Annotated in this window: 162 protein-coding genes, 4 tRNA genes and 2 pseudogenes; 56 read left to right on the top strand and 112 right to left on the bottom strand. The window is 72.2% G+C overall.

The features are described 5' to 3' along the window. Nucleotides 1–131: 131 nt before the first annotated feature. The 17 genes from rplL to SM447_RS11495 all read right to left on the bottom strand — a co-directional run bounded on the left by rplL (nt 132) and on the right by SM447_RS11495 (nt 10,974). Entirely contained in the window at nt 132–521 is a 390-nt protein-coding gene (gene rplL, locus SM447_RS11575) for a 50S ribosomal protein L7/L12 (protein WP_210829560.1), read from the bottom strand. 55 nt (nt 522–576) lie between these two features. Further along, on the bottom strand, nt 577–1,122 hold the full coding sequence (rplJ, locus tag SM447_RS11570; RefSeq protein WP_013735964.1) for a 50S ribosomal protein L10: 546 nt from the start codon (nt 1,120–1,122) through the stop codon (nt 577–579). Nucleotides 1,123–1,455: 333 nt separating this feature from the next. Then, nucleotides 1,456–2,145: a hypothetical protein gene (locus SM447_RS11565; RefSeq protein ID WP_474572742.1), complete on the bottom strand. Its 690-nt coding sequence runs from the start codon at nt 2,143–2,145 to the stop codon at nt 1,456–1,458. Beyond that, nucleotides 2,142–2,930 carry an ABC transporter ATP-binding protein gene (locus SM447_RS11560; protein WP_474572741.1) on the bottom strand — a complete coding sequence of 263 codons (789 nt, stop codon included), beginning with the start codon at nt 2,928–2,930 and terminating at the stop codon, nt 2,142–2,144. The genes SM447_RS11565 and SM447_RS11560 overlap by 4 nt, the downstream gene beginning before the upstream one ends. 74 nt (nt 2,931–3,004) lie before the next feature. Continuing rightward, nucleotides 3,005–3,721: a 50S ribosomal protein L1 gene (rplA, locus tag SM447_RS11555; RefSeq protein ID WP_474572740.1), complete on the bottom strand. Its 717-nt coding sequence runs from the start codon at nt 3,719–3,721 to the stop codon at nt 3,005–3,007. A gap of 83 nt (nt 3,722–3,804) precedes the next feature. After that, nucleotides 3,805–4,236 (bottom strand): 50S ribosomal protein L11, encoded by a 432-nt coding sequence (gene rplK / locus SM447_RS11550; protein ID WP_093403591.1) that lies wholly within the window; start codon nt 4,234–4,236, stop codon nt 3,805–3,807. Nucleotides 4,237–4,436: 200 nt separating this feature from the next. Then, entirely contained in the window at nt 4,437–5,159 is a 723-nt protein-coding gene (nusG, locus tag SM447_RS11545; RefSeq protein WP_474572739.1) for a transcription termination/antitermination protein NusG, read from the bottom strand. Nucleotides 5,160–5,198: 39 nt separating this feature from the next. Next, nucleotides 5,199–5,588 (bottom strand): preprotein translocase subunit SecE, encoded by a 390-nt coding sequence (secE, locus tag SM447_RS11540; RefSeq protein WP_474572738.1) that lies wholly within the window; start codon nt 5,586–5,588, stop codon nt 5,199–5,201. A 211-nt stretch (nt 5,589–5,799) separates the two neighbouring features. Beyond that, nucleotides 5,800–5,872: transfer RNA gene (locus tag SM447_RS11535), tRNA-Trp, on the bottom strand. A 126-nt stretch (nt 5,873–5,998) separates the two neighbouring features. Next, nucleotides 5,999–6,391 carry a MaoC family dehydratase gene (locus tag SM447_RS11530; protein WP_474572737.1) on the bottom strand — a complete coding sequence of 131 codons (393 nt, stop codon included), beginning with the start codon at nt 6,389–6,391 and terminating at the stop codon, nt 5,999–6,001. A 1-nt stretch (nt 6,392) separates the two neighbouring features. Further along, on the bottom strand, nt 6,393–6,839 hold the full coding sequence (locus tag SM447_RS11525; RefSeq protein WP_474572736.1) for an FAS1-like dehydratase domain-containing protein: 447 nt from the start codon (nt 6,837–6,839) through the stop codon (nt 6,393–6,395). Nucleotides 6,840–6,963: 124 nt separating this feature from the next. After that, nucleotides 6,964–7,131 (bottom strand): 50S ribosomal protein L33, encoded by a 168-nt coding sequence (gene rpmG / locus SM447_RS11520; protein ID WP_007073056.1) that lies wholly within the window; start codon nt 7,129–7,131, stop codon nt 6,964–6,966. A gap of 133 nt (nt 7,132–7,264) precedes the next feature. Beyond that, nucleotides 7,265–7,337: transfer RNA gene (locus SM447_RS11515), tRNA-Met, on the bottom strand. A gap of 25 nt (nt 7,338–7,362) precedes the next feature. Further along, a tRNA-Thr gene (locus tag SM447_RS11510) sits at nt 7,363–7,435 on the bottom strand. 92 nt (nt 7,436–7,527) lie between these two features. Next, nucleotides 7,528–10,053: a putative bifunctional diguanylate cyclase/phosphodiesterase gene (locus tag SM447_RS11505; protein ID WP_474572735.1), complete on the bottom strand. Its 2,526-nt coding sequence runs from the start codon at nt 10,051–10,053 to the stop codon at nt 7,528–7,530. Nucleotides 10,054–10,099: 46 nt separating this feature from the next. Then, complete coding sequence (locus tag SM447_RS11500) at nt 10,100–10,315, bottom strand: hypothetical protein (protein WP_474572734.1); 216 nt, start codon at nt 10,313–10,315, stop codon at nt 10,100–10,102. 575 nt (nt 10,316–10,890) lie between these two features. Next, nucleotides 10,891–10,974, bottom strand: a tRNA-Tyr gene (locus SM447_RS11495). A 149-nt stretch (nt 10,975–11,123) separates the two neighbouring features. Between SM447_RS11495 and SM447_RS11490 the strand changes: the two genes are divergently transcribed. Then, on the top strand, nt 11,124–11,618 hold the full coding sequence (locus SM447_RS11490; RefSeq protein ID WP_474572733.1) for a YajQ family cyclic di-GMP-binding protein: 495 nt from the start codon (nt 11,124–11,126) through the stop codon (nt 11,616–11,618). A 7-nt stretch (nt 11,619–11,625) separates the two neighbouring features. On the opposite strand, the gene SM447_RS11485 is transcribed toward SM447_RS11490, so the two are convergent. The 9 genes from SM447_RS11485 to SM447_RS11445 form a co-directional block, all read right to left on the bottom strand. Further along, on the bottom strand, nt 11,626–12,096 hold the full coding sequence (locus SM447_RS11485; protein WP_474572732.1) for a GNAT family N-acetyltransferase: 471 nt from the start codon (nt 12,094–12,096) through the stop codon (nt 11,626–11,628). A gap of 174 nt (nt 12,097–12,270) precedes the next feature. After that, on the bottom strand, nt 12,271–13,530 hold the full coding sequence (locus SM447_RS11480; RefSeq protein ID WP_474572731.1) for an MFS transporter: 1,260 nt from the start codon (nt 13,528–13,530) through the stop codon (nt 12,271–12,273). A 410-nt stretch (nt 13,531–13,940) separates the two neighbouring features. Further along, complete coding sequence (htpX, locus tag SM447_RS11475; protein WP_474572730.1) at nt 13,941–14,813, bottom strand: zinc metalloprotease HtpX; 873 nt, start codon at nt 14,811–14,813, stop codon at nt 13,941–13,943. A 125-nt stretch (nt 14,814–14,938) separates the two neighbouring features. Continuing rightward, nucleotides 14,939–16,411, bottom strand: coding sequence for an NADH-quinone oxidoreductase subunit N (locus tag SM447_RS11470; RefSeq protein WP_474572729.1), 1,473 nt, complete (start codon nt 16,409–16,411; stop codon nt 14,939–14,941). After that, nucleotides 16,408–17,943, bottom strand: coding sequence for a complex I subunit 4 family protein (locus SM447_RS11465; protein WP_474572728.1), 1,536 nt, complete (start codon nt 17,941–17,943; stop codon nt 16,408–16,410). The genes SM447_RS11470 and SM447_RS11465 overlap by 4 nt, the downstream gene beginning before the upstream one ends. 112 nt (nt 17,944–18,055) lie before the next feature. After that, on the bottom strand, nt 18,056–19,984 hold the full coding sequence (locus SM447_RS11460; protein ID WP_474572727.1) for an NADH-quinone oxidoreductase subunit 5 family protein: 1,929 nt from the start codon (nt 19,982–19,984) through the stop codon (nt 18,056–18,058). Beyond that, nucleotides 19,981–20,358 carry an NADH-quinone oxidoreductase subunit NuoK gene (gene nuoK / locus SM447_RS11455; protein ID WP_474572726.1) on the bottom strand — a complete coding sequence of 126 codons (378 nt, stop codon included), beginning with the start codon at nt 20,356–20,358 and terminating at the stop codon, nt 19,981–19,983. Before nuoK ends, SM447_RS11460 begins: the two co-directional genes overlap by 4 nt. After that, nucleotides 20,355–20,897, bottom strand: a complete 543-nt coding sequence (locus tag SM447_RS11450) for an NADH-quinone oxidoreductase subunit J family protein (protein ID WP_474572725.1) — start codon at nt 20,895–20,897, stop codon at nt 20,355–20,357. Before SM447_RS11450 ends, nuoK begins: the two co-directional genes overlap by 4 nt. Then, nucleotides 20,894–21,520: a NuoI/complex I 23 kDa subunit family protein gene (locus SM447_RS11445; protein WP_474572724.1), complete on the bottom strand. Its 627-nt coding sequence runs from the start codon at nt 21,518–21,520 to the stop codon at nt 20,894–20,896. The genes SM447_RS11450 and SM447_RS11445 overlap by 4 nt, the downstream gene beginning before the upstream one ends. An 85-nt stretch (nt 21,521–21,605) precedes the next feature. On the opposite strand from SM447_RS11445, the gene SM447_RS11440 reads away from it, so the two are divergent. After that, on the top strand, nt 21,606–21,863 hold the full coding sequence (locus SM447_RS11440) for a hypothetical protein (protein ID WP_474572723.1): 258 nt from the start codon (nt 21,606–21,608) through the stop codon (nt 21,861–21,863). Between the two features lie 121 nt (nt 21,864–21,984). Next, nucleotides 21,985–23,031 carry a glutathione S-transferase family protein gene (locus SM447_RS11435; RefSeq protein WP_474572722.1) on the top strand — a complete coding sequence of 349 codons (1,047 nt, stop codon included), beginning with the start codon at nt 21,985–21,987 and terminating at the stop codon, nt 23,029–23,031. 86 nt (nt 23,032–23,117) lie between these two features. Here the strand turns inward: SM447_RS11435 and SM447_RS11430 are convergent, their stop codons facing one another. Both SM447_RS11430 and SM447_RS11425 read right to left on the bottom strand, forming a co-directional pair. Then, nucleotides 23,118–24,080: a complex I subunit 1/NuoH family protein gene (locus SM447_RS11430; RefSeq protein ID WP_474572721.1), complete on the bottom strand. Its 963-nt coding sequence runs from the start codon at nt 24,078–24,080 to the stop codon at nt 23,118–23,120. Between the two features lie 272 nt (nt 24,081–24,352). Beyond that, nucleotides 24,353–24,949 (bottom strand): annotated as a pseudogene (locus SM447_RS11425) (NADH-quinone oxidoreductase subunit C); the annotation flags it as partial. Nucleotides 24,950–25,096: 147 nt separating this feature from the next. Here SM447_RS11425 and SM447_RS11420 point away from each other — a divergent pair. Beyond that, nucleotides 25,097–26,143 (top strand): glucose 1-dehydrogenase, encoded by a 1,047-nt coding sequence (locus tag SM447_RS11420; RefSeq protein ID WP_474572720.1) that lies wholly within the window; start codon nt 25,097–25,099, stop codon nt 26,141–26,143. 74 nt (nt 26,144–26,217) lie between these two features. Here SM447_RS11420 and SM447_RS11415 read toward each other — a convergent pair whose 3' ends face one another. From SM447_RS11415 to SM447_RS11395, 5 genes are all read right to left on the bottom strand, one after another. Beyond that, a complete protein-coding gene (locus SM447_RS11415; RefSeq protein ID WP_474572719.1) occupies nt 26,218–27,534 on the bottom strand; it encodes a DUF2252 domain-containing protein in 1,317 nt (438 codons plus the stop codon). 56 nt (nt 27,535–27,590) lie between these two features. Continuing rightward, nucleotides 27,591–28,199 (bottom strand): NADH-quinone oxidoreductase subunit B, encoded by a 609-nt coding sequence (locus SM447_RS11410; RefSeq protein ID WP_474572718.1) that lies wholly within the window; start codon nt 28,197–28,199, stop codon nt 27,591–27,593. 128 nt (nt 28,200–28,327) lie between these two features. Then, nucleotides 28,328–29,803, bottom strand: coding sequence for a pyridoxal phosphate-dependent decarboxylase family protein (locus SM447_RS11405; RefSeq protein ID WP_474572717.1), 1,476 nt, complete (start codon nt 29,801–29,803; stop codon nt 28,328–28,330). Beyond that, entirely contained in the window at nt 29,800–31,311 is a 1,512-nt protein-coding gene (locus tag SM447_RS11400; RefSeq protein ID WP_474572716.1) for an MFS transporter, read from the bottom strand. Before SM447_RS11400 ends, SM447_RS11405 begins: the two co-directional genes overlap by 4 nt. A 32-nt stretch (nt 31,312–31,343) precedes the next feature. Continuing rightward, the gene (locus tag SM447_RS11395) at nt 31,344–31,658 is read right to left on the bottom strand and encodes an MGMT family protein (RefSeq protein ID WP_474572715.1); all 315 of its coding nucleotides are present in this window, start codon (nt 31,656–31,658) and stop codon (nt 31,344–31,346) included. A gap of 61 nt (nt 31,659–31,719) precedes the next feature. Between SM447_RS11395 and proB the strand changes: the two genes are divergently transcribed. Both proB and SM447_RS11385 read left to right on the top strand, forming a co-directional pair. Next, nucleotides 31,720–32,829 carry a glutamate 5-kinase gene (proB, locus tag SM447_RS11390; RefSeq protein WP_474572714.1) on the top strand — a complete coding sequence of 370 codons (1,110 nt, stop codon included), beginning with the start codon at nt 31,720–31,722 and terminating at the stop codon, nt 32,827–32,829. Nucleotides 32,830–32,910: 81 nt separating this feature from the next. After that, nucleotides 32,911–34,155, top strand: a complete 1,245-nt coding sequence (locus SM447_RS11385; protein ID WP_474572713.1) for a glutamate-5-semialdehyde dehydrogenase — start codon at nt 32,911–32,913, stop codon at nt 34,153–34,155. A gap of 90 nt (nt 34,156–34,245) precedes the next feature. Here SM447_RS11385 and SM447_RS11380 read toward each other — a convergent pair whose 3' ends face one another. The 6 genes from SM447_RS11380 to SM447_RS11355 form a co-directional block, all read right to left on the bottom strand. After that, nucleotides 34,246–35,118 (bottom strand): prenyltransferase/squalene oxidase repeat-containing protein, encoded by an 873-nt coding sequence (locus SM447_RS11380; protein ID WP_474572822.1) that lies wholly within the window; start codon nt 35,116–35,118, stop codon nt 34,246–34,248. 80 nt (nt 35,119–35,198) lie between these two features. Beyond that, nucleotides 35,199–36,380: an adenylyltransferase/sulfurtransferase MoeZ gene (gene moeZ / locus SM447_RS11375; protein ID WP_474572712.1), complete on the bottom strand. Its 1,182-nt coding sequence runs from the start codon at nt 36,378–36,380 to the stop codon at nt 35,199–35,201. A gap of 125 nt (nt 36,381–36,505) precedes the next feature. Further along, complete coding sequence (locus SM447_RS11370) at nt 36,506–37,240, bottom strand: DUF3152 domain-containing protein (protein ID WP_474572711.1); 735 nt, start codon at nt 37,238–37,240, stop codon at nt 36,506–36,508. A gap of 136 nt (nt 37,241–37,376) precedes the next feature. Continuing rightward, entirely contained in the window at nt 37,377–38,174 is a 798-nt protein-coding gene (locus SM447_RS11365; RefSeq protein ID WP_474572710.1) for a DUF3152 domain-containing protein, read from the bottom strand. A gap of 154 nt (nt 38,175–38,328) precedes the next feature. Continuing rightward, the gene (locus SM447_RS11360) at nt 38,329–39,303 is read right to left on the bottom strand and encodes an alpha/beta fold hydrolase (RefSeq protein WP_474572709.1); all 975 of its coding nucleotides are present in this window, start codon (nt 39,301–39,303) and stop codon (nt 38,329–38,331) included. 23 nt (nt 39,304–39,326) lie between these two features. Continuing rightward, nucleotides 39,327–42,278 carry a hypothetical protein gene (locus SM447_RS11355; protein ID WP_474572708.1) on the bottom strand — a complete coding sequence of 984 codons (2,952 nt, stop codon included), beginning with the start codon at nt 42,276–42,278 and terminating at the stop codon, nt 39,327–39,329. Nucleotides 42,279–42,425: 147 nt separating this feature from the next. Between SM447_RS11355 and SM447_RS11350 the strand changes: the two genes are divergently transcribed. Both SM447_RS11350 and SM447_RS11345 read left to right on the top strand, forming a co-directional pair. Further along, nucleotides 42,426–43,064, top strand: a complete 639-nt coding sequence (locus tag SM447_RS11350; protein ID WP_131302398.1) for a TetR/AcrR family transcriptional regulator — start codon at nt 42,426–42,428, stop codon at nt 43,062–43,064. A 63-nt stretch (nt 43,065–43,127) separates the two neighbouring features. Beyond that, on the top strand, nt 43,128–43,355 hold the full coding sequence (locus tag SM447_RS11345) for a DUF3107 domain-containing protein (protein WP_474572707.1): 228 nt from the start codon (nt 43,128–43,130) through the stop codon (nt 43,353–43,355). Between the two features lie 65 nt (nt 43,356–43,420). On the opposite strand, the gene SM447_RS11340 is transcribed toward SM447_RS11345, so the two are convergent. Continuing rightward, entirely contained in the window at nt 43,421–44,074 is a 654-nt protein-coding gene (locus SM447_RS11340) for a ferritin-like fold-containing protein (RefSeq protein ID WP_474572706.1), read from the bottom strand. Nucleotides 44,075–44,410: 336 nt separating this feature from the next. On the opposite strand from SM447_RS11340, the gene SM447_RS11335 reads away from it, so the two are divergent. The 3 genes from SM447_RS11335 to SM447_RS11325 all read left to right on the top strand — a co-directional run bounded on the left by SM447_RS11335 (nt 44,411) and on the right by SM447_RS11325 (nt 47,999). Further along, the gene (locus tag SM447_RS11335) at nt 44,411–46,135 is read left to right on the top strand and encodes a DEAD/DEAH box helicase (protein WP_474572705.1); all 1,725 of its coding nucleotides are present in this window, start codon (nt 44,411–44,413) and stop codon (nt 46,133–46,135) included. 117 nt (nt 46,136–46,252) lie between these two features. Beyond that, a complete protein-coding gene (locus tag SM447_RS11330; RefSeq protein WP_474572704.1) occupies nt 46,253–47,428 on the top strand; it encodes a class I SAM-dependent methyltransferase in 1,176 nt (391 codons plus the stop codon). A gap of 118 nt (nt 47,429–47,546) precedes the next feature. Beyond that, nucleotides 47,547–47,999 carry a helix-turn-helix domain-containing protein gene (locus SM447_RS11325; protein ID WP_474572703.1) on the top strand — a complete coding sequence of 151 codons (453 nt, stop codon included), beginning with the start codon at nt 47,547–47,549 and terminating at the stop codon, nt 47,997–47,999. Nucleotides 48,000–48,165: 166 nt separating this feature from the next. Here SM447_RS11325 and SM447_RS11320 read toward each other — a convergent pair whose 3' ends face one another. Together SM447_RS11320 and SM447_RS11315 are read right to left on the bottom strand one after the other, a co-directional pair. Then, nucleotides 48,166–49,170, bottom strand: a complete 1,005-nt coding sequence (locus SM447_RS11320) for a hypothetical protein (protein ID WP_474572702.1) — start codon at nt 49,168–49,170, stop codon at nt 48,166–48,168. Between the two features lie 38 nt (nt 49,171–49,208). Next, complete coding sequence (locus tag SM447_RS11315) at nt 49,209–51,392, bottom strand: RecQ family ATP-dependent DNA helicase (protein WP_474572701.1); 2,184 nt, start codon at nt 51,390–51,392, stop codon at nt 49,209–49,211. 92 nt (nt 51,393–51,484) lie between these two features. Between SM447_RS11315 and SM447_RS11310 the strand changes: the two genes are divergently transcribed. Continuing rightward, on the top strand, nt 51,485–52,279 hold the full coding sequence (locus tag SM447_RS11310; protein WP_474572700.1) for a hypothetical protein: 795 nt from the start codon (nt 51,485–51,487) through the stop codon (nt 52,277–52,279). 49 nt (nt 52,280–52,328) lie between these two features. Here the strand turns inward: SM447_RS11310 and SM447_RS11305 are convergent, their stop codons facing one another. The 7 genes from SM447_RS11305 to SM447_RS11275 all read right to left on the bottom strand — a co-directional run bounded on the left by SM447_RS11305 (nt 52,329) and on the right by SM447_RS11275 (nt 59,360). Continuing rightward, complete coding sequence (locus tag SM447_RS11305) at nt 52,329–53,075, bottom strand: SDR family NAD(P)-dependent oxidoreductase (RefSeq protein WP_474572699.1); 747 nt, start codon at nt 53,073–53,075, stop codon at nt 52,329–52,331. Between the two features lie 105 nt (nt 53,076–53,180). Then, nucleotides 53,181–54,308, bottom strand: coding sequence for a branched-chain amino acid ABC transporter permease (locus SM447_RS11300; protein ID WP_474572698.1), 1,128 nt, complete (start codon nt 54,306–54,308; stop codon nt 53,181–53,183). Then, complete coding sequence (locus SM447_RS11295) at nt 54,305–55,195, bottom strand: branched-chain amino acid ABC transporter permease (RefSeq protein WP_474572697.1); 891 nt, start codon at nt 55,193–55,195, stop codon at nt 54,305–54,307. The genes SM447_RS11300 and SM447_RS11295 overlap by 4 nt, the downstream gene beginning before the upstream one ends. Further along, nucleotides 55,195–55,923 (bottom strand): ABC transporter ATP-binding protein, encoded by a 729-nt coding sequence (locus SM447_RS11290; RefSeq protein ID WP_474572696.1) that lies wholly within the window; start codon nt 55,921–55,923, stop codon nt 55,195–55,197. The genes SM447_RS11295 and SM447_RS11290 overlap by 1 nt, the downstream gene beginning before the upstream one ends. Continuing rightward, on the bottom strand, nt 55,920–56,663 hold the full coding sequence (locus tag SM447_RS11285) for an ABC transporter ATP-binding protein (RefSeq protein ID WP_474572695.1): 744 nt from the start codon (nt 56,661–56,663) through the stop codon (nt 55,920–55,922). Before SM447_RS11285 ends, SM447_RS11290 begins: the two co-directional genes overlap by 4 nt. Before the next feature lie 6 nt (nt 56,664–56,669). Further along, entirely contained in the window at nt 56,670–57,875 is a 1,206-nt protein-coding gene (locus SM447_RS11280) for a substrate-binding domain-containing protein (protein WP_474572694.1), read from the bottom strand. Between the two features lie 363 nt (nt 57,876–58,238). Then, nucleotides 58,239–59,360 (bottom strand): glycerophosphodiester phosphodiesterase, encoded by a 1,122-nt coding sequence (locus tag SM447_RS11275; RefSeq protein ID WP_474572693.1) that lies wholly within the window; start codon nt 59,358–59,360, stop codon nt 58,239–58,241. A gap of 195 nt (nt 59,361–59,555) precedes the next feature. On the opposite strand from SM447_RS11275, the gene SM447_RS11270 reads away from it, so the two are divergent. Both SM447_RS11270 and SM447_RS11265 read left to right on the top strand, forming a co-directional pair. Further along, complete coding sequence (locus SM447_RS11270) at nt 59,556–60,890, top strand: TrkH family potassium uptake protein (RefSeq protein WP_474572692.1); 1,335 nt, start codon at nt 59,556–59,558, stop codon at nt 60,888–60,890. Beyond that, nucleotides 60,880–61,551, top strand: coding sequence for a potassium channel family protein (locus SM447_RS11265; protein ID WP_474572691.1), 672 nt, complete (start codon nt 60,880–60,882; stop codon nt 61,549–61,551). The genes SM447_RS11270 and SM447_RS11265 overlap by 11 nt, the downstream gene beginning before the upstream one ends. A 9-nt stretch (nt 61,552–61,560) precedes the next feature. Here the strand turns inward: SM447_RS11265 and SM447_RS11260 are convergent, their stop codons facing one another. From SM447_RS11260 to SM447_RS11230, 7 genes are all read right to left on the bottom strand, one after another. Further along, a complete protein-coding gene (locus SM447_RS11260) occupies nt 61,561–63,213 on the bottom strand; it encodes a serine/threonine-protein kinase (RefSeq protein WP_474572690.1) in 1,653 nt (550 codons plus the stop codon). Between the two features lie 71 nt (nt 63,214–63,284). Beyond that, nucleotides 63,285–64,838: a fused MFS/spermidine synthase gene (locus SM447_RS11255; RefSeq protein WP_474572689.1), complete on the bottom strand. Its 1,554-nt coding sequence runs from the start codon at nt 64,836–64,838 to the stop codon at nt 63,285–63,287. 36 nt (nt 64,839–64,874) lie between these two features. Beyond that, nucleotides 64,875–65,891 carry a coiled-coil domain-containing protein gene (locus tag SM447_RS11250; RefSeq protein ID WP_474572688.1) on the bottom strand — a complete coding sequence of 339 codons (1,017 nt, stop codon included), beginning with the start codon at nt 65,889–65,891 and terminating at the stop codon, nt 64,875–64,877. Between the two features lie 287 nt (nt 65,892–66,178). Next, nucleotides 66,179–66,988, bottom strand: a complete 810-nt coding sequence (locus tag SM447_RS11245) for an inositol monophosphatase family protein (protein ID WP_474572687.1) — start codon at nt 66,986–66,988, stop codon at nt 66,179–66,181. Continuing rightward, entirely contained in the window at nt 66,981–67,433 is a 453-nt protein-coding gene (locus SM447_RS11240; protein WP_474572686.1) for a response regulator, read from the bottom strand. Before SM447_RS11240 ends, SM447_RS11245 begins: the two co-directional genes overlap by 8 nt. Next, nucleotides 67,430–69,229: a sensor histidine kinase gene (locus SM447_RS11235; protein ID WP_474572685.1), complete on the bottom strand. Its 1,800-nt coding sequence runs from the start codon at nt 69,227–69,229 to the stop codon at nt 67,430–67,432. Before SM447_RS11235 ends, SM447_RS11240 begins: the two co-directional genes overlap by 4 nt. Next, nucleotides 69,226–70,476: a PP2C family protein-serine/threonine phosphatase gene (locus SM447_RS11230; RefSeq protein ID WP_474572684.1), complete on the bottom strand. Its 1,251-nt coding sequence runs from the start codon at nt 70,474–70,476 to the stop codon at nt 69,226–69,228. The genes SM447_RS11235 and SM447_RS11230 overlap by 4 nt, the downstream gene beginning before the upstream one ends. 159 nt (nt 70,477–70,635) lie before the next feature. Between SM447_RS11230 and SM447_RS11225 the strand changes: the two genes are divergently transcribed. Then, the gene (locus SM447_RS11225) at nt 70,636–73,014 is read left to right on the top strand and encodes a M28 family peptidase (protein ID WP_474572683.1); all 2,379 of its coding nucleotides are present in this window, start codon (nt 70,636–70,638) and stop codon (nt 73,012–73,014) included. Between the two features lie 4 nt (nt 73,015–73,018). Here SM447_RS11225 and SM447_RS11220 read toward each other — a convergent pair whose 3' ends face one another. The 3 genes from SM447_RS11220 to SM447_RS11210 form a co-directional block, all read right to left on the bottom strand. Beyond that, entirely contained in the window at nt 73,019–73,273 is a 255-nt protein-coding gene (locus SM447_RS11220; RefSeq protein ID WP_013736060.1) for a Smr/MutS family protein, read from the bottom strand. A 115-nt stretch (nt 73,274–73,388) separates the two neighbouring features. Beyond that, nucleotides 73,389–73,757, bottom strand: a complete 369-nt coding sequence (locus tag SM447_RS11215; protein ID WP_474572682.1) for a tetratricopeptide repeat protein — start codon at nt 73,755–73,757, stop codon at nt 73,389–73,391. 135 nt (nt 73,758–73,892) lie between these two features. Further along, the gene (locus tag SM447_RS11210; protein WP_474572681.1) at nt 73,893–74,645 is read right to left on the bottom strand and encodes an ROK family protein; all 753 of its coding nucleotides are present in this window, start codon (nt 74,643–74,645) and stop codon (nt 73,893–73,895) included. Nucleotides 74,646–74,706: 61 nt separating this feature from the next. Here SM447_RS11210 and SM447_RS11205 point away from each other — a divergent pair, with 61 nt between their 5' ends. From SM447_RS11205 to SM447_RS11190, 4 genes are all read left to right on the top strand, one after another. Beyond that, on the top strand, nt 74,707–76,344 hold the full coding sequence (locus tag SM447_RS11205) for an ABC-F family ATP-binding cassette domain-containing protein (RefSeq protein ID WP_474572680.1): 1,638 nt from the start codon (nt 74,707–74,709) through the stop codon (nt 76,342–76,344). 38 nt (nt 76,345–76,382) lie between these two features. After that, complete coding sequence (locus SM447_RS11200) at nt 76,383–76,694, top strand: hypothetical protein (RefSeq protein ID WP_474572679.1); 312 nt, start codon at nt 76,383–76,385, stop codon at nt 76,692–76,694. A gap of 76 nt (nt 76,695–76,770) precedes the next feature. Continuing rightward, nucleotides 76,771–77,496, top strand: a complete 726-nt coding sequence (locus tag SM447_RS11195) for a methyltransferase domain-containing protein (RefSeq protein WP_474572678.1) — start codon at nt 76,771–76,773, stop codon at nt 77,494–77,496. Nucleotides 77,497–77,682: 186 nt separating this feature from the next. After that, nucleotides 77,683–78,219, top strand: coding sequence for a phospholipase (locus SM447_RS11190; RefSeq protein WP_474572677.1), 537 nt, complete (start codon nt 77,683–77,685; stop codon nt 78,217–78,219). Nucleotides 78,220–78,270: 51 nt separating this feature from the next. Here SM447_RS11190 and SM447_RS11185 read toward each other — a convergent pair whose 3' ends face one another. Further along, nucleotides 78,271–81,099, bottom strand: coding sequence for an ATP-binding protein (locus tag SM447_RS11185; protein ID WP_474572676.1), 2,829 nt, complete (start codon nt 81,097–81,099; stop codon nt 78,271–78,273). 163 nt (nt 81,100–81,262) lie between these two features. Next, nucleotides 81,263–81,481, bottom strand: coding sequence for an FmdB family zinc ribbon protein (locus tag SM447_RS11180; RefSeq protein WP_474572675.1), 219 nt, complete (start codon nt 81,479–81,481; stop codon nt 81,263–81,265). Between the two features lie 56 nt (nt 81,482–81,537). On the opposite strand from SM447_RS11180, the gene SM447_RS11175 reads away from it, so the two are divergent. After that, nucleotides 81,538–82,788 carry a lytic transglycosylase domain-containing protein gene (locus SM447_RS11175; protein WP_474572674.1) on the top strand — a complete coding sequence of 417 codons (1,251 nt, stop codon included), beginning with the start codon at nt 81,538–81,540 and terminating at the stop codon, nt 82,786–82,788. Nucleotides 82,789–82,860: 72 nt separating this feature from the next. Continuing rightward, a complete protein-coding gene (locus tag SM447_RS11170; protein WP_474572821.1) occupies nt 82,861–83,877 on the top strand; it encodes a GNAT family N-acetyltransferase in 1,017 nt (338 codons plus the stop codon). An 18-nt stretch (nt 83,878–83,895) separates the two neighbouring features. Here SM447_RS11170 and SM447_RS11165 read toward each other — a convergent pair whose 3' ends face one another. The 9 genes from SM447_RS11165 to SM447_RS11125 form a co-directional block, all read right to left on the bottom strand. Further along, nucleotides 83,896–84,402, bottom strand: a complete 507-nt coding sequence (locus SM447_RS11165) for a helix-turn-helix domain-containing protein (protein ID WP_474572673.1) — start codon at nt 84,400–84,402, stop codon at nt 83,896–83,898. A gap of 387 nt (nt 84,403–84,789) precedes the next feature. After that, the gene (gene hemB, locus SM447_RS11160; RefSeq protein ID WP_474572672.1) at nt 84,790–85,773 is read right to left on the bottom strand and encodes a porphobilinogen synthase; all 984 of its coding nucleotides are present in this window, start codon (nt 85,771–85,773) and stop codon (nt 84,790–84,792) included. A gap of 35 nt (nt 85,774–85,808) precedes the next feature. Beyond that, entirely contained in the window at nt 85,809–87,389 is a 1,581-nt protein-coding gene (locus SM447_RS11155) for a bifunctional uroporphyrinogen-III C-methyltransferase/uroporphyrinogen-III synthase (protein ID WP_474572671.1), read from the bottom strand. Then, nucleotides 87,386–88,381: a hydroxymethylbilane synthase gene (hemC, locus tag SM447_RS11150; protein ID WP_474572670.1), complete on the bottom strand. Its 996-nt coding sequence runs from the start codon at nt 88,379–88,381 to the stop codon at nt 87,386–87,388. Before hemC ends, SM447_RS11155 begins: the two co-directional genes overlap by 4 nt. Further along, nucleotides 88,378–89,706 (bottom strand): glutamyl-tRNA reductase, encoded by a 1,329-nt coding sequence (locus SM447_RS11145; protein WP_474572669.1) that lies wholly within the window; start codon nt 89,704–89,706, stop codon nt 88,378–88,380. Before SM447_RS11145 ends, hemC begins: the two co-directional genes overlap by 4 nt. Further along, nucleotides 89,703–90,473 (bottom strand): redox-sensing transcriptional repressor Rex, encoded by a 771-nt coding sequence (locus SM447_RS11140; RefSeq protein ID WP_474572668.1) that lies wholly within the window; start codon nt 90,471–90,473, stop codon nt 89,703–89,705. Before SM447_RS11140 ends, SM447_RS11145 begins: the two co-directional genes overlap by 4 nt. Before the next feature lie 337 nt (nt 90,474–90,810). After that, on the bottom strand, nt 90,811–91,479 hold the full coding sequence (locus tag SM447_RS11135; protein WP_474572667.1) for an HAD family hydrolase: 669 nt from the start codon (nt 91,477–91,479) through the stop codon (nt 90,811–90,813). Nucleotides 91,480–91,517: 38 nt separating this feature from the next. Then, on the bottom strand, nt 91,518–91,769 hold the full coding sequence (locus SM447_RS11130; RefSeq protein ID WP_474572666.1) for a glutaredoxin family protein: 252 nt from the start codon (nt 91,767–91,769) through the stop codon (nt 91,518–91,520). After that, nucleotides 91,762–93,342 (bottom strand): AMP-binding protein, encoded by a 1,581-nt coding sequence (locus SM447_RS11125; RefSeq protein ID WP_474572820.1) that lies wholly within the window; start codon nt 93,340–93,342, stop codon nt 91,762–91,764. The genes SM447_RS11130 and SM447_RS11125 overlap by 8 nt, the downstream gene beginning before the upstream one ends. Nucleotides 93,343–93,803: 461 nt before the next feature. On the opposite strand from SM447_RS11125, the gene SM447_RS11120 reads away from it, so the two are divergent. The 4 genes from SM447_RS11120 (at nt 93,804) to SM447_RS11105 (ending at nt 97,024) form a co-directional block, all read left to right on the top strand. Further along, the gene (locus tag SM447_RS11120) at nt 93,804–93,950 is read left to right on the top strand and encodes a hypothetical protein (protein WP_474572665.1); all 147 of its coding nucleotides are present in this window, start codon (nt 93,804–93,806) and stop codon (nt 93,948–93,950) included. Further along, entirely contained in the window at nt 93,947–94,894 is a 948-nt protein-coding gene (locus tag SM447_RS11115; protein ID WP_474572664.1) for an ECF subfamily RNA polymerase sigma factor, BldN family, read from the top strand. Before SM447_RS11120 ends, SM447_RS11115 begins: the two co-directional genes overlap by 4 nt. 281 nt (nt 94,895–95,175) lie before the next feature. Then, the gene (locus SM447_RS11110; RefSeq protein ID WP_474572663.1) at nt 95,176–96,036 is read left to right on the top strand and encodes a DUF5667 domain-containing protein; all 861 of its coding nucleotides are present in this window, start codon (nt 95,176–95,178) and stop codon (nt 96,034–96,036) included. Between the two features lie 118 nt (nt 96,037–96,154). Then, complete coding sequence (locus SM447_RS11105) at nt 96,155–97,024, top strand: HAD family hydrolase (RefSeq protein ID WP_474572662.1); 870 nt, start codon at nt 96,155–96,157, stop codon at nt 97,022–97,024. Nucleotides 97,025–97,047: 23 nt separating this feature from the next. Here the strand turns inward: SM447_RS11105 and SM447_RS11100 are convergent, their stop codons facing one another. The 11 genes and pseudogenes from SM447_RS11100 to SM447_RS11050 form a co-directional block, all read right to left on the bottom strand. Next, nucleotides 97,048–97,857, bottom strand: coding sequence for a lysophospholipid acyltransferase family protein (locus SM447_RS11100; protein WP_474572819.1), 810 nt, complete (start codon nt 97,855–97,857; stop codon nt 97,048–97,050). 158 nt (nt 97,858–98,015) lie between these two features. After that, the gene (locus SM447_RS11095; protein ID WP_474572661.1) at nt 98,016–99,089 is read right to left on the bottom strand and encodes an NAD-dependent epimerase/dehydratase family protein; all 1,074 of its coding nucleotides are present in this window, start codon (nt 99,087–99,089) and stop codon (nt 98,016–98,018) included. 117 nt (nt 99,090–99,206) lie between these two features. Beyond that, on the bottom strand, nt 99,207–99,308 hold the full coding sequence (locus SM447_RS11090) for a 30S ribosomal protein bS22 (RefSeq protein ID WP_007465623.1): 102 nt from the start codon (nt 99,306–99,308) through the stop codon (nt 99,207–99,209). Nucleotides 99,309–99,529: 221 nt separating this feature from the next. Then, nucleotides 99,530–99,739 carry a helix-turn-helix domain-containing protein gene (locus SM447_RS11085; RefSeq protein WP_007465625.1) on the bottom strand — a complete coding sequence of 70 codons (210 nt, stop codon included), beginning with the start codon at nt 99,737–99,739 and terminating at the stop codon, nt 99,530–99,532. A 226-nt stretch (nt 99,740–99,965) separates the two neighbouring features. Then, nucleotides 99,966–101,150, bottom strand: coding sequence for an ABC transporter permease (locus SM447_RS11080; RefSeq protein WP_474572660.1), 1,185 nt, complete (start codon nt 101,148–101,150; stop codon nt 99,966–99,968). Continuing rightward, nucleotides 101,104–101,899 (bottom strand): annotated as a pseudogene (locus SM447_RS11075) (ABC transporter ATP-binding protein); the annotation flags it as partial. The pseudogene SM447_RS11075 and the gene SM447_RS11080, both read right to left, overlap by 47 nt. Beyond that, nucleotides 101,896–103,284, bottom strand: coding sequence for an efflux RND transporter periplasmic adaptor subunit (locus SM447_RS11070; protein WP_474572659.1), 1,389 nt, complete (start codon nt 103,282–103,284; stop codon nt 101,896–101,898). The pseudogene SM447_RS11075 and the gene SM447_RS11070, both read right to left, overlap by 4 nt. Nucleotides 103,285–103,328: 44 nt before the next feature. After that, on the bottom strand, nt 103,329–104,810 hold the full coding sequence (locus SM447_RS11065; RefSeq protein ID WP_474572658.1) for a hypothetical protein: 1,482 nt from the start codon (nt 104,808–104,810) through the stop codon (nt 103,329–103,331). Nucleotides 104,811–104,864: 54 nt separating this feature from the next. Continuing rightward, the gene (locus SM447_RS11060; RefSeq protein WP_474572657.1) at nt 104,865–105,452 is read right to left on the bottom strand and encodes a TetR/AcrR family transcriptional regulator; all 588 of its coding nucleotides are present in this window, start codon (nt 105,450–105,452) and stop codon (nt 104,865–104,867) included. Continuing rightward, nucleotides 105,445–106,245: an alpha/beta fold hydrolase gene (locus SM447_RS11055; RefSeq protein ID WP_474572656.1), complete on the bottom strand. Its 801-nt coding sequence runs from the start codon at nt 106,243–106,245 to the stop codon at nt 105,445–105,447. The genes SM447_RS11060 and SM447_RS11055 overlap by 8 nt, the downstream gene beginning before the upstream one ends. Nucleotides 106,246–106,337: 92 nt before the next feature. Beyond that, nucleotides 106,338–107,258, bottom strand: a complete 921-nt coding sequence (locus tag SM447_RS11050) for a proline dehydrogenase family protein (RefSeq protein WP_474572655.1) — start codon at nt 107,256–107,258, stop codon at nt 106,338–106,340. A gap of 68 nt (nt 107,259–107,326) precedes the next feature. Between SM447_RS11050 and SM447_RS11045 the strand changes: the two genes are divergently transcribed. The 3 genes from SM447_RS11045 to SM447_RS11035 are packed head-to-tail and all read left to right on the top strand — an operon-like array spanning nt 107,327 to nt 109,380. Next, the gene (locus SM447_RS11045) at nt 107,327–107,635 is read left to right on the top strand and encodes a hypothetical protein (protein WP_474572654.1); all 309 of its coding nucleotides are present in this window, start codon (nt 107,327–107,329) and stop codon (nt 107,633–107,635) included. Between the two features lie 2 nt (nt 107,636–107,637). Beyond that, complete coding sequence (locus tag SM447_RS11040) at nt 107,638–108,804, top strand: glutathionylspermidine synthase family protein (RefSeq protein WP_474572818.1); 1,167 nt, start codon at nt 107,638–107,640, stop codon at nt 108,802–108,804. Nucleotides 108,805–108,822: 18 nt separating this feature from the next. Beyond that, nucleotides 108,823–109,380 carry a CGNR zinc finger domain-containing protein gene (locus SM447_RS11035; protein ID WP_474572653.1) on the top strand — a complete coding sequence of 186 codons (558 nt, stop codon included), beginning with the start codon at nt 108,823–108,825 and terminating at the stop codon, nt 109,378–109,380. A 31-nt stretch (nt 109,381–109,411) separates the two neighbouring features. On the opposite strand, the gene SM447_RS11030 is transcribed toward SM447_RS11035, so the two are convergent. Both SM447_RS11030 and SM447_RS11025 read right to left on the bottom strand, forming a co-directional pair. Beyond that, nucleotides 109,412–110,218 carry a sugar phosphate isomerase/epimerase family protein gene (locus SM447_RS11030; RefSeq protein WP_474572652.1) on the bottom strand — a complete coding sequence of 269 codons (807 nt, stop codon included), beginning with the start codon at nt 110,216–110,218 and terminating at the stop codon, nt 109,412–109,414. 75 nt (nt 110,219–110,293) lie between these two features. Beyond that, nucleotides 110,294–111,238 carry a Ppx/GppA phosphatase family protein gene (locus SM447_RS11025; RefSeq protein ID WP_474572651.1) on the bottom strand — a complete coding sequence of 315 codons (945 nt, stop codon included), beginning with the start codon at nt 111,236–111,238 and terminating at the stop codon, nt 110,294–110,296. Nucleotides 111,239–111,310: 72 nt separating this feature from the next. On the opposite strand from SM447_RS11025, the gene SM447_RS11020 reads away from it, so the two are divergent. Beyond that, nucleotides 111,311–112,120: a DUF3109 family protein gene (locus tag SM447_RS11020; protein WP_474572650.1), complete on the top strand. Its 810-nt coding sequence runs from the start codon at nt 111,311–111,313 to the stop codon at nt 112,118–112,120. Between the two features lie 338 nt (nt 112,121–112,458). Here SM447_RS11020 and SM447_RS11015 read toward each other — a convergent pair whose 3' ends face one another. Both SM447_RS11015 and SM447_RS11010 read right to left on the bottom strand, forming a co-directional pair. Next, the gene (locus SM447_RS11015) at nt 112,459–113,142 is read right to left on the bottom strand and encodes a response regulator transcription factor (protein WP_221082632.1); all 684 of its coding nucleotides are present in this window, start codon (nt 113,140–113,142) and stop codon (nt 112,459–112,461) included. Nucleotides 113,143–113,165: 23 nt separating this feature from the next. After that, nucleotides 113,166–114,455 carry an ATP-binding protein gene (locus tag SM447_RS11010; protein ID WP_474572649.1) on the bottom strand — a complete coding sequence of 430 codons (1,290 nt, stop codon included), beginning with the start codon at nt 114,453–114,455 and terminating at the stop codon, nt 113,166–113,168. A gap of 200 nt (nt 114,456–114,655) precedes the next feature. Between SM447_RS11010 and phoU the strand changes: the two genes are divergently transcribed. After that, nucleotides 114,656–115,306, top strand: a complete 651-nt coding sequence (gene phoU, locus SM447_RS11005; RefSeq protein ID WP_474572817.1) for a phosphate signaling complex protein PhoU — start codon at nt 114,656–114,658, stop codon at nt 115,304–115,306. Nucleotides 115,307–115,387: 81 nt separating this feature from the next. Here phoU and SM447_RS11000 read toward each other — a convergent pair whose 3' ends face one another. Next, nucleotides 115,388–116,155 carry a phosphoglyceromutase gene (locus SM447_RS11000; protein WP_474572648.1) on the bottom strand — a complete coding sequence of 256 codons (768 nt, stop codon included), beginning with the start codon at nt 116,153–116,155 and terminating at the stop codon, nt 115,388–115,390. 160 nt (nt 116,156–116,315) lie between these two features. Here SM447_RS11000 and SM447_RS10995 point away from each other — a divergent pair, with 160 nt between their 5' ends. Further along, nucleotides 116,316–117,614, top strand: coding sequence for an MDR family MFS transporter (locus SM447_RS10995; protein WP_474572816.1), 1,299 nt, complete (start codon nt 116,316–116,318; stop codon nt 117,612–117,614). 53 nt (nt 117,615–117,667) lie between these two features. Beyond that, the gene (locus tag SM447_RS10990; RefSeq protein WP_474572647.1) at nt 117,668–118,957 is read left to right on the top strand and encodes an MFS transporter; all 1,290 of its coding nucleotides are present in this window, start codon (nt 117,668–117,670) and stop codon (nt 118,955–118,957) included. 399 nt (nt 118,958–119,356) lie between these two features. Here SM447_RS10990 and SM447_RS10985 read toward each other — a convergent pair whose 3' ends face one another. The 3 genes from SM447_RS10985 to mshA form a co-directional block, all read right to left on the bottom strand. After that, on the bottom strand, nt 119,357–120,196 hold the full coding sequence (locus tag SM447_RS10985) for a hypothetical protein (protein WP_474572815.1): 840 nt from the start codon (nt 120,194–120,196) through the stop codon (nt 119,357–119,359). Nucleotides 120,197–120,384: 188 nt separating this feature from the next. Beyond that, nucleotides 120,385–120,918 (bottom strand): type III secretion system chaperone family protein, encoded by a 534-nt coding sequence (locus tag SM447_RS10980; RefSeq protein WP_474572646.1) that lies wholly within the window; start codon nt 120,916–120,918, stop codon nt 120,385–120,387. Nucleotides 120,919–121,006: 88 nt separating this feature from the next. Further along, complete coding sequence (gene mshA, locus SM447_RS10975; RefSeq protein WP_474572645.1) at nt 121,007–122,356, bottom strand: D-inositol-3-phosphate glycosyltransferase; 1,350 nt, start codon at nt 122,354–122,356, stop codon at nt 121,007–121,009. Nucleotides 122,357–122,539: 183 nt separating this feature from the next. Between mshA and SM447_RS10970 the strand changes: the two genes are divergently transcribed. Beyond that, nucleotides 122,540–123,304 (top strand): SDR family oxidoreductase, encoded by a 765-nt coding sequence (locus tag SM447_RS10970; RefSeq protein ID WP_474572644.1) that lies wholly within the window; start codon nt 122,540–122,542, stop codon nt 123,302–123,304. Nucleotides 123,305–123,318: 14 nt separating this feature from the next. After that, the gene (locus tag SM447_RS10965) at nt 123,319–124,122 is read left to right on the top strand and encodes a class I SAM-dependent methyltransferase (RefSeq protein WP_474572643.1); all 804 of its coding nucleotides are present in this window, start codon (nt 123,319–123,321) and stop codon (nt 124,120–124,122) included. A gap of 95 nt (nt 124,123–124,217) precedes the next feature. On the opposite strand, the gene SM447_RS10960 is transcribed toward SM447_RS10965, so the two are convergent. Further along, nucleotides 124,218–125,300, bottom strand: a complete 1,083-nt coding sequence (locus tag SM447_RS10960) for a UDP-N-acetylmuramate dehydrogenase (RefSeq protein ID WP_474572642.1) — start codon at nt 125,298–125,300, stop codon at nt 124,218–124,220. 70 nt (nt 125,301–125,370) lie between these two features. Between SM447_RS10960 and SM447_RS10955 the strand changes: the two genes are divergently transcribed. The 8 genes from SM447_RS10955 (at nt 125,371) to SM447_RS10920 (ending at nt 133,618) form a co-directional block, all read left to right on the top strand. Then, nucleotides 125,371–126,135, top strand: a complete 765-nt coding sequence (locus tag SM447_RS10955) for a maleylpyruvate isomerase family mycothiol-dependent enzyme (RefSeq protein WP_474572641.1) — start codon at nt 125,371–125,373, stop codon at nt 126,133–126,135. Nucleotides 126,136–126,350: 215 nt separating this feature from the next. Then, the gene (locus tag SM447_RS10950; RefSeq protein ID WP_474572640.1) at nt 126,351–127,658 is read left to right on the top strand and encodes an ABC transporter substrate-binding protein; all 1,308 of its coding nucleotides are present in this window, start codon (nt 126,351–126,353) and stop codon (nt 127,656–127,658) included. A 117-nt stretch (nt 127,659–127,775) separates the two neighbouring features. Further along, nucleotides 127,776–128,783: a carbohydrate ABC transporter permease gene (locus SM447_RS10945; RefSeq protein ID WP_474572639.1), complete on the top strand. Its 1,008-nt coding sequence runs from the start codon at nt 127,776–127,778 to the stop codon at nt 128,781–128,783. A gap of 76 nt (nt 128,784–128,859) precedes the next feature. Beyond that, nucleotides 128,860–129,693: a carbohydrate ABC transporter permease gene (locus tag SM447_RS10940; RefSeq protein WP_474572638.1), complete on the top strand. Its 834-nt coding sequence runs from the start codon at nt 128,860–128,862 to the stop codon at nt 129,691–129,693. Further along, the gene (locus SM447_RS10935; protein WP_474572637.1) at nt 129,690–131,063 is read left to right on the top strand and encodes a GH1 family beta-glucosidase; all 1,374 of its coding nucleotides are present in this window, start codon (nt 129,690–129,692) and stop codon (nt 131,061–131,063) included. Before SM447_RS10940 ends, SM447_RS10935 begins: the two co-directional genes overlap by 4 nt. Before the next feature lie 19 nt (nt 131,064–131,082). Next, entirely contained in the window at nt 131,083–132,090 is a 1,008-nt protein-coding gene (locus tag SM447_RS10930; RefSeq protein WP_474572636.1) for a LacI family DNA-binding transcriptional regulator, read from the top strand. Between the two features lie 59 nt (nt 132,091–132,149). Then, on the top strand, nt 132,150–132,560 hold the full coding sequence (locus SM447_RS10925) for a RidA family protein (protein ID WP_474572635.1): 411 nt from the start codon (nt 132,150–132,152) through the stop codon (nt 132,558–132,560). Nucleotides 132,561–132,670: 110 nt separating this feature from the next. After that, the gene (locus SM447_RS10920; protein ID WP_474572814.1) at nt 132,671–133,618 is read left to right on the top strand and encodes an endonuclease domain-containing protein; all 948 of its coding nucleotides are present in this window, start codon (nt 132,671–132,673) and stop codon (nt 133,616–133,618) included. A gap of 88 nt (nt 133,619–133,706) precedes the next feature. Here SM447_RS10920 and SM447_RS10915 read toward each other — a convergent pair whose 3' ends face one another. Further along, complete coding sequence (locus SM447_RS10915) at nt 133,707–134,222, bottom strand: O-acetyl-ADP-ribose deacetylase (protein WP_474572634.1); 516 nt, start codon at nt 134,220–134,222, stop codon at nt 133,707–133,709. A 1-nt stretch (nt 134,223) separates the two neighbouring features. Continuing rightward, nucleotides 134,224–135,015 carry an EI24 domain-containing protein gene (locus SM447_RS10910; protein ID WP_474572633.1) on the bottom strand — a complete coding sequence of 264 codons (792 nt, stop codon included), beginning with the start codon at nt 135,013–135,015 and terminating at the stop codon, nt 134,224–134,226. A gap of 192 nt (nt 135,016–135,207) precedes the next feature. Here SM447_RS10910 and SM447_RS10905 point away from each other — a divergent pair, with 192 nt between their 5' ends. From SM447_RS10905 to SM447_RS10885, 5 genes are read left to right on the top strand one after another with little or no spacing between them, the layout of a single operon-like run. Next, the gene (locus SM447_RS10905) at nt 135,208–136,116 is read left to right on the top strand and encodes an ABC transporter ATP-binding protein (RefSeq protein WP_474572632.1); all 909 of its coding nucleotides are present in this window, start codon (nt 135,208–135,210) and stop codon (nt 136,114–136,116) included. A 10-nt stretch (nt 136,117–136,126) separates the two neighbouring features. Next, complete coding sequence (locus tag SM447_RS10900) at nt 136,127–136,861, top strand: ABC transporter permease (protein ID WP_474572631.1); 735 nt, start codon at nt 136,127–136,129, stop codon at nt 136,859–136,861. A 22-nt stretch (nt 136,862–136,883) separates the two neighbouring features. Further along, the gene (locus SM447_RS10895; RefSeq protein WP_474572630.1) at nt 136,884–138,188 is read left to right on the top strand and encodes a histidine kinase; all 1,305 of its coding nucleotides are present in this window, start codon (nt 136,884–136,886) and stop codon (nt 138,186–138,188) included. Further along, entirely contained in the window at nt 138,185–138,835 is a 651-nt protein-coding gene (locus SM447_RS10890; RefSeq protein ID WP_474572629.1) for a response regulator, read from the top strand. Before SM447_RS10895 ends, SM447_RS10890 begins: the two co-directional genes overlap by 4 nt. Nucleotides 138,836–138,841: 6 nt before the next feature. Next, nucleotides 138,842–139,837 (top strand): helix-turn-helix transcriptional regulator, encoded by a 996-nt coding sequence (locus SM447_RS10885; protein WP_474572628.1) that lies wholly within the window; start codon nt 138,842–138,844, stop codon nt 139,835–139,837. Here the strand turns inward: SM447_RS10885 and SM447_RS10880 are convergent. From SM447_RS10880 to SM447_RS10855, 6 genes are all read right to left on the bottom strand, one after another. Beyond that, complete coding sequence (locus tag SM447_RS10880; protein ID WP_474572627.1) at nt 139,828–140,742, bottom strand: SDR family oxidoreductase; 915 nt, start codon at nt 140,740–140,742, stop codon at nt 139,828–139,830. The genes SM447_RS10885 and SM447_RS10880 overlap by 10 nt on opposite strands. A 71-nt stretch (nt 140,743–140,813) precedes the next feature. Continuing rightward, nucleotides 140,814–141,551, bottom strand: coding sequence for an alanyl-tRNA editing protein (locus SM447_RS10875; protein ID WP_474572626.1), 738 nt, complete (start codon nt 141,549–141,551; stop codon nt 140,814–140,816). An 11-nt stretch (nt 141,552–141,562) separates the two neighbouring features. Beyond that, nucleotides 141,563–142,450 carry an alpha/beta fold hydrolase gene (locus SM447_RS10870; protein WP_474572625.1) on the bottom strand — a complete coding sequence of 296 codons (888 nt, stop codon included), beginning with the start codon at nt 142,448–142,450 and terminating at the stop codon, nt 141,563–141,565. Beyond that, nucleotides 142,447–142,761, bottom strand: a complete 315-nt coding sequence (locus tag SM447_RS10865) for a DUF2516 family protein (RefSeq protein ID WP_474572624.1) — start codon at nt 142,759–142,761, stop codon at nt 142,447–142,449. The genes SM447_RS10870 and SM447_RS10865 overlap by 4 nt, the downstream gene beginning before the upstream one ends. 70 nt (nt 142,762–142,831) lie before the next feature. Further along, nucleotides 142,832–143,659: a hypothetical protein gene (locus SM447_RS10860; protein WP_474572623.1), complete on the bottom strand. Its 828-nt coding sequence runs from the start codon at nt 143,657–143,659 to the stop codon at nt 142,832–142,834. Between the two features lie 2 nt (nt 143,660–143,661). Further along, the gene (locus SM447_RS10855) at nt 143,662–144,267 is read right to left on the bottom strand and encodes a helix-turn-helix domain-containing protein (RefSeq protein WP_474572622.1); all 606 of its coding nucleotides are present in this window, start codon (nt 144,265–144,267) and stop codon (nt 143,662–143,664) included. Nucleotides 144,268–144,378: 111 nt separating this feature from the next. On the opposite strand from SM447_RS10855, the gene SM447_RS10850 reads away from it, so the two are divergent. Further along, nucleotides 144,379–145,179: an alpha/beta fold hydrolase gene (locus SM447_RS10850; protein WP_474572621.1), complete on the top strand. Its 801-nt coding sequence runs from the start codon at nt 144,379–144,381 to the stop codon at nt 145,177–145,179. Between the two features lie 107 nt (nt 145,180–145,286). On the opposite strand, the gene SM447_RS10845 is transcribed toward SM447_RS10850, so the two are convergent. From SM447_RS10845 to SM447_RS10830, 4 genes are all read right to left on the bottom strand, one after another. Further along, complete coding sequence (locus tag SM447_RS10845; RefSeq protein WP_474572620.1) at nt 145,287–146,246, bottom strand: asparaginase; 960 nt, start codon at nt 146,244–146,246, stop codon at nt 145,287–145,289. Nucleotides 146,247–146,339: 93 nt separating this feature from the next. Next, nucleotides 146,340–147,167, bottom strand: coding sequence for a beta-keto acid cleavage family enzyme (locus tag SM447_RS10840; protein WP_474572619.1), 828 nt, complete (start codon nt 147,165–147,167; stop codon nt 146,340–146,342). 86 nt (nt 147,168–147,253) lie between these two features. Beyond that, on the bottom strand, nt 147,254–148,366 hold the full coding sequence (gene ygfZ, locus SM447_RS10835) for a CAF17-like 4Fe-4S cluster assembly/insertion protein YgfZ (protein WP_474572618.1): 1,113 nt from the start codon (nt 148,364–148,366) through the stop codon (nt 147,254–147,256). Continuing rightward, entirely contained in the window at nt 148,363–148,791 is a 429-nt protein-coding gene (locus SM447_RS10830; protein WP_474572617.1) for a Fur family transcriptional regulator, read from the bottom strand. The genes ygfZ and SM447_RS10830 overlap by 4 nt, the downstream gene beginning before the upstream one ends. 68 nt (nt 148,792–148,859) lie before the next feature. On the opposite strand from SM447_RS10830, the gene SM447_RS10825 reads away from it, so the two are divergent. After that, nucleotides 148,860–149,708, top strand: a complete 849-nt coding sequence (locus tag SM447_RS10825; RefSeq protein ID WP_474572616.1) for an aminotransferase class IV — start codon at nt 148,860–148,862, stop codon at nt 149,706–149,708. Between the two features lie 28 nt (nt 149,709–149,736). On the opposite strand, the gene SM447_RS10820 is transcribed toward SM447_RS10825, so the two are convergent. Further along, on the bottom strand, nt 149,737–150,330 hold the full coding sequence (locus SM447_RS10820) for a heme-binding beta-barrel domain-containing protein (RefSeq protein WP_474572615.1): 594 nt from the start codon (nt 150,328–150,330) through the stop codon (nt 149,737–149,739). Between the two features lie 51 nt (nt 150,331–150,381). Then, nucleotides 150,382–150,486 (bottom strand): small membrane protein MtfM, encoded by a 105-nt coding sequence (mtfM, locus tag SM447_RS10815; protein WP_474572614.1) that lies wholly within the window; start codon nt 150,484–150,486, stop codon nt 150,382–150,384. 12 nt (nt 150,487–150,498) lie between these two features. Here mtfM and SM447_RS10810 point away from each other — a divergent pair, with 12 nt between their 5' ends. The 3 genes from SM447_RS10810 to SM447_RS10800 all read left to right on the top strand — a co-directional run bounded on the left by SM447_RS10810 (nt 150,499) and on the right by SM447_RS10800 (nt 153,410). Further along, complete coding sequence (locus SM447_RS10810; RefSeq protein ID WP_474572613.1) at nt 150,499–150,873, top strand: DsrE family protein; 375 nt, start codon at nt 150,499–150,501, stop codon at nt 150,871–150,873. Nucleotides 150,874–150,981: 108 nt separating this feature from the next. Then, complete coding sequence (locus SM447_RS10805; protein ID WP_474572612.1) at nt 150,982–151,362, top strand: SCP2 sterol-binding domain-containing protein; 381 nt, start codon at nt 150,982–150,984, stop codon at nt 151,360–151,362. Further along, nucleotides 151,359–153,410 carry an amylo-alpha-1,6-glucosidase gene (locus SM447_RS10800; RefSeq protein ID WP_474572611.1) on the top strand — a complete coding sequence of 684 codons (2,052 nt, stop codon included), beginning with the start codon at nt 151,359–151,361 and terminating at the stop codon, nt 153,408–153,410. Before SM447_RS10805 ends, SM447_RS10800 begins: the two co-directional genes overlap by 4 nt. A gap of 13 nt (nt 153,411–153,423) precedes the next feature. Here SM447_RS10800 and SM447_RS10795 read toward each other — a convergent pair whose 3' ends face one another. Together SM447_RS10795 and SM447_RS10790 are read right to left on the bottom strand one after the other, a co-directional pair. Beyond that, nucleotides 153,424–154,188, bottom strand: coding sequence for a hypothetical protein (locus SM447_RS10795; protein WP_474572813.1), 765 nt, complete (start codon nt 154,186–154,188; stop codon nt 153,424–153,426). 108 nt (nt 154,189–154,296) lie between these two features. Further along, nucleotides 154,297–154,836: a winged helix-turn-helix domain-containing protein gene (locus tag SM447_RS10790; protein ID WP_474572610.1), complete on the bottom strand. Its 540-nt coding sequence runs from the start codon at nt 154,834–154,836 to the stop codon at nt 154,297–154,299. A 289-nt stretch (nt 154,837–155,125) separates the two neighbouring features. Between SM447_RS10790 and SM447_RS10785 the strand changes: the two genes are divergently transcribed. Further along, complete coding sequence (locus SM447_RS10785; RefSeq protein WP_474572609.1) at nt 155,126–159,496, top strand: S8 family serine peptidase; 4,371 nt, start codon at nt 155,126–155,128, stop codon at nt 159,494–159,496. Nucleotides 159,497–159,752: 256 nt separating this feature from the next. Here SM447_RS10785 and SM447_RS10780 read toward each other — a convergent pair whose 3' ends face one another. From SM447_RS10780 to SM447_RS10760, 5 genes are all read right to left on the bottom strand, one after another. Continuing rightward, nucleotides 159,753–160,085, bottom strand: coding sequence for a DUF1416 domain-containing protein (locus tag SM447_RS10780; protein WP_474572608.1), 333 nt, complete (start codon nt 160,083–160,085; stop codon nt 159,753–159,755). 1 nt (nt 160,086) lies between these two features. Further along, nucleotides 160,087–160,935 (bottom strand): sulfurtransferase, encoded by an 849-nt coding sequence (locus tag SM447_RS10775; RefSeq protein WP_474572607.1) that lies wholly within the window; start codon nt 160,933–160,935, stop codon nt 160,087–160,089. A gap of 213 nt (nt 160,936–161,148) precedes the next feature. Continuing rightward, nucleotides 161,149–161,226 (bottom strand): Ms5788A family Cys-rich leader peptide, encoded by a 78-nt coding sequence (locus tag SM447_RS10770; protein ID WP_311202345.1) that lies wholly within the window; start codon nt 161,224–161,226, stop codon nt 161,149–161,151. Between the two features lie 72 nt (nt 161,227–161,298). Continuing rightward, on the bottom strand, nt 161,299–162,090 hold the full coding sequence (locus SM447_RS10765; RefSeq protein ID WP_474572606.1) for an LmeA family phospholipid-binding protein: 792 nt from the start codon (nt 162,088–162,090) through the stop codon (nt 161,299–161,301). Between the two features lie 107 nt (nt 162,091–162,197). Continuing rightward, the gene (locus SM447_RS10760) at nt 162,198–163,226 is read right to left on the bottom strand and encodes a hypothetical protein (protein ID WP_474572605.1); all 1,029 of its coding nucleotides are present in this window, start codon (nt 163,224–163,226) and stop codon (nt 162,198–162,200) included. 243 nt (nt 163,227–163,469) lie between these two features. On the opposite strand from SM447_RS10760, the gene SM447_RS10755 reads away from it, so the two are divergent. From SM447_RS10755 to mshD, 3 genes are all read left to right on the top strand, one after another. Continuing rightward, the gene (locus tag SM447_RS10755; protein ID WP_474572604.1) at nt 163,470–164,210 is read left to right on the top strand and encodes a winged helix-turn-helix transcriptional regulator; all 741 of its coding nucleotides are present in this window, start codon (nt 163,470–163,472) and stop codon (nt 164,208–164,210) included. Between the two features lie 74 nt (nt 164,211–164,284). Then, complete coding sequence (locus SM447_RS10750) at nt 164,285–165,154, top strand: polysaccharide deacetylase family protein (protein ID WP_474572603.1); 870 nt, start codon at nt 164,285–164,287, stop codon at nt 165,152–165,154. Nucleotides 165,155–165,211: 57 nt separating this feature from the next. Then, nucleotides 165,212–166,138 (top strand): mycothiol synthase, encoded by a 927-nt coding sequence (mshD, locus tag SM447_RS10745; protein WP_474572602.1) that lies wholly within the window; start codon nt 165,212–165,214, stop codon nt 166,136–166,138. Between the two features lie 12 nt (nt 166,139–166,150). On the opposite strand, the gene SM447_RS10740 is transcribed toward mshD, so the two are convergent. Further along, nucleotides 166,151–166,981 (bottom strand): NUDIX hydrolase, encoded by an 831-nt coding sequence (locus tag SM447_RS10740; protein ID WP_474572601.1) that lies wholly within the window; start codon nt 166,979–166,981, stop codon nt 166,151–166,153. Nucleotides 166,982–167,092 lie beyond the last annotated feature (111 nt).

Below are 167,092 nucleotides of genomic sequence, written 5' to 3'. Positions count from 1 at the left end.
CGCCCGGCTCGGGCGGGGGTGGGGGGGCCCCCCACCCCGGGGGGGGGGCGCGGGGGGGTGGCCCCCCCCCCCCCCCGCGACGTGGTGTGCCCCGGCTCACCCGAGCCGGGACGAACCGGGTAGAACTCAGGTCACTTGAGGGTGACCTTGGCGCCCTCGCCCTCGAGCTTGGCCTTGGCCTTGTCGGCGGTCTCCTTGTTGACCTTCTCCAGGACCGGCTTCGGCGCGGCCTCGACCAGGTCCTTGGCCTCCTTCAGGCCCAGGCCGGTCAGCTCACGGACGACCTTGATGACCTGGATCTTCTTGCCACCGTCGGCGTCGAGGATGACGTCGAACTCGTCCTTCTCCGGCTCGGCCTCGGCGGCGGCGCCACCGGTGGCCGGACCCGCCATCATCATCGCGGCCGGGGCGGCGGCGGTGACCTCGAAGGTCTCCTCGAACTGCTTCACGAACTCGGAGAGCTCGATCAGCGTCATCTCCTTGAACGCGTCGAGCAGCTCGTCGGTGCTGAGCTTCGCCATGTCTGGCGTCCTTTCCTAATGGTTCAAACTAAGAACGTGGTGCGCCGGCGCGGTCTCAGGCCGCCTCGGCGCCTTCCTTCTCGCGCTTGTCCTGCAGGGCGGCCGCCAGGCGGGCGGTCTTCGACAGCGGGGCCTGGAACAGGGCCGCGGCCTTGCTCAGGTTGCCCTTCATCGCGCCGGCCAGCTTGGCCAGCAGCACCTCGCGGGACTCCAGGTCGGCGAGCTTCGTGACCTCGGCCGCGGAAATGGCCTTGCCCTCGAAGACGCCGCCCTTGATGACGAGCTTCGGGTTGGCCTTCGCGAAGTCGCGAAGACCCTTCGCCGCCTCGACGACGTCGCCCGAAACGAAAGTCAGCGCGGTAGGACCGGTGAACAGCTCATCGAGGCCGGAGATGCCCGCGTCCGCCGCGGCACGCTTGGCCAGCGTGTTCTTGGCGACCGTGTAGCTGGTCTCCTTGCCGAGCGAGCGCCGCAGCTGGGTGAGCTGGGAAACCGTCAGACCGCGGTACTCGGTCAGCACGGTGGCACCCGCGCTGCGGAAGCTCTCGGTCAGCTCAGCGACGGCCGTGGCCTTGTCGGCCCGGATCGGCTTGTCCGCCATGTCCCTCCTCTCTCGTTGCTCGAGGCTGGCCACCGTCGCAGGCGAGCCTGTGACGGGGCGGAGGTGTCGCGGCAACAGAAAAGCCCCGGCGCAGGGCGCACGGGGCGAGGCGGCGCGGATCAGGTGGTCGGCGGACCACATGACGCAGCCGATGTTCGCTTGCCGCCCTGCGCGGGTCGCCCGTCTTCGCGGAACCTTCGACCGTGCCGGGGCACGGTGACCAGCGGTCTCTGGGTGGTACTTCGCGGACAAGGCTACGCGACACCTGCGGTGACCAGCAAATCGCCCCGGTGCCCCCGCTGACGCCGGGGCAACGGCGACCGACACAGGCGCCTAGGCGCGCCGGACGCGGGCGCGGGCATAGCCGGTCAGCACCACCGCCGCCCAGACCATCGCCCACATGGTGAGCAGCAGCCCGGTCGGCACGGAGAGCGGTCCGGCCAGCGCCCTGGCGGTGGGCAGCAGTGGCGGTGCCAGCCACGGCACCACCGACTTCGAGAAGCCGAACACCATGGCGCCGACCGCGCCGAGGGTGAGCACCGCCACACCGTATCCGGCGCTGCGCGTGATCGCCCGGCTGGCCAGCGCACCCAGCGCCACGGCTGCCGGCAGGACGAGCAGGTGCGCCCAGAGACCGAGCGCCACACCCAGGGGAATCGACCGGTCGCCTGGCACGCGCGGCCCGGTCACCCCACCGAGCAGCCACGGGAGGACCAGGGCGATGGCGACCAGGCCGAGACCGGCCACCGCCGCGGCGAGAAGGCCGGCCGCCTGCTCCCGCGCCCGGCCGACCGCGACCAGGGTCAGCCGCCGCTGCACGTCCGGCTCCACGTCGAGCAGGATCTTGGTCTGCCAGGCCAGCACCGGAAAGAGCACCACGGCTGAGACACCGTAGGCCTCCGCCGGCTGGGCCCGGCCACCGCCGTAGAGGATCCCGAGGGTGAGCAGGCCGGCCAGGACCGGCGCCAACGCCCGTCCGGTACGCAGGAAGCCGGCTAGCCGGAATCGGACCAGGGCGGTCACCGGGCCACCTCGGTGGGCGGGACCGCTCCCGGCCGCGTGGCCTCGGGTGGTGCGTGCTGGCCGCGTACCCGGAGAATGCGATGGCCCTCGGCGCGTAGGTGGGCGACGGTGGCCGGCAGTTCCCCGACCGGGACCTCCAGCTCGACCACGGCCAGCGCCGGCCCGCCCGACGGCGACCGCTCGACCACGGCCCCGTCGGCCACCGTCCACTCCCGCGCGCCCGGCAGCCGGACCGTCTCGCCCCGGTGGTCGCTGACCAGCACCGAACCGCCGTCGGCCAGCACCTCGTCGATCACCTGCGGGACCAGCTCACGCGCTCCGGCGTCCAGGCCCTCCCAGGGTTCGTCGAGGACGAGCAGGCCGGGCGGGCGCAGCAGGGCCTGGGCCAGCCCGACCTTCTGTGCGGTGCCCTTCGACAACTGGGACAGCCGGACCGTGCGGAACGGGCCGAGGCCCAGTCGATCGACCCAGCGTCGTACCGTCCGGTCCGCCCCGGCCGGGGAGAGGCCGGCGACCCGCGCCATCGCGGCTAGGTAGTCGTCGACGGTGAACGGCTGGTCGGCCGGGAAGCGTTCCGGCACCCAGCCCACGACCGCCGGCCGGTCGACCACCCGACCCCGGGTCGGCCGCAGGACTCCGGCGACGAGCTGGAGCAGCGTCGACTTGCCGACGCCGTTGCGACCGAGCACCACCACCGCCTCGCCCCCGGCGACCCGGGCCGTCACCTGCCGCAGCACCCACGGGCCGTGACGGTGGTACCGCAGCCCGACGTCCTCCAGCAGCATGCCGTGAGCCTGCCACAGCGGACAGACGAACGCGGCCCCGCCACGGGTGGCGGGGCCGCGTTCAGCGGTCGTGCTCAGCTGTCGGCCGAGCTCTCCTGCAGGTTCTTCACCGCGTTCGGGTCGACCGGTACACCGGGGCCCATCGTGGTGGTGAGGGTGACCTTCTTGAGGTACTTGCCCTTGGCGGCGGACGGCTTGGCCCGCAGCACCTCGTCCAGGACGGCCGCGTAGTTGTCGACCAGCTGAGCCTCCGAGAACGAGGCCTTACCGATGATCAGGTGCAGGTTCGAGTGCTTGTCCACCCGGAAGGTGATCTTCCCGCCCTTGATGTCGGAGACGGCCTTGGTGACGTCCATGGTCACCGTGCCGGTCTTCGGGTTCGGCATGAGACCGCGCGGGCCCAGGATCCGCGCGATCCGGCCGATCTTGGCCATCTGGTCCGGCGTGGCGATCGCCGCGTCGAACTCCAGCCAGCCACCCTGGATCCGGGCGACCAGCTCGTCGGTACCCACCTCGTCCGCACCGGCGGCGACGGCCTCCTCGGCCTTCGCGCCCGCGGCGAAGACGATCACGCGGGCGGTCTTACCGGTGCCGTGCGGCAGGTTGACCGTGCCGCGGACCATCTGGTCCGCCTTGCGGGGGTCGACGCCGAGGCGCATCGCGACCTCGACCGTGGCGTCGAACTTGACGGCGGTGCTCTCCTTGGCCAGCTTGACGGCCTCGGCGGGGGTGTAGAGCTTGGACCGGTCGATGGCCTCGGCGGCCTTGCGGTAGCTCTTGCTGCGCTGCATGTTCTGTCTACTCCTGTGGTCTCTGGCGGGCCGCGGTGCTCGCGCGCCCTCCCACGATCCGTACGGGTCGGTGCTGGCCGACGTCAGTCGGTGACGTTCAGACCCATCGACCGGGCGGTGCCGGCGATGATCTTCTCAGCCTGGTCGAGGTCGTTGGCGTTGAGGTCGGCCATCTTCTTCTCGGCGATCTCCCGCAGCTGGGCGCGGGTCACCGAGCCGACCTTCTGGGTGTGCGGGACGCCCGAGCCCTTCTGCACACCGGCGGCCTTGATCAGCAGCCGGGCGGCGGGCGGGGTCTTCAGCACGAAGGTGAAGGACCGGTCCTCGTACACGCTGATCTCGGCGGGGACGATGTCGCCCCGCTGCGACTCGGTCTGCGCGTTGTACGACTTGCAGAACTCCATGATGTTCACGCCGTGCTGACCGAGCGCGGGACCGACCGGCGGCGCCGGAGTGGCCTGGCCCGCCGGCAGCTGAAGCGTGAACGTCTTGACGAGCTTCTTCTTCGGAGGCATGTCTCTTCCTGGGGCTTGGAACTGGGAAAGGTTCACACGACACCGCCGTCGAGGCGCGCACGGTCAGCGCGCATGCGACGGCGGCGACGTTCTAGGGTAGCGCAGACCGGGATCCCGGCAGCCACGGAGGTTGCCCGGGCCGATGAACCGGACGTACGGCGACCGGCGGCGGTTTCCCTCCGCCGCCGGTCGCCGACGAATCAGATCTTGGCGACCTGGTTGAAGTTCAACTCCACCGGCGTCTCCCGGCCGAAGATCGACACCAGCACCTTGAGCTTCTGCTGGTCGGCGTTGATCTCGCTGATCGTGGCCGGCAGCGAGGCGAAGGCACCGTCGGTGACCGTCACCGAGTCGCCGACCTCGAAGTCGAGGACCTTGACCTCCGGCTTGGCCTTCTTCTGCTCGGTCTCGACGGCCGGCGCCAGCCACTTGAGCACCTCGTCGAGGCTCAGCGGGGCCGGGCGGTCGGCCCGGTCCGTCGCGCCGACGAAGCCGGTGACGCCGGGGGTGTTCCGCACACAGGAGTAGGACTCCGCGGTCAGTTCCATCCGCACCAGGATGTAGCCGGGGAAGACCTTGGCCTGCACCTGGGAGCGCTTGCCGTTCTTGACCTCGACCTCTTCCCGGGTCGGCACCTCGACCTGGTAGATGTAGTCCTCCATGTCGAGGGACGTAATCCGGGTCTCGAGGTTGGTCTTGACCTTGTTCTCGTAGCCGGCGTACGAGTGCACCACGTACCAGTCGCCCGGTGCGTAACGCAGCTTCTGCCGCAGCTCCGCGACCGGGTCGAAGTCCTCCTCGGGAGCGGGTTCGGTCAGGGCGAACTCCGGCTCGCTGGCGGCCTCGACCGACTCGTCACCAGCCGCCGTCGCCACCGTGGACTGCTCGTCCGGGGTCTCGGCGGTCTCGTCGTACTCAGGCACGCTTGCTCACTTCCGTCACTATCGGCACGTGTCAGCCGGTCAGCTGGGGTTGCCGAAGACCCACAACACACCCTTGGCGAAGGCGAAGTCGAGCAGGGCCACGATCGTCAGCATCACCGCGACGAACGCGATCACCACGCCCGTGTAGGTCAGCAGCTCCTTGCGGGTCGGCCAGATGACCTTACGCAGTTCGGCCACGACCTCGCGGATGAAACGCGCGATGCGACCGAACAGGCCCACCTTGTCGGCGTCGGTACGCGTCTTACGGCCATCCGCGGAATCCGCCCTGGCCCGCGAACGGGTGGCGGTGCCACCCCGCGAAACCGGCTCGTCCGCGTCGGTGGCGTCGTCCTCGGCGCCGTCGTTGACGACGTCGTCGTTCAGGCGGTCGTCGTCGGCGTCCTCGCCGCGCCGCTTGTTGTCGGCCACTTCGCCCTCCGTCGCGGGATGTCGGTGTCGCACGCGGTGCGCGTGCGCGGCGCTTGGTCACGCCGGCCGGACCAACCGTCCCGGGACGGGCCGCGGCCGGCGGATCAACCGGAAGGCCCGATGCCTCGGAACCTCCCCGCCGATGCCACCACCACGGGCCGGACGCCACCAGAAAGGCGGCGCGACCCACGGAACGGTCAGGCCTGAGGCGCAGGGGTGACAGGACTTGAACCTGCAGCCTGCGGTTTTGGAGACCGCTGCTCTGCCAATTGAGCTACACCCCTGTGCGGCAACGCTTGCCCTACCTGGCCACACGACCAGGCAGGGGTCACTTGCCCCACGGCGGACCAGTGTACGGGTACCGACCCGACTTTCCCAACCGGTCTACCCGACGCGCCGCCCGGTGCTGGTCAGCCGGTCGTCCGCACGGTGGCCCGCGCCTGCGACAGCACCTTCTCGCCGTGGCACGTGGCGGTGACGTCCAGCCTGGTCAGGCCGTCCTCGGTCACCTCCCGGACCACCGCTGTCACCACGATCTCGGTGCCCTCGTCGTCGTCGGGGACCACCACCGGGCGGGTGAACCGCACGCCGTAGTCGACCACCGCGTCGGGCGAACCGGCCCAGGCGGTGACCGCCCGGCCGACGAGCGCCATGGTGAACATGCCGTGGGCGATCACACCGGGCAGGCCCACCTTGGTGGCGAACCGGTCGCTCCAGTGGATCGGGTTGAAGTCGCCTGAGGCCCCCGCGTAGCGGATCAGGTCCGCCCGGGTCACCCGGAACGTCTGGGTGGGCAGTTCCACGTCAGGCCTCCCCGCGTACGACGAGCTTCATCCAGGCGGTGACCACCGGTTCGCCGGCGGTCGTGTTGACGTCGGTACGGGTGGTCACGAACTCGTGGCCGCCCCGGCTGGTGATGTCCTCGACAGTGTTGACGCAGACCAGCTCGTCGCCGGCCACGACCGGACGGGTGTACGCGAACCGCTGGTCGCCGTGGACGACCCGGCTGTAGTCGATGCCGAAGGCCGGGTCCTCGATCATCTGGCGGTTGGCGTGCATGGTGAGCACCATCGGGAAGGTCGGCGGCGCGACCACGTCCGGGTAGCCCAGCGCACGGGCCGCCTCCGGATCGTGGTGGGCGGCGTCTTCGGCGCCGATCGCCGTCGCGAACTCGCGGATCTTCTCACGGCCCACCTGATAGGGGGCGGTCGGCGGATAGGTCCGGCCGACGAAGGAGTGGTCCAGGGACATGCCGCGAACCTACACGCAAAGCACGATCGCCGATCCGAGCGGTCGGCGACGGCTCAGGCCGCGCCGTCCGTCCGGACCGGCGATCGTGACACGTGCGAAGCCGGGCCGATCGGCCCGGGCAGGTTCAGCGCGTCTCGCGGTGAACGGTGTGCCGTCCGTCCCGGGGGCAGAACTTCTTCAGCTCGATGCGGTCCGGGTCGTTACGACGGTTCTTGCGCGTGATGTAGTTGCGCTCCTTGCACTCCACACACGCCAAAGTGATCTTCGGCCGGACATCGGTCGCCTTCGCCACGGCGGAGTGCCTTCCTCGATAACGGATACAACTACGGCGCTAAAGCCTACGCGCCACCTGGGCGGACACGCAAAGCGGGCGCCTGTGGCGCCCGTCCCACCGACCACCGGAGATCCTCCGGGGCGGATGAGAGTAGCGGTGGCCGGACTTGAACCGGCGACACAGCGATTATGAGCCGCTTGCTCTGCCATCTGAGCTACACCGCCGCGGTGGGCCCAGCCGGACCCTCTGAGCCCCCTTACGGAATCGAACCGTAGACCTTCTCCTTACCATGGAGACGCTCTGCCGACTGAGCTAAGGGGGCCTGCGCGATCACTCGGTGCCCGCGCAGAGGTAAGAGTACACGGCCCCAACGTGCTGGTGAAATCGGATCCCCGGCAGGGGCGTAGGAGCAGCTCAGGGCACCACACGCAGCCGCGGGAGCTCACTGCTGGAGATCGACTCCGGGTCGATCTGAGCGCCGAACCACGCCTCCAGCCGCTCGAAGGGCAGCGGGCGGCTGAACAGGAACCCCTGCCCGACCTCGCAGCCGATGTCCTGGAGCAGCTCCAGGGTCAGCTCGCTCTCCACGCCCTCGGCCACCACCGTGAGCCCGAACTGTTGGGAGAGGGTGACCACGGCGTTGACGATGGCCAGGTCCCCCGGATCGGTCGCCATGCCCTGTACGAAGGAGTGGTCGACCTTGACCTCGTGCACCGGCAGGCGACGCAGATGGGCCAGCGACGAGCTGCCGGTGCCGAAATCGTCCACCGAAAGCCGTACGCCGAGGTCCCGCAGGCGGCGCAGGCTCGGGATGGGGCGGTCGGTGCCGTCCAACACGCCGGCCTCCGGGATCTCCAGGGTCAGCAGTTGCGCCGGTACGTCGTACTCCTCCAGCAGTTCCCGAACCCGCTCCGGAAAGTGCTGGTCGGTGAGCGTACGCGCGGAGAGATTGACCGCGACGGCGAGCGACTGGCCGCCGTGCGCCCAGTCCCGGCTGTGCCGCAGGCCTTCCCGGAGCACGAACTCGGTGAGCCGCCCCAGTTGGCCCGTGTGCTCGGCGACGGCGACGAAATCCTCCGGGGCGACCGAGCCGTGCATCGGGTGCTCCCAGCGAGCCAGGCACTCGACCCCGATGAGCCGGCGGTCCCGCAGCGTCACCTTGGGTTGGTAGTAGACCTCCAGCTCGCCGTTGTCGAGGGCGCTGCGCAGGTCGCCGGCGAGGCCGAGCCGGTGCAGCGACCGCGACTCCAGCGCCGGCGTGTACAGCTGCACGCTGCCCGGGACCGTCTTGGCCGCCGTCGCGGCCACATCCACCCGTTGCAGCAGGGTGGCCGGGTCGTCGCCATGGTCCGGATGCACGACCACCCCGACCGCCGTGTCCACGTCCAGCGTGAGCGCGTCGAAGACCATCTCGTCGCGGATCTGTTCCCGCAGCTGCCCGGCGAGCTCCACCGCCGCCTCCGCGCTCTCCAGCCGCAGGGTTACCAGGAACTCGTCGCCACCCGCGCGCCCGACCAACGCCGCCGAGGGCACACAGCCGCGCAGCCGGTCGGCGACCTCCACCAGGACCTTGTCTCCCGCCGCGTGGCCGAGGGACTCGTTGACCTGGCGCAGCCGGTCGACGTCGAAGAGCAGCAGCGCGACCACCTCGCCGGGAGCCCGGATCCGAACCGCCTCGGCCAGCGCACCGAGGATGCGGCGGCGGTTGGGTAGTTTCGTGAGCCCGTCGTGGTACGCATCGTGCCGCAGTCGGTTGACCAGCCGGGAATTCTCCAACGCGACCGCGGCATGCGCGGCGACCGTCTCGAAGACGGGAACGTCGGCCGGGGCGAAGTTGCCCACGTCGCTGAGGCGGTTCACCACCTCGAGCGTGCCGATGACCACCTGCCCGGAGCGCAGCGGTACGGCGATGACGTCCTTGACCTGCCGACGGGCCAGTTCCCGTCGCAGTTCCAGGTCACCGCCGAGCAGCCGCCCGGACGCCAGGGTCTGGCCGGACTCCAGCGTGCGCTGACGGACCAGCACGGGGGTCTGGGCCACATCCAGCAGACCCTGGTCATCCAGCCGGGCAGTGAGCAGCACCTCCGGGTGGCGGCCCTGGGCCGGCAGCCACAGGGTGGCGTACTCGGCCTGCATCAGCGCCCGGATCCGGCCCAGCAGGATGTCGGCGAGGCTCCCCTCCGCACCGGCACTGGCCATCGCGCGGGTCAGTTCGTACATGTCGCCGAGCGTGCGGTGCTGCCGAAGGAAGCGCGAGTAGGACCGGTAGAGCAGGGCGCCCGCGACGGTGATCGCCCCCAGCAGCAGGATCGACCACAGGGTGCTGGCCAGGGTGATGAGGATCAGCAGGCCGACCGCGAGATTCAGCGCCGCGGTGAGGAAAACCTGGGCGGCCGTACCGGCCGTTTCCCGGGAGCCCTGCCAGCCCTGCAGCAGGGTGATCACGCCAACCACCGCGGCCAGGCTGATCAGACTGTTCGCTGTGATCGCGCCGAAGAGAACCGCCCAGGTCGCGGGACCGACACCGTCGAGCGGCGCGGCCGCAGCGACGACGAGCCCTGCCACCGACACGGCGGCGGCGTCCCGGGCCACGTTGAACCACAGCTTCGGCGGTGCGTACCGCCGGTAGGCCTGGGTGATGACGGCCGCCACGGTCGCGATCGTCACCACGAGCACCGGGGTGAGACTGAAGAACGCCAGAACCAGGGGTATCTCGGTGAGGGTGACGACGACGGCCTGTCGCCGGACCACGAAGCTCAGGGTGGGGATCCCGGCCACGATCATCACGACGAGCAACAGCGCCGCCAAGAGCAGATCGCGCTCGCCGATCTCCGCCGAGAAACTCAACAGGACGGTGCTCAGCACGGCAAGCACGGCCAGGGGAGCCGTTATCAGCCAGGCACTCGTTATCGGGCGTCGAGGCGCCTCTCTAGCCGGCACGCAAAGTTCCCCTAACCGTTAGGGCCGGCGCGGCGTACGGTACGAGTCAGTCTGCGTTCGGGACGGCAGCCTCGTGAAGCGCAGGTGCCCCCCACTCGATGCCGTTCGCGGCCTCCGGGGCCACACCCCACTCGATGCCGAGCCCCCACTCGATGCCGGACAACCGCATCTCGTCGAGCCCGATCAGGGCGGCGCTCACGGCAGCAAGTACAGCGGTCGCCGCGATCGCGGCGAACAGTCGACCACTCCTTCGACGAGACATCGGGAGGACTCCTGCCTTCGGGGGGTGTAGCGACGGGCACGCCGATCGTGCCACAGCCTGAGCAGCCGGGAAAGCGGACGATCGGGCATGCCCCAACCCCCGTACGTGCGATCTGCCATCGTCGGCTGATCCCAGGGCCACTCACGTCGCGGCCAGGCATCGATGTATGCGCAAAACGACAAGCCTCGCGATCAGGGCTTACCGGTCGGGAAACCGCAAACCGGTAAGCCGCCTGCACGCCGCCCTACCCACTCTTGCCGCTACATGGCCGCTGGTCAACGGTCAAACAGTCACGAAATTGGCGTAGACCCGACACCGACGGCGACAGGGACGGAAGTCGACCAACTGGCACTCCTGGCCAAAGCTTGACGCGAATCGGCGCGACGATGAGTCACCGCAGGGGCGGAACGCAGCCCCGGCTGGTCCCTCGTACGCCGGTATCGACCACACGATTACGAGTCGCTCGAAGGGCTTTCGAGTGTCTGCTCGGCCGGTTGAACCAGCCGGACCGAGCTAGCTCAACGAGAAACGACCCCCGATCAGCATCTCTGCTGGTCAGGGGTCGTTGTCGCACCTGGTGGCGGGTAGAGGATTCGAACCTCTGTAGCTTTCGCGACGGATTTACAGTCCGCTCCCATTGGCCGCTCGGGCAACCCGCCAGGGCGTACCACCGCACCGTGGCGCGGCGGCGGAAGCAAGGATAGCGGCTCCACTCGGCGCTGCCGCAACCGGGTACCGTCAGGGAGTCGCACCCCTGGGCAACCAGGGCCAAAGGATCACAAACCAGCCGGACAGCAGGAGCATGAGTATGGCAGCGAACCCGTCGTTCGACATCGTGAGCAAGGTCGACCGCCAGGAGGTCGACAACGCCCTCCGGCAGGCGGAGAAGGAGCTCGGGACGCGGTTCGATTTTCGGGGCACGGGCGCGGGGATCTCCTGGTCGGGCGAGGAGGTGATCAGCCTCCAGGCGGAGACCGAGGAGCGGGTCCGGGCCGCGTTGGAGGTGTTCAAGGAGAAGCTGATCAAGCGGAACATCTCGCTGAAGTCGTTGGACGCGGGAGATCCGCGTTCGTCGGGCAAGGTGTTCAAGATCGACGCCAAGGTCATCCAGGGGATCGACCAGGACAAGGCGAAGGCGATCAGCAAGAAGATCCGCGACGAGGGCCCCAAGGGCGTCCAGGCCCAGATCCAGGGTGACCAGCTGCGCGTCACCGGCAAGAAGAAGGACGACCTTCAGGCGGTCATCACGCTTCTCAAGGCGGAGGACTTCGGCGTCGCTCTCCAGTTCACCAACTACCGGTGAGTGACGTTCAGGCCGTGGGCTGGTGGCGTAGCCAGACGTAGCGTACGGGCTGGCCCACGTTCCACTCGTCGGCCTGCTGTTGCGGCACGGGCACGAACCCGGCCTCGGCGTAGCAGTGCAGCGCCGGCGCGTTCTCCGGATGCACGCGCATGAAGACGGCAGGGTGTCGGGCGCAGGCCGCCTCGGTGAGCATGGTGACGAATCGGCGGCCGACGCCCCGGCCCCGCCGCGAGGGGGCCACGATCAGGCGGGCCAGTTCGACCTCGGCCTCGTCGTCGTCCGGCCAGAGTTCCCCGTACGCGACCGTCTGGCCGTCCTCGACCGCGACGTAAGCGATCACGTCGGCCGCCGCTGCCCACGCCGCGACGGTCTCCGGCGAAACCGTTTCCCGCGAGCACCAGCGTAGGCACTCCTCGGTCGTGGCGGCCCAACCCGCCACGGCCGACGCCTGTGCTGCCGTGAACGTCCTCAGCTCCATGGTCACCGCCTTCCGCGTGTCCGGCCGGGATGCTACCGGGGACACACCGGTCAGCGGCCGAAGATCAGCAGCAGCAGGACGGTGAGGATCGCGCTGACCAGGAGCGAACCCAGGCAGCCCAGCCGGTTGGAGAAGAAGGCGAACACGGCGGTGACATACCCGGCGACGGGCGGATCAGACCGCCGCCGGGGAGTCGAGGCGTACCGAGGCGGCCTCCGCGCGGGCGATGGGGCCGGCGGGCAGCGCCGCCACCGCCGCCCCGACGGCGACGGCCGCCCCGGCGAACAGGAAGGCCCAGGGCACGCCGCCGGCATGGTCGACGATCAGGCCGGAGACCGCGCCGCCGAGTGCGCTCGCCCCGACCGACATGGTCACCACCCAGGTGTACGCCTCGTTCAGCATGCCGGCCGGCGAGATCCGCCCGACCAGGGTGTTCTCCAGGGTCAGCGCGGGCGCGATGGTGGCCCCGCCGATCAGCAGGGCGACGCCCAGCGCGCCTGGCGTGGGCATGACGGCGAAGACGGCGAAGCTGCCGGCGACCCCGGCGAGCAGCCAGGCGAAGAGGCGGGTCATGTTGCGTGCCGGCCGGCGGACGCCGAACCAGAACCCGCCGATCGCGCTGCCGACCCCCCAGACGGCCAGGAGCACGCCGGCGAGGCTGTCCGGGTCGTCCGGGGTGTAGCGGGTGGCGAACGCCGGGACGGTGACGCCGGCCGCACCGAAGGCGATGCCGAGGCTGGCCACGCAGAGCAGCAGTGCCGGGAAGCCGGCGACGCGCAGCGGGCCGAGGCCGCGGGCGTGGTGCTCCCGGGCGTGCGGACGCCAGCCGCGCATGGCCTGGCCGAGCGCAACCGCCACGGTGCCGACCAGGGTCACCACCGCCGCACCGACCAGCGCCGCCCCGGCGTCGGCGACCAGGATGAAGCCGGCCACCAGGAGCGGGCCGAGCACGAAGACGATCTCGAACAGGGTGGTCTCGGCGGCGAGGGCGGTGTTGCGCAGGTGGTACCGACCCGATTCGACGTTGGTCAGGTCGTTCCAGGCGCCCCGGATCGCGGCGGTCATCGGCGGGTACGTCGCACCGGCCAGCGCCGCGGCGAGCAGGACCAGCGTGAAGGGAGCGGCGTCGGACCGGGCCGCCCAGAGCAGCCCGATCAGGGCCAGCGGGTGGGCGATCGCGGTGCCGAGCAGCACCGGGGTGGGTCCGATCCGGTCGGCGATCCGGCCCGCCACCGGACTCAGGGCGGCACCGGAGAGGGCGTAGCAGCCACCGGCAACGGCCGCCAACGAGTAGCGGCCGGTGACCTGTTCCACGACGAGCAGCAGCGCCAACGGCGTCATGCCGATCCCGAGGCGCCCGATGATGCCGGTGATCAGCAGGGTCGGCGCGCCCGGGATCTGCCAGACGGCCAGATACCGGCGCAGCCCAGCCACAGCGGACCTCCACGAGATGTAATGAGCGAGACTCGGTTAGACCCTAACGCCCGGCACCCGGCCGGCGGCCTGGTCGGGGCCTGTGGCGGCGCTCACCCGCCATCCGGCCCAGGCCGCCGCGTCCGTGGGCCGGCAAGCTGCTCCCCGCTGCGGCACCCCTGCGCCGTCCAGCCGATCCGGACTGCCCAGGACGCGGCAACCCGCGGCCTCCAGCCGATCCGACTGCCCGGGATACCGCATCCTGCGGGGCGGGCCGCCGCCCGGCCGACGTACCGCAGGTCAGGCCGCCCTCCAACCCCGACGAGACGGCGCCGCCCGCGCCGGTCGTACCGGGCGCGGGCGGCGAAGGGGTCAGACCGAACCGACGGGACTGCGGACCGGACGAGGCCGGCCGACGCTGGTCCCAACGGTCAGCGCTGGTAGCGGACCGGACCCATCTGGGCCGCCAGTTGCTCCAACCGGGCAACCCGCTGCTCCATCGGCGGGTGCGTGGCGAAGAGAGCCGCCACGCCGCCACCCCGGAAGGGGTTGGCGATCATCAGGTGTGCGGTGCTGGTGAGCTGCCCCTCGGCCGGCAGTGGCCGCCGCTGGGCACCCATGTGGATCTTCCGCAGGGCGCTGGCCAGCGCCAGCGGGTCCCGGGTGAGCTCGGCACCCGAGGCGTCCGCCTGGAACTCGCGGCTCCGGCTGATCGCCAGTTGGATGACCGTCGCGGCGATCGGCCCAAGGATGATGGTGAGGAGCAGGACCAGCGGGTTCGGACCGTCCTCGTCGCTGTTGCCCAGCGGAATGAACAGGGCGAGGTTCGCCAGCATGGTGATGATGCCGGCCAGGCCGGCGGCCACGCTGGAGATGAGGATGTCCCGGTTGTATACGTGGGACAGCTCGTGGCCGATGACGCCCCGCAGCTCCCGGTAGTCGAGCAGCTCGACGATCCCCTGGGTGACGCAGACCGCCGCGTTCTGCGGGTTGCGTCCGGTGGCGAACGCGTTGGGCTGGGCGGTCGGGCTCACGTAGAGCCGGGGCATAGGCTGCCGGGCCTCGGCGGCCAACTCCCGAACCATGTGGTACAGCTCGGGGAACTGGGCCTCGCTGACCGGTTGCGCCCGCATCGAGCGAAGTGCCAGCTTGTCGGAGTAGAAGTAGGTGACGCCGTTCATCACCAGCGACACGAGTACTGCGATGACCAGGCCGCCACTGCCGCCGAACCAGTAGCCCACCGCCAGGATCAGCGAGGTGAGCAGGCCGAGCAGCGCGGCGGTCTTCAGACGGTTGTGGTGCACGATCACTCCTTCGGTGCACGGACGCGGTGATCCGCTGACCGGTACAACACACCGGTACCCGTCAACCATCCGTCTCATGACTGAGAGTTACCTGAACGACGGTCTCCGACGGGAATGCGCCCGGCTCAGCTCCCGGCGAGGTCGAGCACCACCTGCGGCGCGAAGCCGACCACCAGGGCGACCACGGTCGCCACCGCCAGCGCGGCGGCCACCGCCCGGGCCGGCCGGATCGCGGAACCCGCCACCTCGCCGGCCGGCGCGTACAGCAGCGCGGCGACCCGCAGGTAGTAGGCCAGGCCGATGACCGCGTTCACCGCCACCACCAGGGCGAGCCAGCCCGCGCCGCTACCGAGCAGCGACCGGACCACCGTCACCTTGGCGAACAATCCGGCCAGGCCGGGCGGCAGGCCGGCGAGGCCGATCAGCGCGAAGGCCAGGCCGGCACCGACCCACGGGTGCCGCCGCGCCGCGCCGCGCAGGTCGTCGAGACTGCCGCCGTCGGCACCGGCCGGGCGGAGGGCCACCACGCCGGCGAAGGCCGCCAGTTCCAGCAGCACGAAGAAGACGGCGTACGCCAGGGCGGCGGCGTACGCGCCGGTGCGGGCGGCTGCGTCGGCGGTCAGGGCCAGCGCGCCGAGCGGGGCGAGGATGTAGCCGGCCTGGGCCACCGAGGACCAGGCGAGCAGCCGCACCGTACGCCGCTGGCGCAGCGCCACCAGGTTGCCGACGGTCATGGTCAGCACGGCGACCAGGGCGAGCACCGGCCCGGTCACCTCCGGCGGCAGCGCGTGCCGCACGACCGCCAGCAGGGCGACCACCCCGCCGAGCTTGGACGCGGTCGACAGGTACGCGGCCACCGGTAGCGGCGCACCGTCGTAGGTGGCCGGCGCCCAGGCGTGGAACGGCACCGCCGCCACCTTGAACGCCAGCCCCGCCACCACCAGCGTCACCGCGACCGTGGTCAACGGCAGGTCGGTCAGCGTCTCGTCGGCCAGCAGGCCGCCCAGCCGTTCCAGGTGCAGCCCGCCGGTGACCGCGTACAGCAGCGCGGCACCGAGCAGGGTCAGCGTGGTGGCGACCACGCTGACCACGAAGAACGTCACCGCCGCCTCGGCGCTGGCCAGGCTCCCCCGGCGCAGCCCGACCAGGACGTACAGCGGCAGGGTGAGCACCTCCACCGCGACGATCAACGTGATCAGGTCACCGGCCGCGCCGAGCACCACGCCACCGGTCATCGAACAGGCGAGCAGGAAGCAGAACTCCCCCACCGGGGTCTGCCCGGCCCGCAGCAGTGGCCCGGACAGCGCCAGTACCCCGAGGACCAGCAGCGGCACCAGGGCGGCGACCAGGGCGGCCCGGCCCCCGAAGACGTACGAACAGTCGGTGCCGACGCAGAACGAACGCCGTTCGAGCCCCGAACCGACCGCCGCCGCCCCGACGGCGGTGGCGACCGCCCCGGCGGCCGCCGTGACCACGGTCGCCGACGGTCGGGCCAGCAGCAGGTCCACCAGGAGCACCAGCACCGCCGTCCCGGCGGCCAGGTACGCGGGCAGCAGCGCCACGTGGTCGACGGTCTGCGCCAGACTCGATCCGCTCATCGCGCCACCACCCCCATCAGGGCCTCGACCGGAGCTTCGGCGACGCCCAGCACCAGGGTCGGGGCCAGCCCGACGGCCAGGGCGAGCAGCACCAGCGGCGCCCAGGCGACCAGCTCCGCTCCGGCCAGCCCGGGCCCGAGCGCGGCGACCGCCGGGGTGGGCCGGCCGTGCGTCACCCGCCGCAGCAGCCGCAGCAGGTACGCCGCCGTCAGCGCCCCGCCGATCGCGGCCAGCACCGCCAGCGTGGTCCACAGCGCACCACCGGACTCGACGGCGGCGACCACGGCGAACGCCTCGCCCCAGAAACCGGCGAGCCCGGGCAGCCCCAGCGAGGCGACCGCCGCGAAGGCGAGCAGCCCGGACAGGCGCGGGGCGGTCTCCCGCAGCCCGGACAACTCGCTGAGCGCACCGGTGTGGGTACGGTCCTTGATCGCCCCGGCCAGGAAGAACAGCAGGCCGGTGATGATGCCGTGGGCGACGTTGCCGATCAGCGCCGCCTGGATACCGGTGGCGGTCAGGGTGGCGATCCCCAGCAGGACGAAGCCCATGTGTCCCACGCTGGAGTACGCGATCAGCCGTTTCAGTTCGGTCTGTGCCAGGCAGACCAGCGAACCGACCAGGATGGCGGCGACGGCGAGCACGCCGAGCACCGGTGCCGCCCACCGGGCCCCCTCGGGGGCCACCCCGACGGCGACCCGGATCAGGCCGTACGTGCCCATCTTCAGCAGCACCCCGGCGAGCAGCACGCTGCCGACGGTGGGTGCCTGGGTGTGCGCGTCGGGCAGCCACGAGTGCAGCGGCCACAGTGGGCTCTTCACCGCGAAGGCCAGCGCGAGCAGGGTGAAGGCCGCCAGCTGGGTGGCCCGGGACAGCTCGGTACCGCCGGTCAGCGCCACGATGTCGGCGGTGCCGGCGGCGGCCACCACGACGTACACGCCGACCAGCAGCAGCACCGAACCGAAGAGGGTGTAGAGGGCGAACTTCCGCCCCGCCCGCCGGCGGGCGTCGCGCGACGCCGGGTCGGCGCCGTCACCTCCCCAACCGACGATGATCGCGTACATCGGCAGCAGGACGACCTCGAAGAAGAGGAAGAACAGCACCAGGTCGAGGGCGAGGAAGGTACCGAGGATGCCGACCTCGACGACCAGCAGCAGCGCCACCAGGGCCCGGCCGTCGCCCCCGCCGGGCACGCGCCAGAGGCTGTAGCCGCAGCAGAGCAGGGTGAGCAGGGCGGTGAGCACCACCAGCGGCCAGGAGATGCCGTCCACACCCAGGTGGAAGCGCAGGTCCAGCCCCGGCACCCAGGGCAGGTCGATCGAGTGCCAGGGACGCACCGCCGGGGCGGTGGCGGTGTATGCCGTCCAGCCCTGGTTCCGGCCGGCGACCAACGCCACCGCCGCTACCAGGGTCAGTGCGGCGGCGATCGTGCCCACCAGCCGGGCGGCCCGGTCGCGTGGGGTGGCCGCCACGGCCAGCGCGCCGAGTGCCGGCACCGTGAGCACCGCGAGCAGCAGGAACTCTCCGGACGTCATGCCGTCACCCCGGTGTGCGTGGCCGCTTCCGCACCGTCGGCCGGGCCGGCGCCGCCGGTACGCCCGGTGGGGTCGTGCCACGCCACCGAGCCGGTGCCGACGGTTCGCTCGCTCATGCGGTGACTCCGATCAGGGCGGCGGCCAGGCCGATCAGCAGCGCGCCGGCCAGGACCGCGGCGACGGCCCGGGGCAGCGCCGCCCGGTGCAGGGCACCGAGCCCACCACCGAGGGCGCGGGCGGCGCGCCCGGTGCCGGTGACCGCGCCGTCGACCAGCCGCTCGTCGGCCGAACGGGCCAGCCGACCCAGCGCGGTCGTCGGGCGTACGACCAGGGTGTGCTGCACGTCGTCGAGCCGGAACGCGCGGGCGAGGACCGGCCGCAGCGGACCCAGCGCCGCCGCCGGATCGGCGGTGCGGTCCCGCCGCCACCCGGCCCACGCCAGCCCGACCCCGACGAGCAGCAACGCCAGCGGCAGCAGCATCAGCGGCCCGACGTGCAGCAGAGCCGGTACGCCCAGGTCACCGGGCGTGGCGGTGGACAGCAGCCGGTCGGTGAACCAGGGCGAGAACCCGGCCAGGCCGAGCAGCCCGGCCGGCACGGCGAGCAGCAGCACCGGCCAGCGCAGCGTCGCGGGCGGGTCGTGCGGGCGGGCCAGCGGTAGGCGGGCGGTGCCGAAGAAGGTCCGCAACAGCAGGCGGGTGGCGTACCAGGCGGTGATCGCCACCCCGACCAGCCCGGAGAGGAACACCAGCCAACCCACCCAGGCCGGTGCCGGGCCGTGGCCGAGCAGCGCGTCCTCCGCGGCGGCCAGCACCCCCTCCTTGCTCCAGAAGCCGCTGAGCGGTGGTACGCCGGCCAGCGCGCCTAGGCCGATCACGGTGCACCAGAAGGTCACCGGCATGCTCTGCCGCAGCCCACCCATCCGGGACATCAGCGTGGTGCCGACGGCGTGGATGACCGCACCGGCGGCGAGGAACAGCAGCGCCTTGAACGCCGCGTGCGTGAGCAGGTGGAACAGCGCGGCCGGTGGGGAGCCGACGGCGAGCGCCCCCGTCATGTAGCCGATCTGCGACACCGTCGACCAGGCGAGCACCCGCTTGATGTCGTCCTGCGCGGTGGCGGCCAGCGCGCCGAGCAGCAGGGTCACCGAGGCCATCACGCCGAGCACGGCCAACACGGTCGGGGTGGCCTCGAAGAGCGGCCACAGCCTCGTGACCGCGTACACGCCGGCGGCGACCATGGTCGCGGCGTGGATCAGCGCGGAGATCGGGGTCGGGCCGGCCATCGCGTCGGGCAGCCAGGTGTGCAGCGGGAACTGGGCGCTCTTGCCGGCCACCCCCGCGAGCAGCAGCAGACAGGCGGCGGTGAGCGTGGCGCTGCCGTGGTCGTGGGCGAGCACGTCGGCGATCCGGAAGCTGCCCGCCGAGACGCCGAGCAGGGCGATGCCGAGCAGGAAGCCGACGTCACCGACCCGGGTCACCAGGAACGCCTTCATCGCGGCTGCCGGAGCCTCCGGCAGCCGCCGGTCGTGGGCGATGAGCAGATAGGAGCAGAGTCCCATCACCTCCCAGCCGACCAGCAGCAGGATCAGGTCGCCGGAGACCACCACCAGCAGCATGGCGGCGGTGAAGAGGCTCACCTGCGCCGCGTACGGCGGGTAGCGGTGGTCGACGTCGACGTCGTCGTGCGGACCCCGCTTGAGGTAGCCGGTGGAGTAGACCTGCACGGCCAGGGCGACCGTGGTGACCGCGACGGCGACCAGGGCGGCGGCGCCGTCGAGGCGTACCCCGAGGGTGACGGTGAGCCCGCCCAGCTCGATCCAGGTGGTGGCGGACTCGGCCGGCCCGTCCAGGGTCAGCAGCAGGACCACCGCGATGGCGAGGGCACCGGCCGCGCCGGCCACGCCGAGGGCCACGGCGGCACGGCGGGCGGTCTCCTGGCCGATGGTCGCGCCTCGCGGCGACGGCGGCAGCAGCAGCCCGGTCAGACCGGCCAGCAACGGTACGACCGGCAGCAGCGCACCCAGCGTCGTGGCGGTCACCGCGGTCCCTCCGGTGCGGGTCCGGCCGCGCCGCCGCTCGTGGTGGCGGCGACCGGCTCCTCCGCGGGCCGTTCGGCCAACGGGATCTCGTCGACGACGACGCTGGCCCGCATCCGGTAGAGCTGGAGCACGATTGCCAGGCCAACCCCGATCTCGGCGGCGGCCAGCACGATCACGAAGAGGGCGAAGACCTGCCCACCGTGCGGCAGTACCGCCCGGGCCGTGGTGTCGGCGGTGACCAGGATCAGGTTCACCGCGTTGAGCATCAGCTCGACGGCCATCAGCACCAGCACCGCGTTGCGTCGCCGCAGTACGCCGTACACCCCGAGGCCGAACAGAAGCGCGGCGGTGACGTACGGGATGACCGGTCTCACCGCGACCTCCCCCCGTCGCCGGCACCTGGGCGGTCGGTGCGGGTGGCACCGATGTCGGGACGGGACAGCACGATCGCACCCACCAGCGCGGAGAGCAGCAGCACCGACAGCACCTCGAAGGGCAGCACCCAACTGCTGAAGACCTGCTCACCGATGCGCTCGGCGGTGCCCGCCTCGGGCAGCTCGACCGTCGTCCAGCGGTAGGCGTCGACCAGCAGCGCGGCCAGCCCGAGCCCCACCCCACCGCCGATCAACGCGGCCGGCCAGCCGGGGCGGTCCAGATCGTCCGAGGCGCCGATCGGCGCGCGGGTCAGCATCACGGCGAACAGCAGCAGCACCACCACCGCGCCGACGTAGATCAGCACCTGCACCCAGGCGACCAGCTCGGCGGTGAGCACCAGGTACATGCCGGCCACCGCGCCGAGGCAGACCACCAGGTAGAGCCCGGCACGAACCAGATGTCGGGTCGCCACCACCAGCACCCCGGAGCCGACCGCCACCGCACCGAGGGCGAGCAGCAGCGCGTCCACCCCGGTCACGCGGGCGTACCTTCGCCGTCGCCGTCCGCCGTGGGTCGACGCTCTGGGCGTACCGCCGGGGTGCTCGGTCGGGCGGCGGGCGTGCCGGGGAGGGCGGCCTTGCGCGCGGCGGCGGTCTCCTCCTTGGCCGGCTCGCCGTTCGGGTCGTGGGCCGGCGGCGGCGGCACCGTGGCCATCCACTCGCCCAGATGGTCCTTGTCGTGCAGCAGATCCTTGATGTCGTACTCGGCGTACTCGAACTCCGGCGACCAGTAGAGCGCGTCGAAGGGGCAGACCTCGATGCAGATGCCGCAGTACATGCAGAGGGAGAAGTCGATGTCGAACCGGTCGAGCACGTTGCGCTGCCGGGCCCGGGCGGCGCCCGGCACCGCGACCTCCTCCTTGTGCGAGTCGATGTAGATGCACCAGTCCGGACACTCGCGGGCGCAGAGCATGCAGACCGTGCAGTTCTCCTCCAGCAACGCGATCACCCCACGCGAGCGGGGCGGCAGGTCTGGGGCCACATCCGGGTACTGCTGGGTGGTCGAGCGCTTCGTCATCGTCTTCAGCGTGACGGCCAGTCCCTTGACCAGGCCGCTGCCCGGCACGCCGGACGCCTCGCTCCGCTCGCTCATGCCGAACATCCTGCCCTGTGGCCCCGGCGCGCGCGACCACCACCCGGGGGTAGCCGGCCCTGGGGAGAGACGACGCACCGGAAGGGACCCGTCAATGACCGCCGCGCTGCACGACGGCGGCTTGGCGCCGGGCGAGTGGACGACGGACGACCTGGACCGCCTGCCCGACGACGGCCGCCGCCGTGAACTTCTGGACGGACAACTGCTCGGGTCGCCCTCCCCCGCGCGACTGCACCAGTCCATCGCCGGTCGGCTCATGGCCGCACTGGAAGAGACCTGCCTCGCCGAGACCGAGGCGGGAATCGTGGTGCACGCCCACCGGCTCGACCGGATCACGCCCCGCTCCCGCTGACCCGGGTCGTCGGCGCCCTTTCTCCCCTGCCGCTGGGCGGCCGGCTCGCCCACCGGGCCGGCCGGTCGAAGATCCGCCATGATGGGACCGAGGACGCGTCGGGCACACCCTGGGGGGCGACATGGGCGAGGACGGCAAGAGCGGCGGCGGCAGGTACGTAGAGCCGGGCGAATTCAAGCGGGACCAGAACTACATCACCACCCGGATCACCGCGGACGGCCGCGACGGGTACCCGGTCGAGCCCGGCCGGTACCGGTTGGTGGTCAGCCGGGCCTGCCCCTGGGCCAACCGGCTGATCATCGTACGCCGGCTGCTGGGGCTGGAGGAGGCCATCTCGATGGGCGTCGCCGGACCCACCCACGACGCGCGGAGCTGGACCTTCGACCTCGACCCGGACGGGCGGGACCCGGTGCTCGGCATCGAACGCCTCCAGGAGGCCTTCTTCGCCCGCTACCCGGACTACCCCCGGGGCATCACCGTGCCGGCCATCGTGGACGTGCCGACCGGGCAGGTGGTGACCAACGACTACGCCCGGATGAGTCTGGACCTGTCCACCGAGTGGACCGCGTACCATCGTCCCGGCGCCCCGCAGTTGTATCCGGAGCACCTGCGCGCCGAGATCGACGAGGTCAACGCGCTGGTCTTCACCGACGTCAACAACGGCGTCTACCGGTGCGGTTTCGCCGGCAGCCAGGAGGCGTACGAGCAGGCGTACCGGCGGCTGTTCGACCGGCTCGACTGGCTCAGCGAACGGCTGGCCGGGCAGCGTTACCTGGTCGGCGACACGATCACCGAGGCCGACGTACGGCTGTTCACCACGCTGGTCCGCTTCGACCCCGTCTACCACGGCCACTTCAAGTGCAACCGGCAGAAGTTGAGTGAGATGCCGGTGCTGTGGGCGTACGCCCGGGACCTGTTCACCACCCCCGGCTTCGGCGACACGATCGACTTCGACCACATCAAGCGGCACTACTACGAGGTGCATCGGGACATCAACCCGACCGGTGTGGTGCCGCTCGGTCCCGACCTGTCGAACTGGCTGGAGCCCCACGACCGCGAGGCCCTCGGTGGCCGCCCCTTCGGCGAAGGCACCCCACCCGAACCCCCCACCCCCGCCGAGCGAGTAGACCCCACCCACACCCCGCTCTCCCCGCCCCGCCCGCGTTGATCATGAGGTTAGCGGCAGTTTTGGAGATCAACATCGCCGCCAACCTCATGATCAACCGGGCGAAACAGGGGCGAGGGTAGGGGCTGTCAGAGGGTCAGGCGGACGGCGGCGGTCAGGACCAGCTGGGCCAGGGCGGTGGGGACCAGGACGAGCCAGCAGAGACGCTGGAGCTGATCCTCGCGCAGTCGGGGGTAGGACACCCGGAGCCAGATGATCACGAAGCTGACCGCAGCGACCTTCAGCAGGGTCCAGAGCCAGCCGAGCTGCGCGTCGGCGAACGGCCCCTGCCAACCGCCGAGGAACAGCACGGTGGTGAGCGCGGCGATCACCACGATGCCGACGTACTCGGCCAGCAGCAGGAACGCGAAGCGCAGGCCGGTGTACTCGGTCAGGTAGCCGAAGACCAGCTCCGAGTCGGCGACCGGCATGTCGAACGGTGGCCGGCGGATCTCGGCCAGACCGGCCACGAAGAAGACCACCATCGCCGGTGCCTGCCACAGCAGCCACCACGGCTGCCATGCCTCGACGATGCCGGAGAGGCTGAGCGTGCCGGCGGCCATCGCCACCGACGCGGCGGCCAACACCAGCGGCAGCTCGTAGCCGAGCAACTGCGCCGCCCCGCGCAGGCCGCCGAGCAGGCTGTACTTGTTGGCCGACGCCCAGGCCGACATGAGCACGGCCAGCACGCCCACGCCGACCACCGCCAGTACGAAGAAGAGCCCGATGTCCAGCGGCTGCCCGACCAGGTCGTTCGGACCGAGCGGAATCACCAGCAGGGCCAGCAGGTACGGGACCAGGGCCACCGCCGGAGCCAGCCGGAACACCGGCCGGTCGGCCGCGCGCGGGGTGACGTCCTCCTTCTGGACGAACTTCACCCCGTCGGCGATCAATTGTGCCCAGCCGTGGAATCCGCCCGCGTACATCGGGCCGAGCCGGCCCTGCATGTGCGCCATGACCTTGTGTTCCGCCTGACCCACCAGCAGCGGCAGGACCAGGAAGGCGGCCAGCACCCCACCGATCCGGATGACCAGCTCCAACCAGAGCGGCATCAGGGCCTACCTCCCTCGTCGGGCGCCGGACCGCCGTCAGCCCCGGAAGTCGGGCCACCCCCGCTGGCCGGGCCGTCGGGTGCGGGCCCGGGGACCGCGCCGTCGGGGGCGGGCCCGGTGGCCGGGCGGTCGGGGGCGGGCCGGGTATCCGCTGGTTCGCCCGCAGAGCCGGCGGACCGGGAAGGGCGCGGCGCACGGGCGCCCGGTGCCGGACGGGCCGGCCGCTCCCGAGCGGGCCGGGCCGGGGTGCCACCGCGCGGGCCCTCGCCCACCCCACCGGCACCGGCGGGGGTCGGCACGACTCCCCACTCTCCCGGCGCCGGCACACCCGGCGGCCGGATCGGGCGACGTCCACCGCCGGCCTCGGACTCGCCCGGTTCCTTCGCACCCGGCCAGGGCTTCGCCACCCGCGAGGCGAGGACGAACTCCTTGCGCAACGGATGCCCCTCGAACTCCGGCGGCAGCAGCAGCGGGCGCAGGTCGGCGTGCCCGGCGAAGTCGATGCCGAACATCTCGTGGGTTTCCCGCTCGTGCCAGGCCGCGCCCGGGTAGACCGCCACCACGGAGTCGACCGCCGGCGTCTCCCGGGGCACCCGGGCGCGCAGCAGCACGCCGTGCCGGTGCCGGGTGGACCAGAGGTGCGCCACCACGTCGAAGCCGTCGGCCAACTCGTCGACCGCCGACAGCCAGTCGAAGTAGTCGCAGGCCAGCTCGGCGTCGTCGCGGGCGGCCAGTAGCGCGGCCCGCCAGGCGTGCGGGGGTACGTCGACGGTGGCCCGGGCATGGACCTGACCGCCGGAGACCGTCGCGGTGGCCTCGACGGGCGCGAGCAGCGCGACGAGCCGCTGGCCGACCTCTTCCGGTGTCATGTCGCTGATCCTAGGGCGTGTCTCCTGGGCCTCGCTGAGCCGAGACGAGGCCCGGGCGCGGGCGCCCGCACCGGCCCGGTGCACGCGGCCGGGTGACTCTGCCCGGCTTCGCCGGTGCCGCCCACCGTCGGCCAGCAGGATGAACCCGTGCGCGCTGTGACCGTCATCCCCGGAGTACCCGGCTCGCTGCGGCTGCTCGACGACTACCCGGAACCGGCCCACGAGGAGGGCCCCATCCTGGTGGAGGCCGTCTCGGTGGGGGTCTGCGGGACCGACATCGAGATCATCGAGGGGCAGTACGGCGAGGCGCCGCCCGGCACCGACCACCTGGTGCTCGGTCACGAGTCACTGGGCCGGGTGCTGGAGGACCCGACCGGCACCCGGCAACCCGGCGATCTGGTGGCCGGGATCGTCCGGCACCCGGATCCGCTGCCCTGCCCGAACTGCGCGGTGGGCGAGTGGGACATGTGCCGCAACGGCATGTTCACCGAGCACGGCATCAAGTCGCTGCCGGGCTTCGCCCGGGAGCGGTGGCGGTTGCAGCCCTCCTTCGCCGTGGGGCTCGATCCGTCGCTGGTCCAGGTGGGCATGCTGCTCGAACCGACAAGCGTGATGGTCAAGGCGTGGGACCACATCGACCGGATCGGGAAGCGGGCGGAGTGGCAACCCCGCACCGCGCTGATCACCGGAGCGGGTCCGATCGGTCTGCTCGCCGCGCTGCTGGCCACCCAGCGGGGTCTCTCCGTGCACATGCTGGACCTGGCCACCGAGGGCCCGAAGCCCGCGCTCGCCGGCTCCCTCGGGGCGACGTACCACTCCGGGCCGCTGGACCAGTTGGACCTCGAACCGGACGTCATCGTCGAGTGCACCGGCGCGCCGGTGGTCGTCCTGGAGGCGATGTGCAAGGTCGGTCCCAACGGGATCGTCTGCCTGGCCGGAGTGTCCAGCGGCGGCCGGACCATCGACTTCGACGCGGGTGCCCTGAACCGGACCCTCGTCCTGGAGAACAACGTGGTCTTCGGCTCGGTCAACGCCAATCGGCGGCACTGGGAGGGTGCCGCCGAGGCGCTGTCCAAGGCCGACCCCGCCTGGCTCGGTTCGCTGATCACCCGCCGGGTGCCGCTGGCGGAGTACGCCACCGCCTACTCGCCGGGACCGCAGGACATCAAGGTGGTCCTCGACTTCGCCGCCTGAGCCGGCCGGGCGAGCCGCCGGCCCGGCCGGCCGAGACTACCCGGGCACGCCGGGCACGGCGTGCCGGGCGGCGGTCAGATGCCGGGCAGCCGGCCGTTGCGGAACAGGTCGACGAAGAGCTGGTGATCCTGCCGGGCGCGTACGCCGTAGGTGTGGGCGAAGTCGACCAGGTGCCCGACGAAGCCGGCGGGGTCCGCGTCGACGGCGGCGACGATGGCCTCCTCGGTGGAGTAGTCGACCAGGTCGTGGCTGGACTCGTCGTCGGCCACCGAGTGCATCCGGGCGACCGCCCGGCCCAGGTCGGCCAGCACCCCGGCCAGTTCCTCCGGCTCGTTGACGTCCGCCCAGTCGAGATCGGCCGCGTACGGGGAGACCTCGGCGACGAGCTGGCCGACGCCGTCGAGTTCGGTGAAGCCCACCCAGGGGTCGGCGTGTGCCTGCAGGGCCCGCTGGGACTCGGCGGTGCGGTGCCCCTGGTGCCGGAAGTAGCCGCGGACCCGCTCGTCGTCGATGTACCGCGCCACCGCCGGCGTCTGCGCCTGCTTCATGTAGATGACGACGTCGTTCTCCAACGCCTGGGTGTGCCCCTCCAACAGGAGGTTGTACGACGGCAGCCCGGCCGAGCCGATGCCCACGCCCTTGCGCAGCACCACGTCCTTGATCTGCGCCGCGAGCGGCCGGGCCTGGGCCGTCGTGGCGGGCAACGTCTCCAGGTACGCCTCGAACGCCGCACAGACCCGCGTCCGGACGTCGCCGTCGATTTCGTACACCCCGTCGCCGAGGGAGAAGCGCCGCTCGTAGTTGTCGATGGTGGTCTGTCCGCGCAGCAGGTCGACCCGGGTGTTCAACCGCGCCTGCTGGAGCACCCGGCGCAGCACCCCGTCGGCGTTGTCCAGGGTGATCGACCCGATGGCGTCGTCCCCGCCCGCGGCGATGGCCCTCAGCTCGACCAGGTACGCGTCCGCGAAGCAGGTGACCAGATCGCTGATCACCCGGTCGGAGAGCGCCTTGGTGTACCCGATCAGCGCCACGCTGGCGACGAACCGCCGCAGGTCCCAGGTGAACGGCCCGACGTAGGCCTCGTCGAAGTCGTTGACGTTGAAGACGAGCTGGCCGGAGCCGTTCATGTAGGTGCCGAAGTTCTCCGCGTGCAGGTCGCCGTGGATCCACACCCGGCTGGTCTGCTCGTCCAGGAAGCGGTCGTCGGCGAAGTCGCCGCGCTGGTCGGCGTAGAAGAGGCTGGCACTGCCCCGGTAGAAGGCGAACGGTGAGGCGGCCATCTTGCGGAACTTGCGCCGGAAGGCGGCCGGGTCGAGCGCCATCAGGGTGCCGAACTCCTCGGTCAGCACCTTGACGATGAAGGCGGAACGCTGCTCCGCGACGTCGGTCATGGCCGTACGCTAGCGAAGCTCCACCACTCCGCGGGCCAGCCGAGCGGCGCTCGCGATCAGCGGTTCGGCGGACGTACGGGTGGGGCGGTGAGCGAGGCGGTGGATCGCGGCGCGGCGCCACCACCGGACGCGGCGTCGACCGAGCCGCCGTCGGCGGGCGGGGCGTCGACCGGCGCGGCGAGCGGGTCGGGGCGGGGCACGCCGCCGATGCCGGACTGCTCGGCGGCGATCTTCTCCTGGAGGCGGAGGATGCCGTGCAGCAGCGCCTCCGGCCGGGGCGGGCAGCCGGGCACGTAGACGTCGACCGGGATGAGCTGGTCGACGCCCTTGGTCACCGAGTAGGAGTCCCAGTACGGGCCACCGCAGTTGGAGCAGGCGCCGAACGAGATGACGTACTTCGGCTCGGGCATCTGGTCGTAGAGCCGCTTGATCGCCGGGGCCATCTTGTCGGTGACGGTGCCGGAGACCACCATCAGGTCGGCCTGCCGGGGCCCGTGCGCGAACGGGATCACGCCGAGTCGCATGAAGTCGTGGCGGGACATGCTGGTCGCGATGAACTCGATGGCGCAGCAGGCCAGGCCGAAGTTGAAGACCCAGAGCGAGTAGCGCCGGCCCCAGTTGAGCACGAACCGGATCGGCTCACCGAGCACCGCAGGCAGCTGCACGACCACTCCCCCTCCCGTCCCCGACAGTCAACCACAGCGCCCGCCGAGCCTTGCTGAAAGGAAGGGCCCCCTGTTAACGCCTGGCGTGGTACAGGGGCCCCCTCTTAACATCGCGCGCCGACGGGCCGCTACCAGGCCGGGCGTTGCAGCAGGCTGACGAACTCGACCAGCAGCCGCTCGCGCAACGCCGGGGGCGCGGCGTCGAGCAGCGTGTTGACCATCGCCATCCGCTCCGGCAGCCCGCCGCCGGAGCCCAGCCCGAGCCCGGCGGCGAGGCCGGCGACCAGGTCGCCGGTGAGCGCCGCCGGGGTGAGCGAGCCGGCCAGGGCGCGCAGTTCCGGGGGCAACACGACCGGGCCCGAGGCACGGGCGGCGGCGACCGCGTCGGCCAGGTCGGGGCCGAACTCCGCCGCCCGGGGCGCCACCGCGGCGGTCACCGTCAGGTGCACGCTGCGCGGCAGTCCGGCGTACGACAGCTGGGGCTGGGTGTGCCAGCCGCGCAGGGCCAGCTCGTCGACCAGCACGAACAGGTCCGGCCCGGCGTCGGTGGCGGTGAGGCAGACCACTGTCGACTCGGGCTCGGCGACCAGCCGCAGCCCGTCGGTGCCGCGCACCGCGTCGGCCAGCGTCCGGACGGCCTCCCGCGTCCGGCGGGTCAGCTCCAGGTAGCCGTCGTCACCGAGGTGCCGCAGGGTGGCGTACGCGGCGGCGATCGGACCACCCGACCGGGTCGAGGAGATCACCGGATTGATCATCGTGTACCCGGGCCAGTCGGCGTACGCGAAGTACTGCGGGGCGCGCAGCCGTGAGTCGCGGTGCAGCAGCACCGACACGCCCTTCGGCGCGTACGCGTACTTGTGCAGGTCCACCGAGATCGAGGTGACGCCGGGTACGGCGAGGTCGAAGGGGGGTACCTGCGCGCCGAGGCGGCGCAGGTACGGCAGGGTCCAGCCGCCGAAGCAGGCGTCCACGTGGCAACGGACCCCGGCGGCGGCGGCCACCTCGGCGATCTGCTCGACCGGGTCGACGACGCCGTGCGCGTACGAGGGTGCGGAGCAGGCCACCAGCACCGTCTCCGGCCGGACGGCGGCGGCCACGTCGGCGACCGCCGGCCGCAGCGTCATCGGGTCGACCGGCACGGTGTCGAGTGCCACCCGTAGGTAGTGAGCGGCCTTGGCGAACGCGGCGTGAGCGCTGACCGGTACCACGATCCGGGGCTCCGCGACGTCCGGCCGAGCGTCCCGGGCGGTCTTCACGGCCAGGATGAGCGACTCGGTCCCGCCGCTGGTGACGCTGCCGACGACGTCCGGGGCGCTCGTGCCCGGCCCACCGCCGAGCAGCCGCGCCGCGGCCGCGACCAGCGCGTTCTCCATGGCCAGCAGGGACGGGAAGGCCGTCGGGTCCAGCCCGTTGACGTGGGCGCTCTCGGCGTACGCGGCGGCGGCGAGCGCGTCCAGCCCGGCCACCGCCGGGTCGTAGACGTACGCGAACAGTCGTCCCCCGTGGGTCGGCCGGTCCATCGCCCGCAGCCGCCGAATCTCGGCCAGCACCTGCTCCGCCGGCACTCCCTGGTCCGGCAGCGCCGATCCGCTCTCGTCGATCATGAAGTTGTGCTGCCCTTTCCGTGGTTGCCCGTGGCTGCTGCACCTGCCGCGACCGGTGCCGGCGAGGTGAGGGCGGCAAGCCGCGCGGGGGTGAGGTCGTAGGGGCGGAGCAGGAGGGTGGCCAGGCCGATGAGGAGGGCGGGGAGGACGGTGAAGCCGAGCAGCACGCCGAGGCGGGCCGTGTCGGACTGGGCGGCGGCCGTTCCGGTGCTGGAGGAGACGTAACCGGTGAGGGCGAGCACCAGGCCGTAGATGCCCGGACCGAGGGCGAGGCCGAAGGTCTCCCCGGCCGTCCACACGCCGGTGAAGACGCCGGCCTGCCGCCGTCCGGTGCGCGCGGTGTCGTACGCGATGCAGTCCGGCAGCATGGCCAGCGCGAACACCTGCTGCCCGGCGTAACCCACGCCGAGCACGGCGACCAGCAGGTAGATCGCGGCGGTGGGCAGCACCGGGGCGGCGACCAGGGCCAGCCCACCGGCCGACAGGATCAGTGACGCGGCCACCAGGGCGGCGAGCTTGCCGAGCCGGGCACCCACCCGGGACCAGAGCGGCATCACCACCAGCGCCGGGCCGACGAAGCAGACGAACAGCACGGTCGGGCCGGTCGCCGCGTCGCGCAGCACGTGATCGGCGAAGTACTGCACCCCGGCGAGGATCGTGGCCACCCCGGCGGACTGCACCACGAAGCAGAGCAGCAGCGCCCGGAAGGGCCGGTTGCGGCCGGCGACGGCGAGCTGGGCGCGCAGGCTGGGCTCGCTCTCGCCGACCGTGCCCTGCGGGGCGGACCGGGTGCCGAGGAACGCGCCGACCGCGCCGAGCGCGATCAGGGCGGCCACGAAGACACCCATCCACCGGTGTCCGGGGACACCTCCGCCGGCCGCGTCGCGGACGAGCGGGGCCACCGCGCCGGCGACCAGGATGGCCAGCGCCAGCACCGCGATCCGCCAGGTCATCATCCGGGTACGTTCGGCGTAGTCGCTGGTCAGCTCGGCCGGCATCGCCACGTACGGCACCTGGAAGAAGGCGAACGCGGTCGCCGTGGCCAGGAAGGCGACGGCGACGTACGCCCCGGCGGTGGGACCGGCACCGAACGGCGCGGCGAAGATTGCGCCGAAGAGCACGGCCAGTGCCAGCCCACCGAAGAGCAGGTACGGCCGGCGGGCGCCCCACCGTGACCGGGTGCGGTCGGAGATCCGCCCGGCGACCGGGTTGACCAGCACGTCCCACGCCTTCGGCAACAGCACCAGCAGGGCCGCCACCCCGGCGGCCACGCCGAGCGTGTCGGTCAGGTAGGGCAGCAGCAACAGTCCCGGCACGGTGCCGAAGGCCCCGGTGGCCAGCGAGCCGAGCGCGTACCCGGCGTGCACGCCGCGCGGCAGCGCGCCGGCCGCTGCCGCTGCGGCGTCGGGGCTCGTGCGGGAGGCGGTGGCCGGGGGCGCCGGGTCGGCGGCGGGCGTGGACGGGCCGGGTGCGGACGGTGGGCCGGATCCACCCGGCGGCGCGGTCATGGGGCCGAATATTACTCACGTTATGGCACGGGTCACATCCCCTGCCCGGGCCACCACACCGCCGACCGCATGTCCACTCCGGCCCCGCGCAGCGGCGTCCCCTCGGCCAGCCACCGCGCCCGCGCCTCGCGGGCCAGCCGGGGTGGCATCGCACCGGCCGCGTTCACCACCCGGTGCCATGGCGTCCCGCCGCCGTGACGCGCCATGATCGATCCAACCAGCCGGGCCGACGCCCGCCCGGAGCGCTCGACCAACGCGTCGGCCACCGCCCCGTACGACATCACCCGGCCGGGCGGGATCCGGTCGACCAGTTCCAGCACCGCCTCGACGTACTCGTCAGGTGTCACAAGCGGCCAGAGTATGGGAACGGCGACGGGCCACGCCGCGACGACAGCGCAGAATGGGCGGGTGCGCGACGCAGTAACAAGGGCCCGACGGGTCGTTGTCAAGATCGGATCTTCCTCGTTGACCACCGCCAGCGGCGGGCTGGACGACGGGCAGGTCGACGCGCTGGTCGACGCCCTCGGCCTGCGGGTGGTCGACGGACGCGAGGTGGTGCTGGTCTCCTCCGGCGCGATCGCCGCCGGCCTCGCCCCGCTCGGCCTGCCCCGACGCCCGCGCGACCTGGCCACCCAGCAGGCCGCCGCCAGCGTCGGCCAGGGCCTGCTGATCGGGCGGTACGCGGCCGCCTTCGCCCGGCACGGCCGCACCGTCGGTCAGGTGCTGCTCACCGTCGACGACGTGACCCGCCGGGCCCACTACCGCAACGCGTACCGCACCCTGCGCAAGCTGCTCGATCTGCGGGCGGTGCCGATCGTCAACGAGAACGACACGGTCGCCACCGAGGAGATCCGGTTCGGCGACAACGATCGGTTGGCCGCGCTGGTGGCCGCGCTCGTCGACGCCGACCTGCTGGTGCTGCTCTCCGATGTCGACGCGCTCTGGACCGGCGACCCGGCCCGACCCGGCTCCCGCCGCATCGCCGAGGTACGCGACGAAGCGGACCTCGTCGGCGTCGAGATCGGCGGCACCGGCCGCGCGGGGGTCGGCACCGGCGGCATGGTGACCAAGGTCGAGGCGGCCCGGATCGCCACGGGTTTCGGCATCCCGGTGGTGCTGACCTCCGCCGCGCAGGCCGGCGCCGCCCTGGCCGGTGAGCCGGTCGGCACCTTCTTTCACCCCAGTCTCCGGCGACCCGCCGCCCGACTGTTCTGGCTCGCCCACGCCACCGCGCCGCGCGGCCGGCTGCACCTCGACCCCGGCGCGGTGGCCGCGGTGGTGGGCCGGCGCAAGTCGCTGCTGCCGGCGGGGATCACCGCCGTGGACGGGGCGTTCACCGCCGGCGACCCGGTCGACCTCGTCGACACCTCCGGCGCGCCGGTAGCCCGAGGGCTGGTCAACTACGACGCGATCGAGCTGCCCGGGCTGCTCGGGCGCTCCACCGCCGACCTCGCCGCGGCGCTCGGCCCGGCGTACGAACGGGAGGTCGTCCACCGCGACGACCTGGTGCTGCTGTGAACCGGTTGAAGTGATTGCAGGGGGCCCTTCCTATACACGAGGCGTTAACAGGGGGCCCTTCCTTACACGAAGGAGCATGGGATGAGCGTGAGCGAACAGGGGCGTCGGGCGCGGGTGGCCGCGGAGGCGCTGGCCGTGGCGACGCGTACCGCCAAGGACGCCGCGCTGCACGCGATGGCCGACGCGTTGGTGGCGCGTACGCCGGAGATCCTGGCCGCGAACGCCGCGGACCTGGCGGCCGGACGCGACGCCGGACTGAGCGCGGCGGTGCTGGACCGGCTCGCCCTCGACGAGGGCCGGATGGCCGGAATCGCCGGCGCGCTGCGCCAGATGGCCGCGCTCCCCGACCCGGTGGGCGAGGTGGTCCGCGGCTCGACCCTGCCCAACGGTCTGGAGCTGCGGCAGATCCGGGTGCCGTTCGGCGTGGTCGGCATCATCTACGAGGGTCGGCCCAACGTGACCGTGGACGCCGCCGGGATCTGCCTGAAGGCCGGCAACGCGGCACTGCTGCGCGGTTCCTCCTCGGCCGCGCACTCGAACGCGGCGCTGGTGGCGGTGCTGCGCGACGCGGTCGACGCGGCCGGCCTGCCCGCCGACGCGGTGCAGCTGGTCGACGCCAGCTCCCGCGACTCGGTCAAGGAGCTGATGCGGGCCCGGGGCCTGGTGGACGTGCTGATCCCGCGTGGCGGAGCGTCGCTGATCCGCACCGTGGTCGAGGAGTCGACCGTTCCGGTGATCGAGACCGGGGTGGGCAACTGCCACGTCTACGTGGACGCCGCCGCCGACGTGTCGATGGCGGTGGCGATCACTCTCAACGCGAAGACGCAGCGGCTGTCCACCTGCAACACCGCCGAGTCGCTGCTGGTGCACGCCGACGTCGCCGACGCGTTCCTGCCGGCGGCGCTGGCCGCGTTCGCCGAGGCCGGGGTGACTGTGCACGGCGACGCGCGGGTCGCGGCCTACTCCGACACCGTCGTCCCGGCCACCGAGGAGGACTTCGGCACCGAGTATCTCGCCGCGGACATCTCCGCCGCCGTCGTCGACTCCCTGGACGCGGCGGTGGCCCACATCCGGCGGTACGGCAGCGGCCACACCGAGGCGATCGTCACCGACTCGCAGTCGGCCGCCCGGGAGTTCGTGGCCCGGGTCGACGCGGCAGCCGTGATGGTCAACGCCTCGACCCGCTTCACCGACGGCGGCGAGTTCGGTTTCGGTGCCGAGATCGGCATCTCCACCCAGAAGCTGCACGCTCGGGGCCCCATGGGCCTGCCCGAGCTGACCAGCACCAAGTACGTGGTCACCGGCACCGGCCACCTCCGCCCCTAGCCTCCCCCCTCGCCGTTGATCATGAGGTTGACGGCACGGAGAGCGTTTTCCGGTGCCGCTAACTTCATGATCAACGGCGAGGGGGCGCGGTCAGCGGAGGGCGCGGATGACGGTGAGAGTGGCGTGCACGTCGAACTGGTGGCCGTCGTCGCTGCTCCAGCCGCCATCGCTGCGCTGCGTCTCGGTGAGCCGGCGGCGGGCCGCCACCAGCGTCCACTCCTGATGGTCGACGCCCACCCGGCGCAACGTCGAGGCGAGCCAGGCGGCGTCCGCCGCCGACGCCTGCGGTAGCCGCTCCGCCAGCACCGCCTTGATCTGCGCCGACTCGTAGAACATCTGCTGCCGGTGCAGCACGGCCGCGCTCAGCCATCCGGCGGCCAGAAAGGACGGCCAGGAACCGTCCGGCCGCAGGTGGGCGGCAAGCGCCTGGCTGGCGGCATGCACCACGCCGGCGTACGCTCCGCCGACCCGGTGGTCCAGCGGTCCGGCGGCCCGGGCGTCGAGGCCGGCCACGGTGAGCCAGAACGCCGCGTTGGCGGTCAAATAGAGCCGCGCCTCCGGGTCGCCCGGACGGGCCCACTCGGGGGCGGTCTCCGCGAGGGCCGGGTCCTCCTCCCAGCAGCCGTCGCGCCGCTGCCCGGCGGCCAGCCAGTCCAGCGCCCGGCGAGCGCTCGGACGGCCCAACGCACCGAGGTCGTCCAGTTCGGCGAGGCGGAAGCAGGTCGCGTCGACCGAGGCGACCTCCTCGCCCCAGGACGCCGGCCAGCCACCGCCCAGGGTCTGCCCGACCTCGGCGCTGTCGAGCACCTCGGGCGGCGGCGGCGTGCCGGTACGCAACCAGGACAGGCGGGCACGCTCCACCGCGTCCCCGTGAGCCACCACGAACCCGATCGCGGCGTCGATGTCGACCACGGCGGCCACGCTACCGGCGCAAACGTGATCCCGCCTCAGGAGTACGGGCAGGTGGGATCGACCGACGGCAGGGTGTTAAAAGGGGGCCCCTTCTCTACCGGAGGCGTTAAGAAGGGGCCCTTCCTTACGGGTCAGTACGCGGGCAGCGAGGGATCGATCTGCTTGATCCAGGAGAGCACGCCGCCCTGGACGTGCACCGCGTCGCGGAAACCGGCCGCCTTCAACGCGGCCAACGCCTCGGCGGAGCGGACGCCGGACTTGCAGTGCAGCACGATCTGGCGGTCCTGCGGCAGCTTGGACAGCGCCTCACCGGAGAGGATCTCGCCCTTGGGGATCAGGGTGGCGCCGGGAATGCGGACGATCTCGTACTCGGCCGGCTCCCGGACGTCGACCAGGAAGATGTCCTTGCCGGCGTCCTGCCATTCCTTCAGCTCGGCAGCGGTGATGGTCGCGTCGACCACCGCCTCCTGGGCCTCCACCGACACCGCACCGCAGAAGTCCTCGTAGTCCTCCATCAGGTCGGTGAGGGTCGGGTTCTCGCCACAGAGCACGCAGTTCGGATCCTTGCGGACCTTGATCTTCCGGTAGCTCATCTCCAGGGCGTCGTAGACCATCAGCCGGCCGACCAGCGGCTCACCGATGCCGGCGAGCAACTTGATCGCCTCGTTGACCTGGATCGAGCCGATCGAGGCGCAGAGCACGCCGAGCACACCACCCTCGGCGCAGGAGGGAACCATGCCGGGCGGCGGGGGCTCCGGGTAGAGGCAGCGGTAGCAGGGACCGTGCTCGGCCCAGAACACCGAGGCCTGACCGTCGAACCGGTAGATCGACCCCCAGACGTACGGCTTGCCGAGCAGCACGGCCGCGTCGTTGACCATGTACCGGGTGGCGAAGTTGTCCGTGCCGTCGACGATCAGGTCATACTGGGCGAAGATCTCACGGACGTTGTCCCGGTCCAGCGCGGTGTTGTGGATCTCGACGTTGACCAGCGGGTTGATCTCGCGGATGCTCGCCGCGGCCGACTCGGCCTTGGAGCGGCCGACGTCCGAGACGCCGTGGATGATCTGGCGCTGGAGGTTGGACTCGTCGACGGTGTCGAAGTCGATGATCCCCAGGGTGCCGACCCCGGCGGCGGCCAGGTACATCAGCGCCGGCGAACCGAGACCGCCGGCACCGACGCAGAGCACCCGGGCGTTCTTCAGCCGCTTCTGCCCGGTGACCCCGACGTCGGGGATGATCAGGTGGCGCGAGTAGCGACGGATCTCGTCAACGGTCAGCTCGGCGGCGGGTTCGACGAGCGGGGGCAGCGACACGGTGGACTCCCCGGGATCGATGTGGCGGACAACCGGGCCATTGTCGCTCGCCGACGCGCCCATCGACCATGAGCAGGGACACGTAGCCCGCCATGCGGGAGCGGGAATAGGCGGCGGGACCGCGATCAGTCGATCAGGTCGCCGGCGTGCCGGCGCCCGTCCAGGATCGGCCAGGCGTTCGGCAGGCAGCCGTCCAGGCCGTACGTCTGCTGCTGCATGACCGGCGCCGGGTGCCCGGGGGCCGGACACGCCTCGTGCCCCTCCCCGAATTCGTGCCCGACCTCGTGATTGATCACGTAGGCCCGGTAGACCGCCAGCGGGGCCCCGTAGTCCGGGACCGCCTCCAGCCAGCGTGCCAGATTGATGATGACCTTCCCGGGCAGCCGGCACGAGGTGTAGCCCTCGGTACTCAGTCCGCCCTCGGCGCACATCGCCTCGGAGGTGAGCGGAGTGGCCAGGTAGACGGTGAAGTCGGCGGGGACCTCCCCGGCGACCCGCTGCACCCGCAGCTCGCCCGAGCCGATCCAGCTACGCCGGTCGGCCAGCACCGCGTCGACCTCGGCGGCGAAGGCGGTCGGATCCTGACCGGTGCCCTGTTCGACGGCGACCCGGTAGCGCGCCACCGGCCCGTCCTCGCCCTGCACCGCCGAGCCGTCACCGGCGACCGTGAAGCTGCCGTCGCCCACCCGCGGGTACCGGCTCGGCCCGGTCCGCTCGTCGGCCGCTCCGTACGCCATCCGGCTGCCGGCACCCCGGTCCGGACCGGTCCCCCGCTCCCCGGTCCGGACCAGGAGAACCGCGGCGGTGACGGCCAGCACCAGCACCATCGCCAGGGTCGCGACGGTCCGGTGCCGTGGCAACGGCCCGGGAGGCGGACCGCCGGGTCTTCGGGCATCGCCGGAGCGGCCGCGATCGCGCCAAAGGGGTGAAGACGGCATGAAGCCATCGTCGCACCCTATTCAGGCATATCACCGCATTATTGATCGGTCGCGTCGGTCAGAGCGGTGGACCCGCGTACCGCCGGCCGTCCAGGTACGGCCAGGGATTCGCCACGCAACCCTTGAGGAAGAGCGTCTGCTGCATCATCACCGGAGCCGGCTCGCCACGGCCCGGGCAGCGCTCGTGCCGGTTGCCCAGTTCGTGCCCGACCTCATGATTGACGACGTACGTCCGGTAGAGCGAGAGCGGCACGTCCGCCTCGACGAAGTGCGGCACCGACAGTCGCCACCGGTCCAGGTTGATGATCACTTTGCCCGGTGCCCGGCAGGACGTGTACGGGCGGCCACCGACCCGGATGTCGACGCCCCCGGCGGCGCACATCCGGCCCGCCGTCCCGGCCGTGGCCAGGTAGACGGTGAAGTCGTGCGGTGAGTCGGCGGGCACCTGCCGCAGCCGCAGCCGGCCGCTGTCCACCCAGCTCCCCGGGCCGGCCAGCGCGGTCCGCACCGCCAGGGCGAACTCACCCGCGTCCACACCGGAGCCGGACTCCACCGCCACCCGGTAACGCCGGACACCACCGGCGGTACCCAGCACCGGGCCGACCCGGTCGTCATAGCCGAACCGGCCCGGGCCGGTCGACGGGATCGCACCCGGTTCCTGGAGCAGGGGCGTCTCCGGCGACGGGGACACCTCCACCGGCGACGGCGGCGGCGACTCCGCGGGCTCCAGGGACGGCGGCGCCACGGCCAGCCGCGAGGCCACCGGGGCGACTTCGCCGGCCGAGCCCGAGCCCGCACCGGTGCCGCCGGCCACCACCGCCACCGCGGCACCGACCGCCGTCACCAGCACCGCCACCCGGACCAGCGCGCCCGGCCGCCAGCGCCGCCGCTCGCTCCCGGCAGCCCGGGTCTGATCTACCGCTCGACGGTGCTCGGGGGACCCGCGCCGGAGGGCATGCCGACCAGCGGGACGAGCCGACCGACGACGGCTACCAGGGCTGCGCACCCGGTCATCCTGCCAGGTCGGCCCGGCGGGCGGGTTCCCCCGTCTCGGCGAGCAGCCCGAGCACGGCCCGGGCCACCAGGCGCGGCACCTCCAGTTGAGCCACGTGCCCGACACCGTTGATCATCAGCAGCCGGCTGTCCGGGATCACCCGCGCCGCCTGCGGGGCCACCCGGACGTCGACCAGCCGGTCCTGCCGGCCCCCGATGACGAGCGTCGGGGCGCGCACCGTCCGGGCCATCCGCCACAGGGACCCCGAACCCGGCAGGTACGACCGCAGGAAGCTGGAGACCAGACCACGGAAGGTGCGCACGTACGCCGCCGCGTAGTGCTCCGCCTCGTACCGGACGCGGATCTCCTCCAGCGCCTCCCGCCGACGTTGGTCGCTGATCCGGCTGAGGTCGGCCACGCACGCCTCCATCACCTGCTGGGCCATCACCTCGGGTGCCAACTGGGCCAGCCGCCAGGCGGCCAGTCGTTCGCCCCGGGGGATCGCCAGCAGGGGCAGCATCCGTCCCTGCAACGACCGACGGAAGTCGAGGAACGGCAGGGCCGGCGAGACCAGGGTCAGTGTCCGGACCAGATCCGGCCGCAGCGCGGCCACCCGCACCGAGATCGCCCCGCCCAGCGAATTGCCGAACAGGTGTACCGGCCCACGATCGGAGTGCTCGATCCAACGGATCACCCGCTCCGCGAAGACCGGCACGGTGTACCGCCGGCCCGGCTCGCTGCGACCAAAGCCGGGCAGGTCGATCGCCTGACCGTCCAGCCGCTCGGCGAGCAGGCCCGCCAGGTCGGTCCAGTTCTGCGACGAGCCGCCCAGGCCGTGCACGTACAGGGCCGGCTCGGCATCCGAACCGGTGGCCGGGGTGTCCCGGACGTAGGTGACGGCCCCGTCCAGTCGTACCTCGCGACCTGGCCAGGGTGGCGGAACCGAATGGGTGGGCAGCAGCCGCTCGGGCCAGAGGGTGGCAGGCTTCACCGTTCCAGTCTGCCTGGAACGGCTCACGCCAGCAGCGCCTCCAGTCGGCGGTTGACCGCGGCCAGGGTCGCCCGCACCACCGCCTGCCGGGGGTCGCCGGCCACCAGGGCGGAACCGGCCAACTGCTCGACCCAGCCGTCGCAGACCAGCAGCACCACGACGGTCGCCACCTCGCAGTTGCCGAAGGGCACCACCGCCGCGTGCTCCACGAAGCACCGTCCGCGCTCCGCCGTGGGGCCGGCGGCGTAGAGCAGCTCGTCGACCGCCGCCGCGGCCGCGACACCGCACAGCCGCAGCACGTACCCGTCCACCGCGGGCCCGGTGGCGTACCCCGAGGCGCTCTGGTCGTTGGCGAGGAGCCGGACCTCGACGTTGGCGTCGAGCCCGAACGTGCTCACCTGGACGTGGTCGAGCACCACCCGGGGACCCGGCACCCCGCCGGTGTCCAGCGGACGCGACGGTGCCGACTCGGTGGTGGTGAGTTGTCCACCCGAGTAGGAGGCAGCGAGCGTCGCCGGGCTGCCCGACGCACCCGCCTCGTCCACGACCACCCGGCCCCGGTTCGGGGCCGGCGACTGCCGTCGCCGTCGGGTGGACTCCGGCACGGCCTCCGGCCGGCTCGGCGACGCCTCGGTCCGGCTCTGCGGCGTCTCCGTACGACTCGGCGGCGTTTCCGTCCGGGTACCGGCGGGTCGAACGGCCGGCCGTCGAGGCTCGGCGACCGGGCGCGTCTCCGCGCCCTCGCCCCGGGTCTCCGCGGAGCGCCGGCGGACCGGGACGGCGGGCACTCCGGGCAGGCCGCGCGGCGCGGCGGCCAGCCCCATCCGCTCCTGCAGCAGGCGGGCGACGTGCCGGCTCACCTCGGCCGGGTCGGCACCGTCGGAGAGATCGAGGCGCAGGCTGTGGGCTCCGGCGGGGGTGCGTCGCAGGGCGGCGTCGCGTACGCCGTCGACTCCTCGGACGGCGGTGAGGATCGCGTTGACGTCGAAGCCCTCCGGCCGGTCCCGCAGCGGGGCCGGCTCGTCGTCACGGCGGAGATGGGTGGCGATCCGGGCGAGTTCCGGGGTTTCGGCGGGTGGCTCCACGGCTGGCGGCTCCGGCACGACGGGCACGTCCGGTTCGGCGGGGACGCGCTGCGGCAACACCGCCGTGGTGCTGTCCGGCGACCCGTCGCCGGCCGGCTCGGTCGGCGGGACCGGATCGGGCGCGGACCGGCGTGCCGCATAGGGGGCTGCGCTCGTCGGGACGGGCGCGGACGGGGTGCGCTCGCGTCGGCCGGGCTCACCCGCGACCGGGTCGGTCGCGGGGGTCGGTTCCGGCGAGGCGGGAGCCGCGGCGGGCGCGGGTGTCGGCTCGTTCGGCACCGGCCGTAGCCGGAACGGTCGATACCCGGGAGGATCGGAGGCCGACCGGGCCTCGGTGACCGGTGGCGTCGAGCCGGGCTCGGACGGCGTCTCCCGTCGACTCGGCACGTCGGCCCGCGGTGTGCTGGGGTTATGGGCGGCCGGACGGACGCCGGCCGGCGGGGCGCTGGTCGGTGCGGCGTCGCCGGACGGCACGCCGGCCGGTGGGGAACTGGCCGGCGGCAGCGCCCACGGCAGACGCTCGTCGACCGGCTGACCGCCGGACCGGCTGCCCCACGGCGGGGTCTCCTCGTTCCGCGTACCCCAGGGTCGGCCCTGGTCCGCCGGTGCGCCGCTGACCGGGGGCAACGCCCAGGACGGACGCTCCTCCGCCGCCGGCAGCTCGGCCGCCCGTGCCCACGAGGGACGCTGCGGGGCCGGCGGGGCGCTGGTCGGACTGCTGCTCCAGGACGGACGCTCGTCCGCGGGTGTGCCGCCGACCGGGGGCAACGCCCAGGACGGACGCTCCTCGGCCGGGGGCAGCTCGGCCGCCCGCGCCCAGGAGGGACGCTGGTCGGCCGGCGGGGCGCTGGTCGGGTCGACGGCGTGCGGCCGGTCCGCCGGGTCGTCCGCGGCGGCTGACTGCCCGGCCGAACCGGGCTCGGCCTCCCGGTGGGGCTCGTACGGGCGGGGCCGCTCGACCCGCACCGCCTCGTAGGGGCGGGTCGGCTCGGCGCGTACCGGCTCGTACGGCCGGCTGGGTTCGCTGGTCCAGGGCCGGGCCGACGCATCGCGGGACCGGCGGTCCGCCGGCTCACCCTCGTCGCGCGCCCACGGCGGCGCCCAGTCACTGGCCGGGCCGGGCTGTGCCCAACTCGGCCGGTCCACGTCGCCGGCCGGTTGCTCGGCGGCGGACCAGCCGGCCGACTGGTCGGGGCCGGACGCCGCCGACCACCGGGCGGGCTGGTCGGGGCCGGACGCCGAGGGGCGGTCAGCCTGCCCGGCGGCCTGATCGGTGGTCGGCGGCACCGGCGGGAATCCGTCGTCCCATGCGTGGCCGCTGTGCGACGGGCCTTCCCCGGCCCGCTCAGCCGTGGGCGCGTGCAGGCCGGGTGGCATCTCGAAACCGGAGGCGGCGGTGCCGACGGGCGGCACCTGCACGGCGGGAGGCGACGAGGTCGGCAGGCCGGTGGTGGAGGTCACCGGCTGTTCGCCGGACGGAAGCGGGCGGGGCGCCGGTACGACGAGACGGTCCTGGCCCGGCCCGCGTGGGCCGGGCGGGGCGCTGACCGGGACGTGCCGACCAGCCGGCGACGGGTCCCCGACCGGCGTCCCGTTCGTCTGGTGACCGTTGACGTGGTTGCCGTTGACCCGGACGGGCCGCTCCGGCTCACCCTGCTCACCGACGGGAGCGGGCAGATCGGCGTGGCGTGACGAGGCGATGGCCCACCCGGACGGAGACTCGGACCCGGGCCTGGTCGTGCCGGACCCCGGCGTGCCCGCTGAACCCCACGACCAGTCGGCCGGTGGCGGGGCCCACCCGTTGCCGGAACGGGCCAGGTCATCGCGCTGACCCGTCCCGTCGCCGTGCTCTCCCGGGGTGGCGGCACCGGGTTGCCCTGTTTCACTCACCGCGCGCTCCTTGGTCGCCCCCCGCTGAGGCTACCGTGTGGCGACAGTGGCGATAAGTTACAGCGGCGGGCCAATTCCGCGAGGGGCCGAGGGGCCCCGACCGGTTCGGGTGAAATGCCGGCCCGTACGACAACCTCGGAGGTTCCCATGACCGCTGTGGGGAACGGCGCCCAGACCGCCGGCCGACCCACGCGCCTGCCCCGATCGGCGCGCCGCAAGCAGCTGCTCGCCGCCGCTCAGGAGGTGTTCGTCGCGCAGGGTTACCACGCTGCGGCCATGGACGACATCGCCGAGCGGGCCGGGGTCTCCAAGCCGGTGCTGTACCAGCACTTCCCCGGCAAGATGGAGCTCTATCTCGCGCTGCTCGACACCCACTGTGACGCGATCGTCGCCAAGGTGCACGACGCGATGGCGAGCACCACCGACAACAAGGAGCGGGTCAGCGCTTCGGTGCGGGCGTACTTCGACTTCGTGGACCACGAGAGCGAGGCGTTCCGCCTGGTCTTCGAATCCGACCTGCGCAACGAGCCGGCCGTCCGGCAGCGCGTGGAGCGGGTCGAGCAGGGCTGCATCGCGGCGATCACCGACACGATCATCTCCGACACCGGCGTCAGCCGGGCGCACGCGGAGTTGCTCGCCTCCGGCCTGGTCGGTGCGGCCGAGACCGCCGCACAGTTCTGGCTGGCCGGTGGCCGCCAGGTGCCCAAGGCCGAGGCGGAGGCGCTGGTCGCCGCGCTGTCCTGGCGGGGTATCGCCAGCTTCCCGCTGCAAGGTGAGTCAGCCTGAACTTCGACCTTGTGATCGGATAGCCTTCGCAGGGCGGCCATTTCGCCCGACGGAGGAGGCACAGTGGAGGTCAAGATCGGCGTGCAGTACGCGCCGCGTGAGCTGGTCCTGGAGAGCGCGCAGTCGCCGGCCGAGATCGAGCGGATCGTGACCGACGCCGTCGCCAGGGGCGAGGGCACCCTTTCCCTGACCGACGAGAAGGGCCGGCGGGTCATCGTGCCGGTCGGCAAGGTCGCCTACGTCGAGATCGCCGAGGCGGCCCCACGGGCGGTCGGTTTCACCGTCCGCTGACGTTCCGGCGGACCGGCAGCAGGTGGCGGGGGCCGGCACCCCCACCACCCTGTTGCCGGTCTCGCTCAGTTGTTGAGCCCGGCGGCGGCCATCCGCGCGGTGTGCGCGGCGGTGAGCCGCCGGAACAGTTCCGCCACGTCGGTCCGCCCGCCCGCGACGATCAACGCGGTCAGCGCCCCGTGATCGGCGGCGGCGACCCGCCCCGCCTGGGACAGCGCCTCCCCGACCAGGCGGCGCGCCCACATCGACAGCCGGCCCGCCACCCTCGGATCCGCCTCGACCGCGAGCCGGATCTCGGCCCGGGCGAACTCCGCGTACCGCGACTCGTGCAGGACGTCGAGGACCAGTTGCCGGTCCGGCTCGGCCAGCGCGACGGCGATCTCCCGAAGGAAGTCGTCGGTGATGGCGTCACCGACGTACGCCTTGGTGACCGCCTCGGCCCAGTCGCGGGGCTCGGTCGAGTCGTGGTACGCCTGCAACGGGGTGACGTAGGCGGCCATCGCGTCGTCCGGCAGCACGCCCAGCGCGGTGAGCCGGTCGGCGACCCGTCGGTAGTTGGTGATCTCGGCGGCGGCCATCTCGCTCAGCGCGGCCCGGCGGCGCAGGTCGGGAGCGAGCCGGGCGTCGGCCGCGATCCGGTCGAAGGCGAGCAGTTCACCGAGGGCCACCAGACCGAGCAGGTCGGTGACGGCGTGGCCGGGCGGGGTGGGGGCGGACACGTGCGCAGGTTACCGTCCGGCGGCACCACCCGGGGCACCGCGTGAGAGCCCGGCTCGCGCCCCTTGCGAGTGATACAGGTCACATGGAAACCTTTGCAGCGACGCTCGCAGCCTCGGAATCGGGACGCTGTTTGGCCCGTTCAGGTAGCATGGAGGAGTTGCCGTAGGTGCCGATCCCGGCCGGAGTCAACTCCGATCCGGTCGAAGTGCGACCCACGGCGCGCGTGCGGCCCGGTCCGCTCGGCTTTCTGCCGCCGACCGTGTGGCCCGCGCCATACCGAACGCGCCCTGAGGACATGACGGGGCGCACCCACGAGAGGGCACCCCCAAATCCACATGAGTGAGCCGATTCAAGACCTCATCGAGGGCCAGGAACTGGCCCCAACCGCCCCGGTGCGACCGGAGGCACCGACCTTCGCCGAGCTCGGCGCGCGCGCCGAGACGGTCGACGCGCTGGCCGCGGCCGGCATCACCCGCGCCTTCGCCATCCAGGAGTACGCGCTGCCGATCGCGCTGCGCGGGGCCGACCTGATCGGGCAGGCCCCGACCGGCACCGGCAAGACCCTGGGCTTCGGTGTACCGCTGCTGGAGCGGGTCTTCGCACCCGACGAGGGCGGCGACGGGCTGCCCCAGGCCCTGGTCGTCGTACCGACCCGGGAGCTGGGCATCCAGGTCGCCAAGGACATCGCGGCCGCCGGCCGCACCCGTGGCGTCCGGGTACTGCCGATCTACGGTGGCGTCGCGTACGAGCCGCAGATCGAGGCGTTGCGCAAGGGCGTCGAGATCCTCGTCGGCACCCCGGGTCGCCTGCTGGATCTCGCCAAGCAGAAGCACCTGCGCCTGCACGGGGTGCGCGCGCTGGTGCTGGACGAGGCCGACCGCATGCTCGACCTGGGGTTCCTCGACGACGTCGAGCGGATCCTGGCGATGCTGCCGGAGGACCGGCAGACCATGCTCTTCAGCGCGACCATGCCGGACCCGATCGTGACGCTGTCCCGGCGTTTCCTGCGCCACCCGATCACGATCCACGCCGGCCACACCGCCGAGACCGGCCCCTCGCCGCAGACCGAGCAACTGGTCTACCGCACCCACTCGATGAACAAGATCGAGATTGTGGCGCGGATCCTGCAGGCCGAGAACCGCGGCCTGACCATGATCTTCACGCGGACCAAGCGGGCCGCCGACCGGGTCGCCGAGGACCTGGACTTCCGTGGCTTCGCGGTCGCGGCGGTGCACGGTGACCTTGGTCAGGGCGCCCGCGAGCGGGCACTGCGGGCATTCCGGGCCGGGAAGATCGACACCCTGGTCGCCACCGACGTGGCCGCTCGGGGCATCGACGTCAGTGGCGTCACCCACGTGATCAACTACGACTGTCCGGAAGACCAGGACACCTACACCCACCGGATCGGCCGTACCGGTCGGGCCGGCGCGAGCGGCGTCGCGGTGACCTTCGTCGACTGGGACGACATGCCCCGCTGGCGGATCATCGACAAGACTCTCGGGCTGGACATGCCCGAGCCGCCGGAGACGTACCACACCTCCCCGCACCTCTACACCGACCTGCACATCTCCACCGAGATGACCGGCACCCTGCCGACCGCCGAGCGCACCCGCGCCGGGTTGGCCGCCGAGGTCGAGGAGGACCTGGGCGGTGGTCGCCCCCGCCGGGGTGAGCCGCGCGGCACCCGTCGTCGCGGCCGTGGCGAGGGTGGCCGTGGCGAGGGTGGCCGTGGCGAGGGTGGCCGTGGTGAGGGCGGCCGTGGTGACGGCGGCCGTGGCCGTGGTCGCGGCCAGGGCAGTGACGACACCGCCCCGGACGCCACCGGGACCGCCGCCGAGGAGGGCACCCGCACTCCCCGACGTCGCCGTCGTCGGCGGGCCGGCGAGACGGTGTCGGGCACCGAGAGCACGGCGCCGGCCGCCGACGGCGCTCCCACCGAGGCAACCGCCGGCAGCACCGAGACCGGTGCCGGTGAGGCCGCTACGCGCCCGCGTCGCCGCCGGCGCCGCCGCAGTGCCGCTTCCGGCGGCGGTGCGGCCACCGAAGCGACCACCGACTGACGTCCGACCGCCCGGACCGGCGGCGAACGACCGGTACTCCCGGACGACTCGCCGCCACCCGGGCGGTACGTCGTGCCCGGCTCGGCCGCCACCCGGCCGTCCCTGGAAGATGGAGCGATGCCCCAACCGTTGGACTCCGCCCTGGCCGAGGTCCGCTCGCTGCTGCTCGGACCCACGCTGACCCGGGCCGTGGCGGCCGGACGGCGGCGCGGCCAGCGTCCCTCGGTGGTCCGGGCCGAACTGCGCCCCGTCGCCCTCAAGGCCGGCCAGCGGCTGCAGATCTCCACCTCCGACGGAGCCCGGCCGCACACCCGCAACGTGAGTCCCGGACCGGAGGCGGACGCGGCGGTGGCGGCGCTGCTGGCCGAACCGTTCGGCAACTGGCACGTGGAGACCGCCGACACCACCCTGCAACTGCGGGTCACCAAGTCGGGCGAGGCCCAGGTGCACCGTACGGGTGCGAAGCGTGCGGTCGCCCCCGTGGCGGCCACCGGACACGACCGGGCCAAGGCGTACCTGCTCGATCCGGGTGACCCCCTGTTCGCCGAGATCGGCGGATCGGCGGCGAAACGACGGCAGGTGGACGCGTTCCTGCGAGCGCTCGCCGCCACCCTTCCCGACGGGCTGGCCGAGCAGCTGGGCCGCCCGCTACGGGTGGTGGATCTCGGCTGCGGCAACGCGTACCTGACCTTCGCCGCCTACCGCTATCTGTCCCGGTCCGGCCTCGACGTCGAGCTGGTGGGGGTGGACGTCCGCGACGATCAGCGCCGCCGCAACACCGAGCTGGCCGAGCGGCTGGGCTGGGCGGATCAGGTGCGCTTCGTCGCCGGCACGATCGCCGACGCGACCGTCGAACCGCCGCCCGACCTGGTGCTCGCGCTGCACGCCTGCGACACCGCCACCGACGAGGCGCTGGCCCGCGCGGTGCGCTGGCACGCCCGATGGGTGCTCGCCGCACCGTGCTGCCACCACGACGTGGCGGCGCAGTTGCGGCAACGGCCGGCGCCCGCACCGTACGACCTGCTCACCCGGCAGGGCATCCTGCGGGAGCGTTTCGCGGACGTGCTCACCGACGCGCTGCGCGCCGCGCTGCTGCGTCTACACGGCTACCGGGCCGAGGTGGTCGAGTTCGTCGATTCCGCGCACACCCCGCGCAACCTGCTCATCCGAGCCCGGCGTACGGGTGCCGACCCGACCGTCGACCAGCGCGCGGAGTACCGGGAACTGGTCACGCAGTGGCAGCTGACACCCAGACTGGAGACCCTGCTGACGCAGCTCCCGCCGGCTGGGTGACGGACTCGGGTCCCGCCACCGGGATCGTCTGGTCGGTCAGTCAATTGTCCGGTGCCGTTCCCGTACTACTCTCGAAGAGCGCACCGTCGGGTGCCGGTCGGGAGGGAAGACCCACCGGATGGGTTCGGCAGAGGTTTCGCCGCAGATGGCGTTCGCTCGTTTCGTGCGCCGTGCCATCGACGACGCCCGGGACGAGCGCGGCTGGACCGTCACCGACCTGGCCTCCCACACCGGTGTCGGTCGCTCGACGGTCTTCCGTTGGCTCGCCGGCGACTGGCAGGACTACCCCGAACTGGCCAAGGTCCGGGGTTTCTGCACCGCGCTCGATCTTCCGGTCGCCGCGGCCTTCCGCGCGCTCGGTCTGCCCGACGCGGGCGCCGGGTCGTGGCGACGGGGGGACGAGGGCCCGGTCGAGGCCGACGTGCGGGTGATCCTGCAACGGCTGGCGGATCCGGCCGTGCCGGCGGAGGAGAAGCACCACATCCGCGACCTGCTGCGCTACCTCGCCCGGCGGCCGATCCGCCGGCCCGCGGAACCCACCACCGCACCGATCCGCCGGACGGCGGGCTGACCCTAGGGCACGTGTCGAAGTCTCGGTCGCGCCGAGGCGGAGTCCAGGCGGCGGCCGGCAAGGCGGAGATTGGTCCGGATACCGGTGTCGTATCCGGACCAATCTCCAACGCCGCCGGTCGTTGTCTGGGCCCGCCGCAGGCCGGCCAGGGACTTCGACACATGCCCTACGGCACGGACACCGTGAACTCCGCCGTACGGACCTCTCCCCCGGTGGCGAAGTCCAGGTAGAGGCGGTACCGCCCCGCGCCCGGAGTGGTCAGCCAGAAGCGGATCGCGCCGTCGACCAGTTCCGCCTCAGGGTGCACGTGCAGGTAGCCGAGGTCGCCCTCGCGCAGCGCGACGAGGTGCCCGTACGCGCCGAGGTAGCGCTCCAGCGTCGGACTCCCGCCATCCGCCCCGGTGACCCGGAAGCTGACCGGCACGGTGAGGCCGGGCTGGGGAGCCCCCCGGTACTCGACGGTGAGCCCGTCGACCTGGGCCGTGGTGGTCGGGGCGGGCAGAGCGCGGGGCGCGTAGCCGCCGGGAGCGACCAGGTCCACGCCGAGCGTCGTCGCCGTCTGCCGGCCGTCGTCGGCGAGGGCCGTGAAATCGGCGTACGCCCGCCAGACGCCGGGCCACGGCAGCGTCAACGGCACCGACCAGGTGCCGTCCGCCGCCATTGTGGGGTGCAGGTGCTGGTAACCGGTCAGGTCCCGACGCACCACGATCACGTGCATCGGCTTGTCGTGCACGACCGCGAACCGGGTGACCGTCCGACGCTGTTCGTCGCGGATCTGGAACCGCAGTTCACCGGTCTGCCCGGCGGTGAACTCGACGGCCAGCGGGGTCAGGGTGTAACCGTCGCGGCTGACCGCCAGACCGCCGGCCTCGGCCGCCGCGTCCTGATCGGCGCCGTGCGAGTGGGCCCCCGCCCCCGGGGCGTGGCTGTGGTCGGCCAGCGCGCTGTCCGTCCCGCCCGTCGCCGGCGACCTGCCGCCACCGTTGATCCGCCCGAGACCGAACCCGAGCAGCACGGCCAGCACGAGTCCCCCGACCACCAGAGCCAGTCGCAGCGTGGCCCGGTCCGGTACGGCCGGGACCATGCCGGGGTCCTCACCCGACCGCCTCGACGGCCGCTCGGCGAGCCGCACCGACCCGAGCGCGGGGGCGTCGAGATCCTGGTCAGCCATGCGACCACCGTACCGTCGTGACCGCCACCACCCCCCGGCTAGGCGGCGAGGGCGAGGGCCAGGGGGAGAACGGCTGAGGCGCCTGCTCGGCGGAGTTCGCGGGCGGCCATCGTCATCGTCCAGCCGGAATCGACCAGGTCGTCCACCAGCAGCACCGGGCCGTCGAGACCGGCCAGGGCGTCGGCGAGGTCGGCGGGGACGGTGAGGGTGCCGTGCAGGGCACGTACCCGCTGGGCGCTGTTGCCGCGTGGGCCGTCGCTGGCCGCCGAACGGGCCGAGGTCACCCGGCCCAGCAGTGGCAGCCGCCCGACGGCGGCGATCCGGTCGACCAGCGAGCCGACCAGTGCCGGACGGGTCCGCGAGTCGACCGCGACCACGCCGGCCGGGCGGCTCGGCCAGGGATCGTCCCCGTGTGCCCACGCCTTGAGCACCTCGATGACGGCGGCGGCCACGTCATCGGGGACGGGACCGTCCGGCGCGGCCGGCCCGACCAGCCCGCGCAGTCGACCGCCCCAGCCGAGGTCCGACAGTCGCCCGACGGCGCGGCCCGGTAGCGCCTGCTCCGCCGGGGCGATACGCCCCTTCAGGGGTACGCCGACCGCCTCCAACCCGGTCGGCCAGAGCTTCTTGGGCGCGATCTGCACGCCGGGACGACCGAGGAAGATCTGTGCGGCGCTCAACGCGGCCGGTGACACCTCGGCCGGGAACAGCGCCTCGGCGCAGCGGTCGCACCGGCCGCAGTCGGTCGCCTCCGCATCGTCCAGGCACTCGCGCAGGTAGCGCATCCGGCAGCCGGTCGTCGCCGCGTACTCGACCATGGCCTGCTGCTCGGCGGTGCGGGCGGCGGCGACGCGGCGCAACCGGGCCTCGTCGTAGACCCACGGCTCGCCGGTGGCGAGCCAGCCACCGCGTACCCGGCGGACCGCGCCATCGACGTCGAGCACCTTGAGCATCAGCTCCAACCGGGTGCGTCGCAGGTCCACCAGGGGCTCCAGGGCCTGCGTCGACAGCGGCCGTTCGGTGTGCAGCGCGGCCAGCACCGCGCGGACCTGGTCCTCGGGCGGAAAGGCCAGCGAGGCGAAATACCGCCAGATGGCCGCGTCCTCGGCACCGGGCAGCAGCAGTACCTCGGCGTGTTCGACGGCCCGCCCGGCCCGACCGACCTGCTGGTAGTAGGCGATCGGCGACGGTGGTGCACCGAGGTGCACGACGAAGCCGAGATCCGGCTTGTCGAAACCCATGCCGAGCGCGCTGGTGGCCACCAGCGCCTTGATCTTGTTGTCCAGCAGGTCCTGCTCGGCGGCGCGGCGGTCGGCATCCTCGGCCTGCCCGGTGTACGCGGCCACCGCCCAGCCACGCGACCGGAGGAACTCGGCGGTCTCGGTCGCCGAGGCGACCGTCAACGTGTAGACGATGCCGGAGCCGGGAAGCCGGTCCAGGTGATCGGCGAGCCAGCCCAGCCGGTGCGCCGGGCTCGGCAGGTCGAGCACACCCAGCCGCAGCGACTCCCGGTCCAGGCTGCCGCGCAGCACCAGGACGTCCGGGCGCGGCCCGGTGGTGGCGGTCGGTTCGGTGCCCAGTTGCTCGGCCACGTCCCGGGTCACCCGGGCGTTGGCGGTGGCGGTCGTCGCGAGCACCGGGGTGCGGTCGGGCAGATTGCCGAGGAACGTACGCAGTCGGCGGTAGTCCGGCCGGAAGTCGTGCCCCCAGTCCGACACGCAGTGCGCCTCGTCGACCACCAGCAGGCCGGTGGTCGCGGCCAGCTTCGGCAGCACGCCGTCGCGGAAGTCCGGGTTGTTGAGCCGTTCCGGGCTGATCAGCAGCACGTCCACCGTGCCGGCGTGGATCTCGGCGGTGATCTCGTCCCACTCGTCCAGGTTGGCCGAGTTGATGGTGCGGGCCCGGATCCCGGCGCGGGCCGCCGCCTCCACCTGGTTACGCATCAGCGCCAGCAGCGGCGACACGATGACCGTCGGCCCGGCCGGGCCGACGGTCTGCGCTGCGGGTCCGTGGCCGTCGCGTGCCCGCAACAGCGCGGTTGCCACGAAGTACACGGCCGACTTGCCCCACCCCGTGCGCTGCACGCAGAGCACCCGGCGCCGGTCCACCACCAGTGCCTCGATCGCCCGCCACTGGTCCTCTCGGAGCCGGGCCTGCGCTCCGGCCAGCCGCCGCAGCACCGACTCGGCCCGCTGCCGTACCGCCGTCCGTTCCTGGCTCATCCGACGTTTCTACCAGCGGCGCGGCCACGGAGCCGGACCGCGGCCGGGAGTGTGTTCTACCATTCCCGTTCGATCCCGAAGAGAGAGACGAGATGACTCAGCGACCCGGCACCACCGCAGTGACCCGGCGTCTGGCGGCCGTGGCCGCCGCCCTGCTGACCGCGACCCTGGTGGCCGGCTGCGACGACAAGGCCACTCCGGAGGCGGCCCCACCACCGGACCCGAAGCAGGAGCTGCTGGCCGCCGTCCCGGGTGAGCAGGACCCAGCCTTCCGCTTCACCACCAGCGACGCCTCGGGTGACGTCTCCGGCGTCGTCGATCCGGCGAACCGGGGCATGGACATCGACACCGTCACCAAGGACAAGGACTTCACGCTGGAGATGTCCTTTCGCATGGTCGAGTCACGCACCTGGATGAAGGTGAACTTCAAGGGCGCCAAGGACATCCAGCGGTTGATGAAGCTGCCTACCAAGTGGATGGAGCTGGACCCGTCGAAGATCGAGGGTCCGGACTCGCTGCCCACCTACGAGGGAACCGACCCGGGCAACGTCGAGGCGATCATCCGGGCGGCCACCGAGGTGCAGGCCGGCGAGGCCGGGGCGTACACCGGTGTGGTCGACCTCTCCGCCCAGCCGGAGCTGATCGACGCCCTGGCGGGCGTGGCCGCGCTCGGTGAGACCACCGGGCAGGTGCCGCTCACCGCGGTCGTGGGCGGGGACGGCAACCTCACCTCGCTGACGCTGGCGATCCCGGCGGCCGGCAAGCAGAAGGCTTCCGAGTACGTCGTCGAGTACTTCGACTTCGGCAGCGCCCCCGAGGTCGTCGCGTTCACCGACGAGCAGGCACAGCAGGCACCGGCCTCCGCGTACGACCTGCTCAACGGCTGAGAGGGGGGTCGGGAGGCCGCACGAGGTCTCCCGACCACCGCTGAAGCCGTCAGCGCCCGAGCACCGACCCGCCGTTGACCCCGAGGACCTGTCCGGTGACGTACCCGGCGGCGGGACTGGCCAGGTAACGAACGCACTCGGCGACGTCGTCCGGTACGCCGGCCCGCTTGACCAGGGTCGCGGCCACCCGCTGGGCGTGGCCCTCCGGGGTCATCCGGCCAGCGAAGAACTCCGTCTCCGCGACATAGCCCGGGCTGACCACGTTGACCGTGACCTGGTCCGGTCCGAGCTGGGCCGCGAGGCTGTACGCCCAGCCGTGCAGCGCCGCCTTCGCCGCCGAGTACGCGTCGCCACCACCGCGCTGCGCGGCGATGGAGCTGACCAGGATCACCCGCCCGCCGGGACGGCGCAACGCCGGCCGCAGCGCCTCGGTGAGCAGGACCGCGGTGAGCACGTTGGTGTCCAGGGTCGCCCGCCAGTTCGCGGCGACCGCGGCCAGCGCGTCGCCGTCCGCGGTGTGGTAACCGCCGGCGTTGTTGACCAGCACGTCGACCGGCCGCCCGTCGACCGCCTCGACCACCTTCACCACCTGGTCGGGGTCGGTGAGGTCCGCCGTCACGGCACGGATCGCCTCGGGGCGACCGGATTCTGCGCCAACCCGTTCGGCCGTTGCCGCGAGCACCTCCGCTCGCCGGCCCACGACGAGCACCGAACACCCGTCCACGACGAGCGTCCGGGCGACGGCCGCCCCGATCCCCGTACCGCCGCCGCTGACCACTGCCAACCGCTCGCTCATGCCGTCCTCCCCGCCACCCCTGTTTCGCACAGGCCCCGTCCGGGAGCCGTCGATCATGAGGTTAGCGGGACGACACGCCGTTGTGTCGCCCCGCCAACCTGATGGTCAGCCCTTGGGCCGGCTGGGGCGCAGCGAGGCGCGGAGCAGGGACAGACGGGGAGCGAGGCTGGCCAGGCCGCCGGGGAAGAAGTAGACGGCCAGGATGAAGACCGTGCCGAGCACGAACAGCGGCTGGGAGAGCGGCCGGCTGAGGAACGCCGGCAGCGCGTTCACCGCGTCGGAGGTACCGAACGACACCAGCCGGTGATCCAGGTACATGTACAGGATGCCGCCGAGCACCGGGCCCCACCGCGTACCCGGCCCGCCGAGAACCACCATCACCAGCAGGGACAGGGTCAGCTCACTGCTGGTGATGTGCGGGGAGGCACCGCCGACGATCAGGCAGTAGACCACCCCGCCGGCCGCCGCGAGGCCACCGGCCAGGGTGAAGGCGACCAGCTTGAAGCGGTACGGGTCCAGTCCGAGCACCCCGATGCGGCGCTCGTCGTCGCGCAGCCCGGCGAGCACCCGGCCGGTCGGCGAGCCGCTGACCCGGTGCACCACGAACACCACCACCACGAGGTACGCCAGCGCCAGCCAGTACAGGTTGACCGTGTTGGCCACCCCGACCAGCCCGTCCGGCAGCCCGGCGACGTCCAGCGGCAACCCCTCCTCGCCGCCGGTGAGCCCACCGAAGTCGCGAGCCACCAGGATCGCGCCCACCTGCGCGAACGCCAGGGTCACCATGGCGAAGGCGATGCCGATCGTGCGTAGCGCCACCGCACCGAGCAGCCCGGCGAGGATCGTTCCGCCGACGATGGCCAGCGGCGCGGCCTGCCACAGCGGCAGCCCGGCGCGGGTGATCAGGATGTCGGTGCCGTAGACGCCGGCCGCGAAGTAGAGGGCGTGGCCGAAGGAGAGCATGCCGGTGCGCCCGAACAGCAGGTCGTAGCCGGCGGCGAGACCACCGAAGACCAGGCAGACGGCGAGCAGTTGCAGGGTGCCCGGTGAGTTCAGCGAACCCTCGAAGATGCCCGGCAGGTGCAGCGTCGAGTAGGGCAGGATCAGCGCCACCGTCAGCGCGGCCAGTGGCAGGAACGGGCGGATCCGGTGCAGCCTGCCGGTACCCGGCGTCAACTCGTCGGGCACCGCCGCCGGGGGTGCGGGAACCTCGGGACTCCTGACCTCGGTCATGCCGTAGCCGCCTTTCCGGCGATGCCCTGCGGGCGCAGCAGCAGCACCACGGCCAGCAGCGCCACCACGCAGATGTCGCCCAGCCCGGAGGTGCCGAAGTAGTTGACGAACTGTTGCAGCAGCCCGACGGCGACCGCCGCGTACGCGGACCCGACCACCGAGCCCATGCCACCGATGACCACCACGATGAACGCGAAGATCAGCAGTGAGCCGCCCTGCTGGGGCGAGACGGTGCCGAAGTAGACGCCGCCCAGTGCCCCGGCCAGCGCCGCCGCGGCCCCGCCGATGGCGAAGACCAGGGTGAACGCCTTGCGTACGTCGATGCCCAGGGCCGTCACCATCTCCCGGTTCTCCACCCCGGCCCGGATGATCAGGCCGTAGCGGGTCCAGCGGAGGAAGGCCAGGATCGCGCCGAGCACCAGCGCCGCGGCGACGATCAGCAGCAGCCCCCCGTTGGGCACCTGTGCGCCGAGGATCGAGGTCACCTGGCGGGTCCACTCCGGCCGCGGGAACGGTCGGGCGTCCGCACCCCAGGTGGCCTGCAACAGCGCCACACCGGCCAGTGAGAGACCGACGGTGACCAGTACCTGCTCGATGGTGCGGGAGTAGAGCGGCCGGATCAGCACCAGCTCCACCAGCACCGCCATCAGCGTGCCCGCGGCCACGCCGAAGGCGACCGCGACCACGAAGCCGACGCCGTCCGGGCCGACTCCCGGCAGGTTCCCCGCCGCCCACCAGGTGGCGTACGCGCCGACGCCGAGGAAGAGCCCGTGGGCGAAGTTGAGCACGTCGGCCAGACCGAAGACCAGCGACAGTCCGGAGGCGACCAGGAAGTAGAGGGCCGCCAGACCGAGCCCGGTCAGCGTCAGCAGAATGATCGCGTCCATCAGTGCCGCACCTCCGCCGAGCCGACGCCGAGCAGGGACCGGGTCAGCGCGGTCTCCAGCAGCAGCTCCTGGGCGTTGCCGGCCCAGGCGACCCGACCGGCGGCGAGCACCACCGCGTCGCGGGCCAGCCGCCGGACCACCGCCAGGTTCTGCTCGACCAACAGCACCGGCACGGATTCCGCGACCCGTTCCAGCACCTCGGCCACCTCGGTCACCACCTTCGGCGCCAACCCCTTGGTCGGCTCGTCGACCAGCAACAGCCGGTTGTCGTTGAGCAGCACCCGGCCGATGGAGAGCATCTGCTGCTGCCCACCGGAGAGCGAGCCGGCCCGCTGCCGGGAACGCCGGTCCAACTCGGGAAAGAGCGCGTACACCCGGTCGTACGCCGGAGTGGTGCCGCGCCGCTCGGCGAGCCGCAGGTTCTCCGCGACGGTGAGGCCGGCGAAGACGCAGCGGTCCTCCGGCACGTAGCCGAGCCCGCCGCGGACCAGGCGGTGGGTCCGCTGGGAGAGCAGGCTCCGCGGGCCCATCCGGACCGTGCCGCGTACCTCGCCGCCCGGTGGGGTCAGCCCCACGACGGCACGCAGCGTGGTGGTCTTGCCGACCCCGTTGCGACCGAGCAGCACGGTGACCCCCGTCGGGGCGACCGTGAACGACACCCCCTGGAGGATGTGCAGCCCGGCGATGCGGACCGACAGATCCTCCACGGTGAGTACGGGTTCGCTCACAGCGACTCCCCGAGGTAGGCCTCTTGTACGGTCGGATTGGCCATCACCGTCTCCGGTGTGTCGCAGGCCAGCAGCGCGCCGTGGTGCATCACGGCGATCCGGTCGGCCAGTTCGAGGATCACGTCCATGTGGTGCTCGACCATCAGCACCGCCCGGCCGCTGTCGCCGGTCAACGACCGGATCACCCGGACCAGTTCCGGCACGTCCTCGGCGCTGACCCCGGCCATCGGCTCGTCGAGCAGCATCACCCGGGGCTCGCCGGCCAGCAGTAGGGCGATCTCCAGCTTCCGCTTCTCGCCGTGGGCCAGGGTGCCGGCCAGCGCCGTACCCCGGTGGGCCAGGCCGACCCGGTCGAGCGCCGCGTCGGCGGCGGCGGCGACCTCCCGGTCGGCCGCCGCCCGCCGCCACAGCTTCAGCGAGCCCCCGCGGTGTGCCTGCACGGCGAGCCGGACGTTCTCCCGCACGCTCAGCGAGCCGAAGACCGAGGACGCCTGGAAGGTACGGCCCAGACCCAGCCGGGCCCGCCGGTACGGCGGCAGGCCGGAGATGTCCTGCCCGTCCAGGGTGACCCGACCTTCGGTGGCCCGACGCAGGCCGGTGATCAGGTTGAACAGTGAGGTCTTGCCGGCTCCGTTGGGGCCGATCACGCCGAGGAACTCCCCGGGTGCCAGGTCGAGGTGGACGGAGTCGACGATGGAGACCTCACCGATCCGCCAGGTCAGACCGCGGGTGGCGAGCATCTCCGGTCAGCCCTTCATCGCCTGGACCGGCGGTGCGGTCTCGTCACCGGTGAGCGCCTTCTGGGCGGTCGCGGTGAAGGCGTCGCCGCTTCCGGTCAGGCTCGCCTGGTACATCGGCTGGAGCAGCGCGTGGTCCTCGGCGCGGATGGTCATGGTGCCCTTCACGCTCTCGAAGCTCCAGCCCTCCAGCGCGGTGACCATCTTCTCCACGTCGTCGCCGCCCTCGGCCACGGCGCGGACCACCATCTGCGCGGCGGCGAAGCCGTCCGGGTGGAACAGGTCGAGCGTGCCGCCGGGGACCTTGGCCTTCGCGGCGGTGGCAGCCTCGGTGTCGCTGGCGCCGTCGAAGTAGTGCGACAGGAACGAGATCTTGCTGCCGGCGGCGCCGAAGGTGGGCCAGGAGGCGCGGATGTCCAGGCCGGTGACGACCGTGGTGGAGCTGAGCACGCCCTGCTGGTCCAGCGTCTGCCACATCGCCGGGGCGGTGGTGCCGGCCCAGGCGACGAAGAGCAGGTCCGGCTTGGCGGACTTGATCTGGCTGGCGAACGGGGTGAACTCGGTCGCGCTGGCCGGTGCCCGGACGGCGCTGACGTTCGCGCCGGCTCCTCCGATCACGGCCTTGACCGCCGCCTCGTTGGCGTCGCCGAAGGCGCCGTCCTGGGCGAACACGACGACCTTCTTGCCGGCCGGGTCGCCGATGAACGACTTGGCGGTCACCACGTCCTGGTACGACTGCCGGCCGGAGCGGAACGTGTACTTGTTCGCGCCGGTCACCGCGTCGGTGGCGGCCGGACCGGAGATGAACAGCACCTTGTTCTGCGCGGCGATCGGGGCGACCTGCAGCGCCACGCCCGAGGCCGTCGAACCAGCGATGATCTTGTTGCCCTTGCCGATCAGGTCCTTGGCCGCGGAGACCGCCTTCGCCGGGTCACCGGCGTCGTCGACCTCGGTGATCTCGATCGCCCGGTCGCCCACCTTGTTGGTGCCGTCGGTGGCGAAGTCCAGGCCGGCCCTGAACCCCTCGATGTACTGCTTTCCGTAACTGGCCAGCGCTCCCGACTGGGAGTAGACCAGACCAACCTTCACCGGCGCGGCGCTGTCGCCACCACCGTTGGCGGTGTCCTGGGGGCTGCCGCAGGCCGTGGCCGCAAGCACCGCGGCCATCATCGTGGCGGTGGACAGGACCACCCGCCGTGTCGTCCGGACCGTCATGTCGACTCCACCTGGGGTTGGGAGGGAGGGAGACTCATTTGACGGCTCACGCTAGAAGTGACGTCACCCACGGGCTATGTGGCGGCAACACACAAGTAACAAGGTTGGGGTGGCCCGCCCTTACAAGCTTGGCACCCCGGGCGCTCCTGCCCGCCGGAGCGATAGGCACCGCTCCCACGACACCGGCCCGCCATGTGTCGCTCACCCCCACGGTCCGCCACCCGCTCACAGGCGCGGCTGTTCCCTGGCGATGGCGGGTTGCGGCATGTCGGGGCGTCGACAACTTCGGGGATGTTGCTGGGTCGACCCACAGCGGAGGCAGCAACATCCCCGAAGTTGCAGGGCACCCGGATGGGGTGGGGGTCAGCGGCGGGGCAGGCCGGCGCGGGCGGCGACGGCGGTGTCCGGGTGGTCGGTAAAGACGCCGTCGAGACCCAGGCGGTAGAACAGCTCATACTCGGCCTGGATGTCGCCACGGGCGTTCGGGTCGGAGCCGATCCGGAAGTCCGCCGGAAGGAACTGGTTCTCCGCCCGGAAGGTCCAGGCGTGCACGATCAGCTTCTGCTTGTGCGCGTCCCGGATCAGGGTGGTCGGGGCGAGCAGCTTGCCGGCCGCGTCCCGCGGCACGATCAGGTTCTTGTTGGCGCCGATCCCGTCGGAGTACGAGGCGATCCACTTCAGCCCGGCGGGCGTCGTCAGATCACGGTAGGTGCGGGTGTCCCCGGCCACGGTGAAGTCGTACGGCCGGCCGGTGTCGCTGAGCAGCTGCACCAGCGGAACGTCGATCATCCTGTTCAGCTTGCGCAGGTTGGCGGTCTCGAAGGACTGGATGATCACCGGCGAGCTGCGCTGCGTCAGCTTGTTCCGCCGTAGCACCTGGACCAGCGGCTCCTCCAGCGGCAGCCCGATCTCGGCGAAGTACGTCGGGTGCTTGGTCTCCGGGTACACGCCGATCACCCGACCCCGTGCCTTCCCCTCCACCCGGGCGAGGTCGATCACCTCCTGGAAGGTGGGTACCTGGAACTGGCCGTCGAACGCGGTGTTGGTCACCCGCACCTGCGGCAGCCGTTCCTTGGCCCGCAGCGTCCGCAGCTCGGCGAGAGTGAAGTCCTCGGTGAACCAGCCGGTCACCGAAACCCCGTCGATGGTCTTGGTCGCCTTCCGGTCGGCGAACTCGGGGCGGTCCGCCACGTCGGTCGTACCGCTGATTTCGTTCTCGTGCCTAGCGACCAGCACTCCGTCGGCGGTCGGCACCAGGTCCGGCTCGATGTACTCGGCGCCCTGCCGGATCGCCAGCCGGTACGCCTCCAACGTGTGCTCCGGCCGGTAGCCGCTGGCGCCCCGGTGGCCGATCACGATGGGCTGGTCACCCACCCGTGCCAGGTCGGTGCCGCCGGCCGGCTTCGCCATGGCGACCATGGGCGTGGCCACGGCGGCGGCGAGCAGGGTCACCGACACACCGAGGGCGGAAAGGGTACGTCGCAACGCGGTCTCCTCACTCGTCGGGAATCGCCTCAGCAGACCTGTCCGGCCTGTCCGCCAGTTGGTCCGCAGCTGACGGCCGGGTGAATCCTCCGGTCTCTGCGTCGGTTGAAGCAGAGCCGAAGCAGCGACGGCGACCGAACCGTCGGGATGCCGGTTCCCACCCCGGGGAGCCTGGCGAAATCAGAGGATTGTCTGGTGCGTCGGTTCTTTCGTCACCCGGTGCGGCTCGTGCCGCTGGTCTTCCTGGTGGCGATCCTCTTCGGCACCGGGCTGCTGATGCTGCGCCCGATGACCATCGAGTACCAGCACCCCCCGTTCATGACGGCGCTCTTCACCGCGACCTCGGCGATCTCCGTCACCGGGCTGACCGTCACCGACACCCCGAACTACTGGTCCGGGTCGGGGCTGGTGGTGATCACCGTGCTCACCCAGGTCGGCGGGCTCGGCATCCTGACCGGCGCCGCGCTGGTGATCCTGACCGTGTCCCGCCGGCTCGGCCTGCACAACCGGATGCTGGTACAGGCCGAGACCGCCGAGTACGGCCTCGGCGACGTACGGCGGCTGCTGCTGCACATCGCCACGACGGTCTTCGCCTGCGAGGCGGCGATGACGGCCCTCGTCGCGGCCCGGCTCTGGCTGGCCTACGACTATCCGTTCTGGCAGGGGCTCTGGACGGCGGCCTTCCACTCCGTGCAGGCCTTCAACAACTCCGGGTTCTCGCTCTACCGCGACGGGCTGCTGGCCTTCTCCCGTGACCCCTGGGTCGCCGTACCCCTGGCGCTCGGCGGCATCATCGGCGGGCTCGGCTTTCCGGCCCTGTTCGAGGCGGCCCGCGAATGGCGGCAGCCGGCCCGGTGGGCGGTGGCCACGAAGCTGACGATCTGGGGCAGCGCCGCGCTGATCGGCTTCGGCGCCCTCGCGTTCCTGGCCACCGAGTGGGCCAACCCGTGGACGGTCGGCCAGTACGACGTACCCGGCAAGGCCGTCGCCGCGTTCACCCAGATCGCGTTGGCCCGTACCGGTGGCTTCGAGGTCGTGCCGACCGACATGCTCCGGGAGGAGAGCTACCCCCTGTTGATCGGCCTGATGTTCATCGGCGGCGGCAGCGCCAGCACCGCCGGTGGGATCAAGGTCTCCACCTTCTTCCTGCTCGCCTTCGTGGTCTGGGCGGAGATCCGAGGCGAGCCGGACGTCACCGTCGGGCGTCGCCGGGTGGCCACCTCCAGCCAGCGGCAGGCACTCACCGTCGCGCTGCTCAGCGTCGCGATCATCGCGGCGGGCACCACCGCGCTGATCGCGATGACCGACAGGCTTCCGTTATACGCGGCGCTCTTCGAGGTCACCTCTGCGTTCAGCACCACCGGGCTCTCGGTGGGTGTCCTGTCGTCCCTCTCGGACGGGGGGCAGATGCTGCTGACCGTCCTCATGTACGTGGGTCGGGTCGGCCCGCTCACCTTCGGCTCGGCGATCGCCCTGAACACCCGGCGCCGGCTGTACCGCTACCCAGAGGAGCAACCCATTGTCGGATAGGAACTCGGACGACGGCGCCATCGCCGTGATCGGGCTCGGCCGGTTCGGCTGCCACGTGGCCGAATCGCTCGCCGCGCTCGGCCGCGAGGTGCTGGCCATCGACCGCAGCGGTGAGAAGGTGCAGAAGTGGTCGGCGATGCTCGACCGGGTGGCGCAGGCCGATACCACTGACGGGGAGGCGCTGCGCCAGCTCGGCCTGGCCGACATTCCGCGGGTGGTGGTGGCCATCGGCGCCTCGGTGCAGGCCAGCGTGCTCACCGTGCTGGCGCTGATAGAACTCGGCGTGCCGCAGATCTGGGCCCGGGCCACCTCTGCGCAGCACGCGAAGATCCTCTCGTCGGTCGGTGCGCACCGCGTGATCTTTCCCGAGGAGGAGACCGGCGAACGGCTGGCGCACCTGATCGTCAGCAAAATGCTCGACTTCGTCGAGTTCGGTGACGCCTTCGCCATCGCCAAGGTCCGCGTGCCGGAGACGCTCGTCGGCCATCGCACCAGCGAGGTGCGGCTGTTGGACCGCTACGGGGTACGGGTGATCGGGATCAGGCGTCCCGGGGAGAACCGGTTCCACTACGTCACCGACGGGCTGGAGTTCAGCCGCGACAGCACGCTCGTCGTGGAGGGAACCATCGACCACGTCCAGCGCTTCTCCACGCTGTCCTGAGCGGTCAACTCACCGTCCGGCACCCTTGCCGGGCTTGCCAGGCTGCGGCTTGGCCCCCTTGCCGTTGCCCTTCCCCGGCTTGGCCTTCTCCCCCTTGGCCTTCTCGCCCTTGGGCTTGGCGCCACCTGAGCCGCCGGAACCCGCCTTCCCGGTCGTTGCCTTCACCGTCTTGGCCGGCACCGACCCGGTGGGTGCCGGCTTGGTGGTGGGTGCGGTGCCGGCCACCCCGGAGACCTGTACCCCGCACACCGCCGTACCGACCCGGAACTCCACCGGAAGCGGGTTGGTCCCGGTGTACCGCCCGGTCAGGTCCAGCTTCTCGGTGGCGCCGGGTGCCAGTGCCGGTCGCTGCGGGGCCGGTTGAACCGCCACCGACCGGCCCTGCTGCCGTACCGGCGCCGGTGTCGCCCCGGTCACCTCCTGCTCGCCGGGGAACGCGAAGCTCATGGTCCAGTCACGCAGTTCGCGGTCGCCGGTGTTGGTCAGGCTCAGCTCCGCGGTGAAGTCCTTGCCGGAATCCTTGCGCAGCGCGTACGTCACCTGGCAGGGCGTGCCCTGCTCGCCGCCCATGCGCGCCTGGGTCGGCTGATCGATCCCGCCGCTGGCGGAGCTGTGCGACGTGACGCCCCAGACCGCCGCCGTCACGGCCATCAGTCCGGCGGCGGCCACCGCCGCCTCGACCCGGCGTCGACGGGCCAGCCTGCGACGGGTACGCAGCCCGGCCAGCGGCAGCGCGTCGGTTGCCGCGGACCAGGGCAGGATCGTCGTACCCGCGTCGGCCGACGACGGGTCACCGTCACCGACTCCCACCGGAACCGTCGGGACCTTGCCGGCCGCCTCCGCGAGGGTCCGGGCCAGTTCGACGGTGGTCGGCCGGTCCGCCGGCCGCTTCGCCAGGCAGCGGCGAACCAGGTCGGCGACCCCGCCGGGCAGACCCGACACGTCGGGCATCGGATCCGGCTCGCGGTACATGTGCGCCCGCAGCATCTGCGTCGTGGTGTCGGCCTGCCAGGGCAGCCGGCCGGTGAGCATCCGGTACAGCAGCAGCCCGACCGCGTAGACGTCGGTCGCCGGGCTGACCTGACCGTTGTCGAGCCGTTCCGGAGCGAGGTACGCCGGGGTGCCGAGCAGGGTGCCGTCCGGCCCCTTCTCGCTCTCCCCGACCAGGGCGGAGATGCCGAAGTCGACCACCTTCACCCCGGTCGACGTGAGCATCACGTTGCCGGGCGTGACGTCACGGTGCACCACACCCCGGGCGTGCGCGGTGGCCAGTGCGGAGGCGACCTCGGCCGCCACCGTGACCGCCTCCCGCCAGGGCAGATGTCCCCCGCGCCCCAGCCGCGCGGTCAGCGGGCTGCCATCGACCAGCTCCATCACCACGTACGGCACGGTCAGCCCGACCTGTTCGGACTCACCGTAGTCGTACACGTTCGTGATGTTGGGGTGGCAGAGCCGGGCGGCGGCCTGGGCCTCGATCCGGATCCGGTGCCGGAACGCCCGGTCGCTGGCCAGCCGGGAGGCGAGGACCTTCACCGCGACCTGTCGACCGAGCACCTCGTCGTAGCCGCGCCAGACCACCGACATGCCGCCCGCGCCGAGCTGCTCGACCAGCCGGTACCGCTCACCGAGCAGTTGCGCCTGCCTGATTCCCCCAGCACCCATGGTCGGCCTTGTTGCCCGACGTGAGGCCGGCTACACCTTTCTGGTCTGATTCGGTCACGGATGTCACCCGATCAGGCGGTGGCGAGCAGCTGGTCCACCGGAGCGTAGTCGTCGGTGAGCACCAACGCGTCCGCGACGAAGTCCGTCAGGTCGCCGCCGCTGAGCAGGCTGACCGGTTCGTTGGCGTCATCGAGGCGGGCCCGCACCGCGGCCAGCGGCAGCGGTGCGTCGCTGGCCAGGATGAGGAAGTTGGCGCCCCGCTCGCCGGCCAGCGACTCGGGCGGCGCGATCAGCGCGACGTGCCCGAACTCGGCGGCCACGGTGGCCACCTCGCTGCGGATGAACCGCAGCGGAGGGTAGTCGATGACGTTCTGCACGTAGACCCCGCCGGGCCGGGTCACCCGGCGGATCTCGGCGGCCATCTCCCGGGTGGCCAGGTGCCAGGGCACCACCAGGTGCCCGAAGGCGTCGCCCACCACGAAGTCCCGGCTGTCGGTCGCCTCGGCGGCCACCAGCAGCCGGGCGTCACCCACCACCGCCCGCAGGTCCGGTCCCTGGCGTACGCCGAGTCGGCGCTCGCCCAACTCGACCAGCCCGCCGTCGATCTCGAAGACCAGGTTGTCGGTGCCGGGCCGGGTGGCGGTCAGGTAGCGGGGCACGGTGAACCCGCCGCCGCCCAGGTGCAGCGCGTCGAGCCGCTGGCCCGACGGGGCGAGCACGTCGGCCACCGCACCGATCCACCGGGTGTACGCGTACTCCAGGTGGGTCGGGTCGGCCAGGTCCACGTACGAGTGCTGGGCCGAGTTCAGCAGCAGCGTCCGCCCGCTGGCCCGGCCCGGGTCGGCCTGCACCCGGGCGCAGTGGTACGCGGTCTCGACGTCGCAGGGATTCGGGGCGACCATGGTCAGCCCGGCTCCGGCCAGGCCGAGCACCGCCAGCGCGGCCTTCACCCGGGCCGGCCCCGGTAGGGCGGCCCGGTCCTGCCGGTGCAGGTACACCCCCAGCGCGATGCCGACGACGCCGAGCGAGGCGGCCAGCCCGAACAGGATGACGGTGCTGGGCAGGGCGGCGACCAGCACGAAGCCGGTGACCAGGGTGGCCGTGACGGCACCGAGGGTGCCGATGCCGGAGAGCCGACCGACCACCTGCCCGGTGCGGCGCAGGTCCGCGAGCTGAAGTTTGATCACCAGCGGGCTGACCGAGGAGAGCAGCATCGCGGGCGCGAACACGGCGACCGCGACCAGCAGCAGGACGGCGCTGGCCGCGCCGCCGCGCAACACCTCACCGGCGTACCGGACCGCCGGCAGGGTGATCGCGGTGGCGATGCCGGAGAGCACCAGCGCCGGTGCCAGGAGCGTGCGTGGGTTGCGCCGGTCGGCCAACCAGCCGCCCGCCCACGCCCCGTACGCGATCGCCGCCAGCGCTATCCCGATGACCGAGCTGGTCACCTGGAGGGTGACCCCGACGTACGGCCCGACCAGACGCAGCGCGGCGGTCTCCAGGACCAGCACGGCACCGCTGGAGTAGAAGACCAGGAACGCGGCGAGACCGTTGGGCAGCGCCCGGGCCCCGCCCGGCTCGGACGGTGCCGGCGGGACCGCCACGTCAGGCGATGGAGAGTTCATCGTGGCGATGGTACGCAGCGGCCCCGGGGCCTCGGGTCAGTACATCGAGAGATGAACGTGGTTCGTGTGGTCGGCGGCCGGGCTGCCGCTGCCGCTGTACGCCCGCCACCCGGTACCGGGGTGCCAGATCTGCCGGTACCAGATCACGTAGAGCACGCCGAGCCGGTCGGCGTTTCGGACGTGCCAGGCGGCCAGGCTGTCGCCGTACGCCTTGTCACCGCCGGTCGCCGTGCGGTCCTCGAACCCGTTCGTGGCGGCGGAGAAGTCGCAGGCCCGGCCCTTGGGGTGTTCGCCCGAGCCGCCGCTGCGGTAGCAGGAGACGTGCCGTTTGTACCCGGCGGCCTGGGTCTGCTGGAGCGCGTGCAGGGTGCGCGGCGTGATGCAGCCCGAGGTGGTCGGGTCGTTGACCGAGCAGGACTCGCCGGGCCAGGAGCCGTCGGAGTTGCGCGGCGCCGGCCTCGCCGAGGTGGAGCTGCCACCGCTGAACCCGCCGCTGCTGCCCGAGCTGACCGCCGCGAGGGCCGCCTCGGCCTCCTTCTTCTTCTTCGCCATGACGGCCAGCTGCTTGGTCTGCTCGCGGACCTCGGCGTTGATCGCGAGCTTGGCCTGCCGGGCCTCCTCGCGGGCCTCGCTCAGCTCCCGGATCCGGCGGCCGTCCCGCTGGGCCATCATGTCGAGGTTGGCGGCCCGCTGTACGAACGCCTCCGGCGTCGCGCTGTCCAGCAGCGCGGCCGCCGGGCTGAGCCGACCGACCCGGTAGGACTGCGCGGCCACCTCACCGACCATCGCGGTCAGCTCGTCCAGCCGACCCTCCAGCTCCGACAGCTCCGCGGCCATCCGCTTCTGCCGCTTCTTGGAGCCGTCCAGCTTGCGCTTGGCCTCGATGTGTGCCTTGGCGGTTGCCTCCAGGGCATCCCGCAGCTTCTTGCTGCCACCCTCGTTGGGCTCGGCGTACGCCGGCACGGCACCGACGCCGAGCAGCAGCGCCACGGCGGCGAGCAGGGCGATCAGCGGCCGGTGAGCGCGTCGCCGGACGGACGTGGACCTGGGCACGAAAGCATCCTTTCGTCGGCCGCCGGCCCCCGATCAGTCAACTGCGCGGCGGCGGTCCCCCGCCGGCGCCGGTCGGCGGCCTGCTGGCGGAAGACCGCCGGTCAGGATACCGGAACGGCCCCTACCGGCCAGCCCCCCGACCCCCACTCCCCGCCATTCCTCGACCCCCCGCAACCGGCGCCTCACCCTCCGCAGCCATGCCCATGTTGATCATGAAGTTGTTGCCGCGCCGCGTCCGAAATGTCGCCAGCAACTTCATGATCAACGTGAGGGCTCGGGGCCAGGGGTCAGGTGGAGAGGAGGGTGGTGTGGACTTCGGTCCATACCTCGTCGTTGACGGCGACCAGGAGGCCGTGTTCCGTGTCGGCCGGGTGGTAGTCCGTGCCGTCGAGTCGGCGGGCCACCCCACCGGCGGCCCGCACCAGCAACGTGCCCGGGCCATGGTCCCAGGGCAGGGTGCGCCAGAACAGCACGAACTGCTGCCGGCCGGTGAGCACGTCGAGGTATTCGCGACCCGCGCAGTGCTGTCCGGGCAGCAGCTCACCGATCCGCGCACCGCCCGCCTCCACGGTGCGCCGCGAGGGCGCGGGCAGGAACTTCGTCATCGCGGCACCCCGCAGCTCACCCACCGGCGGTGCCCGGCTGGGCAGGTGCAACGGCTGACCGTCCAGGTACGCGCCCTGGCCGCTACGGGCGGTCGCCAGCGCGCCGGCCAGCGGATCGAACACCCAGGCGGCCATTGGCTCACCATCGGTGAGCAGGGAGACCATCAACGCGAACGGACGCCGGCCCGCCGCGAAGTTCGCGGTGCCGTCCACCGGATCGACGAGCCACACATCACCGGAGGCCCGCAGATGACGCAGCAGGTCCGGATCGTCGGCCACCGCCTCCTCGCCGACCACCACCGATCCCGGACGCAGCCGGAGCAAGCCGGCGCTGATCATCTCTTCTGCTCGGCGATCGGCGACGGTGACCAGCTCACCGGGGGCCTTCTCGGTCACGTCGGCGTCGCCGAGATGACGGAACAACGGTAGTACGACGCTGTCGGCGGTCTCCCGCAGCAACCCGGCGACGTCGTCGAGCAGAGTGTCAGCCACGTGGCGGCAGCTTCACCACGCTGACGAAGAACTCGTCGATCTGCCGGACCACCGAGATGAACTGCTCGAAGTCGACCGGCTTGGTGACGTACGCGTTCGCGTGCAGCTGGTAGCTGCGCAGGATGTCCTCATCGGCCTGGGACGTGGTCAGCACCACCACCGGAATCCGGCAGAGCTGCTTGTCGTTCTTTATCTCCTCCAGCACCTCCCGGCCGTCCCGGCGCGGAAGGTTGAGGTCGAGCAGGATCAGGTCCGGCAGCACCGCGTCCGCGTACTGACCCTCGCGACGCAGGTACGCCAGCGCCTCGGCACCGTCGGAGACGACGTTCAGCCGGTTACGCAGCTTGTGCTCCTCGAACGCCTCCTGGGTCATCATCACGTCGCCCGGGTCGTCCTCGACCAGGAGCACCTCGATCGGGCTGTTGCCGTCCGCCGGTGCGGTCATCCCACCGCCTCCTTCATGCCACCTGTCCCACCGCCGGCCTGTGGCAGGCCAGCGACGGCCGAGGGGCGCTCCGATCCGCCGTCGGCCTCGGCGCCGACGGTACCGTCACCGGCTCGGGCCTCGTCATCGGCCCGGTCCGACGCCACGTCCGTCCCGGCCTCCGCCGGCTGCGAACCGTCCGACCCCTCCGGTCCGTCCGTCCCGACGGACGACCCGTCCGACCCGGTGCCGCTCTTCGCGGCCTCGACGTCGGCGGGAAGCGCGGGGAGGGTGAACCGGATCGCCGTCCCCTCCGGCACGTCCGTGTCCACCCAGACCCGACCACCGTGGTACTCCACGATCTTCTTGACGATCGCCAGCCCGATCCCGGTCCCCGGGTACGCGTCCTTTGCGTGCAACCGTTGGAAGATCACGAAGATCTTGTCGGCGAACTCCGGCTCGATACCGATGCCGTTGTCCTGGCAGGTGATCTCCCAATCCTCGCCGATCAGCCGGGCCGAGACGTGCACCTTCGGCGGAACGTCAGGTCGGCGGAACTTCACCGAGTTGCTGACCAGATTGACCAGCAGATTGGTCAGCAGCGGCTCCTCGCCGCGGATCACCGGAAGCTCGCCCCAGGTCAGCTCGGCATCGGCGTACTGTCGGGCCGGCTCGGTCTGCGCCGCCACCTCCTCCATGAGGCCGTTCAGGTCGACATCGGTGAAGCCGGCGGTGAGCCGGCCGATCCGGGAGAACGCCAGCAGGTCGTTGATCAGCCGCTGCATCCGCTGCGCGCCGTCCACCGCGAAGGCGATGTACTGGTCGGCCCGCTCGTCGAGGCGTCCGGCGTACCTCCGCTGGAGCAACTGGCAGAAGCTCGCCACCTTGCGCAGCGGCTCCTGCAGGTCGTGCGAGGCGACGTAGGCGAACTGTTCCAGGTCACGGTTGGACCGGGTCAGCTCCTCGGCCTGCTTCTGCAACTGGGCGTTGACCCACTCGATCCGCTCCCGCGCCTCGCGTACCTCGGCCAGGTCGGCGGCGATCTTCTGGCGCATGGCGTCCACGTCCGCGCCGAGGCGACGGAACTCCGGCGGACCGCTGCCGGTGATGCCGTGGCCGTAGTCGCCGGTGGCGACCTCCCGGACCTGACCGGCCAGGCTGGTCAGCGGGCGGATCACCATCCGCTCCAGCGAGGTGAGCAGCACCACCCCGGCGACCACCACCACGAGCGCCGCGATGACCAGCAGCAGCACCAGCAGGTTGCTGGTCTCGCGGACGTCCGCAGCCGCCTCGTTCCGGACTTCGAGGATCCCCTCCTGCAGCACCTCGACGGCGACCCGGATCTGGTCGAACTGCTGCCGGGACTGGTCGGTGAGCAACTGCTGACCGGCGGCGGTGCCGCTCACCTCGATGGCCTGGATGACCGGCAGGGCGACCGTCTGCCGCCACTGCTCGGCCCGCTGCTGCACGGCCTCGAACTCGTCGCGCAGCTCCGGGTAGCTGGCCAGCAGCCGGAGCATCGAGGCGGCCAATTGCTGCTCCCGCTGCCGGCCGGCGTCGAACGGGGCGAGATCCCTCCGCTCGCCGGTCAGCGCGTAGCCCCGGAGCGCGGTCTCCTGGTCGACCAGGACCGCGAGCAGCTCCTGGGACGCGGCCCGCAGCGGGCCGGTCCGGTTGAGCACCGCGTCGATGTGCGCCCGGTTGCGGGTGGCGACCACCGCCTCCGCGGCGGCCACCCCGATCAGCAGCAGCCCGACGACCGCGACCAGCACGGCCAGCCGGCCCCGCAGGCTCCATCCGGCTCCGCTGGTCGTCACCGGCCACCGCCCCGGGTGACCAGCAGCATCGCCACGTCGTCGGCGAACGGGCCGTCGTTGAGCTGCTCGGCCCGGCCGACCAGCCAGGCCGGCAGCTCCGGCAGCGGCACAGCCCGGTTGGCCGGCTCATCGAGCAGACGGGTCAGGCCGGGTACGTCGAGGCGTTCGTCGCCCTCACCCACCCGGCCCTCGATCAGGCCGTCGGTGTACATCAGCAGAGACCAGTCCTCGGTGTCGAACTCCATGTCGAAGGCGACCGGCCGACGGGGCCGTACGCCGAGCAGCAGGCCACCCGGTGCCGGCACCGGAGCCACCCGGCCACCGGCGAGCAGCAGCGGTGGCGGGTGACCGGCCAGCCGCACGGTCGCCCGGTTGGCGTCCAGGTCCAGGCGGGTCGTGGCGACGGTCGCGAAGATCTCCTGTAGCCGTCGCTCGCTCATCAGCACCTGCTCCAACGCGGGGAGCACCTCGTCGTCCGGCACCCCGGCGAGAATTAGCGCCCGCCAGGCCACCCGCAGTTCGACGCCGAGCGCCGCCTCGTCCACGCCGTGCCCACAGACGTCACCGATGATCAGATCCACCCGGTCGGGTCGGGTCTGCACCACGTCGTAGAAGTCCCCGCCGATCAGGGCGGCGTGCCGGCCGGGCCGGTAGAAGGTGTGCACCGCGATCTGGTCGGTCGACATCAACGGCTGCGGCAGCAGGCCGCGCTCCAAGCGGGCGGACTCGGCCTGGCGCAGCTCCACCTCGCGTAGCCGGCGGGCGTTCTCGTCGGCCCGCTTGCGCTCCACCGCGTAACGCAGCGCCCGGGTCAGCAACACCCCGTCGACCTGGCCCTTGACCAGGTAGTCCTGTGCCCCCTCGGCGACCGCCACGATACCCAGGTGCTCGTCGGAGCGACCCGTGAGCACGCACACCGCCGCGCTGCCGGACATGTCGAGCACCTGCCGCAGCCCGTCCAGGCCCTGCGCATCGGGCAGGCCCAGGTCGAGCAGGACGCAGTCGACGCCGGCGACCCGCCGCCGGGCCTCGCTCAGGCTGGTCGCCACCAGCAGGTCGATGCCCGAGTTCGTCTCGGCCAGCAGCTCACCGACCAGGAAGGCGTCCCCCTCGTCGTCCTCGACCAGCAGCACGCGCAGCCGCTCCCCGGGCGGCAGGTTGGCGTTGCTGCCCAGCCCTCCCTGTGGGTACGGCCACGACACGACGGAGGGACCGGGCATCCCGGTCCCCCGGGCCGGCCGGGTCACCGCCGCGACAGGCGGGAGATCGCTGGTGATGTCGGGCTCCTTCCGAGTGCCCTGCTGATCCTGTATTAGACAACGTTCGCACACAACACGACGGGGCACCCTCGGGTGGCATGGAGGATGATGTGCACCCCAGGACCACCCCTTCGCGAGGAGCCACCCGTGGGCGCACCCCCCAGCTCCGCCGCCGACCGTGCCCTCACCCGGCCGCGTCGGCGTCCCCTCGCCGCGCTGGCGGCGCTCGTCGCGCTCGTCGCCGTGGGCGCGGGCGCCCTGCTCGACCTGCGTCCACCGGCACCCCGTGCGGCCGACACGCCGGCCGGTGAATTCAGTGCCGCTCGGGCCTTCCCGCACGTGACGCGGATCGCCAGCGGGCCACACGTCGCGGGCAGCGCGGCCAACGAGGAGGTCCGCGCCTACCTGGAGGGCGTCCTGCGCGACCTCGGATTGCAGACCCAGGTGCAGGACACCGTCGCCGAGGAGGCCGGACAGCTCAGCGGCGCGGCGGGTGGTGCCACGCTGGCCCGGGTCCGCAACGTGGTGGCCCGGCTGCCCGGCACCGACCCCACCGGCACGGTGTTCCTGGTCGCGCACTACGACGCGGTACAGACCGGGCCGGGCGGCAACGACGACGCCGCAGGGGTCGCCACGATCCTGGAGGCGGCCCGCGCGCTGGCCGACGGCCCGGCCCCCCGCAACGACGTCGTGTTCGTCCTCACCGACGCCGAGGAGGCGTGCCTGTGCGGGGCGTCGGCGTTCGCCTCCGAACACCCGCTGGCCGCAGGCAAGGGGGTGGTGCTGAACCTGGAGGCCCGAGGCCGCACCGGGCCAGTGATCATGTTCGAGACGTCGCCGGAGAACGCCCGGCTGGTCGAGGTCTTCGCCCGCGCCGCGCCCCATCCGGTGGGTACCTCGTTCGCGGTGGAGGTGTACCGCGCCCTGCCCAACGACACCGACTTCACCGCCTTCCTCGACGAGGGGTTCCTCGGGCTGAACGCGGCGTACCTCGACGGCGGGGCGATCTACCACACCCCGCTGGACACCCCGGCCTCCATGGACCGGGCCAGCCTCCAGCACCACGGCGACAACGCCCTCGGCCTGGCCCGGGAGTTCGGCCGCGTCGACCTCGGTGACCTGCGCGCCGGGCACGACGCCACCTACTTCCCCGTCCCCGGCGGTCTCGCTCGTTACCCCGGCTGGCTGGTGCTGCCGCTGGCACTGCTGGCGCTGACCGGCGTGGTCGTACTCGGCTGGCTGGCCCGACGCCGGGGTCGGGTCACCGGTGGTCGGTTGGCTGCCGGGTTCGGACTCGCCCTCGTACCGATCGTCGTCGCGCCGGTGGGTGCACAACTGCTCTGGGCGGCGATCGTCGCCGTCCGGCCGGGCTACGCCGAACTGCTCGACCCGTACCGGCCGACCTGGTACCGACTGGCCGTACTGTCACTCGCCGCCGCCGTCGTGTGCGCCTGGTACGCGCTGACCCGACGCCGGGTCGGCCCGGCCGCGCTGGCCATCGGCGGGCTCGGTTGGCTGGCGCTGCTCGGTGTGCTGCTCGCGGTACTGGCACCCGGCGGGGCCTACCTCGCGACCCTGCCCGCCCTGGCCGGTGCCCTCGGCGGGCTGGTGGCACTGGCCACCCGACTCGACGGCCCGGTACCGGTGATCGCGGTGACCGCTGCCGCCGCGGTGGCGGTTGTCGTGTTGCTGCCCACCGTGGTGCTGCTCTTCCCGGCGCTGGGCATGGCGATGGGCGGCGTCGCGGCGCTCTTCGCGGTGCTGCTCGGCCTGGCCGCCCTGCCCGTGGTCGACCTGCTGCATCCGGAGGCCGGCGGCCAGCGGGGAATGGTCGCCCTGCGGGCCCGCCGACTCGGCGCCGTGCCCGCAGGGGCCGCCGCGCTGGCCGCGGTGGTCCTCGCCGCGACCGGCGTCGCCGTCGACCGGTTCGACGCCGCGCATCCGGCACCCACCCATCTGATGTACGCCATGGACGCCGGCACCGGCCAGGCCCGCTGGCTCAGCCACGAGACCGAGCCGCAGCCCTGGACCGACGAGTACGTGGACGGACCGGTCGAGGTTGCCGACGAGTTCCCCGGAATCGGCGGCGACGAACTGCTCGGCGGCCCGGCGCAGTCCGCCGACCTGCCCGCGCCCCGGCTCGACGTGCTGACCGACACCACCACCGCCGGCGAACGCACGTTGAGCCTGCGGCTCACCCCGCAACGTCCGGTACGCCTGGTCACCCTGCACGTCGACACGTCCACCGCCGAGGTGCGGCGGGCCGAGGTCGCGGGCCGCGCGGTCCCGGTGGAGAGCCGCGACGGGCGCTGGGGTTTCGGGGTGGTCTTCCACGCCCCGCCACCCGAGGGAATCGAGATCACGCTGACCGTCACCCCGAAGGCGGAGCAGATCGCGCTACGCGCCATGGACGCCAGCGACGGCCTCGACGCGCTCCCCGGGTTCCGCCCCCGCCCACCCGACGTCGGCGTCGCCGGCTCCCACAGCTCCGAGATGCTCGCCGTGGCCCGCACCTACCCCCTGTAGTCAGCTACTTCCAGCGGAAGTGGACGAAGAGGCGACCGAAGTTCTTGGAGTCCTTCTCGACCCGGTGGTAGAGCTGCTTGACGTCCTTCTGGTCGAGGAAGCGCAGCACCCGCTTCTTGAGCTGGCCGGAGCCCTTGCCGGGGATGATCTCGACGAGGGTGGCCTTCTTGGCCACCGCCTCGTCCATGATGCCGCGCAGCGCACGGTCGATGTCGTGGCCCTTGTTGAAGATGTCGTGCAGGTCCAGCTTCAGCTTCATGCCAGGTCCACCGTCCGGTCGGCTGTCATTGCGGCCATGGTAGGCAGGTCGCCGGCCGGTCCAGGACGTCGATAGGGCAGCCCGAGCGGGCTGCCCTATCGACGTGTGTCCGGGCTCAGCGACCGCCGCCGACCCGGGTCTCGACCCGGCGCAGGGCAGTGGTGTAGTCGTCGTTGGACGAGTGCATGGCCGCCGCGATGCGCAGGTGACGCAGCGCGTCGGTGTACCGGTTCAGCCGCTCCAGCGTCCGGCCCAGCACGTGGTGGGCGTAGTGGTCGCTGGGGTTGCGGTCGACCAGCTCCCGCAGCTGCTCCTCGGCCCGGCCGAGCTGGGCCGACTGGAAGTACGCGCGGGCCAGCAGCTGCCGCACGGCGGCGTTGTCCGGCTCGGCCTCGATGATCGGTTCGAGCAGCCGGGCCGCGCCGCCGGGGTCGCCCGCCTCGAAGAACAGGGTCGCCCGCCGGTATTCGGCCAGAAGATCCATGCCGCCACCCCCTCCGTTCGCACCACTGCTCCGACGCTGGCACAACACCGGCGGTACCGCGACTGTTCCCGGCACTGACCCGACGGTTAATAGGGTGCCCTTCCTATACACCAGGCGTTAACAGGGTGCCCTTCCTTACACCGTGGCGAGGTCCCAGGCGCGGACGCCACCGACGATGCCGGCGCTGTTCGGGACCACCACGATGTCGTCACCCATCCGGAAGAGCTGCTCGGGGCGGATCCGTCGCGAGTTGCCCCCGCCCAGGTAGAGCCGGTCCCAGCGGAAGACCGGGCGCAGCCCCTCCACCACCTGCCGGATCCGCCGGGACCAGAACGCGTCGCCCAGCCGGCGGCGCTCCGGCTCGCCGACGTACGTGTCGTAGGTGGTGCCCCAGCGGACCGGGGCGTGCGACAGCTCCAGGTGCGGGGCGAGCACCCCGCCGTCGAAGAGCGCGCTGCCCAGCCCGGTGCCGAGGGTCAGGACCAGTTCGCAGCCGGTGCCGGCGACCACTCCGGCACCGTGCACCTCGGCGTCGTTGAGCACCAGCGCCGGCAGGCCGAACGCGCCGGAGAGCGCGCTGCGCGCGTCGAAACCGGACCATTCGGCGAGCAGCGCCGGGTCGACCCGGCTGCGGGGCCCCGAGCGGGTCACGTAGTGCGGGGTGGCCACCACCACGCCGTGCCGGATCATGCCGGGCATGCCCACCGTCACCCGGTCGGCCGCCGGCAGTCGACCGCCGAGTTCCACCAGGGTCCGGACGAACAGCTCCGGAGGCAGGGGGTACGGCGTCGGCACCCGTATCGGCTGGGCCCGCATGGTGCCCGCCCCGTCGAGGACGGACGCCTTGATCCCGCCGCCCCCGCAGTCGATCGCCAGAGTGGTCAACACGCACGTGAGTCTGCCTCGTCCCGGGGCCCGGCCGCGCGGTGACGGGTAGGCTCGGCTGCTTGTGAGCGCCACGCTGATCGTCAAGGACCTCGCCGCCGGGCACGGTGAGCGCACCCTCTTCACCGGCCTGGACCTCGTGGTCGCGCCCGGTGATGTGGTCGGCCTGGTCGGGGTCAACGGGGCCGGCAAGTCGACGTTGCTGCGTACCCTCGCCGGTCTGCTTCCGGTCGAGGCCGGCAGCATCGCGGTGAGCCCACCCGGCGCGAGCGTCGGACACCTGCCGCAGGAGCCGGAGCGCCGCGCGGCTGAGACGGTGCGGGCCTTCCTGGCCCGTCGTACCGGCGTGACCGAGGCACAGGCCGCCCTCGACGCGGCGACGGCGGCGCTGACCGCCGGCGCGCCGGGCGCGGACGACGCGTACGCGACCGCACTGGAGAGCTGGCTCGGGCTGGGCGGTGCCGACCTGGACGAGCGGGCCGAGGAGGTGGCCGCCGAACTGGGGCTCGCGGTCGACCTGGATCAGGAGATGACCAGCCTCTCCGGTGGCCAGGCGGCCCGCGCCGGGTTGGCGTCGCTGCTGCTCAGCCGGTACGACATCTTCCTGCTCGACGAGCCGACCAACGACCTCGACCTCGCCGGCCTGGAGCGGCTGGAGAACTTCGTCACCGGGTTGCGCGCCGGCACGGTGCTGGTCAGCCACGACCGGGAGTTCCTGGCCCGCACCGTCACCTCGGTGCTGGAGTTGGACCTGCACCAGCAGCAGGTGAACCACTTCGGCGGTGGCTACGCGGCGTACCTGGAGGAGCGGGAGGTGGCCCGCCGCCAGGCGCGCGCGGACTTCGAGGAGTACGCCGACACCCGGGCCGGGTTGGAGGCACGGGCGCGCACCCAGCGTGCCTGGATGGAGAAGGGTGTCCGTAACGCCCGGCGCAAGGCCAACGACAACGACAAGATCGGCCGCAAGTTCCGGTCGGAGGCGAGCGAGAAACAGGCGGCGAAGGCGCGGCAGACCGAACGGCTGATCGAGCGCCTGGAGGTGGTGGAGGAGCCGCGCAAGGAGTGGGAGCTGCGGATGGAGATCGCCGCCGCACCCCGTGCCGGCGCCGTCGTGGCCACTCTCCGCGACGCCGTGGTACGCCGGGGTGACTTCACCCTCGGCCCGGTCAACCTTCAGATCGACTGGGCGGATCGGGTCGCGGTGACCGGAGCGAACGGGTCCGGCAAGTCGACCCTGCTGGCGGCCCTGCTCGGCCGGCTGCCGCTGGACGCCGGTCAGGCCGCGCTCGGTCCCGGCGTCGTGGTCGGCGAGGTGGATCAGGCACGTGGACTCTTCCTCGGTGACGTACCACTGCTGGACGCCTTCCGGGCCGCCGTACCGGACCTTTCTCCGGCGGACGCACGTACGCTGCTGGCCAAGTTCGGCCTGCGCGCGCAACACGTGCTCCGGCCGGCCGCGACGCTCTCCCCGGGCGAGCGGACCCGGGCCGCGCTGGCACTGTTGCAGGGGCGCGGGGTCAACCTGCTGGTGCTGGACGAGCCGACGAACCACCTCGACCTGCCGGCCATCGAGCAACTGGAGTCCGCGCTGGCCAGTTACACCGGCACGCTGCTCCTGGTGACCCACGACCGACGGATGCTGGCGGCGGTACGCCTCGACCGGCGGCTGCGGATGGACGCCGGGCGGATCGCCGAGTTCTGATCCGGGCGGAATCCGGTCGGCGGGGCGAGAATGACCCCATGCTCAGGTGGGAGTACGCCCTGTTGGTGCGGCGCCGCCAGGCCGCCACCAACGACCTCGGCTTCGAGGTGGTCTTTTCCTGGTACGGCCCGGACGGATCAATGATCGACGTCACGCCGTACGGCGACACCGCGCTGGCCCACCTCAATCGGGCCGGCGATCAGGGCTGGGAACTGGTCGCGATGAGCGAGGACCCCTCCCTGCCCGGCAGCAACGAGTTGCACCGGTATCACCTGAAACGACCCCGGACGGCGGCCGCGCCACGGCAGCGGATGCGCGCGGGGCGTCCGCGGCGGCCCCTTCCGCGCTGACTCGGCGCGAATTTCAGGGACAACCAGCGCATACCGGGCAACTATCCGGGTAACGGGCCGGCCGGAGGTGGCCGGTATGGTCGCGTTGGCACACACCCCGCCCTCGGCCGAGCGGCTGCGGGCGGTGGACGGGTTCCTCGCCGAGGCGTGGGCGGAGCAGGTCCGCCACGACGAGCGACTACGCCCGCTGGGAGTCGAGGTCCGCTTCGACCGGGGCGTCGCCCACCTGACCGGCGAGGTCGACGAGCCGGCTCAGTTGCGGCTGGTACGCGAACTGGTCGGCCGGCTGGCCGGCGTCTTCGGAGTGTGGTGCCGGGTGCGGGTCGGTGGACGCGACCCGGTGGTGGTCGACCTCGGCTGCGGCGCCACCAAGCAGTGGCCGGGCAACCTCGGACTCGACATCTTCCCCGCACCGGGGGTGGACGCGGTCGCCGACCTGTCCGGCTCCCTGCCACTGGCCGACGACTCGGTCGACGTGCTGTTCGCGGTGCACATCCTGGAGCACCTGATCGACTTCCTGCCCCTGTTGGACGAGTGCCACCGGGTGCTCCGCCCGGAGGGCGTGCTGCACGTGATGAGTCCCTGGTGGGGGCACGTCAACGCGGTGGCCGACCCGACCCACGTGCGGCTGCTGGACGTGCAGACCGTCAAGGGCGTCTGCGTGATGCGACCGCCGGGCACGCCGCGCTGGTATCCCCTGCACGCCGGCACCGACGGTGCGTCCATCTTCGCTGACCTGACGCCTCTGGGGCCGGACGACGAGGGCCCCTCCGCCACCCACCTGGCCCGCTTCTTCGACTAGGAACAACCCGAACAGACGAATGCCCTGGACGCCGACGGTGTCCAGGGCATTCGTCTGTTTCAGCACAGGTCACCAATATTTCTCGCGAGTAACACCCGCAGGCCGCGGCATTGATCGAAACTGGTCTAACTCCGGTGACTCGCCGGTAACAACTGGCTCCACCGCACACCCCGCGGAGGTATGACCGTGCCCAGACGTCTCGCCGCCCTCCTGACCTCGACAGTTCTCGCACTGCTCACCACCCTCGCCGTGGCCTCACCCGCCACGGCGGCCGTGACTCCGGAGCAGAAGCTCTCCGTGCTCTCCAGTTGGACCCAGACCAGCGTCAGCAGCTACAACGCCTGGAACTCCGCCCGGCAGAACCGGGCGCCCTGGGCCGAGTACAACTTCGACTGGTCGACCGACTACTGCTCGTCCAGTCCGGACAATCCGCTCGGGTTCAAGTTCGACCTGTCCTGCTTCCGGCACGACTTCGGCTACCGCAACTACAAGGCGGTCGGTCAGTTCAGCGCCAACAAGTCCAGGCTGGACAGCGCCTTCTACGAGGACCTGAAGCGGTCCTGCGCCACGTACAACTCCGTCGTCCGGCCGGCCTGCCTCAGCCTGGCGTGGACCTACTACCAGGCGGTCGCCATCTTCGGGTCGGTCGCCGCCGTCCAGCAGTCCGACATCGACCGGGCCGCCCGGATGAAGGCCGACGCCGAGCGTCGCGCCCGCGCCTGACGGACACGCGCCCACCGGGACGCCCGGCCAGCCCGGCCGGGCGTCTCCGGATCAGGCGTGCTCGGTATGGCGGTCCACGGTGCTCGGCTGGCGCGGCGCGGAGCGACCCGCGTCAGCCGAGAACCGCCCGGAGTCGGCTGCCAGATCAGGGTGCTCGACGCCGAGCGCCAGGGCCACCGCCTCGTCCAGACCCAGTTCGGCGCCCTCGCCGTACGCCTCGTCGAAGGCCGCGTCGCCCAGCATCGCCCGCAGCGCCGCCTGCCGCTCAGTCCAGTACGACTCGTAGATGCCCGGCGTCGAGCGCAGGCCCGCGCGGGTCGCCTGGGCCGCACCGAAGAGCCGGGCCGCGGTCAGCGGCTGGTCACCGACGGCGCAGCGCACCGCGACCGCGTTCAACGTGTCGCAGGCCCGCCCGTGGAAGCCGTGATTCATCCGCGAACGCAGCGCCACCAGCAGGTGCTCGTGCGCGGCCACCAGGTCACCGCGGGCCAGGGCCACCATGCCGAGCAGCATGTCCACCGAGCGACGTCCCCGGTCGACCGGCCGGGACGCCTCCACCGGTCGGGCCGCGCCGAGCAGGTCGGCCGCCTCGTCCAGCGCGCCCCGCCGCCACAGCAGTTCGGCCAGCCGGAACACGGCGAACAACGCCTCGGACTCGACCCCCTGCTGCTGGGCCCAGTCGATGACCTCCCGGCAGACCCGCTCCGCCTCGGCGAACTGTCCCATGTCGACCAGCGGGGCGGCCCGGCCGGCGAGCACCCGGGCCAACAGACCGGCGTCGCCGGCCTGGCGGGCGGCCGCCTCCGCCCGCTGCGAGAAGCGCAGTTCCTCACCGAACTCGCCGTCACCCCCGGCATGCAGCGAGTGCATGTGGTAGGCCGCCGCCAGCTCGTCCTCCGGGATCACCTCGCCCGTCTCCGCCAGCCGGCCGTACAACCGGAACAGCCAGAGCCGCCCTTCCCGGGCCAGGCCACGCTCCCGCCACCACTGGTCCAGCCCGCCGGCCAGCCGCAGGCCGGCACGGGCACTGCCACCCGTGGCGCACCAGCGCAGCGCGGCGCGCAGCTCCCCGGCGAGCGGATCCAGCGCGTACAGCGAGAGCGTCACCGGTTGCCCGTCGGGGCCGAGGTGCGCCCGCTCCAGGGCATGCGCCGACCAGGCCACATGCCGGTCACGGGCGGCCCGTTCCTCGCCGGCCTCGGCGAGCCGACGGGCCGCGTAGGCCCGGATCGGGTCGAGCATCCGGTACGTGCAGCGGGCGGCGTGCGGTTCCGCCAGCACCATGGACTTGTCGACCAGCACCGAGAGCGGGTCCAGCGGATCGTCGTCGAGCAGCCACTCCACCGTGGGCAGGTCGACCGGGCCGGCGAAGACCGCCAACCAGCGCAGCAGCCGCGCGGCACGGGGCCCGAGGGTCCGGTACGACCAGGTCACGGTCGCCTGCATGGTCAGGTGCCGTTCGTTCGCCGAACGGACCACCGCCCGGGTGGCCGGGGTCGACGGGCTGGCACCGGTGGCCGCCGCGGCCAGGTCGACGGTGTCCCGCTGGTTGCCGCTGTGGCCCCGGTTGGCCGGTGGCGGCAGCGCGTCCTCCCGGCCGGCGTCGAGCGTGCCGAGCACGTCGTCGAGACGCTCGGCGAGCTGCCCCACCGAGAGCACCCGCAGCCGGGCCGCCGCCAACTCGATGGCGAGCGGCAGCCCGTCCAGCCGCCGCACCACCCGCCGCACGTCGGCCGCCTCGGACGGGTCGGGCTGCCGCCCGCCCCGGGCCGCCGCCGTACGGTCCAGCAGCAGGGCCACCGCGTCGCTCTCGGTCCCGTCGGGCGTCGGATCGACCGACAACGGCGGGATCCGCCACACCACCTCGCCCGGCAGGGCCAGCGGTTCCCGGGTCGTCGCCAGCACCCGAACCCCACCACCGCCGGCCAGCAGCCGGGAAACCGCCTCGGCGCAGGAGGCCGGTTGGGCGTCGCACGTGTCGAGCACGATCAGCATCCGGCGGGGGGCGGCGTACTCCACCAGGGTGTCGACCATCGGACGACCCGGTTCCGGACGCAGCCCGAGCACAGCGGCAACGGCGAAGGCGACCAGCCCCGGGTCGGTGACCGAGGCGATGTCCACGAACCAGACCCCGTCCGGGTACTCGTCGACCAGGTCGGTGGCGAGTTCCACGGCCAGCCGGGTCTTGCCGCTGCCGCCCGCCCCGAGCACGGTGACCAGCCGGTGCCGGGCCACGAGTCGCCTCAGCTCGGCGCGCTCGGTCTGCCGACCGACGAACGAGGTGACCTGGATCGGCAGGTTGTGCGCCACCGCGTCGGCGGTGCGCGGTCGCGGGAACTGCCGCTCCAGCCCGGGCGCGACGAGCTGGAAGAGTCGTTCCCGGTCGTCGAAGCCACGCAGCCGGTGCAGCCCGAGGTCAAGCAGGGAGGCGTCGGCCGGCAGTGGTTCGGCCCGTCCCGCGGTGGCCGCCGAGCAGAGGATCTGCCCGCCGTGCGCGGCGGCGGCGACGCGGGCCGCCCGGTGCACCTCGGGGCTCGCGTACTCGCCGTCGCGTGGCTCCGCCCAGCCGGTGTGCAGGCCCATCCGGACCCGTGGTGCCGCCTCCGGCGTGGGCCAGTCGTGCTCGCCGAGCGCCCGCTGCGCGGTCAGGCAGGCGGTCAACGCCGCACCGGCGTCGTCGAAGGCCAGGAAGAACGAGTCGCCCTCGGTCAGCAGTTCCGCGCCCTCGGTGGCCGCGATGGTCCGACGCAGCAGCCGCCGATGCTCGGACAGCACCGGCCGGTAGCCGGGCCCGAGCATCTGCGCCAACCGGGTCGAGCCCTCGATGTCGGTGAAGACGAAGGTCACCCAGCCGGTCGGGAGGTGGATCCGTGGCGGCATGCGTGGAACCTCCCCCCTGGTCTCGGCACCATACTTCCCGAAACCAGATCATCACGCATCGTGAGAACGGCCGGCCGAGACTCCGACCCAAGGTGCCATCGGACCCTGCGTCCGGGCAAGGCCGGCATCACCCGTACCACCCACTCGCGACCGGGCGGCGCGGTCAGCAGCCGCAGCCACCACCGCAGCAGCCCCCACCGGTCGGCGCGGACGGGCCACCCGGCACGCCGCCACCTCGGCCGGTGATCGCAACCGTGGAAAGCAGCTTCACCGTGTCGGCGTGCCCCTGTGGGCAGGGCGCCGGCTCACCGGCCCGCGCCATCGGACGGTTGACCTCGAAAGTGTCGCCGCAGGCGCGGCAACGGAACTCGTACCGGGGCATGGCATCAGCCTACGACCGGACCTGACGTCCGCCGGGACATGGGTGATACTCGACAGGTGGCAGACGGCGAAGAGCGCACGACCCTTCGGCCCCTCCGACCGGCCACGCCGCGCGCCGGCTCCGGCGTCGACCCGGACGGGCCGGCGAGTGGGCTGCCCCGGCCCCGCCGGCCCTGGCTGGGATCCGGTCGACCGGTCGACGACGTGGCCGCCGGCAAATCGACCAGCACCGCGGCTCCCATCAGGACGGACGCCGCCCCGGCGGCCGGCGCGGACGGCGGTGCCACGACCGGAACCGACGACGCCCCCGTCGCCGCAGCGGTGGCGAAGACCGCCGTCGAAGGGTCCACACCGGAGGCCGGCGCATCGGCAGCCCGGCGCCGCCGGGTGCGCTTCGCACACGCCGTACGCCTGCCCGGGCCTCGCGCCGCGGCCCGGGCGACCCGCGACTGGTCTCGGCGGCCCAGTGGCCGGCTGACCCTGCCCGGCGTGTTCCTGCTCGCCCTGGTCGCCGCGACCGCCACGGCCGGCGCGCTGCTGGTGCCGGCGACTCTCGGTGCCCCGCGCCCGGTGGCGGCGGACGCCACCGCCGATGTGCCCCAGGCGCCGCCCGGCGCGCTGCCGTCGTCCGGCGAGGCGCCACCCCCCGGGCAGTTCCCGCCGCCCACCGCGACCCTTCCGCCGGGCGCGACCCCGCCGGGGGCACCGGGCGACGGGGCGGTGCCGGTCAGCGGGCGTCCGTCCGACGCCCTGGCCGGCTGGGCCCGTGAGGTGGGCACCAAGGTCGGCATCGACCCGGTCGCCATGCAGGCGTACGGGTACGCCGAGCTGGTGCTGGCCGAGACCGACCGCAGCTGCGGTCTGAGTTGGACCACGTTGGCCGCGATCGGTCTGGTCGAGTCCCGCCACGGCCAGGCCAACAATGCGCGGCTCGGCGCGGACGGGCGGGCGGTCCCGGAGATCATCGGTCTGCCGCTGGACGGTCAGGGCGGTCGGATGCGGATCGCCGACACCGACCGGGGTGAACTGGACGGCGACACCACCTACGACCGGGCGATCGGGCCGATGCAGTTCATCCCGACCACCTGGCAGGAGATCGGCGCCGACGCGGACAACGACGGACGCAAGGATCCGCACAACATCCACGACGCCGCGCTCGCCGCCGGCATGTACCTGTGCAAGGGCGGCCGGAATCTCACCATTCCGGGTGACTGGTGGAACGCGATCCTGTCGTACAACGATGTCCGAAGGTACGCCCAGGAGGTCTTCGACGCCGCCAACCGGTACGGACAGGCCAGTCGCACGTGAAGTGATCGTCCGCATACATTGGAGAACTGGACACTTCCCACCGGCTGCCGATGACGGCAAGCTAGACGGGTGATGGTGCGCGAGTGGGACCCCAGGACCGCGTCGTCCGCCGAGATCGCGTCGCTGCTGGACACGCTGAACGCGGTCCTCGCGGCCGATCTTCCGCAGGATCCGCCGTGGCGGGAGAGTTCCCTGCGGGAGTACCTCGCCGAGGTGATGCCGGGCGAACGACGGATCTCCTGGGTGGCCCAGGAGGACCCGGCCGCCGACGGCACCCCGGGTGCCATCCTGGGCCAGGTGCACGTGCTGCTGCTCGGCAGCATCGGCGTGCTGGAGGTGCTGGTCCACCCGGCCGTGCGGCGCGGCGGCCTCGGTCGTGACCTCGTCCTGCGCGCGGCGCGCCGGGTCTATCAGGAAGGCTTCGAGTCGATCGGGGTCGAGGTGGTCGGCGACACCCCCGCCGTCGCCTTCTACGAGTCGCTCGGCTTCACCCGGGAGTACGTCGAGACCCGCAGCGTGCTCGATCTCTCCGGCGTCGACTGGGCCGAGTTGGCGGAGATGTCCACCGGGGTCGGCGCCGGCTACCGCGTCCAGTTCCACCCGGGCGGTCCGCCGGACGAGCTGATCGAGGCGTACGCGCGGGCCAAGGCGGAGATCCGGGACATCGAGGACGGCGAGCTGCGGCCCAGTTCGTACGATCCACAGCGGCTGCGGGACAGCCTCGACTGCCTGCACCGACGGGGCATGAAGCCGTACATCGTGCTCGCCCTGCACGAGAAGACCGGCGAAGTGGCCGGCCTGACCGAGGTGGTCGTGCCGGCTCAGCACCCGACCCGCGCCGATCAGTACGACACGATCGTGGTGCAGGACCACCGCGGCTACGGTATCGATCGGGCGATCAAGGCGCGGATGCTGTTGGAGCTGCGCTCGGCCGAGCCGCAGCTGACCGAGGTGCAGACCTGGAACGCTCAGGCCAACGAGGCCATGCTCAAGGTCAACGCAGAGCTGGGCTATCGCACTGACCGGGACTGGTGCGAATACAGCGTCGACGTCGCCGAACTGGTCCACCGCCTCGACGCGGCACGCTGAGCGGTCGACGCCCGGCCGTCAGCCCGCGTACCAGGTGCGCGGGTCCGGAGGCGGTGGGACGTTTCGGTACTTGGCCACCCGCACCTCCCACTGGCTGCGCCGCCGTCGTGCCTCCCGGTCCACCGGGCAGCGACGGTAGGTCTCCGGCGGGCGGGCCAGACCGTAGATGTTGCCCCACCACTCGCCCGGTTCCGGGTCGAGAATGGTGTCCAGGTGCGCCGGATAACGGCGACCCGCGCCGTCCCGGGTGTCGTCCCAGACCTCCATCGGCAGTACGACCCGCCCCTCCTGGTCGACGGCCACTAGGTAGAGCCCGGCCGCACCGAGCAACCGCTCCAGCACGGCCAGGCTCGGCGTCAGGCTGCCGGCCTCGACCCGTGCGACGGTCGACGGTGCGACCTTGGCGAAGCGGGCCATCCGCACCTGGCTGAGCCCGACGATCCGTCGGGCGCGGCGCACCAGGCCGGCGATGGGAAAGGGACCGACGGTGGGACCGAGGTCCGGCGGATCGAAGACGGAAGCCATGCACCGACCTTGCCGACGCCGATCCGAGCACGGCAACCCCTGTGGACAAGCCTGTGGACACACCGCAGAAACCCGGCCCGCGACAACTCTTCGTGATCGTCACAGCGCGTCACGACAGCGACGTCTCGCCGACTGACAGGGATGGCACCCAGCGCACCCTTTGCTCTGCTTCAATGCACGCAATGGGTCTTGACCAGCACTGACACGAATGCAAGATCGCAGCCCAGGCTTGCGAGCGATTACTCTCCGTCAACTGTGCGTGGAGTGAAGCAGAGCAAAGGATGTGCAGACGGGAAGTGGTGGGCGGGCGGATCGGCACTCAGGGTGACAGGTTGCCATGCCGACAGCCTGTCCGAGCCCGGTGGGGCGGCGAGCTGGGCGACAGCGTCAGTAGCGCTGGCGGAGCAGTTGGGCGGCCTCGACGGCCCAGTAGGTGAGGATGATCTGGGCACCGGCGCGACGGATCGAGGTGAGCGTCTCCAGCATCACCCGCTCCCGGTCGATCCAGCCGTTCGCGGCAGCCGCCTCGACCATCGCGTACTCGCCGGAGACCTGGTACGCCGCCACGGGGACGTCCACGGCGGCGCGGACCGCCGACACCACGTCGAGGTACGGCAGCGCCGGCTTGACCATCACCATGTCGGCACCCTCGGCCACGTCCAGCGCGACCTCGCGCAGCGACTCGCGCAGATTCGCCGGATCCTGCTGGTAGGCCCGCCGGTCCCCCTCCAGCGCCGACTCCACCGCGTCCCGGAACGGGCCGAAGAAGGCCGAGGCGTACTTGACGGCGTACGCCAGCACGGCCACGTCGGTGTGACCCGCCGCGTCGAGTGCCGCGCGTACCACCCCGACCTGGCCGTCCATCATCCCGGAGGGGCCGACCACCCCGACCCCGGCGGCGGCCTGGGCGACGGCCATCTCGGCGTACGCGGCGAGGGTGGCGTCGTTGTCGACCTCACCGGCCGGGTCGAGCACCCCGCAGTGCCCGTGCGAGGTGAACTCGTCCAGACACAGGTCGCTCATCACCACCGTGGCGTCGCCCACCTCGGCGACCACGTCGCGGATCGCGACGTTCAGGATGCCGTTGGGGTCGAGGCCGCCGGAGCCGCACTCGTCGCGCGACTCCGGCACCCCGAACAGCATGATCCCGCCGACCCCGGCCTGCACCGCCTCGACCGCCGCCTTGCGCAGCGAATCGCGCGAGTGCTGGAGCACACCGGGCAGCGAGGCGATGGCCCGCGGCTCGGTCAGCCCCTCCTTGACGAACATCGGCACGACCAGCTCGGCCGGGTCGACGCGGGTCTCGGAGACCAGCCGACGCATCGCCGCGGTGCGGCGCAGCCGGCGGGGCCGGATCTCGGGGTACGGCATGGGCCCTCCCAGACAACCATCCGGAGCCGGTGCGGCTACCGGAACCTCAGCGCGGTCGGCCCCTGCACCTTCGAACCGCGGCGCTGCTTCGCCGGCATCGCGGCGAGCTTCTCCCGCAGCTCGACGGCGTAGCCGGCGAGCGCCTCCACCAGATCGGGCACCGACGCGTGCGGGGGCTGGACGTCGACCCGCAGGCCGAACTCCGTCGCGGTCTCCGCCGTCTTGGGCCCGATGACAGCCACAACGGTACGCGTGTGCGGCTTGCCGGCGATGCCGACCAGGTTCCGGACCGTGGAGGACGAGGTGAACAACACCGCGTCGAACCCGCCCGACTTGATCGCGTCCCGGATCTCGGCGGGCGGCGGGGCGGCCCGGACCGTCCGGTACGCGGTCACGTCGTCGACCTCCCAGCCGCGCTCGGTGAGCCCGGCGGCGAGGGTCTCGGTGGCGATGTCGGCACGCGGCAGCAGCACCCGGCCCACCGGGTCGAGCACCTCGTCGTGCGGCGAGAACTCGGCCAGCAGCCCCTCGGAGGACTGCTCACCGGAGGGGATCAGCTCCGGCTGGATGCCGAAGGCGCGGACCGCGTCGGCGGTGGCGTCGCCGATACAGGCGATCTTGACGCCGCCGAAGTGCCGGGCGTCCAGACCGTGCTCGGCGAACTTCTCCCAGACCGCCCGCACCGCGTTGACCGAGGTGAAGATGACCCAGGCGTACCTGCCGTCGACCAGGCCCTTGACCGCCCGCTCCATCTGGGCCGGGGTACGCGGCGGCTCCACCGCGATGGTCGGCACCTCGCAGGGGATGGCCCCGTACGCACGCAGCCGGGCACTCATCGCGCCGGCCTGCTCCTTGGTGCGGGGCACCAGCACCTTCCAGCCGTACAGCGGACGGTTCTCCCACCAGCTGAGCTTGTCCCGCTGGCCCACGCCCTCGCCGACGGTCAACACCACCCGGCCGGTGAAGCCGAGTGCCGCCGCGACGAAGGAGTCCACGGTCGACGTGGTGGTGTACTGCGTCTCCCCGGTGCCGTCCCCGGTCACCCCGACGTCGGTGGTGCCGTCTACTCCGGCGGCCAGCAGACCGTCCCGGATCGCGGCCAGGTCGCCGGCGTCGACCGCCAGCGCCAGCGGACCGCGCTGCACGGCTGCGGCCAGCGCGTCGAAGTCCAGGGTGCTGACGTCCTCGACGTCGGCGGCGGTACGCACGCCCGGCAGCGGCACGCCCGCGTAGGTGGCCACCCCCTCGGCCTGGCCGACCCCGGGAACCACCTCGAAGTGCGCGGCGGTACGCGCCACCGCCTGCACCTCCTTGACCACCGAGTCGTGGCCGAAGGGGTCGCCGGCCACCAGGTGCACTGCGTTCTGCCCGGAACGGGCCGCCGAGATCAACACCTTGGCCACGTCGCCCGGCGCGCCCTCGGCCGGAGTGAACTGGGCGTCGGACCTGGCCTCGGCCCGGACGACGTCGAGCAGCGACTCGGGGACTCCCCGGTCGTACACCACCTGGTCGGCGTCGACCAGGGCGTCGTGCGCCCGGCGGGTCAGCAGGCCCGGGTCGCCGGGTCCTGCCCCGACGAACGCGATACGGCCTACGGGCTTACGGGTGCGGGTCATTCTGTGCTCCCAAATTGCTGGGTCCCCGGGCCGTCGTGTCCTTGCGGGCCGAGGATCGAGTCGGCGCCGAGGTCGAGGAGTTCGGCGGCGAGTGCCTTACCGATCTCCGCCGCGTCGGCGGGCGTTCCGGTGCGGGACAGCCGGATCTCGCGAGTGCCGTCCGGGCTGATCACCGCCCCGCGCAGGTAGATCTCTTCAACAACGTCACCCTCGTTACCCGAGCCGGTCGGTTCGCCTTCGGCGATGACGGCGTAGGCGGCGACCGGCGCGGAGCATCCGGCCTCCAGGGTGGCCAGCATCGCCCGCTCCGCGGTGACCGCGGCGCGGGACGGTGCGTGGTCGAGCGTGGCGAGCAGCTCGACCAGGTCGGTGTCGTCGGCCCGGCACTCCACCGCCAGGGCGCCCTGTGCGGGCGCCGGCAGCATCAGCATCGGGTCGAGCGTCTCGGTGACGACGTCGGCGCGTTCGATGCGCGCCAGGCCCGCCCGGGCCAGTACGACGGCGTCCAGGTCGGCTTCCGGCCCGAGCACCCGGGCCAGCCTGGTGTCGATGTTGCCCCGGATCGGGGTGACCGACAGCGGCAGGCCCAACGCGTGCAACTGCGCGATCCGGCGCAACGCGCCGGTGCCGACGACCGCGCCGGGCTCGAGCTCGGCCAGCGTTCTGCCGTCGCGGGCGACGAGAGCGTCGCGCGGATCCTGTCGCGGCGGCACCGCGGCGATGTGCAGCCCGGCGGCGGCCGCGGTCGGCAGGTCCTTGTACGAGTGGACCGCGAAGTCGATCGTCCCCGCGACCAGGGCGTCACGCAGCGCGGAGACGAACACGCCGACCCCGAGCCGGTGCACCGGCGCGTTGGACCGGTCCCCGGCGGTGATCACCTCGACCAGCTCGACGGAACGTCCGGTACGCGCGGTCAGGGCGTCGGCGACGTGCCCCGACTGGGCCATCGCCAGCTTGCTGCCGCGGGTACCGAGACGCAGCGGCTCGTTCATCGCTCACCTCCGGCTGGTGGGGTGATGTCGGGCACGGTGTCGACCGGCGAGGTCTGCGGGACCTGGAGATCGAACAACTCGCGCAGCAGGGCCGCGTACTGGTCGCCGCCGGGTTCGGCGGCGAGCTGGCGGACCCGGACGGTCGGTTGGTGCAGCAGCCGCTGGACCACCCGGTGGACGGTACGGGCCACCTCGGCACGTTGGTCCTCGCTGAGGTCGGGACGGCGTTGCGCGAGCCGGCGCAGCTCGGCGGTGACCACGTCGTCGGCTCGACCGCGCAGAGCGGCGACGGTCGGGGCCACATCGGCACCGCGCAGCCAGCTGAGGAAGGACTCGACCTCACCGACCACGATCCGCTCGACGGCGGCGGCGTCCGCGGCGACCGGGCCGTCGGCGAGCAGCGCCGCCATCCGGTCGATGTCGATCACCTCGACGCCGGGCAGTTCCGCGACGCCGGGGCCGACGTCACGCGGTACCGCCAGGTCGAGCAGGACCAACGGGCCACGCCCGGCGTCGCGGCCGGCCGCCGCCGCGGCAACCACCTCGCGGGTGAGGACCGGCTCGGGAGAGGCGGTCGCGGCCACTACGATGTCCACCGTGGAGAGCGTGTCGGCCAGCTCGGCCATCGGCCGCGCACCGGCGCCGTACGACTCGGCCAGCCGGACGGCCCGGTCCGTGCTCCGGTTCGTCACGGTCAGCGGCCCGGCACCGAGCCGGGAGAGCGTCGCCACGCCCAACGAGCCCATCGCCCCGGCACCGACGATCAGCGCGGGACGACCGGTGAGGTCGTCGTCGAGGTGACCGGCGGCGAGTCCCAGCGCGGCGGTGACCACGCTCTGGCCGGCCCGGTCGATGCCGGTCTCGGAGTGGGCCCGCTTGCCCACCCGCAGCGCCTGCTGCATCAGCTCGTGCAGCAGCCGTCCGGCGGTGTCCGCCGCACTGGCCCAGTGGTAGGCGTCGCGCAGCTGCCCGAGGATCTGCGCCTCGCCGATCACCATCGAGTCCAGGCCGGCGGCCACCCGGAAGACGTGATCCACCGCGGCGGAGTCGAAGTGCACGTAGAGGTGGTTGGCCAGCGCGGCGGGCTGGCAACCCGCCTGCTCGGCGAGGACGGCGCAGATGTCGCCGAGCCCGCCGTGGAAGCCGGACACCGCCGCGTAGACCTCCACCCGGTTGCAGGTGGAGACGAGGACGGCCTCGCTCACGTACGGCTGCGCGACCAGCCGGGCCAGGATGCGGTCGAGACCGCTGGGGGACACCGCGAGCCGCTCCAGGGTGGCGACCGGTGCGGTGCGGTAGGACGCGCCCACGACGAGGAGTTTCACGTGCCGATCGCCTCCTGGCTCTCGGTGACCGCGCGACCACCGGGCAGGGCGGTGAGCGCGGACCCACCGGCGCCGGGGAGCGCGGTCAGGGATGCCTTGCGGTGCTCGTGGAACGACAGGATCTGCAGCTCGATGGCGAGGTCGACCTTGCGCACGTCGACCCCTTCGGGAACCGAGAGTACGCACGGAGCGAAGTTCAGGATGCTCGTCACGCCGACGGCGACCAACTGGTCCGCCACCCGTTGCGCGGCGGCGGCCGGGGTGGCGATGACACCGATCGCGATGGATTCCTCGGCGGCCACCCGGGGCAGCTCGTCGACGTGCCGTACGACCAGGCCGTTGATCTCCTCGCCGACCCGCTCCTGGTCGGCGTCGAAGAGGGCGGCGATCCGGAAGCCGCGGCTGGCGAAGCCGTCGTAGCCGGCCAGGGCGTGACCGAGGTTACCCACACCGACCAGAGCGACGGCCCGGCGCTGGGTGAGCCCGAGCACGTACTCGATCTGGTCGATCAGCAGCCCGACGTCGTAGCCGACGCCCCGGGTGCCGTACGACCCGAGCTGGGACAGATCCTTGCGGAGCTTGGCCGAGTTCACCCCGGCGGCGTTGGCCAGCCCTTCGCTGGAAACCGTCTCGTGGCCGGTTTCGGCGAGGTTGTGCAGGGCACGGAGGTACTCGGGGAGCCGGGCCACCGTCGCCTCGGGCAGGTCCGGTAGCGCCGGTACGGCACCGGCGCGACCGGGCGCGCCAGGGTGACGGTGCTGACTCATGAGACTCCGTGCGGTGCGATCCTCGACCAACTCCACCGGTCGGCCGTTTCGGGACTCCCGCTGGCGACCGATGTTGCCGGCTGTGCTAGCAGGGCGCGTCGGAATTACAGAGTAGGCGCTTGTGAAGACGTGCACAAATCGCGATCTTGCTGGCCCGGCCCGCGCCCCCACCAGCTCCTCCATCCCCCAAGATCGATCACTGCCACCCGGCAAGCACCCGCGCGATTATGGCTCAATCCCGACTTCTCTGACCAATCACACGCGGCCCCACACCGCCCCCGTCTCGTTGATCATGAAATTGTCACTCCCCGCCACGACGTGATCGAGCGCGGGAAACTCATGATCGCCGGGGCTGGTCGGCGAGTGTGGTGGCGAGGGTCACCGCCTCGCTGAGGGTGTCGGCGACGGGGTGACCGGAGGCGAGCAGGCGGGAACGGTCGGTGAACCCGCCGGTGTAGAGGACGGCACGGGCCCCGACGCAACGGGCCGCGTCGGCGTCGTCCAGCGAGTCGCCGATCAGCACCACCGACCGTCCGTCGACGCCCATCGCGTCGAGATGCCGCACCAGTGACTCCGCCTTGCGATCGCCGCCGACCTGCGCCCGCAGCCCGTCGACCCGGGCGAAGCGGTCGGCCAGCCCGTACGTCTCGACGGCGGGCACCAGCTCGTCGTGAAACCACATCGACAGCAGGGACTGGCTGCCCGGCCAGGCGGCCATCGCGTCGACGGCGTCGTGCGCCAGCTCACAGGTGGTCAGACCCACCCGGTACGCCTCGTGGAAGATCTTGTCGAGCCGGCCGAAGGCGTCGTCGTCCACCGCCCGGCCGAGCACCTCCGCGTAGTAGTCGGCGATCGGCCGACGGAACCGCACCCGATGCTCGTCGGCGGTCACCGTCGGCCCGCCCTCGCTGGAGAACACCGCGTTGGTGCAGGCCACCACGAGGTTGAGGTCGTTGAGCAGGGTGCCGTTCCAGTCCCACACCAGGTGCGGGGTCGCAGAGGTCATCGCCGCACCCTATCCGGCAGGACGGTGGCACGGGAGGCTCAGAGCTGCGGGGTGGTCAGGTCCCGCAGCAGCCGCTCCTCCTCGACCCGCCAGTAGCCGTGCTCCCGGCCGTCGAGCAGCACCACCGGCAGCCGGTCGCCGTACTCACGCTCCAGCTCCACGTCGCCACTGACGTCCCGTTCGATCCACCGGTCGCCGGTGACCGCGACCACCCGATCGAGCGCCGCCTTGGCGTCCTCGCAGAGGTGGCAGCCGGGCCGGGTCATCAGGGTCAGGCGGGGTTCACGCATCGGTCTCCTCCGTCGCGCCGAGCTGGGTCTTGCGTACCTTCCCGATCACCGAGCGCGGCAACACGTCGACGAACTCGACCTCGGTCGGGCACTTGAATCTGGCCAGGTTACGCGTGCAGTGGGCGATCAGCTCGGTACCGGTCACACCGGCCCGCGGCACCGGCACCACGTACGCCCGGACAGTCTCCCCGGTCCTCGGGTGCGGCACGCCCACTACCGCCGACTCCGCCACCGCCGGATGTGCCGACAACACCAGCTCCACCTCGTGCGGGTACACGTTGAAGCCGTTGACCAGGATCAGTTCACCGAGCCGGTCGACCAGGAAGAGATCGCCGTCGGCGTCGGCGTACGCGACGTCACCGGTGCCCCACCAGCCGTCGGCGTCCGGCCCGCCCGCGCCGTCCGGCCAGTACCCGGAGAAGAGGTTGGCGCCGCGCACCACGAGCTGACCCGGGTCGGTGCCGGTGGCCGGGTCGGAGAGGTGCATCTCGTCCGGGTCGTCGTCGGGGACGGCGACTCCGTCGCGCCACAGCTCGGCACCGTCCGCACCGACCAGCCGTACCTCCACCCCGGGCAACGGGCGGCCGATCGATCCGGGTCGGGGTTCGCCGCCGACCAGGGTGGAGGTGAGCACCGGAGCGGTTTCGGTCAGCCCGTACCCGACGTGCACCGGGCGACCGGAGACCTCCGCGAAGCGCGCCGCGTCGACCGGTTCCAGCGGCGCAGCGCCGCAGACCACGACCCGCACCGCAGCCATCGCCGTGGCGAGGTCGTCGGCGTCCGCCCGGGACCAGGTCTGCACCATCGAGGGTACGCCGACCAGCACGCTCACCCGGTGCCGCGCGATCTCGGTGAGCGCCGCGTCAGGGCCCGGATCGTCGACGAGCACCCCGGTCGCCCCATGGTGGATCACCGCACCGAGTCCGGCGTTGAGGCCGTACGCGTGGAACAGCGGCAGTGCCAGCAGCACCGTGTCGTCGGGGCCGACCACCGGCGGTTCGATCCGGCCGACCTGTTCGTGGTTGGCCGCCAGCGCGCCGTGCGAGAGCATGGCTCCCTTCGGCCAACCCGAGGTGCCCGAGGTGTAGAGCAGCAACGCCAGGTCGTCTCCACGGCGGTTCGGAAAGGTCCGTTCACCACCGGCGGTCGGCGGGTTCGTGTGCACCGCGACCAGCGCGGGCAGGTCCAGCTCCGTCACCAGATCGCGGATCCGCTCGGTGGCGATCAGCACCGACGCACCCGAGTCCGCCAGGATGTGCCGTAGTTCGCGGGCGGTCAGGCCGGGATTCACCGGCACCGCGATCAAGCCGGCGCGCAACGCGCCGAGCAGACTGATCACGAACTCCGGCGCGTTGGGCAGCGCCACCGCGACCCGCGCCGCCGGCCGGGTCGGCTCGGCCCCCGGCACGGCGCCAGCCAGTGCCCGGGCCGTGGCGGTGACCTCTTCATCCAGTTCGGACCAGGTGATCGTCCGGCCCTGCCAGTGCAGTGCGGGCTTGTCGGCGTGCCGCTCCGCCGCCCGTCGGAGGCGGTCGGCGAGGCTGGGACCGGCTGCTGAGTCTGGATCCTGCACGGTGGCTGAGTCTGGCACAGCCCGCAGCGCACGGCCACGCCCACGAATGACGGTCGCCGCCGCTCGCCCCGCTCGGATGAACGCGGGAACCGTCCACGGGGTACGGCGCAGTCCCGTCCACGGAACTCGACAGACGTCACCGACGGTGCGGGACGGACGCGGTGGCGGCGCACCGTCGACCTCCGGCCCGGGCTTCGCGCCGGCCCCGCCACGGCCGTGCCACCCGTCGACGATCCAGCCCTCCACCAGCACGAACAGCAAATCCACTGGGGAACAGGCCGACCGCCGGTTGTCAACTACACCCGACGGACAACCGGTCCGCCAGGGATGCGACACGTCAGGAAATACTTTGGCCCTGTGTAACGGACTTGCCACGCGCGGGTGACGTTGGCCCTATCATCACTCGGGTCGGCTCACCCCATTTGCCGTGAGTCGACACCCCTCAGCCCGAGGAGGCCCCCGTGCCGTTGAGCGCATTGGACCAGCACCTCAAGGGGATCTGCCGCCCGCCGGCACACCCCGGAGCCGCCCTGCCCGGCGGGGCGACGACCGGTCCGCCGGCCGTCGCCGAACCGGCGACGACGGCCGGAACGGAGGCGGTGCGATGACCGCCTTCGGCTTCGCCGAGCGTCCCCTCGGCCTGACCGGTCCGGCCGCCCGCACTCCAGTCAACGAACGCGGCGGCGCCCACGGCGCGCAGGACGCCTCCGGCAACCTCACCGTCCGGGGCGAGAGCACCGCACGACGGGTGGGCAGCCGGCCCCATCAGAACGAACCGCCGCATCGACCACCCGTGCCGGGGGGCAACACGAAACCCCCCGGTGGACGGGTCGCCTCCCCGAACCGGCCGACGATGCCGGCCCAGGCGCGGCGCAGCGGGGACGCACCGGTCACCGAGGTGTCCACCACCGACACCGCGGTGCTTCCGGCGGTGGCCGCGACGACCGGCACCTCGACCGGATTCCCGAGCCGCCCGGACCCGTCCGATCCGGCGACCGAGGTCTGGGCCCTGGTCGAACGTGCCCAGGCAGGCGAGGCCGAGGCGTTCGGGCTGATCTACGACCGCTACGTGGACACCGTGTTCCGCTTCGTCTACTTCCGGGTCGGCAACCGGCAGCTCGCCGAGGACCTCACCTCGGACACCTTCCTGCGGGCGCTCAAGCGGATCGGCAGCTTCACCTGGCAGGGTCGCGACCTCGGGGCCTGGCTGGTGACCATCGCCCGCAACCTGGTCGCCGACCACTTCAAGTCCGGCCGGTACCGCCTTGAGGTGACCACCGGCGACGTGCTCGACGCCGACCGCGAGGACCGGGGCCCGGAGGGCAGCCCGGAGGCGGCGGTGGTGGAGCACATCACCAACGTCGCTCTGTTGAGCGCCGTGAAGCGCCTCAACCCTGAACAGCAGGAGTGCATCGTGCTCCGCTTTCTCCAGGGTTTCTCGGTGGCCGAGACCGCTCGGGCGATGGGCAAGAACGAGGGCGCGATCAAGGCACTCCAGTACCGCGCCGTCCGGGCCCTGGCCCGGCTGCTCCCGGACGGCTTCCAGCCGTAATCCCCTGCACCGGCAGGTGGCCGCCGGCTCCGGCCACCACCTGGGCTCCTTCGACCTGGAAGCGATCACTTTGCGTAATTTCGGCACCGGCCGGCCCGTAACCCGCCCCCGGTACGGCGCGTTTCTCCGGGTGCGACCGGTGACAGGCCGGAAACCCCCGGGGTCCTCCGGATGACCCGCGACGGTGCCGACGATGGCCACCCGCCGTGGTGTCACGAGGTCATCGGTCGCTGGCGGTGAACGCGGCCAACCGGCCGTGACCAGCGAGAGGAGGTGCCACGGTGGACAACGCCCTCTTCTCCCGTCGGCGCGCCGAGCGCTTCGCGCAGCTTCTCGACGAAGCCAACGGCGGCAGACGTCATCACGTGCGATCGAGGGACGACGACCAGTTGATCCCGCTCGTCGCGCTCGGCCGGCAACTCGGCGCCAATCCGCCCCCCGCCGAGGTGGATGCGGAATTCCGTACCGGCCTGCGGGCGATGTTGCTGGCCACCGCCGCTCGCGAGGGTGTCGGCACACCGGCCGCCGCCCCGACGGCGGAGAAGGCGGGATCCGGCCGTGGCTCCCTGCTGCCCGCGGTCACCGCCCGTCGGGCCCGCGCACGCGGTGCGATCCTGATCGGCATCGCCGCCGGTGCGGTGGCCGTCTCCGGCATCTCCGCGGCCAGTGAGAACGCGGTGCCCGGCGACGCGCTGTACGGGATGAAGCGCAGCACCGAACGGGCCCAACTCGCGCTCACCAGCTCTGACATCAGCCGGGGCCAACTCTTCCTCGACTTCGCCCGCACCCGGTTGGCCGAGGCGTCCTCGTTGCGGGGCAGCCGTGGCGGGTACAGCGCCGTGCTGGACGACATGGATGCGGACACCCGGCAGGGCGTACGCCTGCTGACCGGGGCCGCCGCGCAGCGCTCGGATCCTGCGGCGCTGGCCGGGGTCGACGCCTTTCTCGCCGAACAGCGCCGTTCCCTGGGCGCGCTGCTGGATCGCGGCTCCCGGGCCGACCGGGTCCGCACCGGCGAGTCGCTGGCCCTGCTCGATTCCGTCGCCGAGCGTGCCAGCGCCCTACGCGCCGCCATCGCCTGCGGCCAGCAGGCCACCGTCACCAGCGACACCCTCGGCCCGATTCCCGCAGCCTGCTCTTGACGCCGGCCTCCGGGCCCGGCCTGGATCGGCCGGTACGGCTCACCGGCCGCCGCCCGGAATCGGGCACAAGCCCGACGGCCGGCTACCCTCGCGGTGGCGGGCGACGTGAGGGGGACGGATGGCGCGTAACCGCAAGGTGACCGTCAGTACCGACGAGCACGGGCACACCTCCGGTTGGGCGCAGACCGAACCTGCTCCCCCGACGACTCCCGATCCGAGTGCGGCCGCCTTCTTCGACGTGGACAACACGATGATGCAGGGCGCCTCGATCTACTGGTTCGCCCGTGGCCTCGCCGCCCGGAAATACTTCACCACCAGCGACCTGGCGCGGTTCGCCTGGCGACAGCTGCGCTTCCGGCTGCTCGCCCGGGAACACGCCGCCGACATGTCGCACGCCAAGGAGGCCGCCCTCGCCTTCGTCGAGGGCTGGCGCGTGGCCGACGTGGAACGGCTCACCGAGGAGATCTTCGACGAGCTGATGGCACCACGGATCTGGGCCGGCACCCACCGGCTGGCGCAGGGCCACCTCGACCGCGGCGAACGGGTCTGGCTGGTCAGCGCCGCCCCGGTGGAGATCGGCCGGGTGATCGCCGCCCGGCTCGGGTTGACCGGCGCGATCGGTACGGTCGCCGAGATGGCCGACGGTGCCTACACCGGCCGGCTGGTCGGTGATCTGATGCACGGGCCGGCCAAGGCCGAGGCGGTCCGGGCGCTGGCCACGGTGGAGGAACTGGACCTCAGCCGCTGCACCGCCTACAGCGACTCGGCCAACGACCTGCCGATGCTCTCGGCGGTGGGCCGGGCGGTGGCGGTCAATCCGGACTCGACCCTGCTGCGGGAGGCCCGCCGGCAGGGCTGGGAGGTGCGCGACTTCCGGACCGGCCGCCGCGCGGTGAAGATCGCGGTGCCGTCGACCGCGGCGGCCGGCCTGGTGGCCGGGGCGGTCACCGCCGGAGTGGCGATGCAGCGCCGCCGCCGCACCGGCTGACCAGCCGGGCCAGGCGGAACACCTCAGGGGCCGAACGGGTCAGGCCGGCGCTCCAGCAGCCGGTGCAGGGTCTGCTGGATTGTCTCCCGCACCTGGTCGGCGAGGTTGAACACGACAAGCGGATCGTCCGCCGAGTCCATCAGGTGGGCGGTCGGAATCGGCGGGCAGAACTCGATCAGCCACTTGCTCGGCAACGGCACCATGCCCAGCGGCCCGAGCCACGGGAAGGTCGGGGTCACCGGGAAGTACGGCAGCTTGAGCAGGCGAGCCAGTGGCTTGATGTCGGCGAGCATCGGGTAGATCTCCTCGCCGCCGACGATCGCCACCGGGATGATCGGGGTGCCGGTGCGTAGCGCCGCGGAGACGAAGCCGCCGCGACCGAAGCGTTGCAGCTTGTAGCGCTCGGCGTACAACTTGCCGACACCCTTGAAGCCCTCCGGGAAGACACCCACCAGTTCGCCGTTGCTCAGCAACCGTTCGGCGTCCGGGTTGCAGGCCACCGTGCCCCCGGTCTTGCGGGCGATCTCGGAGACCACCGGCATCCGGAAGACCAGGTCCGCGCCGAGCAGCCGCAGGTAGCGGTGGTCGGGGTGCTCGTGGTGCAGCGCGGTGGAGAGCATCAGCGCGTCAAGGGCCACCGTGCCGGAGTGGTTGCCGACGATCAGCCCCGCCCCGTCCGCGGGTACGTGCTCCAGGCCGGTGACCTCGGTGCGGAACCAGTCACGGTAGAGCCGACGCAGCAGCGGATGGAAGACCGCCTCGGTCAGCTCCGCGTCGAACCCGAACTCGTCCACCTCGTAGTCGCCGGCCAGCCGCCGACGCAGGAAGGCCAGGCCGCTGGCGACCCGGCGGTCCCAGACGTCGCCCGCCTGGTCCGCGCCGGCCGGGCGGTGCCCGTTGCGTCGTACCGGGTCCGCGTCGGGCGCGACCGGCGGCGGTACGGCGTACCGGTCGTCGAGGCGCGCCCCGTCGCGCCGTTCCTCGGGACCGGTCACGACCGCTCCCGGACGGCGGTACGGACCTGCCGGATGTGGTCGAGCACCACCTGCTCGGCAGCGGCCAGCTGGGCCCGGGTCACCACGGCACGCCCGTGGTGGGCGCGGATGAAGTCGCCGAAGGCGGCGGCGGTCGAGCGGGGCGTGAAAGCGTACTCCCGCTCCAGGCGGGAGATGTCCACCACCCGACCGTGCACGAAGAGGTCGACCTGGTCAAGGCCGTAGCGGCCGAAGCCCATGACCCGGGCGAGCGCGGCGGCACCGGACAGACCGGGCTCAAGCACCGGCACGGCGACCCGCCCGGCCCGACGGATCGCCTGGGAGAGCGCGAGCACACCGGGGCCGGCCACGTTGAACGTGCCGGGGTGGTCCTCGACGACCGACCGGTGCAGCACCTCCAACGCGTCGTCGAAGTGCAGGAACTGCAACCGGGCGTCCCGTCCGAAGATGGTGGGCACCACCGGCTGGGAGAAGTACCGGGTCAGCGTGGTGTCCGCCGTCGAGCCGATGAACGGCGCGAACCGCAGCACGGTGGCGGTGACATCGCCGCGTCGGCGACGGAAGCCACGGACGTACCCCTCGATGTCGAGGATGTCGCGGCCGAAACCGCCGCGTGGCACCTCACGCGGCTCGGTCTCCTCGGTGAAGACCGCCGGGTCGCGGAAGGAGGCACCGTACGCCGCGGTGGAGGAACGGACCACGATCTTGCGGAGCCGTGGTGCCCGCTGACACGCGGCGAGCAGTTGCATGGTGCCGATGACGTTCTGCTCCTTCATCGCCGCCCGGCCACCGTGCTGCGGATCCGGGGCGCTGACCAGAGCCAGGTGCACCACGGTCTCCACGTCGAGGTCGGCGAGGAGACCACCGACCGAGCCGGCGTCGACCCGGATCCGCTCCACCCCTTCGAGCAGAGCGGCGACCTCGGGGCCCGGCTCCGGCAGGTCGATGCCGATGACCCGGTCGATCCGCGGATCGGCGGCGAGCCGGGCGGCGACGTGCGCGCCGAGATAGCGACTGACTCCGGTCACGACGACAACCCCCGGAGGGCTCTGGGAGCCACCGGGGGTCATGTCTGGCACCTACCCCGGCAGGTGGGACCGAGCCGGGGCAGCCACGGCCTGATCACCTGAGCCTCCGAGGGTCGACAGTTGGCGAAGGACGGACGCCGGGCCCGGGCCCGGCACCGGTCACTTGCCGAGACGGCGACGCTGGACGCGGGTCTTGCGCAGCAGCTTGCGGTGCTTCTTCTTAGCCATGCGCTTGCGGCGCTTCTTGACCACCGAGCCCATACGACAGCCTTTCGATGCAACGTGCGGCGCGACCGGGAGGACACCACGGAGCCGTGGCGTCGACGACCGCTTGCGGACAGGGATCGGACCGGCGGGATGGGCGGCGGAGCGCACCAGCGGTCACGATCGGAGTCCAGCGTAGCGGGGATGCGTCAGCAGGACCAACGCGCCCCCGCTCGATGCCCGTTCCACCGGGCCCACACGCCCGGCCCGCACCAGGGTCAGGCGGTCTCCTGGAAGGCCCCGCGCAGGTACTCGTGTACCGCGTGTTCGGGAACCCGGAACGACCTGCCCACCCGCACGGCGGTCAGCTCACCGCTGTGCACGAGGCGGTAGACCGTCATCTTCGACACCCGCATGACCGTCGCCACCTCGGCGACGGTCAGGAACTTGACCTCCGACAGCCGACCGTCGGACTGCGACCCGGCCATGGCTCACCCGACCCATCCCATGCCCGGCGCGTGCCGCCACACGGGTCCTCCCGCGCGGCCGGCGACGCGCGTGTTACCAGTACGGTAGCGGGGCGGCTGTGACCGGCGCGATCCCTTCCTGCAACTGATCATGGAACGGATCCGGTCCGGCGGCGAAAAACCCCTGGTCGGGTGCCGTAGCCGGGATTTCGGCAACGATCAACCTCGGCCGCAGGTATCGGAGAGATCACTCAGCGCGCAGGGCCACCACCGGGTCGAGCCGGCCGGCCCGCTGGGCGGGTACCACCCCGAAGACGATCCCGACCGCCGCCGAGACGCCGAACGCCAGTGCCAGCGACCACCAGGTCACCGCCGCCGGGATGGGTGAGATGGCGGCCACCAGCAGCGCTCCGCCCACGCCGAGAGCCATCCCGGTGAGCCCACCGACCGAGGTCAGCAGCACCGCCTCCAACAGGAACTGCACCCCGATGTCCCGGGGTCGCGCGCCGACCGCCTTGCGCAGACCGATCTCCCGGGTCCGTTCCCGAACCGAGACGAGCATGATGTTGGAGACGCCGACGCCACCGACGAGCAGCGAGATGCCCGCGATGGCGGCCAGCACACCGGTCAGGATGCCGAGGATGTCACCCAGCACACCGAGGATCTGCTCCTGCGTGACGGCGCTGAACTCGGTACCCGGGTGCCGACCGTTCAGCTCGGTCACGATCCGCTCGCCCAGCTCGTCGATCCGCTCCCGGTCCGGGGCCTTCACGGCGATGGCGTCGACCCGCTGGGTGCCGTAGAGCCGCTGGGCGGCGGTCACCGGCACGTGCACCTCGTCGTCCCGGTCGACACCGAGGCTCTGCCCGAGCGGGACGAAGACGCCGATCACCCGGAAGCGGACGCCGGCCACGTTCACCTGCTGGCCGACCGCCTCCCGGTCGGGAAAGAGGGAGCGGGCGACCGAGTCGCCGAGCACCGCGACCCGCCGGCCGGTGTCCACGTCGGAACGGGTCAGGTAACGCCCCCGGGCCAGTTCCCGGGCGAAGACGGTGGGGGTTGTCTCCAGCACCCCCTGCACGGTGGTGAAGTCCTCCCGGGCGCCGGCCCGCACGGTGGCCCCGGAGGCCACCGTCACCGCCACCCGGTTCGGGTCACCGACCACCCGGCCGACGGCCTCCACGTCCTGCAGGGTGAGCGGGGAGAGCGCCGGGGCGCTACCCACGTCGAGACGTCCCGGTACGACCAGCAGCAGGTTGGAACCGAGCCCTTCGACCTGCTGCTCCACCCGTTGCTTGGTGCCGGTGCCGATGGCCACCAGCAGCACCACGGAGGCCACCCCGATGACCACCCCGAGCATGGTCAGCGCGCTGCGCATCCGGTTCGCGCGCAGCGCGTCCCACGCCACCCGCCACGCCTCGGCCAGCCTCACGCGCCGGCTCCGCGGTCCGTCGGGGCGCCGCCGGCCAACTCGGCCGCAGCGCCGGGCCGGGCGGCGCTGTCGGCGACGACCACACCGTCCCGCATCGTGATGCGTCGCCGGGCCCGCGCCGCCACTTCCGCGTCGTGGGTGACCATCACCAGCGCCACCCCGGACTCGGCATTGAGCCGTTCCAACAACTCCAGCACTGCGGCGCCGGTGGTGCTGTCCAGGTTGCCGGTCGGCTCGTCGGCCAGCAGCACGGTCGGGTCCGTGACCAGGGCCCGAGCGATGGCCACCCGCTGCTGTTCGCCGCCGGAGAGCTGGTTGGGCCGGTGGTGCAGCCGGTGCCCCAGGCCGACCCGCCCGAGCATCGCCGCGGCGCGCTCACGCCGCTGGCGCGCGCCGACGCCCCGGTACACCAGCGGCAGCGCCACGTTGTCCACGGCGGAGGTACGCGGCAGCAGATGAAAGGCCTGGAACACGAAGCCGATGGTCTCGTTGCGCAACCGGGCCAGCTCCGGCGCGGAGAGGGCGCTCACCTCCCGGCCGCCGATCACCAATCTTCCGCCGGTGGGCCGGTCCAGCCCGCCGAGCAGATGCATGAGGGTGGACTTGCCGGACCCGGACGGCCCGATCAGCGCCACGTAGTCGCCGGACCCGACGGTCACCGACACCCCCCGCAGGGCGGGCACGGAGACCCCGTCCAGTTGGTACGTCCGGGACACGTCGAACGCCTCGATCGCCGGCTCCCGGCTCACCCGACCTCCTGGCCCTCGCGGACCTGGTCGGTACCCCGGATCACGATTCGGTCGCCGGCCTGCACCCCGTCGACGATCTGCACCAGGTCCTGACCCTGCACGCCGACGGTCACCACTGCCCGGTCGGCCCGGCCGTCGCGGACCAGCCAGACCGTGTCGCGACCGTCCATCGAGAAGATCGCCGATGCGGGCACGGTCACCGCGTCCGCCTCCTCCCGGACCCGCAGCCGCAGCACCGCGTTCATCCCGGGGCGTGGGGTGGGTGCCGGCTCGGCCTCACCGTAGCGGCCGGCGCCGAGGGCGAGCCGGACCCGGTAACTCACGCCGCCCCGCGCCGACGTGCTCGGCAGTACGTCGATCGAGCGGACCGTCGCCTCGTAGCTGGCGCCGGTGACGGCGTCCAGCTCGACGGTGCCGGTGAGTCCGGGCCGGACCAGCAGCACGTCCGTCTCGTCGACCTCGGCGAGCAGGCCCAACTCGCGGGTGTCCACCACCGTCAGCACCGGGGTACCGGCGGTGACCCGACCACCGACCGGAATCGCGGTGTCCACACCCGGCGGGGGTCCGGCCGGTGTGCCCAGTGCCTCCGGGCCGATCCCGGTCGGCATCCCGCCCGACTCCAGCAGCCCGGCGAGCGCACCCGCCGAGCCACCGCCGGTGCTGGTGCCGCCCGGTTGCACGACCCCGGCGATCGGAGCGCGCAGGGTCAACGCGTCGACGGTCGCCTTGGCCAGGTCGTACGCCTGCTGCGCCTGGAGTCGCTGGGCGGTGGCGAGCGCGCCGACGGCGGAGTTCAGGTTGCGGACGCCGCGCTGCACCTCCCGTACCGCCCGGTCGGCGGCCCGGGCTGCCGAGTCGTACTGTCGCTGTGCGGCCTCCACCTGGGTGAGCAGGGCCTTCCGCAGTTCCGGATCACTGATCTTCGCCGCCGCGGCACGGGCGGCGGCGTGCGCCTCACCAGCGGCGCGGTCGGTGCCGCGCAGGGAGCCGGCGAGGTCCCCGCCGCCGCCACCGCCTCCGGCCCGCTTCGCGGCGTTCAGCGCGGCACGAGCCTGGCGGAGCCGTTCCCGGGCCGACGGTGAGTTGATCACGGCGAGCACCTGACCCCGCTTGACCCGCTGGCCCGGCTCGACGCGGAGGCGGGCCAGGGTGCCGTCCGCCGGGGCGGTCAGGGTGGCTGCGGCCCGGGCGACAACCGTGGCGGGGGCGTCGATCTCCTCGGCCACGGGGGCCCGCGCCGCCGAGGCGAGCGCGATCGACGGTTCGTCGCCGCCGCAGGAGGCGGCGGTGGTGAGAGTCAGGACGGTGACGGCGAGCAGGGCGGTGAGCAGGCGGAGCCGCGTGGCTGGCAGCCGCGGCGAGTCGGAGCGGCGCACGGGACACATGCTACGAGCCCCCGTCGATGTAGGCGGCACCGCGCCCGCCCCGGTCAGCGCACGGCCGCGCGGATGTACGCGACACACTCCTTGTGCAGGCTCGTCCAGTCCTCGTCGAAGATCTCCTCGGCGGTCTGTCGCGGGATCCGGCGGTCGTGCAGCACGACCTTGGCGAAGGCGAGCAGCCGCTCCTCCCCGAACCGGTCGAGGAAGTAGCGGGCGGCCAGGTACGCGATGCCGTAGCTGCCGGTCACGGCCCGGTCCGAGCTGTCGTCGTCGGGGGCGATGGTGTCGAGCTTGCCGTCCCAGTCACCCCTGACCAGCCGGCGGGTGTCGGCCAACCCGTCGTACCGGGCGATCGGCTGGCCGTCGGTCGCCGCGAGTTCCGCCAGCCCTTCGACCAGCCACCAGGTCGAGTCGTCCGAGTAGTCCCGCTTCTCCGGCAGCGTGGCGGCGTGCGCCAACTCGTGCCGGAGCACCTCGTCGAGACCGGGACCGTAGTCGAAGCTGTCGGGCCCGAGCACGATCTCGTAGTGACCGCCGCCGACATTGATCGCGTAGCCGGCGCTCCACTCCGGATGGTCGCCGCCGTACCAGCGTTTCCATTCCTTCGGGCCCGCGTAGAAGATCCGGTAACGGTCGGGCGTCTGGCCGGCCACCGCGTAACCGTCGGCCACCTTCGCCGCCGCCTCGGCCCGCTTCAACAGGCCCGGCAGCCGGTGGCGGTGCGCCGGTGCGGTGGCCACGATCGTGCGCTTACCCACCTTCGAGACCAGCTCGGTCACCTCCCAGGGGAGGCTGCCGGGCTGACCGTTGGCCCGGTCGCCGACCGTCGGCGCGGTCTTCGACCTGCCGAACGCGAGCAGTCGCGGCTCGGCACCGTCGCGCCACCGGGTCTGGACGATCAGCGGGCTGGGACGGCAGTCCGGCACCACGAAGCAGTACTGGAACTCGACCGCGAGTCGCCACTCCCCGGCCTTGCCGGCTGTCGTGGGCAGGCCACTTGGGCGGGCCGTCCAGTGCTTCACCCGCAGCGCCCGCAGCGCGGTGAAGCGCTGGCGCAGGTCACTCCGGGCGGCGGGAGCCGCGATTCCCAGGAACCCGGACCGGTCACCGCTGAGCAACGCGGCGGACTGCTTGTCCAACTGCCCCGCGATCCGTTCGGCGACCTGCCTGGCGGCGACCGTGGTCGGGTTCTCCGTCGGCGAGGCGGCCGCCGCCGGCTCCCCTACCGGGCCGTCGGTGAGCCCTCCGGACAACAGCACCACCGGAATGCTCCCGGCCAGCACCAGCACGACCGTGACGACGGCTGCCCACAGTGGCCACCGCCGACGTCGGCGACGTGCGGGAACCGGGCCGGCGTCGGCTGTTGCCGGCCCGGGCGCCGCCGGCGTCGTGGCGCTGAACGTCGGGTCGGTCGCCGGCACGCCGGCCGGCGTCGCGTCGGCGGATGTCGTGTCGGCCGGCATCGCCTCGACCGGCGTCGCGTCGGCGGGTGTCGGATGGTCGTCGGCCGAAGGGCCCCCGTGATTCACCGGCGAAGGGTAAGGCCTGCGGTGGTGCCGGCGAAAGAGCGATGGGCCGCCCGGTCAGGTGGCGTCCGACTCCCCCGACACCGGCCAGGATCGGAACGCGACGTCCAGCGCGGCGACCATCCGGTCGAAGGAACGATCGACCTCGCGGGGCAGCCCGAAGCCACCGGCCGCCTCCAGCGAGACGAAGCCGTGCACGGCCGCCCGGAACATCCGGACCCCGTCCACCGCGCTGTCACCGTCGATGCCGTACCCCCGAAGGATGGCGTAGACGACTCCGACCGCGCGCTCCCCGGCGGTCAGGTGTGCCGGGTCGGTCGGATCCGGTACCCGCTGGGTGGCGGGATAGCGGCCCGGATGCCGGCGGGCGTACGAACGGTAGGCCACGGCGACGGCCCGCAGCGCCTCGTCGCCGCTACGACCGGCGGCGGCCGTGCTCATCTCGTCGGCGATCTCGGCGGTGGCCAGCGCGGAGAGTCGCTGGGCGAGCGCCTCGGCGCCCTTGACGTGCTTGTAGAGGCTGGGCAGCGCCACGCCGAGCCGGTTCGCCAGCGCGGCGAGGGTGAGCCGGTCGTACCCGACCTCGTCGGCGAGCCGGGCCGCCTCCCGCACCACGACCTCCGGGTTGAGCCCGGCTCTAGGCACGGTTGGCCGCCGCCAGGAAGCCGACCAGCTCGCTCGCCGTCGCCTCGGGGCGGTCGGCGTGCGGGTAGTGACCGGCGTCGGTGACCATTCGGGCCTCGGCGACCTCGAAGAGTCGCCGGGCGGCCCGGGCCTCGGCGCCCGGGTCGGGGAAGTCGGGGTCCTTCGTGCCCATCAGCACCAGCACCGGCTGGCGCACCTGCGGGGCACGGGCGGTCCAGTGCGGCTGGACCGGGTGGATCACGCCCCGCAGGGGCGCCATCCGGCCGGGGCGGCGCAGCGCGACCACCAGTTGCCGGCGGTACTCGGCGTCGTCGGCCGGTCGGTGCACCGGGAAGAGCGTGCGGTGGAACATCCCGAACAGCCGCGGACTGCGCAGCACCACGAACAGAGCCAGCCGCATGAAGGGGTTGAGCTTCAACTGCCCCACGAACGCGCCGACCAGCACGATGCCGTTGACCAGGTCGGGCGCGTCGGTGGCGGCGAAGACCACGGCGGCGGCACTCGACGAGTTGCCGACCAGGACGGCGGGGCCGCCACCGAGGTCACGGACGACCGCGAGCAGGTCGCCGCCCACCTCCACCGGCGCGTACGACGACCAGCCGGTGCTGGAGTCCCCGTGGCCGCGCACGTCGACCGAGGCCACCCGGTAGCCCGCCGCGACCAGCAGTGGGATCAGATGCCGGTAGGAGCGGCGGTTCTCCCCCATGCCGTGCGAGAGCACCACCAACGGCCCCTGCCCGTGCACCTCGTACGCGATCCGGCCGCCGTCCCGCTCCACAAAGCTAACTGTCATAGCCAAAAGGCTAATGGCATTAGCTTTGCTCGTCAAGGGCATGGTGACGTACCGCCGACCGGGGACGGTCGGCGGTACGAAGGCAGGCGGGGCTACTTCCTGGAGGCGAGCGCGCGGGCGAAGAAGGCCAGGTTCGCGGGGCGCTCGGCGAGACGGCGCATCAGGTAGCCGTACCAGTCGTCGCCGTAGGGCACGTAGGTGCGGACCGTGTAGCCCTCGCCGACCAGCCGGGCCTGCTCCTCCGGGCGGATGCCGTAGAGCATCTGGAACTCGAAGCGGTCGGGGTCACGGTCGAACCAGCGCGCCCGGTCCTCGCCGATCGCGATCAGGCGCGGGTCGTGGGTGGCCAGCATCGGATAGCCGTCGCCCGACATCAGGATGTTGAGGCACCGGACGTACGACTTGTCGACCTCGCGGGCCGACTGGTAGGCCACCGACTCCGGCTCCCGGTACGCGCCCTTGCACAGCCGCACCCGTGACCCGGCCGACGCCAGCTCGCGGCAGTCGGACTCGGTACGCCGCAGGTACGCCTGGAGCACCGCCCCGGTCGACGGATGGTCCTTGCGGAGCTTGGCCAGGATGTCCAGGGTCGAGTCGGTGGTGGTGTGGTCCTCCATGTCGAGAGTGACCGTGGTACCTGCCGCCTCCGCGGCGGCGCAGATCGCCCGGGCGTTCTCGTAGGCGAGTTGCTCGTCGAACGCCTGACCGAGCGCGGAGAGCTTCACGCTCACCTCGGCGGCGGGCGTGAGCTTCGCCTCGGCGAGCATCCGCAGCAGCGTGAGGTACTCGTCCCGGATGGCGTTGGCCTGTTCGCCGGTGACGGTGTCCTCGCCGAGGTTGTCGAGGCTGACTGCGAGACCGTCGTCGACGAGTTCGCGGGTCGCGCGCAACGCGTCGTCGGTCTTGGCGCCGGCGACGAACCGGCGCACGACGTCCCGGGAGAACGGGGCCGTCGCGACGAGCCGCTCGACCCGGGATGACCGGGAGGCGGCGAGGATGACGGAACGGAGCATGAGCCGAGCGTAACGCCCACCCGACCGCCAGGTGCGGTCCCCGTCGGCCCGGGGCCGGGGCGGACGGAATGGCGTTCATCGGTTACAACCATGACGTGGAACAACGCCCCCGCCGCCGGCTCCGGTCGGCCTCCGTGCAGCTCGGCGCGCTCACCGCCCTGGCCCTCGCCCTCTCCGGCTGCAACATGACCTCCGACGACGACGATGACGACTGCGCCCTCGGTCCGACCGGGGGTGGCGAGACGGTGGCCCTGGCGATGCGGGTCCCGACACCCGAGGCGGAGACCAGCGGCACCCGTGGCGCACCCGAGCCCGTCGGGGCGACCGTGCCCGACCGGGGCGGCTTCGGTACCCACCTCGCTGCCTGCGGCGGTTGACCGTGCGCCGCGAGCGGGTACCCCCGCGTGCCGACTGGGACACGACCGTCCGCCAGCAGGGCCTGGTCTACGTCGACACGGAACTGCCCGACGGTGGGGTCATGTCGTACTGGGACGAGACCGCGGCGTACGTCTTCGAACTGGACGAGGTGCTGCGCCTGGAGGAGGCCACCGAGGAGCTGCACCGGATGTCGGTGGCCGCCGCCGAGCACGTGGTCACGCGTAACCGGTACGCCGAGTTCGGCATCCCCGGCTGGGCGGCCGAGGCGGTCGCCAGGTCGTTGCGGGAGTCGCCACCCACCCTCTACGGCCGTTTCGATCTCTGGTACGACGGCAGCTGGCCGCCCAAGCTGCTGGAGTACAACGCGGACACCCCTACCGCGCTGGTCGAGGCGGGCATCATCCAGTGGTACTGGCTGGAGCACACCCGGCCGGAGCTGGACCAGTGGAACAGCCTGCACGAACGGCTGGTCGCGACCTGGGCGAAGATCGGCGCCGGGCTGCACGACCGACGGGTGCACGTGGTCTGGTCCCGCGAGGAGGAGAGCGGCGAGGACCAGATGACCGCCGGTTACCTCGCCGAGACCGCCCGCCAGGCCGGGTTGGACGTCGAGCTGCTGCCGATCCAGGACCTCGGTTGGGACGGCCGGCGTTTCGTCGACACCGACGACCGTCCGGTCACCACCTGTTTCAAGCTCTACCCGTGGGAGTGGATGCTGGCCGAGCCGTACGGCCCGTTGGCGCTGGCGCCGGGCACGCCGACCACCTGGATCGAGCCGGCCTGGAAGCTGCTGCTGTCCAACAAGGCGCTGCTGGCCGTGCTCTGGGAGTTGTACCCGGGTCACGAGCTGCTGCTGCCGGCGTACCTGGACGCACCGCGCGGGATGCCCGAATACGTCGCCAAGCCGCTGCTCGGTCGGGAGGGGGCCGCGGTGCGCATCGTCACCCCCGGCGGGGAGATCAGCAACCCGGGCGACTACGGCGACGAGGGCTTCTGCTACCAGGAGTTCCGGGCGCTGCCGGAGTTCGCCGGAAGCCGGATGGTGCTGGGCAGTTGGATCGTCGACGGCGAATCGGCGGGTGCCGGGCTACGGGAGAGCGCCAGTCTCATCACGGACGGATACGCACGGTTCCTGCCGCACTACATCGACGCGCCGCGCCCGGGATGAGTCGTCTACCGTTGGGGCGTGGACTTCGACGCGTACGCCCGGACCGGGGTTGACCTCGTCAACGCACGACTGGACGACCTCGACGATCTGCGCGCCCTCTTCTGCGACGACCAGGAGTGGATGCGCGACGAGGTCGCGGAACGGGATCTACCGACCTTCCGGCGCGCACAGAAGCGACTGCGCGACGTCTTCGAGTACGGCACCACGGGGCGGGACGCCCAGGCGGTGAACGAACTGAACGCCCTGCTGGAGACGTTCCCGGTGCAACCACGCATCTCGGGACACGACTCGAACGACTGGCACATGCACGTGACCAGCCGGGGCGCCTCGGTCAGTTCGGAGTACCTCGCCGGCGCGGTGTGGGGCCTGTCTGTCTGGCTGTGCGAGTACGGCAGCGCCCGCTTCGGTGTCTGCGCCGACGACCGCTGCGGCAACGTCTACCTGGACACCTCGTCGAACTGCTGCCGGCGGTTCTGCTCGGAGCGCTGTGCCACCCGGTCGCACGTGGCGGCCCACCGGGCCCGCAAACGGGCGGCCGTGCCCAGCCAGCCCGACCCGCTGACACCGGTTTCCTGACCCCTCCGGCCTCGGACGGCGGCGGTGGCGGTCAGGCGTCGACCGGCGACGGAGTGTTCAGATGCTGGCGGGCGAAGGCCAGCGCCTCGCGAAGATCCGCCTCGCGGACCTGCCGGCTCTTCGCGCCCCGGGTGGTCACCTCCACCGCCACCGAGCCGGTGAAGCCCCGCCCGGCCAACGAGCGCAGCAACTCCGCGCAGGGCTGGTTGCCGCGCCCCGGCACCAGGTGCTCGTCGCGGCCCTCCCCGGTGCCGTCACCCAGATGCACGTGCGCCAGGCCGTCGCCCATCCGGTCGGCCATCGCCAGCGCGTCGGTGTGCGAGGCCGCGCAGTGCGACAGGTCGAGCGTGTAGGAGGCGTAGCCGGCCTCGGTGGGGTCCCAGCCGGGCACGTACGGGACGAACTGACGACCGGCCATCCGCACCGGGTACATGTTCTCCACCGCGAACCGCAGGCCGCCGAACTCCCCGGCGACCCGGTCGAGCCCCTCGGCGAAGGTGCGCGCGTACTCCCGTTGCCAGGTGAACGGTGGATGCACGACCACGGTCGGCGCTTCCAGCGTCTCAGCCAGCACCGCCGCCCGACGGAGTCGCTCCCACGGATCGGCGCTCCACACCCGCTGCGTCACCAACAGGCAGGGGGCGTGCACGGAGAGTACCGGGACTCCGTAATGGTCGGCCAGTCCCCGCAGCGCGCCCGCGTCCTGGCTGACGGCGTCGGTCCACACCATCACCTCAAGGCCGTCGTAGCCGAGTGTCGCGGCCAGCTGAAACGCCGCCGCGGTCCGCTCAGGGAAGACCGAGGAACTGGACAGGAGCACCGGGACGCGGGAAGTCACACCACCGAGGGTAGCCGCCGCGCGTTGAGACACCATGACGAGAGTGCGCAAACCGGACAGCGACGACGACGGGGATCACACCGGAGCCAGTCGGTCCATCCGGCCGAGGATCACGCCCTCCCGCAGCGCCCACGGGCAGACGTCCAGGGAGTCCACCCCGAGTCGGCGCATCACCGACTCGGCGACCACGGCGCCGGCCAGTAGCTGGTGGGCCCGGCCCGCGCTGACCCCCTCCAACTCGACCAGCTGCGCGGGCGGGATGTGTCGGATGAAGCCGAGTACCTGTCGCAACCCCGACCGGGTGAGTTTGCGCCGGGCCCAGAGCCCGGCACCGCTGGGGGCCGCACCGGCGAGGCGGGCCAGCGTACGGAAGGTCTTGGAGGTTGCCACCGGCCGTTCCCAGCCCACCTCGATCATCCGCTCGACCACCGGATCGAGTTGAGCCTCGACGTACTGCCGCAAGTCCTCAACCGTCTCCGGCGCGGGCGGTACGACGCTCTCCGGATCGACGCCGAGCCGGTCCCGGGTCAGCCGACCGGCCCCCAGGGGCAGCGACACCGCGACGTCCGGGTCCTCGTCGATGCCGGCCGCGATCTCCAGCGAGCCGCCACCGATGTCCAGCACCAGCAGCCGCCCGGCGGACCAACCGAACCACCGCCGCACCGCGAGGAACGTCATCCGCGCCTCGTCGGCACCGGAGAGCACCTCCAGTCGTACGCCGGTGGAGTTCCGCACCCGGGCCAGCACCTCGGCGGCGTTCGTCGCGTCGCGCACCGCGGAGGTGGCGAAGGCGATCAGTTCGTCGACCGCCAGTCCGGCCGCCGCCGTACGCGCCGCGTCCACGGCCGTGACCAGGGCGTCCGCGCCTGCCTCGCGGAGGGCACCGTCCGGGCCGATCTGCTCGGCGAGGCGGAGCACGGTCTTCTCCGAGTGCGCCGGCCACGGATGCGCGCCGCGGTGGGCGTCGACCACCAGCAGATGCACCGTGTTCGAACCAACGTCGAGGACACCCAGTCGCATGGGAGAACCCTAGGCCCACCCGGTTCGCGTCACTCGCCGACCTGTCCGCCGCACCACGCGTACGCTGGCCGGGTGACAGGGCAGATCGAACTCCGCGTGCTGGTGGACGACCCGGCCGACCCGCGCAGCCGCGAGGTGCCGCTGGACTTCCCCCGGGAGTGGATCGAGTTCGTCGACCCGGCGGACGAGCGGCACGTGATCCGGGCCGACCTCACCTGGCTGCTGTCCCGGTGGACGTGCATCTTCGGCCGGGGATGCCACGGCATCATCGCCGGCCGGTCGGCCGACGGCTGCTGCTCGCACGGCGCGTTCTTCACCGACTCCGACGACGAGTCGCGGGTCCGTGCCGCGGTGAAGCGGCTGACACCGGAGACCTGGCAGCACTTCCGACGCGGGTTCAAGAACTGGACCGAGAACGACACCGTCGACGGGAAGACCCCGGCCCGACGCACCGCCACCCAGCACGCGGACGGTCCCTGCGTCTTCCTCAACGACGCGGACTTCGCGGGCGGGGGCGGCTGCGCACTGCACGCTCAGGCGCTGCGTGACGGGGCGCATCCGCTGGAATACAAGCCGGACGTGTGCTGGCAGCTACCGATCCGCCGCGATCAGGATTGGGTGAAACGGCCGGACAACACGAAGGTGCTGGTGTCGACGCTGGCCGAGTTCGACCGCCGCGGCTGGGGTGCGGGCGGGCACGACCTCGACTGGTGGTGCACCTCCTCCACCGACGCGCACGTGGGTGCCGACCCGATGTACCTGTCGTACCGCCCGGAGCTGACCGCGCTCATCGGCGAGGCCGCGTACACGAAACTGGCCGAGCTGTGCGCGGCGCGGACCCGGCAGGGCCTCGTCGCCCCTCACCCGGCCGACGGCGTCTGAGGGTGACCCGGCGCGGAGCCCGCGCTCGCCGGTCGTGCGGGCGGCGTTGAAGCACGGTCACTCTCAGACAATCAACCGCGCCAAACCCAACCCACCGTCACCGTCCTTTGCTCTGCTCACCCATACGCACAGGTAGCTCTCGGTAGCCAATGTTGGGATCTTCAATGCACGAGAGCTAGAAGTACTTCCTGCTCAGCGGGTTGTGCGTATAGGTGAGCAGAGCAAAGGGAGCGCAGGAGACACCGGCGGGCCGTCCGCGTTGTTACTCAACGTGACACCGTGTAAGAGGTGACGGATTGTCACCACAGGGGGGCGAGGGCTGCTGCGGCTCGGTCGGATCAGGGCTCGAACTTGTAGCCGAGGCCGCGCACCGTGACGATGTGGCGCGGGGCGGAGGGCTCCGGTTCGATCTTCGAACGCAACCGCTTCACGTGCACGTCCAACGTCTTGGTGTCACCCACGTAGTCGGCGCCCCAGACCCGGTCGATCAGCTGCCCCCGGGTGAGCACCCGGCCCGCGTTGCGCAGCAGCAGCTCGAGCAGCTCGAACTCCTTGAGCGGCAGCTGCACCGTGCCGCCGTCAACCGTCACCACGTGCCGCTCGATGTCCATCCGGACCGGGCCGGCGGCGAGCGTCGGCGCGCCCGACTCGGGCGCCTCCGGGCTCTGCCGGCGCAGCACCGCGCGGATCCGGGCGACCAGTTCCCGCGGAGAGTACGGCTTGGTCACGTAGTCGTCGGCGCCGATCTCCAGGCCGACCACCTTGTCGATCTCGCTGTCCCGGGCGGTGACCATGATGATCGGCACGTGCGAACGCTGGCGCAGCTGCCGGCAGACCTCGGTGCCGGACATCTCCGGCAGCATCAGGTCGAGCAGGACGATGTCGGCGCCGGTCCGGTCGAACTCGGTGAGAGCCGACGTGCCCGTGGCGGCCACGGAAACCTCGAACCCCTCCTTGCGGAGCATGTACGACAGGGCGTCGGAGAACGACTCCTCGTCCTCGACCACCAGAACGCGGCTCAACGGCGTTTCCTTTCCATGTGCGTTCAGACCTGCCGAAGCTCGGCCGTACCGGCCTCGATCCCAGCAGGTGGCAGTGTCGCCAGCAGGTCGTCCGGCGGACGGGCGGGCAGCCGGAGGGTGAACGTCGACCCACCACCAAGAGTGCTCGTCACATCCACCCGGCCGCCATGGTTGCTCGCGATGTGCTTGACGATCGCCAGCCCGAGGCCGGTACCACCGGTCGCCCGCGAACGTGCCTGGTCGGCCCGGTAGAACCGCTCGAAGATGCGGTCGACGTCGGTGGGGGCGATTCCGATGCCCTGGTCGGACACCGCGATCTCCACCTGATCCCCGGTGGTTCGGGCGGTGATCCGCACCGTCGTTCCCTCACCGGAGTAGTTGACGGCGTTCTCCACCAGATTTGCCACCGCGGTGGCCAACTGGCTGTCGCTGCCGTACACGGTCAGGCCCCGCTCGGCCTCGACCGCCACCTCGATCCGTCTGGCGGTGGCGGTGGTCCGGGTCCGGTCGACCACCTCGGAGATCACCCAGTCCACCGTGACCGGTTCGGGCGATGGCTGCGGTTCCGCGCCCTGGAGCCGGGTCAGCTCCAGCAGCTCCTGCACCAGGCGCCCCAACCGGGTCGACTCGTGCTGGATGCGTTCGGCGAACCGCCGGGCTGCGACCATGTCCTCCGACGGGTCCGGTCCTTCCTCGTCGGCCGGCTCGGTGGCGTCGAGCAGCGCCTCGGCGAGCAACTGCAACGCACCGATCGGGGTCTTCAGCTCGTGGCTGACGTTTGCCACGAAGTCCCGGCGAACCCGGGCCAACCGGTGCGACTCGGTCACATCCACCGCTTCCACCGCAATGTGACCGTTACCCAGCCCCATCGCCCGCAGGTGCACGCCGAGCGGGTTCTCTCCGGCGTTGTCGCGGCCTCGGGGCAGGTCCAGCTCGATCTCGCGCCGGACCCCGGTGCGCCGCACCTGGCCGGCCAGGGTACGGATCAGCGGATGCGCCGTGATCGAACCGGGTTGGCCACCGGTACGCAGCAGCCCCATCGCCCGCGCCGCCGGATTGACCAGCACGGGCACATCATCGGCGTCGAGCACCACGACCCCCGCGCGCAGCGAGTCGATCGCGCGGCGGCCCAGCCCGACCTGCACTTCGTCGACGATCCCGAGCCTCCCCCTGCCGAACCGGAAACCGGCCCACCTGTTTCCCGTGGACCCGGTCGACCGGCGGGCCGTCGGGATCATGCGGGACAACCACAGGCCGATGACGACCCCGACCACCAGGGCCGCAGCCACACCCACCGTCACCGCCCACGTCACCCGGCGATCGTAGGGTCATTGTTAACCCGGCTATCGCCCAGAACAGGACGAAGCACTCTCACTTCCTGGAAAGTTCACCCTGGCGTCCGGCGGAGTTCATCGGCGTTCACCTCCGGTCCTCCCACGAGCCCTAACTTGGCGGCGTACCTGCGCACATCCCCGCCGGCGACATCGCCGGCACCGACGGACAGGACGTGAGAATGCGCGACGAGTTCCGGGCCGAACTTCAGGCCGTCAGCCAGTTGCTGGTCGAGATGGCCGAGGGAGTTCGGGCGGCGCTTCGGCAGGCCACCCGGGCCCTGCTCACCGCCGACCGGCAGGCCGCCGAGTCCGTGATTGAGCGGGACGCCGAGATCGACGGACTCTACCGTCAGGTCGAGGAGCGGGTCTGCGATCTGCTGGCCCGTCAGGCCCCGGTCGCCTCCGACCTGCGCGCCATGATCACTGCCCTGCACGTGGCGGCGGACCTGGAACGGATGGGTGACCTGGCCGACCATGTCGCCAAGACCGCGCTGCGCCGGCACCCGTCGCCGGCCGTGCCGGCCGAGCTGCGCCCGGTCTTCACCGAGATGGCCGGCATCGCGGACCGGATGGCCGAGAAGATCGCCGCGGTGCTGGCCCACCCCGACGCCGATCTCGCTTCCGAGCTGGACGGCGACGACGACGCGATGGACGAGCTGCACAAGGGGCTGTTCGGGGTGTTGCTCGGCGCGGACTGGCCGTACGGGGTGGAGACCGCGATCGACGCCACCCTGCTCGGGCGCTTCTACGAGCGCTTCGCCGACCACGCGGTCAACAGCGCCGAGCACGTGGTCTACCTGATCACGGGCGAACCCGTCACCCCGGCCTGAGGGTGAAAGGAGGGGCCCCCTGCTAACGCCTGGCGTATAGCAGGGGGCCCCTCGTGACAATCAACACGACGGCTCGCCCGTTCAGCGGCCCTGGTTGGCCACGGCGGCGGCGGCCTCCTTGGCGGCCTCCGGGTCGAGGTAGGTGCCGCCCAGCGTCTGCGGCCGCAGCAGCGGGTCCAGGTCGTAGCGCAGCGGGATCCCGGTGGGGATGTTGAGCTTCGCGATCGCCTCGTCGCTGATCTGGTCCAGGTGCTTGACCAGCGCCCGCAGCGAGTTGCCGTGCGCGGCCACCAGCACCGTACGGCCGGCCAGGATGTCCGGCACGATCGAGTCGTACCAGTACGGCAGCATCCGCTCGACGACGTCCTTGAGGCACTCGGTACGCGGCATCAGCTCGGTCGGCAGCAACGCGTACCGAGGATCGCCCACCTGTGACCACTCGTCGTCGTCCGCGATCGGCGGCGGCGGGGTGTCGTACGACCGGCGCCAGAGCATGAACTGCTCCTCGCCGTACTCCTCCAAGGTCTGCTTCTTGTTCTTGCCCTGCAGAGCGCCGTAGTGGCGCTCGTTGAGCCGCCACGACCGGCGTACCGCGATCCAGTGCCGGTCGGCGGCGTTCAGCGCCAGCTCCGCCGTGCGGATGGCACGCCGCATCACGCTGGTGTGCACCACGTCCGGCAGCAGGCCGTGCTCGCGCAGCAGCTCACCGCCGCGGCGCGCCTCACTCTCCCCCTTCGCGGTCAGGTCGACGTCGACCCAGCCGGTGAAGAGGTTCTTGGCGTTCCAGTCGCTCTCTCCGTGCCGCAGCAGGACCAGCGTCCCGACGGTGGGCCCCTCGCTAGCTGTCATGCCGATCATCCTGCCGCAACCCTGAACCACACGCGCGGGAAGGGTCGTGACGACCAACACGTGGAAATCCGGGTGACCTTGATTCCGGCAGGCCACTAGGTTGTAAGGATCTGATAGATCACCAGGCATTACAGAAGCGGGGGGCGCCGGCGTGCGCGCGATGCGGGGTTGGTTCCGGGACACCACGGGCGGGCTACCGAGGACCTTCTGGTACCTCTGGACGGGCACCCTGATCAATCGGCTCGGCTCGTTCGTCCTGGTCTTCCTCGCCATCTACCTGACCCAGGAACGCGGCTTCTCCGCCTCGCAGGCGGGCCTGGTGCTCGGTGCGTGGGGCGTCGGCGGCGCGGTCGGCACCACCGCCGGCGGCACCCTGACCGACCGGTGGGGCCGCCGGCCGACCCTGCTCACCGCCCATCTCGGCGCCGCGACCATGATGCTCGCCCTGGGTTTCGCCCGTGACCTGTGGACGGTCGCGGCCGGCGCGTTGCTGCTCGGTCTCTTCGCCGAGGCGGCCCGCCCCGCGTTCGGCGCCATGATGATCGACGTGGTGCCGGAACGGGACCGGCTGCGCGCCTTCTCGCTCAACTACTGGGCGATCAACCTGGGCTTCGCCTGCGCCGCCGTGCTCGCCGGCTTCGCCGCGCAGGCCGGATACCTGCTGCTCTTCGTCGTCAACGCGTCCACCACGGTGGTCACCGCGCTGATCATCTTCGTCAAGGTGAGGGAAACCCGGACCGTCACCGTCGGCATGCCCCGCGGCGGCAACCCGGCCGGTGCCCTGCGGACCATCCTGACCGACCGGGTGTACCTCGGCTTCGTCACCCTGAACCTGCTCGGGGCGCTGGTCTTCCTCCAGCACATCTCGATGCTGCCGATCGCGATGGCCGACTCCGGCCTGAGCCCCGCCACCTACGGCTCGGTGATCGCGCTCAACGGCGTCCTGATCGTGGCCGGCCAGCTCTTCGTACCCCGGCTGATCAAGGGCCGCAGCCGGTCCCACGTGCTCGCCCTGGCCGCGGTGGTGATGGGCGCGGGCTTCGGCCTGACCGCGTTCGCCGAGGTGGCCTGGTTCTACGGACTGACGGTGCTGATCTGGACGCTCGGCGAGATGCTCAATTCGCCGTCCAACGCCACCCTCATCGCCGAACTCTCCCCCGCCGAGCTGCGCGGTCGCTACCAGGGCGTCTTCTCGCTCTCCTGGCAGCTGGCCGGGGCGGCGGCCCCGATCCTCGGCGGGCTGGTACGGGAGCAGGCCGGCAACGCCACGCTCTGGCTCGGCTGCGCCGCGATCGGGCTGGTGATGGCGGTGGGCCACCTGCTCTCCGGGCCGGCCCGGGAACGGCGCGCTCTCGCGCTGCGCACCGCCGGCACCGCACCGGTGGTGACGGTCCAGTCCACCGCGCCGCAGCCCGCCGCGCCGCAGGCGGCCGAGCCGGTGGCCACCTCCGGGGGGTGAGCCCGGCCACCCCGACCACCCGCCGACCGACCGGGCGGGGCAAGATCTGTTAAGTGCCTGAACAGATCGGGGAGGTCGGGGTGCTCCGTCGCTGGCTGGCCGACACCGCGGGTGGTCTGCCCGCCACCTTCTGGTACCTCTGGGCCGGTCTGCTGATCAACCGCGCCGGCGCGTTCGCGATGCTCTTCCTGTCGCTCTACCTGACCGCCGCCCGAGGTGCCAGCGAGTCGCTGGCCGGCGTGGTGGTCGGCGCCTACGGCGCCGGTGGTGCGGCCGGGGTGCTGCTCGGTGGAGTGCTGGCGGACCGGTGGGGCCGGCGCTCCACCCTGGTCGCGGCCCATCTGGTCACCGCCGCCCTGATGGTCGCCCTGGCCTTCAGCCGGCACCTCGGCGTCATCGCGGCACTCGCCCTGCTGGTCGGCGTCACGCACTCCATGCCGAGCCCGGCCTTCGTCGCGGCCATCGTCGACGTGGTACCGGAACATCGTCGGTCCCGCGCCTTCAACCTGCAGTTCTGGGCGTTCAACCTCGGTATGGCGGTCGCCTCGCTGCTGGCCGGGCTGCTGGCCGAGGCGAGCTACGTGGCCCTGTTCCTGGTCGACGCCGTCGCCACGTTGGCCACCGCCGTGCTCATCGCGTGGAAGGTACCGGAAACCCTGGCCAGCCGTCAGCCGGGGAAGAGTCCGGCGGCCGGTACCCGCCGATCGCGTCGCCCGGGGCTGCACACCGCGTTGACCGACCGGCACTTCCTGATCTTCGTCGGGCTGACCTTCGTACTGGCCGTGCTGACCATGCAGGCGTCGACGATCATGCCGCTGGCCATGCGCGCCGACGGGTTGGGGCCGTCGGCGTACGGCGCGGTGGTGGCCCTGGGCGGCGTGCTGATCGTGCTCGGGCAGCTGTTCGTACCCCGGCTGATCGACCGCCACCGGAAGGGGCACGTGCTGGCCCTGTCCACGGCGCTACTCGCGATCGGGTTCGGCGCGCTCGCCATCGCCGACGACCTGGTGTTCTACCTGGGTGCCTGCGTGGTCTGGACGGTCGGCTCGATGCTGGCCGCGCCGCCCAACGCCCAGATCAACGCGGATCTGGCGCCACCGGCGCTGCGGGCCCGCTACCAGTCGGTGTTCTACCTGGCCTTTCCGGCGGCGTCGTTCATCGCGCCGACGCTCGGCGGCTTCAGCCTGCAACGATGGGGCGACGGGCACTGGCTGCTGGTCGGGGCGCTGGGCCTGCTGGCCGCTGGCGCACATCTGCTCGCCGGACCGGCTCGGGAACGACGCGTGGCCACGCTGCGCCGCCGGCGGGAAGCTGCCGAAGCGTCACTGGTCGGGCTTCCCTGAGAGGCCCGATCCCAGCCGTTGGCACCATGCAACGTGCCCGGCACGAAACCGTGCCGGGCACCTCGCGACGTACGACCGGCGGCGGCGGGCGACACTCACCCCCGTAAGCGACGCCCGCTCGCGCCGCCGGTCCAAACAGGTGGGCCACCGTCCCCCAACGGTTCGGTCCACCCGTCCCCCGCGACTCGCCCGGCTGCACAGATCTGATCGATCCGCCGCTCCCCCGAACGGCTCCGAGCGTGACGCGGTGCAATAAAGTTAGTGCGGCCAGTCGTGGCGATTCAACCTGAGCGGCTGTCTCGCCGGTCACAACGACCGTGTCCCGTTTCACGGAACGGCGCTTCTGGCCCTCCTCGTCAAGCCAACAGCGGGTACCCGGGGGCTATTCCCGTAAACGTCTCACCCGTCCTCCCGATCGGGTGATTCGGTCCGGAAGAAGTTGCTCTGCCGGCCGTCGCGCATCTGCTCCTGGTAGATCAGGTTCAGCCGACGCAGGTCGAAGGTGTGGAACCACTCGTCCCAGGTGATCTCGCGGATCCGGCTGCTCTCCCGGTAACCGGGGATGTTGAACGTCAGCACCCCGGCCCGGCCTTCCCGCTCGGTACCGCTGATCGTCGCCGGCTTGGCACCCCGCTCCCGGGCCCACCGCCGGATGACGTCGTGGTTGGTGGTGACCAGGCTGCGCCCCGGACGCTCCGGCCGGTCCTGAAGCGAGGTGATCATCTGTGACGAGCGGACCGATCGGGAACTCGACCGCCCGGTCCGCACCGTGCCACCCGGGGCCGACCGGGCCGAGGTCGTCCGCCGGGTGGGTGCCGCCTCACGGGCGCGGGTAGCCCCAGCACCAGCCGTGCCACTCGCGGCCGTCTTCCGGGGAGTCGACTTCCTCGCGGCCGTGCTCTTCCGCGCCGCGCCGGTCGTCTTGCGGGCGACGCCGGTCGTCTTGCGGGCAGTACTGGTGGTCGACCTGCTCTGGGCACCGGTCGCCTTGCGCGCCGGGGCGGCCCGTTTCGCCGGTGCCGACTTGGCCCGCCCCGGCGCGGTCCGGCCGGACGCCGTCTGCTTCGCGCCGGACGCCTTGGTGGCGCTGGCGCGGCCGGCCGGGCCGCTGCTGCGACGCCCGGCGCCGCCGGAGCGCAGCGTCTTCACCAGCGTCTTCACCAGTTCCGGCTTGCGCAGGGCCGAGATGCCGGAGACTCCGTACCGCCGCAGTTGTCCTCGAATGTCGTCCACCCGCATCCGGGATATCTCCGACTCGGAGATCCTGGGGGTGTTCGGGGTCTGGTTGCCCCCCTGCCGCCTGGTCCCGGCCGCGGTCCCGCCGCGACCCGAGCTGCTTCGCTGAGCCATGGACGCTCACGCTCCTCGACACTCGCCGTCTCGGCGCGGCGGGTCCCAACGCCGCACCGCGCGCTGCGGCTTACCCGTCAGGAGCGGTCCGAACCTCCGACGGCCGGCGGAGCCGACCCGGCCCGTTCCGAGGGCTCGAACAGGTGGGCGAAGGCGGCCAGGTTGGCGGTGGACTCACCCCGTTTCACCCGCCACTCCCACTCGCGCCGGATCGAGCTGCCGAAGCCGATCTCGAGCATCGTGTCGAAGGACTCGTCGGCGTAGGTCAGCACCGCACCGAACAGCCGGTCCAGCTCGTCGGCGTCGACGCCGGCGGGGTTGACCCGACCGGTGAGGTAGACGTCGCCGACCGCGTCGATCGAGAACGACACGGCGTACATCCTCGAGTTGCGCTGCAACAGCCAGGCCCACAGCTCCTCGCGTCGCTCGTCCGGCTGGCGCATCACGAACGCCTCGATCCGCAACGCGTGCTCGCCGACGATCAGGTTGCAGATCGTCTTGAGCTTGTGGGTGCCGGGCAGGGTCACCGCGTACGAGCCCGGGCCGGTGGACTCGCAGGCCAGTTCCCGCTCCGCACAGACGGACTCGATCAGGGCACCGAGGTCGCTCATCCGGCCAACTCTACGGCGGTCACCACCACACCGCCCGGCTGCCGGCCGCCCTCGTGGGGCCGGATCGGTGGGACGGTCCGTACCCCGGTCAGCAGCGGGAGGCGGTCAGTTCGGCGGTGCGGCGGTCGCGGTGGTCGGCGATCGCCTCACCGTAGACGCTGAGCAGGCCGGCCGCCGTGCGGTGCCAGGAGAAGGCGCGGGCGTGCCGGGCGGCCCCGGCCGACAACTCGGCCCGCCGGGCCCGGTCGGGCAGCAGGCGGGCGAGCGTACCCGCCCAGTCCGCCGGGTCGTGTCCCCGCACCAGCACGCCACTGACCTGGTCGCGTACCGCGGTGACCAGGCCGCCGACGGCGGCGGCCACCACTGGCGTACCGCAGGCCTGGGCCTCCAGCGCGACCAGTCCGAAGGATTCGTTGTACGACGGCACCGCGACCAGGTCGGCCGCCTGGTACAGCAGCGGCAGTTCCACTCCCGTGCGCGGCGGCAGGAAGTGCACCCGGTCGGTGACGCCGAGCGAGGCGGCCAGCTCGATCAGTGCGGTCGGCCGGTCCAGTCCGGTGCCGCTGGGGCCGCCGCAGATCACCACCGAGACCTCACGGGCCAGCTCGGGATCCCGCGCCCGTAGCGCGGCGATCGCACGTACCAGTACGTCGGGTGCCTTCAGCGGTTGGATCCGCCCGACGAAGGCCACCAGGTGGCCGCGGATCGGCAGGCCCAACCGCGCCCGGGCGGCCGCGGTGGCGGCGTCCCGGTCGCCGGAGGCGGGGCGGAACCGCTCCAGGTCCACGCCGGGTTCGACCACGGTCACCCGGGTGGGGTCGGCGTCGTACCGGCCGATCAGGTCCCGCGCCTCGACCCGGGTGTTGGCCACCAGCCGGTCCGCCTCCGCGACCACCTGCTCCTCGCCGATCACCCGCGCCTTGGGCTCGGGCCGGTCACCGGCGGCCAGCTGCGCGTTCTTCACCTTGGCCAGGGTGTGCGCCGTGTGTACCAGCGGCACCCCCCAGCGGTCCTTGGCCAGCCAGCCGACCTGGCCGGACAGCCAGTAGTGGGAGTGGACGAGATCGTAGTGGCCGGGCGGGCGGGCCGCCTCGGCACGCAGCACGCCGGCGGTGAAGGCACAGAGCTGGCCAGGCAGTTCCTCCTTGGTCAGGCCCTCCAGCGGGCCGGCCATCACGTGCCGGACCTGCACTCCGGGGGCCACCTCCACCACCGGCGGCAGGTCGCCCGAAGTGGCCCGGGTGAAGATCTCGACCTCGACGTTCGCCTCGGCCAGCCGTCGGGAGACCTCCAGGATGTAGACGTTCATGCCGCCCGCGTCCCCGGTGCCCGGCTGGTGCAGCGGTGAGGTGTGCACCGACAGGGTCGCGATCCGCCGGGGCCGCGGCCACGGCAGGGAACCTCGCTGACGTCCGACACCGGTGTGCTCTTCCGCCACGTCCGCTCCCTTTGCCACGGTTGATGCCGTCCCGCACGACCGGCGCCTTTGCGTCAACACTCCACGCCGGATGTCATCTTCCCGATCGGCGGCGGGAAATACGTCGGCCAGACCCCCGGGGGTGACCGACCTCATGGCGACCGCGCCGCACCCGGCCCGGCGGAGGGGAGCGAGAATGGCCGGATGAGTCGTGTCGCGATCGTCACCGGAGCGTCCAGCGGGATCGGCGCCGCCACCGCCCGGCGGCTCGCCGGCGAGGGTTTCCACGTGCTCGTCGCGGCCCGGCGGACCGACCGGCTGACGGAACTGGTCGCCGAGATCACCGCCAGTGGCGGTGCCGCCACCGCAGTGGGCTGCGACGTCACCTCCGACGAGTCGGTGGCCGACCTGGCCCGGGCCGCGCAGCAGGCCGGCGGGCCGGTGACGCTCCTGGTCAACAACGCGGGCGGGGCACGCGGGCTGGACCCGGTGGAGTCGGGCACGATCGGCGACTGGCAGTGGATGTACGACGTCAACGTGCTCGGCACGCTGCGGGTCACCCAGGCGCTGCTGCCGATGCTGGAGGCCTCCGGGGCGGGCACCATCGTCGTCGTCTCGTCGACCGCCGGCTTCACCGTGTACGAGGGCGGGGGCGGCTACACCGCGGCGAAGCACGCGCAGACGGCGATCGCCGGCACATTGCGGCTGGAGTTGTGCGGACGTCCGGTGCGGGTGATCGAGATCGACCCGGGCATGGTGAAGACCGACGAGTTCTCGTTGACCCGCTTCGGCGGGGACGTCGAGCGGGCGGAGGCCGTCTACGCCGGCGTCGCCGAGCCGCTGCTCGCCGAGGACGTCGCCGACTGCATCGCCTGGTGCGCCACCCGGCCACAGCACGTCAACGTGGACCGTCTGGTGGTCCGGCCGCTGGCCCAGGCCGCTCAGCACAAGGTGCACCGGGTCGGCTGAGCCGGGAGTCCACGATGGCGTCGCGGCCGTCCCGACCGCTCGGTGCGGTGACCCGGGGGACCACCCATCCCAACCGGCTGCGCCGGGTGGACAACTGGATCGTGGAGACCTGTGCCGACCGGCTGCGGTCCGCACCGGATCCGCTGGTGGTCGACCTCGGCTACGGTGCGACCCCGGTGACGGCGGTGGAGCTACGCGCCCGGCTCGCCGCGCGCGTACGCGCCGACGTGCGGGTGGTCGGGCTGGAGATCGATCCGGTACGCGTCGCCGACGCGCAGCCCGCCGCGGACCCGCCCGGGCTCACCTTCGCCCGCGGTGGCTTCGAGCTGGCCGGACTGCGTCCCGCGCTGGTCCGAGCGTTCAACGTGCTGCGCCAGTACGACGAGAGCGAGGTGACCGGCGCATGGGCCACACTGCGCGCCGGGCTGGCGCCGGGCGGGCTGCTGGTGGAGGGGACCTGTGACGAGGTGGGGCGCCTCGGCGGGTGGGTGCTGCTCGACGCCGACGGACCGCGCTCGCTGACGCTGGCCGCCCGACTGGCGACCCTGCGGACGCCGGCCGAGTTGGCCGAGCGGCTACCGAAGGCGCTGATCCACCGCAACGTGCCGGGCGAGCGGATCCACGACCTGATCCGGGCGCTGGACGACGCCTGGCACGCCGCCGCAGGGTACGCCCCCTTCGGCCCTCGTCAGCGCTGGCTGCACACCGTGTCGGCCGTACGCGCGCAGGGCTGGCCGATCCTCGACCGCCCCCGCCACTGGCGCCATGGCCGCCTCACCCTCCCCTGGCCCACCATCGCCCCCACTCCATTGCGTTGATCATGAAGTTATTGACACCGGAGAGCGCTTCCGGGGACAACAACTTCATGATCAACGGGGTCGGACGGGTGGGCCGGGGTCGGACGGGGTGGGGTTCAGAGGGTGCAGTTGATGAGGACGGGTTCGGGGTGAAGGGTGACGCCGAAGCGGGACTGGACGCCGTCGCGGATCTCGCGGGCGAGAGTGAGCAGGGCCTGGGTGCTGGCGGTGCCGCTGGGGTTGGTGAGGGCGAGGGTGTGCTTGGTGGAGATGGCCACCCCCTCCGGGCCGGGATACCCCTTGCCGAAGCCGGCCTTGTCGATCAGCCACGCCGCGCTGACCTTGACCACGTCCCCGGCACCCGGCCAGGCCGGTGGCTCACCCACCTCGGCGGCCCGCTGCCGCAGCCGTTCGTACGCCGCCGCGTCGAGGACCGGGTTGGTGAAGAAGGAGCCGACGGAGCGGGTGTCGGGGTCGGTCGCGTCGAGCACCATGCCCTTGCCCGCGCGCAGCCCCAGCACCGTGGACCGGGCCTGCGCCAGCGGCACCTGGTCACCGACCTCGACGCCGAGCGCCCGGGCGAGTTCCGCATAACGCACCGGGCCGGACAGCGGCGAGCGGGACAGCCGGAAGTCCACCGAGAGCACCACCCAGCGCTCGTTGTACTTGAAGATGCTGGACCGGTAGGCGAAACCGCAGTCCGCCGCCTCGATCTGCCCTACCGTTCCGGCGACCCGGTCGTAGACCCGCACGGCGGTGATGGTCTCGGCGACCTCCTGCCCGTACGCCCCGACGTTCTGGATCGGGGTGGCACCGGTCGAGCCCGGGATGCCGGACAGGCACTCCAGCCCGGACCAACCGTTGCGTACCGTCGCGGCGACCAGGTCGTCCCACGGCTCGCCGGCCTCGACCCGTACCGTCACGGTCTGCTCGTCCTCGGCGAGCACCCGCAGCCCCCGGGAGCGGACGAGAACCACCGTGCCCGGGAAGCCGGCGTCGCCGATCACCACGTTGCTACCGCCGGCGATCAGGAGAATCCCGGAGTCCGCCTCGCGTACCAGCCTGACGATCTCGTCGGCGGTGGTCGCGGTGACGACCCTGTCGGCCGGCCCACCCAGGCACAATGTCGTGTATTGCGCCAGATCGCCCGTGCTGGCGGGTTGAGCGGCGGCTGTCGGCTGGGCGTAGACGTCAGACACGCCTCTCACCCTAGGCTGAGGGGTAGCCGTGGCACCCACTGGTGGCCCGGTCACCCCCGGGAGGATGGCGATGAGCAGATTGCACGGCACCAAGGACTTCTGGATCGGCGCCCTGCGGGCGGAGGGCCCGGCGTTCGCCGCCGCGGTGGCCGAGGCGCCACCCGAGACGCCCGTGCTGTCCTGCCCCGGCTGGACCGTCACCGATCTGACCCGGCACCTCGCCGGCATCTACCGGTGGGTGGCCGGGGTGGCCGGCTCGGGCGACTCGGCGACCCCGCAGCAGAGCCGGTCGCAGCCGGTCGAGCCGGCGGCGGGGGTCACCGCGGTGCAGCAGTGGCAGCAGGCGTACGACGAACTGATGACCCTCTTCGACACCCTCGACCCGGAGGCACCCGCCTGGAACTGGGCGCCCCAGCCGAAGAAGGCCGCCTTCTGGCCGCGCCGGATGGCCCACGAGACGGCGGTGCACCGCTGGGACGCCCAGCTCGCGATCGCCGCCGGTGAGCCGATCGAGGCGAAGCTCGCGGCCGACGGGGTGAGCGAGGTGCTGGACACCTGGCTGCCGGCGGGCCGACGCAGGTCCGCCGGGCCGTGGCACGGGGTGGTCCGGTTGAACGCCACCGACGCCGCCCAGGAGTGGTTCCTGCGGCTGCGCGGCGAGGGGGTCGCCCTGCTCGACACCGGCACCATCCTGGACCACGACGACCACCACGCCCGGGTGCAGGTCAGCGGCACCGCCAGCGACCTGCTGCTGGCTCTCTGGGGGCGGGTCAGCTTCGACACGTTGACCGTGGAGGGTGACCGAGCGCTGCTCGACGGGGTCCGGACCGGCTGATTCCGCGCCCCGCCGGCGTGGCTTGCACCGCGCCGCCTCCGGCGGGCACGTAGGCCACGAGCCGCCCTGCGCTCCGCGAGGGCCGCTCGTGGCCATTCTGTGACCGTCGTGAGAGAGCGCTCTCTTGACACCGGTCCGGCCCGGACCGCAGGCTACGAGAGAGCGCTCTCAGAACGCCTTCCACCACCACCCGACCTGAGAGGGGTCATCAGACAATGGGCACATTCCCGCGTCACCGCCTCGCGGCGGTCGCTCTGGCCGCCACCGGCGTCCTGCTCGTCGCCAGCGGCTGCGGCGGCGGCGACGAGGCCGCCGGGGACGGCAAGATAACGCTCACCGTCGACGTCTTCGGGCAGTTCGGCTACGAGCAGCTCTACCAGCAGTACATGGACGCCAACCCGAACATCAAGATCGTCGAGCGGGGCACCGGCGGCAACCTCGACGAGTACTCGCCGAAGCTGACCCAGTGGCTCGCCGCGGGCAAGGGCGCCGGCGACGTGGTGGCCATCGAAGAGGGCCTGATGGTCGAGTACAAGGCCAACCCGGACAACTTCGTCAACCTGCTCGACCACGGCGCCGCCGAGCTCAAGGGCAACTTCCTGGAATGGAAGTGGAACCAGGGGCTGACCGCCGACGGCCAGAAGCTGATCGGGCTCGGCACCGACGTCGGCGGTATGGCCATGTGCTACCGCACCGACCTGTTCGCCAAGGCCGGTCTGCCCACCGACCGGGAGAAGGTCTCCGAACTCTGGCCGACCTGGGAGGACTACATCGCCACCGGCGAGAAGTTCAAGGCGGCCAACACGGGCGCGTCGTTCCTGGACGCGGCCACCAACACCTTCAACACGATCGTGCTCCAGACCGCCGGTGCCGCGCAGGGCTACCACTACTACGACACCAGCGAGAACCTGGTGGTGGACACGAACCCGGCGGTCAAGCAGGCCTGGGACACCACGATGAACATCATCGGAGCCGGCCTGTCCGGCAAGTACGGCTCCTGGTCGGAGGAGTGGGTCTCCGCCTTCAAGCAGGCCAAGTTCGCCACCATCGCCTGCCCCGCCTGGATGACCGGGGTGATCGAGGGCAACGCCGGCCCGGAGGCCAAGGGCAAGTGGGACATCGCCCGGGTCCCCGGCAACGGCGGCAACTGGGGCGGCTCGCACCTGGCCGTGCCCCGGCAGAGCAAGCACCAGGAGGAGGCGGTCAAGCTGGTCAAGTTCCTGACCAGCGCCGAGGGCCACATCGGCGCCTTCAAGGCCAAGGGCCCGCTACCGTCCTCGCCGCAGGCGCTGGACGACCCGGCCATCACCGAGGCCACCAACGCCTACTTCTCCGACGCCCCGGTCGGCAAGATCTTCGGTGAGGGTGCGAAGACGCTGAAGCCGGTCTACATGGGCCCGAAGAACCAGGCCGTCCGGACCGAGGTGGAGAACGCCGTCCGCACCGTAGAGCTGGGCCAGCGCACCCCCGAGCAGGGGTGGCAGGACGCCATCACCAACGCCAAGAAGGCCGCCGCCAAGTAACCGGCCCGACAGCTCCCACCCCGCCGCCGATCCAGGGTCCGCCGGTCCGCGTGCCGCGCGCGGCGAACCCGCCCTGGGTCGGCGCGGGGCGGGGGCGTGGAAAGGAGTCAACGGGTCATGGCGTTGCAGCTCGACGCGAGACCGCCGGCCAGCCCGGCACCGCGGCGCACCCGCCCGTCCCGGGCCGGCCGGCTGAGCCGGATCGACGCGAAGTACTCGCCCTACCTCTACATCGCCCCCTTCTTCGTGATCTTCGCGATCTTCGGGGCGTGGCCGCTGGCGTACACCTTCTGGGTCTCGCTGCACGACTGGGACCTGCTCGGCAGCAACCCGACCTTCGTCGGCGCGGACAACTACACCCGCCTGCTGGTCGACAGCGACTTCTGGCACTCGGTGGTCAACACCCTCGGCATCTTCGTGCTCAGCACCGTCCCGCAGCTGCTCGCCGCGCTCTGGCTGGCGAACCTGCTCAACCGACAACTGCGGATGCGGACCGGCTGGCGGATGGCGGTGCTGGTCCCGAACGTCACCTCCACGGCCGCCGTGGCGATCGTGTTCGGGGTGCTCTTCGGCCGCGAGTTCGGCATGGTCAACTGGCTGCTCGACCTGGTCGGGGTCGACGGCATCGAGTGGAAGTCCAACCGGTTCGCCTCCTGGGTCGCGATCTCGACCATGGTCGACTGGCGCTGGACCGGCTACAACGCGCTGATCTTCCTGGCCGCGATGCAGGCCATTCCCCGCGACCTCTACGAGGCCGCGGCGATCGACGGCGCGAACCGGGCCCGCCAGTTCTGGACCATCACTGTGCCGCTGCTCAAGCCGACGATCATCTTCTGCGTCATCATCTCCACCATCGGCGGGCTCCAACTGTTCACCGAGCCTCGGCTGTTCCACTCCGGCACCAACGCGATCCGCGGCGGGCCGCTGCGTGAGTCGCAGACCATGACCATGTACATGTTCGAGAACGCCTTCGCGCCCTACTACAACTTCGGTTACGGCTCGGCGGTCGCCTGGCTGCTCTTCGCCCTGATCGCCATCGTGGCGGCGATCAACGTACTGATCATCCGCCGGCTCGGCGCCGGCGCCCGGCCGGACACCGGCAAGCGGAAGGGAGGCTCCCGATGAGCGAGCGCAGCGAGCGAATCATTCGGCTCAGTGCGGTGGTGCCTCGTCGCGGCGCCGAGCGAAGCGAGGTGGCGCGATGAGCAGGCTGTGGCGGGCCAGCCCGCTGACGTACGGCGCACTGGTCGCCGCCGGCATTCTCTCGGTCTTCCCGATCTACTGGATGTTCGTCGTGGCCAGCCGGTCCAGCGACGCGATGGGACAGCTGCCGCCGCCGGTGACCCCGGGCGGCAACCTGGGTGCCAACATCTCCCGGCTGTTCGCCAACACCGACGCCTACTTCCTGACCGGTCTGATCAACTCGGCGATCGTCGCCACCGTGGTGACCGCGTCGGTGGTGTTCTTCTCCACCCTCGCCGGCTTCGCCTTCGCCAAGCTGCGGTTCCGGGGCAGCAGCGCGCTGCTGCTGGTCATCATCGCGACGATGATGGTGCCCACCCAGCTCGGCATCATCCCGCTGTACATGCTGATGACGAAGCTGAACCTGAACGATCGGCTGCCCGCCGTGATCATGCCCGCGCTGGTCACCGGCTTCGGCGTGTTCATGATGCGGCAGTACGCCGGGCAGGCGGTCAGCAGCGAGCTGATCGAGGCGGCGCGGGTGGACGGTTGCGGTACCGCCCGGATCTACTGGAACGTGGTGGTGCCGGCGCTGCGGCCGGCCGCCGCCGTACTCGGTCTGCTCACCTTCATGACCACCTGGAACGACTTCCTCTGGCCGTACGCGGTGCTCAACGACCCGGAGAATCCAACCGTGCAGCTATCGTTGCGGGCGCTGTCCGACGGTTACTACCAGGACATGTCCCAGGTCTTCACCGGTACGGCCATCGCCACGCTGCCCCTGCTGCTGGTGTTCGTCCTGTTCGGCCGCCAGATCATCGGCGGCATCATGGAAGGTGCGGTCAAGGCGTGACTGAGTTGAGATTTCCGGACAACTTCCTCTGGGGTGCAGCCACCGCGGCCTACCAGATCGAGGGAGCGGCCCGCGACGACGGGCGCGGCGAGTCGATTTGGGACACCTTCAGCCGCACCCCGGGCAAGGTGCATGCCGGCCACACCGGCGACGTCGCCTGCGACCACTACCACCGGTACGCCGACGACGTCGCGCTGATGGCCGAGCTGGGGTTGCAGGCGTACCGTTTCTCGGTCGCCTGGCCACGGATCCAGCCCGACGGCAGCGGGCCGGTGAACCCGCGCGGCCTGGACTTCTACGACCGGCTGACGGACTCGCTGCTGGGCCGGGGCATCGACCCGATCATCACGCTCTACCACTGGGACCTGCCGCAGACGTTGCAGGATCGGGGCGGCTGGACCAACCGGGAGACCGCCGAGCACTTCGCCACCTACGCCTCGGCCGTGTACGCCCGGCTCGGCGACCGGATCGGCACCTGGACCACGCTCAACGAGCCGTGGTGCTCGGCGTACCTCGGTTACGGCAACGGGGTGCACGCACCGGGGGTACAGGACCCCGGGGCAGCCTTCTCCGCCGTACACCATCTGCTGCTCGCGCACGGTCTGGCCGTCCAGGCGCTGCGCGCGGGCGGCGCCGGCCGCGTCGGGGTCACCCTCAACCCCGCCGACGTACGCCCCGCGGACCCCAACAGCGCCGCCGATGCCGCCGCCGTACGCCTCGTCGACGGCCTGCACAACCGGATCTTCCTCGACCCGCTGCTGGTCGGTGGGTACCCGGACGACGTCCGCGAGCATGTCGCGCGGTTCATCGAGCCCACCTTCGTCCGGGACGACGACGAGAAGGTCATCGCGGCGCCGATCGACCTGCTCGGCATCAACTACTACGCGCCCACCTACGTCGCCGGACGACCGGACGGTGCCGGTGGCGGCGGCGCGTACCCGGGCACCGAGGGAACGGTGCAGTTCCTGGCGCCGGTTGGCCCGCTGACCGACATGGGTTGGATGATCGAACCGGCGGGGCTGTCCCGGTTGCTGGAGCGGATCGCCACCGACTACCCGGCGGTGCCGCTGCTGATCACCGAGAACGGCGCGGCCTTTCCGGACAAGGTCGCCGTGGACGTGACCAGCCCGATGCAGGACACCGACCGGATCGCCTACCTCGACGGTCACCTACGCGCCGCGCACGAGGCGATCGCCCGGGGCGTCGACCTGCGTGGCTATCTCGTATGGTCATTGCTGGACAACTTCGAGTGGGCCGAGGGGTACCGTAAGCGATTCGGGATCGTGCACGTCGACTACCTCACTCAGCGGCGTACACCGAAATCCAGCGCCCGGTGGTACCAGGAGGTGATCTCCCGGAACGGGCTGTGACGAGGTGGTGGTTTCTCCGATGACGGGGGCGCAGCGGCCCACGCTGGAAGCGGTGGCACGACGGGCCGGGGTGTCCCGGGCCACCGTCTCCCGGGTGGTGAACGGCTCGACCACGGTCGCCGAGCCGATCCAGGAGGCGGTCCGCCAGGCGGTCGCCGAGCTCGGGTACGTGCCGAACCTGGCCGCACGCACCCTCGTCACCCAGCGGACCGACTCGATCGCCCTGGTCATGCCGGAGGAGGCCACCCGGGTCTTCTCCGACGACCAGGTCTTTCCCGGGATCATCCGGGGTGCCGCCCAGGAGTTGGAGGCCGCCGACAAGCAGCTGGTGCTGATGCTGGCCGGGTCGCCGGCCGGGCACGAACGGGTCGCCCGGTACACCACCGGCCGGCACGTCGACGGGGTGCTCTTCGCCTCGCTGCACGGTGCCGACCCGCTGCCCGCCCGGCTGGCGGCGCTGGGCATCCCGGTGGTGTGCAGCGGCCGGCCGCTCGACGGGGCGGACGTCCCCTACATCGACGTCGACCAGGTCGGCGGGGTCACCCGCGCGGTACGGCACCTGATCGACAGCGGCCGACGTCGGATCGCCACGATCGCCGGGCCGCAGGACATGGTCGCCGGCATCGAGCGGCTGGCCGGCTATCGGGACACCGTCCTCGCCGCCGGGTTGCCGGAGATGGTGGCGGTGGGTGACTTCACCCGTGAGTCCGGGGCGGCGGCGATGCGCGAACTGCTCGCCGCCCACCCCGACCTGGACGCCGTCTTCGCCGCGTCGGACCTGATGGCGCACGCCGCCCTGCGTACGCTGCGCGAGGCGGGGCGGCGGGTGCCCGAGGACGTGGCGGTGATCGGCTTCGACGACATCGAGACCGCCGCGTACACCGATCCGCCGCTGACCACCGTCCGGCAGCCGATAGTCGAGCTGGGCCGGCAGGGCACCCGGCTGCTGCTCCGCCTCGCCGCCGGCGAACAGGTCGAGCCGGCCCTCATCCTGCCCACCGAACTGATCATCCGCGACTCCGCCTGAGAGGGTGTTGCGGCTAATCCGGTGGTGAGCGGTCCGACCGGCTGGTTAGCCTGCCGCCCATGTCCGACCCGGTACGGCTGCCCCACGTGTCCGAGCTCTCCGACGTCGCCGAGTACGCGTACCTGGCCACCGTGGAACCCGGGGCCCGGCTGGTCTTCACCGCGGGCGCCTGCCCGCTGGACCCGGAGGGTCGGACCGTCGCACCGGGTGATCACGTGGCTCAGGCCCGGCAGGTCATGGCCAACCTGGAGACCGCCCTGCACGCCGGCGGTGCGGCGCTCGCCGACGTCGTCAAGACCACGGTCTACGTTGCGTCCTCCCGGCAGGCGGACCTGGTCACGGTCTGGGAGGTGGTACGGGACGCCTTCGGCGACCATGATCCGCCCAGCACTCTGCTCGGCGTGAGCGTGCTCGGCTACTCCGACCAGCTCGTCGAGATCGAGGCGATCGCCGCCGTCACACCCCGCTGACCCGTCCACCAGTCCGGAGCGGCGCGGCCTATCCCCCGGCTTTGGGTGCATCTGTTGTCGCTCTGGCGACAACAAACGCACCCAGATCGCGGTGCAATCGACCGGTGCGAATGCCGAGGGACGACGCGGACTCCTTGGAGCGGTTGCTGTTCGAGCAGTCGGGCGTTCTCACCTGGGCGCAGGCGGTGACGGAGCTGTCTTCGGCGAAGGTGCGTCATCTGCTGGCCACAGGGCGGTGGGGCAGAGTGTGCCGGGGAGTCCTGCGGGCCTCGCCGCCCGACGAGCCGTACCGGTCGGAGCAGTCGTGGTGGGTGGCGGTACTGGCGGCGGGTCCCGGCGCCGCGCTCGCCGGGCTGACGGCAGCGACAGCGGGAGGGCTGCGCGGCAAGTGGCGACGGGAGACTGTGGACGTGCTGGTCCCGCATCACCGCCGGCAGGCGGACCTGCTGCGCCGACTACCGCTCGGACTGCCGGCGGTGCGGGTACGTCGGGTCCGGCACCTGCCGGTCGAGGACCGACAGCGTGGTCGGCCCGACCGGACCTCGATGGCGCGTTCGCTGGTGGACGCGGCGCAGTGGGCGCGTACCGACGAGGAGGCGCAGCAGATCCTCGCGGCCGGTTGCCAGCAGCGACGGACGACCCCGGCGGAGATCCTCGCGGTGCTCGACCGGCTGCCCCGGGCCCGACGGCGCGCCCTGATCCGGGAGACGATGCACGACATCGCCGGCGGCGCGGAGGCGCTCTCCGAGATCGACCTGGCCCGGTTGTGCCGACGCCACGGACTGCCGGCGCCGGAGGCACAGCATCGCCGCCGGGACGCCGACGGGCGGATGCGCTACCTGGACGCCTACTGGCCTCGATGGCGGCTGCACGTGGAGGTCGACGGCGGGCACCACATGGACGTCCGGCACTGGGCCGCTGATCTTCGGCGGCAGAACCGGATCTGGATCGAGGGCGACCGCATCCTCCGGTTCACCGCCTTCGACGTCCGGCACCGCTCCGACGACGTCGCCGTCCAGATCCGCGCCGCACTGACCGCCGCCGGCTGGTCGGGCTGAGAACTGCGCTGGCGACTTTGGGTGCGTTTGTTGTCGCTGTAGCGACAACAAACGCACCCAGAAGATGGTGGCGGCACCAGCCGGCGGGTCAGCCGGTCGCGTAGACCCGCTGGGCGACGGCGAAGGTGTCCGAACCGAACAGCACCAGCCGAGCCTCGGTGACATTCTTCGGAGTCGCCGTGCGCAGCACCGACAGGGCCTGGTGCACCGCGTCGTCGAGCGGCCAGCCGTAGATCCCGGCGGAGATCAGTGGGAAGGCGATCGTGGTCGCGCCCAGCTCGTCGGCGACGGCCAGGCTGTTGGCGTAGCAGTCGCGCAGCAGCGCGGAACGGTCCTCGGTGGTTGACCAGACCGGGCCGACCGTGTGCACCACCCAGCGGGCGGGCAGGTCACCCGCGGTGGTCGCGACCGCCTGCCCGGTCGGCAAGCCCCGCCCGTAGCGGGAGGCGCGCAGCGCGCGGCATTCGGCGAGGATCGCCGGCCCGCCCCGACGGTGGATCGCACCGTCGACTCCGCCTCCGCCGAGCAACGACGAGTTCGCGGCGTTCACGATCGCGTCCACCCGCTCGGCGGTGATGTCTCCCTCGATCAGCGTGATGTCCATGTCAGTCCTCGGTGATGGGTTGGCCGAGCGAGCGGCGGGCCAGCAGGGTGGCACCGGCCACCGCGGCCGGCATCAGCAGTACGGCGCCGAGCGGGATCAGGAAGCAGACGAAGACCGCGACCCCGAAGCCGAGCGTGGTGGGGCGGTCCGCCTTCAGCGCCGCCCGCCGCTCCGGCAGTCGCCTGCCGCGCCGTGAGAAGGGTGCGCCGACCAGTTCGACGGCGAGCAGCCAGCCGCCCACCGCCGCCCCGATGACCGGTACCACCGTCTGTCCGACCAGCGGGATGAAACCGGCGGCGAACAGCGGCACACCGAACAACACCGCCAGGGCCACCAGGCGGAGCGAGTCGGCGACGCTGCGTCGCAGCGACGGCCAGAACGGGACCTCGACCGCGTCGGGCGTGCCGCCGTAACGCTGCTCCACCCGCTCGGAGATCTTCTCGTAGAACGGATCACCGATGGCCAGCGTGACCGCCGTGAAGGTGAGGACGGTGAGCAGGCCGCCGAGTCCGAGGAAGGCCAGCGCGGCGATCACCCGGACCACGCTGCGGGGGGTCGCCGCCCAGTCGTCGGCGAAGGGGGTGGCCGCGGCCGCCAGGTCACTGACGAAGAAGACCAGGACGGCGTACGCGCTGACGAAGACCGCCCCGGAGATCAACGCCGGTACGACGCCGAGCAGCATCAGGCCGGGATTGCGTACGTACAGACCGATGCCCCGCAGCAGCAGCGCGGCCCCGCCAGCGAAGCGGCGGCCCGCGCCGACGGCGGTGCCGGCGACTCCGGAAGCGTTCACGCGGAAGAGCCTAGGCCGGTCGTGTCGATCATGCGGTGTGAGGCGCGGTCCAGGCGGTTGCGCATCAACCGGTTGACGGATCGGAGGGGTCGACCGGGGCGGTGCCGGTCACCTACAGCTGGTCGATCCGCCGTCACCGATTCGCCGCGACCCTGGGGAGGTACGCGGATCACGACGGCGAAAGGCGACGTCATGCCGGTCATCGAGGTGACCAACCTGCACAAGCGGTACGGCGGGACCGTGGCGGTGGAGGACGTGTCGTTCACCGTCGAAGCCGGAGAGATCTTCGGCGTGCTCGGCCCGAACGGTGCCGGCAAGACCACCACCGTGGAGTGCGTCGCCGGGCTGCGCGTCCCCGACGGGGGCGGGGTGTCGGTCCTCGGGCTCGACCCCCGCCGGGACGCCTCCCGGCTACGCGAACGGGTGGGGGTGCAGCTCCAGGAGAGCCAACTGCCGGACCGGCTGCGGGTCGCGGAGGCACTGGACCTCTACGCGTCCTTCTACCGGAAGCCGGCCGACCCGGCCCGCCTCATCGACGAGCTGGGCCTCGACGGAAAGCGGAACACCCCGTACGACAAGCTCTCCGGCGGCCAGAAGCAGCGGTTGTCCATCGCCCTGGCGTTGGTCGGCAACCCGGAGATCGCGATTCTCGACGAGCTGACCACCGGTCTGGACCCACAGGCCCGACGGGACACCTGGGGGCTGATCGAGCGGGTCCGCGACAGCGGCGTGACCATCCTGCTGGTCACGCACTTCATGGAGGAGGCGGAACGGCTCTGCGACCGGCTGGCCGTGATCGACAAGGGTCGGGTGGTGGCTCTGGACAGCCCGGCCGGTCTGGTCTCGGCCGTGGCCCCCGAGCAGCGGATCCGGTTCCGGCCGTCCGCTCCGCTCGACGACCGGCTGCTCGCCGACCTGCCTCAGGTGACCGCGGTGACCCGCAGCGGCACCCAGGTGGTGGTCACCGGCACCGGTGACGTGCTGCACGCGGTCACCTCGGTGCTCGCCCGCCACCAGATCATCGCCGCCGACCTGCGGCTGGAGCAGGCCACGCTGGACGACGCGTTCGTCGAGCTGACCGGGCGCCGGCTCGCCGACTGAAGGGAGCACGATGCACGCCTTCGGCCAAATCCTCAAGACTGAGGCGAAGCTGCACCTGCGCGACATCCCGACGCTGGTGCTCACCGTCGCACTGCCGACCCTGATCCTGGTGGTGCTCGGGCTGATTCCCGCGCTCCGCGAGCCGAGTCCGGACCACGACGGGCAGTCCTTCGTCACGTACTTCACCCCCTCGCTGCTGGTGATCACACTGGCGATGGTGGGGATCAACGCCCTGCCCACGGTGCTGGCCACCTACCGGGAGCGCGGCATCCTGCGTCGCCTGGCCACCACCCCGGCCAGTCCGCTGGCGCTGCTGACCGCCCAGCTCGTCCTGGCGCTGGTCGGCATCCTGGCCAGCGCGGTGCTGCTCGCCCTGGTCGCCCGGCTGGCGTTCGGCTCTCCGCTACCGCGTCACCCGCTCGGGTTCGCGGCGGCGCTCGTCCTGGGTACGGCGGCGCTGCTCGCGGTGGGGCTGCTGGTGGCGGCGGTCGCGCCGACCGCCAAGTCGGCCCAGGCGCTCGCCGTACCGGTGTTCATGGTGATCATGTTCTTCGGCGGGGTGTACCTGCCCCGGTTCCTGCTACCCGACTTCCTGGCCGACATCGGCGCATACACGCCGCCGGGGGTGCAGGCGCTGCTGGACGCCTGGACCGGCACCGCACCGCATCCGCTGCACCTGGGGATAATGGCGGTCATCGCCGTGGCGGCCGGCGCCGGAGCGGCGAAGCTCTTCCGCTGGGAGTGAACGCGCAGTGAGCGGGGACGGGATGACCAGCACCGAACGCGACCCGACCAGTCCCGACGGCGACCGCCCGGACGACGGCGACCGGCTGGCCGACTGGCGGGCACGGGAGGCGCGCCTGCACCGGGTGCTGCCCTACGGCGGACTGCTCGTGGGGTCGCTGCTGGCCACCTTCGCGCCGGCACCCGGCGGCCTGCCGTTGACGCCCACTCTGGTCGTCGCCGTGGCATCCGCCGGCTGGATCGCCTGGTTCCACACCCTGCACCCGCAGTGGCAGGAACGGCGCAGGTTGATGGCCGTCTACTACGTGGGGCTGCTCGCCTTCGCCGCCGTCCTGGTGTGCGCGAGCCCGTGGTACGGGTTCTTCGCCTGGATCGGGTTCCTGCACGCCTTCGCCGTGCTGAGGGACGGATGGCGCTTCGTCGGCATGGGCTTCACCGCCGTGCTGGTCGCCACCGCACAGGGCGGCGGCCTGCCGCGGTCCTGGTCGCACTGGTCGTTGTGGCTGGTGCTGGTGCTGTTCAACCTGGTGATCGCCGGCGCGGTGAGCTGGTTGAGCTACGTGGGCGAACGGGAGGACGCCAAGCGCAAGCAGCTGGTGGCGGAACTCGCCGCGGCCAACGAGCGACTCGCCGAGACGGTACGGGAGAACGAGGGGCTGCACGCCCAGCTCATCACCCAGGCCCGGGAGGCCGGTGTGCTGGACGAGCGGCAGCGGATGGCGCGGGAGATGCACGACACCCTGGCCCAGGGGCTGACGGGCATCATCACCCAGCTGGAAGCGGCCGGACAGTCCCGGGACCGTTCCGCCGACCGGCGGCGTCACGTGGAGAACGCGCTGGCCCTGGCTCGGGAGAGCCTCACCGAGGCCCGGCGGTCCGTCCGGGCGCTGCGTCCCGAGCCGCTGGAGACGGCCCGGCTGCCCGACGCGCTGGCGGAACTGGGCCAGCGTTGGTCGGCCCTGCACGGCGTGACGGCCAGCGTCAGCACCACCGGCACCTCCCGTCCGCTGCATCCGGAGATCGAGGTGACGTTGCTGCGGGCCGCGCAGGAGGCGTTGAGCAACGTGGCCCGGCACGCCTCGGCGTCCAGGGTCGGGCTGACCCTGTCGTACATGGCGGACGTGGTCACCCTGGACGTCCGCGACGACGGATCGGGGTTCGAAGTGGTCGACGGCCCGACGGAGCGAGGTGCGGACGGAGGTTACGGGCTGACCGCCATGCGGCAACGGGTGGCGCGGGTCGGTGGTCGGTTGGCCGTCGAGTCCGAGCCGGGTGGCGGCACCGCGATCTCGGCCTCCGTGCCGGCGCTGGGCGGGAGTCCGGCATGACCACTCCGATACGCCTCCTGATCGTCGACGACCATCCGGTGGTGCGCGACGGGCTTCGGGGCATGTTCACCGGCGACCCCGGGTTCGAGGTGGTCGGCGAGGCAGCGGACGGCACCGAGGCCCTGGCGGTGGCCGCGAACCGCAGCCCGGACGTGGTGCTGATGGATCTGCGGATGCCGGGCATGGACGGGGTCACCGCGATCGGTCGCCTGCGCAGCGCCGGAAGTTCCGCTCGGGTGCTGGTGCTGACCACGTACGACACGGACGCGGACGTGCTGCCGGCGATCGAGGCCGGTGCCACCGGCTACCTGCTGAAGGACGCGCCCCGCGAGGAACTCGTCCGGGCCGTACGGGCCGCCGCCCGGGGCGAGTCGGTGCTCTCCCCCAGCGTGGCCGGCCGGCTGATGGGTCGCCTGCGGACGCCCCGCGAGCCGGCCGACGAACCGCTCAGCCAGCGCGAGTTGGAGGTGCTCACCCTGGTGGCCCGCGGCTCGTCGAACCGTGAGGCCGCCGCACGCCTGTTCATCAGCGAGGCCACGGTGAAGACCCATCTGCTGCACGTCTACGCGAAGCTCGGGGTCAACGACCGGGCAGCCGCGGTGTCCGCCGCGTACGACCGGGGGTTGTTGACCCCCGGTGGTCGGTGAGCGTCGGTGCGAGCCTCGCGGCTGCTCTCGCTGCTGTTGTTGTTGCAGGCCCGAGAGGTGATGACGGCGGCGGAACTGGCCCGTGAGCTGGAGGTCTCCGAGCGGACGGTCTACCGGGACGTGCTGGCGCTCTCCGCTGCCGGGGTGCCGGTCTACGCCGACCGCGGGCGGGCCGGCGGCTACCGGCTGCTCGGCGGCTACCGGACCCGGCTGACCGGGATGACCCGGGACGAGGCGGAGGCGCTGTTCCTGGCCGGGCTGCCCGGACCGGCCGGTGACATGGGGCTGGCCGACGCGGTCGCGGCGGCGCAGCTGAAGGTGCTCGCGGCGCTGCCACCCAGCCTGCGCGACGCGCCCACGCGCACCGGCCAGCGGTTCCACCTGGACGTGCCGGGCTGGTACCGCGAGACCGCGCCCCCGCCGTGGCTGGCCGAGCTGGCCGGCGCGGTCTGGCGGGACCGAGTGGTGACGCTTCGCTACCGGCGCGCGGACCGCGAGGTCGCCCGCCGGGTCCTGCCCTACGGACTGGTCCTCAAGAGCGCGATCTGGTATCTGGTGGGCCGTGTCGGCGACGACGTCCGCACCTACCGGGTGGACCGGGTGACCTCGGTCGAGCAGCACGAGGAGACCTTCGACCGGGATCCGGACTTCGACCTGGCCGGCCACTGGCGGGCCGGGGCCGAGGCGTTCCTGCGCGGCATGCTGCGCGAGGAGGTGAGGGTCCGGCTGAGCCCCACCGGTCTGCGCCTGCTCCGCCACTTCGCCGAGATCCCGTTCGGGTACGAGGCCGCCGTCGCCGCCGCCGACGAGCCCGACGGGCAGGGCTGGGTGGTTACCCGCCTGCCCGTCGAGTCGCTGGAGGTGGCATACAGCCAACTGCTCGCGCTGGGACCGGAGGTGGAGGTGCTCGACCCGCCCGAACTACGGGCGCGGCTGGCCGAGGCGGCGACGCGGACCGCAGCGTTGTACTCCTCGACGTCGAGCCGAACCGCTCAGCGGTAGCCGGTGACGTCGGCGGGCCTGCCGGCGTCGACCACCTCGGTGATGTAGCGGTAGGCGTCCGGCTGGCTGCCGTCGACGTCGGTGAAGCCGTACACCTTCGCCAGGTCCCCGGCGGAGACGGACTGGCCGCTCCAGCGTGCCCGGTCCGGGTCGGCGGCGAGCGCGGCGACCGCCCGCCCGACGAACGCCGGGGTCTCCGAGATCAGGAAGTGCGGGTCCTTGGCCGCGCCGTCGCGCCAGTTGGCCTCGGTGACGCCGAAGTGCTCCAGCATCGCCTCCGACCGCAGCCAGCCCGGAGTGAGCGCGACCGCCGTGCCCCCGTACGGCCTGAGTTCGTGAGCCCAGCTGAAGGCGAGCCGGTTGACCGAGGTCTTGGCCAGGTCGTAGAAGACCGACAGGCGGTAGTTCTCGTCGTTGTACGCCTTCGTGCCGTCGCCGATCTCCACCACCAGTCCACCCGGCCGGCGGATCAGCAGCGGCAGCGCGAAGTGGCTCGTGATCACGTGGGTGTCGACGGCCAGCCGCAGCGTACGGAAGCCGGCGTCCAACGGCTGCTCCCAGACCGGCTTCTCCCAGGTGATCAGCGGGTCGGCACCCCACACGTCGTTGACCAGCACGTCGAGTCGACCCTGCTCGGCGTCGATCCGCGCGACCAGCGCCCGCACCTCCTCGGGCACCAGGTGGTCGACCCGCACCGGAATGCCGGTGCCGCCGGCCGCGGTGACCAGTTCCGCGGTCTCCTCGATGGTTTCCGGTCGGTCCAGTTCGGAACGGCCGGCGCGGCTGCTGCGCCCGGTGGCGTAGACCGTGGCACCGGCAGCGCCGAGTTGGACGGCGATCTGCCGACCGGCGCCCCGGGTCGCCCCGGCCACCAGCGCCACCGTTCCGGCGAGTGTTTTCGTCATGGTGCCCACGCTGCCAGCAATACCTGACAGCCGACGGCAGCTTTTCGCGACGACCCGCCCCGACGCGTGTCTCAGTCGGCGAGGCGGATGCGGACCCGGCGGTTGGCCCGGCCCTTGCTCTCCACCTTGACCACGCGCACCTTGCCGATCTGCGCGGTCGACGCGACGTGGGTACCGCCGTCGGCCTGCACGTCCAGTCCCACGATGTCGACGATGCGGACCTCCGCCTCGTCGGGCGGGATCAGGTTCGACTGGGTGCGGATGATGTCCGGCAGGGCCAGCGCCTCGTCGCGCGGCAGCACCCGCGTGGCGACCGCCCGGTCGGCCGCCACCTCGGCGTTGACCAGTTCCTCGATGCGGGCCTTGAAGTCGGCCGGCACCTCGGGCAGGTTGAAGTCCATCCGGGCCTCGCCGGGCTCCATGTTGCCGCCGGTGACCAGCGCGCCGAAGTCACGGAACACCACACCGCAGAGCACGTGCAGACCCGAGTGGGTACGCATCAGGCGGCTGCGCCGCTCGTCCTCCAGCGCGCCGGTGACGGTGGTGCCGGACGGCGGGACCGGGTCACCTTCGGCGGGGATCAACCAGAGGTCGTCGCCCTTGCGGGTGCCGACGATCCGGGTCTGCACCCCCTGCCACAGCAGTACGCCGTGGTCCGGTGGCTGACCGCCGCCGCCCTGGTAGAACGCCGAGCGGTCCAGCACGATGCCCTGCTCGGGGTCGACGTGCAGGACCGTGCACTCCCATTCCCGCAGGGTCGGGTCGAGGAGGTCGAGTCGGTGCGTACGACCGTGGTGTGTGACGCCCATGACAGGGCAGGCTACCCGTTGAGGAAGTCGGAGATCCGCTCCCGCAGGTCGGCGCGTTCCGTCCAGAGCACACCGGGGCGGTCGTACCGGTGCAGGGTGGCCCGGGGCAGCGCGGCGGCGAGTTGTTCGGCCACCTCCACCGGATGGAGGTCGTCGCCTTCGGCCGCGATGACCAGCGCCGGTGCGGTCACCCTGGCGAGCACGCCGGCCTCGGGCAGCGGCGCCTGCTCCGGCAGGTCCACCAGCCCGGCGGCGAGCCCGTCGCGCAGCAGGTGGTCCAGCCGTTGCCGCAGGTAGGCCCACCCGGCCGGGGTGTTGCGTACGGCCGGGGGCAGCTCGGTGGCGACGACCTCGGCCACCGCCGAGGCGTCTCCGCTCTCCACCGCCGCCAGCAGCTCGGTCAACCGCGCCCGGGCGACCGGCCCCCGCGGCCGGTCCAACGCGGCGGGGAGGAAGAAGACGAGCCGCTCGAAACGCTCCGGGCTCTCGGCGAGCAGGCGGCACAACGCACCCGCGCCCAGGCTTGCTCCGAAGGCCCGCGTCGCCCCGCTGAGATCGGCGATCGCCCGCAGGTCACGAGCCAGGTCCAGATAGCTCCACGGGCCGTCCGGCGTGTCGGACCGGCCGTGGCCACGGAACTGGAAAAAGACCCGGCGACCGGTGACGCCGCTGCCGAAAGGGCGGGTGGTGGCGATGCCGTTGGCCAGCCCGTGCGCGAAGACGGTGACCGGGTCACCGACGCCGGTGACCAGCCGCTCCAGTCGTACGCCGTGCGGGGTGGCGACCAGTTCCGTCTCCGGCTCGGGCAACGGCGGCCGGCCGGTGCGCGGCGCACCCGGACCGGGACCCCACGTACGCGGTCCGCCGTCCGGTGGGGGTGGCCAGCGGAAGGCTCTCACCAGGACCCTCTGTTGTCGCCGAGGTCGCGCAGCCCGACCCGGACGTCGAGCAGGTAGATGAGGGCCGCCGCGACACCGATCAGCCCGAAGATGCTGAGGGTGGTGCGGGTGAGCAGGGTCAGCAGGAGGGTGACCGCGAGGATCGCGATCCAGCCGCCCTTCGGCAGGGTGCCGATGGCGGGGAAGGCGTCGGAGCGCTGCGTCACGGCGTGCACGAGGGCCAGCCCCTGCACGATCAGCGCGAAGACGAACAGGATCAGCTCGATCACGTAGCGGACGTCGAAGACGAAGATCGGCGCGGCGTTGGCCATGACGGCAAGCTTATGCCGGCGACCCCGGATCCGTGGCGGCAGGACGGTCCCGGGGTCACCGGCAGATCACTCACTGGCTCCGCTTGGTGCCCTTCGGCAGCTTCGCCGACGGGGTGTCGGTCCGCTTGGCGGCGGTCTGGCGGGTGGTCGACCGTGCGCGGGTGGTCTTCTTCGCGGCGGCCGGCTTCGCCTCCACGATCTCGGCCACCTCGGCCGGGCTCGGCGCCTCGACCGGCGCGGCGTCGGCCCGCTTGTCGGCGGCCGGTGCGGCGTCGGCCCGCTTGTCGGCGGCCGGTGCGGCGTCCTCGGCGGGAGCTGCAGGCGCGGCGGCCACGCGGGCCTCGGTCGCCTCGATGTCGGCGTTCACCGTGTCGGCGGCCTCCAGCACGCCGGTACCCACGACCCGCTCACCCCGGGCCACCAGCGCACCGTACGCGGCCAACGCCCGCTCCTGGGCGGCCTGGGCACCGGCGACGACGACGGCGGCGTTGCGGGTGGCCACCTCGCGCAGCCGGTCGAGGTCGGTCGCTTCCCGCAGCTTGTGGAAGTCGGCCGTCTCGCGCAGCTTGTTGAGATCGGCCGCCTCGCGGAGCTTCGCCAGGTCGGCGTGCTCGCGCAGGCGGTTCAGGTCGGCCGCCGGGGCGGCCTTCTGCCGCAGCGACTCGGCCGTCCGGTTGGCGTTGCGCAGGGTGTCGTTGGCCTTCTGGCGCAGCTCGAAACCGGTGACGACGGCCTTGCCGCCGAGCTCGTTGACGACCCTGCCGCCGTCGGCGACGACGCGGTCCCGCAGCTCACCGACCACGATGGGCAGTTTGCGCAGCTGCTGCAGGGCCAGCTCACCGGCGCCGGCGGCGGCGTAGATCGGGGCAGGGATGCGGTTGGTCTTCGGCTGGGTCATGGCTATTTCTCCTCTTGGACCGCGGTCGCGGTCTTGCGGACCACCTTGCGGGCGGCCTTCCTGACAGGGGTGCGGTTCGGGGCGGGCGCGGGACCCGCTTCGGTCACGGCGACCGACTCGAGCACGGCCTCGGTCGGGGTACCCGCAGCGGTGGTGGGCCCGGTCGCGGCCAGGTTGGCCACATCGGGGGCGGTGATGTCGTTCGCGTCGGACCTGCCGGTCTCGCCGGTGGTGTCGCTCCCCGCCGCTGCCGTCGCCTCGGCCAACCGGGCGTTCTCTCGGCGAAATGTCTCGTAGATCTGGGTAAGGGACTGTTTCTGGGCCATCGTCAGGTCCGGGTCGACGGCGATGGCGGCCAGCACGCCCTGGCCTTCCTTGTCGTCGAGCAGCCCGGCACGCAGGTACATCGCCGGCGTGGAGACCCGCAACGCGCTGGCGAGCTGCTGAAGGACCTCGGCGCTGGGCCGGCGCAGACCGCGCTCGATCTGGCTGAGGTAGGGGTTGCTGACCCCGGCCTGTTCGGCCAGCTGCCGGAGCGAAATCTTCGCGTTCCGCCGCAGGTCACGAATGAACCCGCCGACGTCGGGAAGATCCTTGGAAGTGGCCATGACTCAACGCTAGCCCGCACTGCTAACAGCTGCAAGCAAAGTGCTAGCCGGAGTTAGCAAGGTCTCACCGGCCAGTTGCGCACCCCGCACGCGCGGCCGTACCGTCCTGCCGTGACCAAGATCGAAGTGAACGGTGCCCTGCTGGCGTACGACGAGGTGGGCACCGGGTCCCCGGTCGTCCTGCTGCACGCCGGCATCGCCGACCGCCGGATGTGGCGCGACCAGATCGGCGCACTCGCGAGCCGGCACCGGGTGATCGCCCTCGACCTACGTGGCTACGGGGACTCCGAGCTGCCCCCGACCGCCTTCGCCCACCACGACGACGTGGCCGGCCTGCTGGACGCCCTCGGGCTGGAGCGGGCCGCCCTGGTCGGCTGCTCCTTCGGCGGCGCGGTGGCGATCGACACCGCGCTCGCCCACCCACACCGGGTGAGCGCGCTCGCCCTGCTCGGCACCGCGGTGTCCGGTCACGAATGGTCGGAGCAGACCAACGAGCTGTGGGAGAACCTGGTCGGCGACGTCGATCCCGAGGACTTCGCCGCGACCGCCGCGGGCGAGGTGCGGTTCTGGGTGGTCGGCCCGGAGCGCGAGCCCGGCGACGTCGACCCCGAACTGGTCACCTTCGCCACCGCCATGGACGAACGCGCGCTCGCCGCCGAGCTGGCACTCAGCGCCGTGGACGTCGCCGAACTCGACCCGCCGGCCATCGGACGCCTCGGCGAGCTGACCATGCCGGTACTGGTCGCGGCCGGGGCGGCGGACGTGGCCGACATTCGCCACCTGGCCGACCTCATCGCGGCCGAGGCGCCACACGCGGTACGCCTACCCGACACACCGAACGCCGCCCACCTACTCCCCCTCGAACGCCCCACCGAGATCAACCCCGCCCTCCTCACCTTCCTCCCCAAATAAGGATCCCGCCCGCCGATCATGCAGATGTGGCACTGGATAAAAGTTATCTATCACCATGAAACGGGTGCCATAACTGCATGATCGACGATGTGGGGTGGGTGGGTGGGTTACCAGAGGGAGCGGGTGGCGCCGACGGGGAGGCCGCCGCCGAAGATCGGCACCTCGGCGAACTCCGCCAGCACCGGGGCATCGACGCCGAGCCGGCGCAGGGCCGAGACCAGCACCGGCATCCTGGCCCGGCCGGCACCATCGTCGATCTTCAGCGCCACGGCGCCGACGCCGGGCAGCGCCGCGGCGATCACACCTTCCGCGCCGATCTTCGCCAGCAGTCCGGGTACGCCGAGCATCAGCCGGGTGTCGTCCGCCTGGGTGCCGCCGACCACCTCGGGATGGGCCCGCATCGCGCCCGCCACCATCCCCGCCTCGGTGTCGCCGTCGGCCGCGACCAGCCGCAGGTACGCCGCTGCCAGGCCGGTCAACGACGCGGACAGCACCGGTGCGCCGCAGCCGTCGACGCCGACCGCCACCGCCTCCTCGCCGGTGAACTCCTCCACGGTGTCCCGCAGCCGCCGCTGAAGCGGGTGGTCGGCACGCCAGTAGCCGTCCATCGGCCAACCGGCGACGCGGCAGGTCAACAGCATCCCGGCGTGCTTGCCGGAACAGTTCATCTGGATCCGCGCCGGACCCCCGCCGGCCCGCAGCACCGCCGCCCGCGCCGCGTCACCGACGGGTAGGTCCGGCGGGCAGTGCAGGGCGTCATGGTCGAGCCCGGCACCCGCGAGCAGCCCGGCGACCCGGGCCAGATGGAACTCCTCCCCCGCGTGGCTGGCCGCGACGATGGCCAGGTCGGCGGGTTCGGCCAGCGACAGACCGGCGCGAAGCATCCCCACCGCCTGCATCGGCTTGTTCGACGAACGGGGAAAGATCGGTGAGGTCACGTCGCCCGCGGTCGCCTGCGGCGCGCCGGTGCTGTCGAGCACCACCACCGAGCCGCGGTGCACACCCTCCACGAAGCCGGACCGGACCACCTCGGCGAGCGGTACGCCGCCCTCGTACGTCTTTCCCACGACGTGGACGGTACCGAGGCGTCCGGTCGCGTTCACGCCGGGGTGAGCAGGGACTCCACCTCCGGGTGTAAAGAATGCGGGACGATCCGCGCCTTACAGGCCGAGCAGCTCGCGGGCCGCTGCGGTGCTCAGCGGCGGACGCTGGGCAAGCTGGGCGAAGCCGACCGCGCGCGCGACCAGTTGCATGTTCGACTCCACCGGGCGGCCCTTCGCGTACGTGACCGTGTCCTCCATCCCGACGCGCAGGTGACCGCCGGCCGAGAGCGCGGCGAGCAGCACCGGAATGCTGGTGCGGCCGATGCCGGTGGCCGAGAACGTGGTGCCCTCCGGCAGATCCCGGAGCATCTGCTGCGCCGCGACGAGCGTGGCGGTGGTGCCCGGCATGCCGCCCGGCACGCCCATCACGAAGTCGACGTGCACGTGACCGCCGTGCGGCAGGCCGTACCTGCCCAGCAGGCGCTCGAGCGCGCTGAGGTGACCCAGGTCGAAGATCTCGTACTCCGGCACGACGCCCCGTTCCTGCATCCGGGTGTGCAGGTCCACGACGAACCCCCAGCGGTTGAGGAAGACCTCGTCGCCGAAGTTGACCGTACCCATGGTGCAGGAGGCCATGTCCGGTCCCGCGTCCAGCACGGCGAGCCGGTCGGCCTCCGGGTCGGTGACCGCGCCTCCGGTGGAGAGCTGCACGATCAGGTCGGTGCTCTCCCGCAGCGCCGCCACCGTCGCGCGGAGCCGACCGGGGTCCAGGCTCGGTCGCGCCTCGTCGTCGCGGATGTGCACGTGGATCACGGAGGCACCCAGCGCCTCGCACTCCTTGGCGGTGAGCAGCAGCTCGTCGAGGGTCACCGGCAGCGCCGGCACCTCGGTCTTGGCCGACTCCGCGCCGGTGGGGGCAACCGTGATCAACGTCCCTGTCGTCATGCCGGCGATCCTAGAGCGCCCGATCCGGCCGGCGCTGTTAACAGGGGGCCCTTCCTCTACCGCAGGCGTTAACAGGGGGCCCTTTCTTACATCCGGTCGATGGCGGCGGCGCTCTCGCCGACGCGGAGGGTGGCGTCGTCGGGCACCGAACGCTTGACGACGCCGAGCGCGACCTGACCCAGCTCGTGGTGCTGCACGGCGGTCCCGACGAAGCCGACCGTGCGTCCGTCCAGGGTCACCGGGGTACCGGCGGCCGGCAGCTGGTCGGTGGAGACCCCGTCGAGGTGCAGCAGGACCAGTCGGCGTGGCGGTCGGCCCATGTTGTGTACCCGGGCAACCGTCTCCTGCCCCCGGTAGCAGCCCTTGTCCAGATGCACCGCCGGGGCGATCAGGTCCACCTCGGCGGGAATCGTCCGGTGGTCGGTGTCGACACCGACCCGGGCCCGCCGGGCCGCCACCCGCACCGCCTCGTACGCCCACAACCCGACCGCGGGCACCCCGTTGTCGCGCAGCCGCGCGACAACCTGGTCCATCGCGGCCCGGGGGACCAGCAGGTCCACGCCCAGCGGACCACGCCTGGCCCACCCGCCCAGCGGCACCGGCTGCACGTCGTAGCGGGCGGTCGGGCGAGACGGCAGCTCACCCGACCGGAACTTCGGGCCTGGCACACCCACCACGTCCGGCTCGCCGAGCGCCGGCACGTCGAGCAGGGCCACCGCCTCGACAGCCTTCGGCCCGACCAGCGACAGCAGCGCGTGTTCGGCGGTGGCGTCCCGGGGATCCACCTGACTGAAGAACCGCATCTTCTCCAGGTAGGTCAGCAGCCCTCCGGTAGCTCCCGGCTCGGTGTCGAGCCAGACGGTGTCGCCGTCCTCGGCCACCATGGCGTGCTGCTCGACGTGGCCGTGCGGCGACAGCACCAACAGCTCGGTGCCCTGCCACGGGCGCAGTTCGGCCAGATGCTGGGTGGTGAGGGTGTGCAGCCAGGAGATGCGCTCCGCACCCGGTACCGCGACGACACCCCGGTGCGACCGGTCCACGAGACCGACCTCGGTGTCCAGCTGTCGCTGCTCGCGCAGCGGGTCGCCGTAGTGCGCGGCCACGCCCCGCACCCCGGCTGCCACGTGCGCCGGCTCCGGCTGGTCCCGGCTGGCCTCGTCGATGCTCTCCACGGCCACCGCGCCCGCAATTTCGATCATGGCTGCTCCCCGTTCCCGCACCGCGCGCACCGGCCGAAGAAGGAGACGTGGCCGATGTCCACCCGGAAGCCCCGCTCCTCGGCCAACTGGTCGGAGAGCGGGCGCATCAGCTCCGGATCCATCTCGTCGATCGCGCCGCACTCGCTGCAGACCAGGTGAACATGCTGGTCCTCCCCGGCGGCGTGATAGGTCGGCGACCCGTGCGAGAGGTGGGTGTGGGTGACCAGGCCGAGCCGCTCCAACAGCTCCAGCGTGCGGTAGATGGTGGTGATGTTGACCCCGGCGGCGACCTCGCGAACCGCGGTGTGCACCTGCTCAGGGGTGGCGTGCCCCAGATCCATCACCGCTTGGAGGATCAGCTGTCGTTGCGCCGTCAGCCGCAGCCCACGGGCGCGGAGCAGTTCCGCTAGGGAGGATTCGGACACCCTCCGATCATAGTTCGGTCAGCTCCGCACCCCCCGGCGCGACCGGCTCCGCACTATGCTCGGCCCCCGTGGTGGCCTCGCGGATCGGCGTACTGGGTCGGGGACGGCTGCCGGTCGACGAGCCGGTGCTGCGCGGCGACGATCTGGGCGTGCTGCGGGGCGACGGGTTGTTCGAGACCATGCACCTGCGCGACGGGCGCCCCTGGCTGCGCGAGGAGCACCTGACCCGGCTGCGCGCCGGCGCGGCCGCCGTGGAACTGACCCTGCCACCGGACGCCGCCCTGGTGGAACTGCTGGACGAGGTCGTTGCCGGCTGGCCGGCCGAGGTGGAGGGCGCGCTGCGGCTGGTCTGCACCCGAGGGCCGGAGAGCGGCGGTCCGCCCACCGTCTACGCCACCCTGTCGGAGGTCCCCCGCACGGCCCGGCAGGCCCGGCACGACGGGGTGAGTGTGGCCACCCTCTCCCTGGGGGTGCCCGCCGAGGCCCGCCCGGCACTGGACTGGCTGCCGGTGGGCATCAAGTCCACGTCGTACGGGGTGAGCAACGCCGCCCGTCGTTGGGCCGCCCGGGCGGGCGTGGACGATGTGCTCTGGATCTCCTCGGACGGTTACGCACTGGAGGGACCGATCGCCAACATCGTCTGGCTGACCGGGGAGACGCTGTGCACGGTGCCCGCCCGGCGCACCGGCATCCTGCCCGGCACCACCGTCGCCTGGCTGCTCGCCAACGCCGCGAAGGTCGGCTGCCGGGCCACCGAACGCATGGTCACCCCGGCCGGCCTCCACGACGCCGACGGGGTGTGGTTCACCTCGTCGGTACGCGGCCTGGTCACGGTGCACACCCTCGACGGCGAGCCGCTGCCCCGGAGTCCGCGTACCCGCGCGTTGCAGGAGCTGCTCGGCTTTCCGTTGCACTGAGTCCGGCGACCGCGCTCCGGTCACCGGATCAGCCGGCCACCCGGATGAGACGGGCGGACAGGTGCGGGGACAGCGGCTGGCCGACGGCGGCCATGTCCTGCGCGTAGAGCAGGGCGCCCTCGACGATGCCGAAGAGGCGGTGCCCGGCGGTGACCTCCTTGGCGGTGGAGGTACGCACGACCGCGTCGGTCACGAACTCCACCTGGGTGCCCTTACGCCGACCGATGTGCAGCTCCATCACCCCGGTCGGCGTGGTCAGCAGGGCCTCCAGTTCGTCGGTGGCCCGGTCACCGTTCAGCACCGGTCGCCACCAGCCGACCTCCCGGCCGGCCGGCCGCACCGGGCGGCTCTGCTCGTCGAGAATCCAGGCCCGCGACTCGTAGTGCAGGAACGGCCGCCCGTCGTGGCTGATCCGGATCTCCTGGGCGAAGTCGAAGTCCTCGATGGTGGGGAAGCCCCCGCGTCCCCGCCCCCGCCACACGCCGATGTACGGCAGCAGGCCGTCGAGCGCGGGGTGCAGCTTCGGGCCGACCCGCAGGTCGTGGCTCTCCTCGAAGGGGTACGCCTCGACCGGCGGCGCGTTCAGCCAGGGCGGCGGCGCCAGCGGGTTGTCGTCACTCACCGGACCACCTTCGTTCGTGACCGCGGGGCTCGCAGAACCGCACTCACTGGATCACCACTTGCCTCTCGATATGCGTACAGCCAGGTAGATCAGGCCACCGGCGAGCGCGCCAAGGCCGGCGACCAGCAGGCTGACGAACCCGATCTCGGTGACCATCCGGGTCATCCTATGCTGGCGGACATGGCCCGCACTCTCGTCGTCAAGGCCACCGCCGGCGCCGACGCACCGGAACGGTGCGCCCAGGCCTTCACCGTGGCGGCCACCGCGGCCGCCGCCGGGGTGCACGTCTCGCTCTGGTTGACCGGCGAGTCGACCTGGTTCGCGCTGCCCGGCCGCGCCCAGAACTTCGAACTGCCACACTCGGCCCCGCTGGCCGAACTGCTGCACGTGATCCTCACCACCGGTACCGTGACCGCCTGTACGCAGTGCGCCGCTCGCCGGGACATCGACTCCGGCGACGTGATCCCCGGGGTACGGATCGCCGGTGCCGCGGTCTTCGTGGAGGAGACGATGGCGGAGGGCGCACAGGCGCTCGTCTACTGACCCGCGCCCGGAAGGACTCGTCGGGCAGCGCCCGGCCACGCGGCGGAACCCGCCCGGCAACGCGGCGGAACCCGCCCGGCAACGCGGACGAATGCCTACGATTCGGATGTGACCGAGGCGACCGAGCAGTTCTTCGCGACACTGCCGGCCCGTGCTCCGGAGGTTCTGCGCGCACCGGTCGCCGGAACGCTGCGGATCGACCTGTCCGCCGGGCACCGCACCGAGCACTGGCTGGTCCGGATGCGGCCGGGCGCCGCCGAGGTGGGACAGGGCGCAGAGCCGGGCGACGCGACCTGGTACTGCGCCGCGGAGCTCTTCGACCGCCTGGTCACCGGCCGGGCCCAGGCCATCGCCTCGGTGCTACGCAACGAGGGCACCTTCCGTGGGGATGTGGTGCTGTTCCTCGCCTTCCGCCGCTTCTTTCCGCCCGCGCCCGGGACGCGGGACCCCCGCGAGGTCGCCCGCGAACATGCCAGGTGGACCCGGTGAAGGAACTGATCAACATCCTGGACGGCAACACCTTCCTGGTCTGCGATCGCCGTGGAGACGTCGAGCCGTCGCTGGACTTCCCCACCGGGCTGTTCTCCTTCGACACCCGTTTCCTGTCGACCTGGCTGCTGCTGGTCGACGGCGAGCGGCTGCACGCCCTCTCCATCGACGACGCGGAGTCCCACCGGACCCGCTACTTCCTGGTGCCGGGCGAACCCACCCACTTCCTCGACGCGAAGGTCTCGGTGATCAGAAGTCGAGCGATCAGCGGTGACCTGTCGGAGGAGCTGACCGTCCTCAACCACTCCGGGCAGGAGATGAGCTTCACCGTCCGGATAGAAATGGCCGCGGACTTCGCCGACATCTTCGAGATCAAGGACACCAAGAGCAAGAAGGGCCACAACACCGCCTCGCCCGGCGAGGACACCTTGCGGCTGACCTACCAGCGAGACGCGTTCCACCGCGAGACCACCATCCGCAGCAGCGCGGCCGCGCAGGTCGACCGCCGGGGAATGACCTTCCCGATCCGGATCGGCCCGCACGGTGAGTGGACCACCCGGTTGACGGTCACCACCGTGATCTACGGTGCCCGTGGTAAGGACGTCCGCGCTCTGCTGCCCTTCTCGGGCAGCCGGACGACCGCCGCGATCGAAGCTGAACACTCCGAGTTCGTGGCGCGGGCGCCGAAGCTGGGTTGCGACTGCCAACCGCTGGCCGGGGCGTACCGGCGCAGCCTGAACGACCTGGCGGCGCTGCGGTACGAGTCGATCGCGCTCGGCGTCCGCCTGATGGCCGCCGGCCTGCCGTGGTTCATGACGCTGTTCGGCCGGGACAGCATCTTCACCTCGCTCCAGGTGCTGCCGTTCGTGCCGGAGCTGATCCCACCGACGTTGACGATGCTGGGCGGACTGCAGGGCCACCGGCTGGACGACTTCCGCGACGAGGAGCCGGGCAAGATCCTGCACGAGCTGCGCTACGGCGAGACCGCCGGGTTCGAGGAGCAGCCCCACTCGCCGTACTACGGCGCGGCCGACTCGACCGCGCTGTTCGTGATCCTGCTCGACGAGTACGAGCGGTGGACCGGCGACGTCGAGTTGGTCAAGCGGTTGGAGTTCTCGGTACGGGCGGCCTTGACCTGGATCGACACCTTTGGGGATCTGCTCGGCACGGGGTACGTCTGGTACCAGACCCGCAACCCGAAGGTCGGTCTGGAGAACCAGTGCTGGAAGGACTCCTGGGATGCGATCTCCTACTCCGACGGTCGGTTGCCGAGCTTCCCCCGGGCCACCTGCGAGTTGCAGGGCTACGCCTACGACGCCAAGCTGCGCGGCGCGCGGATGGCCCGGCTGCACTGGAACGATCCGCTCTACGCCGACCGGCTGGAGCGGGAGGCCGCCGACCTGAAGGAACGCTTCAACCGGGACTTCTGGCTGCCGGACAAGGAGTACTACGCGCTCGCCCTGGACTCCGACGGCAGCCCGGTCGACGCGCTCAGCTCCAACATCGGGCATCTGCTCTGGAGCGGCATCGTCGACGAGTCACGAGCCGGGCGGGTCGCCGAGCATCTGCTCGGCCCCCGGCTCTTCTCCGGCTGGGGCGTCCGTACCCTCGCCGACGACCAGGGCCGTTACAACCCGATCGGTTACCACGTCGGCACCGTCTGGCCGTTCGACAACTCGATCATCGCGTGGGGGTTGTGGAAGTACGGCTTCCGGGCGGAGGCGGGACAGATCTGCGAGGCGATCCTGGCCGCTTCCCGCTACTTCGACGGTCGGTTGCCGGAGGCCTTCGCCGGCTACGAGCGTGAGCTGACCGACTATCCGGTGGAGTATCCGACCGCGTGCAGCCCACAGGCCTGGTCGGCGGGAACACCGCTGCTGCTGCTCCGGGTCATACTCGGACTCGAACCGCAGGGCGAGCACCTGATCATCGACCCGTACGTGCCGCCCGGGATGGGTCGGGTGGAGCTGCTGGACATTCCCGGCCGGTGGGGGCGGGTGGACGCGCTGGGCCGCAGCCGCGAGGAGGGCTCGGGCCGGCCGGAATGACTCGGGACGGTGCTCAGCCGGTGCAACCCGTGGTGGCGGAGAGCAGGACCCGGTCCGGCTGCAGATCGGCCAGCACCGCGACGCCGTCGCGCCGGTAGGCGTACACCTCGGAGGTCTCCACCACCGGCGTGCCGCCGGCCAGCGGCGCGAGCGCGGCCGGTGGCGACGTGGCCACCCGGTCGACGACGGACCGGACGCTCCGGGCCACCCCACCACCTGGGCAGGGTGCGCTGACCTCGGCCTCCGGCTCGTCGACCTGACCGGCCAGGGCACGCACCGCGTCGGTCAGCGCGGCGACCTCAGGGCCGGTCCGTGCGACCCCGGCGGGCTGGTAACCGTCGCCGACCGGACGACAGCCGGTGTCGACGGTGATCCTGACCCGGCCGTCGGTGACGGGCCGTCCGGTCACGGTGACGAACTCGCCCGCGTCGCCACGCAGTCGTGGGCCGTCGGGGGTGAGCCGGACACCGGCCCGCCACCGCGCGGGCAGCCGGTCGGCGATCCGCTCCAGCAGGGCGCGTTCCTCGCCCACCGGACCGGCCAGATCGACCGTGCGGATCAGCGTCGCCCCGTCGGCGAGAGGGCTGATCCGGCAGCCCCGATCCACCTCCGGCGGGACCAGCGCCGGGACGGCGCCATCGGCCGCCGCGACCAGTTCACCGATCGCGGCGTCGACCACCGGCCCGGCCTGCGTCAGGGTGCGTTGCTCGCGGACGGTCGGCGGATCCTCGGCCGACGAGACCCAGGTGAGGACGGCCAGCAGCACCGCCCACGCCACCGTCGCCGCGATCAGCCAACGCGGCCACCGGGGACCGGTGGCCGGTGGTCGGGGGCCGGTCGGTTGGGGGTACCCGGTGTGGACGGCGCTGCTCACCCGGTCATGGTGTCACGCCTGGTGCGACGTCCCGTCTTCGCGCCCGTCCCCCGCCTCCGGCGGCGTGCTCAGCCGGTAGCCGACGCCGCGTACGGTCTGCACCTGCGGCCCGTCGGGCAGCGTCCGCAACTTGCGGCGCAGCCGCTTTACCGCCGAGTGCAGGATCGCGGTGTCCCCGAGATAGGCACCGCCCCAGACGGAGGCGAACAGCCGCTCGTAGCTCCAGAGCGTGACCGGCGGAGTGACCAGCCGGGCCAGCAACTCCCGCTCGGTACGGGTCAGCCCCAGCGGCGTGCCGCGCCAGGTGACCAGGTGCCCGGCCCGGTCGACGACCAGATCGCCCCAGCTGGCCAGCCGTTCCGCGGGACGCTCGGTGGACGCGTCACCCGGCCCGGCGGGCTCTGCCGGCGGGGCGGGGAACATCGCCCGCAGCTGGGCGAGGTCGGCACACATCACCACCGGCCCGACGCCGTCCAGCCGCCGCACCACCCGCTGCCGCACGGTGGCGTCGGAGCTGACGCAGACCAGGATCGGAAACTCTGGACCGGACACGACGCCTCCCCGAGCGCAACCCCCTGACCTGCGACTCCCATCGATCGCCAATGACGGTCACCGATGACGCCCGGTTCAGCCTAACGGTCAGGATCGCGCCTCGTCACTGACCAAGTACTGACCGACGCCGTCCATTGATCACTGCCGGTCGGCGCAAGAGCATGACTCTCAGCGGGCGGAGGCGCCACCACCGGCCACCCACATCGCCCCGACCGCTGCGCGCCGCCACGCGTCGGCGCGCGGATGTGCGGACCCGAACGCATCGGGGCCGACGACGTGGGGGAGGAACATGTTCACAAGATCATCCAGTCGGTCGCCACGGTGGCGGGCGGTGGCGCTGTTGACCGCCGCCGTGCTGGGACTCACCGGCCAGCCCGCGGTCGCCGCGCCGGCCCAGCAGCCGGCACCGCACCGGGCGGCCGTCGACCCGGCGCTCGACCGGCTCGGCACCACGTCGACCGCGTCGTTCCTGGTCTACCTGGCCGAGACCGCGCCGCTGGCGCAGGCCGGCCGACTGCGCGACACCGACGCCCGGGCCCGCGAGGTGCACCGGCTGCTCACCGGCACGGCCACCCGCACCCAGCGGGGCCTGCGTACGCTGCTCGACGAGCGGAAGGTGCCGCACACCGCGTACTGGATCGCCAATGCGGTACGGGTCGAGGGCGACAAGGCACTGATCGACGAGATTGCCCGCCGGCCGGAGGTGGCCCGGATCGCGCCCAGCCGCAGCTACCCGCTGATCCGCCCCACCTCGACCGAGGTGGCACGGGCCCGCACCGCCGCCGTCGAGTGGGGACTTACCAACATCGGCGCGCCCCGGGTGTGGGACGAGTTCGGTGACCGTGGCGAGGGCATCGTGGTGGCCAACATCGACAGCGGCGTCCGCTACGACCACCCCGCTCTGGTCGCCTCCTACCGGGGCAACCTCGGGGGCGGCTTCGACCACGCGTACAACTGGTTCGACCCGGCCGGCGTGTGCACCGGTGCCGCGCCCTGCGACAACAACGACCACGGCACCCACACGATGGGCACCATGGTCGGCGACGACGGCGCCGGCAACCAGATCGGCGTCGCCCCGGGCGCGAAGTGGATCGCCGCCAAGGGCTGTGAGTCGAACAACTGCTCCGACGCCTCGCTGCTCGCCGCCGGCCAGTGGGTGCTCGCGCCGACCGACGCCGCCGGCCAGAATCCCAGGCCCGACCTCCGTCCGGACATCGTGAACAATTCCTGGGGCGGGGACGGGGGCGACCCCTGGTACCAGCAGACCGTCGCCGCCTGGCGGGCCGCCGGCATGTTCCCCGTCTTCTCGTCCGGCAACGACGGTCCGGCCTGCGGCAGCGCCGGCTCACCCGGCGACTACGCCGACGCGTACGCGGTCGGCGCGTACGACGTGAACAACGCCATCGCGGGCTTCTCCGGCCGCGGCTCCGGCACCGACCTGCTGAAGCCGAACATCGCCGCCCCCGGCAGCGGCATCCGCTCCAGCGTCCGCAACGGCGGGTACGCCTCCTTCAGCGGCACCTCGATGGCCGCCCCGCACGTGGCCGGCACCGTGGCGCTGGTCTGGGCGGCGGCGCCCGGACTGCGTGGCGACGTGGCCGCCACCGAGGAACTGCTGGACCACACGGCCCGCGACGTCGACGCCACCACGTGCGGAGGCACTCCGGCCGACAACAACGTCTTCGGCGAGGGGCGACTCGACGCGTACGCGGCGGTGCGGGACGCTCCCCGAGGCTCGGTCGGCCGGATCACCGGAGTGGTGACCGACTCCGGCGACGACGACCCGGTGGCCGGGGCGACCGTGACCGACGGAACGCGCAGCACCACCAGCGGCCCCGACGGGAGGTACGCGTTGGCCGTCCCGGCGGGCGAGGCCACGCTCACGGTCAGCGCCTACGGCTACGCCAGCCAGTCGGCCACCGTCGCCGTACCCGACGGCGGCGCCGTCACCCGCGACTTCGCCCTGGTCGCCACCCCGGCGGTCACGGTGAGCGGGAAGGTCACCGACGGCTCCGGACACGGCTGGCCGTTGTACGCGAAGATCGAGGTAACGGGCCGACCCGGTGACCCGGTCTTCACCGACCCGGTGACCGGCCGCTACTCCTTCACCGTGGCGGGCGGCACGTCGTACCGGCTGACCGTGACCGCCCGGTACCCGGGATACCGCAGCGTCACCCGCGAGGTGTCGGTGAGCGGCGACGACACCACGGTCAACGTGGCCGTGCCGGTCGACGCCGCCTGTGCCGCCGCCGGCTACACCGGACGGTTCGGCCCTCCGCTGCTGACCGAGAGCTTCGACGCGACGAGCGCGCCGCCCGGCTGGACCGTGAGCAACCGCACCGCCTCCGGCGGCTGGGTCTTCAACGATCCCCGCTCCCGGGGCAACCTCACCGGCGGCACCGGCGGCTTCGCCATCATCGACAGTGACGCCCTGGGCTCCGGCAACACCCAGGACACCGACCTGATCGCCCCGCCGCTCGACCTGTCCACGGCGGCCGCACCGGTGCTGCGGTTCCGCAGCGACTGGCGGGCGGTCGGCATCAGCGACACCGCCGACATCGACGTCTCCACCGATGCCGGGTCCACCTGGACCAACGTCTGGCACCAGACCTCCAGCCGGCGGGGCCCGCGGGTCGAGGAGGTGCCGCTGAACCCGGCCGCCAACGCCGCGTCCGCGCTGATCCGCTTCCGTTTCAAGGGCACCTTCGCCTGGTGGTGGCAGGTCGACGACGTCGAGGTGGTCGACCGTCAGTGCACACCCACGCCCGGCGGGCTGGTGGTCGGCACCACCACCGACCGCAACACCGGCAGCCCGCTCAACGGCGTGACGGTGGTCAGCGACGACCGACCCGAGGACCGGGCCGTCTCGGCGGCCACCCCGGAGGATCCGGCGGAGCCGGACGGCTTCTACTGGCTCTTCTCCGGTCTCACCGGCGCCCACCCGTTCACCGCCCAACGGACTCCGTACACGGCGGCCACCAGAGAGGTCACGGTGGCCGCGGACCGGGTCAAGCGGGCCGACTTCGCCCTCGGTGCCGGCCGGCTGACGGTCAGCCCGACGACGATCCAGTCACACCAGCCGTACGGCAGTACCCGCACCACCCGGGTGACGGTCCGCAACACCGGAACCGCTCCGGCCAGTGTGGACCTGCTGGAACGCGACGGGCGGTTCGACCTGCTCAGGCGGGACGGCGCACCGCTGCGCGAGCAGAAGATGAAGGGGATCAGCAAGGCGCGCACCGGCACCGCCTACGGCGGCGCGGCTCCCGACGCCACGACCGCCGAGGACGGGGCGTGGAGCGAGATCGCCAAGCTACCCGCGGCGATCTACGACAACGCCGCCGCATGGCTGGACGGGAAGATCTACTCGGTCGGTGGTGGCGGTGGCACCGGCACCGAGCGCAGGGCGTGGGCGTACGACCCGGGACCCGGCGCCTGGACCGCCCTGCCCGACATGCCGACGGTGCGCTCCAAGCCGGCTGCGGCGGCGGTCGGCGGCAAGCTCTACGTGATCGGCGGATGGGGTGCCGACGACCGCACCGTCGCGACGGTCGACGTCTTCGACCCGGCGGCCGGCACCTGGAGCACCCTGCCTGGGGTGACCAACCCGGCCCCGGTCGCGGCAGCCGGTGCGGCGGTGCTCGGCGGGAAGGTGTACCTCGTGGGCGGCTGTGCCGACGCCACCTGCACCGACACCGACCGGCTGGTGGTGTTCGACCCGGCGACCGGCTCGTTCAGCACCGGCGCCGCCTACCCGCACGCGGTGTCGTGGCTGGCCTGCGGCGGGATCGGCGCCACGGTCTACTGTGCCGGCGGCACGGGCGCCACCGAGTACACCGACGCGTACCGGTACGACCCGTCGGCCAACAGTTGGAGCCCGCTGCCGGCGCTGCCGCTGGAGCTGTGGGGCTCGCAGTACGCGGCGGCGGGCGGGCTGCTCGTGCTGGCCGGCGGCGTGACCGACGGATCGACGGCGGTGACCAACCGTACGGTCGGCTTCGACCCGGCCACCGGGGCGTGGCGTGACCTGCCGAACGTCCGGTTCGGTCGGTATCGGGGCGCCGCCACCTGCGGGGCGTACAAGATCGGGGGCTCGCCCAGTTCCTTCGTGGGCAGCGCGGACAGCGAGCGGCTCGGTGGTCTGGAACTCTGCGCGGCCGAGGCGGACCTGCCCTGGCTGGACGGTTCCCCGACCACGTTCACCCTCGCACCGGGCGAGTCGCGGACGGTGACCGTCACCCTCACCGCCACCGAGGCGGCGGGCGTGGCCCAACCGGGCCGGTACGCGGGCGAACTCGCCATCGCCTCCGACACCCCCTACCCGGTCGCGTCGGTCTCGGTGGAGATGAACGTGTCCCCGCCGGCCAGCTGGGGCAAGATCCAGGGCACCGTCACGGGCACGACCTGCGGCGGCGTCACCGTCGGCATCCCGGCGACGGTGCGGGTGAACCTGATCTCCGCCGGCACCGGCAGCACGCTGACGGCCGACGCCAACGGTCGCTACGCCTGGTGGCTGCCGAAGGGCCGCTACGAGGTGATCGTGGCCAAGGACGGCTGGGTCCCGCAGGTGCAGCGCCACCGGGTCGAGGCGGGCATCGTCGGCACCCTCGACTTCGCCCTGGATCCGGCCTCCACCTGCACCAGAGCCACCGGAATCTGACCGTCCCTCGCACGGGGCGCCGGTCCTGATGGACCGGCGCCCCGCTCCCGTCCGTCGCCCGGTCCGCACCGCACGAGATCCACGCAGTTTCGGGGATACTGCTGTGTCCAACTGCCGTCGAGGCAGCAACATCAGCGAAGTTGCGGGGTCACCTCGGCCACCCCGGCCCGGGCAGCCCGGCCGGAAGCCAGACACGACCGTGGCCCGTGTCCCTCCGTGGGGAGGGACCGGGCCACTGGGCCGATCAGAGCGTGGGTCAGTCGGTGACGGTGACGGCCACCTCGTTGATGCCGCGGCCGGCGGTCACCGTGGTGTCCCCGTTGCCGTGGCGGGAGAGCGCCCGCAGCGTCCAGGCACCCGGTGCGGCGAAGAAGCGGAACTGGCCGGCGGGTGAGGTCACCACCTCGGCGGTGAACTCACCGGTCGAGTCGAGCAGTCGGACGTACGCCCCCGGCACCGCCTCGCCCGCAGCGGAGCGGACGACACCGGTGATGACGGTCTCCTTCTCCAGGTCGAGGCCGGCGGGCAGCGGGGCGGCCTGGTCCGGGGCCGCGCAACCGGCGGCGGTGGCAGCGCTTGCTGCGGTCATCTCAGGCCTCCCCCGGCTCATCGCCGAGCGCCACCGGCACACCGACCAGCGAGCCGTACTCGGTCCACGAACCGTCGTAGTTCTTCACGTTGCGGTGGCCGAGCAGTTCCTGGAGCACGAACCAGGTGTGCGAGGAACGCTCGCCGATCCGGCAGTAGGCGATGGTCTCCTTGCTGTCGTCCAGCCCGGCCTCGCCGTAGATGCGACGCAGCTCGTCGTCGGACTTGAAGGTGCCGTCCTCGTTGGCCGCCTTCGACCACGGCACGCTGATCGCGGTCGGGATGTGGCCGCCGCGCTGTGCCTGCTCCTGCGGCAGGTGAGCGGGGGCGAGCAGTCGACCCGCGTACTCGTCGGGGCTACGCACGTCGACCAGGTTCTTGCTGCCGATCGCGTCGACGACCTCGTCGCGGAAGGCCCGGATGCTGGTGTCCGGCTCGCCGGCGACGTACTGCGTCGCCGGGCGGGTCACGGTGTCGGTGACCAGCGGACGGGCGTCCAGCTCCCACTTCTTGCGACCGCCGTCGAGCAGCTTGACGTCGCGGTGGCCGTAGAGCTTGAAGTACCAGTACGCGTACGCCGCGAACCAGTTGTTGTTGCCGCCGTAGAGGATGACGGTGTCGTCGTTGCTGATGCCCCGCTCCGACAGCAGCGCCTCGAACTGGGCCTTGTTGACGAAGTCCCGGCGGACCGGGTCCTGAAGGTCGGTCTTCCAGTCCAGCTTGATGGCGCCGGCGATGTGGCCGGAGTCGTAGGCCGAGGTGTCCTCGTCGACCTCGACGAAGACGACGCCCGGGGCGTCGAGGTTCTTCTCGGCCCACTCGGCCGAGACGAGTGCGGTGTCGCGACTCATCAGATCACTCCCTGGTGAGGATGGATGGTGAGCCAGCGCGCGGAGATCGTCGGATGTGCAGGTGTCGCACCCACGCGCGGGACCCATAGCTAGGAACGGATCACGGGTTCGTGCGACGGCGCCGCTGCCGGACGTCCGGGTGGGGTGCACCGGGAACAGGTACGCGTACCCCGAGTGCCGATGGCCGCTAGGCGGCCCGAGACAGCCCCGCCGTCAGATGACGGGGCGACAGAGGCAGGTGGCCACGCGGCACAGGTCGACCGCGCGCCGTTTGGTGAGGAGCGTCCCCATGAGCAGGGAGCCTACCAGCGATCCCAGATATCTCCATCGGGCCGACCAGCATCCGGGACGCCGGCCCGGTGGTCAGCCAGCCGAGTTGATCGGTACGTCCCGTGCGTCGGCGGTCACCGTCAGCCCCTGCGGCTGCGGCCGGACCTCGCGGACGGTCAGCTGGAACGGCAGCTCCGGCAGGGGCACGTCGACCGAGATGCTGCGGGCGAAGTTGTTCACCAGGGTGCGGGCCAGCGGGACGTTCGGCAGCCCTTCGGCGTCCAGGTCGTCGAAGCGCAGCGCGACCTGTCCCTGCTCGCCGACGATGATGTCGGCGGTGCCGGTGACGGTCAGCCGCTGGCCGAGGATGTCCACCGGGGCGGTGACGGCGAGTTGCCCGTCCTGCTCGCCGAGGGTCAGCCCCTCCCGGTCGAGCAGGGCCGCCAGGCTCTGGTAGCTGATGGTGCCGGTGCCGTTGACCGTCTCCGCAATGACCTCACCCTGCCCGGTGCGCAGGGTGTCCAGCGAGGCCCGCACGTCGCGGGCGTCGACGTCCAGGCTGGGCAGCGCGACCGCGTCGCCCTGCACCGAGGCCTGCACGTCCCGCAACTTGATCGAGATGCGCTCGTACCGGCCGTCGAGCACCTGGGTGAGGAACGGGAAGCCGCCCACCTCGACCTCGGGCGGCGAGGACTGTGCACCCTGCTCGGCGACCTGCTGGCGGACCTCGTCGGCGATGGTGCGCTCGGCCACGCTCGCCGCCACCCGGTCGGCGATGACGAGCAGCCCGGCGAGAACGAGCAGCAGGACGACGAACCCGATCAGTACCTTGCGCCCGCGTCGCCGCGGCCGCCGTCCGTACGTCTGCTCCTGCTCCTGCTCCACGCCGCCTCCTGTCTCGTCGTGTCCCGATGCCGCCAGCGGCGAACGGGTGGTACCCGCGGTCCGGATTTCTCAATCGCGCGTGACCGGATCGCGGGCGGCACCGGCCCTCAGAGCACCAGCCGGCACATCAGGTACGCCGCCGGCGCCGCCATCGCGAAGCCGCCGAGCGGCCCCTGCACGTGCCGCGCCGCCCAGACCGACGGCATTTCGCCGGCCATCAGCCGCCCCGCCTCGGCGTAGCTGACGGCCAGGTCGGCCAGCACGGCGACGACCGCCGCCACCAGACCGATGATCGCCGCACGGGTAGGGGTGAACGGGGTGACCAGGTAGCCACCGAGCAGCGCGCTGACCAACGTACCCACCATCGCGCCGCCGACCACCCCCGCCGCCCCCCGGGGCACCTGGGGGGCCAGTCGCGGCCAGGCCGCGACGGCGTCGGTCACCCGCGCGACGGTGAGGGCGACCCCGGCAGCGGTGAGGCAGACAGCGATCGCCTGGGTGCCGGCCGGTATCCGGCTGAGCACGATGAGCGTGGCGAAGGCGACCACTCCGAACACGATGGTCGCGGTCGTCCGCAGCGAGTCGGTCACCCTGACCCGGTCCACCCGCCGGACCAGCTGACCGAGCACCGCGGCGAGCACCCCGCCGACAGCGATGTAGAGCAGCGGCGCCAGCCGGGCCTCGGTGGACCGTACGGCCACGACATCGGCCGCCACCGCGGTCACCGCACCGACCCCTACGACGACCGCCAGGGCCGGTGGCCGGGTGACCATCGTCCAGGCGAGCACGAACAGCACCTGCACGGTCAGCACCACGAGGGTGAAGGGCAGCCGGTACCCGGGACCGGAGGTCTGCGCGGCGACGACCAGGCCGACGCCGAGTAACGCGGCGAAGCCGCCGATGGCGAGGGAGAGCCCTCGGCGCACCTCGACCGGTGGCTCCAACTCCTCCTCGTCGTCGTCCGCGTCGTCGTCGGCGCGGCGGGCCGAACCGCCCCGGCGCAGGCGGCGCGGGCCACCGGAGCGCCGCTCGTCGGTCTCCACGGCCGGACCGGTATGCGGCGCCGAGCTTCCCGTGGCGGGTGGCTCCTCGGCCCACGGGTCACGGCCGGTCTCGGGCGAGTTGGAGGGAAACACGCACCGATCGTGCCAGACCAACCGCACATCGCGGGTGCCACCGTTTCCGCGACGTTAAAACCTGGGCCGCGATCAGGGGCAGAAGGGGCAAAGAGGAAACCGTGCCAGGGTCGTGCACGAGCGATCGGTTACGCTCAACGGCGAAACCCGCCCGTCAGCGACGCCGGGACCCACGGAAGTTCCCAGCGCCCCCGTCAGGAGTGCCGCTGGTCGCGCGCGACCCTTTCGGTCGCCGGGACGGAGGTGATCGTGGAGATCCTGCTATTGGTGACCGCACGGGCAGGCGAACCATCCGCAGTGCTGCCCGCACTGGACCTGCTGCCACACTCGGTCCGCACCGCACCGCGCGATGTCCGCACCCTGGTCGCCGGCCCGAGCCCGGACGCCGTGCTCGTCGACGCCCGCTCCGAGCTGAGCGAGGCCCGGGCCACCTGCCGGATGCTGCACGCCACCGGGCTCGGCGTGCCACTGGTCGCGGTGGTGACCGAGGCCGGGCTGATCGCGCTGAACGCCGACTGGGGCGTCGACGACGTCATCCTCGCCTCCGCCGGTCCGGCCGAGGTGGAAGCCCGACTGCGACTCGCGGTCGGCCGGCTGAGCAACGCCATCGCCGGCGCAGGCGGGTCCATCCGGGCCGGTGAGCTGATGATCGACCCGGACACCTACGCCGCGAAGCTCAAGGGTCGGCCGCTCGACCTCACCTACAAGGAGTTCGAGCTGCTGAAGTTCCTCGCCCAGCACCCGGGGCGGGTCTTCACCCGGGACCAGTTGCTGCGTGAGGTGTGGGGCTACGACTACTTCGGAGGTACCCGGACGGTCGACGTGCACGTGCGTCGCCTGCGGGCCAAGCTCGGCTCGGAGTACGAGTCGATGATCGGCACGGTTCGCCAGGTGGGCTACAAGTTCGTCGTACCGCCGTCGCGGAACCTGCCCGAGGCTGATCACGCGCCGCTGCCGGTGCGGGCTCTCACCGTCGAGGGCTAATTTCCCATATGCCCCTTTTGGGCAACTCGTGCGTCTTATGGTGACTGCCGAGTTGGCCAGCGGGAGGGGCAACGGTGGGCGGTAACCAGACGGGGGCGGCACGGGCTGTCGGGATCATCACGCTCGTGGTGTCGGCGGTCCTCGGCTCGGCGTACCTACTAGGACAGAGCCTGGTCCCCGACGCGTCGCACACCGACGCCGGCGTGACCGCGACCGGTGCCGATCATCCCGAGTACGCCGACCAGTCCGCACCCACCGACCCCGAACCCGGCACCACCCGGTCTCCGGCCGAGCCGGACGGTGGGCAGCACTCCGACGCACCGGAGCAGGACGGCACCATCGGCCCGATGGGCACCCGGGTGAGCACCGGCACCGCCGGGGTGGCGCTCACCTTCGACGACGGACCGAACCCCGACTACACCCCGCAGGTCCTCGCGATCCTGCGGGAGTACCACGTCACGGCCACCTTCTGCGTGGTCGGCAAGAACGCCCAGGCGTACCCGTGGCTCATCGAGCAGATCGTCGCCGAGGGGCACACGCTCTGCAACCACAGCTGGGACCATGACGTCGCCCTGGGCTCCCGGTCACCCGAGTGGATCCGCGCCGACCTGCTCCGTACCAGCGAGGCGATCCGCGCGGCGGTGCCCGACGCCCCGATCGCCTGGTACCGGCAACCCGGCGGCGCCTGGACCTACTCGGTGATCTCCGTCTCCCGCGACCTCGGCATGACACCGCTGCACTGGACGCTGGACCCGTCCGACTGGCGGGCGCCCGGTGCGAACCGGATCGCCGCGTCGGTGATCAACGGGATCCGGCCCGGCTCGATCGTCCTGCTGCACGACGCGGGGGGAGACCGGCAAGGCACCGTCAACGCCCTGTACCGGATCCTGCCGGAACTGGCGGGCAGGTTCGACGTCCAGGCGCTGCCCCCGCGCGGACTGTGACGGAGCACCACTCGTCCTCTCCGGCCGGCCTCCGTCCCATCCGGTTACGGTGATGGGATGAGCAGCACCGAGACGGCCACCGACCAGGTCACCCGCGTAGACCGGCTCGGACCGCCGGAAGTCGCCGAGGTGCTGGCGCTCGCCGGTGCCGCGGCGGACGCCGACGGGGCGAGCCCGCTGGATGAACAGGTGCTGCTCCGGCTACGCGACGAGCGCGCTGCGGCGAGCCACCTGATCGCCCGCTCCGCCGACGGAACGCTGACCGGGTACGCCCATCTCGACCCGACCGACCCGGACAGCGGCGTCAGCGTCGGGTTGATGGTGCACCCGGCGTACCGGCGGCGGGGCACCGGACGGGCGCTGGCCCGAGGGGTGCTGGCGACCTCCGGTCGGCCCCTGCGGGCGTGGGCGCACGGCGACCACCCGTCGGCGGCGGCCCTCGCGGTGGACCTCGGTTTCCACCGCGCTCGGGTCCTCTGGCAGCTGCGTCGGCCGCTCGCCGCCCCGCTGTCCGGATCGCGCCTGCCCGACGGGGTGACGCTTCGCGCGTTCCAGCCCGGCGTCGACGACGAGGACTGGTTGACGCTGAACGCGCGAGCCTTCGCCGACCACCCGGAGCAGGGCCGGTGGACCGCCGAGGACCTGCGGGTACGTCTCGCCGAACCGTGGTTCGACCCCGCCGGCTTCCTCCTCGCCGTCGAGTCGGCGACCGGCCGGCTGCTCGGCTTCCACTGGACCAAGGTGCACGAACGCCCCGGCACCGCCCCCATCGGCGAGGTCTACGTACTCGGCGTGGAACCCTCCGCGCACGGCGGCGGGCTCGGCCGGGCCCTGACCACGGCCGGGCTGGCGTACCTGCGCGACCGGCGCGGGCTGGACCGGGTGATGCTCTACGTCGACGAGTCGAACGCCGGGGCGGTGGCGCTCTACGAGCGGCTCGGCTTCGCCCGCTGGTCCGCCCACGTCAACTACCAGCTCGGCTGAGCCTTCCGAAGCTCAGTCCAGGTGGAATCGCGGGTGGTCCGCGTCGGACAGATCCAGGCGCGGCGTGATCGGGGTGACCGCGTCGCGGGCCGCCGCCGCCCGGACCACCGCCGCGAGGTCGGTGCAGGCGGCAATCTCACCGAGGGTGACCAGGGTCGGCGGAAGCATGGTCAGCTCGCCGGCTGCGGCCCGCTCCCCCGCCTCGGCGGGCCGGATCCAGAGCGTGTGGTCGGCCTCGCCGGAGACGTCACGCGTCCGCTGCCCCTCGGGCAGCAGGGCCACGAAGAAGTACGTGTCGAACCGGCGCGGCTCGAACTCCGGCGTGACCCATCGGCTCCAGGGCAGCAGCAGGTCGGACCGGAGGGTGAGCCCGCGCCCGGCGAGCAGGTCGGCGAAGCCGGTGCGGCGCTGCTCCAGGTCGGTCCGGACGGTCTCCCAGCGGTCGTCGCTGACATCCCCCACGACCCGCGCGGCGTCCGGCCCGGCGAGTAGCACGCCGGCCTCCTCGAAGACCTCCCGGGCCGCCGCGCAGACGACCGCCTGGGCCGCGGCCGGGGCCAGTCCGAGGCGTACGCCCCAGTCCGTCGGGGTGGGACCGGCCCAGTCCACGTGGGCCGTGGAGTCCGAGGGGTCGACCCCGCCGCCCGGAAAGGCGTACATGCCGCCGAACGCCATCGCCGCGACCCGACGGATCAGGTAGACCTCGAAGCCCTCGTCGGCCGGGCGGAGCAGCAGGACGGTGGCGGCCACCCTGGGCACCACCGGCGCCGCGCCGGAGTTCCGGAACCGGCGGGCGTGCTCCACCAGCGCGGGCGGCGCCGGATAGCCACGGTCGATCGTCATGCGCCGAGACTAGTGCGGTGGCCAGGAACGTTCACCCCGGCCCGCGCCGGGTCGCGCACCGCCGAGTCTCCTGGCCACCGCCCTGTCCCGACCCGTGGGTGGCCGGTACTG

Source organism: Micromonospora aridisoli, assembly GCF_056150025.1.
The sequence above is the reverse complement of the archived record's forward strand: the minus strand, read 5'-3'. Positions and strand labels throughout refer to the sequence as shown.

Bases quoted from the DNA above. Each gene is read 5' to 3' on its own strand.
- SM447_RS10770 (WP_311202345.1), bottom strand. From the start codon at position 161,226: ATGGGGACGCTCCTCACCAAACGGCGCGCGGTCGACCTGTGCCGCGTG.
- SM447_RS11470 (WP_474572729.1), bottom strand. From the start codon at position 16,411: ATGAGCGGATCGAGTCTGGCGCAGACCGTCGACCACGTGGCGCTGCTG.
- SM447_RS10860 (WP_474572623.1), bottom strand. From the start codon at position 143,659: ATGACCCAGCCGAAGACCAACCGCATCCCTGCCCCGATCTACGCCGCC.
- SM447_RS11220 (WP_013736060.1), bottom strand. From the start codon at position 73,273: ATGAAGCTGAAGCTGGACCTGCACGACATCTTCAACAAGGGCCACGAC.
- SM447_RS11130 (WP_474572666.1), bottom strand. From the start codon at position 91,769: ATGCGTGAACCCCGCCTGACCCTGATGACCCGGCCCGGCTGCCACCTC.
- SM447_RS11385 (WP_474572713.1), top strand. From the start codon at position 32,911: ATGAGCGTGAGCGAACAGGGGCGTCGGGCGCGGGTGGCCGCGGAGGCG.
- SM447_RS11165 (WP_474572673.1), bottom strand. From the start codon at position 84,402: ATGGCTTCCGTCTTCGATCCGCCGGACCTCGGTCCCACCGTCGGTCCC.
- SM447_RS11310 (WP_474572700.1), top strand. From the start codon at position 51,485: ATGACTCAGCGACCCGGCACCACCGCAGTGACCCGGCGTCTGGCGGCC.
- mtfM (WP_474572614.1), bottom strand. From the start codon at position 150,486: ATGGTCACCGAGATCGGGTTCGTCAGCCTGCTGGTCGCCGGCCTTGGC.
- SM447_RS10945 (WP_474572639.1), top strand. From the start codon at position 127,776: ATGGCGTTGCAGCTCGACGCGAGACCGCCGGCCAGCCCGGCACCGCGG.
- SM447_RS11260 (WP_474572690.1), bottom strand. From the start codon at position 63,213: ATGGGTGCTGGGGGAATCAGGCAGGCGCAACTGCTCGGTGAGCGGTAC.
- ygfZ (WP_474572618.1), bottom strand. From the start codon at position 148,366: ATGATCGAAATTGCGGGCGCGGTGGCCGTGGAGAGCATCGACGAGGCC.
- SM447_RS11315 (WP_474572701.1), bottom strand. From the start codon at position 51,392: ATGAGCCAGGAACGGACGGCGGTACGGCAGCGGGCCGAGTCGGTGCTG.
- SM447_RS11170 (WP_474572821.1), top strand. From the start codon at position 82,861: ATGGTGCGCGAGTGGGACCCCAGGACCGCGTCGTCCGCCGAGATCGCG.
- SM447_RS11070 (WP_474572659.1), bottom strand. From the start codon at position 103,284: ATGTGTCCCGTGCGCCGCTCCGACTCGCCGCGGCTGCCAGCCACGCGG.
- SM447_RS11135 (WP_474572667.1), bottom strand. From the start codon at position 91,479: ATGACCTCTGCGACCCCGCACCTGGTGTGGGACTGGAACGGCACCCTG.
- SM447_RS10810 (WP_474572613.1), top strand. From the start codon at position 150,499: ATGCTGGCGGACATGGCCCGCACTCTCGTCGTCAAGGCCACCGCCGGC.
- SM447_RS11000 (WP_474572648.1), bottom strand. From the start codon at position 116,155: ATGACAGCTAGCGAGGGGCCCACCGTCGGGACGCTGGTCCTGCTGCGG.
- SM447_RS11415 (WP_474572719.1), bottom strand. From the start codon at position 27,534: ATGACCGACGTCGCGGAGCAGCGTTCCGCCTTCATCGTCAAGGTGCTG.
- SM447_RS10775 (WP_474572607.1), bottom strand. From the start codon at position 160,935: ATGAGTCGCGACACCGCACTCGTCTCGGCCGAGTGGGCCGAGAAGAAC.
- SM447_RS10955 (WP_474572641.1), top strand. From the start codon at position 125,371: ATGAGCAGATTGCACGGCACCAAGGACTTCTGGATCGGCGCCCTGCGG.
- SM447_RS11185 (WP_474572676.1), bottom strand. From the start codon at position 81,099: ATGCCGCCACGGATCCACCTCCCGACCGGCTGGGTGACCTTCGTCTTC.
- SM447_RS10905 (WP_474572632.1), top strand. From the start codon at position 135,208: ATGCCGGTCATCGAGGTGACCAACCTGCACAAGCGGTACGGCGGGACC.
- SM447_RS10915 (WP_474572634.1), bottom strand. From the start codon at position 134,222: ATGGACATCACGCTGATCGAGGGAGACATCACCGCCGAGCGGGTGGAC.
- SM447_RS11295 (WP_474572697.1), bottom strand. From the start codon at position 55,195: ATGGACGCGATCATTCTGCTGACGCTGACCGGGCTCGGTCTGGCGGCC.
- SM447_RS11325 (WP_474572703.1), top strand. From the start codon at position 47,547: ATGGGTTCGGCAGAGGTTTCGCCGCAGATGGCGTTCGCTCGTTTCGTG.
- SM447_RS10865 (WP_474572624.1), bottom strand. From the start codon at position 142,761: ATGGCCAACGCCGCGCCGATCTTCGTCTTCGACGTCCGCTACGTGATC.
- SM447_RS10925 (WP_474572635.1), top strand. From the start codon at position 132,150: ATGTCCGACCCGGTACGGCTGCCCCACGTGTCCGAGCTCTCCGACGTC.
- SM447_RS11090 (WP_007465623.1), bottom strand. From the start codon at position 99,308: ATGGGCTCGGTGGTCAAGAAGCGCCGCAAGCGCATGGCTAAGAAGAAG.
- SM447_RS11115 (WP_474572664.1), top strand. From the start codon at position 93,947: ATGACCGCCTTCGGCTTCGCCGAGCGTCCCCTCGGCCTGACCGGTCCG.
- SM447_RS10940 (WP_474572638.1), top strand. From the start codon at position 128,860: ATGAGCAGGCTGTGGCGGGCCAGCCCGCTGACGTACGGCGCACTGGTC.
- SM447_RS10880 (WP_474572627.1), bottom strand. From the start codon at position 140,742: ATGACGAAAACACTCGCCGGAACGGTGGCGCTGGTGGCCGGGGCGACC.
- SM447_RS10930 (WP_474572636.1), top strand. From the start codon at position 131,083: ATGACGGGGGCGCAGCGGCCCACGCTGGAAGCGGTGGCACGACGGGCC.
- SM447_RS11485 (WP_474572732.1), bottom strand. From the start codon at position 12,096: ATGGAGCTGAGGACGTTCACGGCAGCACAGGCGTCGGCCGTGGCGGGT.
- SM447_RS11350 (WP_131302398.1), top strand. From the start codon at position 42,426: ATGACCGCTGTGGGGAACGGCGCCCAGACCGCCGGCCGACCCACGCGC.
- SM447_RS10840 (WP_474572619.1), bottom strand. From the start codon at position 147,167: ATGACGACAGGGACGTTGATCACGGTTGCCCCCACCGGCGCGGAGTCG.
- SM447_RS11200 (WP_474572679.1), top strand. From the start codon at position 76,383: ATGCTCAGGTGGGAGTACGCCCTGTTGGTGCGGCGCCGCCAGGCCGCC.
- SM447_RS11430 (WP_474572721.1), bottom strand. From the start codon at position 24,080: ATGCCGCTCTGGTTGGAGCTGGTCATCCGGATCGGTGGGGTGCTGGCC.
- SM447_RS11435 (WP_474572722.1), top strand. From the start codon at position 21,985: ATGGGCGAGGACGGCAAGAGCGGCGGCGGCAGGTACGTAGAGCCGGGC.
- phoU (WP_474572817.1), top strand. From the start codon at position 114,656: ATGCGCGACGAGTTCCGGGCCGAACTTCAGGCCGTCAGCCAGTTGCTG.
- SM447_RS11300 (WP_474572698.1), bottom strand. From the start codon at position 54,308: ATGACCGAGGTCAGGAGTCCCGAGGTTCCCGCACCCCCGGCGGCGGTG.
- SM447_RS11405 (WP_474572717.1), bottom strand. From the start codon at position 29,803: ATGATCGACGAGAGCGGATCGGCGCTGCCGGACCAGGGAGTGCCGGCG.
- SM447_RS10950 (WP_474572640.1), top strand. From the start codon at position 126,351: ATGGGCACATTCCCGCGTCACCGCCTCGCGGCGGTCGCTCTGGCCGCC.
- SM447_RS11465 (WP_474572728.1), bottom strand. From the start codon at position 17,943: ATGACGTCCGGAGAGTTCCTGCTGCTCGCGGTGCTCACGGTGCCGGCA.
- hemC (WP_474572670.1), bottom strand. From the start codon at position 88,381: ATGAACGAGCCGCTGCGTCTCGGTACCCGCGGCAGCAAGCTGGCGATG.
- SM447_RS10740 (WP_474572601.1), bottom strand. From the start codon at position 166,981: ATGACGATCGACCGTGGCTATCCGGCGCCGCCCGCGCTGGTGGAGCAC.
- SM447_RS10875 (WP_474572626.1), bottom strand. From the start codon at position 141,551: ATGGGCGTCACACACCACGGTCGTACGCACCGACTCGACCTCCTCGAC.
- SM447_RS10785 (WP_474572609.1), top strand. From the start codon at position 155,126: ATGTTCACAAGATCATCCAGTCGGTCGCCACGGTGGCGGGCGGTGGCG.
- SM447_RS11320 (WP_474572702.1), bottom strand. From the start codon at position 49,170: ATGGCTGACCAGGATCTCGACGCCCCCGCGCTCGGGTCGGTGCGGCTC.
- SM447_RS11045 (WP_474572654.1), top strand. From the start codon at position 107,327: ATGGCGTTCATCGGTTACAACCATGACGTGGAACAACGCCCCCGCCGC.
- SM447_RS10995 (WP_474572816.1), top strand. From the start codon at position 116,316: ATGCGGGGTTGGTTCCGGGACACCACGGGCGGGCTACCGAGGACCTTC.
- SM447_RS10780 (WP_474572608.1), bottom strand. From the start codon at position 160,085: ATGACCGCAGCAAGCGCTGCCACCGCCGCCGGTTGCGCGGCCCCGGAC.
- rplJ (WP_013735964.1), bottom strand. From the start codon at position 1,122: ATGGCGGACAAGCCGATCCGGGCCGACAAGGCCACGGCCGTCGCTGAG.
- SM447_RS10965 (WP_474572643.1), top strand. From the start codon at position 123,319: ATGGCGTCGCGGCCGTCCCGACCGCTCGGTGCGGTGACCCGGGGGACC.
- SM447_RS10920 (WP_474572814.1), top strand. From the start codon at position 132,671: ATGCCGAGGGACGACGCGGACTCCTTGGAGCGGTTGCTGTTCGAGCAG.
- SM447_RS10890 (WP_474572629.1), top strand. From the start codon at position 138,185: ATGACCACTCCGATACGCCTCCTGATCGTCGACGACCATCCGGTGGTG.
- SM447_RS11445 (WP_474572724.1), bottom strand. From the start codon at position 21,520: ATGTTCGGCATGAGCGAGCGGAGCGAGGCGTCCGGCGTGCCGGGCAGC.
- SM447_RS11240 (WP_474572686.1), bottom strand. From the start codon at position 67,433: ATGACCGCACCGGCGGACGGCAACAGCCCGATCGAGGTGCTCCTGGTC.
- rplK (WP_093403591.1), bottom strand. From the start codon at position 4,236: ATGCCTCCGAAGAAGAAGCTCGTCAAGACGTTCACGCTTCAGCTGCCG.
- SM447_RS11155 (WP_474572671.1), bottom strand. From the start codon at position 87,389: ATGACCCGCACCCGTAAGCCCGTAGGCCGTATCGCGTTCGTCGGGGCA.
- SM447_RS11195 (WP_474572678.1), top strand. From the start codon at position 76,771: ATGGTCGCGTTGGCACACACCCCGCCCTCGGCCGAGCGGCTGCGGGCG.
- SM447_RS11305 (WP_474572699.1), bottom strand. From the start codon at position 53,075: ATGAGCGAGCGGTTGGCAGTGGTCAGCGGCGGCGGTACGGGGATCGGG.
- SM447_RS11490 (WP_474572733.1), top strand. From the start codon at position 11,124: ATGGCAGCGAACCCGTCGTTCGACATCGTGAGCAAGGTCGACCGCCAG.
- SM447_RS10895 (WP_474572630.1), top strand. From the start codon at position 136,884: ATGACCAGCACCGAACGCGACCCGACCAGTCCCGACGGCGACCGCCCG.
- SM447_RS11055 (WP_474572656.1), bottom strand. From the start codon at position 106,245: ATGACAGTTAGCTTTGTGGAGCGGGACGGCGGCCGGATCGCGTACGAG.
- SM447_RS10970 (WP_474572644.1), top strand. From the start codon at position 122,540: ATGAGTCGTGTCGCGATCGTCACCGGAGCGTCCAGCGGGATCGGCGCC.
- SM447_RS11400 (WP_474572716.1), bottom strand. From the start codon at position 31,311: ATGACCGCGCCGCCGGGTGGATCCGGCCCACCGTCCGCACCCGGCCCG.
- SM447_RS11050 (WP_474572655.1), bottom strand. From the start codon at position 107,258: ATGCTCCGTTCCGTCATCCTCGCCGCCTCCCGGTCATCCCGGGTCGAG.
- SM447_RS11025 (WP_474572651.1), bottom strand. From the start codon at position 111,238: ATGCGACTGGGTGTCCTCGACGTTGGTTCGAACACGGTGCATCTGCTG.
- SM447_RS10900 (WP_474572631.1), top strand. From the start codon at position 136,127: ATGCACGCCTTCGGCCAAATCCTCAAGACTGAGGCGAAGCTGCACCTG.
- SM447_RS11440 (WP_474572723.1), top strand. From the start codon at position 21,606: ATGACCGCCGCGCTGCACGACGGCGGCTTGGCGCCGGGCGAGTGGACG.
- SM447_RS11140 (WP_474572668.1), bottom strand. From the start codon at position 90,473: ATGAGTCAGCACCGTCACCCTGGCGCGCCCGGTCGCGCCGGTGCCGTA.
- SM447_RS10980 (WP_474572646.1), bottom strand. From the start codon at position 120,918: ATGAGCGACCTCGGTGCCCTGATCGAGTCCGTCTGTGCGGAGCGGGAA.
- SM447_RS11085 (WP_007465625.1), bottom strand. From the start codon at position 99,739: ATGGCCGGGTCGCAGTCCGACGGTCGGCTGTCGGAGGTCAAGTTCCTG.
- SM447_RS11285 (WP_474572695.1), bottom strand. From the start codon at position 56,663: ATGCTCGCCACCCGCGGTCTGACCTGGCGGATCGGTGAGGTCTCCATC.
- SM447_RS11330 (WP_474572704.1), top strand. From the start codon at position 46,253: ATGCCCCAACCGTTGGACTCCGCCCTGGCCGAGGTCCGCTCGCTGCTG.
- SM447_RS11180 (WP_474572675.1), bottom strand. From the start codon at position 81,481: ATGCCCCGGTACGAGTTCCGTTGCCGCGCCTGCGGCGACACTTTCGAG.
- SM447_RS11280 (WP_474572694.1), bottom strand. From the start codon at position 57,875: ATGACGGTCCGGACGACACGGCGGGTGGTCCTGTCCACCGCCACGATG.
- SM447_RS11215 (WP_474572682.1), bottom strand. From the start codon at position 73,757: ATGGATCTTCTGGCCGAATACCGGCGGGCGACCCTGTTCTTCGAGGCG.
- SM447_RS10985 (WP_474572815.1), bottom strand. From the start codon at position 120,196: ATGCGGGTGGACGACATTCGAGGACAACTGCGGCGGTACGGAGTCTCC.
- SM447_RS11105 (WP_474572662.1), top strand. From the start codon at position 96,155: ATGGCGCGTAACCGCAAGGTGACCGTCAGTACCGACGAGCACGGGCAC.
- SM447_RS11525 (WP_474572736.1), bottom strand. From the start codon at position 6,839: ATGTCCCTGGACCACTCCTTCGTCGGCCGGACCTATCCGCCGACCGCC.
- mshD (WP_474572602.1), top strand. From the start codon at position 165,212: ATGAGCAGCACCGAGACGGCCACCGACCAGGTCACCCGCGTAGACCGG.
- SM447_RS11255 (WP_474572689.1), bottom strand. From the start codon at position 64,838: ATGAACTCTCCATCGCCTGACGTGGCGGTCCCGCCGGCACCGTCCGAG.
- SM447_RS11560 (WP_474572741.1), bottom strand. From the start codon at position 2,930: ATGCTGCTGGAGGACGTCGGGCTGCGGTACCACCGTCACGGCCCGTGG.
- rplA (WP_474572740.1), bottom strand. From the start codon at position 3,721: ATGCAGCGCAGCAAGAGCTACCGCAAGGCCGCCGAGGCCATCGACCGG.
- SM447_RS11500 (WP_474572734.1), bottom strand. From the start codon at position 10,315: ATGTCTCGTCGAAGGAGTGGTCGACTGTTCGCCGCGATCGCGGCGACC.
- SM447_RS11335 (WP_474572705.1), top strand. From the start codon at position 44,411: ATGAGTGAGCCGATTCAAGACCTCATCGAGGGCCAGGAACTGGCCCCA.
- hemB (WP_474572672.1), bottom strand. From the start codon at position 85,773: ATGCCGTACCCCGAGATCCGGCCCCGCCGGCTGCGCCGCACCGCGGCG.
- rplL (WP_210829560.1), bottom strand. From the start codon at position 521: ATGGCGAAGCTCAGCACCGACGAGCTGCTCGACGCGTTCAAGGAGATG.
- SM447_RS11095 (WP_474572661.1), bottom strand. From the start codon at position 99,089: ATGACCCCCGGTGGCTCCCAGAGCCCTCCGGGGGTTGTCGTCGTGACC.
- SM447_RS10855 (WP_474572622.1), bottom strand. From the start codon at position 144,267: ATGGCCACTTCCAAGGATCTTCCCGACGTCGGCGGGTTCATTCGTGAC.